Origin of the sequence: Enemella evansiae (genome assembly GCF_004362375.1) — a bacterium.
GTDB classification, from domain to species: domain Bacteria; phylum Actinomycetota; class Actinomycetes; order Propionibacteriales; family Propionibacteriaceae; genus Enemella; species Enemella evansiae.
Genome location: NZ_SNXA01000010.1, coordinates 351,085 through 581,770 on the forward strand (window position 1 = coordinate 351,085; position 230,686 = coordinate 581,770).

Annotated in this window: 196 protein-coding genes, 3 tRNA genes, 5 pseudogenes and 1 riboswitch (2 of these 205 running past the window's edge); of the genes and pseudogenes, 135 read left to right on the top strand and 69 right to left on the bottom strand. The window is 69.1% G+C overall.

What is annotated here, in order from left to right; all coding sequences use genetic code 11:
• The 7 genes in view from C8D81_RS13025 to C8D81_RS13055 are tightly spaced (at most 39 nt apart) and all read left to right on the top strand, a layout consistent with a single transcriptional unit that may run on beyond the window.
• Positions 1 to 486, top strand: the 3' portion of a protein-coding gene (locus C8D81_RS13025; protein WP_094356636.1) for an ABC transporter substrate-binding protein. 819 nt of this gene lie to the left of the window's left edge; only the last 486 of its 1,305 coding nucleotides appear in the window; its start codon lies off the left edge, out of view; it ends in the stop codon at positions 484 to 486.
• Positions 476 to 1,435, top strand: a complete 960-nt coding sequence (locus tag C8D81_RS13030; RefSeq protein WP_094356635.1) for a carbohydrate ABC transporter permease — start codon at positions 476 to 478, stop codon at positions 1,433 to 1,435. Before C8D81_RS13025 ends, C8D81_RS13030 begins: the two co-directional genes overlap by 11 nt.
• On the top strand, positions 1,432 to 2,346 hold the full coding sequence (locus tag C8D81_RS13035) for a carbohydrate ABC transporter permease (protein ID WP_208109272.1): 915 nt from the start codon (positions 1,432 to 1,434) through the stop codon (positions 2,344 to 2,346). Before C8D81_RS13030 ends, C8D81_RS13035 begins: the two co-directional genes overlap by 4 nt.
• A gap of 25 nt (positions 2,347 to 2,371) precedes the next feature.
• Positions 2,372 to 5,044 carry a hypothetical protein gene (locus C8D81_RS13040; protein ID WP_133626189.1) on the top strand — a complete coding sequence of 891 codons (2,673 nt, stop codon included), beginning with the start codon at positions 2,372 to 2,374 and terminating at the stop codon, positions 5,042 to 5,044.
• Positions 5,041 to 6,186 (top strand): glycoside hydrolase family 88 protein, encoded by a 1,146-nt coding sequence (locus C8D81_RS13045; RefSeq protein ID WP_133626190.1) that lies wholly within the window; start codon positions 5,041 to 5,043, stop codon positions 6,184 to 6,186. The genes C8D81_RS13040 and C8D81_RS13045 overlap by 4 nt, the downstream gene beginning before the upstream one ends.
• Positions 6,187 to 6,225: 39 nt before the next feature.
• Entirely contained in the window at positions 6,226 to 7,062 is an 837-nt protein-coding gene (gene kduI / locus C8D81_RS13050; protein WP_133626191.1) for a 5-dehydro-4-deoxy-D-glucuronate isomerase, read from the top strand.
• A 4-nt stretch (positions 7,063 to 7,066) separates the two neighbouring features.
• Positions 7,067 to 7,825 (top strand): SDR family oxidoreductase, encoded by a 759-nt coding sequence (locus tag C8D81_RS13055; protein ID WP_208109273.1) that lies wholly within the window; start codon positions 7,067 to 7,069, stop codon positions 7,823 to 7,825.
• A 3-nt stretch (positions 7,826 to 7,828) separates the two neighbouring features.
• On the opposite strand, the gene C8D81_RS13060 is transcribed toward C8D81_RS13055, so the two are convergent.
• Positions 7,829 to 8,863, bottom strand: a complete 1,035-nt coding sequence (locus C8D81_RS13060) for a LacI family DNA-binding transcriptional regulator (protein WP_133626192.1) — start codon at positions 8,861 to 8,863, stop codon at positions 7,829 to 7,831.
• 250 nt (positions 8,864 to 9,113) lie between these two features.
• On the opposite strand from C8D81_RS13060, the gene C8D81_RS13065 reads away from it, so the two are divergent.
• From C8D81_RS13065 to C8D81_RS13095, 7 genes are read left to right on the top strand one after another with little or no spacing between them, the layout of a single operon-like run.
• Entirely contained in the window at positions 9,114 to 10,268 is a 1,155-nt protein-coding gene (locus C8D81_RS13065) for a substrate-binding domain-containing protein (protein WP_094430640.1), read from the top strand.
• A gap of 37 nt (positions 10,269 to 10,305) precedes the next feature.
• Positions 10,306 to 11,823 (top strand): sugar ABC transporter ATP-binding protein, encoded by a 1,518-nt coding sequence (locus C8D81_RS13070; RefSeq protein ID WP_229119533.1) that lies wholly within the window; start codon positions 10,306 to 10,308, stop codon positions 11,821 to 11,823.
• Positions 11,820 to 12,788 (top strand): ABC transporter permease, encoded by a 969-nt coding sequence (locus tag C8D81_RS13075; RefSeq protein WP_094425872.1) that lies wholly within the window; start codon positions 11,820 to 11,822, stop codon positions 12,786 to 12,788. The genes C8D81_RS13070 and C8D81_RS13075 overlap by 4 nt, the downstream gene beginning before the upstream one ends.
• A 36-nt stretch (positions 12,789 to 12,824) precedes the next feature.
• Positions 12,825 to 13,646, top strand: a complete 822-nt coding sequence (locus tag C8D81_RS13080; RefSeq protein WP_094430636.1) for a sugar phosphate isomerase/epimerase family protein — start codon at positions 12,825 to 12,827, stop codon at positions 13,644 to 13,646.
• A 41-nt stretch (positions 13,647 to 13,687) separates the two neighbouring features.
• Positions 13,688 to 14,860, top strand: coding sequence for a levoglucosan dehydrogenase (locus C8D81_RS13085; RefSeq protein ID WP_094404485.1), 1,173 nt, complete (start codon positions 13,688 to 13,690; stop codon positions 14,858 to 14,860).
• A gap of 2 nt (positions 14,861 to 14,862) precedes the next feature.
• Positions 14,863 to 16,020 (top strand): Gfo/Idh/MocA family protein, encoded by a 1,158-nt coding sequence (locus C8D81_RS13090; RefSeq protein WP_133626193.1) that lies wholly within the window; start codon positions 14,863 to 14,865, stop codon positions 16,018 to 16,020.
• Between the two features lie 23 nt (positions 16,021 to 16,043).
• A complete protein-coding gene (locus tag C8D81_RS13095; RefSeq protein WP_133626194.1) occupies positions 16,044 to 16,859 on the top strand; it encodes a sugar phosphate isomerase/epimerase family protein in 816 nt (271 codons plus the stop codon).
• On the opposite strand, the gene C8D81_RS13100 is transcribed toward C8D81_RS13095, so the two are convergent.
• Complete coding sequence (locus C8D81_RS13100; RefSeq protein WP_166646806.1) at positions 16,849 to 18,144, bottom strand: cytochrome P450; 1,296 nt, start codon at positions 18,142 to 18,144, stop codon at positions 16,849 to 16,851. The two genes, C8D81_RS13095 and C8D81_RS13100, sit on opposite strands and share 11 nt — an antisense overlap.
• 28 nt (positions 18,145 to 18,172) lie before the next feature.
• Here C8D81_RS13100 and C8D81_RS13105 point away from each other — a divergent pair, with 28 nt between their 5' ends.
• The gene (locus tag C8D81_RS13105; RefSeq protein WP_166646807.1) at positions 18,173 to 18,775 is read left to right on the top strand and encodes a TetR/AcrR family transcriptional regulator; all 603 of its coding nucleotides are present in this window, start codon (positions 18,173 to 18,175) and stop codon (positions 18,773 to 18,775) included.
• Positions 18,772 to 19,983 (top strand): chloride channel protein, encoded by a 1,212-nt coding sequence (locus tag C8D81_RS13110; protein ID WP_133626197.1) that lies wholly within the window; start codon positions 18,772 to 18,774, stop codon positions 19,981 to 19,983. The genes C8D81_RS13105 and C8D81_RS13110 overlap by 4 nt, the downstream gene beginning before the upstream one ends.
• A 356-nt stretch (positions 19,984 to 20,339) precedes the next feature.
• Here the strand turns inward: C8D81_RS13110 and C8D81_RS13115 are convergent, their stop codons facing one another.
• Positions 20,340 to 23,606 carry a (Fe-S)-binding protein gene (locus tag C8D81_RS13115; RefSeq protein WP_133626198.1) on the bottom strand — a complete coding sequence of 1,089 codons (3,267 nt, stop codon included), beginning with the start codon at positions 23,604 to 23,606 and terminating at the stop codon, positions 20,340 to 20,342.
• Between the two features lie 126 nt (positions 23,607 to 23,732).
• Positions 23,733 to 24,326 carry a GOLPH3/VPS74 family protein gene (locus C8D81_RS20985; protein ID WP_166646808.1) on the bottom strand — a complete coding sequence of 198 codons (594 nt, stop codon included), beginning with the start codon at positions 24,324 to 24,326 and terminating at the stop codon, positions 23,733 to 23,735.
• Positions 24,327 to 24,440: 114 nt separating this feature from the next.
• Between C8D81_RS20985 and C8D81_RS13125 the strand changes: the two genes are divergently transcribed.
• The 4 genes from C8D81_RS13125 to C8D81_RS13140 are packed head-to-tail and all read left to right on the top strand — an operon-like array spanning position 24,441 to position 28,089.
• A complete protein-coding gene (locus C8D81_RS13125; RefSeq protein WP_094430624.1) occupies positions 24,441 to 25,766 on the top strand; it encodes an ABC transporter ATP-binding protein in 1,326 nt (441 codons plus the stop codon).
• On the top strand, positions 25,763 to 26,413 hold the full coding sequence (locus tag C8D81_RS13130) for an ABC transporter permease (protein ID WP_094356621.1): 651 nt from the start codon (positions 25,763 to 25,765) through the stop codon (positions 26,411 to 26,413). The genes C8D81_RS13125 and C8D81_RS13130 overlap by 4 nt, the downstream gene beginning before the upstream one ends.
• Positions 26,410 to 27,162 (top strand): ABC transporter permease, encoded by a 753-nt coding sequence (locus tag C8D81_RS13135; RefSeq protein ID WP_094402579.1) that lies wholly within the window; start codon positions 26,410 to 26,412, stop codon positions 27,160 to 27,162. The genes C8D81_RS13130 and C8D81_RS13135 overlap by 4 nt, the downstream gene beginning before the upstream one ends.
• Positions 27,163 to 27,165: 3 nt before the next feature.
• Complete coding sequence (locus tag C8D81_RS13140) at positions 27,166 to 28,089, top strand: ABC transporter substrate-binding protein (RefSeq protein ID WP_094356619.1); 924 nt, start codon at positions 27,166 to 27,168, stop codon at positions 28,087 to 28,089.
• 83 nt (positions 28,090 to 28,172) lie between these two features.
• Here C8D81_RS13140 and C8D81_RS13145 read toward each other — a convergent pair whose 3' ends face one another.
• Positions 28,173 to 29,327 (bottom strand): glucosaminidase domain-containing protein, encoded by a 1,155-nt coding sequence (locus C8D81_RS13145; protein WP_166646809.1) that lies wholly within the window; start codon positions 29,325 to 29,327, stop codon positions 28,173 to 28,175.
• A gap of 250 nt (positions 29,328 to 29,577) precedes the next feature.
• Here C8D81_RS13145 and C8D81_RS13150 point away from each other — a divergent pair, with 250 nt between their 5' ends.
• On the top strand, positions 29,578 to 30,471 hold the full coding sequence (locus tag C8D81_RS13150; protein WP_094356617.1) for a phenylalanine 4-monooxygenase: 894 nt from the start codon (positions 29,578 to 29,580) through the stop codon (positions 30,469 to 30,471).
• A 14-nt stretch (positions 30,472 to 30,485) separates the two neighbouring features.
• Here C8D81_RS13150 and deoC read toward each other — a convergent pair whose 3' ends face one another.
• Genes deoC through C8D81_RS20990 form a run of 3 tightly spaced genes read right to left on the bottom strand, consistent with a single transcriptional unit; the run spans position 30,486 to position 33,660 of the window.
• On the bottom strand, positions 30,486 to 31,163 hold the full coding sequence (gene deoC / locus C8D81_RS13155) for a deoxyribose-phosphate aldolase (protein WP_094430618.1): 678 nt from the start codon (positions 31,161 to 31,163) through the stop codon (positions 30,486 to 30,488).
• 23 nt (positions 31,164 to 31,186) lie between these two features.
• Positions 31,187 to 32,992, bottom strand: a complete 1,806-nt coding sequence (locus C8D81_RS13160) for a M48 family metallopeptidase (protein ID WP_094430616.1) — start codon at positions 32,990 to 32,992, stop codon at positions 31,187 to 31,189.
• Positions 32,993 to 33,033: 41 nt separating this feature from the next.
• Entirely contained in the window at positions 33,034 to 33,660 is a 627-nt protein-coding gene (locus C8D81_RS20990; protein WP_166646810.1) for a uridine kinase family protein, read from the bottom strand.
• A gap of 63 nt (positions 33,661 to 33,723) precedes the next feature.
• Between C8D81_RS20990 and C8D81_RS13165 the strand changes: the two genes are divergently transcribed.
• Entirely contained in the window at positions 33,724 to 33,945 is a 222-nt protein-coding gene (locus C8D81_RS13165; RefSeq protein ID WP_094356613.1) for an RNA polymerase sigma factor sigma-70 region 4 domain-containing protein, read from the top strand.
• Positions 33,946 to 33,947: 2 nt separating this feature from the next.
• Positions 33,948 to 34,079, top strand: a pseudogene (locus tag C8D81_RS13170) (Clp protease N-terminal domain-containing protein); the annotation flags it as partial.
• 172 nt (positions 34,080 to 34,251) lie between these two features.
• On the opposite strand, the gene C8D81_RS13175 reads toward C8D81_RS13170, so the two are convergent.
• Both C8D81_RS13175 and C8D81_RS13180 read right to left on the bottom strand, forming a co-directional pair.
• Positions 34,252 to 35,982 carry a glucosaminidase domain-containing protein gene (locus C8D81_RS13175; protein WP_133626202.1) on the bottom strand — a complete coding sequence of 577 codons (1,731 nt, stop codon included), beginning with the start codon at positions 35,980 to 35,982 and terminating at the stop codon, positions 34,252 to 34,254.
• A 44-nt stretch (positions 35,983 to 36,026) separates the two neighbouring features.
• Entirely contained in the window at positions 36,027 to 37,187 is a 1,161-nt protein-coding gene (locus tag C8D81_RS13180) for an alpha/beta hydrolase (protein ID WP_133626203.1), read from the bottom strand.
• A 41-nt stretch (positions 37,188 to 37,228) separates the two neighbouring features.
• On the opposite strand from C8D81_RS13180, the gene C8D81_RS13185 reads away from it, so the two are divergent.
• The 3 genes from C8D81_RS13185 to C8D81_RS13195 all read left to right on the top strand — a co-directional run bounded on the left by C8D81_RS13185 (position 37,229) and on the right by C8D81_RS13195 (position 40,831).
• A complete protein-coding gene (locus tag C8D81_RS13185) occupies positions 37,229 to 38,092 on the top strand; it encodes an LLM class flavin-dependent oxidoreductase (RefSeq protein WP_094356610.1) in 864 nt (287 codons plus the stop codon).
• Complete coding sequence (locus tag C8D81_RS13190; RefSeq protein WP_133626204.1) at positions 38,089 to 38,976, top strand: aminoglycoside phosphotransferase family protein; 888 nt, start codon at positions 38,089 to 38,091, stop codon at positions 38,974 to 38,976. Before C8D81_RS13185 ends, C8D81_RS13190 begins: the two co-directional genes overlap by 4 nt.
• A gap of 481 nt (positions 38,977 to 39,457) precedes the next feature.
• The gene (locus C8D81_RS13195; RefSeq protein ID WP_166646811.1) at positions 39,458 to 40,831 is read left to right on the top strand and encodes an HNH endonuclease signature motif containing protein; all 1,374 of its coding nucleotides are present in this window, start codon (positions 39,458 to 39,460) and stop codon (positions 40,829 to 40,831) included.
• Here C8D81_RS13195 and C8D81_RS13200 read toward each other — a convergent pair.
• Positions 40,825 to 42,510 carry an ArnT family glycosyltransferase gene (locus tag C8D81_RS13200; RefSeq protein ID WP_208109275.1) on the bottom strand — a complete coding sequence of 562 codons (1,686 nt, stop codon included), beginning with the start codon at positions 42,508 to 42,510 and terminating at the stop codon, positions 40,825 to 40,827. The two genes, C8D81_RS13195 and C8D81_RS13200, sit on opposite strands and share 7 nt — an antisense overlap.
• Before the next feature lie 316 nt (positions 42,511 to 42,826).
• On the opposite strand from C8D81_RS13200, the gene C8D81_RS13205 reads away from it, so the two are divergent.
• The 5 genes from C8D81_RS13205 to tenA are packed head-to-tail and all read left to right on the top strand — an operon-like array spanning position 42,827 to position 47,856.
• Entirely contained in the window at positions 42,827 to 43,561 is a 735-nt protein-coding gene (locus C8D81_RS13205; protein WP_094404719.1) for an SCO2322 family protein, read from the top strand.
• Between the two features lie 15 nt (positions 43,562 to 43,576).
• Complete coding sequence (locus C8D81_RS13210) at positions 43,577 to 44,716, top strand: energy-coupling factor transporter transmembrane component T (protein WP_133626206.1); 1,140 nt, start codon at positions 43,577 to 43,579, stop codon at positions 44,714 to 44,716.
• Positions 44,713 to 46,341 carry an ABC transporter ATP-binding protein gene (locus C8D81_RS13215; RefSeq protein ID WP_133626207.1) on the top strand — a complete coding sequence of 543 codons (1,629 nt, stop codon included), beginning with the start codon at positions 44,713 to 44,715 and terminating at the stop codon, positions 46,339 to 46,341. Before C8D81_RS13210 ends, C8D81_RS13215 begins: the two co-directional genes overlap by 4 nt.
• Positions 46,338 to 47,183, top strand: coding sequence for an ECF transporter S component (locus C8D81_RS13220; protein ID WP_094356605.1), 846 nt, complete (start codon positions 46,338 to 46,340; stop codon positions 47,181 to 47,183). Before C8D81_RS13215 ends, C8D81_RS13220 begins: the two co-directional genes overlap by 4 nt.
• A gap of 10 nt (positions 47,184 to 47,193) precedes the next feature.
• Entirely contained in the window at positions 47,194 to 47,856 is a 663-nt protein-coding gene (tenA, locus tag C8D81_RS13225) for a thiaminase II (RefSeq protein WP_133626208.1), read from the top strand.
• Positions 47,857 to 47,872: 16 nt separating this feature from the next.
• Here tenA and C8D81_RS13230 read toward each other — a convergent pair whose 3' ends face one another.
• The 9 genes from C8D81_RS13230 to C8D81_RS13270 form a co-directional block, all read right to left on the bottom strand.
• The gene (locus tag C8D81_RS13230; RefSeq protein WP_133626209.1) at positions 47,873 to 49,231 is read right to left on the bottom strand and encodes a cryptochrome/photolyase family protein; all 1,359 of its coding nucleotides are present in this window, start codon (positions 49,229 to 49,231) and stop codon (positions 47,873 to 47,875) included.
• Positions 49,228 to 50,646 (bottom strand): tryptophan-rich sensory protein, encoded by a 1,419-nt coding sequence (locus C8D81_RS13235; RefSeq protein WP_133626210.1) that lies wholly within the window; start codon positions 50,644 to 50,646, stop codon positions 49,228 to 49,230. The genes C8D81_RS13230 and C8D81_RS13235 overlap by 4 nt, the downstream gene beginning before the upstream one ends.
• A 13-nt stretch (positions 50,647 to 50,659) precedes the next feature.
• The gene (locus tag C8D81_RS13240; RefSeq protein WP_133626211.1) at positions 50,660 to 51,319 is read right to left on the bottom strand and encodes a CPBP family intramembrane glutamic endopeptidase; all 660 of its coding nucleotides are present in this window, start codon (positions 51,317 to 51,319) and stop codon (positions 50,660 to 50,662) included.
• Positions 51,320 to 51,350: 31 nt separating this feature from the next.
• A complete protein-coding gene (locus tag C8D81_RS13245) occupies positions 51,351 to 52,880 on the bottom strand; it encodes a sensor histidine kinase (RefSeq protein WP_133626212.1) in 1,530 nt (509 codons plus the stop codon).
• Position 52,881: 1 nt separating this feature from the next.
• Complete coding sequence (locus C8D81_RS13250) at positions 52,882 to 53,613, bottom strand: response regulator transcription factor (RefSeq protein ID WP_094356599.1); 732 nt, start codon at positions 53,611 to 53,613, stop codon at positions 52,882 to 52,884.
• A gap of 105 nt (positions 53,614 to 53,718) precedes the next feature.
• On the bottom strand, positions 53,719 to 54,243 hold the full coding sequence (locus tag C8D81_RS13255; protein WP_094356598.1) for a DoxX family protein: 525 nt from the start codon (positions 54,241 to 54,243) through the stop codon (positions 53,719 to 53,721).
• A gap of 131 nt (positions 54,244 to 54,374) precedes the next feature.
• Positions 54,375 to 54,632 (bottom strand): Txe/YoeB family addiction module toxin, encoded by a 258-nt coding sequence (locus C8D81_RS13260; protein ID WP_094356597.1) that lies wholly within the window; start codon positions 54,630 to 54,632, stop codon positions 54,375 to 54,377.
• 1 nt (position 54,633) lies between these two features.
• Positions 54,634 to 54,891 carry a type II toxin-antitoxin system Phd/YefM family antitoxin gene (locus C8D81_RS13265; protein WP_094356596.1) on the bottom strand — a complete coding sequence of 86 codons (258 nt, stop codon included), beginning with the start codon at positions 54,889 to 54,891 and terminating at the stop codon, positions 54,634 to 54,636.
• Between the two features lie 61 nt (positions 54,892 to 54,952).
• Complete coding sequence (locus C8D81_RS13270; RefSeq protein ID WP_094356595.1) at positions 54,953 to 55,285, bottom strand: hypothetical protein; 333 nt, start codon at positions 55,283 to 55,285, stop codon at positions 54,953 to 54,955.
• Between the two features lie 68 nt (positions 55,286 to 55,353).
• On the opposite strand from C8D81_RS13270, the gene C8D81_RS13275 reads away from it, so the two are divergent.
• Positions 55,354 to 55,824, top strand: a complete 471-nt coding sequence (locus C8D81_RS13275) for a YbaK/EbsC family protein (protein WP_208109276.1) — start codon at positions 55,354 to 55,356, stop codon at positions 55,822 to 55,824.
• Positions 55,821 to 56,849, top strand: a complete 1,029-nt coding sequence (locus C8D81_RS13280; RefSeq protein ID WP_133626213.1) for a C45 family autoproteolytic acyltransferase/hydolase — start codon at positions 55,821 to 55,823, stop codon at positions 56,847 to 56,849. The genes C8D81_RS13275 and C8D81_RS13280 overlap by 4 nt, the downstream gene beginning before the upstream one ends.
• A 299-nt stretch (positions 56,850 to 57,148) precedes the next feature.
• Here the strand turns inward: C8D81_RS13280 and C8D81_RS13285 are convergent, their stop codons facing one another.
• Positions 57,149 to 58,372: an MFS transporter gene (locus C8D81_RS13285; RefSeq protein ID WP_133626214.1), complete on the bottom strand. Its 1,224-nt coding sequence runs from the start codon at positions 58,370 to 58,372 to the stop codon at positions 57,149 to 57,151.
• A gap of 77 nt (positions 58,373 to 58,449) precedes the next feature.
• Between C8D81_RS13285 and C8D81_RS21870 the strand changes: the two genes are divergently transcribed.
• From C8D81_RS21870 to C8D81_RS13310, 5 genes are all read left to right on the top strand, one after another.
• A complete protein-coding gene (locus C8D81_RS21870) occupies positions 58,450 to 59,016 on the top strand; it encodes a methylated-DNA--[protein]-cysteine S-methyltransferase (RefSeq protein ID WP_094356592.1) in 567 nt (188 codons plus the stop codon).
• Position 59,017: 1 nt separating this feature from the next.
• Positions 59,018 to 59,479, top strand: coding sequence for an RNA polymerase sigma factor (locus tag C8D81_RS13295; protein ID WP_094402634.1), 462 nt, complete (start codon positions 59,018 to 59,020; stop codon positions 59,477 to 59,479).
• Positions 59,476 to 60,066, top strand: coding sequence for a methylated-DNA--[protein]-cysteine S-methyltransferase (locus C8D81_RS13300; protein ID WP_133626215.1), 591 nt, complete (start codon positions 59,476 to 59,478; stop codon positions 60,064 to 60,066). Before C8D81_RS13295 ends, C8D81_RS13300 begins: the two co-directional genes overlap by 4 nt.
• Positions 60,067 to 60,161: 95 nt before the next feature.
• The gene (locus C8D81_RS13305; RefSeq protein WP_094356589.1) at positions 60,162 to 61,703 is read left to right on the top strand and encodes an AbgT family transporter; all 1,542 of its coding nucleotides are present in this window, start codon (positions 60,162 to 60,164) and stop codon (positions 61,701 to 61,703) included.
• A gap of 4 nt (positions 61,704 to 61,707) precedes the next feature.
• Entirely contained in the window at positions 61,708 to 62,220 is a 513-nt protein-coding gene (locus C8D81_RS13310) for a glycine cleavage system protein R (protein WP_133626216.1), read from the top strand.
• Here the strand turns inward: C8D81_RS13310 and C8D81_RS13315 are convergent.
• Positions 62,213 to 62,980, bottom strand: a complete 768-nt coding sequence (locus C8D81_RS13315) for an alpha/beta fold hydrolase (protein WP_094402640.1) — start codon at positions 62,978 to 62,980, stop codon at positions 62,213 to 62,215. The genes C8D81_RS13310 and C8D81_RS13315 overlap by 8 nt on opposite strands.
• A 61-nt stretch (positions 62,981 to 63,041) precedes the next feature.
• On the opposite strand from C8D81_RS13315, the gene C8D81_RS13320 reads away from it, so the two are divergent.
• Positions 63,042 to 64,157 carry a PLP-dependent cysteine synthase family protein gene (locus tag C8D81_RS13320; protein ID WP_456151928.1) on the top strand — a complete coding sequence of 372 codons (1,116 nt, stop codon included), beginning with the start codon at positions 63,042 to 63,044 and terminating at the stop codon, positions 64,155 to 64,157.
• Here C8D81_RS13320 and C8D81_RS20995 read toward each other — a convergent pair.
• The gene (locus C8D81_RS20995; RefSeq protein ID WP_094404515.1) at positions 64,154 to 64,639 is read right to left on the bottom strand and encodes a hypothetical protein; all 486 of its coding nucleotides are present in this window, start codon (positions 64,637 to 64,639) and stop codon (positions 64,154 to 64,156) included. The genes C8D81_RS13320 and C8D81_RS20995 overlap by 4 nt on opposite strands.
• A 115-nt stretch (positions 64,640 to 64,754) precedes the next feature.
• Here C8D81_RS20995 and C8D81_RS13330 point away from each other — a divergent pair, with 115 nt between their 5' ends.
• Positions 64,755 to 65,363 (top strand): TetR/AcrR family transcriptional regulator, encoded by a 609-nt coding sequence (locus C8D81_RS13330; RefSeq protein WP_166646812.1) that lies wholly within the window; start codon positions 64,755 to 64,757, stop codon positions 65,361 to 65,363.
• Between the two features lie 3 nt (positions 65,364 to 65,366).
• Here the strand turns inward: C8D81_RS13330 and C8D81_RS13335 are convergent, their stop codons facing one another.
• Both C8D81_RS13335 and C8D81_RS13340 read right to left on the bottom strand, forming a co-directional pair.
• Entirely contained in the window at positions 65,367 to 65,765 is a 399-nt protein-coding gene (locus C8D81_RS13335; RefSeq protein ID WP_208109277.1) for a RidA family protein, read from the bottom strand.
• A gap of 9 nt (positions 65,766 to 65,774) precedes the next feature.
• Positions 65,775 to 66,077 (bottom strand): hypothetical protein, encoded by a 303-nt coding sequence (locus tag C8D81_RS13340; RefSeq protein ID WP_094404517.1) that lies wholly within the window; start codon positions 66,075 to 66,077, stop codon positions 65,775 to 65,777.
• Between the two features lie 623 nt (positions 66,078 to 66,700).
• Between C8D81_RS13340 and dnaK the strand changes: the two genes are divergently transcribed.
• The 5 genes from dnaK to C8D81_RS13365 all read left to right on the top strand — a co-directional run bounded on the left by dnaK (position 66,701) and on the right by C8D81_RS13365 (position 72,432).
• Positions 66,701 to 68,584, top strand: a complete 1,884-nt coding sequence (dnaK, locus tag C8D81_RS13345) for a molecular chaperone DnaK (protein WP_094356584.1) — start codon at positions 66,701 to 66,703, stop codon at positions 68,582 to 68,584.
• A 106-nt stretch (positions 68,585 to 68,690) separates the two neighbouring features.
• Positions 68,691 to 69,344 (top strand): nucleotide exchange factor GrpE, encoded by a 654-nt coding sequence (locus C8D81_RS13350; RefSeq protein WP_229118964.1) that lies wholly within the window; start codon positions 68,691 to 68,693, stop codon positions 69,342 to 69,344.
• A gap of 24 nt (positions 69,345 to 69,368) precedes the next feature.
• The gene (dnaJ, locus tag C8D81_RS13355) at positions 69,369 to 70,529 is read left to right on the top strand and encodes a molecular chaperone DnaJ (protein ID WP_094402645.1); all 1,161 of its coding nucleotides are present in this window, start codon (positions 69,369 to 69,371) and stop codon (positions 70,527 to 70,529) included.
• Positions 70,529 to 70,996: a heat shock protein transcriptional repressor HspR gene (locus C8D81_RS13360; RefSeq protein ID WP_094356582.1), complete on the top strand. Its 468-nt coding sequence runs from the start codon at positions 70,529 to 70,531 to the stop codon at positions 70,994 to 70,996. Before dnaJ ends, C8D81_RS13360 begins: the two co-directional genes overlap by 1 nt.
• Entirely contained in the window at positions 70,993 to 72,432 is a 1,440-nt protein-coding gene (locus C8D81_RS13365; protein ID WP_229123220.1) for a sulfatase family protein, read from the top strand. The genes C8D81_RS13360 and C8D81_RS13365 overlap by 4 nt, the downstream gene beginning before the upstream one ends.
• Here C8D81_RS13365 and C8D81_RS13370 read toward each other — a convergent pair.
• Both C8D81_RS13370 and C8D81_RS13375 read right to left on the bottom strand, forming a co-directional pair.
• Complete coding sequence (locus C8D81_RS13370; protein WP_094425823.1) at positions 72,429 to 73,544, bottom strand: epoxide hydrolase family protein; 1,116 nt, start codon at positions 73,542 to 73,544, stop codon at positions 72,429 to 72,431. The genes C8D81_RS13365 and C8D81_RS13370 overlap by 4 nt on opposite strands.
• A gap of 51 nt (positions 73,545 to 73,595) precedes the next feature.
• Positions 73,596 to 74,663 (bottom strand): hypothetical protein, encoded by a 1,068-nt coding sequence (locus tag C8D81_RS13375; protein ID WP_208109278.1) that lies wholly within the window; start codon positions 74,661 to 74,663, stop codon positions 73,596 to 73,598.
• A 234-nt stretch (positions 74,664 to 74,897) separates the two neighbouring features.
• Here C8D81_RS13375 and kynA point away from each other — a divergent pair, with 234 nt between their 5' ends.
• The 4 genes from kynA (at position 74,898) to ahpF (ending at position 79,408) form a co-directional block, all read left to right on the top strand.
• Positions 74,898 to 75,761 (top strand): tryptophan 2,3-dioxygenase, encoded by an 864-nt coding sequence (gene kynA, locus C8D81_RS13380; RefSeq protein WP_208109279.1) that lies wholly within the window; start codon positions 74,898 to 74,900, stop codon positions 75,759 to 75,761.
• Positions 75,758 to 77,008, top strand: a complete 1,251-nt coding sequence (gene kynU / locus C8D81_RS13385) for a kynureninase (protein ID WP_094425821.1) — start codon at positions 75,758 to 75,760, stop codon at positions 77,006 to 77,008. The genes kynA and kynU overlap by 4 nt, the downstream gene beginning before the upstream one ends.
• Before the next feature lie 125 nt (positions 77,009 to 77,133).
• Positions 77,134 to 77,700: an alkyl hydroperoxide reductase subunit C gene (ahpC, locus tag C8D81_RS13390; protein ID WP_094356578.1), complete on the top strand. Its 567-nt coding sequence runs from the start codon at positions 77,134 to 77,136 to the stop codon at positions 77,698 to 77,700.
• A 127-nt stretch (positions 77,701 to 77,827) separates the two neighbouring features.
• The gene (gene ahpF, locus C8D81_RS13395; protein ID WP_094425819.1) at positions 77,828 to 79,408 is read left to right on the top strand and encodes an alkyl hydroperoxide reductase subunit F; all 1,581 of its coding nucleotides are present in this window, start codon (positions 77,828 to 77,830) and stop codon (positions 79,406 to 79,408) included.
• Here the strand turns inward: ahpF and C8D81_RS13400 are convergent.
• The 3 genes from C8D81_RS13400 to C8D81_RS13410 are packed head-to-tail and all read right to left on the bottom strand — an operon-like array spanning position 79,398 to position 82,649.
• Entirely contained in the window at positions 79,398 to 80,264 is an 867-nt protein-coding gene (locus C8D81_RS13400; protein WP_094356576.1) for a MurR/RpiR family transcriptional regulator, read from the bottom strand. The two genes, ahpF and C8D81_RS13400, sit on opposite strands and share 11 nt — an antisense overlap.
• Positions 80,261 to 81,208 carry an N-acetylmuramic acid 6-phosphate etherase gene (locus C8D81_RS13405; protein ID WP_094425817.1) on the bottom strand — a complete coding sequence of 316 codons (948 nt, stop codon included), beginning with the start codon at positions 81,206 to 81,208 and terminating at the stop codon, positions 80,261 to 80,263. Before C8D81_RS13405 ends, C8D81_RS13400 begins: the two co-directional genes overlap by 4 nt.
• Before the next feature lie 13 nt (positions 81,209 to 81,221).
• Positions 81,222 to 82,649: a glycoside hydrolase family 3 N-terminal domain-containing protein gene (locus C8D81_RS13410; RefSeq protein WP_094425815.1), complete on the bottom strand. Its 1,428-nt coding sequence runs from the start codon at positions 82,647 to 82,649 to the stop codon at positions 81,222 to 81,224.
• Positions 82,650 to 82,781: 132 nt separating this feature from the next.
• Here C8D81_RS13410 and C8D81_RS13415 point away from each other — a divergent pair, with 132 nt between their 5' ends.
• Entirely contained in the window at positions 82,782 to 83,714 is a 933-nt protein-coding gene (locus tag C8D81_RS13415; RefSeq protein ID WP_166646813.1) for an N-acetylglucosamine kinase, read from the top strand.
• 83 nt (positions 83,715 to 83,797) lie between these two features.
• Positions 83,798 to 85,522 carry a BCCT family transporter gene (locus C8D81_RS13420; RefSeq protein WP_229237959.1) on the top strand — a complete coding sequence of 575 codons (1,725 nt, stop codon included), beginning with the start codon at positions 83,798 to 83,800 and terminating at the stop codon, positions 85,520 to 85,522.
• A 55-nt stretch (positions 85,523 to 85,577) separates the two neighbouring features.
• Here C8D81_RS13420 and soxR read toward each other — a convergent pair.
• Positions 85,578 to 85,943: pseudogene (gene soxR, locus C8D81_RS21640) on the bottom strand (redox-sensitive transcriptional activator SoxR); the annotation flags it as partial.
• Between the two features lie 101 nt (positions 85,944 to 86,044).
• On the opposite strand from soxR, the gene C8D81_RS13430 reads away from it, so the two are divergent.
• Both C8D81_RS13430 and C8D81_RS13435 read left to right on the top strand, forming a co-directional pair.
• The gene (locus C8D81_RS13430; RefSeq protein WP_098477515.1) at positions 86,045 to 86,749 is read left to right on the top strand and encodes an SDR family NAD(P)-dependent oxidoreductase; all 705 of its coding nucleotides are present in this window, start codon (positions 86,045 to 86,047) and stop codon (positions 86,747 to 86,749) included.
• Positions 86,746 to 87,792: an S-adenosylmethionine:tRNA ribosyltransferase-isomerase gene (locus C8D81_RS13435; protein ID WP_133626221.1), complete on the top strand. Its 1,047-nt coding sequence runs from the start codon at positions 86,746 to 86,748 to the stop codon at positions 87,790 to 87,792. The genes C8D81_RS13430 and C8D81_RS13435 overlap by 4 nt, the downstream gene beginning before the upstream one ends.
• Positions 87,793 to 87,851: 59 nt before the next feature.
• On the opposite strand, the gene C8D81_RS13440 is transcribed toward C8D81_RS13435, so the two are convergent.
• A complete protein-coding gene (locus C8D81_RS13440) occupies positions 87,852 to 88,457 on the bottom strand; it encodes a histidine phosphatase family protein (RefSeq protein ID WP_094356569.1) in 606 nt (201 codons plus the stop codon).
• A 173-nt stretch (positions 88,458 to 88,630) separates the two neighbouring features.
• Here C8D81_RS13440 and clpB point away from each other — a divergent pair, with 173 nt between their 5' ends.
• The 7 genes from clpB to C8D81_RS21965 all read left to right on the top strand — a co-directional run bounded on the left by clpB (position 88,631) and on the right by C8D81_RS21965 (position 96,633).
• Positions 88,631 to 91,228, top strand: coding sequence for an ATP-dependent chaperone ClpB (gene clpB / locus C8D81_RS13445; RefSeq protein WP_094430555.1), 2,598 nt, complete (start codon positions 88,631 to 88,633; stop codon positions 91,226 to 91,228).
• Positions 91,229 to 91,423: 195 nt separating this feature from the next.
• On the top strand, positions 91,424 to 91,729 hold the full coding sequence (locus tag C8D81_RS13450; protein WP_094356567.1) for a hypothetical protein: 306 nt from the start codon (positions 91,424 to 91,426) through the stop codon (positions 91,727 to 91,729).
• Between the two features lie 203 nt (positions 91,730 to 91,932).
• On the top strand, positions 91,933 to 92,706 hold the full coding sequence (locus tag C8D81_RS13455; RefSeq protein WP_208109280.1) for an alpha/beta fold hydrolase: 774 nt from the start codon (positions 91,933 to 91,935) through the stop codon (positions 92,704 to 92,706).
• The gene (locus tag C8D81_RS13460) at positions 92,699 to 93,307 is read left to right on the top strand and encodes a TetR/AcrR family transcriptional regulator (protein ID WP_166646814.1); all 609 of its coding nucleotides are present in this window, start codon (positions 92,699 to 92,701) and stop codon (positions 93,305 to 93,307) included. Before C8D81_RS13455 ends, C8D81_RS13460 begins: the two co-directional genes overlap by 8 nt.
• On the top strand, positions 93,307 to 93,618 hold the full coding sequence (locus C8D81_RS13465) for an EthD family reductase (protein WP_094356564.1): 312 nt from the start codon (positions 93,307 to 93,309) through the stop codon (positions 93,616 to 93,618). The genes C8D81_RS13460 and C8D81_RS13465 overlap by 1 nt, the downstream gene beginning before the upstream one ends.
• Positions 93,619 to 93,704: 86 nt before the next feature.
• The gene (locus C8D81_RS13470) at positions 93,705 to 94,793 is read left to right on the top strand and encodes an LLM class flavin-dependent oxidoreductase (RefSeq protein ID WP_133626222.1); all 1,089 of its coding nucleotides are present in this window, start codon (positions 93,705 to 93,707) and stop codon (positions 94,791 to 94,793) included.
• A 349-nt stretch (positions 94,794 to 95,142) separates the two neighbouring features.
• On the top strand, positions 95,143 to 96,633 hold the full coding sequence (locus tag C8D81_RS21965; protein ID WP_407644075.1) for a reverse transcriptase domain-containing protein: 1,491 nt from the start codon (positions 95,143 to 95,145) through the stop codon (positions 96,631 to 96,633).
• Here C8D81_RS21965 and C8D81_RS13480 read toward each other — a convergent pair.
• The gene (locus C8D81_RS13480) at positions 96,611 to 97,426 is read right to left on the bottom strand and encodes a hypothetical protein (protein ID WP_133626224.1); all 816 of its coding nucleotides are present in this window, start codon (positions 97,424 to 97,426) and stop codon (positions 96,611 to 96,613) included. The two genes, C8D81_RS21965 and C8D81_RS13480, sit on opposite strands and share 23 nt — an antisense overlap.
• 165 nt (positions 97,427 to 97,591) lie before the next feature.
• Positions 97,592 to 98,914 (bottom strand): MFS transporter, encoded by a 1,323-nt coding sequence (locus C8D81_RS13485; protein ID WP_133626225.1) that lies wholly within the window; start codon positions 98,912 to 98,914, stop codon positions 97,592 to 97,594.
• A 241-nt stretch (positions 98,915 to 99,155) separates the two neighbouring features.
• Here C8D81_RS13485 and C8D81_RS13490 point away from each other — a divergent pair, with 241 nt between their 5' ends.
• The 7 genes from C8D81_RS13490 (at position 99,156) to C8D81_RS13520 (ending at position 104,382) form a co-directional block, all read left to right on the top strand.
• Positions 99,156 to 99,974: an MBL fold metallo-hydrolase gene (locus C8D81_RS13490; RefSeq protein WP_133626226.1), complete on the top strand. Its 819-nt coding sequence runs from the start codon at positions 99,156 to 99,158 to the stop codon at positions 99,972 to 99,974.
• A 167-nt stretch (positions 99,975 to 100,141) separates the two neighbouring features.
• Entirely contained in the window at positions 100,142 to 101,206 is a 1,065-nt protein-coding gene (locus C8D81_RS13495; RefSeq protein ID WP_133626227.1) for a YeeE/YedE family protein, read from the top strand.
• A gap of 94 nt (positions 101,207 to 101,300) precedes the next feature.
• Positions 101,301 to 101,528: a sulfurtransferase TusA family protein gene (locus C8D81_RS13500; RefSeq protein ID WP_094356553.1), complete on the top strand. Its 228-nt coding sequence runs from the start codon at positions 101,301 to 101,303 to the stop codon at positions 101,526 to 101,528.
• Positions 101,529 to 101,584: 56 nt separating this feature from the next.
• Positions 101,585 to 101,694: riboswitch (TPP riboswitch) on the top strand.
• A complete protein-coding gene (gene thiO, locus C8D81_RS13505; protein WP_094404728.1) occupies positions 101,685 to 102,869 on the top strand; it encodes a glycine oxidase ThiO in 1,185 nt (394 codons plus the stop codon). It overlaps the preceding riboswitch by 10 nt.
• Positions 102,870 to 102,871: 2 nt before the next feature.
• Entirely contained in the window at positions 102,872 to 103,072 is a 201-nt protein-coding gene (gene thiS, locus C8D81_RS13510) for a sulfur carrier protein ThiS (RefSeq protein ID WP_133626228.1), read from the top strand.
• Between the two features lies 1 nt (position 103,073).
• The gene (locus tag C8D81_RS13515) at positions 103,074 to 103,874 is read left to right on the top strand and encodes a thiazole synthase (protein WP_133626229.1); all 801 of its coding nucleotides are present in this window, start codon (positions 103,074 to 103,076) and stop codon (positions 103,872 to 103,874) included.
• A 52-nt stretch (positions 103,875 to 103,926) separates the two neighbouring features.
• Complete coding sequence (locus tag C8D81_RS13520) at positions 103,927 to 104,382, top strand: HhH-GDP family DNA glycosylase (RefSeq protein ID WP_094430520.1); 456 nt, start codon at positions 103,927 to 103,929, stop codon at positions 104,380 to 104,382.
• Positions 104,383 to 104,395: 13 nt separating this feature from the next.
• On the opposite strand, the gene C8D81_RS13525 is transcribed toward C8D81_RS13520, so the two are convergent.
• Positions 104,396 to 105,229, bottom strand: coding sequence for a MurR/RpiR family transcriptional regulator (locus C8D81_RS13525; RefSeq protein ID WP_208109281.1), 834 nt, complete (start codon positions 105,227 to 105,229; stop codon positions 104,396 to 104,398).
• Positions 105,230 to 105,442: 213 nt separating this feature from the next.
• Here C8D81_RS13525 and C8D81_RS13530 point away from each other — a divergent pair, with 213 nt between their 5' ends.
• From C8D81_RS13530 to C8D81_RS13565, 8 genes are read left to right on the top strand one after another with little or no spacing between them, the layout of a single operon-like run.
• Positions 105,443 to 106,996: an ABC transporter substrate-binding protein gene (locus C8D81_RS13530; protein ID WP_133626230.1), complete on the top strand. Its 1,554-nt coding sequence runs from the start codon at positions 105,443 to 105,445 to the stop codon at positions 106,994 to 106,996.
• Entirely contained in the window at positions 106,996 to 107,955 is a 960-nt protein-coding gene (locus C8D81_RS13535; RefSeq protein WP_094430516.1) for an ABC transporter permease, read from the top strand. The genes C8D81_RS13530 and C8D81_RS13535 overlap by 1 nt, the downstream gene beginning before the upstream one ends.
• The gene (locus C8D81_RS13540; protein ID WP_094430514.1) at positions 107,952 to 108,848 is read left to right on the top strand and encodes an ABC transporter permease; all 897 of its coding nucleotides are present in this window, start codon (positions 107,952 to 107,954) and stop codon (positions 108,846 to 108,848) included. The genes C8D81_RS13535 and C8D81_RS13540 overlap by 4 nt, the downstream gene beginning before the upstream one ends.
• Positions 108,845 to 109,747 carry an N-acetylmuramic acid 6-phosphate etherase gene (murQ, locus tag C8D81_RS13545; protein WP_094430512.1) on the top strand — a complete coding sequence of 301 codons (903 nt, stop codon included), beginning with the start codon at positions 108,845 to 108,847 and terminating at the stop codon, positions 109,745 to 109,747. The genes C8D81_RS13540 and murQ overlap by 4 nt, the downstream gene beginning before the upstream one ends.
• Before the next feature lie 2 nt (positions 109,748 to 109,749).
• Positions 109,750 to 110,907 carry an anhydro-N-acetylmuramic acid kinase gene (locus tag C8D81_RS13550; protein WP_094430510.1) on the top strand — a complete coding sequence of 386 codons (1,158 nt, stop codon included), beginning with the start codon at positions 109,750 to 109,752 and terminating at the stop codon, positions 110,905 to 110,907.
• Positions 110,904 to 112,442 carry a GNAT family N-acetyltransferase gene (locus tag C8D81_RS13555; protein ID WP_094430508.1) on the top strand — a complete coding sequence of 513 codons (1,539 nt, stop codon included), beginning with the start codon at positions 110,904 to 110,906 and terminating at the stop codon, positions 112,440 to 112,442. Before C8D81_RS13550 ends, C8D81_RS13555 begins: the two co-directional genes overlap by 4 nt.
• On the top strand, positions 112,442 to 114,049 hold the full coding sequence (locus C8D81_RS13560; protein WP_133626231.1) for an ABC transporter ATP-binding protein: 1,608 nt from the start codon (positions 112,442 to 112,444) through the stop codon (positions 114,047 to 114,049). The genes C8D81_RS13555 and C8D81_RS13560 overlap by 1 nt, the downstream gene beginning before the upstream one ends.
• Before the next feature lie 5 nt (positions 114,050 to 114,054).
• A complete protein-coding gene (locus C8D81_RS13565) occupies positions 114,055 to 114,873 on the top strand; it encodes a spermidine synthase (protein WP_133626232.1) in 819 nt (272 codons plus the stop codon).
• 51 nt (positions 114,874 to 114,924) lie between these two features.
• Here the strand turns inward: C8D81_RS13565 and C8D81_RS13570 are convergent, their stop codons facing one another.
• The gene (locus tag C8D81_RS13570; protein ID WP_133626233.1) at positions 114,925 to 117,135 is read right to left on the bottom strand and encodes a hydantoinase B/oxoprolinase family protein; all 2,211 of its coding nucleotides are present in this window, start codon (positions 117,133 to 117,135) and stop codon (positions 114,925 to 114,927) included.
• Complete coding sequence (locus tag C8D81_RS13575; RefSeq protein WP_094430502.1) at positions 117,132 to 119,249, bottom strand: hydantoinase/oxoprolinase family protein; 2,118 nt, start codon at positions 119,247 to 119,249, stop codon at positions 117,132 to 117,134. The genes C8D81_RS13570 and C8D81_RS13575 overlap by 4 nt, the downstream gene beginning before the upstream one ends.
• A gap of 136 nt (positions 119,250 to 119,385) precedes the next feature.
• Here C8D81_RS13575 and C8D81_RS13580 point away from each other — a divergent pair, with 136 nt between their 5' ends.
• Positions 119,386 to 120,096 carry a class E sortase gene (locus tag C8D81_RS13580; protein WP_229237960.1) on the top strand — a complete coding sequence of 237 codons (711 nt, stop codon included), beginning with the start codon at positions 119,386 to 119,388 and terminating at the stop codon, positions 120,094 to 120,096.
• Between the two features lie 32 nt (positions 120,097 to 120,128).
• Here C8D81_RS13580 and C8D81_RS13585 read toward each other — a convergent pair whose 3' ends face one another.
• Positions 120,129 to 121,733: a hypothetical protein gene (locus C8D81_RS13585; protein ID WP_133626234.1), complete on the bottom strand. Its 1,605-nt coding sequence runs from the start codon at positions 121,731 to 121,733 to the stop codon at positions 120,129 to 120,131.
• A 222-nt stretch (positions 121,734 to 121,955) separates the two neighbouring features.
• Between C8D81_RS13585 and pyrE the strand changes: the two genes are divergently transcribed.
• The 6 genes from pyrE to C8D81_RS13615 all read left to right on the top strand — a co-directional run bounded on the left by pyrE (position 121,956) and on the right by C8D81_RS13615 (position 126,850).
• Positions 121,956 to 122,498 (top strand): orotate phosphoribosyltransferase, encoded by a 543-nt coding sequence (pyrE, locus tag C8D81_RS13590; protein ID WP_094404552.1) that lies wholly within the window; start codon positions 121,956 to 121,958, stop codon positions 122,496 to 122,498.
• Positions 122,499 to 122,547: 49 nt separating this feature from the next.
• A complete protein-coding gene (locus C8D81_RS13595) occupies positions 122,548 to 123,471 on the top strand; it encodes a LemA family protein (protein WP_229237961.1) in 924 nt (307 codons plus the stop codon).
• 56 nt (positions 123,472 to 123,527) lie between these two features.
• Complete coding sequence (locus C8D81_RS21000; RefSeq protein WP_094458935.1) at positions 123,528 to 124,055, top strand: hypothetical protein; 528 nt, start codon at positions 123,528 to 123,530, stop codon at positions 124,053 to 124,055.
• Entirely contained in the window at positions 124,055 to 125,755 is a 1,701-nt protein-coding gene (locus C8D81_RS13605) for a M23 family metallopeptidase (RefSeq protein ID WP_133626235.1), read from the top strand. The genes C8D81_RS21000 and C8D81_RS13605 overlap by 1 nt, the downstream gene beginning before the upstream one ends.
• Positions 125,748 to 126,428 carry a hypothetical protein gene (locus C8D81_RS13610; RefSeq protein WP_133626236.1) on the top strand — a complete coding sequence of 227 codons (681 nt, stop codon included), beginning with the start codon at positions 125,748 to 125,750 and terminating at the stop codon, positions 126,426 to 126,428. Before C8D81_RS13605 ends, C8D81_RS13610 begins: the two co-directional genes overlap by 8 nt.
• A gap of 92 nt (positions 126,429 to 126,520) precedes the next feature.
• Positions 126,521 to 126,850, top strand: coding sequence for a DUF2853 family protein (locus C8D81_RS13615; protein WP_094356534.1), 330 nt, complete (start codon positions 126,521 to 126,523; stop codon positions 126,848 to 126,850).
• Between the two features lie 35 nt (positions 126,851 to 126,885).
• Here C8D81_RS13615 and C8D81_RS13620 read toward each other — a convergent pair whose 3' ends face one another.
• A complete protein-coding gene (locus tag C8D81_RS13620) occupies positions 126,886 to 127,293 on the bottom strand; it encodes a hypothetical protein (protein WP_094402754.1) in 408 nt (135 codons plus the stop codon).
• 88 nt (positions 127,294 to 127,381) lie between these two features.
• On the opposite strand from C8D81_RS13620, the gene C8D81_RS13625 reads away from it, so the two are divergent.
• The 3 genes from C8D81_RS13625 to C8D81_RS13635 all read left to right on the top strand — a co-directional run bounded on the left by C8D81_RS13625 (position 127,382) and on the right by C8D81_RS13635 (position 129,651).
• On the top strand, positions 127,382 to 127,861 hold the full coding sequence (locus C8D81_RS13625) for a hypothetical protein (protein WP_094425749.1): 480 nt from the start codon (positions 127,382 to 127,384) through the stop codon (positions 127,859 to 127,861).
• A gap of 171 nt (positions 127,862 to 128,032) precedes the next feature.
• On the top strand, positions 128,033 to 128,938 hold the full coding sequence (locus C8D81_RS13630; RefSeq protein ID WP_094404555.1) for a hypothetical protein: 906 nt from the start codon (positions 128,033 to 128,035) through the stop codon (positions 128,936 to 128,938).
• A gap of 245 nt (positions 128,939 to 129,183) precedes the next feature.
• A complete protein-coding gene (locus C8D81_RS13635) occupies positions 129,184 to 129,651 on the top strand; it encodes a phage tail protein (RefSeq protein ID WP_094404556.1) in 468 nt (155 codons plus the stop codon).
• Positions 129,652 to 129,677: 26 nt separating this feature from the next.
• Here C8D81_RS13635 and C8D81_RS13640 read toward each other — a convergent pair whose 3' ends face one another.
• From C8D81_RS13640 to C8D81_RS13665, 6 genes are read right to left on the bottom strand one after another with little or no spacing between them, the layout of a single operon-like run.
• Positions 129,678 to 130,013 carry a hypothetical protein gene (locus C8D81_RS13640; RefSeq protein ID WP_094404557.1) on the bottom strand — a complete coding sequence of 112 codons (336 nt, stop codon included), beginning with the start codon at positions 130,011 to 130,013 and terminating at the stop codon, positions 129,678 to 129,680.
• A complete protein-coding gene (locus C8D81_RS13645) occupies positions 130,000 to 132,732 on the bottom strand; it encodes a type IV secretion system protein (protein ID WP_133626237.1) in 2,733 nt (910 codons plus the stop codon). Before C8D81_RS13645 ends, C8D81_RS13640 begins: the two co-directional genes overlap by 14 nt.
• Positions 132,729 to 135,776: an ATP-binding protein gene (locus C8D81_RS13650; protein WP_094359187.1), complete on the bottom strand. Its 3,048-nt coding sequence runs from the start codon at positions 135,774 to 135,776 to the stop codon at positions 132,729 to 132,731. The genes C8D81_RS13645 and C8D81_RS13650 overlap by 4 nt, the downstream gene beginning before the upstream one ends.
• Positions 135,773 to 136,228 (bottom strand): hypothetical protein, encoded by a 456-nt coding sequence (locus C8D81_RS13655; protein WP_094359185.1) that lies wholly within the window; start codon positions 136,226 to 136,228, stop codon positions 135,773 to 135,775. Before C8D81_RS13655 ends, C8D81_RS13650 begins: the two co-directional genes overlap by 4 nt.
• A 26-nt stretch (positions 136,229 to 136,254) precedes the next feature.
• The gene (locus C8D81_RS13660) at positions 136,255 to 136,488 is read right to left on the bottom strand and encodes a hypothetical protein (RefSeq protein WP_094359183.1); all 234 of its coding nucleotides are present in this window, start codon (positions 136,486 to 136,488) and stop codon (positions 136,255 to 136,257) included.
• Positions 136,489 to 136,519: 31 nt separating this feature from the next.
• Entirely contained in the window at positions 136,520 to 138,013 is a 1,494-nt protein-coding gene (locus C8D81_RS13665; protein ID WP_133626238.1) for a conjugal transfer protein, read from the bottom strand.
• A gap of 138 nt (positions 138,014 to 138,151) precedes the next feature.
• Between C8D81_RS13665 and C8D81_RS13670 the strand changes: the two genes are divergently transcribed.
• Together C8D81_RS13670 and C8D81_RS13675 are read left to right on the top strand one after the other, a co-directional pair.
• Complete coding sequence (locus C8D81_RS13670; protein WP_229237962.1) at positions 138,152 to 139,324, top strand: CaiB/BaiF CoA transferase family protein; 1,173 nt, start codon at positions 138,152 to 138,154, stop codon at positions 139,322 to 139,324.
• On the top strand, positions 139,321 to 140,514 hold the full coding sequence (locus C8D81_RS13675; RefSeq protein ID WP_133626240.1) for an acyl-CoA dehydrogenase family protein: 1,194 nt from the start codon (positions 139,321 to 139,323) through the stop codon (positions 140,512 to 140,514). Before C8D81_RS13670 ends, C8D81_RS13675 begins: the two co-directional genes overlap by 4 nt.
• A 10-nt stretch (positions 140,515 to 140,524) precedes the next feature.
• On the opposite strand, the gene C8D81_RS13680 is transcribed toward C8D81_RS13675, so the two are convergent.
• Positions 140,525 to 141,271, bottom strand: a complete 747-nt coding sequence (locus C8D81_RS13680) for a DedA family protein (protein ID WP_407644076.1) — start codon at positions 141,269 to 141,271, stop codon at positions 140,525 to 140,527.
• A gap of 57 nt (positions 141,272 to 141,328) precedes the next feature.
• Between C8D81_RS13680 and C8D81_RS13685 the strand changes: the two genes are divergently transcribed.
• From C8D81_RS13685 to purB, 9 genes are all read left to right on the top strand, one after another.
• The gene (locus C8D81_RS13685) at positions 141,329 to 141,925 is read left to right on the top strand and encodes a TrmH family RNA methyltransferase (RefSeq protein WP_208109282.1); all 597 of its coding nucleotides are present in this window, start codon (positions 141,329 to 141,331) and stop codon (positions 141,923 to 141,925) included.
• Positions 141,926 to 142,173: 248 nt separating this feature from the next.
• The gene (locus tag C8D81_RS13690; protein WP_229119570.1) at positions 142,174 to 142,950 is read left to right on the top strand and encodes a GntR family transcriptional regulator; all 777 of its coding nucleotides are present in this window, start codon (positions 142,174 to 142,176) and stop codon (positions 142,948 to 142,950) included.
• Between the two features lie 56 nt (positions 142,951 to 143,006).
• Positions 143,007 to 143,543 carry a hypothetical protein gene (locus C8D81_RS13695; RefSeq protein WP_094431225.1) on the top strand — a complete coding sequence of 179 codons (537 nt, stop codon included), beginning with the start codon at positions 143,007 to 143,009 and terminating at the stop codon, positions 143,541 to 143,543.
• Between the two features lie 59 nt (positions 143,544 to 143,602).
• Positions 143,603 to 144,631: a class II fructose-bisphosphate aldolase gene (gene fbaA, locus C8D81_RS13700; protein ID WP_094431227.1), complete on the top strand. Its 1,029-nt coding sequence runs from the start codon at positions 143,603 to 143,605 to the stop codon at positions 144,629 to 144,631.
• Between the two features lie 49 nt (positions 144,632 to 144,680).
• The gene (locus tag C8D81_RS13705; protein WP_133626243.1) at positions 144,681 to 145,226 is read left to right on the top strand and encodes a hypothetical protein; all 546 of its coding nucleotides are present in this window, start codon (positions 144,681 to 144,683) and stop codon (positions 145,224 to 145,226) included.
• A gap of 34 nt (positions 145,227 to 145,260) precedes the next feature.
• A complete protein-coding gene (locus tag C8D81_RS13710) occupies positions 145,261 to 145,764 on the top strand; it encodes a DUF3151 domain-containing protein (RefSeq protein ID WP_094359155.1) in 504 nt (167 codons plus the stop codon).
• Positions 145,765 to 145,860: 96 nt separating this feature from the next.
• On the top strand, positions 145,861 to 147,144 hold the full coding sequence (locus tag C8D81_RS13715; protein ID WP_094359153.1) for an adenylosuccinate synthase: 1,284 nt from the start codon (positions 145,861 to 145,863) through the stop codon (positions 147,142 to 147,144).
• A gap of 40 nt (positions 147,145 to 147,184) precedes the next feature.
• Positions 147,185 to 148,516 (top strand): phosphoribosylamine--glycine ligase, encoded by a 1,332-nt coding sequence (purD, locus tag C8D81_RS13720; RefSeq protein WP_094359151.1) that lies wholly within the window; start codon positions 147,185 to 147,187, stop codon positions 148,514 to 148,516.
• Positions 148,517 to 148,554: 38 nt separating this feature from the next.
• Positions 148,555 to 149,943 carry an adenylosuccinate lyase gene (purB, locus tag C8D81_RS13725; RefSeq protein WP_229237968.1) on the top strand — a complete coding sequence of 463 codons (1,389 nt, stop codon included), beginning with the start codon at positions 148,555 to 148,557 and terminating at the stop codon, positions 149,941 to 149,943.
• Positions 149,944 to 149,954: 11 nt separating this feature from the next.
• Here purB and C8D81_RS13730 read toward each other — a convergent pair whose 3' ends face one another.
• On the bottom strand, positions 149,955 to 150,923 hold the full coding sequence (locus C8D81_RS13730) for a diacylglycerol/lipid kinase family protein (RefSeq protein ID WP_094359149.1): 969 nt from the start codon (positions 150,921 to 150,923) through the stop codon (positions 149,955 to 149,957).
• Between the two features lie 139 nt (positions 150,924 to 151,062).
• On the opposite strand from C8D81_RS13730, the pseudogene C8D81_RS13735 reads away from it, so the two are divergent.
• The 4 genes and pseudogenes from C8D81_RS13735 to purQ all read left to right on the top strand — a co-directional run.
• Positions 151,063 to 151,914 (top strand): annotated as a pseudogene (locus tag C8D81_RS13735) (phosphoribosylaminoimidazolesuccinocarboxamide synthase); the annotation flags it as partial.
• Positions 151,915 to 151,928: 14 nt separating this feature from the next.
• Positions 151,929 to 152,951: a hypothetical protein gene (locus tag C8D81_RS13740; protein ID WP_133626245.1), complete on the top strand. Its 1,023-nt coding sequence runs from the start codon at positions 151,929 to 151,931 to the stop codon at positions 152,949 to 152,951.
• A pseudogene (gene purS / locus C8D81_RS13745) lies at positions 152,947 to 153,219 on the top strand (phosphoribosylformylglycinamidine synthase subunit PurS); the annotation flags it as partial. The gene C8D81_RS13740 and the pseudogene purS, both read left to right, overlap by 5 nt.
• Before the next feature lie 86 nt (positions 153,220 to 153,305).
• Positions 153,306 to 153,989, top strand: coding sequence for a phosphoribosylformylglycinamidine synthase subunit PurQ (gene purQ / locus C8D81_RS13750; RefSeq protein ID WP_094359143.1), 684 nt, complete (start codon positions 153,306 to 153,308; stop codon positions 153,987 to 153,989).
• 227 nt (positions 153,990 to 154,216) lie between these two features.
• Here the strand turns inward: purQ and C8D81_RS21970 are convergent.
• The 7 genes and pseudogenes from C8D81_RS21970 to C8D81_RS13785 form a co-directional block, all read right to left on the bottom strand.
• Positions 154,217 to 154,739: pseudogene (locus C8D81_RS21970) on the bottom strand (IS3 family transposase); the annotation flags it as partial.
• Positions 154,740 to 156,539: 1,800 nt separating this feature from the next.
• Entirely contained in the window at positions 156,540 to 158,030 is a 1,491-nt protein-coding gene (locus C8D81_RS13760) for a mannitol dehydrogenase family protein (RefSeq protein WP_133626246.1), read from the bottom strand.
• Positions 158,030 to 159,010 carry a carbohydrate kinase family protein gene (locus C8D81_RS13765; RefSeq protein WP_133626247.1) on the bottom strand — a complete coding sequence of 327 codons (981 nt, stop codon included), beginning with the start codon at positions 159,008 to 159,010 and terminating at the stop codon, positions 158,030 to 158,032. Before C8D81_RS13765 ends, C8D81_RS13760 begins: the two co-directional genes overlap by 1 nt.
• Positions 159,011 to 159,022: 12 nt before the next feature.
• The gene (locus tag C8D81_RS13770) at positions 159,023 to 159,793 is read right to left on the bottom strand and encodes an SDR family NAD(P)-dependent oxidoreductase (protein WP_229237963.1); all 771 of its coding nucleotides are present in this window, start codon (positions 159,791 to 159,793) and stop codon (positions 159,023 to 159,025) included.
• On the bottom strand, positions 159,790 to 160,626 hold the full coding sequence (locus C8D81_RS13775; RefSeq protein WP_208109283.1) for a carbohydrate ABC transporter permease: 837 nt from the start codon (positions 160,624 to 160,626) through the stop codon (positions 159,790 to 159,792). The genes C8D81_RS13770 and C8D81_RS13775 overlap by 4 nt, the downstream gene beginning before the upstream one ends.
• Positions 160,623 to 161,507: a carbohydrate ABC transporter permease gene (locus tag C8D81_RS13780; RefSeq protein ID WP_208109284.1), complete on the bottom strand. Its 885-nt coding sequence runs from the start codon at positions 161,505 to 161,507 to the stop codon at positions 160,623 to 160,625. Before C8D81_RS13780 ends, C8D81_RS13775 begins: the two co-directional genes overlap by 4 nt.
• Positions 161,508 to 161,596: 89 nt before the next feature.
• A complete protein-coding gene (locus C8D81_RS13785; protein WP_133626249.1) occupies positions 161,597 to 163,036 on the bottom strand; it encodes an ABC transporter substrate-binding protein in 1,440 nt (479 codons plus the stop codon).
• 198 nt (positions 163,037 to 163,234) lie between these two features.
• Here C8D81_RS13785 and C8D81_RS13790 point away from each other — a divergent pair, with 198 nt between their 5' ends.
• The 3 genes from C8D81_RS13790 to C8D81_RS13800 are packed head-to-tail and all read left to right on the top strand — an operon-like array spanning position 163,235 to position 166,652.
• Positions 163,235 to 164,269 (top strand): NAD(P)-dependent alcohol dehydrogenase, encoded by a 1,035-nt coding sequence (locus C8D81_RS13790; protein ID WP_133626250.1) that lies wholly within the window; start codon positions 163,235 to 163,237, stop codon positions 164,267 to 164,269.
• Positions 164,270 to 164,274: 5 nt separating this feature from the next.
• Positions 164,275 to 165,255 carry a beta/alpha barrel domain-containing protein gene (locus C8D81_RS13795; RefSeq protein ID WP_166646817.1) on the top strand — a complete coding sequence of 327 codons (981 nt, stop codon included), beginning with the start codon at positions 164,275 to 164,277 and terminating at the stop codon, positions 165,253 to 165,255.
• Positions 165,252 to 166,652 carry a xylulokinase gene (locus C8D81_RS13800; protein WP_133626252.1) on the top strand — a complete coding sequence of 467 codons (1,401 nt, stop codon included), beginning with the start codon at positions 165,252 to 165,254 and terminating at the stop codon, positions 166,650 to 166,652. Before C8D81_RS13795 ends, C8D81_RS13800 begins: the two co-directional genes overlap by 4 nt.
• Here the strand turns inward: C8D81_RS13800 and C8D81_RS13805 are convergent.
• The 3 genes from C8D81_RS13805 to C8D81_RS13815 form a co-directional block, all read right to left on the bottom strand.
• Positions 166,625 to 167,422: a class I mannose-6-phosphate isomerase gene (locus tag C8D81_RS13805; RefSeq protein ID WP_208109285.1), complete on the bottom strand. Its 798-nt coding sequence runs from the start codon at positions 167,420 to 167,422 to the stop codon at positions 166,625 to 166,627. The genes C8D81_RS13800 and C8D81_RS13805 overlap by 28 nt on opposite strands.
• 175 nt (positions 167,423 to 167,597) lie before the next feature.
• A complete protein-coding gene (locus C8D81_RS13810; protein ID WP_166646818.1) occupies positions 167,598 to 168,593 on the bottom strand; it encodes a LacI family DNA-binding transcriptional regulator in 996 nt (331 codons plus the stop codon).
• Between the two features lie 300 nt (positions 168,594 to 168,893).
• Entirely contained in the window at positions 168,894 to 169,313 is a 420-nt protein-coding gene (locus C8D81_RS13815; protein ID WP_133626255.1) for a hypothetical protein, read from the bottom strand.
• Between the two features lie 409 nt (positions 169,314 to 169,722).
• Here C8D81_RS13815 and C8D81_RS13820 point away from each other — a divergent pair, with 409 nt between their 5' ends.
• Together C8D81_RS13820 and purL are read left to right on the top strand one after the other, a co-directional pair.
• Positions 169,723 to 170,091: a hypothetical protein gene (locus C8D81_RS13820; protein ID WP_133626256.1), complete on the top strand. Its 369-nt coding sequence runs from the start codon at positions 169,723 to 169,725 to the stop codon at positions 170,089 to 170,091.
• Between the two features lie 48 nt (positions 170,092 to 170,139).
• Positions 170,140 to 172,422 (top strand): phosphoribosylformylglycinamidine synthase subunit PurL, encoded by a 2,283-nt coding sequence (purL, locus tag C8D81_RS13825; RefSeq protein ID WP_133626257.1) that lies wholly within the window; start codon positions 170,140 to 170,142, stop codon positions 172,420 to 172,422.
• A 498-nt stretch (positions 172,423 to 172,920) separates the two neighbouring features.
• On the opposite strand, the gene C8D81_RS13830 is transcribed toward purL, so the two are convergent.
• A complete protein-coding gene (locus C8D81_RS13830) occupies positions 172,921 to 174,306 on the bottom strand; it encodes an HNH endonuclease signature motif containing protein (RefSeq protein WP_133626258.1) in 1,386 nt (461 codons plus the stop codon).
• Positions 174,307 to 174,654: 348 nt separating this feature from the next.
• Between C8D81_RS13830 and C8D81_RS21790 the strand changes: the two genes are divergently transcribed.
• The 8 genes from C8D81_RS21790 to C8D81_RS13870 all read left to right on the top strand — a co-directional run bounded on the left by C8D81_RS21790 (position 174,655) and on the right by C8D81_RS13870 (position 181,662).
• Positions 174,655 to 175,545 carry a hypothetical protein gene (locus tag C8D81_RS21790; protein ID WP_133626259.1) on the top strand — a complete coding sequence of 297 codons (891 nt, stop codon included), beginning with the start codon at positions 174,655 to 174,657 and terminating at the stop codon, positions 175,543 to 175,545.
• Between the two features lie 177 nt (positions 175,546 to 175,722).
• Positions 175,723 to 176,616: a hypothetical protein gene (locus C8D81_RS21305; protein ID WP_208109286.1), complete on the top strand. Its 894-nt coding sequence runs from the start codon at positions 175,723 to 175,725 to the stop codon at positions 176,614 to 176,616.
• 150 nt (positions 176,617 to 176,766) lie between these two features.
• Positions 176,767 to 177,321 carry a hypothetical protein gene (locus C8D81_RS13845; protein ID WP_094432813.1) on the top strand — a complete coding sequence of 185 codons (555 nt, stop codon included), beginning with the start codon at positions 176,767 to 176,769 and terminating at the stop codon, positions 177,319 to 177,321.
• Positions 177,322 to 177,486: 165 nt separating this feature from the next.
• Positions 177,487 to 178,095, top strand: a complete 609-nt coding sequence (locus tag C8D81_RS13850; RefSeq protein WP_208109287.1) for an RNA polymerase sigma factor — start codon at positions 177,487 to 177,489, stop codon at positions 178,093 to 178,095.
• A gap of 112 nt (positions 178,096 to 178,207) precedes the next feature.
• A complete protein-coding gene (locus C8D81_RS21795; RefSeq protein ID WP_267873175.1) occupies positions 178,208 to 178,768 on the top strand; it encodes a hypothetical protein in 561 nt (186 codons plus the stop codon).
• A 142-nt stretch (positions 178,769 to 178,910) separates the two neighbouring features.
• Positions 178,911 to 179,840, top strand: a complete 930-nt coding sequence (locus C8D81_RS13860) for a hypothetical protein (RefSeq protein WP_133626260.1) — start codon at positions 178,911 to 178,913, stop codon at positions 179,838 to 179,840.
• A 78-nt stretch (positions 179,841 to 179,918) separates the two neighbouring features.
• On the top strand, positions 179,919 to 181,250 hold the full coding sequence (locus C8D81_RS13865) for a dipeptidase (RefSeq protein WP_133626261.1): 1,332 nt from the start codon (positions 179,919 to 179,921) through the stop codon (positions 181,248 to 181,250).
• 16 nt (positions 181,251 to 181,266) lie between these two features.
• Positions 181,267 to 181,662 (top strand): DnaJ family domain-containing protein, encoded by a 396-nt coding sequence (locus C8D81_RS13870; RefSeq protein ID WP_133626262.1) that lies wholly within the window; start codon positions 181,267 to 181,269, stop codon positions 181,660 to 181,662.
• Between the two features lie 29 nt (positions 181,663 to 181,691).
• Here C8D81_RS13870 and lon read toward each other — a convergent pair whose 3' ends face one another.
• Positions 181,692 to 184,115, bottom strand: a complete 2,424-nt coding sequence (lon, locus tag C8D81_RS13875) for an endopeptidase La (protein WP_133626263.1) — start codon at positions 184,113 to 184,115, stop codon at positions 181,692 to 181,694.
• 65 nt (positions 184,116 to 184,180) lie between these two features.
• The gene (locus tag C8D81_RS13880; protein WP_133626264.1) at positions 184,181 to 185,824 is read right to left on the bottom strand and encodes a thiamine pyrophosphate-binding protein; all 1,644 of its coding nucleotides are present in this window, start codon (positions 185,822 to 185,824) and stop codon (positions 184,181 to 184,183) included.
• Positions 185,825 to 186,031: 207 nt separating this feature from the next.
• Between C8D81_RS13880 and C8D81_RS13885 the strand changes: the two genes are divergently transcribed.
• The 11 genes from C8D81_RS13885 to C8D81_RS13935 all read left to right on the top strand — a co-directional run bounded on the left by C8D81_RS13885 (position 186,032) and on the right by C8D81_RS13935 (position 209,533).
• Positions 186,032 to 187,885, top strand: coding sequence for a glycoside hydrolase family 15 protein (locus C8D81_RS13885; protein WP_094404598.1), 1,854 nt, complete (start codon positions 186,032 to 186,034; stop codon positions 187,883 to 187,885).
• Between the two features lie 14 nt (positions 187,886 to 187,899).
• A complete protein-coding gene (purF, locus tag C8D81_RS13890) occupies positions 187,900 to 189,387 on the top strand; it encodes an amidophosphoribosyltransferase (protein ID WP_094404600.1) in 1,488 nt (495 codons plus the stop codon).
• Positions 189,380 to 190,459 carry a phosphoribosylformylglycinamidine cyclo-ligase gene (gene purM / locus C8D81_RS13895; protein WP_133626265.1) on the top strand — a complete coding sequence of 360 codons (1,080 nt, stop codon included), beginning with the start codon at positions 189,380 to 189,382 and terminating at the stop codon, positions 190,457 to 190,459. The genes purF and purM overlap by 8 nt, the downstream gene beginning before the upstream one ends.
• Before the next feature lie 106 nt (positions 190,460 to 190,565).
• On the top strand, positions 190,566 to 190,784 hold the full coding sequence (locus C8D81_RS13900; RefSeq protein WP_094363262.1) for a DUF3073 domain-containing protein: 219 nt from the start codon (positions 190,566 to 190,568) through the stop codon (positions 190,782 to 190,784).
• Between the two features lie 9 nt (positions 190,785 to 190,793).
• Positions 190,794 to 191,771: an alpha/beta hydrolase gene (locus C8D81_RS13905; RefSeq protein ID WP_133626266.1), complete on the top strand. Its 978-nt coding sequence runs from the start codon at positions 190,794 to 190,796 to the stop codon at positions 191,769 to 191,771.
• Positions 191,772 to 191,865: 94 nt separating this feature from the next.
• Positions 191,866 to 196,053, top strand: a complete 4,188-nt coding sequence (pglW, locus tag C8D81_RS13910; protein ID WP_166646819.1) for a BREX system serine/threonine kinase PglW — start codon at positions 191,866 to 191,868, stop codon at positions 196,051 to 196,053.
• The gene (gene pglX / locus C8D81_RS13915) at positions 196,050 to 199,604 is read left to right on the top strand and encodes a BREX-2 system adenine-specific DNA-methyltransferase PglX (protein ID WP_133626268.1); all 3,555 of its coding nucleotides are present in this window, start codon (positions 196,050 to 196,052) and stop codon (positions 199,602 to 199,604) included. Before pglW ends, pglX begins: the two co-directional genes overlap by 4 nt.
• Positions 199,605 to 199,609: 5 nt before the next feature.
• Complete coding sequence (locus C8D81_RS13920) at positions 199,610 to 203,353, top strand: phage resistance protein (RefSeq protein ID WP_133626269.1); 3,744 nt, start codon at positions 199,610 to 199,612, stop codon at positions 203,351 to 203,353.
• Entirely contained in the window at positions 203,350 to 206,112 is a 2,763-nt protein-coding gene (pglZ, locus tag C8D81_RS13925) for a BREX-2 system phosphatase PglZ (RefSeq protein ID WP_166646820.1), read from the top strand. Before C8D81_RS13920 ends, pglZ begins: the two co-directional genes overlap by 4 nt.
• Positions 206,109 to 207,431 (top strand): BREX system ATP-binding protein BrxD, encoded by a 1,323-nt coding sequence (gene brxD, locus C8D81_RS13930; protein WP_133626271.1) that lies wholly within the window; start codon positions 206,109 to 206,111, stop codon positions 207,429 to 207,431. The genes pglZ and brxD overlap by 4 nt, the downstream gene beginning before the upstream one ends.
• Positions 207,428 to 209,533 carry a DEAD/DEAH box helicase gene (locus C8D81_RS13935; RefSeq protein ID WP_133626272.1) on the top strand — a complete coding sequence of 702 codons (2,106 nt, stop codon included), beginning with the start codon at positions 207,428 to 207,430 and terminating at the stop codon, positions 209,531 to 209,533. The genes brxD and C8D81_RS13935 overlap by 4 nt, the downstream gene beginning before the upstream one ends.
• A gap of 2 nt (positions 209,534 to 209,535) precedes the next feature.
• Here C8D81_RS13935 and C8D81_RS13940 read toward each other — a convergent pair whose 3' ends face one another.
• A complete protein-coding gene (locus C8D81_RS13940) occupies positions 209,536 to 210,975 on the bottom strand; it encodes a short-chain fatty acid transporter (protein ID WP_094359266.1) in 1,440 nt (479 codons plus the stop codon).
• A gap of 103 nt (positions 210,976 to 211,078) precedes the next feature.
• On the opposite strand from C8D81_RS13940, the gene C8D81_RS13945 reads away from it, so the two are divergent.
• A complete protein-coding gene (locus tag C8D81_RS13945) occupies positions 211,079 to 212,374 on the top strand; it encodes an NAD(P)/FAD-dependent oxidoreductase (RefSeq protein ID WP_094359264.1) in 1,296 nt (431 codons plus the stop codon).
• A 169-nt stretch (positions 212,375 to 212,543) separates the two neighbouring features.
• Here the strand turns inward: C8D81_RS13945 and C8D81_RS13950 are convergent, their stop codons facing one another.
• From C8D81_RS13950 to C8D81_RS13970, 5 genes are all read right to left on the bottom strand, one after another.
• Positions 212,544 to 213,293: a fructosamine kinase family protein gene (locus C8D81_RS13950; RefSeq protein WP_133626273.1), complete on the bottom strand. Its 750-nt coding sequence runs from the start codon at positions 213,291 to 213,293 to the stop codon at positions 212,544 to 212,546.
• Positions 213,293 to 213,369: transfer RNA gene (locus C8D81_RS13955), tRNA-Phe, on the bottom strand. The genes C8D81_RS13950 and C8D81_RS13955 overlap by 1 nt, the downstream gene beginning before the upstream one ends.
• A 66-nt stretch (positions 213,370 to 213,435) precedes the next feature.
• Positions 213,436 to 213,509 (bottom strand) — tRNA-Asp (locus tag C8D81_RS13960).
• Between the two features lie 90 nt (positions 213,510 to 213,599).
• Positions 213,600 to 214,586 carry a formylglycine-generating enzyme family protein gene (locus C8D81_RS13965; RefSeq protein WP_133626274.1) on the bottom strand — a complete coding sequence of 329 codons (987 nt, stop codon included), beginning with the start codon at positions 214,584 to 214,586 and terminating at the stop codon, positions 213,600 to 213,602.
• A 5-nt stretch (positions 214,587 to 214,591) separates the two neighbouring features.
• On the bottom strand, positions 214,592 to 216,391 hold the full coding sequence (locus C8D81_RS13970) for a hypothetical protein (protein ID WP_094359344.1): 1,800 nt from the start codon (positions 216,389 to 216,391) through the stop codon (positions 214,592 to 214,594).
• A 79-nt stretch (positions 216,392 to 216,470) separates the two neighbouring features.
• Here C8D81_RS13970 and C8D81_RS13975 point away from each other — a divergent pair, with 79 nt between their 5' ends.
• From C8D81_RS13975 to C8D81_RS13990, 4 genes are all read left to right on the top strand, one after another.
• Positions 216,471 to 217,877 carry an acyl-CoA synthetase gene (locus tag C8D81_RS13975; protein WP_133626275.1) on the top strand — a complete coding sequence of 469 codons (1,407 nt, stop codon included), beginning with the start codon at positions 216,471 to 216,473 and terminating at the stop codon, positions 217,875 to 217,877.
• Positions 217,878 to 217,962: 85 nt separating this feature from the next.
• Entirely contained in the window at positions 217,963 to 218,241 is a 279-nt protein-coding gene (locus C8D81_RS13980) for a BatC protein (RefSeq protein WP_094403978.1), read from the top strand.
• Positions 218,242 to 218,249: 8 nt separating this feature from the next.
• Complete coding sequence (locus C8D81_RS13985) at positions 218,250 to 219,488, top strand: cupin domain-containing protein (RefSeq protein ID WP_208109288.1); 1,239 nt, start codon at positions 218,250 to 218,252, stop codon at positions 219,486 to 219,488.
• Positions 219,485 to 220,435: a sucrase ferredoxin gene (locus tag C8D81_RS13990; RefSeq protein ID WP_133626277.1), complete on the top strand. Its 951-nt coding sequence runs from the start codon at positions 219,485 to 219,487 to the stop codon at positions 220,433 to 220,435. The genes C8D81_RS13985 and C8D81_RS13990 overlap by 4 nt, the downstream gene beginning before the upstream one ends.
• Positions 220,436 to 220,606: 171 nt before the next feature.
• On the opposite strand, the gene C8D81_RS13995 is transcribed toward C8D81_RS13990, so the two are convergent.
• A complete protein-coding gene (locus tag C8D81_RS13995) occupies positions 220,607 to 221,092 on the bottom strand; it encodes a phosphoribosyltransferase (RefSeq protein WP_133626278.1) in 486 nt (161 codons plus the stop codon).
• Positions 221,093 to 221,177: 85 nt separating this feature from the next.
• On the opposite strand from C8D81_RS13995, the gene C8D81_RS14000 reads away from it, so the two are divergent.
• Positions 221,178 to 221,253: transfer RNA gene (locus C8D81_RS14000), tRNA-Glu, on the top strand.
• A 294-nt stretch (positions 221,254 to 221,547) separates the two neighbouring features.
• Here the strand turns inward: C8D81_RS14000 and C8D81_RS14005 are convergent.
• Entirely contained in the window at positions 221,548 to 222,198 is a 651-nt protein-coding gene (locus C8D81_RS14005) for a TetR/AcrR family transcriptional regulator (protein WP_133626279.1), read from the bottom strand.
• A gap of 157 nt (positions 222,199 to 222,355) precedes the next feature.
• On the opposite strand from C8D81_RS14005, the gene C8D81_RS14010 reads away from it, so the two are divergent.
• The 5 genes from C8D81_RS14010 to C8D81_RS14030 all read left to right on the top strand — a co-directional run bounded on the left by C8D81_RS14010 (position 222,356) and on the right by C8D81_RS14030 (position 229,657).
• The gene (locus C8D81_RS14010) at positions 222,356 to 223,177 is read left to right on the top strand and encodes an SDR family NAD(P)-dependent oxidoreductase (protein ID WP_133626280.1); all 822 of its coding nucleotides are present in this window, start codon (positions 222,356 to 222,358) and stop codon (positions 223,175 to 223,177) included.
• 2 nt (positions 223,178 to 223,179) lie between these two features.
• Positions 223,180 to 224,307, top strand: coding sequence for a DUF5938 domain-containing protein (locus tag C8D81_RS14015; protein ID WP_133626281.1), 1,128 nt, complete (start codon positions 223,180 to 223,182; stop codon positions 224,305 to 224,307).
• Between the two features lie 4 nt (positions 224,308 to 224,311).
• Positions 224,312 to 225,895, top strand: coding sequence for an AMP-binding protein (locus C8D81_RS14020; protein ID WP_133626282.1), 1,584 nt, complete (start codon positions 224,312 to 224,314; stop codon positions 225,893 to 225,895).
• A gap of 201 nt (positions 225,896 to 226,096) precedes the next feature.
• Positions 226,097 to 227,017 carry an SDR family oxidoreductase gene (locus tag C8D81_RS14025; protein WP_133626283.1) on the top strand — a complete coding sequence of 307 codons (921 nt, stop codon included), beginning with the start codon at positions 226,097 to 226,099 and terminating at the stop codon, positions 227,015 to 227,017.
• Between the two features lie 75 nt (positions 227,018 to 227,092).
• Positions 227,093 to 229,657, top strand: coding sequence for a glycosyltransferase family 87 protein (locus tag C8D81_RS14030; protein ID WP_133626284.1), 2,565 nt, complete (start codon positions 227,093 to 227,095; stop codon positions 229,655 to 229,657).
• Here C8D81_RS14030 and C8D81_RS14035 read toward each other — a convergent pair.
• A protein-coding gene (locus C8D81_RS14035) for an SH3 domain-containing protein (protein ID WP_094404637.1) crosses the window boundary here: on the bottom strand, positions 229,644 to 230,686 show its 3' portion. Its footprint extends 319 nt past the window's final position; only the last 1,043 of its 1,362 coding nucleotides appear in the window; the start codon falls outside the window, past its right edge; the stop codon is at positions 229,644 to 229,646. The two genes, C8D81_RS14030 and C8D81_RS14035, sit on opposite strands and share 14 nt — an antisense overlap.

Below are 230,686 nucleotides of genomic sequence, written 5' to 3' on the forward strand. Positions count from 1 at the left end.
CAGGTCCCGGTCTACATCTCCGGCAACTGGCAGGTGGCCGCCTTCGCCAAGAACGCCAAGTTCGGCTGGCAGGCGGTTCCGAACCCCTGCCAGGAACGCTGCGGCGGCTTCCCGGGCGGCAAGTTCATGGCCGCCTTCAAGAAGTCCAAGAACCCCGCCCTGGCGGCGGAATTCGTCACCTGGATGAACTCCCAGGAGAACCAGAAGCAGATGGACGCCCAGGCCAACTTCCTGCCGACCCGCACCGACCTGGTCGATGCAACGATCGACTACAAGGTGCGCTCCGACGACATGCAGGTCTTCAAGGACGACATCTCCGAGACCCCCGAGGACACCTACGCCTCGGCGTATTCACCGGCCTTCACCAATGCCGCCAAGGGATTCGTCTCCGAGACCGCAAATGTCCTTGCCGGGAAGGAACAACCGGCCGGCGCCACTCAGAAGCTCAAGGAAGCGACCGAGAAGGCCATCAAGGATGTCAGCTGACCAGGTAGTCACCGAGCCGACCCGGGGCGGGAGCATTCCTGCCCCGGGCGGCGGTACGCCCCCGCGGGCCAGGCGCTCGCGGCCCCTGGGCAGGACGCTCGCCCCCTACCTGTTCGTGCTGCCCAACATGGTGGTCTTCACCATCTTCACGATCATTCCCGCGCTGTGGATGTTCTACATCGCGCTCTTCGACTCTCGCGACGGCCAGCTCTTCGAGTTCGTGGGCCTGGAGAACTTCGCCGAGATCTCCACCGATGACGAGTTCTTGGGCGTTCTCGCCCACACCGCGATCTTCACCATCGGTTTCGTGGTGCTGACCATCGTCTTCTCCACCCTGTTCGCGGTGCTGCTCAACGACCGCTTCCGCGGCCGCACCTTCTTCCGGGCCGTCCTCTTCCTGCCGTCGCTGCTGTCGGCGGTGGTGATCGGCCTGCTCTGGGGCTGGATGTTCGAGCGCTCCAACGGCCTGGTCAATGTCGCGCTCGGCAATTTCGGCATCGGCGAGATCCCCTGGCTGGTCGATGAGAACCTCGCCCTCGGCGTGGTCATCTTCGTCGGGCTGTGGATGCACACCGGCTTCTACACGCTGATCGTGCTGGCCGGGTTGCAGGGCATCGACCCCAACGTCTACGAGGCCGCCAAGGTGGACGGGGCGAGCGCCACCCAGCGCTTCTTCCAGATCACCTGGCCGCTGCTGCGGCCGACCACTCTGGTCGTGCTGATCCTCTCCACCATCGCCGGCTTCCAATCCTTCGACTTCATCTGGACCCTCACCGGCGGTGGGCCGGTCGGTGCCACCACGCTGATCGTGCAGTACATCTACGAGAAGGCGTTCAGCACCCCGATCCGCTACGGCCTGGGTGCCGCCGGCGGTGTGGTGCTGTTCTTCATCGTGTTCGCGCTGACGATGGCCAACTTCGCCTACGGGCGCAGGAAGGATGCGGCATGAGTACGCTCCAGCAGGCCGAGCCGAGCACCGGCCCCGAGCCCAAGCAGCGGAGGACCGCGAACGGCAAGAAGTGGACCTCCATCGGCTCCAGCAGCACACCCACCACGATGACCGTGCTCCGCTACGCGGTGCTGATCGTGGCCGCACTGGGCGTACTGATCCCGCTGATCTGGGCGGTGCTGTCCAGCTTCAAGACCCAGGCCGAGCTCGGGCTGCGGCCACCGACCCTGCTGCCGGAGGCGTTCACACTGGCCAACTACACCGAGGCGATCAGCAGATTCGACTTCACCCGCTATCTGTTCAACTCGGTCGTCGTCACCATCGGTGCCACCCTGCTCACCGTGGTGATCAACACCATGTGCGCCTACGGCCTTGCCAAGTACAACTTCCGCGGCCGGGACTTCCTGTTCGTCGTGGTGCTGGCCATGATCATGGTGCCGCTGCAGGTGGTCCTGATCTCGGTCTACCAGGTCGCGAACAATCTGAACCTGATCAACACCTACTGGGGCCTGATCATCCCGCCGGCAGCCACCCCGACCGGTGTGTTCCTGCTCCGGCAGTACATGCTGACGATCCCCGACGAGCTGATCGAATCCGCCCGCGTTGACGGGGCCCGGGAGTTCCCGATCTTCTGGCGGATCGTCGTGCCGCTGTGCGGGCCGGCGATCGCGGTGGTGACGATCTTCTCGGTGATGTGGCGCTGGAACGATTTCCTGTGGCCGTTGATCATCAGCCAGAAGCAGGAGATGTACACCCTGCCGGTCGCACTGGCCCAGTTCAGCGCCGAGGAGACCGTCCCGTTCAACTACATCCTGGCCATGTCGGTGGTCAGCATGCTGCCCGTGGTGATCATCTTCCTCTTCCTGCAGCGCCACATCGTCACCGGCATCTCCAACACCGGCATCAAGTAACGGCATCGAACAACCGAGGATCTGCGTGCCCATCACCAACCGAACCGTCCACCCACTCGATGCCCGGCGCACCGTCCGGGACTGGCTGATCAGTCCGGCGTACGCCGCAGAGGCCGACCTCGGTGCCGACCTGCCGGCCGCCGGCGACCCGTTCGACGTCGACGGTGAACTCAGCCACACCGATACCCGCTGGGTGCTCACCAACGGCCCGGATGTCACGCCCCTGAAGGAAAAACTGCTACCTACGCAGCGGATCACCGCTCCGCCGGTCGGTGAGGTGGTCGAGGGCGGGGCGTTCACCCTGACCGCCGGTGGCGCCGAGCAGGTGGGGCAGTGGCATCGGGTGCACACCAACGCCGACGGCCTGCTCGACTGGTCGGAGTTCTGCTACACCCCGCAATGGCGGTACGCCACCGCGGCGACCCTGCTGGAGGTGGATCAGGCCGACCGACGCACCATCGAGGTCGCCGCGACCGGGCCGTTCACGCTCTGGCTCGATGGGAAGGAACTGCTGTCGAGCAACGAGGTCCGCTACATGGAACCGGGTGTGCACCGGGTCGAGGTGTGGCTGCCGTCCGGCACCTCGACACTGGTGCTGGCCGGTTGGCAGGTCGCCTTCCGGGAGGTACGCCAGGTCTACCGGGTGCGGGTGCTCGGTCTGCCGGTGCGGGTGGTGATCCCCAGTCCGGGCGCCGATGAGGACGTGGCCCGGGGCAGCGAACTGCTGCTCAACGCCGTCGGCTCGGCGCGTTGGGGCAGTGACACCGGTGAGCTGCTGCTCACCGGCCCGCGCGGGCTGACCGTCGAGGCCACCGTCGCCGACGTGACCCGTCGGGTCGCGCTCTCCGAGAAACCGGTCGCGGTCGACTTCACCGCCGAGGAGGACGCCGACGACGAGGACGACCTGTCCTCCGGGGGCACCGGCGCCTCGATGCTGTCCCGCCCCTACGACGAGGCCTCGATCGCCGTCGCCGATCAACCGACGAGCCCGATCCGGCGGCTGCTGCCGTTCGCCCGATTGCCCCGGGACTACCGCGGTACGCCGATCGGCGAGCCCGCCCAGTGGCACCGGGAGTTCCTCGAACACGCGCTGACCATCGGCGGTACGGCCGCGGCGCTCGCCGCCCACACGCTGGCTGCACAAGATGCCACCGAACCAGTGGTGACCGCCGAGCGGGTCCAGAAGGCGCTCTGGATGATCGACCACCGAGCCGACTGCGCGGACTTCGAGGCGGTCGGACTGGCGCACCTGCTGCACCGCGTACCCTCCGAGCAGTGGGCCGACGGGGTCCGCGAGCAGGTCACCGAATCCCTGCTGGGCTTCAAGTTCTGGATCGACCAGCCCGGCCTGGACGCGATGTGCTACTTCACCGAGAACCACCAGTTCGTCTGGCACACCGCCGAATATCTGATCGGCACCCTGTTCGCCGACCAGAGGTTCACCAACTCCGGCTGGACCGGTGCCGAACACGCCGCCCACGGCCGGAAACTGTTGCTCGAATGGCTGGGCGTACGCCTGCCCGGTGGCTTCGCCGAGTTCGACTCGAACGCCTACCTGGCCATCGACTGCTTCGCCGCGATCTCGCTGGTCGAACTCGCCGAGGACGAGGAGCTGGGCAGACTCGCCACCGCGCTCGCCGACCGGATCCTGCTCTCCCTAGCCAGCAACTCCTGGCGCGGGGTGCACGGGGCCGCCCACGGCCGCTCCTATGTGCAGACCCAGCGCTCCTCGCGGCTGGAGGAGACCGCCCCGATCCAATGGGTCTGCTTCGGCGTCGGCGCCCTCAACGACGCGGTACTGCCGACCGCGGCGATCGCCACCGCCGAGCGCTACCAGGTGCCCGAGATCGCCTGCCGGCTGGCGATTCCGGGGCCCGAGCCGACCTGGCACGAGCAGCGGTACGCCGGGGCGTACCGCTTCGATCACGACCTGCTGGCGCGGCCCTACCGGTCCCGGGCGGTCTTCTACCGCGCACCCGAGGTGATGTTGTCCTCCGCGCAGGACTATCGGGCCGGATTGCCGGGGCTGCAGGAATACATCTGGGGCGCCACCCTGGGCCCGGAGGCGCAGATCGCGGTCAACCATGCGCCGAACGACTCGGTCTCCCCGTCGGCGCGGCCCAACGGCTGGGCCGGGAACCGGGAACTGCCCCGGGTCCGCCAGCACCGCGACACCCTGATCGCCCTGCACCGGATCGGGCCGGACGACCCGATGGGTTACAGCCACGCCTGGTTCCCGACCACCCACCTCGACGAATGGCTGCAGCAGGGCAGTTGGACCGCCGGCCGGGTCGGCGACGGTTACGTCGCGTTGAGCACCGCCGGCGGCGCCCGGTTGGTGCGCAGCGGGCCGGACGCGCTGCAGGAGTTGCGTCCCCTCGGTGACGGCACCGCGTGGGTGTGCGTCGTGGGCCGGGCTGCCACCGACGGGAGCCTGCAGGATTTCGTGTCCTCGTTGGGAGAACCCGACTACACCGCCGGTGATCTCGGCCCGCGGGCCGCCGTTGCACCCGAGGGCCGCCCGGCGCTGGAACTCGACTTCGACGGGCCGTTCCTGGTCGACGGCCGGATCGACGAACCGCTGGGCAACGAACCGGGTCTGGACGGCCCCTTCGTGACCGGGGACAGCACCCGGCTCGACTACCGCCTGGACGGCCTCAGCCATCAGGTCCGCCTCGAGGTGGGGGAGCAGCGATGAGCGAACAGCAGCGTCCCGCCGACCTCGCCGAACTCTCCGGCGTACCCGGTGCCTTCCCCGGTCCGGCCGACGAACCGGGCGAGGTGGGCCTGGACCCGACCGTCGCCCAGCTCGCCGACCCACCACTGCCCGCACTGCCGGCGGCCGAGCTCACCGCCGACCGGTTGCGCGCGGACCTGCGCCGGTTGATGGATCGCTCGGCCACCCTGGATCTGAGTCGCTGGTTCTGGGGCGAGGGAGTGGTCCTCGGCGGGATGGTCGATGCCGCCCTCGCGCTCGGTGCCGAGATCCCACCGGTGGTCACCGGTTACTTCGCCGGCCACCCCGTGGACCAGCTCGTCATCGACCACGTCAACAACCTGGCCCCCGGTGCTGCCGCCGCACGCCTGGGCGACCCCGCCGTCGGTGAGCGATTGCTTGCCTGGTTGGACACTCCGGGGGCGGCGACCCTGGACGCCAACGGTGCCGTCGAGCACTGGCCGGGTGGCGTCTGGGCCGACACCGCCTACATGATGGGCACCTTTCTGATCCACCACGGCCGACTGGTCGGGCGGGAGGATCTGATCGTGCGCGCCGCCGAGCAGTGGCTCGCGCACGCCGAGATCCTGCAGGACCCGCGCAGTGGATTGATGGCGCACGGTTCCCACCACGGCGAGGTGCCGCCGTGTCGCTGGGGTCGGGCCAACGCCTGGCTGGCACTGGCCGCCTGTGAGCTGCTGGACTTCCACGACGGTGCCCTGCCCGTGGACCTGGAGCGCCGGCTCACCGATCGGTTGGCCGCGCAGCTCACCGGGGTACGCGACTGCCTGCCCGATGACGCGGTGTGGTACGTCTTGGTGGACGGACATCCCGAAACCCGGGGGATCGTGGAGACCTCGGCCGCTGCCGGGCTCGTCGCCGCCCTGCTGCGGGCGGCCGCGCTCGGCATCGACCCCGAGGCCAACCGCGCCACCGGGCGTACCGCGATGTTGCGTCTGCACCCCTATCTCGACGACCAGGGAGGGCTCACCCAGACCAGCGCCGGCACGGTGCTGCAACTGATCCCGTTCGGCTATTCGGTGATCCGCAGCGACCGCCTCCAGTTGTGGGGGCAGGGACTCGGCCTGCACGGCTGGGCCGCCGCACTCCGCCACCTCACCTGACATCCCGCCCCGATTCCCCAACCCAGGAAGGAAGATCTGATGCCCGAAACCTCAGAGATCGACGTCCGCCACGCCATCGCCCCCGACCAGCTGCCGCTGTTCGACACCACCGACCTGCGCGAACGGTTCGTCGTCGACGACCTCTTCGCCGACGGTGAGGTACGCCTCTGCTATTCGATGGCCGACCGGTTGGTGATCGGTGGCGCGGTACCTGCCGGCCAGACCCTGGAACTGCCCGTCCCCGACGAGCTGCGCGCCGAGAACTTCCTCGACCGCCGCGAGCTCGGCGTCGTCAACATCGGCTCCGGCACCGCCACCATTTCCTGCGATGGCACGGAATACCAGCTCGAGAACCAGGAGGTGCTCTACGTCGGCCGCGGCACCAAGCAGGTCACCTTCGCCGGGGACACCCGGCTCTATCTGGTCTCCGCGGCCGCGCACGCCGAGCACCCGACCACCAGGGTGACCAAGGACGAGGCCGCCCCGATCTCGCTCGGTGACATCAAGAACTCCAACGAGCGCACGATCTACAAGTACATCCACGCCGACGGCGCCCAGTCCTGCCAGCTGGTGATGGGGGTTACCGTGCTCGCCGAGGGGTCGATGTGGAACACCATGCCCGCCCACGTGCACGCCCGACGCAGCGAGATCTACCTCTATTTCAACCTGCCCGAGGATCAGCGGGTGGTGCATCTGATGGGTGAGCCGTCGGAGACCCGACATGTGATCGTCGCCAACGAGAACGCGGTGATCTCACCGCCCTGGTCGATCCACGCCGGCATGGGCACCTCGGCGTACACCTTCGTCTGGGCGATGGCGGGGGAGAACACCGACTATGCCGACTGCGAGTGGCAGCAGATCACTGAACTACGGTGAGATCATGAGCATCCTGGATCTGTTCTCCCTGTCCGGAAAAACGGCGGCGGTCACCGGTGCCTCCCGCGGCATCGGTGAGGCGATCGCGGTCGCCCTGGTGGAGGCCGGTGCCGACGTGATCGGTGTCGCCACCGGTGTCGAACCGCCCAAGGCGCTGACCGAGGCCGCGGAGAAGCACGGGCGTACGCTCACCTGGCGACAGGCGGACCTGTCCGACAAGGTCAGCGTCGCCGAGCTGGCCGCCGACCTCGGCTCGGTGGACATCCTGGTGAACAATGCCGGCATCATTCGGCGTACGCCGGCCGCCGAGCACAGCGATCAGGATTGGGCCGATGTCCTGCAGATCAACCTGGACGCCCCCTGGGTGCTGGCCCGCCAGGTCGGCCGGTCGATGCTGGAGCGCGGCGCGGGTGGCAAGATCATCTTCACCGCCTCGCTGCTCTCCTTCCAGGGTGGGATCAACGTGCCCGGTTACACCGCGGCCAAGTCGGCGATCGCCGGCCTGACCAGGGCACTGGCCAACGAGTGGGCCGGCCAGGGCATCAACGTGAACGCGATCGCCCCCGGCTACATCGCCACCGACAACACCCAGGCGCTGCGCGATGACGAGAAGCGCTCCGCCGAACTGATGGCGCGGATTCCGGCCGGTCGCTGGGGGAAGCCCGAAGACATCGCGGCCGCGGCGGTCTATCTGGCCTCCCCGGGTGCGGACTACGTGCACGGTTCGATCATCACCGTGGACGGCGGCTGGATGGCCCGCTGACTGCTACCGCCGCGGCCGGGCGGTGCTCTGCCTGATCTGGAGCAGCGGTTCGGTGGGTGGCTCGTCGCCGAACGGGTCGTCGGTCGGCTTGTCGAGGAGCTCCAGCGAACGGGTGGCGAGACCCATGAAGTCCTGGCGTACCGTGGTGAGTGGCGGGAAGTAGAAGTCGGAGCCTTCCGCGTCGTCGTAGCCGACCACGCTGACATCCTCCGGTACCCGCACCCCGCTCTCGGCGAAGGCCCGCAACAGGCCCAGCGCCATGTGGTCGCTGGCCGCGAAGACCGCGGTCGGCAGGCCCTCGACGACGAGCTTTTTCCCAACCCCGTAGGCGAATCGCGGCGTCCAGTCACTCTCGTACCAGCGGTCGGCGGGCAGGCCTGCCTCTCGCATCTCGGCGGCCCACCCGCGTAACCGGGTGCGGCCGTCGAACCAGTCCTGGGAGCCGGCGACGTGCACGATGTCGGTGTGGCCGAGCCGCAGTAGATGCTGGGTCGCGATCCGGGCACCCAACTCCTGGTTCTCGGCGAAGGCCAACAGTCCGGGGGCCGAATCCTCCCCGGCGGCGATCAGCACCAGCGGCGTCCGGACCCGGGTGGCGCGCACCGCGGCCGCCGCGGACACCACGGGCGCGATCACCACGATGCCGTGCACGCCGACCTCCTCCAGGCCACGCAGCGCGGTGGGCACGGTATCGGCGTACGGTTCGGCGACGGTGACGACCGAGCAGTTCGAACCTCGCTGGCGGGCCGCCTTCTCGAGTGCCATCAGGGTGCTGACCGGGCCCAGGCGGGGGGAGTCGTCGGTCACGATCCCGATGGTGGTCGACCGATTGGTGGCGAGATTCCGGGCCGTGAGATTCCGGCGGTAACCCAGTTCGTCGACGGCGGCGAGCACCTTCGTGCGGGTGGCGGGAGCGACATCGGGAAGATCGTTGAGAACCCGCGAAACGGTCTGGTACGACACCCCAGCTGCCTTGGCGACGTCTCGAATGCTCGGGTAGCGCCGTAGCCCTGTGTTTGCCATCGAATCTGTCTCCATCCCACGGCTCCCGGTTCGGTCGAGACCGCCTCCTCACCGTACGACCACACCCGGCGAACGGCGCGAAACGACCGGATGTGATCTGAATCACAGCCTCTTGACACGATAACCGTGACCGTTCACAGTTGAACGCTATCGGGCCGCCTGATCCGTTCCTGGCGACGAAGATCACATCTGGAGCCGGCTTTCCCGGCCGGTTCCACACCCAGGCCGACGGGCGCTCACCGCATCAACCTCAGAGGAGAGGAACATGATGACAAGGACCAAACTGGGCGCCTTCGCCGCGGCTCTGGTGCTGGGGCTCACCGCGTGCACCTCGGCGAACACCACGGTGATGACCGCCGACCCCGCCGTGTCGGCGCAGGCGGACAAAGCCCTGTCCGAGGTCACCGGAAAGGTGCTGTCGAAGGGCCCGAACGGTGAGGAACCGGCCGTCGCCCAGAGCGTCGAGCTGAACGCCGCCGAGATCGAGCAGGTCAAGGCCAAGAAGCTGAAGGCCGCGATCGTCATGCACTACGGCGGCAACGACTGGGCCAATGCCCAGATCGCCGGGCTCAAGGCGCAGTTCGACAAGCTCGGCATCGAGATCGTGGCCACCACCGACGCCAACTTCAAGCCCGACAAGCAGGTCTCCGACCTGGAGACCGTGATGACCAAGAAGCCCGACATCATCGTGTCCATCCCGACCGACCCGGTCGCGACCGCCTCGGCGTACAAGAAGGTCGCCGATGCGGGCGTGAAGTTGGTCTTCATGGACAACGTCCCCCAGGGCATGCAGGCCGGCAAGGACTACGTCACGGTGGTGTCCGCCGACAATCTGGGCAACGGTGTCGTGTCGGCGCACCTGCTGGCCAAGGCCACCGGCGGCAAGGGCGAGATCGGGCTGATCTACCACGAGGCCGACTTCTTCGTGACCAAGCAGCGTTACGAGGGCTTCAAGAGCACGATCACCCGCGACTACCCGGATCTCAAGATCGTCGAGGAGAAGGGCATCGCCGGGCCGGACTTCGCCGGTGACGCGCAGGCCGCCGCGAACGCGATGCTGGCCAAGCGCGCGAACCTCACCGGGATCTGGGCGGTCTGGGACGTTCCGGCCGAAGGGGTGATGGCGGCGGCGCGGGCTTCCGGGCGCGGTGACCTGAAGATCGCGACCGAGGATCTGGGCAAGAACGTGGCGATCGCGCTGGCCAAGAACGAACTCGTCGTCGGCCTGGGCGCGCAGGTGCCCTACGACCAGGGGGTGACCGAGGTGAACGCCGCCGCCAGCGCCGCGCTGGGCAAGCAGGTGCCGCCGTACGTGGCCCTGAGTGCACTTCCCGTCACCCACGACAACGTGCTGGAGGCCTGGCGGCAGGTCTACCACACCGAACCGCCGGCGGATCTGCAGAACTCCGTCAAGCGCTGAACCGGCTGTCAGCACACGATCACAAGGAGGTGACGCGATGAGTGAGCCACGATCGAACGCAGCGATCCGGATGACCGGGATCAAGAAGGCCTTCTACGGAGTTCCGGTGCTCACCGGAGTCGACTTCGAGGTCGATGCCGGCGAGATCCACGCCCTCGCCGGCGGCAACGGAGCCGGAAAGTCCACGCTGATGAAGATCCTGCAAGGGGTGTACAGCAGGGACGAGGGCAGCATCGAGATCGCCGGCGAGCCGGTCGAGATCGCCTCGATCCACGAGGCGAAGGCCGCCGGGATCGGAATGGTCTTCCAGGAGTTCAGCCTGGTGCCCACCCTGACGGTGGCCCAGAACATCTTCCTGGGTTCGGAAACGCTGACCCGGACCGGGTTGATCAACGACCGCGCGGCGAACCGGCGAGCGTCCGAGATCTTCGCCGAGATGGCGGTCGAGGTGGATCCTCGAGCCCGGGTGGGCGACCTCAGCACCGCGTACTGGCAGCTGACCGAGATCGCAAAGGCGCTCGCGCAGGACGCCAGGGTGCTGATCATGGACGAGCCGACCGCCAGTCTGGCCCGCCACGAGAGCGAGGCGCTGTTCGAGCTGATCGACCGACTCAAACAGCGGGGCATCGCCATCGTCTACATCTCCCACCGGATGGACGAGGTGTACCGGATCGCCGATCGCATCACCATCCTGCGGGACGGAAACCGCTTGTTGACAAAGAGATTGGCGGAGATCAAGCCGGCCGAGATCGTCGAGGGCATCGTCGGCAAGCAGCTCGGTGCCGAGATGGTCTATCGGGGGCCGGAGCACGAGATCTCCGAGGAGATTCTGCTGGAGGCGCGCAATCTCAACGCCCCACCGCGGGTCAACGACGTGTCGTTCACACTCCGGGCCGGAGAGGTGATCGGCCTGGCCGGACTGATGGGCAGTGGGCGGACCGAGCTGGCCCGGGTGCTCTTCGGCGTCGACCGAGCCCGCTCGGGTGAGGTGCTGCTGCACAACGAGCGGATCAACCTGTCATCGCCCGACCGGGCGATCTCCCAGGGCCTCGCATTGATCCCCGAGGATCGCCGCGAACAGGGCCTGGTGCTGGAGCACTCGGTCCGGGAGAACCTGATGCTTCCGTTGCTGAAGCAGGTCGAGAAGGGCCCCCTGCTCGACACCAGGAAGAGCAGGACGATCTCCACCGAGCTGATCGAACGCTTCGCCGTCAAGGTGGACAATCCGGACCGCCCGGTGCGACTGCTGTCCGGAGGCAACCAGCAGAAGGTCGTGCTGGCCAAGTGGCTCGGCACCGACCCGCGGGTGCTGATCCTGGACGAGCCGACAGCGGGCGTCGACATCGGGACCAAATCCGAGATCGTCGAGATGATCCGCGCACTGGCCGCGACCGGCAAGGGCGTGATCGTCATCTCCTCCGAATACCCCGAGTTGCTGGCCGTCAGCGACCGGATCCTCATCATCCGTGATGGACACGTCGTCGACGAGTACGCCCGGGAGGCGATCGCCGACGAGGAGTTCCTCGAGCTAGCCGTACAAGGAGTGGAGAAGTGAGCACCACCGCAACCGCCAACGCCGGCGGCCTGGGCGCGACCCTGCGCCAGCTGGACTGGCGCCGCTATGTCATCTACATCGGCTTCGTCGTCATCTTCGGCTTCTTCGCCGTTCTGCTCAGGGATCAGGGATTCCTGTCCCCCAACAATCTGCTGAACATCTTCCGGCAGACCGCGACCATCACCGTCATCGCCGTCGGCATGACCTTCGTGATCGCCTGCGCCGAGATCGACCTCAGCGTCGGATCGGTGGCCGGACTGTCCTCGGTCACCGCCGCGATGGGGATCGCTGCCTGGGGACTGGTTCCCGGGATCCTCACTGGTCTGCTGACCGGGGTGCTGGTCGGCACGGTCAACGGGGCACTGGTCAGCCTGCTGGGGATCCCCTCGTTCCTGGTCACCCTCGGCATGCTCGGTGTCGCCGCGGGCGTCGCCCAGTGGATCACCAATTCCGCGCCGCAGCCGATCCTCAACGACACCTTCAACCTGATCTTCGGCGGCGGGAACTTCGGTCCGATCCCGGGGCTGTTGTTCTGGAGCGCGATCTTCGTCGTGCTCGGGGCGATCATTCTCAACCGGACCCGCTTCGGCCGCCAGGTGCTGGCCACCGGTGGCAACCGCACCGCGGCCGCTTTCACCGGCGTGAACACCAGGAAGATCAAGTTCTCGGTCATGCTGCTCTCCGGAGTCGTCGCGTCGATCGCCGGGATGCTGTACGCCGGCCGGCTCGAGTCGGGTCGGTATCAGTGGGGCACCGGCGACGAATTGTCCGCCATCGCGGCCGTCATCCTCGGTGGCACCAGCCTGTTCGGCGGCGCCGGCTCCGTGGTCGGAACCCTGTTCGGCGCCCTGCTGATCGGACTCATCAACAACGGGCTGATCCTGGCGGGACTCGACTCCAGCCAGCAACAGGTCGTCCGCGGCGTGATCATCATCCTCGCGGTCGCCCTGGCCCGCAAGAAGTAGTACCTCCCTGTTCCCCTGCCCAGAAAGGAAATCCACATGAAGCTCGGCTACTGCACCATCACCTGGGGCGGCGTCGTCGGCCACCCGGTCGGCGTCACCAGCGTCAAGGATCTGTTCTACCTGACCAACGGCTCGATGCCCGACGCCGTGCGGGACATCGCCGGCGTCGGGTACCAGGGCGTGGAGATGTTCGACGGGAACCTGGCGGAGTACGAAGACCGGCCCGACGAGCTGAAGGACCTGCTGTCCGGGGCCGGTGTCGAGCTGGTCAGTGTCTACACCGGTGCCAACTTCATCTACGCCGACATCCTGCCCGACGAGCTGCACCGGATCCGGCGCGCGGCGGACCTGGCCACCCGGTTCGGGGCACAGCGCCTGGTCGTCGGCGGTGGCGCCACCCGCGCCGACGGCATCCGGGACTCCGACTACGACGCGCTGGCCGATGCGCTGGATCAGGTGACCGACATCGCCGCCAATGTCGGCCTCGACGCGAGCTATCACCCGCATCTGAGCACCATCGTCGAGGGCCCCGAGCAGCTGGAGCGGCTGATGCCGCGGACGAAGATCGGCTTCTGCCCCGACACCGCCCATCTGGCCGCCGGTGGCGGGGATCCGGCGGCGTTGATCCGTCGCTATCCCGACCGGATCCGGCACGTGCACCTGAAGGACTACATCGCCGACCCGTTCACCTTCGCCCCGCTCGGGCAGGGCAGCCTCGACTTCCCCGACATCCTCGCCGCGATCAAGGAGGCCGGTTACGACGACTGGCTGATGGTCGAGCTGGATTCCTACGACGGTGATCCGGTCGAGGCGGCACGGATCAGCAAGAACTACCTCGACCGGCTGCTGGCCGGCTGAACCCCTTTCCGAACATCCTCCAATCGAAGGAGCGCAACACCATGCAGAAACTCAATGTCGGTCTCATCGGCGGTGGCTTCATGGGCAAGGCCCACTCCCTTGCCTATGCCGCGATGCCGATGTTCTACTGGCCGGCCCCGGCGCTGCCGATCCGTTCCGTACTGGCGGAAACCGACGCGGATCTCGCCGCCGACGCCGCCCAGCGATTCGGATTCGAGCGGGCCACCGACGACTGGCGCACCATCATCGACGATCCCGATGTGCAGGTCGTCGACATCGCAACCCCCAACCACCTGCACGCCGAGATCGCGATCGCCGCCGCGCAGGCGGGCAAGCACATCATCTGCGAGAAGCCGCTGGCGCGTACCGTCGAGGAAGCCAAGGCGATGTGGGAAGCGGTCAAGGATGCCGACACCGTGAACATGGTGGCGTTCAACTACCGCCGGACGCCAGCGGTCGCCCTGGCCAAGAAGTACATCGAGGAAGGCGCGATCGGCGACATCCTGAACTTCCGCGGGACCTACCTCCAGGACTGGAGTGCCGACCCGGATTCCCCGCTGTCGTGGCGATTCCAGAAGAAGATCGCCGGCTCCGGTGCGCTCGGTGACATCGGCACCCATGTCCTCGACATGGCCCGCTACCTGGTCGGCGAGATCGATTCGGTCAACGCACTGCTGTCCACCTTCATCAAGACCCGGCCGGTGCAGTCCGGGGGTGCCGACCAGCTCGGCACCAGCAGGGGCGGCGACGGGCCGCGCGCTGACGTCGACGTGGACGACGAGGTGATCACCATGCTGCGGTTCGACAACGGAGCCGTCGGTTCGATGGAGGCGACCCGCAATGCCTACGGTCGCAACAACTACATCACCTTCGAGATCCACGGCACCAAGGGATCGATCTTCTTCAACTACGAGCGCCGCGACGAACTGCAGGTGAGCTTCGCCGACGATCCCAAGGACCGCAGCGGTTTCCGCACGGTCTACACCGGGCCTGCCACGCCCTACGGTGAGGCACTCTGGCCGATCCCGGCGCTCGGCATCGGCTACGGCGAGACCAAGATCATCGAGGCCCACGACTTCTTCCGTGCGATCGCCGACGGCAGCCCGGTCTCACCGAACTTCGCCGACGGCTACCAGCTCGCCCTGGTGGAGGAAGCCATCGCGAACTCGGCGGCCTCGTCGAGCTGGGTCGATGTCCCGCGGGTGGGTGCGTGACGATGGCCAGCAGCGGCCCGGTCGGTGTCGGGCTCATCGGCACCGGAATGATCAGCACCGCCTATCTGGAGAACCTCACCCGGTTCCCCGACATCCGGGTGGTGGTGCTCGGCGACCGCACCCCGGAAGTGGCACGGGCCCAGGCAGAGCGGTTCGGTATCGAGAAATGGGGGAACCCCGCCGACGTGCTGGCCGATCCGGAGGTGGAACTGGTGGTCAACCTCACCATTCCCGCGGTCCACGCCCAGGTCTCCGGGAGTGCCATCGACGCCGGCAAGCACGTCTGGTCGGAGAAGCCGATCAGCACCGACCGGGCGAGCGGGCAGGACCTGCTCGCCCGGGCGGAGGCGGCCGGACTGCTGGTCGGGGTCGCTCCCGACACGGTGCTGGGCCCCGGCGTGCAGACCGCGCGCCGGGCCATCGCCCGCGGTGACATCGGACAACCGCTGTCCGCCTCGACGGTGCTGCAATACATCGGCCCGGACACCTTCCACCCCGGGCCGGAGTTCTTGTTCGCGCCCGGGGCCGGGCCGCTGTTCGACATGGGTCCCTACTATCTGACAACCCTGGTGCACGTCTTCGGTTCGGTACGCAGCGTCGCCGCGTACGGTTCCATCGGTCACCCCAAGCGCACCATCGGGCTCGGCCCGCGCCGGGGCACCGAGTTCGAGGTGCAGGTGCCCACCCATGTCGCCGCCATCGCCGAGTTCGTGGACGGTGGCATCGCCCAGAGCGTGCTCAGTTTCGATTCCCCGATGTCGCGTCAGGGCGTCGTCGAGATCACCGGCACGGAGGGGACCCTGGTCATTCCCGATCCGAACCGGTTCAGCGGTCAGGTCAGGCTCACCCGAATCCCGGACCTGACCGGGATCACCGATCCCACCGAGGCGGAGGCCGCCACCCTGGCCCCGCCCGTCTGGGAGGACATTCCGGTGACCGGCAGGCAGGTCGGCCGCGGACTCGGCGTACTCGATCTGGCGCGTGCCGTCCGAACGGGCGACCGGCCACTCGCCTCGGGAGCTCTCGGTCTGCACGTCCTGGACACCCTGATCGCCATCGACGAGGCAATGGCCACCCGGTCGACCGTCCCGGTGCAGAGCCGGATCGAGCCGGTGCCTCCGGTCGCCGAGAACTTCAACCCATTCGCCGCAACCCTTTGACGCACACGAAAAGGAGAACCGACATGGCCACTCCACAGATCTCCGTGCAGCTCTACTCGCTGCATCGAGAACTCGACGCCGACCTCTACGGTTCGCTCGGCCGACTCGCCGACATCGGCCTCACCACCGTCGAAGCGTTCGACTTCGTCCGGCAGACCGATGCGCTCAAGACCGCATTCGATCGGCACGGATTGGCGGCGCCGACCGCCCACGCGATCATGATCGAGGACGACGTCGTCACCCCGGACGGACTGCTGACCGTACCGCCGCTGGAGGACACGTTCGCCGCGGCCAAGGAGCTGGGTGTCGAGGTCCTCATCGATCCGTTCGTACCAACCGAACACTGGGCGAGCCGGGCGGACGTGCAGCGCAACGCCGACAAGCTGAATGCCGTCGCCGCCGAGGCCGCCGGCCACGGACTCCGGGTCGGCTATCACAACCACGATCACGAACTGACCACCGTGATCGACGGAATCCCCGCCCTGGAAGTGTTCGCCGACCTGCTGGACCCCGGTGTGCGCCTCGAGGTCGACCTCTACTGGGCGGTCGCCAGCGGCGTCGACCCGGAGCAGCTGCTCAACCGGCTCGGCGAGCGGGTGGTCGCCGTGCACGTCAAGGACGGTCCGATGCGCCCTGGCATCACCGCGCAACAGCTACCGGAGGACCAGCAACCGGCCGGTCACGGCGATGTCCCGCTGGCCGAACTGCTCGCCGCCGCCCCGTCGGCCGACTACGCCATCATCGAGTTCGACCACTACGCCGGTGACATCTTCACCGGCATCGCCGAGAGCTACCGGTACCTCAGCGGCGTACTCACCGACGGTCCGGTCAACCGGTAGCCAGTCGGATCTGTACGCCCTCCCTTGGTCGCATCGCCGAGATCCCCTGCGCGTGGATTCGCTGTGTCGGCAGGGAAAAGCGGCCGCGCGCGATCAGCCGGGCCAGCATGACGGTGAGCTCGGTGGTCGCCATCGACGAACCGATGCAGCGATGGATGCCGCCGCCGAAGGGCAGGAACTCCGCGGCCGGCCGTCGTTCGTCACCGAGCCAGCGCTCGGGCCGGAAGACGCGCGGCTCGGCGTACACCCGTGGATCGCGATGGGTGGCGTACGGACTGTAGAGCAGCGTCGTACCCGGTCGGACCCGGCGGCCGCCGAACGTGAACTCCTGGGCGACGTAGCGGGCCGAGACCGCGGCCGGCGGGTAGAGCCGCAGGGTCTCGGTCACCGTCGCCGACAGCAACGGCAACCGGCCCAGATCGGCGGAGGTCGGGGTACGCCCTCCGGTCACCTCGGCCAGCTCGGCGCGCAGCCGATCCTGCAGCTCCGGACGGGGGCCGACGGTGTAGAGCAGCCAGCCCATTGCGGCGCTGGTGGTCTCGTAACCGGCGGCGATCAGCATGATCGCCTGGTCGCGGATCTCGTCGTCGGTGAGCCCGGAGCCGGTGCCGTCCCGACCGTGTACCAGCATCGCCAGCACCTGGTTCTCGGCGGCGGGGTCGAGCTCGCGGATCCGGGTGATCTCGGTGTCGATGCGGGCGATCACGCGGGCGCGTGCGGCCATCGCACGGCGGTACCGCGGGGTGTTCAGCCGGGCGTGCCATTCGACCACGTCCGGCATCAGATCGGCCAGCGACAGCAGCGGTTGCAGCTGCTCACCAAGAATGTCTGCGTCCTCGGCCAGTGGGGAGCCGAAGAGGGCGCGCAGGGTGGAGCGGCGGATCGCTGCGCGGAACAGCTGGTACCCATCGACGGTGCTGCCCGGTGCGATCCCGGCCAGTGCCTCGTCGGCGGTGCGCACCATCGTCTCGACGTAACCCGCGACCTGCCGGTGATGCAGGCTCGGCCGGACGAGTGCGCGGCGACGCGCATGATCCGGGCCGTCGGTGACGATCAGCGCGGTGGGGCCGTCGACCGGGATCAGCCCGCGGAACGCCTCGCGTACCCGGAACAGCCCATCATTGGCGAAGACGAACTCGTTCGCCTCCGGGCCGAGCAGATAGACGTAACGCCGACCGAGCCAGGTCGGGTAGACCGGGCTGAACCGGCGACCCCAGAACATGGCGTTCTCGGCCGGCCAGTAATCGATGGTCGGCCAGCCGGTCTCGGCAGCAACTGCTTCCACGACCGTGGAACTTACTACACTCGCGGGCATGGTGGTATCCCGGGAGTCGAGCGAAAGGGTGCGTGACCGGCTCATCGACGCCGCGATCGGGCAGCTCGCGCATGAGGGGATGCGCGGGTTGACCCACCGCAAGGTGGAGAACCGGGCCCGGGTTTCCCAGGGTCTGGCCAAGTACCATTTCGGCAATCTCGACGGCCTGATCGACGCCGTGCTGCATCGGCTGGTCGAGGTCGAGCTGGGACATCTGCTCGAGGTTTCGGCAGTCGAACGGGCCCGGATGTGGGCCGGCGACCTGCCGACGGAGGTCTGGCAGCGCGCCCGGGAGGTGGCCGACGCGATCCAGGCGGAACCCGCGCTGGCCCGGGCACGCTTCGAGCTGTTCCTGTACGCCTCCACGCGGCCGGAGCTGCAGCAGGTGATCGGGGCGCATCGCGAGGTCTTCGTACGCAGGGTCGCCGCCGGCCTGGACTCGGCCGATCCCGAGGGCGGTGCCCGGTTGGTGCTGGCGCTGGTCGACGGGATCCTGCTGCACGAACTGTCGGCCCCCTCGGCTGCCTTGGCCGATCGGGTGCCGGCCATGCTGCTGGCTGGCGGTGCTGCCGCGGCATACCTGCCCGGGGAGGCAAAGTGAGCGAATCGGATCGGGCAGAGCCGGAGGAACTGGCGCCGGGACGCTGGCGGCCGCTGGTGATCGCCGTCGGCTACGGCGCCGTTGCCGGTGCGGTGGCGGCGCTCGCACTGGCGTTGATGAATGGGGGCCAGGACCTGGTCTGGTCGGTCTCCGAGGCCCGGTGGTATGTCTTCGTCGCGATCTGTATCGGCGGCATTCTCCTTGCCCTGTTGCGCGGGAACACCGATGACGCCGATCTGCAGCAACAGATCAAGGCGGCCGCCGATCCACGGTCGCTGCATCGGCGTCGCACCGCGCTGCTCGCCGTCTCGGCGATCATCGCGGTCGGTTTCGGCGGCGCGATCGGTCCGGAGGCGGGGTTGATCGCGATCGTCTCCGAACTGTCCGCGCTGGTGAGTCTGCGGATCACCCGATCGCAGGCCGAGGCGCGGGCCGTCGGCGAGGCCGGTAACGCGGCGGTGCTGTCCGGTCTCTATGGGTCGCCGCCGGGGGCTGCGGCATACGACGATGACACCCTCGGGCCGGGCAAACTGCTCACCCTGCTGGCCGCGATCGCCGGCCTGGTTGGATTTCTGGTGGTGTACGCGCTGGTCAGCGGCCGGCCGACCGATCTCGGCGTGCCGTCCTATCCGGGGTTCCGGGCAGTGGATCTCGCGTTGGCCGTGGTACCGGCGGTGGCCGGGGCCGCGGTGGCGGCCGGTTATGTGCTGGTCGGGCCGATGATCGCGAAGCTGCTGCAGCGCCCGCGAAGCGTGGCGGTGCAGACCCTGCTCGGGACGCTGGTGTTCGCGGCACTGGCCACTGCCTGGCCGGTGATCCGGTTCTCCGGACACCACGAGTTCGGTGAGATCCTGACGATGGTCGACGAACGCGCCTGGCTCGCCCTGGCCGGGGTGGCGGTGCTGAAATTGCTCGCCACCGCAGTGAATCTGGCGACTGGCTGGCGCGGTGGTGCGATCTTTCCGCTGCTGTTCGCGGGGGCGGCGGCCGGTGCGGCCACGCTGGCGCTGGTGCCCGGTCTGCATCCCTCGGCCGCCATCGTTGCCGGGATGGGGGCCGCCACCACCATCGGAATGCGGAAACCCCTTGCGGTGTTGCTGATCTGCGCGTTCATCCTGCACGGCAATGCCCTGATCCCGCTGGCCGTGGGTGTCGGCATCGGATTGATCGTCGTCCAGTTCCTTCCGGAACAGGAAAAGTCTCACTGACGTTCATCGAGTAGCTCGCGCAGCGTGCGGGGCTTGTTCGTTCATCGAGTAGGTCGCGCAGCGACCGTGTCGAGATGAATCCCCGTTCATCGAGTCGGCGGATGCAGCCGATCCGAGCTGCCGTCGTCCCACGACGCGCAGGGGGCAGGTCTCCCGACCCGCCCTCCTTCGGAATCTGCGGCTCGATCCGCGATCAATGAACAAGACGGCCGATTCCTCGATCGAGCCGCAAATTCCGCAGGGCCCACCAGGACCGGCCCACCCTCCCCGGTCGGCCGTTCTCCACTCTGCGGCTCAACTTTCACTCTGCGGACCGCATACAGGCCGCGGAGTGAGAGTTGGTACGCGAAGTGGAGTCAGCCCTTGGCGCGCCGTTCGGCCGCCAACCGCTTGGCCCTGGCGATCGGGCTCTCGGCACCCGACTCGGTGGCCTCGGGCGGGGTGGGTGCCGCGGGCTCGGGGGTCGTCTGCTCGGGGGCCTCGTTCACCGGCGCAGACTCCTGCGTGGGCTCCGGCTTGGACGCGGGCTCCGAAGCCGGGTCCGTTGCCGGTCGTGCTGGTGCGGGCTTGGCGGTACCACCCTTGGCCTTCAGCTTGGCGCGCTCGATCGGGGAGAGCGGCTTCTCGCTTGCCTGTGCGGGCTTATCGGCCGGGGCTTCGTCTCGCTGCTTCGTGGCTTGCTCAGCCGCCGGTTCCGTGGCTTGCTTGGTTGCCGGGGTGGGGTCGGTGCTCGGTTCGGGACGTGCGGTTGGTGCGGGATTTCCCTTGCCTGCCTTGAGCTTAGCGCGTTCGAGTGGGCTGAGCTTCTGCTCGCCGGCTGGTACGGCCGGGGCTTCGTCTCGCTCCTTCGTCGCTCGCTCAGCCGCCGGTTCCGTCGCCTGCTCGGTTGCCGGGGTATTCGTGCCGCCCTTGGCTTTCAGCTTGGCGCGTTCGATCGGGGAGAGGGGCTTGTTGCTGGGCTGTGCGGGCTTTTCGGCCGGGGCTTCGTCTCGCTCCTTCGTCGCTCGCTCAGCCGCCGGTTCGGACTCGACCGCGGGTGCGGTTGCGCCACCCTTGGCCTTGAGTTTGGCGCGTTCGATCGGGGAGAGGGGCTTGTCGCTCGCGGGCTGAGGTTCGGCCGGGGCTTCGCCTCGCTCCTTCGTCGCTTGCTCAGCCGCCGGTTCCGTCGCCTGCTCGGTTGCCGGGGTGCTCGTGCCGCCCTTGGCTTTGAGCTTGGCGCGTTCGATGGGGCTCAGCTTGGCGGTGTCCGTCGTTGCTGGCTTGGCTTCGTCTCGCTCGTCCCTCGCTCGCTCAGCGACCGGTACCGGCTCGGGCTCGGCCGGGGCTTCGTCTCGCTCCTTCGTCGCTCGCTCAGCCGCCGGAGTGGGGTCCTTCGTCGCTCGCTCAGCCGCCGGTTCGAGGGCCGGCTGGCCGCGGCGTACCGACTCGAGCAGCAACTGCGCGACGTCCAGCACCTCGACGTTCTCGCCGCGGCCGTCCTGCTGCTCGGCGGTCAGTCCGTCGGAGATCATCACCCGGCAGAACGGGCAGGCGGTGGCGATCGCGGAGTTCTCGTCCTGGCCGAGTACGGTGAGCGCCTCGGAGGTCCGGTTCCGGTTGATCCGGGTACCGATCTTCTCCTCCATCCACATCCGCGCACCGCCCGCACCACAGCAGAACGACTTGTCGCCGTGCCGCGGCATCTCGGCGTACGCCGCCCCGGGGATCGCACCGAGCAGATCCCGCGGGGCCTCATAGATCTGGTTGTGCCGACCCAGGTAGCACGGGTCGTGGTAGGTGATGCTGCGTCCGGCGACCTCACCGGTCGGCGCCGCGACCGGGGTCAACCGGCCATCGCGCACCAACCGGTTCAGCAGCTGGGTGTGGTGCACCACCTCGAGCTCGACACCGACCTGCGGGTACTCGTTCTTCAACGTGTTCAGGCAGTGCGCGCAGGTGGTGATCACCTTGTGCGCCTTGGCCTCGGTCAGCGTGGCCGCGTTCTCGGCGGCGAGCTGCTGGAAGACGAACTCGTTGCCCGACCGCCGGGCCGGATCACCGGTGCAGGTCTCCCCGGTTCCCAGCACCGCAAAGGAAACCCCGGCGGTGTTCAGCAGCTCGGCGACCGCCTGGGTGGTCTTCTTCGCCCGGTCCTCGAAGGCGCCGGCACAACCGACCCAGAACAGATACTCGACACCGCTCAGATCCTCCACATCGGAGCCGACCACCGGCACCGGGAACGGCAGATCCTTGGTCCAGTCCAGCCGGCCCTTCTTGTTCAGGTTCCACGGATTGCCCTTGGATTCCAGGCCCTTGTAGAGCCCGTTCAACTCCTCCGGGAACTCCGACTTCACCAGCACCTCGAAGCGCCGCATGTCCATGATGTGATCGACATGCTCGATGTCCACCGGGCACTGCTGCACGCACGCCCCGCAGCTGGTGCAGGACCACAGCACGTCCGGATCGACCACACCGACCGCACCGTCCGGGCCGACCCGGATCGGGTCACCCTCGGCCTGCGCCACCGCATCCGCACCGACCCCGACCAGCGGCCGCTCGGCCTCCTGGCGGACCGCCTCGGGCAGCTCACCGCGGGCCGACTCGGCCGCCTGCAACCAGGGCGCCTTGGCGTACGCGTGCTCGCGCAGCCCCATCATCAGCAGCTTCGGCGAGAGCGGCTTCTCGGTGTTCCAGGCAGGGCACTGCGACTGGCAGCGGCCGCACTCGGTGCAGGAGGTGAAGTCCAGCAGACCCTTCCAGGCGAAGTCCTCGATCCGGCCCACCCCGAGCCGTTCCTGCTGCTCGTCGGTCAGCTCCTCGACATCCTCGAGTCCGCCGACCGGCTTGCCGTCGATGTTGATCGGCAGCATCGCGCCCAGCGCGGTCCCGCCGTCGCTCTTGCGCTTGAACCAGATGTTGGGCCAGGCGGAGAACCGGTGCCAGGCGACACCCATCGTGAGGTTCAGCCCGATCACGCAGAACCAGGCCATCGAGACGATGATCTTCAGCGCCGCGACCCAGACGATCGCTGTCTCCAGCGCCTCCACCGACATCCCGCTCGGTGCCATCCAGAAGGTCAGCGGGAAGTGGAACGGGGTCCCCTGGCTCGAACCGGTCGCGACCGCCAGGGCGTACTCCAGCGCCCGCAGTGCGAGGATGCAGACAGCGATCCCGAGGATGGTGAACTCGACGTAGATCGCTTGCCAGGAACGGGATCCGAAGAATCGGCCCTTGCCGTTGCCGACCAGCACGAAGCGGTTCACGATCAGATAACCGATGCAGGCCAGCATCAGCCAGGCGAGCCCCTCGGTGATCCACTCGTAGACGAACCAGTGCCCGACGATCGGCAGCGCGGACTCCGGCACGAAGATCTGGCCGTAGGCGGTGACCAGGGTGAAGAAGAGGTAGAGGAAGCCGATGAACACCACCCAGTGCGCGGCGCCGACCTTGCTCCACTGCAGCATCCGGGTGTGTCCGAAGGATTCGATCAGCAGGTGCTTCCAGCGATCGGCGGGGCGATCCGAGCGGCCCAGGGTCGGCTGCCCGAGTCGGACGACGCCGACGATGTGGGCGACGGCCCGGGCGAACAGGGCGACCCCGATGACCGAGATCAGCAGGGCCAGGACGACAGCCAGTGTTTTCACGCAGCGCTCCCGAGGTCTGGGTGGTATCGGTGCCAGCCTGCGGCACCTTCGCGTGGCCACATGTTACTTGGCAGTAGCTTGGGATGCCAGTGGTGACCTTCGGGTCAGCGTACGCCCTGAGCTGCGTCAGGCTCCGCCCGCGATGATGGCGTTGGTGGCGACGATCGACCGGTACGCCGCATCCGCGGCCCAGTTCTGCTGCCGCAGCTCGCTGGCCCGCTGCCGCACCGCGCGTTTCTGCTCCCGGGACAACCGCTCACCGAGGATGCCGGGAAGGCGCCCGAGTGCCGCCAGTGCGCCGATCAGGGCCGCGGTGTCGGTGTCGGGCTCCGCACCGTCGAGCAGCACCTGGCGCAGGGTGGTCAGCAGGTCCTGTTTCGCGGCCCGGTCACCGGCGGCACCGGCCGCGATCAGTCGCTCCCGCAGCGGCGTACGAACCTGACCCGCCAACCGACCGACCGCGCTCTGCATCCGCCGCTCGGCCCCGGCGAGCCGGGCCAGCGCGGCATCGAGCACCGCGTCGTCGGTGGGGGCGTCGTTCACCACCACGACCCGGTTCGGCCGATGGCTCCGCTCACCCTTCTCGGTCACCCGGATCCGGCCGCGGAAGGAGAGGTCCATCAGCAGGGCGCCGGCGAGCGCCCGATCGGCGAACTGGCCACGTACCCTCCCGGTCTCGGTATCGGTGAGCAGCAGCAGGAGTTTCTCGGCGACCAGCACGGGGTAGAGGCTAACTGGAGCCAGGTTCGCACCCGCCGGGGCAGCTTCCTGGAACCGACAGGCCCAGCGATTACGCTTGTCGGGTCCGTCCGTCCGCCAGCAGCAAGGATCGCCTTGATCGAGTTCAAGTCGGTGTCCAAGACCTATTCCGACGGCACCAAGGCCGTGGAGGACCTCAGCCTCGTCGTGCCCTCCGACGGCACCACGGTGATGGTCGGCCCCTCGGGTTGCGGCAAGACCACCCTGCTGCGGATGGTCAACCGGATGATCGAGCCGACCGCCGGCAGCGTGGAATGGGACGGTACGCCGATCAAGCGGCTGAAGAAGACGGTGCTGCGCCGGCAGATGGGTTATGTGATCCAGAACGGTGGCCTCTTCCCGCACCGCACCATCCTGGAGAACATCGGCACCGTGCCCGAACTGCTCGGCTGGGACGATCGGAAGACCCATGCCCGCGCGCAGGAGCTGCTGGAGCTGGTCGGCCTGGAACCGCAGCTCGGCCGTCGCTTCCCCGCCCAGCTCTCCGGTGGCCAGCAACAGCGCGTCGGGGTGGCCCGGGCACTCGCCGCGGATCCCGATCTGCTGCTGATGGACGAGCCGTTCTCCGCGGTCGACCCGGTGGTCCGCGCCGATCTGCAGGAGCTGGTGAAGCGGCTGCAGACCGATCTGAAGAAGACCATCCTGATGATCACCCACGACATGGACGAGGCGATCACGATGGGCAACCAGGTCGCGGTGCTGCAGAAGGGCGGCCATCTGGCCCAGTTCGACACCCCCGAGGAGATTCTCGACAACCCGGCCAGTGAGTTCGTTGCCGACTTCGTCGGGCGCGACCGCGGTTACCGCTCGCTCACCTTCGCGGGTGCACCGGAGCTGAAGCTGGAGCGGGTGCGCACCGTCCGCAACGCCGCCTTCGAGCGCGGGGAGGGCCCCAGCGACGAACCGGTGCTGGTCGTCGACGGGGAGGGCCGCCCGCAGGGCTGGGCCGATCCGCAGCGCCCGGGCCGGTTGCTCGGTCTGGGCAGCACCTTCACCAACCCGGGGGCGCCGCTGCGGGAGGTCGTCGAGGCCGCGCTCACCTCGCCGACCGGGCTCGCGGTCGCCGTCGGCGCCGATGGTCGCTACGCCGGGGTGATCTCCGACGATGCGGTGATGCAGCACGTCCGCGCCTACCGGGCCGGGGTCGCCGAGAGCCAGGTGACCCGCCAGATCCGGTCCGAGGAGGATGCCGAGGCCGCTCGTATCGAGGCCGAGCGGCAGGCCGCCGAGCAGGCCGCGGACCAGGAGCGCCAGCGCGCCGAGGCCGAGGCGCTGGCCGAGCAGAAGCGTTCCGCGAAGGGCCGCCGCAAGCGCCGCGGCGGTGCCACCGCCGTCAAGCCCGCTGACGCGCCCGCGAGCGAGCAGCCGGCCGACGTGGAACCGGAGGGCGAGAAGCCGTGATCAACTGGACCTGGCTGCAGGCCAATGCGGCCGACATCGCCGCGCGGACCGGCCAGCACGTGGTGCTCTCGGTGCTGCCGGTGCTGATCGGTCTGGTCGTCGCGCTGCCGGTCGGCTACCTGGTCCGGCGTACCGGCCGCGCCGCCGGCGCCTGGCTGGCGGTCCTCGGCCTGCTCTATGCGATCCCCTCGATCGCCATGTTCGTGGTGATGCCGCTGATCCTCGGCACCCAGATCCTCGACCCGGTCAATGTGGTGGTGGCGCTCGCGGTGTACGCCTTCGCGCTGCTGGTCCGCAACGTCGCCGATGGGTTCGCGGCGGTGGACGACACGGTCCGCCAGTCGGCGGTGGCGATGGGTTATGGCCCGGTACGCCGAGTGCTCGGCGTCGAGCTGCCGTTGGCGATGCCGGTGATCATCTCCGGCCTGCGGGTCGCCACCGTCTCCACCATCTCCCTGGTCTCGGTCGGCGCGGTGATCGGCATGGGAGCACTGGGGCAGTACTTCACCCAGGGCTTCGATCAGGGCTTCGCCACTCCGATCATCGTCGCCATGGTGCTGATCCTGCTGCTCGCCCTGATCGCCGACTCGCTGATCCTGCTCGCCCAGCGAATCTTCCTGCCCTGGTTCGGATTGGGGTCGCGATGAACCTCCTCGGTTTCCTCTTCGACCCGGCCAACTGGTCCGGCGGCGACGGTATCGGCCAGCGCCTGCTGGAGCACCTCTTCTATTCCGGGGTCTCGCTGCTCGCGGCCATGGTGGTGGCGATCCCGCTGGGCATCCTGATCGGCCACACCCGCCGCGGCAACGTCCTGGTCGCCGGGATCAGCAACGCGGCGCGGGCCATCCCCACCCTCGGTCTGCTGGTGCTCGCGGTCACGCTGATGAGCACCGGCGCGCTGCCGGTGGTGCTCTGCCTGGCCGTGCTCGCCGTGCCGCCGATCCTGAACGGCACCGTCTCCGGATTCTTCAACGCGGACTCCGATGCCGTGCTCGCCGCCGCCGCGATGGGGATGACCGACGGCCAGGTGATCCGCCGTGTCGAGCTGCCGCTCGCGCTGCCGCTGATCGTCTCCGGTGTCCGCTCCGCCTCGCTGCAGGTGATCGCCAGCGCCACCGTCGCCGCGATGGCCGCCGCGGGTGGTCTGGGTCGGTTGGTGCTCGACGGGCAGAAGCGGATCGGCGGTTATCCGGAGGTGTTCGCCGGGGCGGTGCTGGTGATGGCGCTGGCGATCGTCCTGGACATCGTCCTGGGCGTGGCCGCCGCCGTCCTGCGTCGTCGCGCCAACCCGGTCCATCGCGACACCGACACCGATACCGACCCCAATCTGACCGCCGAGCCTGCCCGGGAATCCAACCCGGATGGGAAAATTGAGCCCGCTGAAGCGAAAGGCTGACCCATGAAACGTCGCAACTTCCTCGCCCTGACCGCCCTGGTTCCGCTGGCGGGCTGTGGGGTCGGCAATGATCCACTCGCCAACTCCAGCGCCTCACCCGGTGCCTCCGGCCCGCCGGCCGCCGGCACCATCGCCGTCGGCTCGGCCAACTTCACCGAGTCGATGGTGCTCGCCGAGCTGTACGCCCAGGCGATGGCCGCGAAGGGCGTACAGGCCACCACCAAGCAGGGCATCGGCAGCCGCGAGGTCTACATCAAGGCACTCCAGGACGGCTCGGTGCAGATGGTGCCCGAATACGGCGGCAACCTGCTGCAATACCTGGACCAGAACAATCCGGCGACCAAGCCCGCGGAGATCGAGCAGGCACTGGGGACCGTGGTCGCCGGCCAGGGGCTCGCGGTGCTGAAGGCCTCCCAGGCCGCCGACCAGGACGTCTACTGCGTGACCTCGCAATACGCCCAGCAGAACGGATTGCAGAGCCTGTCGGATCTGAAGAAGATCGCCGCCAATGCCGCCCTGGGCGGCCCGGCCGAGCTCAAGGATCGCCCCTACGGTCCGCCCGGGTTGGAGGCGATCTATGGCGCCAAGTTCAAGGAGTTCCGCACCTACGACGCCCAGGCGGTGAAGGTGAAGGATCTGCTCGACAACAAGGTCCAGGTGGCCACCTTCTTCACCACCGACGCCGCGATCAGCGACAACAACCTGGTCATGCTCAGCGATCCCCAGCAGATGATCCTGCCGCAGCAGGTGATCCCGCTGGTCCGCGCCGAGGTGAAGAACAACGCTGCGGCCGTCCAAGCCGTCGACGCCGTCCAGGCGGCGCTCACCACCGAGGACCTGACCGCGCTGAACAAGCAGGTGGATGCCGATCACCTGGATCCCAAGAAGGTCGCCGGCGACTGGTTGAAGTCCAAGAACCTGGCCTGACCCACTCGTTGGCCCGAGAAATGGCCTGACGCCCGGGGGCGGCCGGGCGTCAGGCGGTTCTGGTTCGGGGTGGGTTCGGTGGGTCAGACTCCGGTGCTGGCGAGTCCGCCGGTCGTCTCGGGATAGCCGCCGGTGGGATAGCCACCGCTGCTCTTGCTGTCCGCCACCGGTGCCGGTGCGGGCACGTCGGGCGGCAACTCCTTCTCCGGATCGGCCGGCTGCTCCGGGTTCACCGGTTCGGTCGGATCACTCGGCTCGGTGGGTTCGGTGGGCACCGGTTCCGAGGTGGGGTCGGTGGTGGGCTCCGGCCCCGTCGTCGGCTCGCTGGTCGGTTCGCTCGTCGGCTGAGTGGTCGGCTCCGGGCTCGACGTGACCGGCGGGGTCGCCTTCGGGGTCGCGGTGGCCTTCGGCGTGGGCTTCGGGCTGGCGGTCTGCTTCGGCGTCGCGGTCTGCTTGGGCGTCGGCTTGCCGGTCGGCTTGTCCGTCGGCGACCTGGTGGCCGTCGGCTTCGGCGAAGCGGTCTGCTTCGGGGTCGGCTTGGCGGTCGGCTTGCCGGTCGGCTTGCCGGTCGGGGACTTCGTCGCGGTCGGCTTGGCCGTCGGCTTCTTGGTGGGTGACTTGGTCCCCGTCGGCTTCTTCGTCGGCGATGTCGTGGTCGTCACCTTGTCGTACTGGTACAGGTTGTACTGGTCCATCAGCTTGGTGATGGCGTTGGTGTAGTTCGGGTCGGTCGCGTACCCGGCCTTGTGCACCTCGCGGATGAACTGCTTCGGCTGCTTGGTGTACTTGAACGCCGCGGCGTACCGGTCCTTGCTCTTCAGGAAGAGCCCGTGATCGAGGAAGCTGTTCTCCGGCTTCGGATACCTGCGGAACTTGGCGTCGATGACGATCTTCTTGCCGTTCACGACTTCCCAGGTCTGCTTGGTGACGCAGCCGTTGCTGTACTGGCTCTGCGAGCTGCACTTGATGCCGAAGTAGGCGTTGCCCTCCAGTGAGAGCGAGGACTTGCCCCAGGAGCTCTCCTGGATCGACTGGGCGATCGCGACCGAGGCCGGCACACCATATTTCTTCATGCTCGCCTGGGCCAGCGGCGCGACCGACTTGAGGTAGGCCTGCTTGCTCGAGGTGTCGACCCCCTTGGCGGCCATCGCCCACGGCGCCAGCAGCAGTGACGAGGCGACGGTCAGGACGGTGATCGCGATCGCCAGCACGCGACGGTCGATGCGCTGCGGTTTCATGGTGGGCTCCTCGGCTGGGTACGTCCTCACGCTAGGTCCGGAGGCCGGCCGCGGTCTCGTCCGCGGCGGTGGAAGGTTCCTTTCCCTGACGGCCGGGAAGGGGCTTCGGGGCCTGGTGCGCAGGTTGACCAGCGATTTTTGGGATCTGCGTGCAATTGGTGGTCGATCTGACCAGCTCGCCGGGCAACACTTGGCCCCGGGTGGGACTTCTGTTGCACTTGTGGTCCACGTCACCGTCGATGGAGGGATCATGTTCACCGAAGGTCAGCTGTACTCCCCGGTCTCCGCGGACGCGGACGGGTCGGTCCAGGTGCACCTGGGCGAGAACCATCCGGGGTTCAAGGACGAGGCCTACCGCGCCCGCCGCAACGAGATCGCCGCCGCCGCGGTCTCCTGGTCACCCGGGCAACCCATCCCGCAGATCGCGTACACCGACCAGGAGAACGAGGTCTGGCGGATCGTCAGTCGCGAACTCGCCCCCAAGCACGAGCGCCACGCGCACAGCGAGTACCTGGCCGCCAAGGCGGCCCTCAAGCTGCCCACCGATCGGGTGCCGCAGCTCGATGAGGTGAGCGCGCTGATCGAACCGCTCACCGGATGGAGCTACATCGCCGCCCCCGGGCTGGTCGAACTGCGCCAGTTCTATGGCGCGCTGGGGCGCCGGGTTTTCCATTCCACGCAGTATCTGCGTCATCCCTCCGAGCCGCTCTACACCCCTGAGCCGGACATCATCCACGAGGTGATCGGGCACGGCAACCAGCTCGCCAGTCCCCGCTTCGCGCGGCTCACCGAGGCCGCCGGGCAGGCCTCGATGCGGTTGGAGAGCGAGGAGGGGATGCAGTTCCTGGCGGATGTGTTCTGGTTCTCGATGGAGTTCGGGGTGATGTGGGAGGACGGTGACCTGAAGGCGTACGGCGCCGGAATCCTTTCCAGCTATGGGGAAATGGACGAATACGCCCAGATGGAGATCCGCCCGCTCGACCTGCCGCAGATGGGCTCGATCAACTACGACATCACCGCCTATCAGCCGGTGCTGTTCGCCGCCCAGAACCTCGATGAGCTGGAGGAGGTCGTCGGCGTCTTCTTCGACACCTGCACCGACGACTCGATCGCCGCGCTCCGCGGGGTGGGCACCCCCGCCTGAGTCACCCGGCGTCGTCAGTCGGTGGCGCCCTCGAGCACCTTCGCCGTCCCGGACAGGCCGAGCCGGGAGGCACCCGCCTCGATCATCGCGATCGCGGTGGCGTGATCGCGGATGCCGCCGGAGGCCTTCACCCCGAGCCGATCGCCGACGGTCTCGCGCATCAGGCGTACCGCCTCGACCGACGCCCCGCCGGCCGGATGGAAACCGGTCGAGGTCTTCACGAAGTCGGCCATCGCCGCCTCGGCGGCGCGGCAGGCGGCGACGATCTCGTCGTCGGTGAGCGCCGCGGCCTCGATGATCACCTTGAGGATCGCCGAGGGGATGGCCTCGCGGACCGCGCGGATATCGGCGGTGACGGCGTCGGTGTTGCCGGACTTCAGCGCGCCGATGTCCATGACCATGTCCACCTCGTCGGCGCCGTGCTCGACGGCTTTGGCCGCCTCGGCAGCCTTGATCTCGGACTCGTGCTTGCCGGAGGGGAAGCCGCAGACCGTGGCCAGCTTGACCTCGCCGAGCTCCAGCTCACCCCCCAGCACCGCCGGGTTCAGCATGTTCGGCGAGATGCAGATCGAGTACGCCCCCAGCTCGCGCGCCTCGGCGGCCAGGGCCTGCACATCGGCGGGGGTGGCCTCCGGCTTGAGCAGGGTGTGGTCGACGTACTGGGCGAGCTCCGCGCGGGACAAGGTGGTCATGGTGACTCAGCCTAGCCGGGTGCTCAGGTGGGCTGTTGCAGCCCGCGCAGCGCGTCCCAGGCGCCGCCGAAGTCCTGGCTCCAGTCGCGTTTCCCGAGGGTGATCGGGGTGCCGTCGACGGTGAACCGCACCGAACGGTACGGGCCGCGGCCCACCTTCAGGTCGGTCAGCCGATCGAAGGGGACGAACTGGCCGCCGAGGCTGCGCAGCAGCACCTCTCGGGGCCGGCCGGCCAGCTGCTGCAACCGCTGCTCGTGGTAGGCCTTGCCGCGGGCGGCCCCCATCCGGTCGGCCATCGGCAGATCGAGGGGCAGCACGGCGATCCCGGAGGGATAGAGCAGCAGGTCGAAGAACTGGCCGCCTTGGCCGCGCAGGCACATCGCCGCCGCGGTCGGCGCCTCCTGGGCCGTCGGCTCCGCCGAAACCAGATCCTGATCGAGCGGTGCCCCCGGCAGCAGCTGGCCCGGTGGTGGCCCGTTCGGGTCGATCAGCGCGCTGGTCAGCGCGTCGAGGTCGATCGGGCTGCCGTCGGGAGCGAACCACTGCACCTCGGTCCGCCAGTCGGTGCGGGTGTGTACGCCGGGGGTGCCGGCGAGTGCGCCGAGGGTCAGCCCCTGGGTGAGGTGGTGCAGCCCGGTCGCACCGTCCTGGTCGGGGGAGCTGACCAGCGGGTGGAGAGCGTCGGGCCGATTGCGGACCAGCGCGAAGTAGTCGGCCAGCCGGGGCCGGGCGATCATGTTCTCGCTGCGCAACTCGCCGAGGAGGTGCCCGGTACGCTCCCGCTGCGCGACCTGTTGGGCACGGGCCTGCACCTCGGGCCAACCGGTCAACGGCAGGTCCTGGGTGAGCAGTTCGCCCTCCAACGCATCCAGGGATTCACGGCCGACGAGCAACACCGCGGGGCGGGTGTCCGGGGGTGTGGTGCCCGGCTCCGTCGGCTGGTCGCGGAAGTTCTGGATCCGCTGCGCGGTCGGCGGGTGGGAATCGTCCCAGGCGGGTCGCTGGGTGGCGATCGCCTCATCGGCGGCGCGCTGGATCGGTTCGGCGTTCTGCTGCAGGACACCGTGCAGCGCCTCGCCGATCGAGGCGCGGGCGCCGGCGAGCGGGAACATCGGCAGGTACTCCTCCTCCACCAGGTCCCAGGCCAGCGCGACCTGGTAGAGCCGCCGGAACGATTCGGCCGCGGTCTGCGGGTCGGTGGCGCGCACCGACAGCCGGTCCGCGGCATACTCGGCGTTGCGTCGGCTGGCGGAGCTGACCCACAGATAGAGCCGGTAGTAGAGCCGGTAGAACCAGCCGAGCAGCAGGCCCGCATGATCGCGTGCCGTCCGCAGAAAAACCTGCAGGCGCAGGGTTCTCGAGCTCGCCGCGGTGTCCCCGCCGGCGAAGTGGCCGAGCTCGTGCGCGAGCACCGAGCGCAGTTCCGCGACGGTGAAGGTGGCCAGCAGCGGCAACCCGATCACCATCGAACGGCCCTTCTTCGTCTGATAGACCGCCGCATTCACCTCCGGGCTCAGCTCGATGCGATCCGGCGGGGCGGTCTGGGCCAGCGCGGCGAGCTCGTCGACCTGGGCCCACAGCGCCGGGTGCTGGGCCCTGGTGAGCTCCGGCAGCGGCGGTGGCTCGGGACGGCGGCGCAGCACCTCACCGACGGCGACGACGACGCCGAGCAGCACCGGGACCAGGATCAGCTTGGCGGCGAACGGGGTCGAGCCCGTCCGGCCGGCGACGGTGACCGTCAGTGCGATCACACCGACCAGCGCGGCGACCACCACCAGGGGGAACAGAACGAGCAGCAACAGACTGAGGAGCGCGCGAACCGACTTCATCGGGTCCTCTCGAATCGGGGGCGGGAGGCCCACCCAGTGAATCAGCCGACGGGTGCAGCCGGGCCGTCGGCGATCCGGGTGGCAGACGGGGTCGAACCCGCGCCGTCGACGATCAGGTGAGCATTGCGCCAGGGCTGTTCGGCGGTCAGGAAGGGGTCCTCGGCACTCATCCATTCGGTCCAGAACCGCTCCGCCTCGGCGGGGGTACGCCCCAGCTCGACGTCCCGGGCGATGCCGCGCTCGCGCGCGAGCGGGCGATCGGTCTGCACCCAGATCACCAGATCCGCCAACCGGGCCAGGGATGCACGGGCGGCACCCACCCCTTCGATGATCAGCTGCCCAGCGGACACGGTGACCGCGCCGGCACGGTTGCGGGTCACCCAGCCCGGAGGGCGGTAACGGACCGGTTCGCCGCGTCGCCACGGTTCGATGACGTGGGTGATGAGCTCGGTGTCCCAGTCGGTGGCGTGGTGGTGCCAGGCGATGTCATCGGTACGCACCACTGGCGCGCCGAGCAGGGTGGCCGCGTGGTCGGCGAAGGTCGTCTTGCCGCTACCGGAGCCACCGTCGACCAGGATCAGCCGGTGCGGGGTGAATTCGGCGCGAAGAGTCGGCGCGTCCAGCGTCTGCCAATCGATGGCGGCCGGTTCGCCGGGGTGGAGTTCCATGGGCCCATTGTCATGGCGTCAACAACTGTTGACGAACCGGCGGCGTCAACCTAAGCTGACGGCATGTCGATCGGAACGGACATCACCACCGGAGTGGACAGCTCGGACCCCGCCGAGGGGTTGCGGGCCGTGGCCAGCCTGCGCGCGCTCACCGACCAGCTCGAACGCCTGCAGGTCGAGCGCGCCCGGGGCCTGGGCTGGTCCTGGCAGGAGATCGCCACCGCGCTCGGCGTCAGCAAACAGGCGGTGCACAAGAAGCATGCCCACCTCGGGCGGAAAGGCTGATCATGTTCGAGCGATTCACCGAGTCGGCCCGACGGGTGGTCGTCGAGGCGCAGCGACTCGCCGGCGATGCGAATGACAACCACATCGGTACCGAGCACCTGCTGCTCGCCGCCCTGGACGCAACCGAACCGGTCGACGGCCTGGACGTCGATCAGGTGCGCGGGAGATCGGCGCGGATGCGATCCTGGTCGCGCTGCTGCATCCGAGCTCCGGCATCGCCCATCGCGCCGTGGTTCGCAGCGGGACAGACCCGGGGACCGTCGCGGCCCGACTCCGGGATCGGTTGCGACCGGCCGCCTGAGGGCCTCAGTTCAGGATCACCCGGGTGGAGTAGTCACGCCAGGAGAACTCGATCCGGCCGCCCTCGAATCCGGTGGCGCGGCCGCCGGGGATGTCGTACTCCTCGACGGTCGGGCGACCCAGTTGCGAGCGGGCACCGCCGAGCTCGGCGTACTTCTGCCCGATGCTGCCGTAGACCGAGTGCGCCTGCAGGCCATACCAGTAGATCCGGCCACCGGCGTACGCCTGCACCCGGGTGCCCGGGACCTCGGCGTCCTGTTCGACCGCGCTCGGCAGGCCGAGGCCGCTCTGCACCGCCGGCGGCCGGCCGCGGTACCAGCTGTTGATCCCCGACCAGACCGGCTGCGCACCGGTGGCCGGCGACCAGTAGATGCTGCCGTTGCCGAAGTCGGTGACCCGACCGCCGTTGAAGCCGAATTCCTGCCTGGTCGGGAAACCGAGCTGTCCGCTCGGGCCGCCGAGGGCCGCGTACCGCTCCCCGATCGCGCCGTAGACCATCACCGCCCGCCCGTCGCGCCAGTAGACGGTGCCACCGGTGAAGTCCTGCGCGATGCCGCCGCTCACCTGGTACTCAGCCGAACGCGGAATGCCGATCGTCCGACGATCATTGGTGCTCAGATTCCAATACCAGGCGGAGATCCCGGGCAACAGGGCCTGCGCCTCGGTCTGCAGGGACCAGATGATCGTGCCGCCGGCGAACCGGTTCATCCGGCTGCCGGCGACGGGGCCGGCGGTCTCGGTGCTGGTCGGCATCCCGAGCAGCCCGCGGTCGGCACCGAGCGCGGTCCAGCGGACGAAGATCCGGCCGTAGACGTCATTCCAGGAACCATTGGTGCGGGTGATCCGGCCACCGACGAAATTCTGTTGCAGGGTTGAATTCGTGGTGTACGCATCAGAGGTCACCGGGCCCAGCACCTCGCGCAGCGACTGGCTGTAGCGGTAGTGCGACCAGATCTCGGTCATGATGGGGTGTGCACCGCCGCTGGGGCTCCAGGGCAGGATTCCCTTGTTGAACACGGTCATCCGCGATCCGGCGACCGGACCATCGACCTCACCGCCGATCGCGAAACCCAGCGGGCTGGACGGTCCGCCGATCGCGTAGTACTTGTCACCGATGGCGCCGTCGACCCGGACCGGCTGGTTCGTGGTGCTGGCCGAGTCGTAGGCGTACAGGTTGTAGGTGCGCATCAGCCTGATGATGTAGTCGGCGTACCCGGGATCGGTCGCGTACCCGGCCTTTGCCACCTCGCGGATGAAGTTGTCCGGATCGCTGGAATAGTTGAAGGCGGCGGCGTACCGGCTGGAGTTCTTCAGGAAGTAACCGTGGTCGGAGAACGAGTCACCCGCCGAGCGGTAGGTGCGGAAGGCGCTGACCACCGGGGTCGGATTGTTGGGGTCGTAGTACTCCAACGAGGACTTGTCCATGCAACCGAGCTGGTAGGGGCTGGCGTAATCGGTCTTGCACTTGATGCCGAAGTAGGCGTGGGCGTAGACCGCGAGCGAGGAGGTCCCCCAGCCGGATTCCAGGATCGACTGGGCGATGCTCACCGAGGCGGGGACGCGGAACTCGCGCTGGGCCTGCTGGGCCATCGGTGCGACCGCGGTGATGAACCGGGTGGTGTCGGCCGCCCGGGCCGGTGGCGCGCCGAACACCGCGACGGTGGTGAGGGCAAGGGCCAGGGTGAGCAGTGCGGTGACGCGACGAAGGTGCCTGGTGTGGGGGAGGGTATTCACCATGCGCTGATTCTCCGGTGCCCACGTCGGTTTTGACCAGTCCACGGTCAACCGGGGGCTGAGGGTTCCCGGTTCAGATCGCCGTCGGCCAGGAAGTCGAGGAGGTGCCGGGTGACGGTCTCGGGTTGCTCCTGCTGGGCCCAGTGGCCGGCGCCGTCGATCAGGTGGGTTCCGACCAGATTGGTGCAGGCGGTCGTCCGCATCGTCTCCAGCGCACCGGGGACCTGGTGGGTGCCCCAGTCGCTGGCACCGGCCAGATACAGGGTGGGGACATCGACGGTACGCCCGCTGAACAGCTCCAGCTCGGCCTGGTCGAGGCCGGTGGTGGCCCGTCGGTACCACTGCAACCCGCCGCCGAAACCGACCCGGCGGTATTCCGCGGCATAGACCGCGAGCTCGTCATCGGGCAGCCAGGTGTTGGTCGCGATCTCGGCCGCCGACGGCATCTCGGGCGCCACCGTCTCCGGCATCGTCGCCCCGATGTCCATCACGTAGTAGGTCGGCAACTCGGCGAGCTGCTCGGCACTGGCATCGGCGAGCGGGTGTGGCCGATTCCCTGCCCAGTCAGCACTTTTCATGTGGAAGTACGCCCGCAGGAAGTCGTGCACACCCTGCGGGGCGCGCACCATGTCATCGTTCGCGGCCGGGGTGGAGTAGTACCACTGGTAGTGCTTGCGGGGTCGTGGCAGCCCGGCGAGCCGCGCCGGCCAGTCGGCTCGTGGATCGGTCCCCGCGGTGGCCAGCGCCGGCGGCCCGGCGAACGGTGAGCTCAGCACCACCAGCGACCGGAACACATCGGGACGTACCAGCGCACACCACGGCGCCACCCAGGCCCCGAAGTCATGCCCGACGACAGCGGCCACCGAGCGTACACCCAGCGCCTGCAGCAGACCGAGTTGGTCGCGCACCGCAGTCAGCAACCGGAAGGGCCGCAGGTCCGCCGCCGAACTCCAGGTCGCGCTCCACCCGGTGGTGCGCCCGAAACCGCGGAAGTCCGGCGCGATCACCCGGTACCCGGCCTCGGCCAGCGGCGGCATCACCTTGCGCCAGGAGTAGGCCAGCTCCGGGAATCCGTGCAGCAGCAGCACGGCCGGGGCATCCGGGTCGGCCGGACCCGCCTCCAGGCAGTGCACGGTGAGCCCGTTCACCGCCGGCACGAACCGCGATCGGATGCTGTCGGGCACCGGGTATACCGAGGAGCCTGTCATCGGCCTAGGCTAACCAGCGAGACGCCCGAGGAGGCACAGAGATGACCGATTACGGACGCGACCTCGAATTCGGTTGGTTCGCCGACCCGGATGTCCGCTCGGCGCGGGAGACGCTGGGCGCCGCAGGGATCGCGGACCAGGCCGGGCTGGATCTGATCGGCGTCCAGGACCATCCCTACAATTCGGGCCATCTGGACGCCTGGACCCTGCTCACCGCGATCGCCAGCACCACCGAACGGGTCCGCGTCTTCCCCGATGTGGCCAATGTCCCGCTGCGCGGCGCGGTGATGCTCGGCCGGGCCGCCGCGACCCTCGATCGGATCAGCGATGGCCGCGTCGAACTGGGGCTCGGGACCGGGGTGTTCTGGGAGGGCATCGCGGCGCTTGGTACGCCGGAACGGAGCAGGAAGGAACGCGTCGACGCGCTGGAGGAGGCGGTCGACGTGCTGCGGCTCTGGTTCGACAGCGGCCGGCGCTCGGTCAGTTACGACGGCGACTGGTACCGATTGCGGGGCGCCCACCCCGGGCCGCCACCGATCCATCGGATCGGTCTCTGGCTCGGTGCACTGGGGCCGCGGATGCTGCAGATCCTGGGCAGCAAGGCGGACGGCTGGCTGCCGTCGCTGGCGTTCGTGCCGCCGGACAAGCTCGCCGAGCCCAATGCCCGGATCGACGACGCGGCCCTCGCCGCCGGTCGGGATCCTGCCGAGATCAACCGGGTCTACAACGTGTGGGGCGATTTCTCCACCCAGCAGTGGGTCGATCTGCTGACCACGACGACGCTGGAGCACGGCATGAACGCCTATGTGTTCGGGGTGCCGCCGCTCGAGTCGGAGCTGCGCCGGATCAGCGACGAGATCGCCCCGGCCGTCCGCGAAGCGGTCGCCGCGGAGCGGGCCCGGTGAAGGATCACCCCGAGTTCGCCACCGATCTGGTGCAGGCTCTGCTGCGGGACCAGCATCCCGATCTGGCGGAGTTGGAACTGCGGAAAGTCAATGGTGGTTGGGACAATCAGCAGTGGCGGCTCGGCGCGGAGCTCGCGGTCCGGATGCCGCGCAGTGAGCGTGCGCCCGCGCTGCTGGAGACCGAACGGGCCTGGCTGCCGGGCCTAGCCGAACGGTTGCCGCTGCCCACCCCGGTGCCGGTCCGCACCGGGGTCGCGTCGCGGATCTTCCCGCACACCTGGACGATCGCGCGGTGGGTGCCCGGTGAGTCGGCGGACCGGGAACCGATCACCGACCCGGAGTCGGCGGTCGAGCTGGCTGGATTCCTTGCTGCACTGCATTTCCCGGCTCCGGGTGACGCGCCGAAGAATCCGACCCGGGGCCTACCGTTGGCGGTGTACCAGGAGCAGGTCGGACAGTCCCTGGCTGCCTTGTTGGCCGATCATCCGCGGTTGTCGGAGGTGCGTGAGATCTGGGCGGCGGCGTTGGCTGCGCCGGTCTGGCAGGGGCCGCCGCTGTGGGTCCACGGTGATCTGCATCCGGCCAATGTGGTCACCCGGACCGGCCGGCTGGCCGGGGTGCTCGACTTCGGCGAGTTGTGCGCGGGCGATCCGGCGACCGATCTGTCCGCGGCCTGGTTGCTGCTGCCCGAGGGCACGGCCGATCGCTTCTTCGAGTCGTACGCCGCAGCGGACCCGGCGACGATCACGCGGGCCCGCGGCTGGGCCGTGCTCCGCGCGATCGGCCTGATCGCCATCGGCCAGAACGGCCGCAAAGGCCTACCCGGTGGAAAACCCACCTGGGAACCCGCCGGCTACGCCACCCTGGACCGCCTCCTCCCCTGACCAGTACGCCGGGGCGACACCTCCCACGTTCATCGAGTAGGTCGCGCAGCGACCGTGTCGAGATGAACCAGACACCCCACGTTCATCGAGTAGGTCGCGCAGCGACCGTGTCGAGATGAATGCCGGCTGAGGAGCGAGCGCCAGCGAGTCGAAGCCAAGCCCCGGTCACGTTCATCGAGTAGGTCGCGCAGCGACCGTGTCGAGATGAATGCCGGCCCGCACCCCAGGATCGGCTCGACCCACCGGAGTTTGCGGCTCGTTGCACGATCGGCGCCCAGATCGGCCAATTTCGCGATCGAGCCGCAAATTCCGCAGGCCGCACCAATGGACGAAGCCGCAGCCATCCACGGACCGGGGCGTAGACAGCATCGAGATGATGAACCCACCCCCGCCGAAAAAGTTGTCCACAGATTTCCAGATTCCTTTCCAGGACGGCGAATCCGGACCAGAACTGTCAGACCCCTCGTGTTGGATCGATCGTATGGACAGCAGCGCAGCAGCCATGATCGAGACCGCGACCGCGGTCGATGATCTGCTGCGCCAATTGGTTGCGATGGACGATCGGCTCCTCACCGACGAACAACGCCTCCACCTGGGCGAGCTCAACGAGCAGATCACCGCCCGCCTGCACGCCCACACCACCCGCACCCTCACCGGCATCGACCGCACCGATGCGTCGAAACATGTCCATGGGGTGTGCACCACGACCTGGATGCGGGAACGCCACGCCTACTCCGGACCGGAGGCCTCCGGGGTGCTGCGGGAAGCGATCCGGATCGTGAACACACCGCTGGTGTGGGAAGGGCTCGCGCAGGCCCGGGTGTCGCCACGGCAGACGACCGCGATCCTCACCGCCCTGAAACACCTTCCACCCGATCTTCCACCCGGCCAGGAGACTGCGGCGCAGCAGACGATGGTGGATCAGGCGCAGCGGTTCGGTCCATCCGAGCTGCGGGCCCTGGGTGACCGGCTGGTCGAGGTGGTCGACCCCGACCACGCCGACACACTGCTGGAACGGCGGTTGGAGCAGCAGGAAGCCGCGGCCCGCCGGAACCGAGAACTGCACCTCTACGGCGATGGGATGGGTTCGACGATCATCAAGGGCCGGATTCCGGCCGTCGAGGGGGAGAAGCTCCTCGCGCTGCTGGATGCGGTGGTCGAGAAGAACGCCACCGATGATCCACCGCCGTGTGGGTCGTCGTGTCCCGGACCATCCTGTGGGTTGTGTGGGGGTCGGCCGTCGCGGGCGATGCGCCGCGCCGACGCGCTCATGGAACTCGCCCACGCCCACGCCGATGCCAACCGCGCACCGTCGCGCGGCACCGATCGGGCTCGGGTCAACGTGACCGTCACCCTCGACACCCTGCGCCGCGGGATCGGCTGTGTCGACACCCCGGCCGGGCCGTTGTCGGCGCAGCAACTCCGGTTGCTGGCCTGCGATGCGGAGATCATTCCGATGGTCCTCGATGGTTTCGGTGTTCCGCTGGATGTGGGGCGGACCCACCGCTTCTTCGAGGACGCGATCCGGGCGGCGCTGGTCGCTCGGGACCGGGGCTGCGTCTTCCCCGGCTGTGACCAACCGGCCCGGCGGTGCGCCGCGCACCACATCACACCGTGGTGGTGCGGCGGCCCGACCAGCCTGGACAACGGCGTACTGCTGTGCCCCCACCACCACGCGCTCGTCGAGCCCACACGCCAGCAGCTGCACAACGAGAACCGCTGGGAGGTCCGCCTCAACCCCGACGACCGACTCCCGGAATTCGTGCCACCACAAGGATTGGACCCGAACCGGAGACCGCGGCGCCATCTCCGCCACCGCATCCGACAACGGCCCCTCGGCGACGACGATCACTGACCGGCGTCGGCCAGGTCATGGACGGTGTTGCCGCCGATGGTCTGCGCGGGGAAGTTGGCGCTCACCCAGGTCTGGATCTCGAGCGCGGGACCGGAGGCGTCCGGCACCTGGTCACCAGAACCGGTGACGAAATAGTGGATCCGCCCCTGCCGCACCATCTCCTCGAACTCGGCCAGCGTCGGCGTCGGATCGGAACCGTCGAGCCCACCGGCCGCGAGGACCGGGTACCCGGCACCCAACTGCAGGCGAGCGGCGCTCCGGGCACCGACCGTCGCCGCCACCCAGTCGTAGCGGGACGCGCCGTCGAGCAGCGCCAGGTCCAGTTCGTTCCCACCGATCACTGCCCCGGCCACCGCGCCGCCGCCAGCACGCGGAATGGCCGCGGTGACGAGGGAGTACGCAGCCGGTCCCGCCAATCCGGCGAGCACCGCGCCGACCAGCACGGCCACCGCGGACACCTTGGCCAGCCGGTCACCGACCAGCAGCGTCAGTGCCGCCAGTCCGCCCAGGATGCCGGCGACCCAGCCGAGCACCGGGTACGCCCCGGCGGTCCGGCTGCTCAGCACCACCGCCCAGACCGCGGTCGCACCGACCGCCGCACTCAGCCCGATCCGGGCCGGCAGCGAACCCCGAGCGGACCACAGGATCGCCACGCCGAGGCCGACCGCCCCACCGATCGCCGGGGGCAGCACGGCCGGCTGGCCCGCCACTCCGGCGACCAGCAACCAGCCGCCGAACAGCACCAGACCGGCCCGCTGGATCGCCGAGCGTGTCCACCCCAGCGCAAAGATCGTGAGGATCACCGCGGCCGGCAGCAACCAGGCCACCAGCGCACCGGACCAGCTCTCGGCCGCGCCCTCGACCACGCCCCCGGTCGCACGGGGCGACCCGATCAATCCGAGCAGCGAACCGTCCGGTGAGCCACCGACGAAGGGTCGCCACCGCGCCGGGACGAGCTCGACGACCGCCACATACCAGCCGGCCGAGATCAGCACCGCCGCACCGGCCGCCAGCAGATCCCGCAGCGCGCGCCGCCATCCCACCGGTGCGCCGACCACATAGGCGACGATGACCGCGGGCAGCACGGTCAGCGCCGGCAGCAGCCCGGTCAGAAAGCCGAAGCCGATCAGCACGCCGGTCCCGACCAGCCACTGCCTCGACCCGAGCTCCACCGCCCGCACCGTGCAATACCCGGCCAGCAACAGCACCAGCAACGCCTCCGGACCGTTCCATCGGAACGCGCCCACGCTCACCGGGGTCACCGCGAACACCGCCGCACCACCCAGCGCGGCCCAGTGCGCCCGACCCCGGTCCCGGCCACCGCGGTCGAGCACCCGGCGCACGGTGGCGTACAGCACACCCACCGCGGCGACCCCCATCAGCGCCTGCGGGACCAGCATCGACCAGGGGGACAGACCGAAGATCCGCGCCGAGAAGGCCATGATCCAGACCGCGACCGGCGCATTGCCAATGGTGACGGCGTTTCCGGCGTCCAACGAACCGAAGAAGAAGGCCGGCCAGGACTCCGAACCGGCCTGGACCGCCGCCGAATAGAGCGGGTCGGCGTACCCGGATGCACCCAGATCCCACAGGTAGAGCAACGCGGTGGCAGTGAGCAGCCCGAGCAGCGTGCCCCGCGTACCCAGCGAACCCATGCTGCCGATTGGACCAGCACGCACTGTGCCCGCTGTATGGCCGCGCTGTGTGCGCTCTGTGGCTCGCGCCCAGCCCATCACCCAGCCCATCGACCGGCATGATTTCCAGCCGCCGAGAGCGAGCCGATAGGCTGCGCAGCACAACTTGAAGACCCGTGATGCCAGGGAAGCCGGTCCGAATCCGGCGCTGACCCGCAACCGTGGGCCCACCCGCAGTGGGCGAGCCGGAATGCTGGGATCGCGGGTGCTCGCACCAACTCGTCGAGGTCTACGGGTGGAGCAGACCGGCGCCGCGATCTCGGCCCGGCCGGCCTCCCGAGCCCCGATCCCGGGAGGACTGATGAACCGCACCATCGCCCACGCACGCCGCGCCCTGCTCGCCGTCATCGTGGCCGTCGCCGCCCTCGCCGGGGTCATCGCCCAGGCGCCGCAGGCCGCTGCCGAGGACGGCTACCGCTACTGGGCCTACTACCAGTGGGACGGCAGCAAGTGGGCGTACGCCCAGAAGGCCGCCGACGGTCTCACCCCGGCCGACGGCACCGTCGAGGGCTGGCGCTTCGCCCAGGCCACCAGCAACACCCCCCGCGTCCCCCGGGCAGCCGGTGACTTCAACCAGATCTGCGCCGACGTGCAGCCCGCCGAGGGCAAGAAGCGGGTCGCCGTCGTCATCGACCAGGGCACCCCCGAGGACGCACCCAGCCCCGCCGACAAGCCGAACGGTGAGGTGCAGGGCACCTGCGTGCTGATCGAATCCGACGCCACCGGTGCTGCCGTGCTCGACAAGGTCGCCCCGGTCCGCAAGGAGAAGCTCACCTGCGGCATCGACGGCTACCCGGCCGACGGCTGCGGCGGCGCGGTGCAGATCAACAGCACCCCGGCCGATGCCACCCTGCCGCTGACCGTCCAGAACCCGGTCGGCGTATCGCAGGATTTCGTACCCGGCAACGGATCCCCGCAGGCGACCAACCAGCCGACCAGCGCGACCGGCCCGATCGTGGTCGGCGCGGTGATCGTCGTCGCGCTCGCCGGCGGTGCGCTGCTGCTGACCCGCCGCAACAAGAAGACCCAGGCCTGAGCCCGGGCAATTCCGATGCGGCCCGCCGACTCACCACGCAACCCGCGCGCCCTCAACCCGGGCGCCTGGTGGCTGTGGGCGGCGGGCCTGGCGATCGCGGCCAGCCGGACGCTGAACCCGATCCTGCTGTTGCTGATCGCCGCGGTGGCCGGCTTCGTCGTCGCCGCCCGCCGCTCCGATGCACCCTGGGCGCGGTCCTATGCGGTCTTCGTCAAGGTCGCCCTGGTGGTCATCGCGATCCGGGTGGTGCTGCAGTCGGTGCTCGGCACCTACAGCCAGGGCAGCCATGTGCTGGTCACCCTGCCCGAACTGCCGCTGCCGGATGCGGTCCGCGGCATCAAGATCGGCGGCGTGGTCAGCTGGGAGGCCGTGCTCAGCGCGCTCTACGAGGGCGGCCAGCTCGGGGTGATGCTGATCTGCATCGGCGCCGCCAACGCGCTCGCCTCCCCGCTGCGGCTGCTCCGGTTGCTGCCCGGCGCGCTCTATGAGGTGCAGGTGGCCTGCGTCGTCGCGCTCACCTTCGCCCCGCAGCTGGTCGCCGACGCCCGTCGGGTGCACGCCGCCCGCCGGTTGCGCGGTCAGCGGGTACGCCTCCGCTCGATCTTCCGGACCACCATGCTGCCGGTGCTGGAGGGCGCCCTGGACCGCTGCGTCGAGCTGGCTGCGGCGATGGAATCGCGCGGCTTCGGGCGGACCCGGCACCTCTCCCGCACCGCCCGGATCACCACCAGCACGGTCTCGCTGGCCGGCCTGGCCGGGGTGACCGTCGGCCTCTACGGAATGCTGTCGGCCTCCCTGCCCGGTATCAGCGCGGTGCTGATCCTGCTGCTCGGCATGGGCCTGCTCGTCGGCGCGCTGATCCTGGGCCGGCGGCGCGCGGTCCGCAGCCGCTACCGGCCGGATCCCTGGGCGCTGCCGGAGTGGCTGGTCGCGGCCTGCGGGCTGATCCCCGCGGGCGTACTCGTCTGGTGCTCGATGAACGGCGTCGGCGGTCTGAAGCAGCCGAGCGCGCTCTCCCTGCCGACCCTGGAACCGTTGCCGCTGGTGGCGATCCTGGTGGCCCTGCTGCCGGCGATCGTCTCGCCGCGGCAGCCGATGGCCGCCGAACCCGTCGCCACCCCGCGGCCCGAACCCGCCGCGGAGGTCGCCGCATGATCCGCTTCGACCGGGTCGGGGTCCGCTATCCGGCCAGCAGCTCGGGGGAGTACGCCGAGCCGACCCTGCACGATGTCGACCTGGCGGTCGACGAGGGCGAGCTGGTGCTGCTGATCGGGCGTACCGGGTCGGGCAAGTCGACCCTGCTGCGGGCCGTCAACGGCCTGGTACCGCATTTCTCCGGTGGCCTGCTCACCGGCGAGGTGACCGTCGCCGGCCGCAGCACCCGCGACTGGCGGCCCCGGGATCTGGCCGATGTGGTCGGCATGGTCGCCCAGGACCCGCTGGCCTCCTTCGTCACCGACACCGTCGAGGACGAGCTGGCGTACTCGATGGAATCCCTCGGGGTCGCGCCCGCGGTGATGCGGATCCGGGTCGAGGAGACCCTCGACCTGCTCGGCCTGGCTGACCTGCGGCAGCGGGCACTGACCACGCTGTCCGGCGGGCAGCGGCAGCGGGTCGCGATCGGTGCCGCGCTGACCGCGCACCCGCAGGTGCTGGTCCTCGACGAACCCACCTCCGCGCTCGACCCGCAGGCCGCCGAGGAGGTGCTCGCCGCGATCCAGCGGCTGGTGCACGACCTCGGGATGACGGTGCTGATGGCCGAGCACCGACTGGAACGGGTGGTGCAGTACGCCGACCGGGTCGTCGAGCTGGCCGGTGGCACCCTGATCGCCGACGGCCCGCCGGCCGAGGTGATGAGGACCGCGGCGGTGGCGCCGCCGGTGGTCCGGCTCGGCCGGCTGCTGCACTGGGATCCGCTGCCGATCAGCGTCCGCGACGCCCGCCGCCGCGCCGCCGGTCTGCGCCGCGAGCTGAGCGATCGAGCGGTACCCCTCGACACGGCCGCGGGCGGCCTACTCGGGGCACGTGGGTTGGCCGAGACGAAACGGTTGGTGGTCCGCCACCCCGGGCCGGTACTGGCGCTCACCGGGGTGGATTTCAGCGTGCGCCCCGGTGAGGTGGTGGCGCTGATGGGCCGCAACGGAGCCGGCAAATCCACCCTGCTCGGCGCGCTCGCCGGCCTGGTCACCAGGACCTCAGGGGAGCTGTCCGTCGGCGGTGCCGATCCGGCCCGGCTCAAGCCCGCCGAACTGGTCCGCCGCGTCGGCCTGGTACCGCAGGATCCGGGTGATCTGCTCTATGCCGGATCGGTCGCCGAGGAGTGCCGCAACGCAGACGCCGACTTCGGCGTACCCGCCGGAACCTGTGCCGCCCGGCTCGCCGAACTCGCCCCCGACGTGCCCGGGGACCGGCATCCCCGGGATCTGTCGGAGGGGCAGCGGATGTGCCTCGCGCTGGCGGTCGTGCTCACCGGTGCGCCGCCGCTGCTGCTGCTCGATGAGCCGACCCGCGGGCTGGACTACGGCGCCAAGCAGCGGCTCACCGATCAGCTCGCCGCGCTGACCGCGGCCGGGCACGGGGTGGTGCTGTCCACCCACGACGTCGAACTGGCCGCCGAACTCGCGCACCGGGTGGTGGTGCTCGCCGAGGGCGAGGTCGTCGCCGACGGGCCGAGCGCGAGCGTGGTCACCGGGTCGCCGATGTTCGCGCCGCAGGTCGCCAAGGTGCTCGCCCCGGTACCGCTGCTGACCGTGCGCCAGCTGGAAGGGGCGCTGGCATGAGCCCCCGCTCGATCATCCCGGTCGGCCCGCGCAGCCTGGCGGTGCTGATCGCCGCCTCGGTGGTCGGCCTGCTGGCGTTCACCTGGCCGCTGGTGGTACCGATCGAGCAGACCGGCGCGCGGGCCATCTCGCACTCCAAGGACGCGCCCTGGCTGTTCGTGCTGATCCTGCCGCTGCTGGCCGGGGTGGTGCTCGCCCAGGTCGCCGAGGGCGGCATGGACGCCAAGGTCGTCGCCCTGCTCGGCATGCTCACCGCGGTGATCGCCGGGCTGCGCGCGATCAGCCCGGGCACCGCCGGGTTGGAACCGGGCTTCTTCGTGCTGCTGCTCGCCGGGTACGCCTTCGGCCCGGGTTTCGGTTTCGTGCTGGGTGCGTTGGGGATGTTCGCCGGTGGGTTGATCACCGGCGGGATCGGGCCCTGGCTGCCGTTCCAGATGTTCGCCAACGCCTGGGTCGGCGCCTTCGGCGGGCTGCTGCCGGGCCGCCGCCGCGACGAACCGACCCGACTGCAGATCGGCTGGCTGGCGCTCGCTGCGCTGGTCGCCGGGCTGGCGTACGGGATCGTGATGAACATGTGGTTCTGGCCATTCGCGAACTTCGAATCGGCGCTCACCTTCCGCCCCGGTGACGATCTGGCGAGCAATGCGGTCCGGTACGCCCGGTTCTGGGTGGTCACCTCGCTGGGTTGGGATCTGCCGCGCGGCATCGTCTCGGCGCTGCTGGTGCTCGCCTTCGGCCGGCCGCTGCTGCGCGCCTTCGCCCGGGTCTCCCGCAAGGCCGCCTTCGGCGCGGTCGGTGAGTTCGAGGCCCCACGCGGATCCGGCACCACCGGCACGCCCTAGCGTGGTTGCCATGACCACGCGTACCCGTGATGTGCTCTGGTCCGACATCGAGACCATCTATGCCGCGATCCTCGACCATCCGTTCCTCACCGGGCTGAGCGACGGCAGCCTGCCCCGGGAGGCGTTCGGGCACTACATCGTCCAGGACGCCCTCTACCTGCGGGGGTACGCCGCAGCGCTCGCCGGCTGCGCGGCGCGGGCGCCGCGGCCGGAGGCCACCGTGATGTTCGCCGAACACGCCGCCGGCGCCATCGCCGCCGAACGCGAACTGCACGAATCCCTGCTGGGCGAACTCGGGGTCGACCCGGCGGACCTCGGCGCACCCAGCCCCGCCACCCAGGCCTACGTCAGCTATCTGACCGCGATCGTGCAGACCGGTTCCTACGCCGAGGCGGTCGCCGCCGTGCTGCCCTGCTACTGGATCTACGCCCGGGTGGGGGAGGCGCTGGTGGCCGCCGGCTCACCCGATCCGCTCTACCAGGCGTGGATCGATCTCTATGCCGGTGAGGAATTCCGGCAGATCGTCGACGCGGTGCTCACCGAGACCGACACCGTCGGCGCGACCGCCTCGCCGGTCGAGCTGGAGCGGATGCGGCAGCACTTCACCACCACCTCGCGCTACGAGTGGATGTTCTGGGACGGCGCCTACCGGCAGGAGACCTGGCCGGTCTGAACACCGCGGCTGAGGGTCAGGTGCCGCGCGCGGCCTGGTACCGGGCCAGCGCCTCCTTGCGCTCGGCGGCATGGTCGACGATCGGCTCCGGATAACCCTGCGCATAGCCGTCGGCGGCATCCCACGGGGTGTGCACGTTCGCCCCGCTCAGGTGCCGCAGTTCCGGCACCCAGCGGCGTACATAGTCACCGTTCGGGTCGAACTTCTGGCCCTGGCTGATCGGGTTGAACACCCGGAAGTAGGGGGCCGCGTCGGTACCGGTGCCCGCGGCCCACTGCCAGCCGTGGTTGTTGGAGGCCACATCGCCGTCGATCAGGTGGTCGAGGAAGTGCCGGGCACCGATCGGCCACCACTCGTGCAGGTCCTTGCAGAGGAAGCTGGCGGTGATCATCCGGGCCCGGTTGTGCATCCAGCCGGTCGCCAGCAGCTGCCGCATCGCCGCGTCCACGACCGGGAAACCGGTCTGCCCCTCGCGCCAGCGCTGCACCAGCTGCTCGTCGTGGTCGTAGTCCATCGTCGCCAGCTCCGGGCGCAGGTCGTGCCAGAGGCTGTCCGGGTCGCGCCACAACACATCGGCATAGAACTCCCGCCAGCACAGCTCGGTCCGATAGCGCTGCACGCCCTCACCACTCCGCCCGGCCAGATCGGCGAGCAGGGTCCGGGGATGGATCACGCCGAGCTTCAGATAGGGGGACAGCCGCGAGGTGGCGTCTTCGGCGAGCAGATCCCGGCCACCGTCGTAGTCGGCCAACTCCTCGTCGAGGAACCCCGCCCAGCGGTCCAGCGCGGCCTCCTCACCGGCCGGCGGCAGCTCCTGCGGGCCCTCGGTCAGCGCCTGCTCCAGCCACTGCTCGGCCGCCGGGTCGCTCGGCAGCTCTCGCAACCGCAACCGGTCCGGATCGGCCGCCGGCGCCCGCCAACCGTGATCCAGCCAGGCCTTGGAGAACGGGGTGAACACCTTGTAACCTTCGCCCTGCTTGTTCACCACCCGGGGCGGGGTGACCGCATACGGCGAGCCGGTCTCCACCCAGTCCACCCCGGTATCGGCCAGCCGCCGTTGGACCGCCGCGTCGCGTCGCCGCCCGGTCGGGGTGGTCTCGGCCGACACGTGCACCGCGGCCGCACCGGCCTCGGCCGCGACCGCCGGCACCACCGCACGCGGGTCGCCGATGCGCAGCACCAGTTTTCCCTCGTACGCCGCAGCGGTGGCCCGCAGCGTGGCGGCCAGCCAGGCCCGCCGCGCCGCACCGGCCCCGGCCAGCAACCCCGGGTCGAGCACGAACAGGGCGACGACGTCGGCCCCGTCGGCGGCCGCGGCCAGCGCCGGATGGTCGTGGCGGCGCAGATCCCGGCGCAGCCAGAGCAGATTCGTCATCGGTCCTCGTTCCGGTTCCGGCGGGCGATCGCGGTGGACAGCGCGGTGGCGAAACCGCACCAGAGCGGATAGGGCGCGAGCAGCAACCCGCGGGCGGTGTTCCGCTCGCCGACCCGGCGGGTCAGGTCGGCCGAACTGGCGGTCAGCGCGGCCGCCCAGAGCGCGGCCAGCGGCAGCCGCCGGAACCGCCAGAAGACCACACTCCAGCCGGCGTTCAGCACCAGGTTGACCGCCAGCGCCCGCCACAGGGCACGGGCCCGGTCGGGATCCGACTCGGCCGCATCGGCGATCGTCAGCGCGGACATCGCGGCCAGGTCGGCGTACAGCAGCGTCCAGACCGGGCCGAAGGCGCTGTCCGGCGGCTGCCAGCTCGGCCGGTCCAGGCCGCGGAACCAACGCACGGCAGGCGTGGTGGCCAGGCCGCCGACGACGGCGGTGGCGGCGCAGGCGGCGGCGGTGGCCGCGATGGTACGCCGCCAGCGGCGAGTGTCGGTGCCGGCGGTGGCGCGGCGGATCGCCTCCTCGAAACCGGTGTGGCCACCCGGCGGTGGGCCCACCAACTCGTCCAGATCGCGCTCGGTGACCACGCTGTCGTGCAGCAGGCTGCCGATCAGCGGGGTGGCCAGCGCCGCGGGCGTACTGGTGACCAGTCCGATCCAGCGGGCGGCGAGCCCGGGGGTGGTGATCGGCAGGATCAGCACGCCCCGCGGACCCAGGCCGACGGCCCGGGCGTACCGCTTCATCATCTCGGCGAAACTGAGCGGTTCGGGGCCGCCGACGTCGAAGCGTCGGTTCACCGCGGGCGGCAGCTCGGCCGCGGCGGTCAGATAGTGCAGCGCGTCATCGATGGCGATCGGCTGGGTCCGGTTCTTCAACCAGTCGGGCGCGATCGCGGCCGGCAACCGCTCGGACAGCTGACGCAGCATGTCGAAGGAGGCCGAGCCCTCACCCAGCACCGGCCCCGCCTGCAGGGCCGCGGTCGGCACCCCGCTCGCCAGCAGGATGTCACCGACCAGCACCCGGGAACCGAGATGTTCGGAGAGCTCCACGCCGTCGGGATGCAACCCGCCCAGGTAGACGATCCGTTCCACCCCGGCGGCCCGGGCGGCGGTGGCGAAGCTCTCGGCGCTGGCCCGCTCCTTGGCCACGAAGTCGGCACCCTCACCCATCGAGTGCAGCAGGTACCAGGCCGCGTCGGCACCCCGCATCCCCTCGGTGAGCCGGTCGGTGTCGGTGACCGCGCCCTCGACGATCTGCACCGCATCGGACCAGTCGAACCGAGCCAGATGCCCGCGGTCCCGGGTCAGCGCCCGGACCTGCCAGCCGCGGTCCAGCAGGGTCGCGATCAGCTTGCTGCCGATCGAGCCACTCGCACCGGTGACGAACGCGGTACGCGGGCCTGCGGTGTCGTTCATCGAGCCTCCCGGGTCAGTTGTTGAGCAGCATCGGCAGCAGGAGCAGCATGCCCAGCGACCAGATCACGTGGGCGAGCACCGGGGCAGCGATGCCCCCGGTGCGGTGGCGCAGCAGGGCGGTGAGCAGCCCCAGCAGCAGTGCGGCCAGCACCAGCAGGACGATGCCGCTGGCCGCCGCGCCCAGTGCGTACACCGCGGTGCTGCCGATGATCGCGGTGCGGGCGGACAGGGCCTGGTAGAGCGCCCCGCGGAAATAGCATTCCTCGGCGATGCCGTTGACCGCGGTGGCGATGATCGCCACCGGCAGCGCCCCCTGCCCGGCGTGCCCGATCAGTGCCAGCACGGGGTCGCGGAGCATCGGCAGCCGGGAGACGATCAGCGCGCCGAGCACGAAGAGCGTCAGCAGCGCCAGACCGGCGCCGATTCCGAGTCCGAGCGCGCGGGCATCGCGTCCGCCGAGCGGAATCCGCTGCCCGCCGACCCGGACGGCGAGCAGGGCGCCGCCGAGCCAGATCAGGCCGAGGACGGCGGTGGCGGGGAAGAAGCGGGTGTCGGTGACCGGCAGCCGCAGCACCCACCCGCTGGCCGCGACCCCGAGCACCCCGATCACCGCGACGGCGATCCGGAAGCCGGTCAGCCGAGGGGGTGCGTCGCTGAGCGACCGGGATGGCATCGAACCAGTCTGGCACACCGGTGCCGGGTGCTCAGGCGGCCGGCAACCGCAGGGTGAAGACGGTACGCCCGGGCTGGGATTCCACCGACGCGCTGCCCCGGTGGGCCTCCATCACCGCCTGCACGATCGCCAGGCCCAGTCCGGTGGAGTCCTTCGAGGTGCCCGAGCGGGTCCGGGCCACATCGGCGCGGGTGAACCGCTCGAAGACGTGGTCGATGATCTGCGGTGGGATGCCGGGCCCGTTGTCGGCGACGGTGATCACCGCCTGATCGCCCTGCAGCCGGGTACCGACGGTGACCACGGTGCCCTCCGGGGTGTGCTTGCGCGCGTTCGCCAGCAGATTGGCCACCACCTGGTGCAGCCGGTGCCGGTCGGCGCGGGCGATCACCGGCGGTTCCGGCAGGTCGACTCCCCAGTCGTACGCCGAGTTGGCGGCCTGGGCGTCGGAGATCGCGTTCAGCAGCAGATCGTTGAGGTTCACCGGTTCCAGCTGCAGGTTCGGATTGGAGTCCATCCGGGCGAGCAGCAGCATGTCCTCGACCAGCCGCGACATCCGCTCCGCCTCGGATTCGACCCGGGCCATCGCGAAGGCGGTGTCGGTCGGCACCTGGTCGCGGTGCCGGCGGGTCAGTTCGGCGTACCCGCGGATCGCGGCGAGCGGATTGCGCAGTTCGTGGGACGCGTCGGCGACGAACTGGCGCACCTTCGTCTCCGATGCCTGCCGGGAGGCGAGCGCACCCTCGACGTTGCCGAGCATGTGGTTGAACGCCCAGCCGACCTGGCCGACCTCGTTGGCCGGGTCGGCGTCGGTGGGGCTGACCCGGACCGGCAGCTCGACCTCGCCGCGGGACAGCTCCAGCTGGGAGACCTGCTGGGCGGTGCCGGCGAGCCGGTTCAGCGGTTTCAGGCTGCGGATCACCACGGTGCGCACGACCAGGATCGACAACCCGATGGCCAGCAGCGAGAGGATCAGCTCGAAGATGATCATCTCGGCGATCGTCTTGTCCAGCTCGGCCAGCGGCAGGGCGACGAGATAGGTGAGGCCGTCGCGGTTCACCGCCAGTGCCCGGTAGTGACCGGACTGGGGGAGCCGGACGCTGACGTGTTTTCCGTTCGGTGGCAGGGAAAGCAGCTTCCGGGTGTCCGGATCGCTGAGTGAGTTGCCCGTGTCCTCAGGGGTGTTGCGGTCGACGCGCATGTTGGCGGCGAAGTTCTTCCCGTCGCTGACCATCACGATGGTGCCGATCGGCAGCGAGGGGGAGAGGGTGAGCGGGGGTGCGGGCCGGCTGCCGCTGATGCCGCCCTTGGGGTATTTGTCCTGGCGGGAGAAGGCGGTTTCGAGCTGGCGATCCACACTGCGTTCCAGGGTCTGCCGGGTGGAGAGCGTGGTCAGCGTGGACAGCACGACCGCGACCACCGCCACCAGGGCGGCCATCCGGACCACCAACCGGCGGCCGAGGGTGCCGGGGCCGAGCGGGGCGATCGGTGCCAGCCCGCCGGGGCGCGGCGGTTCGGCCGGTACGCCCGGTCGGCCGTCGTCGGCTGGCAGGAATTCGGGCATGTCAGCCCGCGGCGGGCCGGAGCACGTACCCGGCGCCGCGCATGGTGTGGATCATCGGCGCCCGGTCGGCGTCGATCTTCTTGCGGAGATAGGAGATGTAGAGCTCGACGACGTTGGCCTGGCCGCCGAAGTCGTAGTTCCAGACCCGGTCCAGGATCTGGGCCTTGGACAGCACCCGGCGCGGGTTGCGCATCAGATAGCGCAGCAGTTCGAACTCGGTGGCGGTGAGCTGGATGTCGTCACCGCCGCGTGTGACCTCGTGGGAATCCTCGTCCAGGGTCAGGTCGCCGACGACCAGCTGGGAGTCCGAGCGCAGCAGCGAGGCACCCGAACGGCGCAGCAGGCCACGCAACCGGGCGATCACCTCCTCCAGCGAGAACGGCTTGGTGACGTAGTCGTCACCGCCGGCGGTCAGGCCGCCGACCCGATCGGAGACCGCATCCTTGGCGGTCAGGAAGATCACCGGCACCTCGGGCTGTTCGGTGCGGATCCGGCGCATCACCTCGAGCCCGTCGAAGTCGGGCAGCATCATGTCCAGCACGATCGCGTCCGGGCGTACCTCACGGGCGACCTTGACGGCCTCGTTGCCGGAGGCGGCGGTGGCCACCTCCCAGCCCTCGTAACGCATCGCCATCGACAGCAGTTCGGTCAGCGACTGCTCGTCGTCCACGGTCAGGACCCGGATCGGGGAACCGTCCGGCCGGGTCAGCGCGGGTTCTTCGGTACGTGCCATGGTTCCACTGTGACACCGCGCGATGCTGCCCGGCTATGTGTTGGCTGTGTGAATCCTGTGACCTCCACGCACCCTGAGCGAGGAGCGCAGCGACGAGTCGAAGGGTCAGGCCGGGTCGTTGTCGTCGACCCGGGTACGCGAGTTGACCGCGGTGCTGCCGGTCGGCTGCGGCGTACGCCCCAGCGGGAGGGCGTCGTCATCGTCGTCGCGGTCCCTGGGGCGCTTGAAGAGCTGGTCGATGGCCGCCCGGCCCGCGCCGAAGACGGCGAGCAGCAGGGCTAGCGCGGCCTGCACGACGTTGTATTCGTACCCGCCGTTCTCCAGCCAGGGGCCGCGGAAGTAGCGGGTCCACAGGATCACCATCACCTGCTGCACCACGATCGCCAGGCCGACCAGCGGGGTGAGCAGACCGAAGATCAGGAACAACCCGCCGATGATCTCCAGCAGCGTCCCGCCCCAGGCCAGGATCTCCGGCTGCGGGGTCTGGAACTGCGCCAGATAGTCGATCTGGGACTGCATGCCGCCCTCACCGGTCCAGCGGCGCCAGCCGCGGAAGACCAGCAGGGCGCCGAATGCCACGCGGGCGATCAGCAGCGCGAGGTCCCGCAGCACATGGATGAAGGTGGCCATGGAAATACCCTAAGGGTCAGGCTGGCGGGGTGCGAGCCGCCACACGATCGGCGAGGAGGAAGTCCAGCATGCCCGGCAGCTGCGCCTCCCAGTGGTCCCCAGGCTGGGCCTGGGCCACGACCTGAGTGTGGTCAGCCGTAGTGATAGCGGCAGGCGGCGATCCTCACCTCGCCGTCGGTGACCTTGTGGACCAGTCGATGTTCGTCGGTGATGCGGCGCGACCAGTACCCGGCGAAGTCATGACGGAGCGGTTCGGGCTTTCCGATTCCGTCGTTGCCGTTTCGCTGAATGTCGCTCAGCAGCAGGTTGATCCGTTTCAGCACCTTGCGGTCCTGGGCCTGCCACCACAGGTAGTCACCCCAGGCGTTCTCGTCCCAGACGAGCAGCACCTCAGTCCGCCTCGACCGGGTCGTGCCTCTCTCCGCGTCCGGATTCCAAGCGTTCCATGGCATCGAGGAGCCTGCGTGCATTCGCCGGGGAACGCATCAGGTACGCCGTTTCACGCAACGCCTCGTAGTCCGCCAGCGAGACGATCACCACCGGTTCGTGGCCGGCACGGGTGATCACCACCTCTTCACGGTCATTGATGACGCCGTCAAGCACCTCGGCATAGCGCGCCCGCGACTCGCTGTAGCTCATGGTCTTCATGTCAACCCCCTGTACAGAAAACTGTACGTCGGTGCGGGACGGGCTGCGATGGTTCCGTTTGTCAGGCGGCCTGGGACTCCTCGGCGCGGGTGCGCAGGGCCTCCACCGCGACCAGCAGTTGGGCGGTGACGTCGCTGTCGGCGCTCACCCGGACCACCAGCTGGCTGTGCCCGGTTCCGGTGGGCAGCACGTCGAGGCTGCCGGGGTAGTGCTGGTCCGAACCCCAGCTGAGCGTGCAGTCGGGCTCTTCGACCCGCAACCAGGCATCGCTCACCGATTCCGCCAGCGCGGCGTGGCGTGGCATGTACGCCGTCAGCGCGTCGACATCGTTGAGCCGGGCGAACAGGCGCTCCGGTTCGACGGCGATCTCGGTGGTGTGTTCATAGATCTGCATGGCACTCTCAGGGCTACGGGTCGGACAAGGCGGCCCACGCTAGCAGCAGTTTTTCCGAGAGGATTCTCATGACGATGCATCCCAGCGTCGAGCGGGTCAACGAGGTCGTCGCCGGAAAGGGCTTCGCCGGGCGGGTGGTGGTGCTGCCCGATGCGGCCCCGACGGCCCGCGCCGCCGCGGAACTGCTGGGTGTCGAGGTCGGTGCGATCGCGAACTCGTTGATCTTCCGGACCGAGTCCGGGGCGCCGCTGCTGGTGATGACCAGCGGCGCCCACCGGGTGGACACCGACAAGGTGGCGGCGCTGATCGGGGAGCCGATCGGCCGGGCGGACGCCGCGTTCGTGCGCACCCACACCGGTCAGGTGATCGGTGGGGTGGCACCGGTGGGGCACCCGCGGCCGATCCGCACCCTGATCGACACCGAGCTGCGCGGCTACCCCGAGATCTGGTCCGGTGGCGGGATCCCGCACGGGATGCTGCCGATGAGCTTCGAGGAGCTGATCGTGCTGACCGGCGGCGAGGTGGCCGAGGTCGCATGATCAAGCAGCAGCGGTTGACCGGGCTGGACTGGTTCATCGTCCGCGGGGAGACCGAGACCGCGTTCGCCGAGCTCGGCCGGGCCGGTGCCGAGCGGATCCGAGCAGTGCTGGCGGCTCCGTCGATGCGCGCGCTGCGGGAGCGGGCGGAGCGATCGCCGCACTTCACCGGGGTGCTGGCCGCGTCCCGGCGTACGCCTGCGCACGCCGAGCTGCGCGCGCTGGCCGAGGGGGCGGGCGTACCCCTGGCCGATCTCGAAATTCTCAACCTGCGTGGGGATCTCGGCGCCGACCCGCTCGGCTGCACCGATGTGGCGGTACGCGGTGAGCGGGGGTTGGTGGTCGCCCACAACGAGGACGGGCCGCCGGAGTTCGACTGTGTTCCACTCACCCTGGGCATCGAGGGCCGGGCGGCGATCTGGGTGTTCTGGACGCCGGGGATGCTGCCGTCGAACTCGTTCGTGGTCAACGAACTCAGCCTGGCGTACGGCTGCGATTCGATCACCGTCACCCAGCCCGCGCTGGCCCCGGGGCGGCACTTCGTGGCCCGCGGACTGGCCGACTGCTCGTCGCTGTCCGGTGCATTGGAATATCTGCGGGACAACCCGTCGGCCGGTGGCTTCCACTATGCGTTGACCGACTGGCGGACCGGTGAGTATGTCGGGGTCGAGGCGGTCGCCGGACAGTACGCCGAGTTGCCGGCCGAACCGGGGGTCAGCTGGCACACCAACCACCTGCGCGCCCTCGACGGATTGGATCAGCCCGCGGAGAACAGCCTGATCCGCGCGAAGACCGCGTCGGCTTGGACGCGACCGGATTCCGATCCGGTCAAGTGGTGTGTCCAGCAGCTCGCCCGCAGATCGATGCCGAGAGGGGTGTTCCGTGGCCCCGAGACCCTGGGCACGATGGTGCTGGACTGTGCCGCGATGCCGCCGAACCTGACCCTGGTCCCCGGGCGGTCGCCGCGCCGGGCGGTCACGAAGGGGATCGACCAGCTGATCGACGCGGGTACCCGCCACATCGACTGACTGTGCGTCGGTCCGACGGATCGGTGATGACTTGCCACGTCGGCTGAGCGAGCTTTCTGGGGGCTTGGTTTCGACTCGTCGCTGCGCTCCTCGCTCAACCAACGTGGGGGGCCGCGCGTCTGTGGTCGGGGCATGGGAGTTCGGTTGGGGCATGGCACACCATGCTCGGACCGAAGGACGATGCCCCGACCGGTTCAGAAGGGTGCGGGTTCATCTCGACACGGTCGCTGCGCGACCTACTCGATGAACGTGGGGAGGTCCTCGCAGCGCGACCTACTCGATGAACGGCGTGGCGGACGTCAGGTGCGGAGGCGGGGGATGCGGCGCAGCAGCAGGCTGAGGACGAGGGCGACCAACCAGAGGGCGCCGACCATGGCGGCCACACCGGTCCAGTGGGCGCGGGTCCAGGCGATTCCGGAGAGGGAACCGAAGACCGAGGACCCCAGGTAGTAGGCGAACAGATAGAGCGAGGCCGCCTGCCCGGTACCACCACCGCCCAGTGCCGCCCGGGCCGCCACCCAGCCGCTGGCCACCCCGTGCGCGGCGAAGAAGCCCGCGGTGAACACGGTCAACCCGATCAGCACCGCGACCAGCGAGGACGGCAGCGTGATCGCCAACCCCAACAACCCCACCAGGATCGCCAACGGCACCACCACCCGCTGCCCGTGCCGATCGGCCAGCGACCCGGCGTACGAGCTCGCGAAGGACCCGACCGCATAGGTGACGAAGATCAGCGAGGCGAGCGCGAGCGGCAGCACGAACGGTGGTGCCGCCAACCGGAACCCCATGGTGTTGTAGACCGCGACGAACCCACCCATCAGGCAACCGGAGATCCCATACAGGGCGAGCAATGCGGGATCCGAGAGGACCCGGCGGGCGGTCCGCAGCACCTCACCGGCCCGCGCTGGTACCGGGATGAAGTTCCGCGAGCGGGGCAGCAGCAGGAACGCCACCACCGCACAGATCAACCCGAGTGAACCGATCGCGGCGAACGCACCGCGCCAACCGACCAGATCGCCGACCACTCCGCCGATCAACCGCCCGCTCATCCCGCCCAGCGCGGTACCGCCGATGTAGAGGCCGGTCGCCCGGGCCGCCGCGGTGGGATGCACCTCCTCCCGCAGGTACGCCGTCGCGACCGCCGGCAACCCCGCCAGGGTCACCCCCTGCAGGCCGCGCAGCACCAGCAGCAGCTCCCAGTTCGGCGCGAACGCACAGGCCAGGCCGACCAGGCTGGAGGCGAACAGCGACGCGTGCATCAGCGGCGTACGCCCCAGCACCTCCGTCGCCGGGCCGGCCAGCAGCAGCGCCACCCCCAACCCGAGGGTGGTCACCGAGACGCTCAACGTCGCCGTCGCCGCGCTCACCGCGAACCGCTGTGACAACTGCGGCAGCAACGGCTGCGGGGCATAGAGCAGCGCGAAGGTCGCCAATCCGGCAAGGAACAGGCAGACCGCGATCCGCCGGTACGCCGGATCGCCCGGGAGGTGTCCGGGGAACGGGTCGGCGGGCGGAGTCGGCACCTCCCTGTCCTATCACCTGCGGCAGGATGGACCTCACGGATCCGGTGGCCGGTGCGACTCCGGGGTGAGGAGGAATCATGCGATATGCAGAAATCGACACCACCCTGGGTGCGTTGACCGTCGTGGCCGACCGCGTGGACGGTACAGACGGTGCAGGGGGTGCGGGCGGCGCGGAGCAGGTGGTCGGCATCTACTTCCCCGGTCACTGGACCAATCCCGACCGGCGGGCCTGGGGGGAACCGAGCGCCCCCGACGGGGTGATCGAACAGGTCCGGGCCGAGCTGTCGGAGTACGCCGCGGGCACGCGGCAAGCGTTCACCGTGCCGATCGAGCTGCGCGGAAACGCCTTCCAGCAACAGATCTGGGCCGAGTTGCTGCAGATCCCCTACGGCGAGACCACCTCCTACGGAGCGCTGGCCGCACGGGTCGGCGTGCGCAATGCCCAACTCGTCGGCCAGGCGGTCGGACACAACCCGATCTCGGTGATCGTGCCCTGTCATCGGGTGGTCGGAGCCGACGGCAGCCTGACCGGGTACGCCGGTGGCGTGGACCGCAAGGTCTGGCTGCTGGAGCGGGAGGGAGCGCTGCCCGGCTCACTCTTCGGCGACGCCTTCGACGAGGCACCCACCTTCAGCCAGGCGTGACGTGCGGGCACCGTTCGACCAGGTCGTCCGCGAGCACGGCCGGACCGTGCTCCGGGTCTGTCGCGCGGTGCTGCCCGCCGCGGACGCCGACGACGCCTGGTCGGAGACGTTCCTCTCCGCCCTGCGCGGCTGGCCGGAGCTGGCCGAGGACGCCAACGTCGAGGCCTGGCTGGTCACCATTGCCCGGCGCCGCTGCCTCGACCTGATCCGCAGGCGCCGCGTCCTGCCCACCGACCAGCTCCCGGAAACCCCGTCCGGACAGGGAAACCCGGCACCTCCGGAACCGGTCTGGGGTCTGGTCGCCGAGCTGCCGCCGAAGCAGCGGCAGGCGATCACCCACCACTACCTGCTGGGGTTCTCCCACACCGAGACCGCGGCCCTGGTCGGCGCCACCCCGGAGGCGGTCCGGCGGGCCGCCGCCGACGGGATGCGCGCCCTGCGCCGACGAAAGGATGAACTGTGACCACCGAACAGGAGGAGACGGAGCGGCTGGCCGCCCTCACCGAGCGGTTCACCGCCCGCGCCGAGGGTGCCGGGCTGATCGACATCGCCTGGCGGACCATCGACTCACCGATCGGTCAGCTGCTGCTGGCGGCCACCGAGCAGGGTGTGGTGCGGGTCGGGTTCGCGATCGAGGGCCACGACGCGGTGCTCGCCGAACTCGCCGAGCGGATCTCACCGCGCACCCTGCACGGCCCGCGCCGCCTGGACGCCGCGGCGTACCGGTTGGACCACTACTTCACCGGCCGGCACGACGAGCCGCGGGTGCCACTGGACCTGCGACTGACCCGCGGTTACCGTGCCGAAGTGGTCCGGGCGCTCGCCGGAATCCCCTATGGCGCAACGGTTTCGTACGCCGAACTGGCCGCCGACACGGGTCGGCCGCGGGCGGTGCGCGCCGTCGGTACCGCCTGCGCCACCAACCCGTTGCCGCTGCTGCTGCCCTGCCACCGGGTGGTCCGCTCCGACGGCGGCACGGGGGCCTATCGCGGCGGGGCCGAGGCCAAGGCGTACCTGCTGGAAATGGAGGCCGCCCACCCGCGTCGGTGAGCGTCGGTGAACGCGGGTGAGATTCCTACCATCGAAGTATCAAGGGGTGGAGACGGGTTCCATTCGCGCGCGGGGGAGGACTACGGTCCCGTTCCATGTCGACACAGCGCACCGCGGAGCCATCCACCTCCCGTGGACTGCAGGCCGCCATCAGGAGCTTCGAGGCCATCGAGCGGGTCGGCAACAAGCTGCCGCACCCATTCTGGTTGTTCGCGATCCTCGCGCTGTTCACGATGGTGCTGAGCGCCGCGCTGGCCGCCGCCGGCGTCCAGGTGCACCATCCGGCCACCGGCAAGGTGATCGCGGTGAAGAGCCTGCTCACCGCCGAGGGCGTGCAGGAGATGGTCGGCAAGGCGGTCACCAACTACGCGAATTTTCCACCCCTGGCAACGATTCTGACCACCATGCTGGGCATCGCGGTGGCCCAGCACTCCGGGCTGATCGACACCCTGCTGCGCAACACCGTGACCAAGGTGCCGGCCCGCTACCTCACCTTCGCGCTGGCGATGACCGCGATGATCGGCCACGTCGCCGGGGACTCCGCCTATGTCGCGCTGATCCCGCTCGGTGCGATGGTCTTCCGCGCCGCCGGCCGCTCCCCGATCCTCGGTGCGGTCGTCGCCTTCGTCTCGATCTCGGCCGGTTACGACGCCTCCCCGTCGATCACCACCACCGACGTGCTGCTGTCGGGGATCACCACCGCCGCCGCGCAGACCATCGACCCGAGCGTGCTGGTCACCCCGCTGGCCAACTACTGGTTCGGGCTGGCCTCCTCCTTCGTGGTGGCACTGACGATCACCGCGGTCGTCGAACTGGTGCTGGCCAAACGGCCCGATCTCGCCGAGGACACCGACCACGGGATCGCGGAGGTCTCCCGCGAATCCCTGCAGATCACCCCGATCCAGCGCCGCGGACTGATCTGGTCGGCGGTCGCCGGGGCGGCGTTCATCGCACTGATCGTGGTGATCATGATCCCGCAGAACTCCGCCTTCCGCGGCAAGGGCGGTTCGATCACCAGCTCACCGGTGTTCAGCGGAATGGCGCTGCTGCTGGGCATCTTCTTCACCCTGATCGGTGTCGTCTACGGCTTCGTCGCCAAGGAGTTCACCAAGCTCTCCCAGGTCGTGCAGGCGATGGCCAAGGGCATCGCGCAGCTGGCGCCGATCCTGGTGCTGTTCTTCGCGATCAGCCAGTTCCTGGCCTACTTCAAGTGGTCCGGGATCGGTGAGGTGATCGCGATCTCCGGCGCCCGGGTGCTCGACAACGCGAACATGCCCGCCTGGCTGATCCTGCTGCTGATCGCCATGATCATCTCGGTGATGAACTTCATCATCACCTCCGGTTCGGCGATGTGGTCGCTGGCCGCGCCGATCTTCGTGCCGATGCTGATGCTGCTCGGCATCGACCCCGCCACCACCCAGGCGATGTATCGGATCGCCGACTCGGTGACCAACTGCGTCACCCCGATGAGCCCCTATTTCGTGATGGCGCTCGGTTTCATGCAGCAGTACCGCCGCTCCGCCGGGATCGGCACGCTGGCCTCCTTCACCATTCCGATCGCCGCCGTGGTGTGGGTGGTCTGGATCATCTTCTTCATGATCTGGTTCGGTCTGGGGATCCCCTTCGGCCTAGGCTGAGCCCATGGCAAGCGTGGTGTTGACCCTGGTCGGCGACGACCGTCCCGGACTGGTGAGCGCGCTGGCGCAGGCGGTGACCGATTGCGGTGGCAGCTGGCACACCAGTGAGATGGCCCGCCTCGGCGGCAAATTCGCCGGCATCGTGCTGGTCGAGATCAGCGATGAGAAGGTCGACCCGCTCGCCCAGGAACTGCGGTCGCTGGGTCATCAGGGGTTGCTCGAGGTCACGATGTCGCGCACCGATGGCGAGGCCGAGGAGTCGACCGCGCTGCTGGAACTGCACCTGCTCGGCAACGACCGGCCCGGCATCGTGCACCAGATCTCCTCGGTGCTGGCCGCCCAGGGCGTCAGCATCGAGCAGCTCGAGACCGACGTCCGCGACGCCCCCGAGTTCGGTGGCCAGCTCTTCGAGGCCCGCGCCCGGCTGGTCGGCCCGGCCGAGGTGGATCGCCGGCTGCTGGCCGAGGCGCTGGAGTCGATCGCCAACGAGCTGATGGTCGACCTCGACCTCAGCTGACCTCCAGGGGGGTCACGAACCGGCGTACCGCCTCGTTGAACAGCTCCGGCTGCACCAGATTCGACGGCTCGATGCTGCCGGCGATCGTCTCGAACCGGGCATCGGGGATCTGCGCCGCGAGCTGGCGGCCCAGCCCCACCAGATGCCGTGCCTGGTCCCCGGCCAGCACCAGCGACGGCAGATTCACCCCACGCATCGCGGTGGCGTACCGGATCCGCAGGTACGCCCGATGCTGCAGCTCCAGGCTCGCCAGGTCGGCATCCCGCAGCTGCTCGGCCAGCCGCTGACCGACCGCGGGCCAGCGCAGATAGTTGTTCAGCACCGACCCGACCTGCAGGCTGCGGGGCAACTTGTAGGTCAGCGGCGCGGTCCGCAGGGCGGCGGCGATCAGATGATCGGCGGGATTGTTCGGGGTCAGCTCGGCCCATGTGTCGGCCAGGATCAGCGATCGCAGCAGCTGGGGGTGTTCCAGCGCCAGCTGCTGGGCGACCGCGCCCCCGTAACCGACCCCGACCAGGTGCGCCCGCGGGACCCCGAGCCGTTCCAGCAGGCGTACCACCTCGGCCGCGTGGGTCCGCACCACCTCGCTCACCGGCACATCCAGCGGACCGGCGTCACCGTTGCCGGAGAGGGTCACCGCGATGCTGCGATGATCCGGGGCGAAGGCGGCGAGCTGATCGGCGAAGAACGCGGCCGTGCCACCCAATGGCGGCAGGAAGACGATCGATCGCCCGAAGCCCGCTTCCTCGTGGGTGGTCATGACGCCCAGTGTGTCATCGCGGCCCCGACGCTCCCGCAGGGACTGGGGCACAATGACGGGCGTGACCGCCGATGCCAGCCCCACCCGCCTCGCCGATCTCGCCGATGTGGATCGCAGCGACCCGGCCCTGCGGGACTGGGTGGCCGAGAGCGTACGCCGCCTCGACGCGGACGCCCGCCGCTCCGCCGACACCCATCTGATCCGGCTGGAACTGCCCGCCGACTGGGGGATCGACCTCTATCTGAAGGACGAATCCACCCACCCGACCGGCAGCCTCAAGCACCGGCTGGCCCGCTCGCTGTTCCTCTACGCGCTGGTGAACGGCTGGCTCGGCCCCGACACGATGGTGGTGGAGGCGTCCTCGGGCTCGACCGCGGTCTCCGAGGCGCACTTCGCCCGGATGCTCGGGTTGAAGTTCGTCGCCGTCGTCCCGCGCGGTACCAGCCGGCAGAAGATCGAGCTGATCGAGCGCGAAGGCGGCCGCTGCCATTTCGTCGACCGGGCCGATCAGATGGTCACCGAGTCGGTACGCCTGGCGCGCGAGCACGGCGGGCACTTCCTGGACCAGTTCACCTACGCCGAGCGGGCCACCGACTGGCGCGGCAACAACAACATCGCCGAATCGATCATCCGCCAGCTCGGCGCCGAGACCCATCCGATCCCGAGCTGGGTGGTGGTCGGCGCCGGCACCGGCGGTACCAGCGCGACCCTGGGCCGTTACCTGCGGCTGGGTCGGATGGGGACGCGGCTCTGCGTGGCCGATGTGGAGAACTCCGCCTTCTTCGGTGGCTGGGTCGAGGGCGATCCGACGGCGACCTGCGACCGTGGCTCGCGGATCGAGGGGATCGGCCGGCCCCGGGTCGAGCCGAGTTTCGTCGGTACGGTGGTGGATCGGATGATCCGGGTCCCCGACCAGGCCTCGGTCGCCGGGGCCCGATTCCTGGCCGAGCGGCTCGGCCGCCGGGTCGGCGCCTCGACCGGTACCAACATCGTCGCCGTCGCCCGGATCATCACCGAGATGCGCGAACGCGGCGAGCAGGGGTCGGTGGTGACGCTGCTCTGCGACTCCGGTGACCGATACGCCAACACCTACTTCGACGACGCCTGGGTGACCGACCAGGGCTGGTCCCTCGACGGCTGGCAGGCCGAACTGCGGCGTACCCTCCCTCCCGCCTAACGCAGCACGTTGATGCCCAGGCTGGCCAGGGTGCCGAGGGCGACGGCCCAGCCGATGATGGCGATGGTCATCCAGAAGGCGACCCGGTTCCGCGCGATGCCCATCGAGACGAGCACGGCCGCGGAGATCTGGTTGGGCACGAGGCCCTGGCCGAGCAGGCAGACGCCCGGGACCCCGTAGCGGTTCAGCCGGGCGCGGATCTTGGCGTACCGCCGCTCGGACCGCGCGCTGCCCGTCCCGTCACCCCTGCGGTCGACGATCCGTTCCCGGATCCCGGCGAACAGATAGATGATCGCGAGCACCACGAGCAGGTTGCCCGCAGCGGCCAGCAGGATCGCGAGCGGCAGCGGGAAGCCCAGTACCACCCCGAGCACGGCGCCGAAGTGCGACTCGACGAAGGGGATGGCGCTGGCCACGAGTACGCCGAGCCAGGTCAACCAGGCGGGCAGTTGGGCGATCTGGGTCTGGATGAATTCGATCATGGTCGGGCTCCGTTCCGAGGATTGGCACACCGTGCTAGTACAGCGTGCTAGTACAGTGTGCCATATAGTTTGGGTCAGGCAAGCCCGGCAGTCGGAAAAGTGCGGAGGAGGATCCATGGCGGAGGCAGGGACTCAGAACGGTGGCCGGCGGGCGCAGATCCTGGCGGCCGCCCGGGAGATCGTCGCCGAGGAGGGGTTGTCCGGGATCACGGTGCGCGCGGTCGCGGCCCGCGCCGGGATCGGCGCCTCGACCCTGCGGCACTACTTCCCGAGCCAGGCCGCGCTGCACACCGCCGTGACCCGGGAACTGTTCGCGGTCACCGTCACCGACGACTTCATCGGCGACACCGCGTTGCCGCCGCGGGAGCGGCTGCTGCGCAGCCTCGGTCAGTACCTGCCGCCCGATCAGGGCTCACCGCAGGAATTCGCGCGGATGCTGGTGCGTACCTATGCCGGGGTGATCGCGGCCGAGGAGGCGGGCGGGGATGTCCCCACGGGCGGGATCCTCGGCAACGCGTACGCCTGGTCGCACGAGACGATCATGCGCTGGCTGCGGGTCCTCGCCGACGAGGGCGCGCTGCGTGCCGAGCCGAGCCCGGCGATCGCGATCGCCCTGATGGGGTTGCTGAACGGGCTGCTGCTCGACCTGGCCGTCGGCGGGATCGAACCGGAGGGGGTCGACCAGGGCATGGCCGCGATGATCGCCCTGCTCGTCGAGGAGTGAGGTTCAGCCGAGCCAGGCGATCGCGGCGATCTCGACCAGGAACGCGGGCCGGGCCAGCGCGGCGACCCCGATCACGGTGTGCGTCGGCTTGACCGCGCCGGCGAAGTGCCGGGCTCGGGCCGCCGACGCCTTCGCCGCGTCCCCCGTGTCCACCAGGTAGGTGGTCGTGGAGACCACGTCGGCCATCGTGCCGCCGGCCGCCTCGACCACGTGCCGCAGGTTGGTCAGCGCCTGTTCCAGCTGGGCCTCCACATCACCCTCGCCGACGATCGACCCGTGGCTGTCGAAGGCGACCATGCCGGAGACGTGCAGCGTGTCACCCGCGCGGACCCCGTAGCTGTAGCTGTTGTTGACGGCGGGTCCCTCGGGCAGCTCGGGCGGCATCACGGCTTCGATCGGCATGGCGCAACGCTAGCCCGGTTGATCGAGTTGGGGGAGTCCGCGGCTCAATCCCTCGGACTCGATCCAGGCGCGGGCGTAGGTGATCATGTCGGCGATCCGGATCCCGGCCCCCTTGGGCACCTGCAGCGTGCCGACCTCGGCATCGTCGGGGGAGAAGAGGTACGCCTCCCGCTGGGCCTCGTAGTGCTCGATCCGCCACCCCGACGGGTGCTCGATGATGGTCCGCCAACCCCCGGTACGGCCGTAGAGCAGGTGCTCCCCGGACACGTGCCGGGCCGTCCACTCCCCGTGCCTGGTCGGTGGCAACTCCATGCATCCACCCTAGGACGGTGCCCCGGGGGTGCCGGTGCGCGTGCGCTGGGACATGCAGTAGTCCCAGGATTCCATGATCAAACCCAGTGGGACTGGGATTACCGATCGGTCGAATCCCGCTTATGCATGTCCGAGCGTCCGGGCCCGGCCTAGAGGAGTATCTGGAGGAGCATCACCAGGGAATCCAGGATCGATGCCAAGGAGTCCAAGATCGATGCCAGGGAGTCCAGAGCCCTCTCTGCAGAGCAGCGCTACCACTAGTTCGGCGAGGGTCAACCGTGCGGGCTCCCGCGGATTTCGCCGCTCGGGGGTGTTTGCGGTGCTGTTCTTGGGGTCCTTCTTGTCGCTCATTAACCACTGGGGTGCGGGGCTTTCCCTGCGCCGCAGGTCCGGGTTAAGGCGGGAATGCGAGCGTGGTGAAGGGGCCGAGCCCCGCGGGGATTGGGGCGCAGTCCCCCCGACTGGGGGAATACCCCGACCCTTCCCGGAGTTGAGTCAGATGTACTCAACTTCGACTTGATCCCCGTGCAGGACTTCGACATAGTTGAGTGCGCAAGGCTCAATGTCAGAGTTGAGCCCCCAAGACTCAAAAAAATCGAAACACCGCACTGGAGGAAACACACATGGCTCGTGCAGTAGGCATCGACCTGGGCACCACCAACTCCGTAGTCGCCGTCCTCGAGGGCGGCGAGCCCACCGTCATCCCCAATGCCGAGGGCGCGCGCACCACGCCGTCGGTCGTCGCGTTCGCCAAGGGCGGCGAGGTCCTGGTCGGCGAGGTCGCCAAGCGTCAGGCCGTCACCAACGTCGACCGCACCATCCGCTCCGTCAAGCGCCACATGGGCACCGACTGGAGCGTCGACATCGATGGCAAGAAGTACACCGCCCAGGAGATCAGCGCCCGTGTGCTGATGAAGCTGAAGCGCGACGCCGAGGCGTACCTGGGTGAGCCCGTCACCAATGCCGTGATCACCGTTCCGGCGTACTTCTCCGATTCCGAGCGGCAGGCCACCAAGGAGGCCGGTGAGATCGCCGGGCTGACCGTCGACCGGATCGTCAACGAGCCGACCGCCGCCGCGCTGGCGTACGGCCTGGACAAGGACGACTCCGACCAGATGGTGCTCGTCTTCGACCTCGGTGGCGGCACCTTCGACGTGTCCCTGCTGGACATCGGCCACGAGGGCGGCAAGTCGTTCTTCGAGGTGAAGGCCACCAACGGTGACAACCGCCTCGGTGGCGACGACTGGGACAACCGGATCGTCGAGTGGCTGATCACCCAGTTCAAGAACAAGAACGGCGTCGACCTGGGCAAGGACAAGATCGCCAAGCAGCGCCTCGCCGAGGCCGCCGAGAAGGCGAAGATCGAGCTGTCCTCCGCCTCGGAGACCTCGATCAACCTGCCCTACATCACCCTGGGCGAGTCGGGTCCGCTGCACCTGGAGGAGAAGCTGACTCGCTCGGAGTTCCAGAAGATGACCTCCGACCTGCTGGAGCGCACCCGCGCCCCGTTCAACGCCGTGATCAAGGACGCCGGCATCTCCGTCGGTGACATCAAGCACGTCGTGCTGGTCGGTGGCTCCACCCGGATGCCCGCCGTCGCCGAGCTCGTCAAGGAGCTGACCGGCGGCAAGGAGCCCAACAAGGGTGTGAATCCCGACGAGGTCGTCGCCCTGGGCGCCAGCCTGCAGGCCGGTGTGCTGAAGGGCGAGGTCAAGGACGTGCTGCTCCTCGACGTCACCCCGCTGAGCCTCGGTATCGAGACCAAGGGCGGCGTGATGACCAAGATCATCGAGCGCAACACCACGATCCCGACCAAGTCGAGCGAGGTGTTCACCACCGCCGAGGACAACCAGCCCGAGGTGATGATCCAGGTCTACCAGGGTGAGCGCGACTTCGCGAAGGACAACAAGTCCCTCGGCAACTTTTCGCTGACCGGCATCATGCCCGCGCCGCGTGGCGTGCCGCAGATCGAGGTCACCTTCGACATCGACGCCAACGGCATCGTGCACGTGAACGCCAAGGACCTGGCCACCGGTAAGGAGCAGTCGATGACCGTGACCGGCGGGTCGGCCCTGAACAAGGACGACATCGACCGGATGGTCAAGGACGCCGAGTCGCACGCCGAGGAGGACCGCAAGCGCCGCGAGGCCGTGGACGTCCGCAACGAGGCCGACTCGCTGGCCTTCCGCACCGAGAAGCTGCTCACCGACAACGGTGACAAGCTCGGTGATGACGTGAAGACCCCGGTGCAGGACTCGCTGAAGAGCCTCAAGGAGCTGCTCGAGAACGAGAACGCCGACACCGACCAGCTGAAGGCCGCGATGGAGGACCTGAACACCAAGGCCTCCGCGATGGGTCAGGCGATGTACGCCCAGGCCGCGGCCGAGCAGCAGCAGGCCGGTGGCGATCAGCAGGAGCAGAGCGGTTCGGACTCCGAGTCCGGCTCCGGCGGCGACGACGATGTCGTCGACGCCGAGATCGTGGACGACGAGAACGACAAGAAGTGAGCTGACCGCATCCGGCGGCACGGTGGCCTCGCGGCCATCGTGCCGCCGGCTGCGCACCACTTCGACCATCGCCGAGCCGACGCTGACGAAGAACACAGGAGACAACGTGGAACCATCGCACGGACACACCGAGCCGGGCGCCCCCAGCGGCGACGATCTCGACCCCGCCGCCGCGCAGCAGGTGCCCCAGGAGCCGATGGGCACCCCCCGCCGCGCGGCCGACCAGGCGTACCCCGACAACGACTCCGCCGACGGTGCGGAGACCGGCACCGGAGCGCAGGACGCCCGGATCGCCGAGCTGGAGACCCAGCTCGGTGAGCGGACCAACGATCTGAAGCGGCTGCAGGCCGAATACGTGAACTACAAGCGGCGCGTCGACCGCGACCGCGACCAGGCCCGCGGGGCCGGCATCGAGGCGGTCGTGGTCGACCTGCTGCCGGTGCTGGACGATCTGCGCACCGCCCGCCAGCACGAGGAACTCAGCGGCGGGTTCAAGCTGCTCGCCGAGGAGCTGGAGAAGGTCGCCGCCAAGTACGGCATCGAGGTCTACGGCGACAAGGGCGAGCCCTTCGATCCGCAGCTGCACGACGCCCTGATGCAGGCGCCCACGCCCGGTGCCGGTGAGCCGACGCTGCTCGACGTGATGCAGGTCGGCTACCGCTTCCGCGGCCGCGTACTGCGTCCCGCCCGGGTCGCGGTGGCGATGCCCACCGGGGAGCCCGAACCGGGCGCCGAGGGTGGCGACACCAACGCTGGCTGACATCGATACACGCAAGGAAGGCCGATGAGCACCAAGGACTGGATCGAAAAGGACTACTACAAGGTCCTTGGCGTGTCCAAGGACGCCAGTGCGGACGAGATCAAGAAGGCGTTCCGCAAGATCGCCCGGGAGAACCACCCGGACCAGAACCCCGACAACGCCGCGGCGGAGAAGCGGTTCAAGGAGGCCTCCGAGGCCAACTCGATCCTCTCCGATGCCAAGAAGCGCAAGGAATACGACGACGCCCGCAAGCTGTTCGGCGGCGGCGGATTCCGCTTCCCGGGCAGCGGCGGCGGATCCGGTCGCGGGGGCGCACCCACCGCCGAGGACCTGTTCCGGCAGGCCCAGGGCGGCGCGGGTGACTTCGGCGACATCTTCGGCGGGCTGTTCAACCGCGGCAGTGGCGGGCGTACCTCCACCGGTGGACGCGGGCCGCGCCGCGGCACCGACGTCGAGGGTGAGGTCACCCTGGACTTCACCGACGCGGTGGCCGGCAAGACGGTACCGATCCAGATGGTGTCCACCGACGCCTGTTCCGCCTGCCACGGCACCGGCGCCCGCGCCGGCACGATGCCGAAGGTCTGCCCGACCTGCCACGGCTCGGGGATGACCACCTCCACCTCCGGTGGCGTCTTCGCGGTCAGCGAACCCTGTGTCGACTGCCGCGGCCGCGGCCTGATCGTCGAGGATCCCTGCCCGGTCTGCAACGGCTCCGGGCGGGCCAAGTCGACCCGGACGATGCAGGTACGCATCCCGGCCGGGGTGACCGACGGGCAGCGGATCCGGATCAAGGGCAAGGGCGGTGCCGGCGAGAACGGTGGCGCGGCCGGCGACCTCTACGTGATCGTGCACGTGCTGCCGCACCCGGTCTTCGGGCGCAGCGGTGACAACCTCACCGTGTCCGTGCCGATCACCTTCACCGAGGCCGCCCTGGGCGCCCAGATCGAGGTGCCGACGCTGAACGGTCTTCCGGTACGCCTGAAGGTGCCGGCGGGTACGCCGAACGGCCGCACCTTCCGGGCCCGCGGCAAGGGCATCACCCGAAAGGACGGTACGCCGGGAGACCTGCTGGTCACCGTCGAGGTGGTCGTGCCCTCGGAGCTGTCCGAGGACGCCCGCTCGGCGCTGCAGGCGTACGCCGACAAGGCCTCCGAACCCGATCCGCGGGCCGGGCTCGGTGCCTGATGTCCCCGCGCAAGCAGGACGACGAGTCGGGGCAGGTTCCCGGTGACGGCCTCCAGGTCGTCGACCGGGACGCCCCGATCTTCGTCATCTCGGTGGCCGCGAAGCTCTCCGGGATGCACCCGCAGACGCTGCGCAGCTATGACCGGATGGGGCTCGTCCAACCGCGCCGCACCTCCGGTCGCGGCCGCCGCTATTCCCCGCGCGATGTCAGCCGCCTGCGGCTGATCCAGCGGCTCAGCCAGGACGAGGGCATCAACCTGCAGGGGATCCGCCGGATCCTCGAGCTGGAGGCCGAACTCGAGGAACTGCGTGAACACGCCAGCGAACTCACCGAACTGCTGCGGCTCGCCCACTCGGCGCCCGCCGGCTCCCGCCTGTTCACCGCCGACCAGGTCGGTGGGGTGCACCTCACTCCCGCGCAGCGCCGCTACGCCCGGCGCAATCCGCCACGTCAACTGGGACGGTGATCGTGGCCGGGCGCCCGAACATCCTGATGATCCTCACCGACGATCACGCCGCGCACGCGATCGGGGCCTACGGATCACGGGTGAACCAGACCCCGCGGCTCGATGAGATCGCCGAGCGGGGTCGGCGGCTGGATTGTTGCTTCGTCACGAACTCGATCTGCACCCCGAGCCGCGCCTCGATCCTCACCGGGGCGTACTCGCACGTGAACGGGGTGTACGGGCTGGAGACGCCGATGCTGTCCACCCAGCCGACCTTCGTCTCCGCACTCTCCGAGGCCGGGTACGCCACCGCGGTCTTCGGGAAATGGCACCTCGGTGAGGGTCCAGGACACGACCCGGAACACTTCGACGACTGGGCGGTGCTGCTCGGTCAGGGGGAATACCACGATCCCAGATTCCTCACCACCGAAGGGATCCGGACGATTCCGGGGTACGCGACCGATATCATCACCGACCTCTCGTTGGACTGGTTGGCGACGGTGCCGGCCGAGGACCCGTTCTGCCTGCTGCTGCACCACAAGGCCCCGCACCGCAACTGGGAACCGGATGCGAAACATGCCGGCATGTACGCCGACGCGGAGATCCCGCTGCCGGACACCTTCGACGACGACTACGCCACCCGCGGTGCGGCGGCCCGGCGGGCGCTGATGCGGATCGCCGATGATCTGACGTTGGACGACCTCAAGGTCGCCCCGCCCGAGGGGTTGACCGGTGAAGAGCTGGCCCGCTGGAAATACCGCCGCTACATGGAGGACTATCTGGCCTGCGTCGCCTCGATCGACGACAACGTCGGCCGGGTGATCGACTGGCTGGACGACAACGGCCGCTTCGATGACACGATCCTGATCTACGTCTCCGACCAGGGCTTCTTCCTCGGCGACCACGGCTGGTTCGACAAACGCTTCATGTATGAGGAATCCATCCAGATGCCGTTCCTGATCAGCTGCCCGGCACTGATCCCGGCCGATCCGGAACCGATCCGGCGGATCGTCACCAACGTCGACTTCGCCCAGACCCTCCTCGAGGCCGCCGACGTGCCCGCGCCCGCGCGGATGCAGGGGGAGAGCTTCTGGCCCGAGCTGACCGGTGCCCGCGCCGATGAACCCGGTGGCGCCTTCTACTACCGCTACTGGGAGAACGACGAGCACAACCACCGCACCCTCGCGCACTACGGCCTGCGGACCGATCGCTACAAGCTGATCTACTTCTACAACGACGGAATGGGTATCCCCGGTACCACGCAGGCGCGCTTCGACCCCTATTGGGAGCTCTACGACCTGCAGGCTGATCCGCAGGAATTGCTCAATGTGGCAGGAGATCCGGCGTACGCCGAGGTGCGCGCGGAGCTGACCCGACAACTGTGGCGCAAGCAGGCGGAGCTGGGGGACCGGCCGCATCCCTCGCAACCGGTCCCGCCGGGTCTCCAGGGGGCCTAACCGCCCAGCTCGGTCCGCGCATCCCGCAACTCGGCCACCATCAGTTCGGGCTGCTCCCATCCGGCGAAGTGCCCACCGCGTTCCAGCACCCGCCAGCGGCGGACGTCGTTGTGCTTCTCGACCAGCCGACGGACCGGGATGCCGAAGTCGTCCGGCATCGCCGCGATCGCCACCGGTACAGGACAATCGGCCTGTTCGGCACCCCACTCCCCGGCCCCGGAGCGGTAGTAGCGGATCGAGGAGGCAATGGTGTTGCCGAACCAGTAGAGCGAGACCGTGGTCAGCATCTCGTCGCGGTCGAGGGCATCGGGCGTCGCCGCCCAGACCCGTTGGACGTCGACCAGCCAGCCCAGCAGCCCGACCGGTGAATCGCTGAGGCCGTAGGCCAGCGCCTCCGGCCGGGTGGACTGCACCATCGCGTACCCCATCAGCTGCCAGGCATAGTGCTCGCCGGCGGCCAGGGCCTTCTGCTCCCACGCGTCGTCGGGGTCGGCGGTCTCCCGGGTCAACTGCTCACCCTGCAGCACCTGGGTGAGATGCAGCATCGCCACCTCCTCGGGGGCGGTGATCGCGAGCTTGCGGGCGATGATGGCGCCGAAGTCGTAGGCATGCACCCAGTAGCGCGAATAGCCGAGCCCGCGCATCAGCGTGGCGAGCGCGGCGGCCACCCGATCGGCATCCCAGCCCGGTGCCGCCCCGCCCATCCCGAATCCGGGCAGGCTGGGCACGATCACCTCGAATGCGGGCTGATCCTCCGGCGGGTCGGTGAGGGCATCGAGCATCGGCAAGAACTCGGTGGACGAACCGGGCCAGCCGTGCAGCAGCAGCAACGGGGTCGCATCCTCGCGATCGCTGTGCTGGTGGAAGAAATGCAGCTCATGGCCGTCGATCGGTGCGGTGAACTGCGGCACGGCGTTGATCCGCTCCTCCTGGGCGCGCCAGTCGAAGCCGTCGGCCCAGTAGGCCGCCAGCTCTCGGGCGACCGGCTGCGGCAACCCCCAGTCCTCCTCGGCCCGGGGGTCCTCGGTGGGCCACCGGGTCTCGCCCAAGCGGCGGTGCAGATCGGCCAGCCGATCGTCGTCGATGTGCAGGGTGAACGTTGTGATGTCCATGAGCACAAGGATCCCGGGGCAACCGGACAGGAACCGTCCGCTGATCGGAGGTCAGCGAGCGCCGGCCCGGCTGGCCGCGTACCAGGCCTGGACCAGCGTGCGACCAGCGCGCCCGATCGGCCCGACGACCTCGCGCAGCTGCTGGCGGGACACCGGCCGGGCGGCGGTGACCGCCGCCAGCACCTCATCGAGGGTGCGGGCCGGCGTACACACGCTGAGCAGGTAGTCCGGAACGTTCAGCCCGTCGGCGACCACCCCGACCAGCGGGGTGCCGACCGCGGCGATCTTCGGGAACACCGTCCCCGGGATGCCGATCGCGACCTCCGCGCGCGCCGATGCGGCGAGCGACCCCTCGGCGGCGATCTCGAACTCGCTCCACAGGGCGGGATTCTCGCGCGGGTGCAGGCCGACGATGATCCGTTTGCCCTGCGCGGCAAGGGCCCGCGCGGAGGCCAGCAGCAGCTCGGTCCCCGGGGCGGCACCGCCGGTGGCGTCGGGGTAGGTGACCGAGGTGAGGATCAACACCGTGCCCGGTTCGGGTCGGCGCTCCGGCAGGTCGTCGAGCTCGGGGATGCCGACGACCCGAATCTGCTGCGGCCGGATTCCCAGATGCGCGGCGAAGGTCTGCTGCTCGGCGTTCGAGCCGGCGGTGGCCGCGGTGATCCGGGCGGCGACCTCGGCGGCGTACGGGGCGCGGGTCGGGTTGAGATAGGCGAGTCCGGAGGCCACCACCGGTACGCCGGGCAACGCGCGGACCGCCCGGGCCGGCCAGTCGGTGGCGCCGGAGATCACCAGCACATCGACGTCGCGCGGGTTCGCGGTGGCGAGCGGGAGCGCGGTCACCGGATCCCCGGCTGGCAGCCCGGAGCGGTCGGGCACGAGCTGGGTGAGGGTCCCACCGCGGGCCGCGACCTCATCGAGCATCGGTCTGACGTGGTAGGTGCCCCACGGTTCATTGGTCGCCACCGCGATCCGGAACGGCTGCCGGGCCGCGGCCGGGCGGGCCGTCCCGGCGAGCAGGCCCGCGGCGGCGAGCGAGCCACCCACCCCGAGCAGTGCTCGCCGGGTCAGCACCGCGTGGTCCGGGTGAGGGAAGAGGTCTCGAGCAGCGTTGGTCACCGGCCCAGCATCACCGGCCCGGGTGACATCCCGGTTACACCCCGCCGAACTCGGGGATCGGTCAGGTGCCCATCGACAGTGTTGTGGCATCGGACCTGACCGTCCGGAGCTGCTGAAGATGCTCGGGGCGTATCCGGTACCGGTGCTCGGCGTGCACGGCGTCCGGCGCCTCTGTGGATAACTCGCATCGCGCGCTGTGGACAGAGTTCAAATCGGACACTTAGGGTGCAGAAGGTGACCGACGAGACCCGTGCCCGCAACACCCGCGACATCGAGGCCGGGGTGCACACGGACTTCGCCGAGCAGATGAGCTACGACTCCTATCTGCAGCTGCCGACCCTGCTCGCCGCTCAGCAACCGGTCAGCGACCCGGTGCACCACGACGAGATGCTGTTCATCATCCAGCACCAGACCTCCGAGCTCTGGCTCAAGCTGATGCTGCACGAGCTCACCTCGGCGATGGATCTGCTGGCAGGTGACGAGATGCGGGTCTCGCTGAAGCGGATCGCGCGGGTGAAGCACATCCAGCGCACTCTCACCGATCAGTGGTCGGTGCTGGCGACGCTGACCCCCAGCGAGTACGCCGAGTTCCGCGGCTTCCTCGGGCACGCGTCGGGCTTCCAGTCCTGGCAGTACCGGGCCGTCGAGTTCGCACTCGGCAACAAGAACCGGGGCATGCTCAAGGTGCACCGTGCCGACCCCGACGCGTACGCCCTGCTCGATGATCTGCTGCACCGGCCCAGCCTCTACGACGAGTTCCTGCGCGGCCTGGCCCGCCGCGGTTACCCGATCCCGCAGCGGGTGCTGGAGCGCGATGTCACCACCGCCCACGTCAGCGACCCCGAACTCACCAAGGTCTTCGCCGACATCTATTCCCACGCCCACGACCACTGGGACGTCTACGAGGCCTGCGAGGAGCTCGTCGACCTGGAGGACAACTTCCAGCTCTGGCGCTTCCGGCACCTGAAGACCGTGCAGCGCACGATCGGGATGAAGACCGGTACCGGTGGCTCCTCTGGGGTCGGCTTCCTGCAGCGGGCGCTCGACCTCACCTTCTTCCCCGAGCTGTTCGCCGTCCGGACGGAGATCGGCCGGTGAGCACCCAGCAGCAGAACACCCTCACCGAGCGCGCCGACCAACTCGACGCCGCCGACCCGCTGCGCGCCTGCCGCGACGAGTTCGTACCGGCCGGCCAGGGTGTCGATGCCGTCCAGGCCTATCTGGACGGCAACTCCCTGGGCCGCCCACTGCGGGCCACCCGGCAGCGGTTGCTCGATCTCGTCGACGGTGCCTGGGGCACCCGGCTGATCCGCTCCTGGGACGAGCAGTGGATGGAGCTGCCGTTCCGTCTCGGTGACGAACTCGGCCGGGTCTGCCTGGGCGCCGCGCCGGGTCAGGTCTGCTTCGCCGACTCGACCACCGTGCTGCTCTACAAGCTGCTCCGGGCCGCGACCGCCGCCGCACCGGCAGGGCGCAACCGCATCGTGGTGGACACCGAGAACTTCCCGACCGACCGCTACGTTGCCGAAGGCGTCGCCGCCGAGGCCGGTTTCGAGCTGGTCTGGATCACCCCCGATCCGGCCGCCGCGGTGACCGCCGACCAGGTCGCCGCCGTGCTCGACGAGCGGACCGCCGTCGTGCTGCTTTCCCAGGTGGCATACAAATCCGCGCAGATCGCCGACCTGCCGGCGATCACGAAGCTCACCCACGACGCCGGCGCGCTGATCCTGTGGGACCTGTGCCATTCCGCCGGGGTGGTCCCCGCCGACCTGGATGCCCACCAGGTGGACCTCGCGGTCGGCTGCAGCTACAAGTTTCTCAACGGCGGGCCCGGCGCGCCGGCGTTCTGCTACGTCGCCACCCGGCATCAACCGCATCTCCGGCAACCGATCCAGGGCTGGATGGGACATGCCGATCCGTTTCGGATGGGGCCGGGTTATCAAGCAGGCCAGGGAATGCGGGGCTTCATCTCGGGTACGCCACCGGTCCTCGCGATGGCCGGGGTGGCCGACACGATCGAGTTGATCGATCGGGTGTCGCTGGCCGCGGTGCGCAAGAAGTCGATCGCGCTCACCGAGTTCGTGGTCGCCGCCGTCGACGCCGGGCAGGCCGGCGAGGGCGTACGCCTCGTCTCGCCGCGCGACCCGGCCATCCGCGGTGGGCACGTCACCATCGCCCACCCGGACAGCCGGCGACTCTGCGCGCAGCTGTGGACCGAGGGCATCATCCCCGACTTCCGCGAACCGGACGGCATCCGGCTGGGGTTGGCGCCGCTCAGCACCAGCTTCGCGGAGGTCGCGCTGGCCCTCGGCCGGATCGCTGAACTCACCGCAACGGCACGGTGAACAAGCCCGCTCTGTCAAGCTGGGTTCCATTTTTCGCGGGTGATTGACATCACCTGCGAAAGGCGAATACTCACGGTTACCGTGGTGTTGAATCATTCAAGAAGTCACCGCATGAAAGGACGCGTATGTCTCTCGTCAACACCAAGATCCTCCCCTTCCAGACCACCGCCTACAAGCAGGGCGAGTTCGTGGACGTGTCCGACACCGATGTGCTCGGCAAGTGGGCGATCTTCTTCTTCTACCCGGCGGACTTCACCTTCGTCTGCCCGACCGAGCTCGGCGACCTGGCCGACTTCTACGCCGAACTGCAGCAGCTCGGTGTCGAGGTCTACTCGGTGTCCACCGACACCCACTTCGTGCACAAGGCCTGGCACGACACCTCCGAGACCATCGGCAAGATCGACTACTACATGCTCGGCGACCCCTCCGGCGTGATCACCAACAACTTCCAGAACATGCGCGAGGGCCAGGGCCTGGCCGACCGCGGCACCTTCCTGGTCGACCCCGACGGCATCATCCAGTTCACCGAGACCTCCTCCGAGGGTGTCGGTCGCAACGCCGCCGAGCTGGTCCGCAAGGTGAAGGCCGCGCAGTACGTGCGCAACCACCCGGGCGAGGTCTGCCCCGCCAAGTGGGAAGAGGCCGAGGCCGCGACCCTGAAGCCGGGCATCGACCTGGTCGGCAAGATCTGATCCGACCTCAGGTACGCCTACCCGGCGAGTTGGCGGGTGTTGTCCACGCCGTGGATGACACCCGCCACTGCTTTACCCGAACCCTTCCCGCACCCCCCGACTGAACGACCCCGCAGGAGAGATTTTCGTGCTCGACAAGGAATTGCTGGAACAGCTCAAGGGCTACCTGGAGCGCATCACCGAACCGATCGTGCTGGCCAGCTCGCTCGACGACCGCCCGAAGTCGGCGGAGATGAAGACGATGCTCGACGAGATCGCCGCGGTCTCCGACCTGGTCACCCATGAGCAGCGCGACGACGACCAGCGCCGCCCCAGTTTCGCGATCGAGCGGCCGGGAACCGACATCTCGGTGCGCTTCGCCGGACTGCCGCTCGGCCACGAGTTCACCTCGCTGGTGCTGGCGATGCTGCAGGTCGGCGGCGTACCGGTGAAGGCCGACGAGCCGCTGATCGAAGCGGTCAAGGCGATTCCGGGCGAACTGGAGTTCGTCACCTACATGTCGCTCAGCTGCCAGAACTGCCCGACGGTGGTCCAGGCGCTGAACGCGATGGCGGTGCTGAACCCGAACATCAAGCACACCGCCGTCGAGGGTTCGCTGTTCCAGAACGAGGTCGAGGAGCGCCGCATCCTGGCCGTCCCGACGGTGTTCCTGAACGGTGAGGAGTGGGGCTCGGGCCGGATGGACATCGGTGACTTCGTCGCCAAGCTGTCCACCGCCGGTGTCTCCACCGAATCCTTCAACGCAAAGGATCCCTACGAGGTGCTGGTCCTCGGCGGCGGCCCCGCCGGTGCCGCGGCCGCCATCTACGCCGCCCGCAAGGGCATCCGTACCGGGCTGGCCGCACCGAACGTCGGCGGGCAGGTGTTGGACACCATGGCGATCGAGAACTTCGTCTCGGTGCCCTACACCGAGGGCCCGAAGTTCGCCGCGGGGCTGGAACAGCACCTGGCGGCGTACGACCTCGACCTGATGAAGAACGTCACCGCCACCTCCCTGGAGCCGGGTGCCGAGGGTGAACTGCACACCGTGCACTTCGAGGGTGGCGGTTCGCTGAAGGCCCGCACCGTGATCCTGGCGACCGGCGCCCGCTGGCGGACCCTCGGCGTACCCGGTGAGCAGGACTACCGCAACAAGGGTGTCTCCTTCTGCCCGCACTGCGACGGCCCGCTGTTCAAGGACAAGCCGATCGCCGTGGTCGGCGGTGGCAACTCCGGTGTCGAGGCCGCCATCGACCTGGCCGGGGTCACCGAGAAGGTCACCGTGATCGAGTTCCTGGACGACCTGAAGGCCGACGAGGTGCTGTTGGACAAGCTGCACAGCCTGCCCAACACCGCGGTCCTCACCGGCGCCCGGACCACCGAGGTGCACGGCGACGGTGGACAGCTCACCCGGATCTCGTATGAGGACAGGGAGTCTGGCGAGCAGCGCACCCTGGACGTCAACGGTGTGTTCGTGCAGATCGGGCTGCTGCCCAACACCGAATGGCTGGTGGACAGTGGTGTTGAGCTGTCCGAGCGCGGGGAATTGGTGATCGACGAGCGTGGCCGGACCAATGTGCCCGGCATCTACGGTGCCGGTGACTGCACCGTGGTGCCGTTCAAGCAGATCGTGGTCGCCGAGGGGACCGGTGCCACCGCGGCCCTGTCCGCCTTCGACCATCTGATCCGCACCGCGGCCCCGGAGCCGCGGGAGAGCGTCAGCGTCTGATCCGGCGGCGCTCGGCGACCGCATCGGCGGTCGCCTGCAGCGCCTGCTGGGTGGCGTCGAAGCGGCGCTGGGCGAGCGCGACGAACAGACAGTCGACGATCGTCAGCTGCGCCAGCCGGGAGGCGGTCGCACCGGCGCGGAAGGTGGTCTCGCGGGCCGCGGTGAGCAGGTTGTGCTGGGCGACCTCGGTGACGGGGGAGCGCGGCACATTGGTCACCGCGACCGTGGTCGCCCCGCGCCGGGCCGCCAGCGCCAGGCAGTCGACGGTGTCGACGGTGGAACCGCTGTGGGTGAAGGCGATCGCGACGTCCCCGGGTTCCAGCAGGGCCGCCGAGGTGAGCCCCAGATGGGAATCGGTGAAGGCCATCGCGAGCACGCCGATCCGGTGCAGCTTCTGCAGCAGGTCACCGGCCACCACCCCGGAGGCGCCGACACCGTAGAGGTCGATCCGCCGCGCACTGTTCATCGCGGTGACCACCGCCTCCACCACCGGAACAGACACGGTGGCGACGGTGTCCTTGACCGCCTGCACGTCGGCGGCGGCGATCTTGCGCATCACCGACGCGAGATCGTCGCCGGCGGCGATGTCACCCTCCGGCTCGGGCCGGTCGAACTCGCGGACCGCCACCTCCGAGGCGAGTGCCTGCCGCAGCTCCCGATAGCCCGAATAGCCCAGCTCGTGGGCCAGCCGGACCACCGTGGACTGCGAGGTGCCGGCGGCCGTCGCCAACTCGGAGATGGTCCGCGCGGCCGCCGCCGGCGGATCGGCGAGGATCTGCTCGGCCACCTCGCGCAGCGCGGGGTGCAGCGACGGCAACCGGGCCCGCATCCCGACGGTGACCAGCGGCCCGTTCATGGCCGCTTCCCCCGATCCCGCAACCGCGACACCGCGGTCCGGATCCCGGTCGGGTCACCGGCCCGGTCCGCCGCTGGGGGCAGCTCGTCCAGCACCGCGGCCGCCGCCTGGACCGAGCAGCCCGAGCGCAGCGCGGTGAGCGCCAACCGGACGTCGCCATCGGCTGCCGCGAGCGCCTCGGCACAGCGTTCCACCGGCTCCCCGCTGCCCTGGACCAGCATCCGCAGGGAGCGGGCCCGCAGCTTCTCGTTGGTCGGCAGCATGTCGATCATCAGATTCGAGAAGACCTTGCCGAGTCGCACCATCGCGGCCGTGGACAGCGTGTTCAGCACCAGCTTCTGCGCGGTCGCCGCCTTCATCCGGGTCGACCCGGTGATCACCTCGGGTCCGGTGTCCACCAGGATCGCCACCTCGGCGTACGCCGCCAGCGGCGCCTTCGGGTTGGCGGCGATCAGCACCGTCGACAGCCCGCGGTCCCGGGCCGCGGCGAGCGCGCCGCGCACATAGGGGGTGCGTCCGCTGGCCGCCAGCCCGATCACCACATCATCGGCGCCGGCCTCGGCGACCGCCCGCGCGCCCGCCTCGGCATCGTCCTCGGCGCCTTCGACGGCCTGCATCATCGCCCCCGGCCCACCGGCCAGATGCGGGACGAAGCGGTCCTCGCCGACGCTGTAGGTCGGCAGCAGTTCGACCGCATCGAGCACCCCCATCCGACCGGAGGTGCCCGAACCGATGTAGTGCACCCGGCCGCCGGTGGACAGTGCGGCCACCACCAGGTCGACCGCCTCGGTGATCGCCGGTGCCACCGCCTGCACCGCGGCAGCCACCCCCGCGTCCCCGGCCAGGATGGTCTGCACCACGGCCTGGCTGTCCCGGGTGTCCAGATCGATCGAATCGGGGTTGACCTGTTCGGTGCTCCAGTCGAGCGGGGTGGTGGCGGTCATGACCGGATTCCTTTCATCGGTGACCCAGCAGGGCCTCGACGGCGGCCCGGGCGTTCGGGCGGGCGGCGCCATGGCTGCAGATCAGGCGTACCTCGGCGGGTGCGGCCGCGGCGACACCGGTGTGCAGCACCACCGGATCCGGATGGCGCTCCCGCAACGCGGCCAGCGCCCGGGCCTCGGCCGGGTCGGCGCCGGCGGTCAGCACCAGCAGCGGCGCGTCCGGCTCGACCCGTTCCGGCCCGCCGTCCAGGCGTACTCCGGGCCAGACCTGGCGCAGTGCCTCGGCGAGCGGCCCGGCGGTGTTCCCGGCGGCCAGATTGTGCCGCCGACGCAGATCGATCACGACCGGGTCGGCGGCCTGACCGGGATCGCGGCAGAGCACCGGATCACCGCGGCGCCACAGCGCCTGCCGGGCGATCTGCAGCCCGAGTTCGTCGAGTTCGGCGGTGATCGCGCGGACCGCCATCGGTGAGTACGCCGCAGCGGGCCGGTGCAGCGTCCGGTTGCGGGCGGCCGAGGTGGCCAGCGCCGCCGCCGAGAGCCGCCCCTCGGTCAGCGCCTGCTCGATGGCCTGCTCGGCCTCGATCAGCGCGGCCTCCGGTTCCCGGTTCTGCGGGGCGTCCAGGCAGACCAGATCGGCCCCGGCCTGCAACGCCCGGACACACGCCTCACCCAGCGGCCAGCGGTCGCTGATCGCGGCCATCCCGAGCGCATCGGTGATGATCGGCCCGCTGAATCCGGCCGCGCGCAGCCGTTCGGTGGACCAGGCCGACACCGACGCGGGCTCGGGGCCGAGCGCCGGTACCACGACATGGGCGGTCATCACCGAATCCATTCCGGTGGCGGCGAACGGTGCCTCGTCGCGGCGGGCCAGCAGTTCGGCGGGGACATCGACGACGGCCGCACCGACGTGGCTGTCGCTGCGGGTGTCGCCATGCCCCGGGTAGTGCTTGCCGCAACTCGCCACCCCGGCCGCGGCCAGGCCCTCGGCGTACGCCCGTCCGTGCCGGATGACCAGCTCGGGATCCGCGCCGAAGCTGCGCACCCCGATCACCGGATTGTCCGGTTCGCTGGCCACATCGAGGACCGGGGCCAGATCGAGATCGATGCCGGCCTGGCCGAGCAGCCCGCCGAGCAACTGGGCGGCGCGGCGGGTCAGATCGGGGTCGTCGAGGGCGCCGAGCGCGGCCGCCCCGGGTAGGCTCGAACCGGTGTCGGCCTGCAGCCGGGTGACATCGCCGCCCTCCTCGTCGACGCCGATCACCAGGTCGGCCCGCTCGGCGCGGAGCGCGTCGGTGAGCGCGCGGGTGGTGGCGACATCGGGGGTGTTCTCGGCGAACAGCAGCACTCCGGCCAGTCCGGCGCGGATCCGGGTCCGCAGCCATTCGGGCACGGTCGTGCCGGACACTCCGGGCAGCAGAACGCCGAGCGCGGCACTCAAGGGCCCACCTCCCTGTGGATCCGGTGCAGTGGAACAAACTTCTGCAGATTCGGCAGTTAAGAGAAGTTAACACTATTTGCTCGTTCGGGTTGTGATGGAATCGTCCGGAAGCCGAACGAGAGGGTGGCGGGCGTGGCGGTACTGCTTGGTGTGGACCTGGGAGGCAGCTCGATCCGGGCGGTGCTGACCGACGAGAACGGCCGGCTGCTCGGGCAGGGTCGCTCCGCCGGCGGCAATCTGCGCAGCTCGGTCGGTGACCCGGCCGGCAATCTGAAGCTGGCCACCCGGGGTGCGCTGCTCGGCGCCGGGCTGACCGGCGCGGAGGTGACCGCGGTCGCCGTCGGCGCCGCCGGGGCCGCCGAGGCGCGCGGTTTCGAGGTGGCCCAGCTGCTCGCCCGCGGCCTGCACCAGGCCGGTGTCAGCAGGTCGCCGATCGTGGTGCCGGACACCGAGATCGCCTATCGCGCGGTGGCCGAGACCGGGGACGGGGTGCTGCTGCTCGCCGGGACGGGGGCGATCGCGGTCCGGCATCGCCGCTGGGTGACCGCGGTACGCCGGGACGGGCTCGGCTGGCTGCTCGGTGACCTGGGCTCGGGTGCCTGGCTGGGGCTGGCCGCGCTGCGGGCGGTCGCCGCCGACCTGGACGCCCGCGGCCCGCGGACCGCACTCACTCCGGCGCTGCTGGCCCGGTTGGATGTGACGACCGAGAGCGCGAGCGATCCGCGGCAGGGGTTGATCCGCGCCGTCGACGAGCTGCGGCCGGCCCAGTTCGCCGCGCTCACCCCGCTGCTGGCGGACCATGCCGACGACCCGGTCGTCAGCGCACTGTTCGACCAGGCGGCGGGGCTGCTCTGGGAGACCGTCGAGGCGCTCGGCCTCACCGCCGATGACGAGCTCGTGCTCGCCGGCGGGCTGCTGGCCGGTGGCCCGGTACGCGAGCGGGTCGAGACCCGGCGTCCCGGCGTACGCCATGCCGCGCACCCGGTCGTCGGCGCCTGCGCGCTGGCCGCCGCCGCGGCCGATCTCACCCTGGACCGGGAAGCGCTGACCGCCGCCCTGCGCTGATCCTCCCCCGTTGGATTTGCATCTTCTCAGGATCTGACGTTCTATGGATGGTCGCAATTTCAACCATCCTCCGGAAGGAATCCGTGAGCAGCACTCAGCACGAGATCGAGCAGTCGGCCCCCGAAACCGGCTCCAAGCGCCCGCTCTGGCCGGTCTTCGGACCCGCCGCCGGCATCATCGCGCTCGTCGTGATCGCCGCCGTGATCGGTGGCGGTGGGTTCTCCGATGCCCTGAAGACGATCAATACCGCGGTGACCGCCAGCATCGGCTGGTACTACGTGCTGATCGTCACCGGATTCGTCCTCTTCGCCGTGGTGGTCGCGGCCTCCCCGCTCGGCCGGATCCGGCTCGGCGCCGATGACGACGAACCCGAATACGGCACCCTCAGCTGGATCTCGATGCTGTTCGCCGCCGGCATGGGCATCGGCCTGGTCTTCTGGGGTGCGGCCGAGCCGCTGAACCACCTGGCCAACCCCCGTCCCGATGTCGCCGAAGCCGGCGCGCCGGCGATCGCGCAGCGGGCGATGACGCAGACCCTGCTGCACTGGGGCGTACACGCCTGGGCCATCTATGCCGTCGTCGGTCTCGGGGTGGCGTACGCCGTGCACCGCCGCCGCCGGCCGATCTCGATCCGCTGGGCGCTGGAACCCCTGCTGGGCAAGCGAATCGTGCAGGGCCCGGTCGGTCACGCGATCGACGTCGCCGCCATCGTCGGCACCCTGTTCGGTGTGGCCAGCTCGCTCGGCCTCGGGGTCACCCAGATGTCTGCCGGTCTGCAGCATCTGGGCATCCTGCCGGACAACGAGATGGTCCAGCTGGTGCTGGTCGTCGGCATCACCGCCATCGCCACCTTCTCGGTCCTCTCCGGACTGGACAAGGGCATCAAGTGGCTCTCCAACTTCAACATGGTGCTCGCCGCGCTGCTGGTGCTGGCGGTGCTCGCGCTCGGCCCGACGCTGTTCGTGCTGCGTGAGTTCGTGCAGTCCATCGGTTCGTACGCCCAGCAGTTCGTCGGGCTGAGCTTCTCCACGCTGCCCTACTACGGCGCCTCCGGTGAGGAGTGGCTGGGTTCCTGGACCACCTACTACTGGGGTTGGTGGATGGCCTGGGCGCCGTTCGTCGGCGTCTTCATCGCCCGGATCTCCAAGGGGCGCACGGTTCGCGAGTTCGTGGTCGGCGTCCTGGTGGTACCGACCCTGCTCACCACCGCCTGGTTCTCCATCGTCGGCGGCACCGCGCTCTATCAGCAGGTCACCAACGGTGGGCTGATCACCGACGGCTCGGTGTCCACCAATGAGGCGCTGTTCTCGGTGCTGGACCGGCTGCCCGGCGGTGCCCTGCTCGGTGGTGTCGCGGTGCTGCTGGTGCTGGTCTTCTTCGTCACCAGCTCCGACTCCGGGTCCTTCGTGGTCGACATGATCAGCCACGGCGGCAACCAGCACCCGCCGGTCTGGTCGCGGGTCTTCTGGGCCACCATGGAGGGCCTGATCGCGGCGGTGCTGCTCTGGGCCGGTTATCGCGCGGGCAGCGCCAGCGGTGGGCTGAATTCCCTGCAGACGATGGCGATCATCGCCGCTGCGCCGTTCTCGGTGGTGATGATCCTGATCTGCATCAGCCTGTGGAAGGCGCTGTCGCGCGATGTCCGCCGGGTGCGCGCGGTCGAGTCGCGGATCTTCCGCCGCGAGGTCACCCTCGAGGTCGCCGAGGCGCTGGAGTCGGATTCCCCCGCGGGTTCGCACGCGGCCCGGAACGGGAAGCCGGATCAGCAGTCGCCGCGTCCCGCTCCGCCAGGCGGATCACTGCGCTGAGCGAGCGGGGCCCCGGCCCCTGCGCGCCGAGCTCGTCGTTGCGGTTGTTCATCGGGCAGTTCGGCTGACTCAGGCAACCGCAGCCGATGCACCCGGTGAGGCCGTCGCGCAGTTCGATGAGCGCCTCGATGCGCAGCTCCAGCGAGTCGTGCCAGGCCTCCGACAGTCGCTGCCATTCCGCGCGGCTCACCGGGCGGTCGTGCGGGATGGATTCCAGCGAGGCGGCGATCTCGGTCAACGACATGCCGACCGCCTGGGCCGCCCGGATCACCGCCAGCCGGCGGAGCACGTGGCGGGGATAGACGCGTCGATTGCCCGGGGTGCGATGCGCCTTGATCAGGCCGCGTTCCTCATAGAACCGCAGCGCCGAAGCGCTCACCCCCGAGCGTCGGGTCACCTGGCTCATCGTCAGCTCGCTCATCGTCGGGTCCTCCCGATCGGGTCTTGACTTCAAGTTAACTCTAACTTGAAGAGTGGGGGCTGACGACCCCCGCCCGGGGGTCACCGACGGAAGGCTCGATGATGACCCTCACCCTGATCACCGGAGCGACCGCCGGACTCGGTCGCGCGCTCGCGATGGCGCTCGACGAGGCCGGTCACCGACTGATCCTCACCGGCCGCGATCCGGAGCGGCTGCGGACGCTGCGGTTGGCGCTGCCCGACGCCCTGCTGGTACCCGGCGATGTCACCGATCCCGCGCACCGGCTGGCATTGGTTGAGGCGGTCGGCGACCGGCCGCTCGATGTGCTGGTGCACAACGCCAGCGACCTCGGCCCGAGCCCGATGGTGCCGCTCGCCGACCTGACGCCGGATCGCTTCCGGGTGATCCTGGAGGCGAATGTGGTGGCCCCGCTGGCGCTCACCGGGAGTCTGCTGCCGGCGCTGCGGCGGGCAGTGGCCCCGAGCCTGGTGACGATCTCCTCCGATGCGGCGGTCGAGCACTACGAGACCTGGGGCGGGTACGCCGCCAGCAAGGCGGCGCTGGATCGGCTCGCGGGCACCTGGGCGGTGGAGGAGCCGCGGCTGCGGGCGTACGCCGTCGACCCGGGGGACATGCGGACCGCGATGCACCAGGCCGCGTTCCCGGGGGAGGACATCTCGGACCGCCCACTGCCGGAGGAGGTCGCCGTGCCGGGAATCCGTGCCCTGTTGGGATCCCGGCCGGCGAGCGGTCGGTACCGGGCGGCCGAGCTGGCTGGTTCCGCGCGGACGGAGGGGGTCGCATGAGCCGGCTCGCGCTGCGGCCCAGCACGACGTTCGGCGGGCGTACGCCCGGGTTCGCGGACCGGCCGATCGAGGCCGATGCCAGGTCGCGGGATGCGGTCCGGCTGCTGGTGGCAGCCGGGCCGTTCATCCGGCATCGCCGATTCGGCGACCTGGTTGACGAATTGCGGCCCGGTGACGTGCTGGTGGTGAACACTTCGGCCACCGTCAATGGCGAGGTCGACGCGAGCTGGCGCGGGATGCCGATCGTGCTGCACGCCACCGAGGGGCCGTTCGGTGACTGGGTGGTCGAGCTGCGCAGTGCGCCCGATGCGGGGCGCTCGATCCTCGATGCGGCACCGGGGGATCACGTGGCGATCACCGAGGGTCCCGGTCTGCGGTTGCTCGCACCTCATCCCCACCGGTCGTCGCCGACGGGGGAGGGGAATCGGCTCTGGCGCGCCGAGGCCGAGGGTGGTCTGCGGACGCTGCTGGATGCGGTGGGCCGGCCGATCGCCTACGGCTACCTGGCCGGTCGCTGGCCGCTGGCGGCGTACCAGACGGTCTTCGGTCAGGTGCCCGGCAGTGCCGAGATGGCCAGCGCCGGGCGGCCGTTCACCGATGCGCTGGTGCAGGCGCTGCTGCGCCGTGGCGTGCTGATCGCGCCCGTACTGCTGCATACCGGTTTCTCCTCCCAGGAAGCCGGCGAGGGGCCGCAGCCGGAGCGCTTCGAGGTCGGCCCGGCGACCGCCCGGACCCTCAACCTGGCACGCCGCAGCGGCGGCCGGGTGGTCGCGGTCGGCACCACCGCCACCCGTGCCGTCGAATCCGCGGTCGTCGGTGGCCGCGTGGTGGCGAGCCGGGGCTGGACCGATCGGGTGGTCACCCCCGCGGAGCCGCCCCAGATCGTCAACGGCCTGATCACCGGCTGGCACGATGCCGGTGCCTCCCACCTGCTGCTGGTCGAGGCCATCGCCGGCGCCGAGAAGACCCAGCGCGCCTACGACGCCGCGCTGGCCGAGGGGTACGCCTGGCACGAGTTCGGCAATTCCTGCCTGATCCTGTGAGGGTTGATTCCCGTTGATGGTGGTTGGCTGGAGCGGGACCGCCCATGCCGTGGACGGATTCAGGGCCGGTCGCGGCCGATCAACTGCCATCCGTTCCGGCCGCGTCCGAGAACAAAGAGATCGCAGCCGGGTATGTCGTCGCCGTCGACCGGCAGATCCGGATGGCCGGCGGCGATGCTGCCCAGGACCGAGATGATGGCTCCCCCGTGGCTGATCGCGACGACCGTCGCTCCCCTGGCCCGTGCCGAGATGGCGTCCAGAACGGTGAACATTCGTCGTGCCACCGCATGTCCGTCCTCCCCGCCCGGAATGCCGGCCGAGAGATCTCCGCGGAGCCATTGCTGCTGCAGTGGCTCGAACAGGGCGGGGTTGTAGGGGCGGCCACGCTCGTCACCCACGTCGTACTCCTGCAGCCCGACCTTCACCTCGACGGGAAGGGCCAGGGCGCTCGCAGCGATCTCGGCCGTCTGCACGGCACGCGAGAGCTCTGAGGAGACGATTCGGACCGGCTGAAAGGACGCCAGCCTGCGGCCCAGGCGTCGTGCCTGGTCTCGTCCCGTGGGGGTGAGGCTGCCACCGCTGTCGCCGCTTCCGTCGGTTTCGTACGCGGCCTCGCCATGGCGGACGAGGATCACTCGCGTCCGGATCGATGCGTCGTCGCCCATGCCCAAGGACGCTAGTCGGACCTACTCGCTCCGGGAATACCCGGGCCATTCCCGGAGTTGAGTCTATGTGGCTCAAGTTGGGTGGACCGACGGCCGAGTTTTCGGCATAGTTGAGTCTGCAAGGCTCAACTCGAGCCCCTCACACTTTTGAACTTCTCACCAGCAGAGGACGTATGGACACGAGCAAACTGACCACGATGAGCCGGGATGCGATCTCGGCGGCGGTGCGCACGGCGCTGACCGAGGGCAACCCGCAGGCCGAGCCGGAGCACCTGCTGCTCGCACTGTTGAGCATCCCCGGAAACACCTGCGCCGCACTGCTGAGTCAGGTCGGTGCCGATCCCAAGGTCGTCGAGCAGGCGGCCCAGAACGCCATCTCCAAGCTGCCGTCGAGCCAGGGTTCGACGGTCTCCAACCCGACCATGTCGGGCGCTCTCGCGCGCGTACACGCCGAGGCGGAGAATCTGGCCCAGAAGCTCGGCGATCAGTATGTGGCGACCGAGCATCTGCTGATCGCGCTCGCCAAGGTGAAGTCGAACGCGCAGGCGATTCTGGATCAGGTCGGCGCCACCCCGGAGAAGCTGACCAAGGCCTTCAACGAGGCCCGCGGTGACAAGCGGGTCACCTCCCCCGAGGCCGAGGGCACCAACGGTGCGCTCGACCAGTATTCGATCGACCTCACCGAGTCGGCGCGTTCCGGCAAGCTCGACCCGGTGATCGGCCGCGACTCGGAGATCCGTCGGGTGGTCCAGGTGCTGAGCCGGCGGACCAAGAACAACCCGGTGCTGATCGGTGAGCCGGGCGTCGGAAAGACTGCTGTGGTTGAAGGTCTGGCCCAGCGCATCGTCGCCGGTGACGTGCCGGATTCGTTGAAGGGCCGCAAGCTGGTCTCCCTCGATCTCGGTGCGATGATCGCCGGCGCGAAGTACCGCGGTGAGTTCGAGGAGCGCCTCAAGGCGGTGCTGAACGAGATCAAGGAGGCCGAGGGCCAGGTCATCACCTTCATCGACGAGCTGCACACCGTGATCGGTGCCGGCAAGGCCGAGGGGTCGATGGACGCCGGCAACATGCTGAAGCCGATGCTGGCCCGCGGCGAGCTGCGGATGATCGGCGCCACCACGCTCGATGAATACCGCGAGAACATCGAGAAGGACCCGGCCTTCGAGCGCCGGTTCCAGCAGGTCTACGTCGGTGAGCCGAGTGTCGAGGACACGATCGCGATCCTGCGTGGGCTGCGGGAGCGTTACGAGGCGCACCACAAGGTCGCGATCACCGACGGTGCGCTGGTTGCCGCGGCCTCGCTGTCGAACCGCTACATCACCTCGCGGCAGCTGCCGGACAAGGCGATCGACCTGGTCGACGAGGCCGCCTCGCGGCTGCGGATGGAGATCGACTCCTCCCCCGAGGAGATCGACCAGCTGCGCCGCAATGTGGACCGGATGACGATGCAGCAGTTGGCGCTGGCCAAGGAGGACGATCCGGCGTCGAAGGAACGCCTCGCTCGTCTGGAGGAGGAGCTCGCCAACGCCAAGGAGGAGTTGCGCGGTCTGGAGGCCCGCTGGGAGGCGGAGAAGTCGGGCCTGAACAAGGTCGGTGAGCTGAAGCAGCAGATCGACGAGCTGCGCAGTGAGGCCGAGCGGGCGCAGCGCGAGGGTGATCTGACCCGTGCCTCGGAGCTGCTCTACGGCCAGATTCCCAACCTGGAAAAGCAATTGGCGAAGGCCGATGCCGAGGAGGCCGAGGCCAAGCCGATGGTGTCCGAAGAGGTCAGCGCCGCCGACATCGCCGAGGTGGTGTCCGCCTGGACCGGCGTACCGGTGGGGCGGATGCTGCAGGGTGAGTCGGAGAAGCTGCTGTCGATGGAGAACCATCTGGCGCAGCGGCTGATCGGCCAGAAGGCTGCCGTGCAAGCGGTTGCGGACGCGGTACGCCGTTCGCGGGCGGGGATCTCGGACCCGAACCGGCCCACCGGTTCGTTCCTCTTCCTCGGCCCGACCGGTGTCGGCAAGACCGAGCTGGCCAAGTCGCTGGCGGAGTTCCTCTTCGACGACGAGCAGGCCATGGTCCGTATCGACATGAGCGAGTATTCCGAGAAGCACTCGGTGTCCCGGCTCGTCGGTGCCCCTCCGGGTTACGTCGGTTACGAGCAGGGCGGTCAGCTCACCGAGGCCGTGCGGCGGCGCCCCTACACCGTGGTGCTGCTCGATGAGGTGGAGAAGGCCAATCCCGAGGTCTTCGACATCCTGTTGCAGGTGCTGGACGACGGTCGACTGACCGACGGCCAGGGGCGTACGGTCGATTTCCGGAACACCATCCTGATCCTGACCTCGAACCTGGGCTCGCAGTTCCTGGCCGATCCGAAGCTGGATCCGCAGACCAAGAACGATGCGGTGATGGAGGTCGTGCGGAAGTCATTCAAGCCGGAATTCCTCAACAGGCTTGACGAAGTGGTGATGTTCGACCCGCTGGGCATCGAGGATCTGACCAGCATCGTCGACATCAACCTGCAGCGCCTGAACGAGCGGATGGCCGATCGCCGGATCAAGGTCGACGTCTCCGATGCGGGCAAGGAGTGGTTGGCGATGACCGGTTTCGACCCGGTCTATGGTGCCCGCCCGCTGCGCCGGCTGGTGCAGAACACCATCGAGGATGCCCTTGCCCGCAAGGTGCTCTCCGGTGAGGTGCTCGAAGGCGACACGGTGAAGTTCGACCGCTCCGACGACGAGGACGGCCTCGTCGTGGTCGGCGAACCCAAGGCCGTCACCGCCTGACGCCTCACGCTCCTCGAGTAGGCCGCTTGCGGCCGTGTCGAGAGGAGCCCGATCACAAGCCCTCCGGGCCGCCACCGCCAAGGTGGCGGCCCGGAGTGCCACGGACTGTTCCCGGCGTACGCCGATCCGCAACCGTCCGCGCTGGACGCCGCCGCGCGGGCTCGTCGTCACGACCTCACCGGGCAGGGGTGGCAGGTGAGCATCTGGACCGTACCGGTCGCCGCGTGGTTGACCGGTGACGCGTGGCAGGCCGAGCTGCGCCGGATGCTCGGTTCCATCGTGGAGCAGGGTGCCGAGGTGGCCTGGCTGGCGAGCGAGGGGGCCCCGTACGCCGACCCACCGTGGTTGTTCGATCCGGCCGAGATGAGCGGTGGCGTCTACGGCTTCCTGACCGCTGACGGTCGCTACTCCTGCCCGCTCGATCCGGGGCAGCCGTGGGCGGTGGTGTCCGACGACGAGCTGGAAGTGGTACGCCGGGCCGCGCCACTCTCGCGGTCCTAGGCGGGTGAGCGCAACAACGAGAAGGGCCTGCTGTCTTTCGCTCTCAGCCATTGCCAGTTGCGTCATCTGGATAATAGCATTAACTTAAAAGTGATAGGGAGTAACCAAGGAGTTGAAACGAAATGCGAGATGTCCGATATGTCAGCCGCGGTGACACCGGTTGGATCGCCTCCGAGCTCCAGGGTCCCGACTCTGGTCCACTGGTGGTCCTGTCACCGGGCCTGGGGGACACCCGCGCGACGTATCGATTTCTGGTCCCTCTTCTTGTCGACGCGGGATATCGGGTGGCAACGGTTGATCTTCGCGGTCACGGCGAGTCGAGCACGGGGTGGGCGTCCTACAGCCGCAGCGACACGGCGGACGACCTGGCAGCGGTCATCGAGTCTCTGGACGAACCCGCCGTCCTGGTCGGGCAGTCCTTCTCCGGCGGATCGGCGACGATCGCGGCGGCAACCCGCCCCGACCTGGTCCGGGCGATCATCGAGATCGGACCGTTCACTCGCCCACCGTCCTTCAGCCTGGGGGCGCTGATCCGCAACGATCACGCCTACCGCAAGGGTGCGTTGCTCCTCGCGCGATTCGCCATCTCCGGAAGTGTGCGAACGTGGGCGAAGTACCTGGATGTCGCCTATCCCGGGGTGAAGCCAGCTGACTGGGACGAGTGGCTCCCGGCTCTTCTGGACAACCTGCGAGAGCCGGGCCGAATGGTTGCGGCACGCGCGATGCTGCAGTCGCGGCCGACGGACGCGGCGGAGTCCTTGGCCGAGGTCCGCTGTCCTGCGTTGATCATCATGGGTACCGACGACTCCGACTTCGCTGATCCTCCCGCAGAAGCCGCCGGCATCGTGGAGGCCATGCCGCCCGGCGTCGGGCGGATCGCGATGATCGATGGAGCCGGGCACTACCCGCACGCCCAGTACCCCGAACAGACCGCCGATGCGGCGATCGCTTTCCTGCAGAATGCCCTGCATGCCTAGAGCCGGACTCACCACTGCTGCCGTTGTCGAAGCCGGTTGCTCACTGGCCGACGAAGTCGGCCTCGACAGTCTCAGTATGGCCTCGCTGGCCGAACGCCTCGGTGTGCGAACACCCGCGCTGTACAAGCACATTGACAGGTTGGGAGGCCTGCGCCACGCGATTGCCGTGCGCGGGATGAACCAGATGGCCGAGCTGCTGGAGGAAGCAATACAAGGCTCCTCCCGTAAGGACGCAGTTCGGGCGATTCTCGCCAGTACGCGCACCTACCTTCGGTCGCATCCGGGCATGTATGCGGCCACCTTGCGCGAGGAGCTGGGAGACCAGAGTGATCCGTTGTTGGCCGCCTCCACCCGAGTGGTGACGTGCCTGCGTGCCGCCCTGGCCGGTTACGACATCGCCGAAGCCGACCTCGACCACGCAGTGCGGACCGTGCGGTGCACCGTCCACGGATTTGCTCAGCTCGAAGCCGAGAACGCATTCCACTGGGATGCGAACGTTGCGGACAGCGTCGAGTACCTGACCGACTTCATCGACCGCGGCTTGGGCGGCGGAGGCCATCCGCCCCACGATGAGAAGCGACCAATCGATCGGAGGTCTTGATGCACAAACTCTTGGTCCTGTATCCCGAACCCGTCGATCCCGAGCAGTTCCGCGCGTACTACGTGAATAACCACTTACCCCTGGTCAGACAGATGCCCGGGTTGCTCGCATGCCGCTACAGCTTCGACGTGGCATCAACCGTGGGCGAAACGCCCTACTTCGCTGTGTTCGAGGCGGACTTCGCAGACGAGGCAGCGATGATCGAGTCGAGACAGTCCGCCGTAGGCAGGCAGGTCGCTGCCGACGTTGCCAACTACGCCACCGGAGGGGCGGTCGTCGTTCACTACTCGGCGCAGAGCGCCATGCGCTGACCGCCCTCAGGTATGGCACGGCCAGGACAGGTTGACTGAGGTCAGCGGTTCGGAACAAACTCACTCGACCCGGGTGTTCCTCCTCCATGACCAGTGATGTCGAGACGACACCAGCACCCGCGGCCGCGTCCGGTTCGATCGGCGACAAGGCGATGGGCTTCCTCGCCTTCGTGGATCACACCGGGATCGCGCGCAGCGGGACGCGTTCCCAGGGCCTGGACGACGGCATCGACCTCTTCCAGCGCGCCGAGGGGATGGGGCTCGATGCCGGCTACGTGCGGCACCGGCACCTGCAGGCGTACCTCTCCGCACCCCTGCCCTTCCTGGCCGCTGTCGGCATGCGGACCAGTGCGCTGCGGCTCGGTACCGCGCTGATCCCGCTGCGGTTCGAGAACGCCGGCCGGCTCGCCGAGGACATCGCCACGACCGATCTGCTCACCGGTGGGCGGCTGCACATCGGCATGGGGTCGGGGTACGCCAAGCAGGACGCGGTGAACGTGCGCGCCTTCGGTGCGGTGGGTGATGTCCGGGAGAAGGTCGATGCGACGCTCGGGGATGTGATCTCATTCCTCGACGGTGAGGTCGTCTCGGTGGCCGATGAGTTCTTCGAGACCGAGGACGAGGGCACCGAGCTGGTGGTGCGTCCGCAGGCGCCGACGGTACGCTCCCGGCTCGCCTATGGTGCGGGTTCGGTGACGAGCGCCGAGATGGCCGGCCGGCTCGGGATCGGACTGCAGGTCTCCACCCTGGCGCCGACCGACGGTACGGGGCGCTCCTTCGAGGAACTGCAGCTCGAGGTGATCGACGCCTATCGGGCCGCGAGCCGGGAGGCCGGGCACGGGGACGGGCATGTGTCGGCGAGCCGGCAGGTGCTGCCGGTGACCGATCAGGGCGACCTGGTCGACTTCCAGTATCTGATCGATCGGGACCGCACCCGTCAGGAGGCGATGCTCCGCGAGGGCGGCGCCCCGCTGGGCGGCCGTCGCGCGATGTTCGGCCGCGTCGTCGCTGATGCTCCCGAGGTCGTCGCGGAGTTCCTTGCCGGCGATGTGGCGCTGCAGGCCGCCGACGAGGTCATCCTCGCGCTGCCCTTCGGCCACCCGTACGAGGTGGTACGCAAGATCACCACCACGTTCGGCGAGCGCGTGGTACCGCTGCTGCGAGGGGTGCGCTGACCGAGAGGTCCCACAAGCTCACGCGATGATTTGATCGCTCGGTCGTGTCATGACTCAAGACGGATGTGATCCAAGCGGCGAATCGCCTTCTGACGCGAACCAGCGCGATTTCGGCGTGTCACTTCCATCACACACAGGTCTTGCGTACTCCGCGACGTGTGGCCGATAATGGCTTTAGGCCCTCAGGAGAGGGCTAGGGTTGCCCAACAACATGTCGGTGGGGTCGAATCCACCTCTTGTCCATCCTCGGGTGGATGTGTTCGCGCTTGCGCGAGCGCCTAATTTACCTGTTGGGGAATCGGGCCTCGAAGGTTCGCCTTCGAGGCCATTTTCATACGAGGAGTGTTGGATGTGGGGGAACCTGCAGCAAGAAATCGAACGATCTTGCCGAATTCGAATCTTGAAGCATGAACGTGCGCGTGAGAAAGTTCTCGCTGCATGGAAGCGCGCTGATCGCCGGACGGTTCGCCGTCTTCCGAAGCCATCGGTGCAACCCGCAACGCCTTGGAACCTGGGCCCAGGGTTCGATCCAAGAGTAGTTCTCAGACGGGCCGAATCGTTAGCCCGCGGAATCTCTCGATCGCTGCGAACAGGCACTTATCGGCCCAATCTCCCCGGAAGATTTGAGGTGCCCAAGGATGACGAGGGCGTGCGAGAAATTTCATGCTTTGAGATAGCTGACGAAGTAGTTTCCCGCCTCCTTTTTACGCGACTCTTAATCAAGAATCAGATGATTCTTGGTCCACGATCTTACGCTTACCAGCCAACCAAGAATGCATACGATGCGATCACATATATCGCCTCAGAATGGCGCGGCATGCCACGGCTGTACGTTGCTGACTACGATTTTTCAAGCTACTTTGACCGGATAGAGCATGACTTTCTGCTTCAGACTTTCCGATCGTACCGTCTGCACGTAACCCGGCGAGAGCGGGAGGTGGTCCAGCAATTCTTGGCTGCCGCCGGGTCGTCGCACGGAATAGCACAAGGCACCGCGTCGAGTTTGTTCTTAGCGAATGTGGCGATGCTTCCTCTTGATAGAGCCCTTGAACGGCTTGCGGTAGGGGCAGTCCGATACGCCGATGACGTCTTGGTGTGGTCGCGCGATTATGCCGGAGTTGCAAGAGCTGCTGAGTCGCTGATGGAATGGTCCGACGCTTCCGGCGTCCCGATTAATCATAAAAAGAGTCAAGGCGTTCACCTGGTCGTCTCAAACCTCCAAGGCAGATCTGAGATGCCTCAGACCACATCGGTCGACTTCCTCGGACACGAGTTGCGGCTCTCGACCGTTCGGATTCGTGAGAGAGCGCTGAAGCAGATCAAGGATCGCGTGATCGACTTAATCTATCAGAATCTTCTGAAAGAGCCCCAGGCTGGCACACAAGATCTTGCTCGTCTAACGAGGGGTGTCGATCGCGACTATGTAACCCTTGTTTCTCAACTCAGGCGCTATCTCTACGGGTCCTTGAGTGAGGGTCAGATCGCCCGCCTCCTAAAATCTTCAACTCTGCCCGTGATTAGATTTACGGGAGTGGTCGCACGGTTTGCGGCCGTCGACGATAGCGCTCAGTTCAGAGATCTTGATCAGTGGATTCGTCTCCAGGTCTGGCTCGCTCTGCGGAAGCGCAGGCGTCTACTGACGCCGCACCTTCAGGGCGCGGCTTTGCCAAGGGTCTGGGGGTTCCAACCCGGAGAACTGGTTCAGTACAGGTTCGTGAGTAGTGCAGGAACAACCGTTGGCGCTGGCCTGCCGAGCCTTGAAAGAATGCATGAACTAGTGCGGAGGACGGTAGCACTCCACGGGTCGAGTCCGGTCGCTACTGCTGTGAGTCTCTATTAGGATCGACCAAGCCCCCTAGTTGACGACTTTGGGTTGGTTGATGCAGCGTGGCTCGACTTATGACAGATTCTAGGTCGTCGGAAAAGAATTGTGCAGTACCGCGTGCTACGACGATCGCTGGCGAATTAGATACTTTCGCCGGAAAGTTCGGTGACGGAGTCACAATCAGACGGTCATCTACTCGATACATCGAATAGTTGAGTGCGTGTTTCAGCTTGAACACCTTGACGGACCCATTATTTTGGGGTGAAATATCAGAGAACTCTTCGATGGCCGATTGAACCTTCTTTGTGAGATCGTCGGCGTTCATGCCGATCCGAGTAGCGATGCTTCGCATCAGGCTGACGTCATCTGGATCAGGAACGACTATTCGGATCACCGCGCCCTTTGACGCTGCGGCACGAAGGGCAGGCATGTGGCGCCTTCTCCACTGGGCCGCATAGACGCTACAGAAATCGATACTGGTCGCATTCTTGAGATCTGGCCATAGCCGGTCCTCGAGGTAATGCTTCGACCAGTCAAGCAGACCGAGTTCTCGTGCTGCAGAATTCTGGTCGACGATCGTCTTTAGCTCGTCAAGGAGCTCACGACGACCTTTGACGTCCCAATATATTGATATGACACCGGTGGCGATGAGAACGCCTCCGACTTGTGAGAGAGTGGTTGCCGCCCAGTCTGGAAGCTTGAGTAGTGGCGGAGCCGCGATGGTTACTATCCCCACAATGATAACTACTAGAGATGCGATAATCGCGCCTCTGGTCGTTACTCGTCTGGTCAGTTGTTTATGGTTCATGGCGTATCCCGGGGTGTGCTGGCCTAGCTCGGGGAGTCACACAGTCATGCATGATGCTGCCGTGGCTCCTTAGAAGGCTACCGGAGTAGCGGGTTGAACGGGCGAGAAATCGCGGTGAAGCTGACGAAGAACTGCCGGTTGTTCAAGTCGCTGTGAGCCGACGGTTCACGCGCCCACGGGTTCGGCCGGGGGAGCGCTGTCGGAATAGAAGCGGGAGAGCAGGGCGTACGCCTTGGTGCGGAAGGCGAGCAGCACGACGACGAGCATCACCAGCGAGGCCATCACGAAGACCGCTGCGATGCCACGGGCCTCACCGGAACCGAGCAGCCAGCCCCAGGTCGCCCTGCCGGAATCGCTGTTCATGTAGGGAATCAGCCAGAACTGGGCCAGCGGGCCGATCAGGAATGACGAGACCGGGGTCGATGCCGACTCGACGCTCTGCGCCAGGCCGAAGACCCGGCCCTGCCGATGCAGCGGCACCACCCGCTGGATGATCGTCTGCTCGGCGGCCTCGGCGGCGGGCATCATTGCCATGAACAAGAAGATGCCCACGGCGTACAACCACTGCCATTCGCGGATCGTGAACAGCATCCCCAGCAGGGCAACGCCGACATTCACCAGCAGCAGGGTACGGACCGGATTCTCACCCAGGCCACGCTTCGCGACGATCGCGCCGCCGACGATGAACCCGGTGCCGGTGACACCGAGCACGATGCCCCAGGCTTCCACCGGGAAGAGCGTCAGTCCATAGGGATCCATCAGCGCCATGAACACCCCGCCCACCAGATTGTTGAAACAGGTGAAGAAGATCAGCGCCATCAACCCCGGCACCGCGCGTACCGCGGCGATGCTGCCGGCCAGGTCGATCTTCTTGGTGCCGAGCTCGGGATCGTGGAACACGCCCTCCTCCGGGATCGCCACCGTGAACAGGTGCAGCAACGCCAGCACGGTCAGCGTGATCGCGATCCCCAGCGTCCAGCCCATCCCGAGCAGACCGATCGCCAACCCGCTGAACACCGAGGTCAGCGTGAACGCGATGCCCTGCACCGCACCGACCAGGCCGTTCGCCTGCGGACGTTGCTCATCGGGCACCAGCAGCGTCACCGTCGTCGACAGCGCGATGTTGCGCAGGTTCTCCACCACCCCGCCGATCAGGATCACCCCGCTGAACAACCAGAACATCGGACCGGTCCAGTCGAGCAGAATCCTCTTGTCCACAACGAGATAGAGGAATCCGGCGATCAGGTACGCCGCCGTGGTCACCAGGCTGGACGCGACCATCACGCGCTTCTTCTTGTGCCGGTCGACCAGCACACCGAACGGGATGCCGAGCAGCGCCACCAGCAGCATGTAGAGCCCACCGACGATCGCGGTCGCAAGCACCGACTTCGTCTCCAGATAGACCCAGAAGGTCAGTGCGAACCACAGAAAACTCGTCGTGACATTGGCGACGAGCGTGTTCGCGAGCACGCGATGGAACTGCCTCATGGGAGCAACGCTACGAGTGATCGGGGACATCCGCTTATCCATTTCTGCGCACCTGCTGTGGCGTGGAGGGGGTGGTACGCCGACAGTCCAGCAGGGGATGCGGACAGGTTCGGTCCGCGAGGGGTGTCTGAATTCATCACGGCTCAGCTCAGCTCGTCTCGACACGCTCACCCGGCTCCGCTTCGCTGCGCCGGGTGAGCTACTCGATGAGCGGGTGGGGTGGCGGTGGGAGGATGGCGGCATGACCGTGCTCTGTCAGACCTGCGGCGTCGAGGCCGCGGATCCGCTGCCCGACGTGTGCCCGATCTGCGCGGACGAGCGGCAGTATTTGCCCGAGGACGGCGTGCAGCGCTGGGTCGAGCTCGACGAACTGCGACGCCTCGGTCACCGCACCGAGCTGAACCAGTTCGAGCCCGACCTGTGGGGTCTGGCCACCACCCCGAAGGTTGGCATCGGGCACACCGGCATGCTGGTGCGCACCCCGCAGGGTGTGGTGCTCTGGGATCCGCCCGGCTTCGTCGATGAGGGGATCGCCGCCGAGATCCGCGGCCAGGGGCCGATCATCGCCGTCGTCCCCAGCCACCCGCACATGTACGGTCTGCAGCTCGAGTGGGCCGCGGCCCTCGGCGGCGTACCCGTCGTGCTCGCCGAAGCGGACCGGCAGTGGGTGCAGCGCACCGGGGACGCCCTCGACTTCTTCACCGACCACCGCGAACTCGCGCCCGGACTGGCCGTGCACCGCTTCGGCGGACACTTCGCCGGCAGCAGCGTGCTCGAATGGTCCGCCGGTGCCGAGGGCCGCGGCGCACTGCTGGTCGCCGACACCGTGATGGTGAACCCCGACCGGACGAGCGTCAGCTTCATGCGCAGCTACCCGAACCGGATCCCGCTCTCCGGTGCCACCGCCCGACGGCTGGCCGACCGGGTCGCCGAACTGCGGGCCGACCGGGCGTACAGCAACTTCGGCAACGTGCTCGACGCCGATCTGCAGCAGGCGGTACGCCGCTCGGCGGACCGGCATGCCGCCTGGTGCGCGGGGGAGTACGACGAGGGGGACTGAGGGGGCCTCTCGACACGCTCGCTGCGCGAGCTACTCGAGGATCGTGAGGGGCGGTCCAGAATCCGGTCCGGATTTCCGGGAATACCCAAGGCCTGCCTATAGTTCCATGGTTTGAGCCTATGACCATGGGTCCTCAGTGACCCCGTCCCAGACCTGGAGCTGCACTCATGTCCCTGACCGGACTACTCCTCGGCGCGTTGCTCGGCTTCGTGCTGCAGCGCGGCCGATTCTGCGTCACCGGTGCTTTCCGTGACGTGTTCCTCGCCCGCAAGACCCGCTGGCTGACCGCCTTCCTGATCGTGATCGCCGTGCAGAGCATCGGCGTCTTCGCGCTGCAGTCCGCGGGCATCATCGAACTGTCGTTCAAGGCGCTGCCCTGGTTGGCGGTGATCGTCGGGTCGCTGATCTTCGGCATCTCGATCGTGCTCGCCGGCGGCTGCGCCACCGGCACCTATTACCGCGCCGGCGAGGGCCTGGTCGGCAGCTGGGTCGCGCTGGTGGCGTACGCCGGCTTCGCGGCGGTGATGAAATACGGCGTGCTGAAGCCCGTCAACGACGGGATGCGCGCCGAGACCGTCCCGGTGACCACCGTCCAGGACAGCCTCGGAATCTCGCCCTGGTTCCTGGTCGTGCTGCTGGTCGCCGGCGTCGGCTACCTCGCGTACCGGCAGCTGCGCAGCCAGCCGAAGCTGAAGGTCGCCACCCTGCCGCCGGAGAAGACCGGCCTGAACCACCTGCTCTTCGAGAAGGCCTGGCACCCGTTCGTCACCGCGGTGATCATCGGCCTCATCGCGATCGCCGCCTACCCGCTCAGCTACGCCGCCGGTCGCCAGGCGGGCCTGGGGATCACCACCCCCTCGGCCAACCTGACCAGCTTCCTGGTCACCGGCAACACCGCCCGCATCGACTGGGGCGTCTGGCTGGTCGTCGGCATCCTGGTCGGTTCCTTCATCGCCGCCAAGGGCGCGGGGGAGTTCAAGATCCGGGTACCCGACTCGCGGACCATCGTTCGCTCCATCGCCGGCGGCGTCGGCATGGGCGTCGGCGCCTCGCTGGCCGGCGGCTGCACCATCGGCAACGCGATGGTCGAGACCGCCCAGTTCAGCTACCAGGGCTGGATCGCCTTCGCGCTGATGTTCCTCGGCACCGGCATCGGTGCCCGGCTGTTCATCACCGGCCGGCGCAGCAAGTCCGCCAGCGGTACGCCGCAGCAGGCCCTGGTGAACGCCTGAGCGGTACCCCTCGACACGCGATCCATTGCTCCGCTCCGCTACGCATGGATCGCTACTCGGGGAACGGAAGTCCAAGCAGAAAAGGAGAATGACAATGTCCAAGCACGTACTCGAGACCGTCGGTGAGGTCTGCCCGTTCCCGCTGGTGGAGGCCAAGAAGGCGATCGCCGACCTCCCCAACGGCGACGAGCTGGTGATCAACTTCGACTGCACCCAGGCCACCGACTCGATCCCGCAGTGGGCGGCCGAGTCCGGTTACCCGGTCACCGACTACCGCAAGCTCGGTGACGCCGGCTGGACCATCACCGTCCAGAAGGCCTGACCCACATCTCCCACGGGGCATCCGGTTGAGCACCGGATGCCCCGGGTACAATTCCAGACGTTCTTCGCGGGAGTCCGAGGCATCGGGCTGAGAGGGGGCTGTGCCGCCCCGACCGTTGCAACTTGGTCCGGATCATGCCGGCGTAAGGAGAAGTCGATGGAATCACGCATCCTCTGCGGGTTCCGGGATTCCGAGCTCGACGCGATCGTCGTCGGTGCCGGGATCGCCGGACTCGCGGCCGCCTGGGGGCTGAGCCGGCGCGGTCATCGAGTGACGATCGTCAGCGATGACGCGGCCGATGCCGCCTCCCCGGTCGCCGGCGGCATGCTCGCCCCCGGTTCGGAACTCGACTACGGCGAGGACGACCTGCACGAATCGGCGGTGCGCAGCCTGGCCGCCTGGCCCGAATTCGCGGGCGAGATCGAGGAGCAGAGCGGGGCGTCGATCGGCTTCGGTACGCCCGGGACGCTGGCGGTCGCGCTGGATCGCGACGAGGACGCGGTGCTCGCCCGGCACGCCGACCTGCTGCAGGATCACGGCATCGACCACGAGCTGCTGACCGGTCGCGAGGCCCACCGCGCCGAACCCGCGCTGCGCAGTCGGATCGCCGGGGCGCTGCGGGTGCCGGGGGAGGCCAGCGTGGTCCCCGAATCCGCGCTCGCCGCCCTGCGCGCCGCGCTGGAGCAGCAGGGCGCCCGCTTCGCCACCGGCTCCGCCGAACTGCTCGGCGACCAACACGGGGTGCACGGGGTACGCCTCGGCGGCGTCCCGATCACCGCCCCGGTGGTGGTGCTCGCGGCCGGCCATCGCTCCCGGACCCTCGCCGCCTCGATCGACCTCCCCGTCCCGGTCCGCCCGGTCAAGGGCGAGATCCTCACCTTGCGCCCCGACGCCGAGGTGCCGCAGGCCATGATCCGGGCCCGGATCGACAACCATCCGATCTACCTCGTGCCCCGCCCCGACGGCACCCTGCTCGCCGGTGCGACGACCTGGGACACCGGTGAGACAGACACCCGCCCCACCGTCCGCGCCGCCCTCGACCTGCTCGGCGCCGCCGCCGAACTGGTACCCGGCCTGCGGGACGCCGAGGTGGTCGCCCACCGGGTCGGGCTGCGGCCCGGTACCCCGGACAACCGCCCGCTGGTCGGACCGACCGAGGTGCCCGGACTGCTGCTCGCCACCGGCCACTTCCGGCACGGCTTCCTGCTGGCCCCCGAGACGGCCCGTCAGGTGGGTGACGCGGTGCCCGATCTGCGGGCACCGGAGGACGTGGCTTCGACTCGCTCGTCCCTCGCTCGCTCAGCCGACGTGGGGACCCGCTCGGACGATGTGGAGGTATGAGGATGCAGATCACCTTCAACGGGGAACCGACCACGGTGCCCGACGGCAGCACGATCGCCGACCTGCTGGAACGGCAGGGGTTGAGCGGCAAGGGCCTGGCGGTGGCTGTCGACGGTTCGGTGGCCGTGCCCTCGCAGTGGGCGACCACCACGATCCCCGAGGGTGCCGAGCTCGAGGTGCTCCGACCGATGCAGGGAGGCTGACATGACCACCATCGAGAACCCCGCCGTCGCGGCTGTGGAGACCTTCGAGCTCGCCGGGCGTACGCTGCGCTCCCGGCTGCTGCTCGGCTCCGGTGGCGCCTCCAGCCCAGCGGTGCTGCGGGCCGCCGTCGAGGCCGCGGAGAGCGACATCGTCACCGTCACCATGCGCCGGGCCGGCAGCACCGCCGGCAGCGGACTGATGGAGACCCTGGTCGATCTCGGCGTACACATCCTGCCCAACACCGCGGGCTGCCGCTCGGCCCGCGAGGCCGTGCTCACCGCCGAACTCGCCCGCGCCGCCCTGGACACCGACTGGATCAAGCTCGAGGTGGTCGCCGACGACCGCACCCTGCTGCCCGATGTGCTGGAACTCATCGAGGCAGCGGAAACCCTGACCCGCAAGGGATTCCGGGTGCTGCCCTACACCACCGACGATCCGGTGGTCGCCGCCCGGCTGCAGGACGCCGGTTGTGCGGCGGTGATGCCGCTCGGTGCGCCGATCGGCAGCGGACTGGGCATCCGCAACCCGCACGCGATCGAGCTGCTGCGCGAGGCCGTCCAGGTCCCGGTGATCCTGGATGCCGGCATCGGCACCGCCTCCGAGGCCGCCCTGGCGATGGAGCTCGGCTGCGACGCCGTGCTGCTCGCCACCGCCGTCACCCGGGCCGAACGCCCGGAGCTGATGGCAGCGGCGATGCGCGACGCGGTCCGGGCCGGGTACGCCGCCCGGCGCGCCGGCCGGATCCCGCGGCGCCGGCTCGCCCGGGCCTCCTCGCCCGAGCAGGGCCGGATGGGAACCTGAGGACTGTGCACCCGAGGATTGGGCAGGCGAGGGGCTGGGTAAGAGCGCGGATATGGCCAAGCAGCATGGAGAATCCGACGAAGACAAGGCCCGGATCGGCCCCGCGGATCTGGGTATCGACCCGGCCGGGGGAGCGGACGACCAGCTGTTCAAATGGCTGGTCGCCTGCCTGCTGTTCGCGAATCCGATCAGTCAGGAGATCGCCGCGGCCGCCTTCGGTGCCCTCGACCGCGACGGGGTCCTCACCCCGAAACGACTGGCCGAGGCCGACTGGCAGCACCTGGTCGACCTGCTGGGCGAGGGCCACTACAAGCGCTACGACGAATCGAAGGCGCGCGAGCTGATCGCCCTGGGGCGTGATGTGCAGCAGCGCTACGACGGTCGGCTCGCCACGCTGCCCGAGGGCGCCGACTCCCGCAGCGCGATCCTGGACCGGCTGCAGGAGTTCACCGGAATCGGACCGAAGGCCGCCGAGATCTTCCTCCGTGAGACCGGCTGGCAGGGTTGACCAACGGCATCGATCAACGCCGGGATCGCAACACCCGCAGGGTTTCCCGCAGCGCCTCCATCGAACCGTCATAGTTCGCCTGCGCCACCCCGATGAACAGGCAGTCCAGCACCAGCAGCTGCGCGGTCCGCGAGCCCAGCGCGCCGGAGCGGAACGGGTCCTCCCGCGCCGCGGTCAGCAGCACCACTTCGGCATGCTCGGTGATCGGCGACTCACCATGGTTGGTGAGCGCGATGGTCCGCACTCCACGCGCCCGGGCGAGCCGCAGGAACTCCACCGTGTCGACGGTTTCGCCCGAATGTGACACCCCGAGCGCCACCCCGCCCGGGGGCAGCGCGGCGGCCGCCGTCCAAGCGGCGTGGGTGTCCGGCCAGAACAGCGCCGTCTGCCCGATCCGGGAGAGCTTCTGCTGCAGATCGTGCAGCACCACCGCCCCCGCACCCGCGCCGAAGAGGTCGACCCGGGCGGCACCGGAGATCAGCTCGATGGCCTCCGCCAGCGCACCGACATCCAGGGTGCGCGCGGTGTCGGCCAGCGACAGCCAGGAGTTGGTGTAGACCTTCGCCACGATGTCGGGCAGGGAATCGCTGCGGTCGATGTCCCCGGTCGCCTCGGTGGTCGCTCCGGCCGCCTCGTCCCGGCGGGCGTCCAGGGTGAGGTCCATCCAGAACGCCTTGAAATGCCGATAACCGAGCCGCTGGAACAGGCGTACCACCGTCGCCGTCGAGGTCTCCGCCCGGGCGGCCACCGACGAGATCGTCGGATGCGGTTCCCCGCTGTCCGGCTCCAGGAAGACCCGTGCCACCCGGGCCTCGGCCGGCTTCAGCGAGGGGAGCAGAGCGCGCAAGCGGATCGTCGCGGGCTTCGACTCGCTCGTTCCTCGCTCGCTCAGCCGGCGGGTGGTGGGTTCGCTCGTTCCTCGCTCGCTCAGCCGGCGGGTGGGTGGCCGGGGTGGCATCGTCCTCCGATCTCAGGTTGAAAACGATTCTTACATGTCTGACCAATTGTATGTAAGGTTCTTTCACCGGGGACCTGACCAAGGAGGATCTTGATGCCCGCCATGCGATCTACCGTCCGGCGGCTCGCCGCCCTCACTCTGCTCAGCGGCCTGGCCGTCACCGCGGCCGGTTGTGGCGGCGGAGGAGGGGCCGATGCCGGCAGTCAGGCACCCAGGGCCGCGGGTGCCCCCGGGGGCACCGCGGTCGTCGGCGTGACCACCGACCCGGACACCCTGGTGCCCTGGAAGGCGACCCAGTTCCAGGCCGTCAACGTGCTCCAGCAGCTCTATGGCACGCTCACCGAGTTCGACGAGAATCTGCAGGTGGTGCCGGGCCTGGCCGAGTCCTGGCAGGCCTCCTCCGACGGCAAGCAGGTCACGCTGAAACTCCGTCAGGGTGTGAATTTCGCCGACGGCAGCGCCTTCGACGCCACCGATGTGAAGCACTCCCTGGACAAGATCAAGGACGAGAAGACCGCCGCGGTCTCGCGCACCTCGCTGGCCAGCGTCGACCAGGTGACGGTCTCCGATCCGCAGACCGTGGTGCTGCAGCTGAAGGCCGCCGATGCCTCGCTCCCGGCCAACCTGGCCACCATCAACATGGCGATGCTCTCCTCCGACGACACCGAGGAGAAGCTGAAGACCCAGCCCAACGGCACCGGTCCGTTCAGCTTCGACAAGCGCACCCCGAGTCAGTCGATCGGCCTGAAGAAGAACGCCGACTACTGGGGTCCGAAGGCGGCCCTGGACGCCGTCGAGTTCCGCGTGATCCCCGATGAGAACGCCATCGTGTCGGCGATGCAGGCCGGCAATGTGCAGCTCTCGGTGATCAACGATCCGCTGGTCGCCAAGAACGCCGAGGGGGCGCTGCGGGTCACCAAGACCGCCCAGTTGAACTACCACGTGCTGCAGCTCGATGCCCGCAAAGGAGCGCTCACCGATGTGAACGTACGCCTGGCCATGCAGTGCGCGATCGACCGGCAGCAGGTCCTCGACACCGCCGCCCTCGGTGAGGGTGAGGTCACCGGACCGATCACCTCGCCGGCGTACAAGTCCGACCCCAACGCTCGGCCGTGTCCGACGCGCGATCTCGCCAAGGCCAAGGAATACCTCGCCAAGACAGGGAAACCGCAGGGTGTCGCGGTCAAGACGATCGTCTCCCAGGGTGAGTACGCCACCTCGGTCAACGAGGCGCAGAACCTGAAGGCCCAACTCGCCGAGGCCGGGATCGACCTGCAGCTGGAGGTGCTGGAGTCCGGTGCCTTCGTGAAGCGCTGGACCTCGGCGGACTTCGAGGCCGCGGTGGCGCTGAACGGTGGTCGACCGGATCCGGACGGCGCCTACGGCCGCTACTTCACCAGCACCGGCAACCTGAACAAGGTCGCCGGCTATTCCTCACCGGAGCTCGACGCACTGTTCGCGAAGGGCAAGGCGACCCAGGATCCGGCCCAGCGCAAGGAGATCTACGCCGAGGTGTCCAAGCAGCTGGAGGACAACGCGGCCTGGATCTGGACCTTCACCGGTTACACCTACACCGCGACCACCTCGAACGTCGGCGGTTTCAAGCCGATGGCCACCGGGGGGTTGCAGTTCCTGCGCACCACCACCGTCAACTGATGCTGAGGCATCCACTCATCGGCCGGCTGATCTCCGGCATCGCCACCCTGCTCGGGGTGGCGGTGCTGGTGTTCATCATGCTGCGCGCGATTCCCGGTGACCAGATCACCGCCAACCTCGGTATCGAAGCGGCCGGGTTGACCCCCGACCAGCGGGCCGCGCTGGAGGCGTACTACGGCACCGACCAGCCGCTGGTGGCCCAGTTCTTCTCCTGGCTCGGCCAGGTGCTCACCGGGAACCTCGGCTTCTCCGCCCGGGCGCAGACCAGCGTCGCCGCACTGATCGCCGCCTCCCTGCCGGTGACCGCCGAACTGGCCGTGCTGTCGATCCTGATCGCGGTGCTGATCGGCGTACCGATCGGCATGCTGGCCGCGTCCCGGCCGGATTCGGTACGCGACGGGGCCGGGCAATCCGTTGCCCTGCTGGGATTGAGCATCCCCGCGTTCCTGCTGGCCACGGTGCTGCTGGCCTGGACCTCGCGGTCCTTCGGCTTCAATCCGAACGGCAAACCGTACGCCCCGCTCTGGGTGGACCCGGTCACCAACCTGCAGCAGCTGCTGCTGCCGGCGCTCACCCTCGGCATCGGGATCGCGGCGCCGATCATCCGCACCACCCGGACCGCGGTGCTCGAGGTCCGCGGCCTGGACTTCATCCGGACCGCGAAGGCGAAGGGGGTCGGGCCGCGACGCCTGCAGGCCAAGCACATCCTGCGCAATGCGCTGGTGCCGATCGTCACCATGACCGGACTGCAGTTCGGCTATCTGCTCGGCGGTGCCGTCGTCGTCGAACGGGTCTTCTCGCTGCCCGGCATCGGCCGGCAGGTGCTGCTCGGCATCGAGCAGAAGGAGTACGCCGTGGTGCAGTCCACGGTGCTGGTGATCGCGCTCGCGTTCGTGCTGGTCAACCTGCTCACCGACCTCACCTACCGGCTGATCGATCCCCGGGTGCGTGCCTCATGACGACCACCCCCACCGACCTCACCACCCAGGCTGGCGAGGGCACCGGCGCGCCGATCGTCCGGCGTCGACCCTGGCGCCGGCTGTTCCGCTCCGTGTCCGGGGTGATCGGCGTGGTGCTGTCCGGATTGCTGCTGCTGTTGGCATTGATGGCGTGGCTGCACCTCACTCCCTACGATCCGCTGGCGCAGAACGCGCCGCAGCGGCTGCGGCCCCCGTCGGCGCAGCACCTGTTAGGCACTGACCAGTTCGGCCGCGATGTCTTCTCCCGGGTCGCCGCCGGTCTCGGCAACTCGGTGCGGATCGCGTTGCTCGCGGTGGCGCTCTCCGCGGCGGTGGGCACCCTGGCGGGGTTGGTCGGCGGCTACTTCCGCAAGGGCGCCGACACGGTGCTGGGCGGGGTGGCCAATGTGCTGTTCGCGTTCCCGCCGCTGCTGCTCGCGCTCACCCTCGCCTCGGTGCTCACCCGCAACTGGGTCACCGTGGCGATCGCGATCGCGGTCGTCTATGTGCCGATCTTCTATCGCGTCACCCGGGGGCCGGTGCTGTCGCTGCGTGAGGTCGAGTTCGTCCGGGCCGCGGTGAGCACCGGGCAGAACCCCTGGGCGGTGATGTTCCGGCACGTGCTGCCCAACATCACCGGTCTGGTGATCGTCCAGGTGGCGCTGTCGCTGTCCTGGGCGGTGCTGACCGAGGCGTCCCTTTCCTTTCTGGGATTGGGTACGCCACCACCGGCACCCTCGTTGGGGTCGATGATCTTCGAGGCCAACTCGACGGTCTACGTGGCGCCCTGGACGATGGTCGCCCCCGGGGTGCTGGTGGTGCTGCTGGTTAGTGCGCTGAATCTGCTCGGTGACGGGCTGCGCGATGTGCTCGATCCGAGGGAGGCCCGATGAAAGAATTGTCCGGACTGGACACCGAGGCGACCGCCGCGGGTGCGGCGGATCTCGATCTGCTGCCGGTGGCCGAGCTGGCGGCCCGGATGAACGCCGGTGACCAACACGTGCCGCTGGCCGTCCGTGACGCGCTGCCGGCCATCGTGCCGGCGATCGAGGCGGTCGTTGAACGGCTGGCCGCCGGCGGCCGGCTCTGCTACGTCGGTGCGGGTACGCCGGGCCGGCTCGCGGTCGTCGACGCCTCGGAATGCCCACCCACGTTCAATACCGACCCCGACCTGGTGACCGCGGTGATCGCCGGTGGGCCAGCTGCACTGACCAACTCGATCGAGGGTGCCGAGGACGACTGGGACGCCGGCCGCGCGGTCGTCGACGAGCGGGGCCTGACCGCAGGTGACGTCGTGGTCGGGGTGGCGGCCTCCGGGCGCACCCCGTTCGTGCTGGGTGCGATCGAGGCGGCCAACGAGATCGGTGCGCTCACCCTGGGCGTGGCCTCGGTCACCGACAGCCGGCTCGGGCACGCCGCGGCGTACCCGATCGAGGTCGTGGTCGGGCCGGAGTTCATCACCGGATCGACCCGGCTGAAGGCCGGCACCGCGCAGAAACTGGTGCTGAACATGATCTCGACGATCACCATGATCCGGCTCGGCAAGACCTACGGGCCGCTGATGGTCGATGTGCGGGCCAGCAATGCCAAGCTTCGGATCCGGGCGATCCGCATCGTGGTGGAGATCACCGGTGCGACCGAGGCCGAGGCCCGGGAGGCGCTGGAGCGGTCCGGTTGGGAGGTCAAGGTGGCGACGCTGGTGCTGCTGCGGGGTCTCGAACCGGTCGCGGCCCGGGAGCTGTTGGGCCGCCACGACGGCCGATTGCGGCCGGCACTCGACGGGGAGGAGTGAGCATGCGGGTGCTCGGCCTGATCTCCGGGACCTCCCACGACGGCATCGACGCCGCGGTGGTGGAGCTCACCCACTCGGCCGACGTGCTGCGGATGCGGGTGGTCGGCACCGACTCGATCCCGTACGCCGCAGCGCTGCGCGTCCGGCTGGTGGCCGCGCTGCCACCCGCATCGAGCACGGTCGACGAACTGACCGAACTGGACACGTTGATCGGCCAGGCCTTCGCCGAGGTCGCCGCGACGATGGCCGACCGGCACGGGCCGCTCGACCTGATCTGCTCGCACGGACAGACGGTCTTCCACTGGGTCGAGCGCGGCCGGGCGCTGGGCAGCCTGCAGCTGGGCCAACCGGCCTGGATCGCCGAGCGGACGGGCGTACCCGTGGTCGCCGACGTCCGGCTGCGCGACATCACCGCCGGTGGACAGGGGGCACCCCTGGTGCCGATCCTCGACGAACTGCTGCTCGCCGACGCCGATGAACCGGCCGCCGCCCTGAACCTCGGTGGGATCGCCAACGTGACGGTGGTCCGGCCCGGATGGCCGAGTATCGCCTACGACATCGGCCCCGCCAACGCGCTCGTCGACGCGGTCGTCCAGGACCGCGAGCTGGACCCCCACGGTTACGACACCGATGGCCGGCTGGCGGCCGCGGGGACGGTGGATTCCGCACTGCTGCAGCACTTGCTGGCCGATCCCTACTATGCCGAACCGGCGCCGAAGAGCACCGGCAAGGAACACTTCCACCTGGCCTACGTCCGCGAACAGGTCGGCGACCGGCAACTCTCCGACGCCGACCTCGTCGCCACCCTGACCCGGTTCACCGCCGAGACCGTCGGCCGCGACCTGGTGGCCTCCGGGGTACGCCGGGTGATCGCCGCAGGCGGCGGGACGGCCAATCCGGTGCTGATGGGATGGCTGGCCGAGGTCGCTGCCGGGGTGGAGATCGTCACCACCGACGCGCTCGGCATCCCCGCCGACGCCAAGGAGGCGATCGCCTTCGCGCTGATCGGCTGGTGCAGCTGGCACGGGTTGCCCGGCAATGTGCCCTCCGCGACCGGTGCCGAGGCGCCGCGGGTGCTCGGCGCGCTGATCCCCGGCAAGGAGCCGCTCCGGCTCCCCGAACCGCTGGAATCCCTGCCCGGGTTGGTGATCGAGCGATGAGCGAGCTGCGGCTCCGGCCGGCCGGTGAGACGGATCTGGCTGGGATCGTCGAGGTGTTCTGGCGCTGCTGGACCGAGAGCCACGCCAGCTTCGCGACCCCCGAGGAGCTGGCCCGGTTGACCCATCGGGATGCGGAGGAACTCTGGCGCATCGCGTTCCTCTCGACCACCCGCACCGTCGTGACGACCGTCGCCACCGCGGATGCCCGGATCGTCGGTTTCCTGCGGCACCAGCTGATCGACGGCGAGCTGTTCATCCACTCCCTCTACGTCGACCCGAGCCAGCAGGGCAGGGGCCTCGGCGGCCGGTTGATGCGGCACGCGCTGCAGGCCGGGGCGGCGGCCGGCGCGGACCGCGGGCGGCTCTGGGTGTTCACCGCCAACCAGCCGGCCCGGGCGTTCTACCGGGAGTATGGCTGGCTGCCCGACGGTCGCGCCCGTATCGAGGATGGGTTCGGGATGCCGGAGGTCGGGCTCGGTACGCTGTCGGTCGCGGCCACCCGGGTCGCGGAAACCCTTGTCTCATCGGAGATCTGCACCGACCCGGGGGAATCCCCACCCGCCGGCGCCGCGGTCGCGTTCGCGCGCGGCGACGAGCAGGGTGTGGCCGTCGCCGGGACCCGAGGATCCGCCGATCGACCGGTCACCCTCGACACCCGCTGGGACGTCGCCTCGGTCACCAAACTGGTCACCACCACCATCGGTCTCGGCCTGGTCAGCGCCGGCATTCTCGACCTCGATGCACCGGTCGACGCTCTGCTGCCCGAACTCACCGGTCGCGGCATCACCGCGCGATCCCTGCTCCAGCACGAATCCGGGCTGCTGCCCTGGCAGCCCCTGGACCGCGCCGGCGCCGGCCCGGACACTGCCCTGGCGACGATCGCCGCGCTGCCGATCGGGACCCCCGGTGAGCACGTCTACAGCGATCTCGGGCTGATCACCCTCGGCGTCCTGCTGACCCGGCTCACCGGTGACGACCTGCCGGAACTCCTGCGCCGCTGGGTCAACGAACCGCTCGGACTCGACCTGCGCTACGGTCCGGTCGACGAACCGGTGGCCGACTCCGCCCCCGACGACCGCATCGAGCAGCGGATGGTCAGCACCGGGGAGCCCTATCCGGTGTTGCTCCAGGGACCGGAGCCGGCGTGGCAGACCGAACCATTACGCGGGGTGGTGCATGACGGCAACGCCCGTCGCGCACTCGGCGGAATCTCCGCCCACGCGGGGATCTTCGCAACCATCGGCGACCTGCTACGCCTCGGGTTGGCGCTCTCCGACGGCCCGGACCGCTGCGATCTCTGGACGCCCGAGGCGTACCGACGCTTCCTCGACGAACCGCTCGGCTTCCGCACCCGGACCCTGACCGACGGCAGCACACTGCACCACCACCCGGGCTTCACCGGCTGCGCGCTCGGCTTCGTCGCCGGTGAGCACCGGGCGTACGCGGTGGCGGCCAACCGGCTGCTCACCTCGGGCACGCCGGTGCCGACCGAGCGGCTGTGGCGCCGGGTGCTGGACGATCTGGGAGGACTGTGATGACTGCCGTGCTGGCCATCGATGAGCTGGCCGTCTCGTTCCGCACCCGGGACGGCATCGTGCCCGCGGTGCACGGGGTCTCGTTGGAGGTGCGTCCCGGGGAGACCGTCGCCGTGGTCGGCGAATCCGGCTCCGGGAAATCGACCACCGCCGCCGCGGTGAACCGGCTGCTCGCCGACAATGCGATCATCGACGCCGGTCGGATCCGCTTCGGGGACGAGGACATCACCGATCTCGATGAGTCCCGGATGCGGATCCTGCGGGGTGCCTCGATCGGGTTGGTGCCCCAGGACCCGATGTCGAACCTCGACCCGCTGATGCGGGTCGGTGACCAGATCGCCGAGGCGCTCGAGGTGCACGACCTGGCCCGCGGTGCCGCACTGCGTGAGCGGGTCATCGAACTGCTGGAACTCGTCGGCGTCAGCGAGCCCGAGCGGCGGGCCCGGCAGTATCCGCACGAGTTCTCCGGCGGGATGCGGCAACGGGTGCTGATCGCGATGGGCCTGGCCTGCCGCCCCCGGCTGCTGATCGCCGACGAACCCACCTCCGCGCTCGATGTCACCGTGCAGCGCCGGATCCTGGACCGACTCGAGGAACTCACCGGCGAGTTCGGGACCGCGGTGCTGCTGATCACCCACGACCTGGCACTCGCCGCCGAACGGGCCGACCGGGTGGTGGTGATGTATCGCGGGGAGATCGTCGAACAGGGCACCGCAGCCGAGGTGCTGGAGCAGCCGCAGCACGACTACACCAAGACCCTGCTGGCCGCGATTCCCGGTCTGCACACCGAGATCCGGGAACGGTTCGAGCATGATCCGCAGGACCTGCTGCTGCAGGCGACCGATCTGGTGAAGACCTTCGAGGTCCGCGCCGACCGGGGCTGGCGGACGGGCACGTTCACCGCCGTCGACGGGGTCAGCATCGACATCCCGCGCCGCGCGACCGTGTCGCTGGTCGGTGAATCCGGGTCCGGCAAGTCGACCGTCGCCAGCATGGTGCTCGGGTTGCTGGAGCCGACCAGCGGCCGGATTCTGTTCCAGGGTTCGGAACGGGGTCGGGGGAGTGCGGAGCTGAAAGCGTTCCGACGCCAGGTGCAACCGGTCTTCCAGAACCCGTTCGCCAGTCTGGATCCGCGCTACACCGTGGCCCGCTCGATCGCCGAACCGTTGCAGGTGCACCGGATCGGCACCGCCGCCGAACGTCAGAGGCGGGTCCGGGAGCTGTTGGAGATGGTTGCCCTGCCGGCCGCGATGGAGAGCAGGCTCCCACACGAGCTGTCCGGCGGCCAGCGGCAGCGGGTCGCGATCGCCCGGGCACTCGCGCTCAACCCCGACCTGGTGGTGCTCGACGAGGCCGTCTCGGCGCTCGATGTGCTCGTCCAGGAACAGATCCTCGAGCTGCTCGACGGGCTGCAGCGTGAGCTCGGCCTGGCGTACCTGTTCATCTCCCACGATCTGGCGGTGGTCCGGATGATCTCCGACTTCGTGCACGTGATGCAGCGCGGCCGGGTGGTGGAATCGGGTACGCCGCAGCAGATCTTCACCGCACCGCAACAGGCGTACACCCAGGAACTGTTGGCCGCCATCCCCGGCGCCTCGGTAACCTGAGGATCGTGACCTCCGACGCGCAGAGCGGGCTGGTGCCCGACCCCGACCACGCCGGGGCATACACGGTACGGGTCGGCGGCACCGACCAGTCCTGGGTCGACCCCGGTGACCCGACCCGGCTGGAATTCGACTACATGCAACGGATCGGGGACGTGCTGGACACCATCGCCCCGGCCGGTGAACGGCTGCGGGTGGTGCACGTCGGCGGCGCCGGGATGAGCTTGGCCCGCTATGTCGCGGCAACCCGGCCCACCTCGGCGCAGATCGTGCTCGAACCGGACGCCGAGCTGACCGAGGCGGTCCGCGCGACGCTGCCGCTGCCGAAGCGGTCGGGGATCAAGGTGCGCCCGGTCGACGGCCGCGCCGGGATCGCCGCGATGCCCGACGAGTATGCGGAGGTGGTGATCGTCGACGCCTTCGTCGGTGCCCGGGTACCGGCCGAGCTGACCACCATGGAGTTCCTCGGCGAGGTACGCCGGGTGCTCACCGGGACCGGGGTGCTGATCCTCAACCTCACCGACCGGGCACCGTTCGCCTACACCCGACGGGTCCTGGCCGGGGTCGGGGAGTGGTTCGGCGAGCGGCTGCTGAGCGCCGAACCGGCCACCCTGAAGGGCCGCCGGTTCGGGAACCTGCTGCTCGCCGGTTCCGCTCGCGCGCTGCCGACCGCCGCCCTCGCTCGCCGGGCCGCTGGATCGGTGTTCCCCTACCGATTGCTGCACGGCTCGCACCTGGCCCGGTTCGAGTCCGGCGCTGCGGCGTACACCGATGCCGACGCCGAGCAGTCCCCGGAGCCACCCGGTGGCCCCACCGTCTTCCGCTGACGTTCATCTCGACACGGTCGCTGCGCGACCTACTCGATGAACGTGGTGAGGTCAGTCGAGGGCGAAGTCGCGCCAGGTGCGGCCGTCCTTCGGTTCGGTGTCGGTCCACAGGGCGGTCTGGCAGTTCGGGCAGACATACATCACCGTGACCAGGTCGGAGTGCACGCGGACGTGTTCGCCGAGATCGTCGGCGCCGAGTTCGACCCGGCCGGCGAGCCGTTCCCAACCGTCCGCGAGCGATCCCAACGACTGACCGCAGTGCTTGCAGGCCGCCCGTAGGTCCGATCCGGAACCGGACAGGGTGAGCACGCCACCCCAGACCTGCGCGTCCCCGCCACCGGACCCGCCGCCGGACGACGCATCAGCAGGTGTCTGCATCTTTTCCCTGCGCTGCTTGCGGATCTCGTCGCGCCGGGACTCGGTCGCCGCCTCGTCCAGCGCGCCGGCCTCGTCGACGATCACCCCGTACAACCGCTCTGCCGCGGCCACGCTGACCGCCCGCTCGGCCACGTCGGCCGCCACCTGCTCGGGTGCCCGCAGCAGCGGATCCCCGTAGCCGCCGCCGTCCTGCACGGTGCACTCGAACACATCGCCCTGCCGGATCTTCGCGCTCGGGGACACCCCGGGCAGCAGCGTGTGCTCGCCGTCCAACTCGGCCAGCGAATCGACCATCCGGCCCTCGGCGTACGCCTCCAGCACTCTGGAGCCGCCGACCCGCTCGAACTTCGCGCAGGCGCCCGGCAGGCCACCGAAGATGCCGGTGCGGTTCGGTACCGCCACCCCGTGCGTCCCGAGCACCCCGGTCACTTCCTCGGTGTCGATCGGCGTGAGTGCGAACTGGATCCCGTTGCCGCCGCGATAGGTGCCGGCGCCGCCGGAGTCGACCACCTCGCGGCGCCACAGATAGAGCAACGGCTGCCGGGATTCCTGCTGCTCGACATCGGTCGCGCCACCGCCCAGGATCACCATCGCCCCGCCGGAATCGACCCCGTCACGGAAACCGAAGGCCGGCCCGCCCCACAACAACGAGTCCATGTACATCGCCGCGAACGGTTCCCCGTACTGGTCCAGCCCACCGAACTGGCAGAGCTGCCAGGAGCCGTCGCTCGGCCCGAACGCCAGGTCGGCGTACTCCTCGCTGAAGGCGAACAGCTTCGCCAGCGCCGCCCCGCCGGAGCAGGTGGCGATCCAGTTCGCGCCCGCGGCACCGCCGGAGACCGGCATCGGCTCGACCGCGGTCACACACAATCCGTCCGGGGCGAGCACGTTCACCGGCCGCATCAGCCCGTGGTTCCACGGCACCTCCGAGCCGAACGTGCACAGCATCAGCGTCGCCACCGCGCCCATCAGCCCACCCCGGGTGGTCATCCCGTACGCCGGGCTCTGCGGGCTGGCGCCGGAGAAGTCGAAGGTCAGCTCGTCGCCGGATTTCGTCAACCGGCACGGCACATGCAGCAGTTCGACCCCCTCATCGCCCGCGCGCTCGGTGCCGTTGGGCCGGTCCAGATAGCCGTCGTGTTCGAAGACCCCGTCCGGCAGCGAGCGGAGCATCTCGCGCAGGTCCGCCTCGGAGTTGTCGATCGTCCGGGCCATCACCGCAGTCACGATGTCCGTGCCGTACCGATCGCAGAGCGCGTGGAAGCGTTCCCCGGCGACCCGCAACCCGGCCAGGAACGCGCGGAAGTCGTTGGCGACGGTGTTCGGCACCCGCGAGTTGGTGACGATGGTGTCCCACAATTCCTTGTTCAGTTCACCTTTTCGGACGATCCGGCCCGGTGGGATCCGGATACCTTCCTGATAGACGTCGGTCGCGGTGGTGCACCAGGAACCCGGATCCATTCCGCCGAGATCGACCTGATGTGCCATGCAACCCAGCCAGGCGACGATCCGGCCGTCGCGGAACACCGGGGTGCAGTACTGCACGTCGTTCTGGTGCATCGCGGCGATGTAGGGGTCGTTGATGATGAAGACATCGCCCTCCTCGATGTCGTCGTAACGGCGCAGGAACTCCTCGATCGCCATCGCACCGGTATAGATCGGGGTCAGCAGATAGACCCCGATGATCGCCATCTCACCGGTCGCGGTGTAGATGCCAAAGTTGTAGTCGGTGGCGTGCACCACCGGTGATCCGGAGACGTGCTCGACGGTGGTCGACCCCTCGGTGTTGATCGACCACAGCTTGTGCCGGATCACCTCGTAGGTGACCGGATCCACCTCGGTGCCGCCGGTCGTCCCGCTTTTCCAACTGTCGTTGGTGTTCATCGCAGGTCTCCTTCGAGATGCACGTTGCCGAACGCGTCCACCCGGGCGTGCTGCCCGGCCCCCACCACGACGGTGGTGTCGGGCAGTTCGACGATCGCGAGCCCGTCGAATTCGAATCCGGGCTCCAGATGGTCCCCGGTGTAGATCACCGCCTCGTTCCACTCGCCACCGGCGTACACCTTGCGTCGGCCGGGCTCGCCGGCCGTGTCGCGGACGTCGGTGCCCACATCGAGGTCGGCGCTCGCCACCGGGGCGGTGGCGACGACCCGGAAGGTGGTGATCTCCACACCACCGTCGGGGAACGCCGAGCCCTTGCCGAACCGGCCCTCGTAGGTGTTGATGAACCGGTCCACCATGCCGTTGACCGCCGAGGCGGTGAACTCCCCGGACAGCTCCGGCTCGATCGGGATCGCCAGCACGTGGATCTGCGCCCGGAAGCGGATCTCGACGGTGCAGGCGTACTCGATCGTCTCCTCGTCCACCCCCGCGTTGCCGAGGTTCCCGGCGGCCACTGACCGCAGTTCGGCGAAGACCTGTGTCACCTCGGCCGGGTCGATGTCGGCGGCGAAGTCGGTCTGGCCGGGGGAGGACTGCATCGGCAGCGACCGCTCCTCGACCATCGTCAGATCCGAGCAGCCGATGCCGAACGCCGAGTGCACCGACGCGGTGATCGGCACCACGATCTCCCGGGCGCCCAGCTCAGCACCGTAGGAGAAGGCGTGCAGTGGACCGGCGCCGCCATAGGCGAAGACCGCGAAGTCGGTCGGGTCATAACCCTGCTCGACGGTCACCTGGCGGACCAGGTCGGCCATCCGCGCGTCGACGATCGTCTTGATCCCCTCGGCGGCGTCCTCGATCGACAAGCCCGCCGGCTCGGCGACGTGGGTGCGGATCGCCTCCCGCGCCTTCTCGGTGTCCAACCGCATCCGGCCGTCGAGGAAGTTGTCCGGGTTCAGATAGCCGAGCACCAGATCGGCGTCGGCGACCGTCGGCCGTTCCCCGCCGCGGCCGTAACACGCCGGCCCCGGCTGCGCGCCGGCGCTCTCCGGCCCGACCTGCAGCACCCCGTTGCTCACCGAGGCGATCGACCCCGCCCCGGCACCGACCGCGCGGACCGCCACCGAGGGCAGCGCCAACTGGTTGCGGCCGATCGCGGTGGTGTTCGACATCGTCGGCCGGCCGTCGAGCACCAGGCCGACATCGAAGCTGGTGCCACCCATGTCGGTGGTGACGATGTTGCGCAGGTCCTCGCGGTCGCCGAGGACCTTGGAGGCGATCACCCCGCCGACCGGGCCGGACATCACGGTCGCCGCGGCCCGTTTCTCCACCTCGGCGAAGGTGGCCAGGCCGCCGTTGGACTGCATCAAGAGCGGATCGGTGCGCAACCCGGCGTCGGCGAGGACGCCGGCGAAGCTGTCCAGGGAGGTACGCAGCAGCGGCCGCAGGCTGGCGTTGACGGCGGTGGTCAGCGTGCGGTCGAACTCACCGATCCTGGGCAGGAAACTGCTGGACAGCGTCACATCGGCATCCGGCACGAGTTCCTGGATCAGCTCGGCGATCCGCTCCTCGTGCTCGGGGTTCTTGAACGACCAGAGCAGGCTGACCGCGTACGCCTCCGCGCCCGCCTCCCGCAACTGTTCGACGGCCCGGCGGGCATCGTCCTCGTCGAGCGGGCAGGCGATCCGGCCGGCGTAGTCGACCCGTTCGGTGACCTCGGCGATCAGCCGGCGCGGCACCACCGGGGGCTGCTTGACCAGGGTGCGGAACTGCTTGATCTGCTCCTCGTCCAACCCCTGGGACTTGAATCCGCGCATGATCGCCAGGGTGTCGCCGAACCCGCGGGTCTGGATCAACCCGACCCGCTTGGCCTTGCCCTCCAGCATCGCGTTGGTGGCGATCGTGGTGCCGTGGGCGAAGGTCTCCACGCTGCCCAGGAAGTCGGCGAGCGACAGCTCGCGGTCGGCGGCGGCGATCTTCAGCGACTCCAGGACGCCGGTGGCCGGCGAGTCGGGCACGGTGGCGGACTTGTAACGGCCGACGTGACCGCTGTCATCGAAGACGACCGTGTCGGTGAACGTTCCGCCGATGTCTGAGGCGACGTAGTACGCGGGCACCTGGAGCTCCTTCGCTCGGAGGCCTTCGAGCTTCGTCGGCCGCTGAACGGTCGTCAACACCCTTCTCAGCAGGTGGTTGCGGCGGCCGGCGGAGTGGAGCCTTGGAGCCAGCGCCGAGCCGGGTCACAATGAGGGCATGAGCTCCGACCTGATGGACAGCCTGGCCGACGATGAACGGCCGGTGCGGCGCCGCCGGGTCTCCGGATTCACCGTGGTCGGGGTGCTGTTCCTGGTGGTCGGGCTCGTCGCCGTCGGCGTGTACGCCTACCAGTACTTCGGCAGCAATCTGGTCGCCGACCGGGCGTACCAGCAGGAGAAGAGCACACTGAAGCAGCAGTGGCAGGCCGACCCGGCCCCAGCCGGCGCGGCCCAGGCGGCGCCCGCCGCCGAACAGCAGCGGGTCCCCGGCCAGGCGATGGGGCTGATGCGGATCCCGAAGTTCGGCGCCGACTACGAGGTGCCGATCCTCACCGGCACCGAGACCGGCACCCTGGCCAAGGGCATCGGCTGGTACGACTCCTCGGTCCGCCCCGGCCAGCTCGGCAACTTCGCCGTCGCCGGGCACCGGGTCACCAACGGCGAACCGTTCCGGCGGTTGCTGGAGCTGCAGAAGGGCGACCAGGTCATCGTCGAGACCCGGGACGCCATCTACACCTACGTGCTGGACACCTCACCCGCCGATCTGACAGTCCAGGACGACGACACCTGGGTGCTCGACCCGGTACCGGGCAAGCCGGGGGCCCAGCCCACCCAGCCGCTGATCACCCTGACCACCTGCCAGGACCTGTTCCACTCGGTCGACCGCTCGATCGGCTTCGGCCACCTGCAGAGCACCCAGAACAAGTAGCCGCGCCGCACGCAATGCGGGCCATGACCGAGCTAGTCGATGAGCGTGCGGCCCTGGTCCTGGTGGGGAATCAGGGCAGGCTGGGACTCCGGTGGAGCCGGCTTAGCTGCGTCGGTCTGGTCGCGGGCAGCTTGGCGTAGGTCGCGGAGGCGTTGTGCTTTGCGGGCGCGGCGGAGTCGCTCGCGTTCGCGGGCTTCGTCGGCTGCTTGTTCGGCTTCGGCCTGTTCCTTCTCCAGCTGGGTTCGCCCGTTGCCGAGGGTGTCGCGGAGGAGTTGCTCGGTCCGGGACAGGGACGCGGCCGGGTCGTTGATCAGGTGATCGGGTGGAGGATGGTCCCAGGTCCCGTGGCGGCTGACCCAGGCTTCCTGCCCGGCCGGTGTTTTCCAGTGGAACACCCCCGGGGAGGGTTGCTCGACCCGGAATCCGGCGTGAGTTCTGGCGCGGTGCGAGGCCCGGTTCAGCGGCCCCAGGTTGTCCGAGCTGGTCGGTCCCTCCGGGGCGGGAATGGTGTGGTCGAGGTCGATGCCGCGGCCGAACGCACTGCGGTTGGAGCGGGGGAACATCACATATCGATCGCGCAGTTTGACCCGCTGCGCCAACTCGTCGGAGGGCCGGTAGGTGTTGACCATCACCGGCGCGGCCAGGTCGATGACCGGCCGCACCTTCACGGTGCCACCGCATTGGGCGAGCAGCTCCTTCAAGTGCTGCAGGGTGACCGGCCCGAGGGCGTCGCCTTCGCCACCGCGGCCAATCGCGAGGTCGCGGGAGGTCATGTGAAGGATGAAATCGGCACCGTGACGGCACCGCTCGGAGGTGGGTGTGACGATCTCCCCGTGCTTGTTGACCACATCGCCGGCGGGCGTCACGGTCGCCCCGTCGAATAGCGAGGGCTGCAGCAGTTGCCGCGCCCGCTCCGGGTGGGCCAGATGGCCCAGGGCTTCGGCACGCAGCTCGTCCCTGGAGGCCGTCGAGCCACCGGCCTTCAGCACGTCGGCGAGGCGATCCAGGGTGCCGTTCAACTGGGCGGCGTCACCGGCGTCGAGGTTGGCGTAGAGGTCGGTGATGCCAGCGATGGTCCTGTTCGGGGTGAACTCCACGCGGCGCTGCTTCCTCGCGGCCTGCCGTTCGGCTTCCTTGTCCTCGTTGAGCATCAACGCGACCTGGGTCTCGGTCGTCGCGACCGCTCGTTTCGGGGTCAGGGGCACCAGACGGAGTGACCACAAGGAGTCGAACTCGCGGGCCTGGGTGAAGGACAGCTGCAATGCCGCCCGGGAGACGTCCCGGGCGACCCAGACGGGAACGTCACAGTCCAAGGTGGCCTGCCACAGGATCGGGTGCCGATGGCGAAGGTTGAGCACGTCGGCGGTCCACACCTGCGCGGTCTCCGGTGAACATCCAAGGGAGAGGGCGAGTTCGAGGTGGAAGAACTCGGTGATGCCGGGCGTACCGTCCGCACCGGGGAACACGAGCTGCTCCCCGTGCAGGACGCGGGCGGTCAACTCGTCGGTGTGGGTGTTCAACCCGGAGTAGGTGTCGCAGGCGGCGGCGATCGCAACCAACCGGCGGGCTTCGGCCTGGGCGATGGTGTCGCTTTCGGCGCGGATCGCTGCGAAGACCTGGGCTCGTTCGGTGGTCATCTGTGGTCACCTCCTCTCATCTGCCATGTCTAATAATAGCACGTATGTACGACTCTGAACCCGCGAGTTTTGATCTTTTTCTGGGGCTTGGTTTCGACTCGTCGCTGCGCTCCTCGCTCGACCGGCGCAGGGGCGAAGGGGTTCATCTCGACACGGTCGCTGCGCGACCTGCTCGATGAACGTGAGGGCTCGCTCGTGTCTGGGGCCGATAGGTTGGGGGCCATGTCCGACCGGGAAGAGCTCATTGAGCACATCAAGGATCTGGCCGTGGTGCACCAGCGGGTGACGCTGTCCTCGGGGCAGGAGGCCGACTACTACGTCGACATGCGGCGGGTGACGCTCGACGGGGTGGCCGCGCCGCTGGTCGGGCGGGTGATGCGGGAGCTGGTCGCCGATCTGGACTTCGACGCCGTCGGTGGGCTGACCCTGGGAGCGGACCCGGTCGCCACTTCGATGCTGCACGCCGCGGCGTACGCCGGTCAGCGGCTGGATGCCTTCGTGGTCCGCAAGTCGGAGAAGGCGCACGGGCTGCAGCGCCGGATCGAGGGCACCGAGGTCACCGGTCGCCGGGTGCTGGTGGTGGAGGACACCTCGACCACCGGCGGTTCCGCGCTGACCGCCGTCGAGGCGCTGCAGCAGGCGGGTGCCGAGGTGGTCGCGGTGGCCGTGGTGGTGGACCGCAACACCGTGGCGGCCGAGAAGATCGCCGAGGCCGGTCTGCCCTACCGCTACGCGATCACCGCCGAAGAACTGGGCTTGGGCTGAGGCTGGTCTAGGCTGGGCGGCAAGTTGTCGCGCATCGAAGGAGCACCCCGTGACCGCATTGATCATCGTGCTGGTGATCCTGGCCATCGTCGTCGTGCTGGGCCTGGTCGCCATGAGCATGTACAACGGTTTCGTCAAGCAACGGAACATGATCCAGGAGTCCTGGCGCCAGGTCGACGTCGAGCTGAACCGGCGCTACGAGCTGATCCCCAACCTGGTCGAGACCGTGCGGGCCTTCGCCGCCCATGAGCGCAACACCCTCGAGGACGTCACCCGGTTGCGCAACCAGGCCGCCCAGGTCGCCAGCCAGGAGGGTGACATGCCGTCCGAGCAGCGCGCCCAGACCGAGGAGGCGCTCTCGGGTGCGGTCCGCAACCTGCTGGTCTCGGTGGAGGCGTACCCGGATCTGAAGTCGAACCAGAACTTCCTGCACCTGCAGAAGGAGCTGACCGAGACCGAGGACCGGATCGCGGCCGGCCGGCGCTACTACAACGCCAATGTGCGCGAATACAACACCAAGATCGACTCGGTGCCGACCAACGTGATCGCCGGGATGTTCAAGTTCGAGAAGGCCACCTACTTCGAGGTCAACGACCCGCAGGTACGCCAGGCCCCGGACGTGAACTTCGGCGAGATCGCCTACCGCGGCGAGGAGCAGCAGGCCCCGCCCCAGACCCAGCAGCAGGCACCCCAGCAGCAGGGCCAGCAGGGGCAGCAGCCCGCGCTGCCGCAGCAGGGTCAGCAGCCCTACGGCCAGCAGCAGAACTACGGCCAGCAGCAGAACTACGGCCAGCCCGAGCAGTACGGTCAGCAGCAGTACCAGCCGCAGCCTCAGCCCGGCCAGCAGTCTGCGCAGCAGCAACCGCCTCAGCAGTACGGGCAGCCGGGCCAGTACGGGCAGCCGGGCCAGTACGGGCAGCCGGGCCAGTACGGGCAACCGGGCCAGTACGGGCAGCAGCCTCCGCAGCAGTGAGGTGACCCGGACCGCCCCGTAGGGTGGGCGCGTCCCGGACCTGCAGGAGCCCTGAGATGACACGTTGGAAGCTGGTCGCCGCGCTCGCGGCGGTGGCCGCCGTCGTGATCGCCTCGGTGATCGTGCTGCTGGTCGGCTCGGGCCGGCAGGCGGCGACCCCGCCACCGGCCCCGCCGCCGGTCCGGATCGATCCGCCGACCCAGGGCACCGCGGCGCCGACCGCCGCCCCCACCTCCCTCGGCGAGGAACGCCCGATGCCCGGTGACCAGACCGCCCAGGTCGAGGTCGCCAACGCCTACATGGACGCCTTCCTGCGCCCCGGTACGCCGGCCGAACGCGAAGCCAGGCTGAAGGATCTGGCCACCCCGAACGATCTGGTGCTCGCCAAGCAGGTCGCCAACGAGCGGCTGCCGAACGCGAAGCGGAAGTCCAGCGCGGCCCTCGACCCCGGTGTCGCCCGCGCCAATGAGGCGTACGCCCACGTGCAGCTCACCGACGACACCTGGTGGGGGATGGGGCTGGTCAAGGACCTCACCGCACCGAAGGGATGGCGAGTCTCCTTCCTGGAGAAGGAGGGGCACTGATGCCCCGATCCGGTACGCCCCGGCGGTCCCGTCCCCCGGGGGGCTGGGTGCCCTGGCTGGTCGGTGCGGTGGTGTTGATGCTGATCTCCGGGCTGCTCTCGGCGCTGGCCACCGTGCAGCTCACCCCGCCGCCGCAACCCGCGCTGATGACCGCGAACCTGTCCGCCACCTGTCCGGCGCCGGTGACCAACTCCGGCCCGCCCGGGGGTGGCAATGTGCCGCAACCCGCGTCGGGCAACAGATCCGGGCCGGGCGTACGCAATCCCGAACTTGCCGCCCCGGAGACCTTCGAGCAGCTCGACGAGGTCCAGCTCCGCAACGCCAAGACCATCGTCGCCGCGGCCCGCTCGGTCGGTGCCAACGACAAGGCGGCGGTGATGGCGCTGATGGCCGCGATGGTCGAGACCCGGCTCTACAACCTGGCCTCCGACGTGCCCGGCCAGGAGGACTCGCTGAACTACCCCAACGACGGCGTCTCCACCGACCACAACTCGGTCGGCATGTTCCAACAGCAGCAGTGGCACGGCACCCCGGCCGAGCGGATCGATGTCACGAAGGCCACGATCCTTTTCCTCAAAGGAAAAGAGCGCCCCGGGCAGATCTCCGAGCCACCGGGACTGTTCGACAAGAAGGACTGGGAGACCCGACCCGCCGGTGAGGTGATCCAGGAGGTGCAGCGCTCGGCGTTCCCCGGCCGCTACGCCCAGTTCGAGCAGTTCGGGCAGCAGCTGCTGGCCAAGATCTCCGCCGAGGGCGGCGCCGGGATCCCACCGATGACCACCCAGCCGGTCGGCTGCGGACCCAATGCCTACAGCGGTTTCGGCCCGCCACCGCCCTGGTTGTCGACGATGCTCGCCGGTGTCCAGCCCGACACGATGCTGGTCGCCGGTGCGATGGCATCGCAGTTCCCCGAGATCAAGATCTACGGCGGCGTACGCCCCGACGCACTGCCCGACCATCCCAGCGGGCGCGCGGTCGACATCATGTTCTCCAGCGCCTTCCCCGACTTCAAGAGCCCGCAGGCGGTCGACTACGGCAACCGGGCCACCGAGATGCTGCGCCAGAACGCGACCGCGCTCGGCATCGACTACATGATCTACAACGAGCGGATCTGGTCGGTGAGCCGGGCCGCCGAGGGCTGGCGGCAGTGCGGGACGCAGGCCAGCTGCTACACCGGCCCCGACGACACCTCCGCGCACCGCGACCACGTGCACGTCACCACCTACGGCAATGTCGGCAAGGGGATGCCGCAACCGGCGGCCATCCCGGCCGGCGGGGGCAGGGCGGTCGCCCCGCTGCCACCGGGATACCAGCCCTCGGGGCGGTTCGGTGCCCGCGGCTCGATGTGGTCCTCGACGCACACCGGTGAGGACTTCCCGGCGCCGATGGGTACGCCGATCTATGCGGTGATGGACGGTGTCGTCGCGCCGCAGATGTCGCTGGGCTGGAACGGCAACGCGGTGGTGGTCAGCCACGCCGGCGGGATCAACACCCACTACGCACACATGAGCGCGATCCTGGCGAAACCGGGGCAGCAGGTCCGCGCCGGAGATGTCATCGGGCTGGTCGGTTCCACCGGCAACTCCTCGGGGCCGCACCTGCACCTGGAGTACTACCCGCCCGGGATCCGGCCCGGGGACGTCTACAAGGCGCAGGACCCGGTCGCGTTCCTGCGGGCGAACGGAGTGACCTTTGGCTGAATCGGTGCGGTTGCAGGCACCCGATGGCGTACGCCCCCCGGCGGGGGTGGGCCGGCTGCTGGACGCGGCCATACCCTGCCAGCTCTGCGGGGAACCCATCGGCGAGGTGGCGAATCTGCTGATCGAACGCGCCCCCGACGCGGACCAGCGGGGTGAGTGGCTGCGAGTCCGGCCGCGGCATCCGGCCTGTGGCCCGGCCGAGGAGGTGCTGCTGGACGCGCCGGCCCAGCTCGATCCCAGCCGTGGTGTGCACCGGGTGGGCTGTGTCGCGCTGCCCGACGACCGGCCGGCGCTGCTGGTCAATCCCGATGTCGATGCGCCGGTGTTCCGCGGGGACCACCCGGTGCTGGCCGAGCTGCTCGAGGGGGCGGGGTGGGTGGCCTGGCCGCGGCCGCCGCAACCGATCAGCGGCTGGGTCCAGGTGCGCACCGAGGATCCGGCGGCGCCGGTGGTCGAGGTGCTGACCGGGCTCGGCTCGATCGTGCTCGATCCAGCCCCGCCGGAATGGGCCGCGCTGGTCACCGCCGCCGGTGAGTTGCCGGTGCTGGCGCTGCTGGACCACCACGTCGACGACTGGCTGCAGGCCTCCGGGTGGACGCAGGTGGCCGAGCTGCTCGATCGCGGGGTGCTGATGGCGGGGCTGGTCCAGGTGCTGCCCGATTCCGCGATCTGACACGCCGCCGGGGTGGTCCAGATCACGTTCTGACTGTCGGTTAGTGTCAGCAGCAGATCGCTCACCGTGGGCGATGGAAGGAAACGTGTGTCATGGCCACTGACTGGGCTGCCGACGTCAAGAAGCATGTCAAGAACGCCGACGACGAAGCGATCGCCGGCATCGTGAGGCATTGCGGAATCTCCTTGCACAAAGCCGATTCCTCGATGGTGTCGTTCTCGGACAAGGCCGAGACCGATCGGGTGAAGAACGGGTTCATCGCCAAGAAGCTCGGTGTCACCGACGACGCGAAGGCCGACGCGGCCATCAAGGCCGTCGGGGAGCAGCTGAAGGGGTCCTCGCGCAAGTACCGTCCCACGGTCTACTACCTGCTCGCCGATCACTTCGGTCAGCTGGACCAGTTCAAGAAGTCCAAGAAGTGAGCTGACACCGCGCCCCCGCCTCCACGGGGGCGCGGTCACGCCGCGTCGCGGCGTACGCCGGCCAGCCAGCGCAGTTGCCAGCCGCCGGCGACCAGCACCAGCACCCCGAACCAGGCGCCGTAGCCGAACGGGGTGGCGTCGACGCGTCCGTCGGCGAACCGGGCCGGGTTCCCGCGCAGCGCGAGCGCATAGCCGACCATCCAGCAGCCGAGCGCGGCGACCAGCAGCCAGGCGATCCCGAGGATCCACAGCGGGCGCCGCGGGCGCTTCAGCCAGCCGACGGTCAGCCAGGTGAGCACCACCGCGGCGGCGAGTACGCCCCCGAGCGCGGCCAGGGTCTGGGTGATCGGGGCCGGCAGGGGCGCGAACGCCGCGAGGAGCATCAGCACCACGACCGCCAGGGCGGCCCAATTCGCGGCCCGACCGAGTCGCTGTGCCCGCACCGATGGCCTCCCGGGGTTGCTAGGTTGAAATCGAGCGTGGTCAGTCTTCCACGCGCCGATGCTGAATGATCGTCCGAGAGGTGCCACGATGACCAGCACCCCGCCGCCGGGACCGATGCCGGGGCAACCGGTGCCGCCGCAGGGCATGCCGCCGGGGCCGGTGGAGTGGCAACTGGTCGAGCACGTCCCCGGTGATCCGTGGAGCGTCGAGCTGATCGTCTGGTCCGGGAACGCCATCGACGGGGTTCCGGTGCCGGTCGACGACGCGCTGCTCGGTGCGCTCGCCGAGGTACGCCGCCGCCGGGCCGATGTGGATGCCACCTTCGCCGGCGACCCGCTGCCCGAGGGGCCGATGACCGAGGCCGGCCCGGTTGGCGAGGACGCCGAGGACGAAGACGCCGAGCGCTCCCGCTTCGGCCGTTGGTGGGATGGTCTGGGGCGTACCACCGGATCCGCGCAGGCCGACCGCTGGCTGGCGAACGTGCCGGTGAAGTGGCAGCTCGCCGGCGCCGCGCTGCTGCTGCTCGTCTTCATCCTGGTGATGGTCATCGGCCGCCTGATGAGCTGACCGCCCGCGCCACTCTGCGGCTCATCTTCCACTCTGCGGCCTGCATGCAAGCCGCAGAGTGAGAGTTGGTACGCGGAGTCGCGGATCAGTGGTGTTGTCCGGTGATTCTTCGCTGTGGATAACCCGGATCTGCGCCTGTCGCACACCGCTTCTCGATGGTGGGCTGGTGGCATGCATCACCGACGCCGGGATTATCTGGGCCGAGGACACAGCGCGGCCGAGTTGGCGAGCGCGCTCCGGGCCGGCGAGTTCGTACGCCTGGGGCGCGGCATCTATGGCGAGGCGGGCTCGTGGCAGACCCCCGAGGATCGGCATCGTGATCTGGTGGCCGCCATGGTTCCGGATCTCAAGGCCGGTTCCGTGCTCAGTCATGTCACCGCCGGGGTCCTGCATGATCTCTGGCTGCCGGCCCGCGCCCTGGATCGGGTGCAGGTGGTGCGAGCGGGCAAGGGCGGTGGATCGGTATCGCGATACCTCCACGTGCATCGCGGTGGGTCGCAGCGATCGGTGCCCGCACCGGGCCTGGAGATCGAGATGACCGATCTGTTGACCACCACGATGGACCTGTTGCGGCAATTGCCGATCGCCGATGCGGTGGGCGTGGCGGACTCCGCGCTGCGCCGCGGCCTGGACCGTGACGAGCTGCTCGAGGAGCTGGATCGCCGGCGCCGGGTGCCCGGGAACCGGACCGCGCGGATCGCTGCGGAGTTCGCCAACCCACGAGCGGAAAGCCGCGGCGAATCCTTTTCCCGTTGGCGAATCCACGAACTCGGCCTACCCGCACCGGAGTTGCAGCATGACATCGAGACCGATGCTGGCGAGTTCGTGGGTCGCTGCGATTTCTGGTGGCGGGATCGAGGCCTGGTCGGTGAGTTCGATGGAAACGTGAAGTATGGCCGATTGCTGAAACCCGGCCAATCGGTCACCGAGGTGGTGCTCGCCGAGAAGAACCGGGAGGAGGGGATTCGGCGACAGGGGGAGTGGCTGGTCCGTTGGACCTGGCGCGAGGCCGAGTCCGGTGACTTCTTCAAGATCATCGACCGAGGCCTGACACTCGCCGCGCGCCGGGCCGGTTGAGCCTGGCTCCACTGGGGGGCTTATCTCCACTCCGCGGTTTATCTCTCACTCCGCGGCGTGCATGCAAGCCGCGGAGTGAGAGTTGGTACGCGGAGTGAGAGTTGGTACGCGGAGTGGCGGGTTCATCTCGACACGCTGCCCCGGCTCCGCTCCGCTGCGCCGGGCCAGCTACTCGATGAACGTGGGGCGGATGGTGACTCGGCCAGCTACTCGATGCGCGCGTGGCCGGTCGCTAGGCTGCCGGCATGTCCTATGCCGTTGACTTCCACACCGTCTCGACCGTCGGGCTGGAGTCCTCGCCCGTCGCCGACGCACTCGCCGGGTTGCGGGCCAACGAGGCGCGCTATTTCAAGAACAAGTACGACCACACCTTCACCGTCGAGGCGGCCAGCGAGCCGGAGGGGAAGGCGGCGGTCGATCGGGTGAGCGGAATCCTCAAGCAGGAAAGGGATATCGTGATCGCCTCACCGGCGCTGGAGGCGACCGACTTCGAGGTCGACGGCATCCGGATGACCTACGTCTTCTATCAGAGCGGCCTGTCCATCAACGTGATGTACACGCTCGCCGACGGCGGCAAACGTGCCGTGGGCTTCAAGCTCTCCGACGGCATGGAGGTGCCCGACGAGCTCGGCGCCTTCAAGTTCGCCCGGCAGAAGTCGAAGCTGGCCGGCACGATCCGCGGTTCCTACTTCGTCCTCAAGGGCGAGCACTGACTTCGACTCGCTCGTTCCTCGCTCGCTCAGTCGGCGTGGTGGGGCCAGGCGTTCAGCCCGACGACCCAGGCCAGGCCGAGGGCGGCACCGAGGACGGGGGAGTAGATCATCACCCCGACCGCCAGCAGGCAGCCGAGTACGCCGAGCGCGGCGCGCCGGCCGCGGCGTACCTCGCCGCCGAAGATCCATGGCGCGATCACCGCCGCGATCGGCAGCAGCCACGCCGCGAGCGGCAGTCCACCCGGGTCACCGGCGAGCGCGATCGAGGTGCGCACCGCCAGTGCCAGATAGGCCCAGCCGACCAGCAGCGCGGCGAGCGCGACCAGCCAGTCCTTGCCCAGCAGGGATCTAGCGGTACTCACTGGCGGCCTGTTCGGCGACCTGGGTCAGGTGGCTACGGTGCCGCAGTCGGCTGGTCGCCACCTCAAGCTCCGCCGAGGCCTGCCGGGCCGCGCGCCGGGCACCGGCCAGCTCCGCATCGGAGGCCAGTCGTTTGGCGTGCCGGCCGGTGACCAGCTGGAAGTCGCGGCTGGCCGCGTCCCGGCCGCGGCGGGCGTTCTCGAACTCCTGCTCGGCCTGCCGCAACTGCCCGGCGTAGTGATCGGCGCGGGCCAGCGCCATCCCGCGGTCGTCGAGCTGGGAGGTCAGGCTGCGCAGGAAGGAACCCTCCATCGCCCGCGACTCGTTCGCCTGCTCCCGCATCCCCGGCTGCCCGGCGCCGGCCGCCCGGCCGCTGCGCTGACCCAGCCCGGCGGCCGCCGGTGCCAGCCCCGGCGCCTCGGCACGCGCCGCCCGGGCCGCCTCGGCGGACTCCGGGTCGGGCCCGGCATCGGCCGCCCGGGCCACATTCGGCCCGCCACGGAAGTAGTTGTAGTTGGTCGAGTTGATCTGGATGCCGGGCTGCGGCGGCGGCTGGTTGGCGAGCTTGTCCGCGGCCTCCTCACGCGCCTGGCTGGAGCGTACGCCCGCGCCGAGCGCCGCACCCAGCCCCGGCACCCGGGCCAGCGGACCGGCGGCCGCGGCACTGACCCGGCCCGCCTCCTCCGCACCGAGTGAGCGGACGATCTCCTCGCGCACCCGGAGCCGGTTCCGCTCATCCATCGGGGTGCCGTGCTCGCTGACCCAGCGCTCCTCGGCCTCACTCAGTGCGGCCGCCACCCGGGCGTCCTGCTTGCGCCGGGTCGGTGCGTTCAGGCTGCGGCCCATGGTGCCGGGCCGGTTCACCCCCGGTGCCCGGCCGGCCGGGCCGCCGTTGCGGGACACCGCGGTGGACCCGCCGCCGGCCATCCGGTTGCGGGCCGCGGTCATCTGGGCCAGCGCGGCCGCCGGCAGATTGGTCACCGTCTGGGTGATGGTCCGGGGCTCGTCCCGCCCGGCCCGGGCCTCGACCGACCCGGAGGCGGTCGCGGTCGCCGGTTGCGCATCGCCGCGGATCAGCGAGACCACCTTCCACAACCCGAGCAGCAGCATCACCATCAGCACGGCCTTCATGCCCATCCCGGTACCGGGCAGCTTCAGCGCCGCGGTGACCAGCAGCATCGCGATCGTCTGCAGCAGTTGGAAGACGAAGCTGAGCAGCAGTGCCTTGAACCAGGTCATCAACCAGGCCCGGAAAATTCTCTGGGTGGGTGGGAAGAGCCCGAGCAGCGCGATCACCGGTAGGAAGAAGAACAAGGCCACCAGCACCGAGTTCCACAACAGCAACAACCCCGAGGTGACGACCAGGAAGGCGCCGACGAGCACCGCGAGCAGCATCGAGAACAACCCGAGGTTGACCCGCTCCCCGGCGTTCGCACCCTGCCAGGTCGGGTACTGGTCGTGGTACTGCGACCACACCACCTCGCGGACGATGTTCCACTGGCCCTGCCGGTTCTCGATCTTGTCGTCATTGGGATCGGTCGGATTGCCCGGTGGTCGATCACCCCAGGTGGCCTCGGTGGCGGTCTGGCCCTGCGCCCACAGCTGCACCAGCCGGACATCGCTGCCGGGCTGGTTCGGCGGCGGGATCAACCGATCCGCCGATGCCTTGAAGCGCTTCACCTCCCCGGTGGTGAACGGCATCGGATCGGACAGCGAGGTGCCGAACTGGCCGGTCGCCCACGGGTCGAGCACCACGTTCTGATAGATCAGGCAGTCGAAGGAGCGGCGGGCGTCCCCGCTGCTGGTGGAGCAGAACGGGCTGGACTGGTTGGGCAGCAGCACCGAGGAGAGCTGGCCGTTGGCGTCGTTGATGGTGTTCAGCGCCGAACTGGTCAGCCAGTAGTAGTTGGGTTTCTGCTCACTGCCCCCACCCTGGGTGACCTGGGTGGAGGGCAGCACCAGGAAGGTGCCGATCACCATGAAGATGCCGACGCCGATCAATGCCTGCAGGGTTTCCCGCTGTTTGCCCGGCCCGCGCATCCCGCCGGTGAAGACCACCAGCAGACCGGTCAGCATGATCATCACCACCGACATGGACAGGAACAACCCGGTGGACAACCGGTTCACCGGCGCGACAGCCTGGTCCAGCAGATTGATCACCAGCTGCGGGTTCGCGGCCAGCCCACGGACCGAGATCGCACCGGCGCCGACCAGCTTCGCCAGATCGAAGATCGAGTTGGCGACCATGTTCAGCGCCGACGGCAGGTACGCGCAGTTGTAGTCGGTACGCGGCGGGAAGTCCTTGAATCCCTCCTGCTGCGCCAGTTTGGTGTGCGACCAGGTGGCGCCGGAGGTCCCCATCGCCTCATAGAGGGTGTACGCCGGCATCGGGCGCCCCTTGGCGGTGTCCCAGACCTCGACCGGTCGCCCGCGCGGGTCGAACAGCTGCCCGACCGCCATCATCGACGCCGCGTCCTGGGCGTACGGCTGGTTGCCCGAGAACATCGGCAGCGGTGCACACTCCGGCGGCTCGGCGGCCCGCGAGGTGCCGGTCGGCAGCAGTGCGACCACCGCCACCAATGCGAACACCAGCACCAGCAGGGTTTTTGGGATCCGTCGGCTGAGCGAGCGAGGAACGAGCGAGTCGAAGCCACGTCGCTTCGGGGGATGCCCCTTCGACTCGTCGCTGCGCTCCTCGCTCAGGGAACGGGGGGAGGTCACGACTGGCCCCCGACGGGTTCGGCCGCCTCGGCGTCCTCCTGCTCGCCGAGCACGCCGGCTTCGGCGACGGCGGCCTCGCGCTCGTCGTTGGTGATGAACTCCCACTCCCACGGGTCGGCGGAGATCGGATGCCGCTGGGAGGCGGAGCGGGTGGTCGGGTTGGTGTCCGAGGCGCGCAGCAGTTCCTTGAACAGCAGGTCGATGTCGGTCAGTGCGACGTGGAAATCCATGTCCCGGAACAGGCAGCGGCCGGTCTCCAGGTGCCCACCCATCCCGATCGGCAGCAGCGCGGCGGAGATCACCTCGCTGTTGTGCCGGGTGAGCAGCGGGGCGACCTGCCGGGCGTCGGCGTCCGAGCGCTGCAGGAACGCGAACACCGACTGCACCTGGTTCGCCGAGGGCCCCGCATCCCCTTCCCGGGAAGAGGTTTCGATCTGCCCCAGCCGGGAGGCGAGCTGGTCGATCAGCACCGTGATCAACCCATAGGACCGGCCCTGGGCGAGGGTGGTCAGCAGCAGTTCCCGGCCGCCCTTGGTGGCGGTGACCAGATAGGACTCATCGACGAACAGCATCTTCGGCTGGATGTCACCGGTCCGCCCGGTGACCGGGTTCACCGACTGCTTGTTGTCCAGCATCTGCGCGGCATATTTCACCAGCACATACATGATCGCCGCGGCCAGCCGCTCCTCCTTGGACCAGGTGTCCTCACCGGTGGCCGACTTCGGAGTCTTCATGCCCCGCAAGGTGAAAACGGTACGCCGCTTCCGCAGCCGGGCGAACCCGGCCGGCTCCTCGGCGAAGGCCAGCGAGGAGTAGGGCAGCCCGAGCAGCTGACGCAGCTGGATCGCCGCGCGGGAGAACTCCCGCTTCATCTCGAACGGCACCTCCGGCAGCTGCTCGATCCGCGCGGCCTCCTCGCCGACGACCTGGACGACCTCCCACAGCGTGGGGCGTCGCACCTGCCGGGCCACCTTCTCGGCGACCTCGCCGCGCTGGTGGTCCGGGATCTGCTGCTGGGCCTGGACCTCGGCGATCCGCTGGTTGATCCGCAGCTGGTAACGCTGCTTGACGGTCTCGATGGCGGGCACGATCACATCGTCGAAGCGGTCGCGGACCTTCTGCCCGAGGAACATGGTGAGCATCTCATCGGCCAGCAGCGCGCCGGACTCCAGATTGGTCTCCACCTGCCACGGATCGAGTACGCCGGGGGCGGAGGCGACGATGTCGATCACCTCGGTGTCGGCCCAGAACTCCGGGTTCACCGGCGTGAACCGGGAGCGGGCGGTGCCGAGCACCCCGGCAGCGGCCTCGGCCTGGAAACCGGGATGGTTCACCTGCGGCCCGAAGGACAGGTAGTAGCAGAACTGGGCGAAGTCGACCTTCGGGTCGAGGACGACGGTCTGGACGCCGGATTCGCTTGCCTGGAAGAACATCAGCAGGGCCAGCGAGGACTTGCCGCCGCCGGAGCCGCCGACGATGAAGACACCGCCGCCGGAGTTGCGGGCCACCCCCGAGTGCGGGGAGTGGAAGACCGGTACGCCCTGGGATTCGCCGATGTAGTTGCCCATCCAGCCCAACGAGCGGCCCTCGGCGGAACGCACCTGCCGGTCGCCGATGACCACACCGGCGCGCGGGAAACCGACACCGAACTGTTCGGGATCGGTGAGCCGGACATAGGGGACCGAGACCAGTTTCGGCCCGGTACCGGGCAGGAAGCTGGCCAGCATCCGCCACTGGTAGCGGCTGGGGCGGACCAGGATCGCGTCGTTGAGGGTGTTCTTGGTGTCGATCACCAGCGACTCCACCCGGGCGTTCAGCTCCTCCAGGGTGGGTGCGGAGACCTGCACCATGATCTGGCCGAGGACACCGGGCTTGGGTGCCTGCCGGGCCCGGGACAGCGCATCCTCGGCGCGTACCTGTTCGTCGGCGACCAGGATGTCGGTGATCTGCCCACCGGTCGCCGAGCCCATGTTCTTCAGCTCACCGCGCAGGTTGTTGTTGATCTTCTCCAGCTGCTCCCGGAATTTGCGTGGAGGCAGCAATTCCATCCGATAGGACACCTCGACCCCGGCGTTCGCGAAGTGCCGGATCCAGGCCTGGCCGGCATTGGTCGCGGTCTCCTCGGGCCACTCGGCGACCGCCAGGCAGGCGGTGTAGGAATCCAGCGCATCCGACTCGTCGGAGCGGTCGGCCTCCGCGACGTTCTCGTTCAGGGTGGAGATGTGCAGGTATTGCCGCCGGTTCTCGGCGGTGAAGTCCACCCAGAGCGCGAACTCGCCCTCACCCCACGGCTTGCTCTGCGGGAAGTCGTTCATCGTCGGCGCGAAGTGCCCGGCCAACGGCTTGCGGATCAGCCACATCCGATCGGCACGGCTGATCGGCTGCACCGGCCCCAGGGTGGCGACGTTGCGCAGCACCCGCTGCGCCATCACCTCCCAGCGCGCGGCCAGATCCGGCGGGATGAACTCGTCGTGGCCGCCCATCAGCGCCGCGTTCGCCGACTGCTTGATCTCGGCCAGCGTCGAGGTCGCCAGGGTGTCGATCTGGATCAGCAGGTAGGCCACCGGGCGGACGGTGCGGGTGTGCCGCAGGAAGAACGCAGTCGCATCCAGGTAGGTGCGGTAGAGCCTCGAGGGGTTCCAGGAGTTGCGGACCAGCTGGTGCTTCCACTCATCGACGTTGAACGGCTGGTGGGTCAGCCGGTAGTGCACCTGCACCGGTTCGCCGTCGGAGGCGGTGTTCACCAGCGCCTGGGTGGCCTGGTAGGCGAGCGCCTCGACATCCTCCGCACCCATGTACATGTCGCCCACCGGCTCCAGCCGGAACCCGGTCCACACGGTGTTCTGGTGTACGAACACCGAACCGTCGTCGTAGCGATAGCCGAGCCGCAGATCCTCGCGGGCCTGCCGGCGCTGCCCGCCACCGGCGGCCGCCTCCGGCCCGGTACGCCCGCGGCGCCGGCCCGCGGTGAGCGCGGACCAGACCACTCCGATGGCGACGAAGAACGCCACCACCAGCAACGCGATCAGGATGCCGTTGATCATCCGCGACCCCGGTCATCCGAACCGTAGTGGTCGGCGTACACCCGCCGGGTCTCGAACCAGTCGCCGTCGGTCGGCTCCCAGATGATCGCCTGCCAGTGGATCTGGTCGGGTTCGGAGTCCCGGCTGAAACCGGAGATCCGGCGCGGCTGGGCGAAGGTGTAGTCGGCGAGCACCGCCATCCGCTGCGGCAGGGTCATCCGGTCCTCGCTCGGCCGACCGGCCCAGAAGTAACCGATCACCCCGGCCAGCACCGCCGCGACCATCCCGATCACGCTGACGATCGGGGAGCCGACGAGGCGGCCGACGATCGCCGCGATGGCGGCGCCGACGACGAAGAACCCGCCGCCGACGGCCGCGCGGACCGTCGACAGGCCACCGGGAATGGCGATCCCGCCGAACTCCCAGAGCTTGTTCTCCCGCTGTTTCAGCCGGGTGTAGTCACTCGATCGCATCGTCGCCGATCCTCCCAGACGCGGGGTCAGCCGCCGATGCCCTTGACCACCTGCTGGATCGCACCGACCAGGATGCCGGCCGCGCCGATCAGCATCAGCCCGAGGAAGATCACCCCGGCCCCGGACAGCGCCTCGCGCAGCCCGCCGCCGCGGTGGAAGGTGATGATCAGCTTGATGCCGAGCAGGATGAACGCCAGCGTCGCGACCGCCCCGCCGACGGCGGCGATCTGCGAGGAGAGGTTCTCGATGATCTGGGTCATGACGAGCTCCCTTTCAACGGTCCGGGGGTGGTCATCGCGGTGTCGCCGAACCGCTCGGGCGGGTCGTCGTGCGCGGCGGTGGCGGGGCCGCGCCCGACGGTACCTTGGCGACGGCCGCCTGGACATCGGCGACGAACCACTTGCCGCCGTTCTGCTCGACGATCACCCGGTAGGCGTACGGCTGGTTGGTCTGGCTGCTGGAGTTCGCGCTGACCTCGACCTGCAGCTCCACCCGGGCGCCGTTGCCGTAGTCGAACCGCTGCCCGCCCTGGTGCGCCGACTTCGGCGGCAGGGCCACCACGTCGGTGACCTGCAGCTGCTTCAGGGCACCGTTCAACCCGGCCCGCGCGGACTCGGTGGCGTTCTGGGTGAGGTACTGGCTCAGGCTGTCCGAGCTGCTCGCCCAGGCACCGAGGAACTCGGGCAGGAAGCTGGACTTCATCACCGCGGCCAGATCCAGATCGGTCAGCGGCTGCCCGGCATTCGGGTCGTCGGCAGCCGGCTGACCGTAACCGCCGCTGGCCATCATGCCGATCATGCCGCTCACCCGCGGGCCGGCGCCGGTGGCCGGATCGTCGAGATAGATCGGCACCAGATAGCTGGCCTGGCCGTCGCTGCCCATCGTCGAGAAACCCAGATACCGGGCCCGGGACATGCCCTGCACCGGCTGCACGGTGCCGTTGAACTGGACGCTGTCGATCCGCCGCGGACGGCTCTCCCCGGCGGCGCTGCAGGCCGGGTCGTCGACCGTGCTCATCGCGCGGGCCGAGGACAACCGGTTGGCGTCGTCGGCGCCGCCGCGGGCCAGGCAGTAGCGCAGGTACTGGCTGCCGAAGACCGCGGCCGCGTCGGCGTTGAAGGTGTCCGCCTGGGTTCCGGTACGCCCGCCCTGCGGCAGGCCGCGGGTCGCCAGCACGGCCAGGAAGCCGCCGACGGCGGCGGCGGCGAGCACCGACAGGACCAGGGCCGCGACCGCGAGCCCGCGGAAGAGTTTCGCGGCGCTGCGGGCATCGGAGAGCCGGCGGCCGGGCAGCGGGACCACCAGTTCGGCGCCGTCGCGGGTCCGGACCCGGTGCCCGGCGGGGCGCTCACCGGATTCGTCGTCATCGTCGTCGGCGGGCCCGGGGACGGGGACGGCTGCCGGTGGGGGCGGCGGGGTGGCCGAGGCCTGATGCTGCGGGTACGCCGTGGGGCCGCTCGGCGGGAGCTGGCCGCTGCCGGTGCGGATGCCCTGCGGATCGGCCGGACGTTGCGGCGGCGGCTGGTTCGTCACCGGCTGGTTCGGGGCTGGCTGCTGGGGTGTCGGGGCGGCCCAGTGGTCCTCGCTGGTACGCCGCGGCGGCGGCTGCTGCGGGCCGCCGGCGTTCGCTCGGCCGCCGTCACCGCGGCCCTGGCGGAGCGCGGAGCGCAGGATGGTGGCGTCCTCCCCGCTGCCCTCGCGGGCTCGCTGGGGGTCACCGGGACGAGCGGACCCATTCCCGGGACCGGTGCCCGGTCGGGGGAATCCATCTCGTCGGTCGGTCATCGGCAACTTCCACTGTCGGGGGACGCAGTACGCGATTCTTTCCGATGCCGGGGTCAGCTGTCGATTCACCCGGCAATGAACCAGCGGGGAGCTGCCGCTACGTTGAAATCCTGCGTACCGGCGAACGGAAGGAGCACGGTGACGGGCCCACTGGAGGGGATTCTGGTCGCGGATTTCAGCCGGGTGCTCGCCGGTCCGCTGGCCTCGATGACACTGTCCGATCTCGGGGCCCGGGTGATCAAGGTGGAACGCCCCGGCCACGGTGACGACACCCGTGCCTGGGGGCCGCCGTTCACCGAGCACGGCGCCACCTACTTCGCCTCGGTGAACCGCGGCAAGGAGTCGATCACCCTCGACCTGGGCGACCCCGAGGACCTGCGGCTGGCCCGCGAACTGGCGCTGCGTGCCGACGTGCTGCTGGAGAACTTCACCCCCGGCACCATGGAGCGCTTCGGGCTGGGCTTCGATCAGTTGCGTGCCGCGAATCCGGGGCTGGTGCACTGCTCGATCACCGGGTTCGGCACCGAGGCCGGGGCCCGGATGCTCGGCTACGACTTCGTGGTGCAGGCGGTCGGCGGGTTGATGAGCGTCACCGGGCAGCCCGATGGCGAACCGACCAAGGTCGGGGTGGCGCTGGTCGACGTGCTCACCGGCAAGGACGTCGCCGCCGGCGTACTCGCCGCGCTGTTCGCCCGGGAACGCACCGGGCGGGGGCAGCGGCTCGAGGTGTCGCTGCTGACCAGCCTGCTGGGTGCACTGGTCAACCAGGGCCAGGCGACGCTGGCGACCGGTACGCCGCCGCGGGCGATGGGCAACCAGCATCCCTCGATCGCCCCCTACGAGACCCTGCAGGCCGCCGACCGACCGCTGGCGGTCGCCTGCGGCAACGATCTGCAGTTCGCGCGGCTCTGCGGCGTACTCGCTCGCCCGGAGTTCGCCGACGACCCGCGCTATGCCCACAACCCGGACCGGGTCGCGCACCGCCCCGAACTGATCGCCGACCTGGAGGCCGCGCTCGCCGCGCGGAATGCCGAGGACTGGGTGGCCGACCTGACCGCCGCCGGGGTACCGGCCGGACCGGTCAACGACATCGCCCGCGCCATCGAACTCGCCGGCGAACTCGGCCTCGCCCCGACGATCGAGCTGCCCGGTGGGCACGGCCGGCAGCTGCGGCACCCGGTCCGCTGGGTCGGTACCGAGCTGCCCGACCCCAGCCCGCCGCCCGCCCTCGGCGAGCAGGACGCCACCCTCCGCGCCTGGCTGCAGGCACCCACCGATTCCCCATCCACACCGACCGAGGAGGCCCGATGAGCAAGCCGACCCGCACCCCGCCGAACCCGCACGACCTGATCGGCATCGACGACCAGCTCAGCGCCGACGAGCGCAGCGTGCGGGCCAGCGTCCGCGAGCTGTGCGCCGACATCGTCGAACCGCATATCGCCGACTGGTACGAGGCCGGCAGCCTGCCGGCGCGTGAGCTGGCCCGCGAGTTCGGGAAGCTCGGCCTGCTCGGGATGCACCTGGACGGCTATGGCTGCGCCGGGATGAGCGCGGTCGACTACGGCCTGGCCTGCACCGAGCTGGAGGCCGCCGACTCCGGGATCCGCTCGCTGGTGTCGGTGCAGGGGTCGCTGGCGATGTACGCGATCTGGAAGTTCGGCACCGAGGAGCAGAAACAGCAGTGGCTGCCCCCGATGGCGACCGGTGAGGCGATCGGCTGCTTCGGGCTCACCGAACCCGACCACGGCTCCGACCCGGCCTCGATGCGGACCCGCGCCGAGAAGCAGGGTTCGGACTGGGTGCTGACCGGCTCGAAGCTGTGGATCACCAACGGCTCGATCGCCGATGTCGCGGTGGTCTGGGCGAACGCGGGGGAGGAGCATGGCGGGATCCGCGGCTTCGTGGTGCCCACCGACACCCCGGGTTTCGCAGCGCACGAGATCGAGCACAAGCTCTCGCTGCGCGCCTCGGTCACCGCCGAACTGGTCCTCGATGGCGTACGCCTCCCCGAGGAGGCGGCGCTCGGTGAGGTGCGCGGGTTGAAGGGGCCGCTGTCGTGTCTGAGCGAGGCCCGCTTCGGGATCGTCTGGGGCTCGCTCGGCGCGGCCCGGTCCTGCCTCGAGGCGGCGCTGAGCTACGCCACCGAGCGGCAGCAGTTCGGCCGGCCGATCGCCGGCTTCCAGCTCACCCAGGGCAAGCTCGCCCAGATGGCCACCGAGCTGATCACCGGGCAGCTGCTCGCGCTGCATCTGGGCCGGCGCAAGGACACCGTCGGGCTGCGGCCGGAGCAGGTGTCGATCGGCAAATACAACAACGTGGCGAAGGCGCTGGAGATCTGCCGCACGGCGCGGACGATCCTGGGGGCGAACGGCATCTCCGGGGAGTTCCCGGTGATGCGGCACGCCAACAACCTGGAGTCGGTGCTGACCTACGAGGGCACCACCGAGATGCACGCCCTCACCATCGGGGCCGCGCTGACCGGGGTGAGCGCGTTCCGCTGAGGCGTACGCCTCAGGCGCCAGCGGCTTCCTTCTTCTTGGCGCGGCGGGCGGAGAGGAACTCGAAGAGCATCGGCAGGATCGAGACGAAGACGATCAGGATGGCCGCGGCCTCGAGGTTGTTCTTGATGATGTCGAACTGGCCGAGGAAGTAGCCGAGCGTGGTGACGCCGCACGCCCACAGCACGCCGCCGATGGCGGTCCACAGGATGAAGGTGCGGAACGGCATCCGGGCCACGCCGGCGACCAGGGTGACGAAGGTGCGCACCATCGGCACGAAGCGGGCCAGCACCAGCGCCTTGGAGCCGTATTTGTCGAAGAAGTCGTGGGTCTTGTCCACATAGACCGGGTTGAACACCTTGCCCATGAAGCCCTCGCGGGGCTTGAACAGCGGCGGCCCGATCAGCCTGCCGATCCAGTAGCCGGAGATGTTGCCGAGGATCGCGGCGATCGTCAGCACGATGCAGCAGAAGATCAGGGTGGCCACTTCGGAGCCGAAGTAGTGGATCACCGGCGGCGCCCCAGCGACCACCGGGACCTTGATGAACAGGCCGACGGTGAACAGCAGCGAGTCACCGGGCAGCAGCGAGAAGATCCCGCACTCGGCGAAGACGATCAGGGCGACCACCCACAGCGCGTAGGGACCGGCGGCGCCGATGATCCGCTCGGGTGAGAGCCAGTCCGGCATCAGCATCGGGACGAGGGCGTAGGTGGAGAGCACGGGGTCAAGATACCGTCCGGAACTGTGCGTACCGAACATCAACAGGGGGACCCGCCGGCCCCCATCGACCCTGAACCGTCCCCGACGACGACCGCGGTGGGGGTCGGACCGTGGTCCGGGCCGTGGCCGGATGACCCGCGGCTGGACCCGGAGCTGCTGGCCGAGGGGGACCGCCGCAATGTGGTCGATCGCTACCGCTACTGGCGTCTGGAGGCGATCGTCGCCGACCTGGACACCCGGCGTACGCCGCTGCACGTCGCGATCGAGAACTGGGAGCACGACTTCAACATCGGTTCGATCGTGCGCACCGCGAACGCCTTCAACGTGGCCGGGGTGCACATCATCGGACGGCGTCGCTGGAACCGGCGTGGCGCGATGGTCACCGACCGTTATCTGCACGTGCAGCACCACGTGAGCGAGGCCGACTTCCTGGCCTGGGCGGCCGCTGAGGCGTACCAGGTGGTCGGGGTGGACAACCTGCCCGGCTCGGTACCGCTGGAGACCAGTGAGCTGCCGGAACGCTGCTGCCTGGTCTTCGGCTCCGAGGGGGCCGGGCTGACCGACGAACTCGTCACCGGTTGTGACCAGCTGGTGGCGATCGACCAGCAGGGTTCGACCCGCTCGATGAACGCCGGCGCGGCCGCCGCCATCGCGATGTACGCCTGGCGGCTCCAGCACCCCCACGTCGGCTGAGCCAGCGCCTGCGCCACTCACACGTCGGCTGAGCGAGCGCAGGCATTCCCCACACGTCGGCTGAGCGAGCGCCAGCGAGTCGAAGCCACGCCCTTCGACTCGTCGCTGCGCTCCTCGCTCAGGGAACAGGCTGCGGCTGGTTGGTCACCGCAGCAGGGTAGGCAACCGGGGGGCCGGATGACCCGGACCAGACCAGCTGGACCGGTGGTACATACTGGACCCTGCGACGACGTGGAAGGTGGAGGCTGGTGCCGGGTATCGAGGACGGCAGCCTGCAGGCTGCCCCGTTCGAACCCACCGTCGTCCCGATCGTGCCGCCGACCACCAAGCGTTCCCAGGTCCGCGAGCTGCTCGAACAGATCATCGCCGGCCGGCTGCGCCCGGGCGATGCGATCGCCTCCGAACGGGAGCTGGTCCGCCAGCTCGGGGTCTCCCGGGTGACGGTACGCCAGGCGATCAGCGACCTGGTCGAGGCCGGCCGGTTGGAGCGGGTGCACGGCAAGGGCACCTATGTCACCGGGCCCAGGATCAACACGCGATTGCATCTGACCTCGTTCTCCCGGGAGATGCGGGCCCGCGGGTTGGAGCCGCGGACCGAGGTGCTGTCCGCCGACGAGGTCGCCGAGCCCGACGAGCTGGTCCGCGAGCAGCTGCAGTTGCCGGCCGGGCAGCCGGTGATCCGGGTGGAGCGGTTACGACTGGCCGATGACACCCCGATGGCGCACGAGATCGGGTTCTATCCGGCGCACTGCTTCCCCGGGCTGCTGACCCGCGAGCTGGGCTCGCTCTACGACGTGTTCGCCGCCGACTACGACATCCGGGTCACCTCCGGGGTGCAGTCGATCCGCGCCGAGGCCGCCGACCAGACCCAGGCCACCGTGCTCGGCATCGCCCGCCGCGCACCGCTGCTGGTGCAGGAGCGGGTGACCTGGGCCGGTACGCAGGTGATCGAGTTCGCCACCTCCAGCTATCGCGGCGACCGGTACCGGATCCACATGTCGGTCACCCCCACCGGTTCGAGCTAGCTGCGTTCATCCCGACACGATGAACGTGGTGAACCCGCGCACCTACACTGGGCCGCATGCAGCAGCTCCCCATCTTCTATGACCCGCTGCGGGCCGAGCAGCGGATCGGGGCGCAGCGGCGCCGGGTGATCTGGGGACTGGTCAGCACCGGCATCTCGGTCGCCGCGCTGGCGGCACTGTTCCTCTATGGCTGGCTGGTCACCAAGAGCCAACCCGGGGAGACCGGCCAGCTGTTGCGCTGGGTGCTCGCCTTCTCCAGCATCACCGGACTGATCTCGCTGCTGGCCAACCTGCTCTGGCTCCGCGCGCTGCGCAATGGCCGCCGCGAGGTCGGTGACGGCCTGGCGCTGACGCTCTCGCACCGGGGCATCGAGACTGCCGAGGGGCCGCTCGGTTGGGAGCAGATCGCCCGGGTACGCGCGGCCAATGGCCGGCCCGGCCACGGCTACCGGCTGGACATCATCGGTACCGACAGCCAGGTCCGGGCCTTCCCGCTGGACGGGCTGGCGCTGCTGCCCGGCAGCCTCGACTCGGCCACCCGGGCGTACTCCTCGGGCCGGCACGGGGTCGATCTCACCGTCGTCGACGACTGAGTCTCCCGTCGTGAAAGGATTGGGGTGAGGCCTGCCCGATCAAGAGAAAGAGTGATGACATGCCTATCGCCACACCCGAGGTGTACGCCGAGATGCTGGACCGCGCGAAGCAGCAGGGCTTCGCCTACCCGGCCATCAACATCTCCAGCTCCCAGACCCTGAACGCCGCGCTGGCGGGCTTCGCCGAGGCGGGGTCGGACGGCATCATCCAGGTCTCCACCGGCGGTGCCGAGTATCTCTCCGGCCCGACCGTCAAGGACATGGTCTCCGGCGCCACCGCACTCGCCGAGTACGCCCAGATCGTCGCCGAGAAGTACCCGGTGAACATCGCCCTGCACACCGACCACTGCCCCAAGGACAAGCTCGACGGCTTCGTCCGCCCGCTGCTCGCGATCTCCGCCGAGCGCGTCAAGAACGGCCAGAACCCGCTGTTCCAGTCGCACATGTGGGACGGCTCCGCGGTGCCGCTGGAGGAGAACCTGGAGATCGCCGAGGAGCTGTTCAAGCTCTGCCAGGAGGCGAAGATCATCCTCGAGGTCGAGATCGGCGTCGTCGGCGGCGAGGAGGACGGGGTCGCCAACGAGATCAACGACAAGCTCTACTCGACCCCCGAGGACGCCATCGCCACCGCCAAGGCCCTCGGTTACGGTGACCGCGGTTACTACATGACCGCGCTGACCTTCGGCAACGTGCACGGCGTCTACAAGCCGGGCAACGTGAAGCTGAAGCCCGAGGTGCTGAAGGCCGCCCAGGACGCCGTCGTCAAGGAATTCGGCCTGGAGGAGGGCGCCAAGCCGTTCCACCTGGTCTTCCATGGCGGCTCCGGTTCGCTGCCCGAGGAGATCGCCGAGGCCGTCTCCTACGGCGTGGTGAAGATGAACGTCGACACCGACACCCAGTACGCCTTCACCCGGCCGGTCGCCGGACACATGTTCACCAAGTACGACGGTGTGCTGAAGATCGACGGCGAGGTCGGCAACAAGAAGGACTACGACCCGCGCGCCTGGGGCAAGGCGGGCGAGGCCGGGATGGCCGCCCGGGTCGTCGAGGCCTGCGAGAACCTGGGTTCGGCCGGCACCCACGTCTGAACCCGCGACGTACCGGCGGTGAACCCCTGCCGCCCCTAACCTGAGCCGCATGCCCACAACGCAGCAGTTCGTGGCCCGGGTCCGGCAGCTCACCGCCGGTACGCCCTACCGGGTCATCGAGACCCCCGACGGCTGCGACGTCACCCTCGATGTCGTCAACGCGACCTGGCGTACGCTCTTCGCCCGCCGCGGGCTGTCAAAGGTCTTCACCCATCGGATCGTCCTCGATGAGCAGGCCGGCGCCGCGACCGTGACCGATCTGTCGCAGCAGGTCGAGTGGACCGCGGTGAATCCCGGGGAGGGCCCGGTCCCGGTGCTCACCGGTGAGGTGAGCCAGGTGGCCGGCCGGATCCGGGAATGGTCGAGCCAGCAGGTCTACGGCTGGGACGCCGACGGGCAGTTCGTCGAAGAGGCCGGTTACACCTTCAGCTCCGAGGAGGGTCGCGCCCTGGTCGACCGGGCGCTCAAGGAGCAGGGTTGGACCACCCGGATGGGCTGGCAGCAGAAGACCGGACTGATCGCGGCGATCGGCGCCGTGGCGCTGGCGCTGCTGCTGGGATTGGTGCTGCTCGGCTGGCTGGTCCTGCTCCGCTGAGATGCTCGGCGGACCGGGTGGCTACGCTGGGCCGGTGACCGAGAAGCCGCACGAGAACCTGCTCGCCAGCCACGGAACCACCCCCGCCACCCGTCTCCCGGACGATCCGGCCGCCGCCGAGATCGCCGAGCACGGGCGGGAACGGTTCGTCCAGATCGTCCGCAAGCACCCGCAGTCCAGCCTGTGCTGGGCGCTGCTCGCCGAGGGGGCGCTCGGGGTGGGCACCGACGATGCCGACGTGTCGGCGTACGCCTATGCCCGGACCGGCTACCACCGCGGCCTGGACTCGCTGCGCCGCGCCGGCTGGAAGGGGTCCGGGCCGATCCCGTGGGAGCACGGCCCGAACCGGGGTTTCCTGCGCTGCCTGTGGGCGCTGGCGGTGGCCGCCGACCGGATCGGTGAGACCGACGAGGCGCAGCGTTGCAGCCAGTTCCTGAAGGACTCCTCGTTCACCGCCTACGACGAGCTCAGCGACAGCCGCCCGATGGGTTCCGCCCAGCAGGACGATCAGAAGGACATCGGGGCCAAAACTCGGTAGGGTGAGGTGTCAAGAGGGTCCTTGGCACCATGCCGGACCCTTTTTGGCTGACCTGGCCGAAACGGCCGAAGAAGCTGTAGCTGAGAAAGGCTGACGATGCCCGGCATCATCGTGATGGGCGCCCAGTGGGGCGACGAAGGCAAGGGGAAGGCCACCGACCAGCTGGGGGACCGCATCGACTTCTGCGTCCGCTATTCCGGCGGCAACAACGCGGGTCACACCCTGGTCGTCAACGGCGAGAAGTACGCGATGCACCTGCTCCCCAGCGGGATGCTCAACCCCAACGCGATGCCGGTGATCGGCAACGGCGTGGTCATCGACCTCGGGGTGCTCTTCGGGGAGATCGACGACCTGGCCGCCCGCGGCGTCGACAGCGACAACCTCAAGGTCTCGGCGAACGCGCACATCATCGCGCCCTACCACACCACGATCGACAAGGTCAGCGAGCGCTTCCTCGGCAAGCGCCGGATCGGCACCACCGGCCGCGGCATCGGCCCGGCCTACTCCGACAAGATCAACCGGATGGGCATCCGCGTCCAGGACCTGTTCGATCCCGAGATCCTGCGCGCCAAGGTCGAGGCCTCGCTGGACCAGAAGAACCAGGTCCTGGTCAAGATCTTCAACCGCCGTGCCCTCGACGCCGACGAGGTGATCGATGCGCTCACCTCCTACGCCGAGCGGCTGCGGCCGATGGTCACCGACACCTCCCGCTTGCTCAACGACGGGCTCGATGCGGGCAAGGTGGTGCTCTTCGAGGGCGCCCAGGCCCACCACCTGGACGTCGACCTGGGCACCTACCCCTATGTCACCTCCTCGAACCCGACCGCCGGCGGCGCCTGCACCGGCACCGGGGTCGGCCCGACCCGGATCGACCGGGTGATCGGCATCGCCAAGGCCTACACCACCCGGGTCGGTGAGGGCCCGTTCCCGACCGAGCTGCTGGACGCCGACGGCGACCGGCTCCGCGAAGCGGGTGGCGAGTTCGGTGTCACCACCGGCCGGCCGCGGCGGACCGGCTGGTTCGACGCGCTGGTCGTCGAGGCGGCGGCGAGCGCGAACGCCTTCACCGACGTCTTCTTGACCAAGCTGGACATCCTGTCCGGCTGGGAGAAGATCCCGGTCTGCGTCGCCTACGACGTCAACGGCGTACGCCACGACAAGATGCCGATGACCCAGGCCGAGTTCGCCGCCGCCACCCCGATCTATGAAGAGGTCGACGGCTGGACCGAGGACATCTCGGGCGCGCGCGAGTTCGAGGACCTGCCGGTGAAGGCGCAGGACTACGTGAAGCGGCTCTCCGACCTGATCGGCACCCGGATCTCCGGGATCGGTGTCGGCCCGGGCCGGGAGCAGTCGGTGATGGTGCACGACCTGCTCTGAGCGAGTGGTCGGCAGCGATGGATCGCGCGAAGGAGCGAGGATGAAAGTACTGGTGATCGGCAGCGGGGCGCGCGAACACGCCCTGGCGTACACCCTGGAGCGTGACCCGGAGGTGACCGAGGTGCACGTCGCCCCGGGCAACCCGCGGATGACCGAGGTGGCCCAGCTGCATGCGGTCGACCCGGAGGACGCGGCCGCGGTGACCCAGGTGGCGCGCGAACTGGGTGTCGACCTGGTCGTGATCGGCCCGGAGGCGCCGCTGGTCGCCGGTGTCGCCGACGCGCTCCGGGAGGCTGGCTTCGCCTGCTTCGGCCCGTCCGCCGCAGCCGCCCGGATCGAGGGCAGCAAGGCCTTCGCCAAGGAGGTGATGGCCGCCGCCGGGGTGCCGACCGCTCGGGCCCGGGTCTGCCGCAGCGCCGACGAGGTGGCCGCCGCGCTCGACGAGTTCGGCGCCCCCCACGTGGTCAAGGACGACGGCCTGGCGGCCGGCAAGGGTGTCGTCGTCACCGAGGACCGGCAGGCCGCGCTGGATCATGCCGCGGCGGTCTTCGAGGCGGGTGGGGAAACCGTTGTGGTGGAGGAATTCCTCTCCGGCCCGGAGGTTTCGCTGTTCGCGATCTGCGACGGCACCACCGCGGTACCGATGCAGGCCAGTCAGGACTTCAAGCGCGCCCAGGACGGTGACCGGGGCCCGAACACCGGCGGCATGGGTGCGTACACCCCGCTCAGCTGGACCCCTGCCGACCTGGAGGAACAGGTCACCGAGCACATCATCCAGCCGGTGATCGACGAGCTGGCCCGCCGCGGTACGCCGTTCGTCGGGTTGCTCTACGCCGGGCTGGCACTGACCCCCAAGGGCGTCAAGGTGATCGAGTTCAACGCCCGCTTCGGCGATCCCGAGACCCAGCCATTGCTGCTGCAGTTGGAATCCCCGCTGGGTCAGGTGCTCTCCGCGGCCGCCAACGGCAAGCTCGCCGACGCCCCGCCGCTCAAGTTCAGCAACGGCTATGCGGTCGGTGTGGTGGTCGCCGCGGATGGCTATCCGGACAAGCCGGTCACCGGCACCCGGATCTTCGAGGGCCAGTTCCGTTCCGGCAACATCAAGCTGTTCCACGGCGGCACCGGCCGCGACGAGTTGGGCAACCTGATCGTCACCGGCGGCCGGGTGATGACCGTCACCGGCAAGGGCCACACCCTCGCCTTCGCCCGCAACATGGTGTACGCCGCGGTCAATGCTTTCCATCTGGAGAAGGTTTTCTGGCGATCCGACATCGCCGAGAAGGCCGCGCACCACCAGATCCCGACCTACCAGGTGCCCGAGGGTGGGCTGTTCCAGGTGGAGTCGACGAGCGAGCGGAGCGAGCAGGCGTGATCCCCAATGTGCTCGCCAACCGCTACGCCTCACCGGCGATGCGGGAGATCTGGTCGCCGGAGAACAAGATCGTCGCCGAGCGACGGCTCTGGATCGCGGTGCTGGAGGCCCAGCGGGATCTCGGCGTGGACTTCGGCGGGGACGACCCGGATGCGGTGATCGCTGCCTACGAAGGGGTTCTCGAGCAGGTCGACCTGGCCTCGATCGCCGCCCGCGAGCGCGTCACCCGGCACGATGTGAAGGCGCGGATCGAGGAGTTCAACGCCCTCGCCGGCTTCGAGCACGTGCACAAGGGGATGACCTCCCGCGATCTCACCGAGAACATCGAGCAGTACCAGGTGCTGGCCTCGCTGAAGCTGGTGCACGAGCGGATCGTCACCACCCTGGTCGGGTTGACCCGGATCGCGGCCGACTACGCCGACCGCGCGATCGCCGGCCGTTCACACAATGTGGCCGCCCAGATCACCACCCTGGGCAAGCGGTTCTCGACCGCCACCGATGAGCTGCTGGTGGCCCGGGAGCGGGTCGCCGAGCTGATCGCGCGCTATCCGTTGCGGGGCATCAAGGGCCCGGTCGGTACCAGCCAGGACATGCTCGATCTGCTCGGCGGCGACCCCGAGAAGCAGGCCGAGCTGGAGCGCCGGATCGCAACCAGGCTTGGATTCGCGCGGGTGCTCACCTCCACCGGACAGGTCTATCCGCGCTCCCTGGACTTCGATGTGCTGACCGCGCTGGCGCAGACCGCGGCGGCACCATCGAATGTGGCCACCTCGATCCGGCTGATGGCCGGCCACGAACTGGTCACCGAGGGCTTCCAGCCCGGACAGGTCGGCTCCTCGGCGATGCCGCACAAGATGAACACCCGCTCCTGCGAGCGGGTGAACGGGCTGTCGGTGGTGCTGCGCGGTTACGTGTCGATGGTCGGCGAACTCGCCGGCGACCAGTGGAACGAGGGCGACGTCTCCTGTTCGGTGGTCCGCCGGGTCGCGCTGCCGGATGCGTTCTATGCCCTGGACGGGCTGTTCGAGACCTTCCTCACCGTGCTCGGCGACTTCGGCGCCTTCGACGCGGTGATCGAGGCCGAGTTGCAGCGCTATCTGCCGTTCCTCACGACCACCAAGGTGCTGATGGCCGCGGTCCGCAAGGGCGTCGGCCGGGAGCAGGCGCACGAGGCGATCAAGGAGCATGCGGTCGCGGTGGCGCTGGAGATGCGGGAGACCGGCCGCGCCGACAACGACCTGTTCGACCGGCTCGCCGCCGATCAGCGGCTCGGCTTGGAGCGCGCGGAACTGGACGCTCTGATCACCGAGCCGCTGGAGCTGTCCGGGTCGGCGAGGGCCCAGGTCGCGCAGCTGGTGCAGCGCGTGCAGACCCTCGCCGAGCAGTGGCCGGACGCTGCGGCGTACCGGCCGGGTGCGGTGCTCTGATCAGTCGCTGATCAGTTGTCGCTGGGCGTCCAGCCCGCCGGCATCCGGACGATCAGGCCGCCCGGGTCGACGGTCACCCGGACCGCCAGCACCTCACCGAAGTGGTCGCCGTCCAGCTCGATCTCCTGCGGGTCGCGCAGCGACAGCTCGATCCGCTGGGCCTGCTGGTAGCTGAGGTGCTCGTTGTCCTTCTGGCCCAGCTGCTTGGTGCCGGGGAGGCGCAGCAGGGCGTTCTCCACCAGCACCTTCCACAGGATCTGCGGCCAGCCGAAGATGCCCTGCGGCTGCAGCGCGATGATGTCCAGCATGCCGTCGTCGACCGCGGCATCGGGCAGCAGCAGGATGTTGTTCTGCAGCGAACCGCAGTTGCCGACCATCACCGTGTGGATCTTGCCGCGCTGCGGCTGGTTGTTGTCGAGCTGGTAGACCAGCCGCATCCGGTGGTTGTGCTTCAGCGACTCGACGATCGACTTCACATAGGCCAGGGCGCCGACCTTGGACTTCAGCTCCTCGTCGGTGTTGGAGATCATCTGCGCGTCCAGGCCCAGGCCGGCCATCACCAGGAAGGAGTGCTCCTCCTGGCTGCCGTCCTTGCGGCTCCAGGTCGCCACGCCCAGGTCGATCGGCCGGTCGACGCCGACAAAGGCGGCCTCCGCCGACTCCTTCAGGTTGTCCAGGGTCAGCTCGAGGTTGCGGGCTAGCAGGTTGCCGGTGCCCTGCGGTGCCAGTGCCAGCGGCGTACCGGTGTCGCGCAGTGCCTCGGCGACCGCGCGGACCGTGCCGTCACCGCCGACCGCGAGCACCACGTCGGCGTTGCGCTCCAGTGCCTCCTTGGCCATCCCGGTGCCCGGATCGTCCTCCGAGGTCTCCAGATACATCGACTCCGACCAGCCGGAGCGTTCGGCGATCGGGTCGATGGTCTCGCGGAGATCCTCCACCGAGATCTTGACGGGATTGAACACGACTGCAGCGGTTGGCATGCGGCCTTCCTTTCGCACTTGATCGACTTCTGGGTCATGCAGGGGGTGAGCATGCCGTCCCGGTACGGATACCCAATTCTCGCAGGGACACTCGGTGCCCCGCTGCCCCCATTACGCTGGGCACGTGCCCACGAACCAGATCGAACCACAGTTCGCCGACACCCTCGAACTGCCGCTGCTGCACGCCGGCAAGGTGCGCGAGCTGTATGCCCTGCCGGATCCGAACGCGATGCTGATGGTGGCCACCGACAACATCTCCGCCTTCGACTGGGTGCTGACCAGCCGGATCCCGGACAAGGGCGCGATCCTCAACCAGCTCTCGCTGTGGTGGTTCGATCAGCTCGCGGGCCTGGTCGACAACCACGTGCTCTCCACCGAGGTCCCCGAGGCGGTGCGCGGCCGGGCGGTGGTCTGCGAGAAGCTGGAGATGATCCCGGTCGAATGCGTGGCCCGGGGTTATCTGACCGGGTCGGGCTGGGTGGAGTACCAGCAGGACCGCAGCGTCTGCGGCGTACCGCTGCCCGAGGGATTGACCGACGGCGCCCGGCTGCCCGAGCCGATCTTCACCCCGGCGACGAAGGCCGCCCTCGGCGATCACGACGAGAACGTCGACTTCGAGACAGTGGTCGCCCAGGTCGGCCGGGAGACCGCCGAGGAGATCCGCCGACTGACCCTCGAGGTGTACGCCACCGCGGAGCGGATGGCGCGGGAGCGGGGCATCATCCTCGCCGACACCAAGTTCGAGTTCGGCCGCCGCGCCGACGGCACCATCGTGCTCGCCGACGAGGTGCTCACCCCGGACTCGTCCCGGTTCTGGGAGGCCGCGAGCTGGCCGGAATCGCTGGACTCCTTCGACAAGCAGTTCGTCCGCAACTGGCTGCTCGAGCAGCCCTGGGACCGCAACGGCGACGAGCCGCCGCCCGCGCTGCCCGATGACATCGTCACCGCGACCAGGCAGCGGTACGCGAGCGCCTTCCAGCGGTTGACCGGGCGAGAGTTCGACCGATGAGCGGCGGCTGGCAGCAACCGCCCTGGGGCGGGCCGCCCCAGGGGCCGCAGGGGCCGGGTCCGCAGGGTCCGTGGGGTCAGGGCGGACCGCCGCAGGGTCAGCAGCGGCCGTTCGGTGGCTGGACCCCGCAGGCTCCGCCGCCGGGCCAGCAGGGCTGGGGTCCGCCCCCGCCCCCGCCGCCCACCGGGCCGCCCCGGCGACCCGGGAGTGGCGGTGGTGGCGGAAAGTTCGGGATCATCGCCGTGGTCATCGGTTGTGTGATCGGTCTGGTGCTGACGGGGTTCTTCGTGATGGGCCGGCTGACCTCCGAACCAGCGACGCCGGGCCCGCCGACGATCGAGCCGACCCCGACCCGGACGCCGAGCACTCGGCGTACCCCGTCACCACGGCCGACCGACCCGACTCGTACGCCGAGCGCGACCAGCAGCAGTGAGGACTCTCCCTGCCCCACCAGGGAGGTCCCGGCCGTGGTGCCGGGTTGGCAGGCGATCGGCTCGGTGAAGGACGGCGCCGCGTTCGACGTACCGCAGGATTTCACCTTCAGCGAAGGCACGTTGTTCGGGCAGGAGGCGAAGAGTGGGGTGGTGCTGGCCCATTGCGCGACCTTCTATGCCCGGGGTCAGGCCTGTGAGAAGAAGTCGTCCGATCGAGGGTCCATCGGGCTGGTCACCTACGGCAGCCGCACCAATCGGGACGGTGATCCGGTGAAGTACGCCGAGCAGTGGGCCCGGCTGTCGAACACCGATTACGACACCGGCCAGGTCGGGGAGGTGCCCGCACCGACGGTGACCAAGGTGCGTACGACCTCGGGGGCCGAGGCGACGGTGGCGACCGTGGAGGCGGCCGACAGCACACCGAGCAAGGACTGCCCGGCGCCCCGGTTCCGGGTGACGGTGGTCGGCATCGAGCTGGCGGACGCGCGCCGCGCGCTGCTGGTGATCGACACCGATCGCGGCACCGACAAGGACCTGCCCGACGACATCGAGAAGCAGATCATCAGCAGTCTGCGTCCGCTCTGAGCATTGCCGCGGAGACGATAGGATCGCGGCCATGGCGCGTGTAGTCGTGGAAGTGATGCCCAAGCCCGAGATCCTCGACCCCCAGGGGAAGGCGGTGACCGGGGCACTGGAACGGCTCGGTTTCTCGGGCCTGCAGGTACGCCAGGGCAAGCGGTTCGAGATCGAGGTGGAGGGCGAGGTCACCGATGCGGTGGTCGCCCAGGTCCGCGACGCCGCCGACAAGCTGCTCGCCAACACCGTGATCGAGAACTTCGAGGTGCATGTCGAGAAGCAGCCGGTCGCGGAGAAGGCGCAGAACGAGGAGCCCGGCGGTCGGCCGCAGGCCGGCACGCCCGCTGCGAAGGATGCGGTGAAGTGACACCGACCATCGGCATCGTCACCTTTCCCGGTTCACTCGACGACCACGACGCGCTGCGCGCGGTCGAGGTCTGCGGTCTGAACGCCAAGCCCATCTGGCACGGCTCGGACGACCTCGATGGTGTCGACGCGGTGATCCTGCCCGGCGGCTTCTCCTACGGTGACTATCTGCGCTGCGGCGCGATCGCCCGGTTCTCCCCGGTGATGGGTGAGATCATCCGCCGCGCCGAGCAGGGGATGCCGGTGCTCGGCATCTGCAACGGCTTCCAGGTGCTCTGCGAGGCACATCTGCTGCCCGGTGCGCTGATCCGCAACGATGTGCGCACCTTCGTCTGCCGCGATCAGCTGCTCCGCGTGGAATCGGTGGACACGGTGTGGACCAACGACTTCACCGAGGGCCAGGAGATCTCCATCGTGTTGAAGAATGGTGAGGGGAACTACCAGGCCGACGCCGAGACGATCCGCCGGCTGGAGGGCGAGAACCAGATCGTTTTCCGTTACCTGCAACAGAACCCGAACGGCTCGGTGAACGACATCGCCGGTGTCACCAATCAGCGGGGCAATGTCGTCGGGTTGATGCCGCATCCGGAGCACAATGTCGAGGAACTCGTCGGCCCCTCACTCGACGGCCGCGGCTTCTTCACCTCCGTCACCCGTTTCCTGGAGCGCGTCAGCGCCTGAGCGGGTCCGGGGTCCACCATGTGACGACCCGGTCGCCGGCGGGTGTCGAGAATCTTGGTCTTCAGCAGCATGTCGGGAAACCCCCGAATCCCAGGCCGGGACGTATCGAGGTGAACCGCGCGCTCCCTGCTCAGGATCCGCGACGAGTCGAGAGCCACCGTTGAATGGCAGACGGGACTGCTGCGGGGTAGGGTGCTGCAGGTCGGGTTGTGGGCCGGGATGGCTGGTGTGGTCATGATGGTCTCGAACTCGATGGGGGCAATCACCCGAGGACGGCCTGCCGGCGGCGTCGATGGCGTGTGCGCTTGATCCAGGTCACGATGGCGATCCGGAGATCGCCACGGGTGGCCGAATAGCGGCGGTCGAGAACGCCTTTCTGCACCAGCTCGTAGACCGACCTCCGTGGCCGCGTTGTCACCACCAAGGACCGGACCCGGCCCATCGATCCGAACAGGCCGTAACGGTTCAAAGCGCGCACGAACTTGCGGCTGCGGAACTGGCTGCCGCGGTCGCTGTGAACCACACAGCCAGCGGCCTGACCGCGTCTTTGATCGCGCACAGGTAGAGTCTGCCCTCACCGGTGCGGTGCTCGGTGATGTCGGTGACCCACAACCGGTTCGGGGCATCGGCGCTGAACTCGTGCCGAACGCTGCCGCTGTCATCGACCACCGCACACAGGTCGTCATGGACCGGCGGGCCGGGCTTGGTTGCCTTCCCGCGCCGGGGCTTGCCGAACGCGCTCCACCAGCCCACCTCCAGCAGATCCGCCGCGCGGTCCGCGCGGCCATGGGTTGACCGGCCTCGGCTGCTTCATCGACCAGGAATCGGTACCCGAACTCGGGATCGTTGTGGTGGGCGTCGAACAATGCATTCGCGCGGTAGGCCCGCGTGAGTTTGGCATCGGTGGCCGGGCACCGCAGCAGCGGTAGTAAGGGCTGGCGAGCAAGCCCAAGTATCCGGCACCTCACCGTGACAGGGATCTGTCACTGACGAGCTCGCGGACGGGGCGGGTACATCATTCTCCGGCAGGTTCGCCTGCGACAGATGGCCGTAGTCCGCCGCAGCGCCTCGTTCCAGATGTCACCAATCCGTGCAGGCAATCCCCGTTGTCGATCACGGGCATGCGGTAGACGGGGCCGAGGTGCGGTGACACCCCGACCCCGCTAGCACTTGTCAACCTCGACGTCTCGCGGCAAACTTCTGTGACACATCGAATGTGTTTCAGGCGCGTGCACGTGCCTGATGCACCCCCGTGGGCGCTGCGGGGGCATGAGAGTGGGATCTCATGCCCCCGGTCGGCGGATCGCACCCAGCGTCCTGGGCTCCTTTTAGCGTCCGCCGTGTCAGGGCACCCCCGGCATCACGGGTTCCTTTCGTCGTACCTGTCCGGTGAGGGTTCTTCACCGGAAGTTCGGGGGAGCGAGTACATGTCCCCGTCCCGCGACAGCAGTCCGCGCTCAACTGCTCGAGCAAGCGCGGTACTAAAAGCATTACGGGGGTTCGCCCAGCTTGAGGGGACCTGATGGCTCGCTTCCAGTTCTTCATACAGCTCATCGCGACTTGCCGGGCGTCCCAACTCTCGGGCGAGATTCGCGACGAGTTGGGGGGACCGCACCCGCCGGGGCGTTCCCGTATCAGCACCTCCTGGTGCACGACCGTCTGGCTCGCTGGATTCACGATAAGGGGAGTCCGCGCGTTCCCGTTGTCCGGCGGCCGTAGCGCGTGTCCTATTCTCGAGGATCACAGCAGCTTCCCTGGACGCGGCTGGTGATGACGCTGGGGATGCGGTCGCGTGACGACCGGGACTTAGAGCCTCGAGGGCTCGCAGCGCCTCGACCGCCCGGTTGCGTTGGTCGACAGCAACCTTGAGCTGGGCTTCCAGTTCGCCCACACGTGCGTCGAACTGATCCACCTGCACTCGCAGGTCGGTCAACGCTTCAGTCATCCACGATCCAGTCGCCATACCTAATGATGACACAACACGTGGACATGACACAACCATTGACGCAAGGACGTCATACGTCAAAGGGTGTGGTTGTGGGCATGTAGCCGCAGTCCCCGGAAGGCTTTCACGGAAGATGACGAGCCGAACTGACATGGACGCGCCCACGTTCTGGTGGTTTGAGTGTTCCGTGGTGTAACCGCCGACGGCGGTGTGGTGAGCGAGGCGGCTTGGCGGAAGCGCTGCCCGAGACGGTGGCCAAGCTGCCGAACGGAACAGTAGCTGTCGCGGGGGCCTGGGCGATCCGGACCGTGGCTGAGCAGGTGGTCGCGGAGGAGCTGTCGATGCCCGCGGGCCTGCGGGTAGCTGGTAATTCAAGGCATTGCAGAGGTCAAGGTCAGCGAGGCGTCCAACGCTCCGGCGGGTCGTGGGGCGACGATGCTGTTCGGTTCAGCTGGATCAACTCGGTCGGGACAGTTGCGGTCGCTGTCCGTTTCGATGCCGCTGTCGGATTGGTTACCGAGATGAGCGCCAACACCTCGACAACCGGGTCTGCATCCCCCCGTTAGATGGTCGGTGCATGCTGCAAAGTACATGCTGACGGTGCGTTACGACCCCGGTTGATCCGGGTGCACATCGAGCAATTCCCGCAGGGTGGCATATGCACCGATGGCGTGCAGGCGCTCCGACCAGTGCTGGTACGCGCGAGTGAAGCGGCCGTCGTCGACCAGATCGCCGAAGAAGGACCGATCCCGCAGGAAGGCCAGATCGTCCTTCTGCTGGCGGGCAGCGGCCGCCATGATCTTGTCCTTCCATCGATCCACGATCTCGATCGGCTCACCCTGTTCGTCCACACCTTCGGCGTACCGGGCCCAGGCCGCGACGACCAGCGCGGATCGTTCGATCTCACCCCCATCGATGAGGTTCTGCTGGATGACCGGCACCAGAAACTTCGGGATCCGGTCCGAGCCCTCCAGGCAGATTCTGGCCAGGTGGTCGCGGACCTCGGGATTGGCGAATCGTTCGATCAACTGCGCTCGGTAGTCGGCCAGATCGACCCCCGGCACCTCAGGCAGGGTCGGCGTCCCCTCGCGCTCCATGTAGTCCAGCAGGAAGCGGACGAACAGGTCATCGCCACACACCTCGTGCACGTAGCGATAGCCGGACAGGTAACCGAGGAAGCCGAGTGCCTGGTGGCTGGCGTTGAGCAACCGCAGCTTCATCAACTCGAAGGGCACGACGTCGTCGACCATCTGGACGCCGACCTCCTCGAAGGGCGGACGGCCATCGCCGAAATCGTCCTGCAGCACCCACTGCGTGAAGGGTTCGCAGACCACCGGCCAGGCGTCCTCCACGCCCATCCCGCGCGCCCGTTCCAGATCGGCGTCGGTGGTGACCGGTGTGATCCGATCGACCATGCAGTTGGGGAAGCGTACGGACTCCCGCAACCAGGCAGCGAGCTCAGGGTCCTGGCGGGCTGCGAACTCACCTATCATCCGGCGGGCAATATCCCCGTTGCCGGGCAGGTTGTCACACGACAGCACCGTGAACGGGGGGATGCCGGCGGCCCGCCGGCGGCGCAGCGCCTCGGTGATGAATCCGAACGCCGTGGTCGGCGGGGTGGGGCTCTCGATGTCGTCCAGCAACGCCTGGTCGGGCGCGAATTCTCCGGTCACCTGGTCCACCATGTAACCGCCCTCGGTGATCGTCAGCGACACGATTCTGGTTGTCGGGGCGCTCATGATCGCCAGCACCGCTTCGGGATCGTCGGGGGCATAGCGGTAGTCGATGATCGAGCCGATCACCCGGGCCTCGAGGTCCCCGTCGGGATGCTTCAGCATCAACGTGTACAGCCCATCCTGCGCCCGCAGGGCGTCGCGTATCCGGACATCCTGAGGCATCGTGCCGACACCGGCGATGCCCCAGTCCATGGCTCTCCCAGCGTTCATCAACCGGTCCAGATACATCGCCTGGTGCGCGCGATGGAATCCCCCGACACCGAAGTGCACGACGCCGGCGGTCACCTGGGATCGGTCGTACACCGGGCCGGGAACCTGAGCGGGCAGGTCCGCTAGAGTCTGCTGGGTGAGAGCGGTCATTACTGATCTCCTTGCCGAATGGGTTCTGCGGCGGTGAGTGGATCGCCGGCGACGTGCCGGGCCGCCACATCGACCGCCTGTCGGGCGGCGCCGGTGATCCCGGCGCCGTGGATGAGGCCGGACAACAGTCCGGCGGTCGCGACATCACCGGCGCCGGTGGTGGTGACCACCCGGCGTGCCGGGGCACTCGGGACGAACGTCGCACCCGGGTGCAGCGCCGGCAGCGGGATCGAGTCGAGCGATGACTGGGTGTCGACCGCGATGCCCTGGTTGCCGCCGGTCACCGCGGCGATCTGGGTGCCCAACTCGACCAGGCGCCGCGCCGCGGTCACCAGCCCGTCCGGGTCGGGACGCAGTTCCCAGCCAAGTGCGGAGTTCAGATCGTCCAAGCTCGGGCTGAGCACGTCGACCAGCGGCAACCAGCGACCCAACAGTGCTGCATAGGAGGTCTCCTGGGCGCGGCGTTCGTCGACCACCGCCAGATCCAAGGAGGTGATGACCCCCTGTTCTCGCGCGCGGGTGAGCAGGGTGGTGAGTGCCCGCCCCTCGTCGGCCAACAGACCCGGCAGCAGGCTCGGATAACCGACGTGCAGCACGTCGATCCCGCTGAGGTCGAGATCCGCACCGGTGAAGGATTCATTAGCTCCGCTGCAGTGCCAGAAGGTCCGATCCAACCCGGGGGGCTGGATCACGATCGAGTAGGACGTCGGCCCGGGGACGGTGGTGATCCGGGCAAGGTCGATGCCGGCCCGGTCCAGGAGCCCGCTCAGCACCTGAGCCAGTTCGTCCTCACCGACGGTGGCCGCCACCGACACCGGCACACCCAACTCGCTGAGTGCGCTGCCGGTCGTCGCCACCGCACCACCCAGGCGGGGGCGTAGCGCGCCCACGTCGTAGAGCCGGCCCGGTTCCTGCCCGGGGGCGGTCTCGCTCTGCACGAACAGGTCCAGGCACAGGTGTCCTGCTACCAGCGTTCTCATGCCGTCCCGATTTCAGAAGAGGGTGTAACCGCCGTCGATGACCAGCACTGTCCCGGTCATGAACGCCGACGCATCCGATGCCAGATAGACCAGGCTCGGGCCCAGCTCGTCCGGCTCTGCCGCGCGTTGCTGGGCGGTGTCGTCGATCCAGCGGGCACGGAACTCCAGGTTGTCCACCGGCGCCATCTCAGTGCGGATGTAACCGGGGGCAAGCGCATTGACCCGGATGTTCAACGGAGCCCATTCGGCGGCAAGTGACTTGGTCAATTGATGCACCGCCGCTTTGGAGGCGTTGTAGGCCGGTTGCCACTGAGGGCGGTTCACGATGATCGAGGAGATCGAGCCGATGTTCACGATCGTCCCCGCCCCCTGCTCGGCCATCGCCCGCCCGGCGGCGCGGCTCAGCCGCCACAGGGCCCGAACGTTCAGCTCGAAGACATGGTCCCATTCCTCGTCGGTGACCTCGAATGCCGGCTTGTGGATGCACACACCGGCGTTGTTCACCAGGATGTCCAACTTCCCACCGAGAGTTTCGGTGGCGTGCTGGATCAACCCATCAGGCACGGCAACGACGTCGCCGGGGATGGCGGCCACCGAGAGTCCATCGGCGGCCAGCTCGTCGACCACCTCCTGGTTCAGGCTGGCGTCTCGAGCGGTGAAGCACACCTCGGCACCTGCCTCGGCGAGAGCCCGGACGAGGGCTCGGCCGATGCCACGGTTGCCGCCGGTAACGAAGGCGGTCCTTCCCTTCAGGGAAAAGGAATCAAGAACACTCATAATCATTCTCCGGTAACGGCACCGAGTGAGAGCCCGGTGACCAGATGACGGCGGACGGCCAGGCCCGCGAACAGCATCGGCACCGCGACCACGACGCCGAGTGCGCACAGCAGACCCCAGTCGACGCCACTCTGGGTCACCAGGGCGCCGGCAGCCATCGGCATCGTCGATGCCTGCGGGCCGCCGAGGGCGGTGCTGAACGCGTAGTCGTTCCAGGCGAACACCAGGCAGAGCACCGCAGTGGTCACCACACCCGGCATCGACACCGGGAGCGCGATCGAACGGAATGCCTGGAACTTCGTGCAACCGTCCACCAGGGCTGCCTCCTCGATCGACTTGGGCACCTGTTCGAAGAAGGCACTCATCATCCAGATCGCGAACGGAAGATTGAATGAGAGGTACGCCAGGATCAGGCCCGGCAGGGTGTTCACCAGACCGGCGGTGCGGAACATCACGAACAGTGGCACGATCACCGCGGCGATGGGCGCCATCCGGGTGGAGATCACCCAGAAGGCAACATTCTTCTTGAACCGGGAGTTCCAGTGGGCGAGTCCGTAGCCGGCCAAGCAGCCGAGGACCACCGCGATCAGCGTGGACACGCCCGCCGTGATCACGCTGTTCACCAGGAATCGGCCGACCTTGTTGCCCCCGAAGAACAGGTTGTTGAAGTTCTCCAGGGTAGGAGCGAAGACGAATACTGCTTCTCTGGTTCGGATCGCGGTCTGCGGTTTGATCGAGGTGAGGATCATCCACAAGATCGGCACGGCGGACCAGGCAGCGATGACGATCGCGAGAACGATGGTGACCGTCCTGCCGAGGGGAGTGCTGCGTCCGTTCACCGTGCCGGTCCTTCCACCTTGGCATGTGTGGGTTCCTTGTCGGCGAAGAGCTTCACGAACAAGGTGGCGATGATGTTCGAGAAGACGAGCATCATGATCCCGACCACGGCCGCGCGTCCGATCTGGTCGTTGAAGCGGAACGCGAGTTCGTAGAGTTTCAGCGGAATGATCTTGGTCGAGTCGGCAGGTCCGCCGTTTGTGGTCGCGGTGATGATGTCGTAGAACCGGACGGCGTCCATCGATCGGACCAGCAGGGCAACCAGGATCACCCCGCGCATCTGCGGAATGACGATCGTGAAGAGGGTGCGGAAGTAACCCGCGCCATCGACTGCGGCTGCTTCCAGCGTGGACGGTGGTACCGAGGTCAGGCCGGCCAGCATGATCAGTGCGATCAATGGGGTCCATTCCCAGGCGTCGATCATGACGATCGTCGGGAGTGCGGTGCTCGGTTGCGCGAACAGGTCGCCGGGCAGGCCGATCGCGGCCAGGATCTGGGAGTAGAGCCCGATCGTGCCGTCCAGCATGAACCGCCCTAGCAGACCGACGATCACCGGTGCCAAGAACATCGGGAGCAGGACGATCGACAACATCACCGATCGCGAGCGCACCAGCCGATTGAGCACCACCGCGAAGATGAAACCGAGGACCATCTCCAGCACGATCAGCGCCACGAAGTAGACGATGGTTCGACCCCAGGACGCCCAGATCGAGCTGTCCGAGAAAACGGCCACCCAGTTGTCGAAACCGTTCGGGGTGAGTCGGACGCCGCCCAGGGTTCTGACCCGGGAGAAGCTCATCGCGATCAGCATCACCAGCGGCACGATGGACAACAGGGCCAGGAAGACCATCGCCGGGAGCATCAGGCCGAACTCGAAAGTCATCAAGCCGGCGGGCACCTTGGCCCGGCGCGGTCTGTCCTCCTGCGGCTCGGGCGTTGTCCCCGATCGTGACCGAGTAGCCGTGGACGCACTCATCCCATCGCCTTCTGCATCTGATCCGAGATGGCCTTGATGGTGGCCCCCGGATCGCCGTCGGCGGTCAGCATCTTCGACAGTTCGGTGAAAATGATGGTGTCCAGTTGGACCCACTGGGAGACCTTCGGGCGCAGGCCGATGTAATCCGATTGCCAAGCCTTCTGCACGGCGGCCGCGGTGCGGATGTTCGGGTATTTCGACGGGCTCTTGGTCTCCTCCGCGGTGACCTCGGGCAGGTCGTACACCGAGGTACGGGTGGGCGTACCGCCGCCGACCGAGGAGCCGAGGCTCATCAGCTGGGTCTGCGGGCTGGTCGCCCAGTTCACGAAGAGCCAAGCAGCCCCGAGCTCGTTGCCCTGAGCGTTCCTGTTGATGCCGATCCCGGTGCCGCCGTAGATGTTCGCGGATCGCTTGGGGCCACGCGGCAGCGGTGCATAACCGACCTTGCCGGGGAACTGCTTCTCCTCACCGGCGGCGAACTCATGCCAGTTCGGGCACATCGCGACCTCGCCGGCCGCGAACGCGTCACCGAGCCCATTCCAGTCCCAGCTCGTCGACGACGGGTGCGCGATCTTCACGAGCTTCTTGTAGAACGTCATCGCCTCGACTGCCTGGGGCGAGTCGAGAGAGATCTGGCCGGGGTCCTCGACGCCGAGCAGACCGACCTCCTGGCCCTTGCTGAAATAGTCACCCCCGTAGGCCCAGAGCACGTTGGAGAAATCGCACATCAACGAGTCGTGCTGCTTCGCCTGGTGTCCGGTGCCGAATTTGACGTCGGACTTGGCGTTCCGATTGAACCAGTCAGCGATCGCGTAGTACTGCTCCCAGGTGGTGCTGTCGCTGGGCATCGGATCGAAACCGAGGTCGGTCCGCATCCGGTCGCGATACTTCTCGAACAGATCGAGCCGGTAGTGCCAGATCATCGTCGGGCAGTCATACGGCAGCGCGTAGATCTTGTTGTCGTCGATGAACTTGCCGGCTGCCTGCAGCTGGGTCGGGATGAAGTCCTGTACGCCGTTCTCCAGCTTCGGGTACTTGTCCGAGTTGATAAACGCGGTCAGGTCGGCCAGGCCATCTGCAAGCGGGGCCAGGATCTGATACGGGTCTGCGTAGATGACGTGGTTCTGTGCCGAACCGGAGGAGAAGTCGAGCTTCACCTTCTCGACCACCTTGTCCAGCTCCATCTGCTGGACGTTGACGGTGATCCCGGTGAGTTCTCGGAACGGGGCCAGGTTCGCCGCGATCGCCGCCGAAGGTGAGGTGTTCTCGGAGATGAAGTTGATGGTGGTCCCGGAGAACTGCTTCCATGGGTCGCCGCCGGCCGAACCGGAGGGCAGTTCCTGCTGTTCGCCACCGCAACCGACCAGGGCGGCGGTGGCCAGCCCGAGTGCACCACCGAGTGCCGTTCGCCGGGAAAACGCGTAGGGAATGTTCATGTCAACCTCGAATCGATGAGGTCGGCCCGCTGGCCGGCCCGAGTCCAGAAAGACGCCAGCGGTGCGGGTAGTGCGCCACTCTGCGCTTGATGGGCTCCATTACAGACAAAGGAAGACAACGTTGTCAATGCCTGTTACCTTGGCTTCTGGACAGGGCCCCGACGGCGGACGGCCCATACGTGACAAAGGTGCACACCCATGAACTCTGAGATTCCCGACGCGGGCACGATGGCGGCCAGCGTGCTGCAACCCGACCTCACGGTTTCGGTCGAAGAACGCCAGATGCCGGTTCCCGATCCTGATCAAGTGCTGGTCCGGATCGAAGCGGTCGGTGTTTGCGGCTCCGACGTCCACTACTACCGGCACGGCCGGATCGGCGGCTTCGTCGTGGACGGCCCGATCGTGCTCGGACACGAATCGGCGGGAACCATTGTCGCCGTCGGGTCTGGGGTCGATCCGGCCCGCGTGGGCGAGCGGGTCTCCATCGAACCGCAACGTAGTTGCCGGGTTTGCGAGTGGTGCAAGCGGGGCGAGTACAACCTGTGTCCGCAGATCGAATTCTATGCCACACCCCCCATCGACGGGGTCTTCGCCGACTACGGCCTGATCCAGTCGGACTTCGCCCACACCATCCCTGACGACATGTCCATGGAAAGCGGTGCCCTGCTGGAGCCGCTCTCCTGCGGGATCGCTGCGGTGCGCAAGGCTGGCATCGAACCGGGGTCGTCGGTCCTGATCACCGGGTGTGGTCCTATCGGAATCATCTGTGCACAGGCCGCGAAGGCCTATGGTGCCAGCGAGGTTGTGATGACCGACCTGCTGGCCGAACGGCGGGAGATCGCGCTCCGGTTCGGCGCGACCCGGGTTGTCGATCCAGCGGCGGAGCAGGTCCCCGACGCGAGTTTTGACGCTTTCATCGATGCCACCGGCGCGCTGCCGGCGGTGCGTTCGGGCATCGCGGCCGTCAAACCCGGGGGGTGCGCCGTGCTGGTCGGGATGGGGGATGACGACATGAATCTGCCCGTCTCCACGATCACCGCGCGCGAGATCAACCTGACCGGGATCTTCCGGTACAACAACACCTGGCCCGCCGCGATCGCGATGGTGCAACAGGGGACCGTGGACCTCGATTCGCTGGTGACCGGCCGATTCGGGCTGGCGGAGGTCCAGCACGCCCTGGACATCGACAATCAGCCCGATGTGCTGAAGAGCATCGTGGAGCCGCAGCGATGATGCCGATGGAGCTGGCCCGACTGCGCCGACTGAGCCGAATCTGCGATCCGGATGGACTGATCCGCGCTGCCGCGATCGACCACCCCGAGACCTATTCGATCCTCTTCGATCCAGACCTGGCCCAGGTGACCCATGCCGAGGTGGTCGAATCGAAGCTCGAACTGATCGCCGCCATGGCCCCGGTGTGCACTGCACTGCTGTTGGACCCTTCGACCGCCTGGGGGCCGGCAGTGCGCGCCGGCGCGGTGCCCGGGTCGGTAGGCACGATCAGCGGGTTGGAGAGGCTCTACTATCAACCCGATTCCGCGGATTTCGAACCCCGGTTGGAGATCCGGGAGAGCTGGGGTCCAGAGGAGCTGGCTGCCCTGGGTATCGATGTGGCCAAGCTCGTGGTGTTCCACCGGGCCGGTGACAACGAATCGGCGCGGCTGGCCGAACAGGTGACCGAGATCGCAGAGCGGTGCCACCGGGTGGGGTTGCCGCTGGTCGTCGAGCCCCTCTGGTACTGGAGGTCGGGGGAGGACTCGACCGACGCGCGGCAACTGGCCCGGCGTACGGACAGCGTGCTGGAGTCCACGCGGTTGTTCAAGAACGCGGGCGCGGACGTGATGAAGGTCGAGTTCCCTGTCGACCTGGCTCGTCAGAGTGGATCCGCCGAGGCCGCCTGCGCCGAGTTGGATACGGCTGCCGCCGGACCCTGGGTGCTGTTGTCCGCAGGTGTCACCTTCGACGGATTCCTCACCCAGCTTCAGATCGCGACGAGTTCCGGTGCAAGCGGTTTCATGGCGGGGCGCGCGATCTGGGGTGATGCAGTGGGGCGCTTCGATGCGGATCGGCGACGTCGCGGTGCCCGGCTGGCCGTCCAGCGACTGGAGCAGTTGAGCGCGGTCGTGCGCCGGCACCCGCATCCGGCCTGGCCCGGAGAAGTCGACCCGATGTCTGCCGACGAACTCGAAGCCGACTGGTATCTGGCAGGTGCGCAGTGAAGAAGGTCGCCGGTATCGATTCCTCGACCCAGTCCTGCAAAGTGACCATCCGCGACGCGGAGACCGGGGTCGAGGTGCGGTCCGGTGCGGCGCCGCATCCTCCGGGGACCGAGGTCGAACCGGCGCACTGGTGGCGGGCGCTGCTGCAGGCGATCGAGCGGGCAGGCGGTCTGGAGGACGTCCTAGCGGTGTCGGTGAGCGGACAGCAGCACGGGATGGTCTGCCTCGCCGAGGACGGTGCCGTCGTGCGGCCGGCGCTGTTGTGGAACGACACCCGCTCCGCGCGTGCCGCTGCGGAGCTGACCGAGGAACTGGGGGCCGCAGCCTGGGCCGAGGCAGTCGGATCGGTTCCGTTGGCATCGCTGACGGTGTCGAAGCTGCGGTGGTTGGCCGAACACGAACCCGAGAACGCCCGACGGACGGCAGCGGTTGCGTTGCCGCATGACTGGCTGACCTGGAAACTGCGCGGTACCGGTCGGTTGTCCGATCTGGCGACCGATCGATCCGATGCCTCCGGGACCGGTTACTTCGACGCTCCGTCGGGGAATTATCGACGTGAGTTGGTGGCCCGGGCTCTCGGGGATACCGCCCTCGCCGAATCGTTGCGGTTGCCGGTCGTGCTCGGTCCGGACGACGCCGTGGGACCGGCAACCGCCGTGTCGAACGCGCCATTGCTTGGTCCTGGCAGCGGTGACAACGCCGGTGCCGCGCTCGGACTGGGACTGGCCGCGGGGGAGACGCTGCTGTCGATCGGCACCTCCGGTGTCGTCGCGACCGTTTCCGCCCGTCCGACGGCCGACGCTTCCGGGTTGGTCACCGGGTTCAGCGACGCCACCGGCGTTTTCCTGCCGCTCGCCTGCACGCTGAACGGCTCGCGTGTCCTCGATTCCGCAGCACGACTCCTCGGGGTCGACCATGCCGGATTGAGTGATCTCGCGCTCGCGGCGGAACCAGGTGCTGGAGGTCTGGTTCTGGTGCCCTACCTGGAGGGTGAGCGGACCCCTAATCTGCCCGATGCCAGCGGGACCCTGCACGGGATGACGTTGTCCTCGCTGAGCCGGGAGAACTACGCCCGGGCGGCGGTGGAAGGCCTGGCCGGACTGATGGCGTACGGATTGGACGCGCTGCGGAATCAGGGGGTGCAGGTCGATCGGGTGACCCTGGTCGGCGGCGCTGCGCGCTCCGCCGCACTCTGCCAAATCATGCCCGCAGTCCTGGGATTGCCGGTGGCGGTGCCCAGCTCGGGGGAGTACGTGGCGATCGGGGCGGCCCGTCAGGCTGCCTGGGTGCTGACCGGCGCGCGTCCGCAGTGGGTGGCCGGCGAGACCGCCATCCACGAGGTGCCGGAGACACCTCAGGTGCGGGAGCGTTACCTGGAGTTCGCTGCCTGTTCCTGAATCTCGGCTGCTGGCGGCCGGCAGTGCAATACCTGCACCTCGCCGTGCACTCGAAGTTGCCCAGCGGCGTACGGGACGACGAGCGTGGTGCCGGATTCCACATCTGTTCGGCCGCCGGGCCAACTGACCTCTCCCCCGCCAGCGATCCCAACGAGCACACCGAATCCGGCGGGCAACTCGTCACCGTCGGAGACCGCATCGACGCGGAACCATCGCTCCGCCGCCGTCGGGAGCGCCGGGCCACGGTCGTTGTGGGCGACGAGGTCGGCGATCTGTTCGGGGGAGCGTACGCCCAGGTCCGCTGCCTGCAACGCGACGTCGAACCCGAGATCGAGGTGACCGTCGCGCGTTCCTTCGATGGCGAAACCGGCCCACTCCAGCAGGATCGACAGGTCCTCGGGTTCCTGCACCTCGACCAGCAGCACCCCGGTGCCGATCGCATGCGGCATTCCTGCCGGGACAAGGATTGCGTCACCTGGCCGGACATCGAAGCGGTGCAGCAGATCCAACAGTGCGTGGGTGTCCTGCCGGTCGACCAGCTCGCGCAGTCGGTCGAGGGTGACCCGGTGTCGCCAACCGAGGAAGACCTCGCCCGCGCTCAGGATGACCCACGCCTCGGTCTTACCGTGCCGACGATCGAGCCGGTTCCGGGCGAACTCCCCGTCGGGATGCAGGTGCACCGGCAGTCGCTGGCCCGCATGCAACAGCTTGGTCAACAGCATGGTGTCCGTCCCGAATGCCGCCAGATGCTCCGGTCCGAGCCAGGTCATCGGGTCATCCCGAATGGCGTCCACGAGGAGTCCGCCATCCGGTAGCCGACTCAGGCCGAGGCTCTCCTCACCGTGCAGGGTCGTGGTCGAGGCGACCCAGTCCTCGGGAACCTGGCCTCCGCCGAAGGCGGTCCCCCGAAACGCGGCGATCGCCTCACCGCCGGCATAGAAGCGGTCAGCCGGTTGATTTGCGGGCAACCTCAACGGTGCTGAACTCACGATTACCCTTCCGCGATTTGATGACGGTTGGACAGATGGCCCGCCGCACGGGGCGCGTCGGGTCAGCAATGCGCTGAAACAGCATCTCAGCCGCGGTCGCCCCCATCTCGCGGGCATCGTGATCGACGATCACCACTGGTGCCTTCAGCACGGTCGACAAGGGGAAATCGTCGAACGAGATCAACGTGACATTTTTCCCGCGGGTGAGACCGGCGGCACCGACCGCAGCAATGTTGTTGCCGCAGAAGATCGCGTCGGGCGGATCCGGTGCAGCCATCAACTCGGCCGCGATCGCATGTGCCTCCGCTGAACTCTGTGCGCCATCGCGGATCAGCTCGGGTCGAACCTCAAGACCGTGAGCACGCAGGGCGTCAACCGCACCGTCCCGCCGAAGCCCCATCGTCGCGAGCTGGTAGGACTCGAAGATCATCGCAAACCGCGAAGCGCCCATCCGGATCGCCTCATCGACAGCGTCTCGGGCTGCGCGACGGTTGTCGAAGGTCACAGAATCGATCTGGGTGCCCGGCGGCTCCACATCGATGGCCACGACCGGCATGCCCCGGGCGACCTCAGCCTTCAGCAAGGGGTCGATGCCAGCGGCGGGGGCCAGGATTATGCCGTCGGCACGATGGTTCAGCATCACCTCGAGTAGTTCCTGCTGGCGGTCGAGTCGCGCCTCGTGCGAGGAAATGACCAAGAGGCTTCGCTGACTCTCGACCACGGCCTCTGCGCCAACGGCGACCGCGGAATAGAAACTGTTCGTGAGGTCGCGGATGATGAGCGAGATCATCCCCGAGCGGCCGCTGCGGAGCAATGCGGCCATCCTGTTGTGCCGGTATCCCAAGGAGTCAGCCGCGCGTCGGACCTTCTCCGCCATCTCCGGTGAGACGTTCGCCTCCTCGTTCACCACGCGCGACACGGTTTTCAGGCTGACCTGTGCCGCGCGGGCCACGTCGGTAAGGGTCGGGCGCCTCGCTGGCCCAGCGGCTGGCTCGACTCGGCCCACACGCCACCCCTTCCGGTATCGGGCACTGCGAAACCATCGTAGACCGTCGCACCCCGCTCGCCGATCATGAACGGTATCGGTGGCACCGACAAGTTGAGCGCTTGCCCGAACCGGGAACCAGGGTGGGTGCTGGAGTGCCGGACCCACTGTCGGGGTCCAGTGGGTCCGGCACCCAGCCAGGTCCAGGACAGGTTCGCAGCGACGGGGTGGGGGATTGATCGGACCGCGACCTGGACGCATATCCCACTATGCGACGGTGAACTCGCGGGCCTGGGTGGACGACAGATGCAACGCCGCCCGGGACACTTTGCGGGCGACCCAGACGGGGGTGTCAGTCCAAGGTGGCCTGCCACAGGACGGATGCCGATGACGCAGATTCAATACGTCGGCGGTCCAGACCTGCGCGGTCTCGGGCGAGCACCCCAGTGACATCGCGAGTTCGAGGTGGAAGAACTCGGTGATGCCGGGCGTACCGTCGGCGCCGGGGAAGACGAGTTGTTCGCCGTGGAGCACGCGGGCGGTGAGTTCGTCGGTGTGGGTGTTGAGTCCGGAGTAGGTGTCGCAGGCGGCGGCGATCGCGACCAGGCGGCGGGCTTCGGCCTGGGCGATGGTGTCGCTTTCGGCGCGGATCGCTGCGAACACTTCGGCTCGCTCGTTGGTGGTCATCGGTGATCACCTCCTCTCATCCGCTACATCCAACATTAGTCATGGTGTTCGAATAACTCAAGAGGTTTGGGGAGATCTTTTCGGGTTCATCTCGACACGGTCGCTGCGCGACCTACTCGATGAACGTGGGGGAGTCCTCGCTGCGCGACCTACTCGATGAACGTGAGGGCGTACTGGTTCATCTCGACACGGTCGCTGCGCGACCTACTCGATGAACGTGGGGGAGTCCTCGCTGCGCAACTTACTCGATGAACGTGAGGAATCCTCGCTACGCGACCTGCTCGAGGAACGGGGGGAAGGGCGGAAATCGCAGCAGGGTTGGAAAATTGGGTCGCGATGGAACTTCGGGGTGGCGTACGGACTCTCCTGGAATGAACGTGATGACAGCGTTCCAGACAAAGGAGAAACCATGCCCAGTCAGTCCCGCTCCCTGTTCGTCGGCGGGGTGGTCGCGGCGAGCGCCCTGGTCGCGCTCGCGGTCGCCCCGTTCGCCACCGCCGCCCCGACCGCCGAGCCGACGGTCACCAGCAAGCCGACCAACAAACCGACCAACAAACCGACCGCCGAGCCCACGTCCGAGCCGACCGCCACGAAGACGCCGACGAAGTCACCGACCGCGACCAAGACACCGACCAAGACGCCAACGAAGACGCCGCCGAAGACCACCAAGCCGACCGGCAAACCGACCAACAAGCCGTCGGCGCCCTCCGGTGGCGGGTCCGGTTCCGGCGCTTCCGGTGGGGAGAGCAGCGGCGGCCTGGCTCGTACCGGCGTCTGACGGGTCGACGATCACCGTCGATTCGGCCGGTTGCGGTAGATTCGGCCCGTGGCCGACACCGTTTCAGACGCACGCAACACCCCCGATGTCGAGCAGCCCTGGGCCGAGCTCGGGTTGAAGGACAACGAATACGCCCGGATCCGCGAGATTCTCGGCCGCCGACCCACCGGTGCCGAGCTCGCCATGTATTCGGTGATGTGGTCCGAGCACTGCTCCTACAAGTCCTCCAAGGTGCACCTGAAGAAGTTCGGCGAGCTCTCCCAACAGACCGCCCGCGGGCGGATGCTGGCCGGGATCGGCGAGAACGCCGGGGTGCTCGACATCGGTCAGGGGTACGCCGTCACGTTCAAGGCCGAGTCGCACAACCACCCCTCCTACGTCGAGCCGCACCAGGGCGCGGCGACCGGCGTCGGCGGCATCGTCCGCGACATCCTCGCCATGGGGGCCCGCCCGATCGGGGTGATGGACCCGCTGCGGTTCGGTCCGCTGGACGCCGCCGACACCCGCCGCGTGCTGCCGGGGGTGGTGTCCGGGATCGGCGGTTACGGCAACTGCCTGGGCCTGCCGAACATCGGCGGCGAGGTCGTCTTCGACAAGACCTACGCCGGCAACCCACTGGTCAACGCACTCTGCGTCGGCGTACTCCGCCACGAGGACCTGCACACCGCCAAGGCCTCCGGCGCTGGCAACCAGGTCATCATGTACGGCGCGGCCACCGGTGGCGACGGCATCGGCGGCGCCTCGATCCTGGCTTCCGAAACCTTTTCCGGGGGTACGCCGACCAAGCGGCCCGCCGTCCAGGTCGGCGACCCGTTCATGGAGAAGCTGCTGATCGAGTGCACCCTGGAGCTCTTCGCGGCCGGCGTGATCACCGGCATCCAGGACTTCGGCGCCGCCGGGATCTCCTGTGCCACCAGCGAATTGGCCTCCGCCGGCGACGGCGGCATGCACGTCGAACTCGACCGGGTGCCGCTGCGCGACTCGACGCTGTCGCCCGAAGAGATCCTGATGAGCGAATCCCAGGAACGGATGATGGCGGTCGTCCGGCCCTCCGACGTCGAGAAGTTCATGGCGATCTGCCGCAAGTGGGACGTCCAGGCGACCGTCGTCGGCGAGGTCACCGAGGACCATCGGCTGGTCATCGACTGGCACGGCGAGACGGTCGTCGACGTCGACCCCAAGACCGTCGCCCACGACGGCCCGGTCTACGAGCGGCCCTACGCCCGCCCCGACTGGGTGGACCGGGTGACCGCCGACGACGGCAACGCGCTCGCCCGCGACAACGACCCGCAGGCGCTGAGGCGTACCTTCCTCGAACTCGTCGGATCTCCCAACCTGTGCGACAAATCCTGGGTCACCGACCAGTACGACCGCTACGTCCGCGGCAACAGCGTGCTCGCCCAGCCGGAGGACTCCGGCATGCTCCGGATCGATGCCAAGACCGGCCTCGGCGTCGCGCTCAGCACCGACTGCAATTCCCGGATGGCCTTCCTGAATCCCTACCTGGGTGCGCAATTCGCGCTCGCCGAGGCGTACCGCAATGTCGCCACCACCGGCGCCCAGCCGCTGGCGATCACCGACTGCCTGAACTTCGGCTCCCCGGAGGATCCCGCGGTGATGTGGCAGTTCGTCGAGGCGATCCTCGGCCTGGTCGACGGCTGCAAGGCACTCGGTACACCGGTCACCGGCGGCAACGTGTCCTTCTACAACCAGACCGGTACCACCGCGATCCTGCCGACCCCGACCGTCGGCGTGCTCGGCGTCATCGACGACGTCGCGAAGCGGACCCCGATGGGCTTCGCCAACCCCGGCGATGAGATCTGGCTGATCGGTACCACCCGGGAGGAGCTGTCCGGCTCCGCCTGGGCCGATGTCGTCCACGACGGTCACCTCGGCGGTACGGTGCCGGCGATCGACTTCGACCACGAGAAGCGGCTCGCCGACTTCCTGGTCTGGGGCGCCTCGGTCGGACTCTTCACCTCCGCCCACGACCTGGCCGACGGCGGCCTTGCCCAGGCCCTCGCGGAATCCTGCCTGCGCAAGGATTTCGGGGCTTCGGTACGCCTGGGCGAGGGCGATCCGACGGTCGAGTTGTGGTCCGAATCCACCGGCCGGGTGCTGGTCTCGGTATCCCCCGAGCAGTCCCAGCGGTTCGCCGAGGCGGCCACCGGACCGGACGCCGGGCTGCCGGTGACGAAGCTCGGCACCGTCGGCGAGCGGGGGAGCGCGCTGCGGTTCGAGGGCCTGTTCGAGGTCCCCCTTGATGAGCTGCGCCGGGTCTGGCAGGCGCCGATCCCGGCCGCCATGGAGGGCACCGTCGTCGACGCCTGAGCAACCACGCTCATCGAGTAGGCAGACAGACGGGGGCTCCGCCCCCCGTCAGCCCCCGGCACGAAATCTGCGGAGCGAAGCGGAGCAATGGCTGCCGTGTCGAGATGAGCGGCGTCAACGATCGCGGTGAGCCAGAGGGCCTGGCGGACGCTGGGACGAGTCGCCCCGAGCATCCGGCGCGCCAGCAGCGCGCGGACACCCGGGGGGCGCCGCCTCAGGTGTAGCTGGACCGACGGACGGTCGTGCGGACCAGCGGCGGCGTAACCGGACGTGCAGTAGTCAGAATTGACCGGTCGGCAACCCCAGTCAGAGCGGGTTTGATCATGGACCGCTGGGACTACTGCACGTCCGATTACGCGAGCTGACCTGGTTTTCCCTCGAGTCGGCCGACCGGCGTCATCTCGACACGGCCGCCATTGCTTCGCAGGCTCCGCATGGCTGACTACTCGGGGATCGGTGGATCCGGGCTGAGTAACCGCCATGTCGAGATGCGCTGCGTCAATGGTCGTCCCCGCCGGGGCCGATCGGGGTGGTGCGGAGTCGGTGCCGCAGGTGTCTGTGGGGTCGGCGCTTCGGGTCCAGTGCCCGTGGTGGCAGGAATTCCGGCAACCGGTCGGTGGGGTTGATGCGGACTTCCCAGCGGTTCGGGTTGTGCAGCCGCTGCCGGGTGGGTTCGACGAGGGCATGGTGATGCGCGCAGAGCAGGACCCCGTTGTCGAGACTGGTCGGCCCGCCCCACCACCACGGTGTGATGTGGTGCGCATCGCAAAGCCGTGCGGGCCGGTCGCAGCCGGGGAACACGCAACCGCCGTCGCGGGCGACCAGGGCGGCGCGGAGCTCGCGGGTGAAGAACCGCTTCAACTGACCCACATCCAGCGGAATCCCGAAACTGTCGAGGACCATCGGGATGATGTCGGCATCGCACGCCGGCAACCGCAACTGCTGCGCCGACAGGAGCTGGCCGTTGACCTCGCTCACCCCCAGTCCGGTGACCAGTGCCCGGAGATCCACGGTGACATTGACCCGTGCTCGATCGGCACCACCGGCTGAGGCATGGTTGGCGTCGGCATAGGTGGCACAGAGCTCCATCAGGGCATCGGCCCGGCGCATCGCCCGGGACGGGCGCCCGCCGCAGACCCCACACGAGGGGCCGGGACAGTAACGGCCGCACGCGGGTGGGGCATCGGTGGTGTTCTGGTCGACGAGCGCGTCGAGCAGGGCGGCGAGCTTCTCCCCATCGGCCAGCGGCAGCTTCCCTTTGAAGTTGGTGGATCCCATCCCGTCGGGGTGCAGACGGAGTTCGCGGTTCCGGCGCGCCGCGGCCTCCTCGCGTTCCAGCCGTTCGCCGAGGATCTCATCGGCATGTTCGGGGTCGATGACCTCGATCAACCTCTCGCCGAGTCCGCGGAGATCGTCGGGCCCGAACTGCTCGGCGCACTGGACCATCGTTAGTGCCGCCGCGGTCTCCTTGTCCTTCGGGAGATCCGGGGGGAGGTAGTGCATGCTGGCGAAGATCGCCCGGGCTTGGTGGGTCGAGATCTCCGCCTCGGCCAGGGCTTGCCACACCGGCCCCGCTTGGGTGGTGCGGACGGCTTCGCGGATCGCGGCGTAGGCATCGTTCGAGGCGTGGGTGTGCCGTTCCTGCAGCCAGCGGCTGGTTTTGATCCCGTGGACGTGTTCGGTGGCCTTGCGGTGCTCGATGCTGGCCAGCGTGCGGGTGGTGAGAGCCTTGAGGCGGGAGGTGATCCGCTCACCGATGACCGCCAACTCCAGCAACTGTTCGTCGGTGAGCAGCCTGTCGCCGGCTGGTTCGGTGAGGGCGGTGTGTAGCAGGTCATCGACCGCGGTCGCGGTCTCGATGAGGGTGGCTGCACTGCCTGTCATACCTGCTGTTCAATAGGAGGGGTCTGACAGTCGCGCCCGGATTCCCCGCCCTCACAGAAAAGTCCGGAAATCTGTGGACAACCTTTTTGGTGGGCTTGGCTTCGACTCGCTCGTTCCTCGCTCGCTCAGCCGGCGGATGGGGACTCGTCCCTCGCTCGCTCAGCCGGCGTATGGGGGTGGTTCATCTCGACACGGTCGCCATTGCTCCGCTCCGCTGCGCACGGCGACCTACTCGATGAACGTGAGCGCTGGGGGCGTTATCGAAGCGTTGCCAACTTTTCCACGACGGCAGGCATCTCACCGGGCGTACGGAGCCAACAGTGGCTCCCCAAGTCCAGGAGCAAGATCATGTTGAAGACCACGCGTACCGCCGCCATCGCCTCCGCACTGACCGCCGGCATCGCCGGTCTGGCGCTGAGCGCCCCGCTCGCCCTGGCGGCGCCGAGCCCGACCCCGAGCAGCACCAGCACGCCGAAGGCGACCGCCACCAGCACACCCACCGGTAAGCCGACCAAGACCCCGAAGGCGACACCCACGACGACACCGACCGGTGAGCCGACCCCCACCTCGACCAGCAAGCCGGTGGGGAAGTTCACGGTCTCGGTGACCGCCCCGGCATCCACGACCGGTCCCGCGAAGGTCAGCGTCACCGGGATCACCAGCGATGAGGTGATTGCCGAGGCTACCCAGCAGGGGCAGTCGAGAGTGGCGAGCGCCGGCAGTGCCTGGAAGTTCCAGAACGGCGCGGCCACGTTCGATGTTCCGGCCCCGAAGGGCGGCTGGGTCCCCGGCGGGTACTACCTGGTGAAGGTCACCGCCAATGGCGGCAAGACGCTCACCGAGGGCTTCACCGCGCCCGGCGGCAAGAAGGGCGCCGGGACGCTGACCCCGCCGAGCAGCAGCACCGCACCGGTCGTCGTCCGCATCAAGGGTCTCACCCCAGGTACGAAGATGTCGGCGTACGCCGGGCCGGACGGGACCGACGGCACCCCACTGAGCAGCACCTCGGGCACCGTCGGCAAGGACGGCACCATCACCCTCTCGCTGCCCGCACCGAAGGGCGGGTGGAAGTACGGCCAGACATACGCCGTGGTCGTCAACCAGGAGGGCATGGGCGATCACTACTACGAGGCCACCTTCACCTTCCGTGGCGGCAAAGGCACCGGCGATAACGGTGGCTACACCGCTGGCGGCAGCAGCAAGGACAGCACCGGGGGTCTGGCCAAGACCGGCGTCTGACCCACCGAGGAGCGAGCGGCCCGTCCGAGTAATCGGGCGGGCCGCTTGTCGGCGTACCAGAGATCCGAGCGGAACCTTCCGGACCGAAAAGCCCACCCTCAGGCAACTTTTCCCGGACGTCGACCATCTCAACGGGTGTACGGAGCCGACGGCGGCTCCCGAATCAGGAGACAGACCATGAAGAAGAGCACGCGTACCGCCGCCATCGCCTCCGCACTGACCGCCGGCATCGCCGGTCTCGCGCTGAGCGCCCCGCTGGCCATGGCCGCGCCCACCGCGACCCCGAGCGCGACCGGCAAGCCGGCCGCCACCAGCACGCCGAAGGCTACCGCCACCAACACGCCGAAGGCGACCGCCACCAACACGCCGAGGGCGACGAGTACTCCCTCGGCGACCAGCACCCCGACCGCGACCCGGACGCCCACGCAGGCACCGGTCGGCCCGCTGTCGGTCTCGGCGTCGGCGCCGGAGTCGCTGACCGCCCCGGTCGTGGTCAACGTGAGCGGCGCGACCAGCGACACCATCTCGGCCTCGATCGGCGAACCGGGCACTGACAAGGTGGTGAGCTCGGGCAGCGGCAGGGTCGTCGATCACTCGGCACGGACCGTGCTGTCGGCACCGAAGGGTGGCTGGATCCCCAGCCTGACCTATGAGGTGCGCGTCGAGGTGAACGGCACGGTCGTCACGAAGCACTTCACCACCCCGGCCGGCAGCAAGACGGGCACCGGCACGCTGACGCCGCCGAGCAGCAGCACCGCCCCGGCCGTCGTCCACATGAAGGGCCTGACCCCGGGGACCAAGATGTCCGCATCCGTCGGCCCCGACGGCACCGACGGCGCCGAGATCCGCAGCTACGGACCTGTCGGCAAGGACGGCACCATCACGCTCAGCATCCCGGCGCCCAAGGGCGGCTGGGTGGACGGCCAGAAGTACACCGTGGTCGTCGACCAGGAGGGCATGGGTGACCACTTCTACGAGGCCAGCTTCACCTTCCACGGCGGCAAGAGCACCGGCGGCGGCACCACCACCACCAAGGACAGCAGCGGCGGCCTGGCGAAGACCGGCGTCTGACAGGACCGGTACGCCGGCAGAGGTCTCGGTCGGTCCGGGTTCGGCTTGGGGGAGCCGGATCCGGACCGATCGTTTTTTCACCCCGGCAGCCAACTTTTCGGTCTGGCCGGCCATCTCACTGCACACACAGTTCGGACAAAGGAGCCCGCCATGAAGACCCGGCACCGAATCGCCCTGGCGATCGCCGGCACCGCACTCGCCGGGGCCGCATTCGCCGTACCCACAGCGATCGCCGCACCAACGCCCGCCGCACCGGGCACCCCGCACGGCACGGTCACCCCAGCTCCCACCACCAGCCGACCGCCGACCAAGCCCGCCGAGCGGAAGCTGACCGTCAGCGTGCAGGCGCCCGGCAGCCTCACCGCGCCGGCGGTGCTGGTGGTCACCGGCGCCCGGCCCGGATCGCAGGTCTCCGCGGCGGCCGGTCGGGACGACCAGGCGCAGGCCGAGACCATCGACACAGCGCGCGCCGACGCCAACGGCCGCGCCGTGCTCCGACTCGCCCCGCCGAACGGGCGCTGGCCCGCCAACTCCACCTACCTGTGGGGTGTCGGCGGCGACTCACAGGGGGCCGGACACCGGACTGGAACCTTCCGCACCCCGTCCGGCGCGGCCAAGGCGACCCCCACGAAGCCCGCTGCGACGCGGAACCCCGCCGGCGCAGCGCGTGAGGCCAGCGGTGGCCTGGCCAAGACGGGCGTCTGAAGCGGCCGACAACGACACGGGACGGCCATACGATCAGCACGGGACGAGCCGGCAGCAGACCGAGCCGCCGTTATGCAACCGTTATTCGCTCGCGGAACGCACACCCGGACGGCGGACTCCTCCGGTTCGGACACGTCTGGCCGGCGGGCCTGACAGGAGGGGACGATGGTGGAGTTGGTGGTGGCGCCCATGACCGCGCTGCCCGAGCCGACCGACGAGATCCTCTGGCGTGGCCTGCAGGACCGCGTCGAGGCCGATTTCGCGTTCCTCTTCCGGCGCTACAACAAGCTCGTCTACAACTTCTGCTTCCGTGCGACCGCCTCCTGGGCGCTGGCCGAGGATCTCACCCAGGCGACCTTCGCGACCCTCTGGCGCCGGGCCTGTGAGGGCCGCGTCGACCCGCTGCGCCGGCAGTCCGCGGCGCCGATCCTGCTGTCGATGGCCCGGCACGAGGTGCTGAACAGCGCCCGCGGCGGCAAGCGTCGGCTCCGGCTGGCCCGGCGGATCGGCGACGAGCCCGGCGGCCCGCAGGACAATGTCGGCGACTGGCTCGCCCAGGAGGCCGGGATGGCCCGGGTACGCCAGGTGCTCGCCCAACTGCCGGAGAACCAGCGCGCGGTCATCGAACTGGTCGTGTGGAGCGGGCTCGAGCTGGCCGAATGCGCCGAGGTGCTCGGGGTACCGGTCGGCACGGTGAAATCCCGGCTGTCCCGGGCTCGGCAGAAGCTGGCGACCACCGAGGTCGCGCGGCTGCTCGGGGGTGACGAGGGATGAGCAACATCTCATTCAGAGGATGGAACCTCCGAGCCCGACCCGGACTCCTTCCGGGCGGTCAGACAAACCAGACCACTCAGACAACGCGGATCGGAAAGGAGGAGGCCCCGGCATGACAGCGAACGGGATGGACCCCAACCGGCCGAGCATCGACCCGCTGCGCGAGCGCGAGCTACCCGGGGCCGATGCCATGCTGGCGAGGATTCTTGCTGAACCCGCGGCCCGGGCAGGTCGGCCCGTGCAGCGCTGGCTGCTGCCCGTCGCTGCCGCCGCGGTGGCGGCCGGCCTGGCCGTCGGTGCGGCCGGTTTCCAGGTCACCCACGGCAACGGGTCGATGCTGCCGGCCGGTACGCCGACGCCGCCGGCCAGTGTGTCGCCGACCCCGGAGCTGCCGACACCGAGCCCGACGTCGACCCCGGAGCCGACCCCCACGCCCACCCCGCCGCCCGCCCCCCAGCCCCCGGCGCCGCGGCCGACGACCCACCGGCCGACACCGACCCCGACGCCGACACCCACCCCGTCGGTCACGCCGACCCCGATCCCGATCACCCCGGTACCGACCGAGACCGCCGAGCCCACGACGTCCCCGAAGCCGACCCGGACGACAACCCGGCCGCCGACCAAGAGCCCCACCAAGACCCGGCCGCCGACGCGTACCCCGGGCACGGCCTGACGGGCTGGCTCCGCCGGGAGATCGTCATCGAGTCGTGACCACGCCGGCGGAACTCCGGCCCGGTGGGCGTACTCCTCTCCGGTGACCGCAAAACCCGCCAGTAAAGGGAATGCGGCGATCCCTACGGCCCCAGGAGTCCATCATGTCCACCCGCAGCAGCCTCGCCCGACTCTCCGCACTCGCCGCCGGTGCCACCGGCGTTCTCGTCCTCGGCCTCGGTCCGGCACTCGCGACGCCCACCCCGGTCGCGCCGGGTACGCCGGCGGTCACCGCGAAACCCACGACCAGCGCGAAGCCCACCTCGACCGGCAAGCCCACGCCGACCGCGAAGCCCACCAGCACCGGTACGCCGAAGGCGACTCCGACGGCGACCGGGTCCAGCACCCCGACCGCAACCCCGACCACTCGGATGAGCGTCGCCTTCCAGACCCCGGTCGCGTCCCGGGACAACCTCGAGGTGACCGTCACCGGGCTGGCGCCCGGCGGCTGGGTCGACATCGACGGCGGCGCGGTCGGCCAGGGTGAGGCCGCGTACCACTACGAGCTCCGGGCCGGCGCCGATGGCTCGGTCAGCGCGACCATCCCGCCGCCCAGCGCCGGCTGGCTGGTCGGCACCGACTACCGCTTCACCGTCACCAGCAACACCGGTCAGGTCGAGAGCACGACCTTCCGGGTGACCCGCAGCGCCCGGCTGACCGCCGACCTCCGGCTGCCCTCGGGCCCGCACGCCCCGCTGACCCTGGCGATCTCCGGCGCCAACCCCGGCGAACGGCTGGACGGCTCGGTGCTGCCCAATCGTCAGTCCGCACCCTGGGCCAACGCGCACCAGACCGCCGGGCCGGACGGGACCGCACTGCTGGTCTTCCCGGCACCCGCCGGCGGCTGGCCGTCCGGGGCCAACGGGAGTTACGACGTTACCGGCGATTCGGCCGGCGCGCTGGTCCGCGGCAAGTTCACCTTCCCGATCTGGGCCGGCACCGGCGAGCAGCCGAAGAACCCGGCCGGGCCCGCCTCGTCCGGCACCCGCACCACCCCGGAGGCCAGCGGCGGGCTGCCCAGCACCGGGGTCTGAGACCCGGCGGGGTACGCCCGGCGCTCGGGGCCGGGCGTACCCCGCTCGGACCGCCGCACGCTGACTAGAGTGGCGGGCATGAGTGACGTTCTTGCCGCCGTTGACCGGGTACTGCCGTCGGTGCGGACCGACCTGGCCGAGCTGATCGCGATCCCCTCGGTGAGCGCGGATCCGGAGCGGGCCGAGGATGTCCGCCGCAGCGCCGACTTCGTCGCCGACAAGCTGCGCGAACTCGGCGCCGAGGTGGAGATCCTCTCCGCCGACGGTGGCCGGCCCGCGGTGATCGGAAAATTCCCTGCCCCGGAAGGGAAACCGACCGTCACCCTCTACGCCCACCACGACGTCCAGCCGCCGGGTGACGAGACGCAGTGGGCCAGCGATCCGTTCACCGCCACCGAACGCGATGGGCGGCTCTATGCCCGCGGCGCGGCCGACGACAAGGGCGGCTTCGGGGTGCACCTGGCCGCACTGCGCGCCTTCGACGGCAAGCCGCCGGTCGGGGTGACGGTCTTCGTCGAGGGTGAGGAGGAGATCGGCTCACCCAGCCTCGATGCGTTCTTCGCCGAGCACGGTGACCGGCTCGCCTGCGATGTCTTCGTGATCGCCGATTCCGGCAACTGGGACGTCGGCCAGCCCGCCTTCACCACCCGGTTGCGGGGCATGACCGATCTGGTCGTCGAGGTGTCCACTCTCGATCACGGCCTGCACTCCGGCCAGTACGGCGGGGTCGCCCCGGACGCCCTGATGGCCCTCACCCGGATCCTCGCCAGCCTGCACGACGACGCCGGAAACGTCGCCGTGCAAGGGCTTGTCGCCACCGAGGCGCCGGATCTCGACTATCCCGAGGACCGGTTGCGGGCCGAGGCCGGGCTGCTGGACGGGGTCGAGTTCATCGGCGAGGGCCCACTGGTGCAGCGGATGTGGACCAAGCCCGCGATCACGGTGATCGGTATCGACACCACCCCGGTCGCCAGGGCCTCCAACACCTTGATCCCCTCGGCGCGGGCCAAGATCAGCGTCCGGCTCGCTGCCGGTGATGATCCCGCGAAGGCCCAGCAGTTGGTCGCCGATCATCTCCGGGCGAACGCCCCCTGGGGTGCCCGGGTCGAGGTCACCATGGGTGAGCAGGGCAGCCCGTCCCAGATGCCGCTCACCGGACCGTACGCCGAGACCGCGCGCCGGGCGTACGCCGACGCCTGGGGGACCGAGGTGGTCGAGATGGGGCTCGGTGGATCCATCCCGCTCGCCGCCGCCTTCATGGCCCACCATCCCGATGCGCTGGTGCTCGCCACCGCGGTCGTCGACCCGACCTCACGGATGCACTCGACCGACGAATCCCTGCACCTGGGGGATTTCCGATCCGCGGCCGGGGCGGAGGCACTGTTCCTGGAACGCCTGGCCCAGTCCTGACCAGTGAGGGGGCCTGATGGTCAAGTTCGAGAGCTGGATCGACCGCCAGATCCGGGAGGCCATCGAACGCGGTGAGTTCGACGACCTGCCGGGGGCGGGCAAGCCGATCCCGAATCTCGGCGATCGCGACGAGGGCTGGTGGATCAAGGCCAAACTCGAACGCGAGGGTCTCAAACCGCCGCTGCCCGAGACCCTGCAACTGCGCCGCGAACGGGCCGAGATCCAGCGCACCCTGGCCGACGTGCGGACCGAGGACCAGGCCCAAGCGATCGTGGTCGACCTGAACGAACGGATCAAGGAGTCCTGGCTGCGCCGCGATGCGGGCCCGATGATCGTGGTCAGCCGGCTGAACGTCGACGAGGTGATCGCAGAATGGCGCCGCCGGCGTGATGCCGGCGGCGCCGATTCCTAGCCTCGCAGGGATTCTGCGAGCTCACCTGCTCAGGCGGCCAGTTCCTGCTCCGCGGTGGCCGGGGCCAGCGCGATGTCGATGACATCGGCCACGTTCTCGGCCAGGTGGACGGTCAGCGCCTCGCGGACCGCCTCGGGCACATCGTCCAGGTCGGGCTCGTTGCGCTTCGGGATGATCACCTCGGTCAGCCCGGCCCGATGGGCGGCGAGCAGCTTCTGCTTCACCCCACCGATCGGCAGCACCCGCCCGGTCAGCGACACCTCGCCGGTCATCCCCACCTCGGTGCGCACCTCGCGGCCGGTGAGCAGCGAGGCGAGCGCGGTGGTCATCGTGACACCGGCACTGGGGCCGTCCTTCGGCACCGCCCCGGCGGGGAAGTGCACGTGCACCGTGTGATCGGTCAACGGCGCGGTGTCGATGCCGAGCCGTTCGCCGTTGGCGCGCAGGAAACCGAGCGCGATCGCCGCCGACTCCTTCATCACATCACCGAGCTGACCGGTCAGCGTCAGCCCCGCCTTGCCGGGCATGGTGGCGACCTCCACATAGAGCACGTCACCACCGGCGCCGGTCACGGCCAGGCCGGTCGCGACCCCGGGGATGCCGTCCGGGCGAGCCGCCTCCGGCTCGAACCGGGCACGGCCGAGATACTCGGTCACCTGGTCCTCGCCGACGACCACGGGCGTGGCGGCGTCCTCGCTGGTGGCCAGCTTCGTGGCGACCTTGCGCAGGATCTTGGCGATGCCCCGCTCCAGCTGCCGTACCCCGGCCTCCCGGGTGTAGTTGGTGGCGAGCTGGCGCAGCGCCCCGTCCTCGACGGTGACGTCCTCGGTGGTCAACCCGGCGCGCTCCAGCTGGCGGGCCAGCAGGTGGTCGCGGGCGATCGAGACCTTCTCGTCCTCGGTGTAGCCGTCGAGGCGGATCAGCTCCATCCGGTCCAGCAGCGCCTCCGGGATGGTCTCGGCGACATTCGCGGTCGCCAGGAACAACACATCGGACAGGTCCAGATCCAGTTCCAGGTAGTGATCGCGGAAGGTGTGGTTCTGCGCCGGGTCGAGCACCTCGAGCAGGGCCGCCGCGGGGTCGCCGCGGAAGTCCGAGCCGACCTTGTCGATCTCGTCGAGCAGCACGACCGGGTTCATCGAACCGGCCTCCTTGATCGCCCGGACGATCCGGCCGGGCAGCGCACCGACATAGGTCCGCCGGTGGCCGCGGATCTCGGCCTCGTCGCGGACGCCGCCCAGGGCGACGCGGACGAACTTGCGGCCGAGCGCGTGCGCGACCGATTCGCCGAGCGAGGTCTTGCCGACACCGGGCGGGCCGACGAGCGCCATCACCGCGCCGGAGCCGCGGCCGCCGACGACCTGCAAACCGCGCTGTTCGCGGCGGGCGCGGACGGCCAGGTATTCGACGATCCGGTCCTTCACATCGTCCAGTCCGCTGTGATCGGCATCGAGTACGCCGCGGGCGGCGGCGATGTCGGTGCTGTCGTCGGTGCGGGTCGACCAGGGTAGGTCGAGCACGGTGTCCAGCCAGGTCCGGATCCAGCCCGTTTCGGGGTTGGACTCGGCCGAGCTCTCCAGCCGGTCGGCCTCGCGCAGCGCGGCCTCGCGTACCGCCTCGGGCAGGTCCGCGGCCTCGATCCGGGAGCGGTAGTCGTCGCCGCCCTCGGTCTCGTCGCCGGACAGCTGGCCGAGTTCCTTGCGGATCGCGGCGAGCTGCTGGCGCAGCAGGTATTCGCGCTGGGTCTTCTCCATCCCCTCGCGCACGTCCTCGCGGATCTTCTCGGTGACCTCGACCTCCGCCAGCACGTCCTTGGCGGTCTTCAGCAGGTCGGCCAGCCGGTCCTCCGGATCGAGGGTCTCCAGCAACCGCAGCCTGGTCGCGCTGTCCAGCCACGGGGCATAGCTCGCGGCGGCGATCAGCTCGGCCGGGGTGTCCATCCGCTGGACCGCGTCGAGGATCTGCCAGGCCCCGCGGGTCTGCAGGATCGACATCAGCACGGTCTTGTACTCGGTGGCCAGCTCGCGGGCGTGTCCGCTCGGGGCGCCGTCGTCGTCGAGCTCGGTGGCCTGCACCCAGAGGGCCGCGCCCGGGCCGACGGTGCCGGCGCCGATGCTGGCGCGGTGCAGGCCGCGGACCACCGCGGCGGGTTCGCCGGAGGGCAGCCGGCCGACCTGGGTGACCTCGGCGATGGTGCCGATGGCGCCGGTGCGGCCCTCGATGCGGGGCACGATCAGCAGCGGCTGCCGGATCGCGGAGTCGCGACCGGCGTCGGGGGATGAATCATCGGGATGTGCGGCGCGAGCGGCATCGATCGTCGCCTGCGCGTTGTTGTCCAGTTCGACGGGAACGACCATGCCGGGCAGCACGACGACGTCGTCGAGGAACAGGACGGGATACGGGGCGGTCGTGTTCGATCCGGCACCGCCGACCGGTGAGGTCTCGTTACTCATGCAATCCGCAACGCCGATTACATGATTACTATTCCAGTTGGTCTAGACCAGTTTCGGACCAGATTTCAGTCCCGGACGAGGGTCTTGGCGATGATCTCCTTGATATAGGGCGCGACGATGTCGGGGGAGACCCGGCAGTCCACCAGGTACAGCCCGTCGGCGCCGTCGTCGACCCAGTCGGCCAGCCCGGCCAGGTCGTCGAGCCGGCGAATCACCTCGGCCCGGGCGCCGAGGGCGCGCGCCATCCCGGCGAAGTCGACCCGCGGGATAAGCATCGGCAGCGTGTTGATGCCGCGGGCGCCGTACTGGTGGATCTCGGCGCCGTAGGCGGCGTCGTTGTAGATCACCACGACGGTACGCCGGGACTCGCGGATCAGCGTCTCCAGATCGGCCGCCCCCATCAGCGCCCCGCCGTCACCACAGCACATCACCAGCACCCGGTCCGGGCGGGCGTGCGCGATCCCGACCGCCGTCTGCAGCCCCAGCCCGATCGACTGGAAGGCGGAACCGGACCAGTGCATGCTGCGCTCGTCGGGCAGGTCGAGATAGGTGTTCGGCCAGCCCACATAGTGCCCGCCGTCCAACGCGACGACCCGGTCCGCGGGCAGGATCTCGTTCAGTCGGCGGGTCAGCGACCGGGGATCGAGCAGGCCGTCGGGCGCCAACTCGTCACCCGGCTCGCGGTCGGCCTGGGCGCCGGCCACCGCCGCCGGATCCCAGCCCGCGGCCGGCGACCGGTCGGCGACCGCGGCCAGCAGCTGGTCGCAGGCCGCGCCGACATCGGCCGAGGCGAACCGGTCCACCCGCGGGTGGGTGGCGGCGGCCAGGTCGTCGATCTGCCAGAGGTCGGTGCCGGCGGCGAAGGTGTCGCCGAAGGACATCGTGAACTGGTTCAACCCCGCGCCCAGGACCAGCGCCAGATCGGCCTCGCCGATCAGCTCGGCGGTCCGCGGCGAGGCGAACCCGCCGGCCACCCCGGCATCCAGCTCTTGACCGGTGAACAGGCCGCGGGCGGTGGCGCTGGTGACCCCGAGCGCACCGAGCAAAGCCGCCAACAGGCGTACCCCCTCGGCCGCCGGCACCGCGCCGCGGCCGGCCAGGATCATCGGCCGCTTCGCCGCGGCCAGGGCAGTCACCAGATCGGCCAGCGCGTCCTCGCTCAGCGGTCGCGGCTCCGGGGTCGCCACCGGCGCGGGCGCCGCGGACGCTGCGGTGACCGGCTGCTCGATCAGGTCGTAGGGGAGTGCCAGCACAACCGGGGTGCGCTCGCCGACGGCCCGCGTCACCGCCTCGGCGACCGCGGCGGCGACATTGTCGGTGCTCAGCACCAGGGTGGGTACGCCCATCGTCTCGGCGAACGCGACCTGGTCGATGTCCCAGGGCCGCAGCCCCGCCGTCGGGGCCTGCGCGGTGACCAGCAGCAGCGGGATCCGCGCCATCCGGGCCTCGGCCAGGCTGGTCGCGGCGTTGGTGAACCCCGGCCCGTAGGTGGTGGTCGCAAGCGCCAGCTTCCCGCCGGCGCGGTGATGGCCGTCGGCGGCCGCGACCGTGCCGCACTCGTGCCGCATCGCGACCCAGCGGACCGGATGCCGCAGCAGGGCATCGATGAAATGGGCATTGCCGTTGCCGAGGACGCCGAAGACGACGTCGACGTGCTCGGCGAGCCGATCGGCCAGGGCGGTGGCGACGGTGGGTGAGTCGGTGGTCATGGGAACTCCCGGGACATGGGCAGAACAAGTGGCGGCCATATGTGTCTCGAGGGTCCACCTGCCGACCCTGACGCCAGTCCCTTTTCCGAACTCGACCCGCGGGCTGCACGCCGCACCGGGTCGGACGCCACGGAAGTTAGCACGCGCGCCACTCCGGGCGGGAGACCACGATCGAACCGCGAGACCGGCGCCGCTACCATCTGGCCCATGTCGGTCTCCGAAACCCAGGCCGAGACGGCCGCCAACCGCACCCCGATCGCTGATTACGCCGTGCTCGGTGACACCGGCACCGCGGCCCTGGTCAGCCGGGACGGGTCGCTGGACTGGCTCTGCCTGCCGCGCTTCGACTCGGCCGCCTGTTTCGCCGCCCTGCTCGGTACCCCCGACAACGGCCGGTGGCTGATCGGCCCGGTCGAGGAGGCCGAGACCACCCGGCGCTACCTCGACGACAGCTTCGTGCTGGAGACCACCCACACCACCGCGAGCGGGGTGATCCAGGTGCTCGACTTCATGCCGCTGTCCGACGGCCGCGCCGATGTGATGCGGATCGTCCGCGGGATCTCCGGTGAGGTGACGATCCGCCACGAATGGGTGGTCCGGCCAGGCTACGGCGACATCCGGCCCTGGGTGACCCGGCGGAACCGGGGTGAGCTGTCGGAGATGGTGACCGCGACCGCCGGCCCGGACATGCTGGTGCTGCGCGGCCCCGAGCTGCCCACCGCCGAGGACGGCCGGCACGTCGGCGAGCATGTGGTGCGGGCCGGTCAGGAGTACGCCTGGTCGACCACCTGGGTGCGTTCCTGGCACGAGATCCCCGACGCCCTCGATGTGGAGGACCAGCTCACCAAGACATTGACGATCAGCCGGAACTGGGCCGCCCGGTTCTCCTACACCGGGCGTTGGGCGGATCAGGTCGAGCGCTCGGTGCAGGTGCTGCGGCTGCTCACCCATGCCGGGACCGGCGGGATCGTCGCCGCGGTCACCACCTCGCTGCCGGAGGATTTCGGCGGGGTCCGCAACTGGGACTACCGGTTCTGCTGGCTGCGCGATGCGGCGTACACCCTGGAGGCCCTGCTCGGCACCGGTTATCTGGATGAGACCGAGCTGTGGCGCGGTTGGCTGATGCGGGCGGTCGCCGGCGATCCGGGCGACCTGCAGATCATGTACGGCATCGACGGCTCCCGCGACCTGCTGGAACGCGAGCTGGGCCATCTGCCCGGGTACGCCGATTCGCGGCCGGTGCGGATCGGCAACGGTGCCGCCGACCAGCGGCAGTCCGATGTGCTCGGCAAGGTGCTGATGGCGCTGGAACGCGGCCGGGCGCAGGGGATGACCGAGTCCCACGAGGCGTGGGCGATGCAGCGGGCGCTGGTGAACGATCTCGCCGACCACTGGCAGGAGCCGGACAACGGGCTGTGGGAGATCCGCGGCGAGCGGCAGGCGTTCACCCACTCCCGGGTGATGGTCTGGGTGGCGCTGGACTGCGCGATCCGGGCGGCCGAGGAGTTCGGCGTACCCAATGACGCCGAACGCTGGCGCGAGATCCGCGACCAGGTCCGCGATGAGGTGCTGACGCAGGGGTTCAACACCGAGAAGAACACCTTCACCCAGCACTACGGCACCACCGAGGTGGACGCCTCGCTGCTGACCATTCCGCAGACCGGCTTCCTGCCCGGGGACGATCCCCGGGTGCTCGGCACCATCGAGGCGATCGAGAACGACCTGATGCGCGACGAGTTGCTGCTGCGCTACCGCACCTCCAGCGGTGTCGACGGGCTCGCCGGGGACGAATATCCCTTCCTGGCCTGCTCTTTCTGGCTGGTGGAGGCGTACGCCCTGGCCGGGCGTACCGACGACGCGCACGCGCTGATGGACCGGCTGGTCGGGCTCTGCAACGACGTCGGCCTGCTCAGCGAGGAGTACGACCCGGTCGAGGGCCGGATGGTCGGCAACTACCCGCAGGCGTTCAGCCATCTGACTCTGGTGAACGCCGCGGTCACCCTGGACCGGTTGCAGCGCGGGTTGCCCGCCGTCCGCGAGACCGCGGACCCGATTCGCTGAGGTAGGCTTGCCGGGTGCTTCGCGCTGACGGCCGGTTGACCCACGAGCTCGATCCTGCCGACCGCGGACCCCAGGACGCCTGCGGTGTCTTCGGCGTCTGGGCCCCCGGCGAAGAGGTCGCCAAACTCACCTACTACGGCCTCTACGCGCTGCAGCACCGCGGCCAGGAATCGGCCGGTATCGCGGTCTCCAACGGCCGCCAGATAATGGTCTTCAAGGACATGGGGCTGGTCTCCCAGGTCTTCGACGAGGCCACTCTGAACTCGCTCAACGGCCATCTCGCGATCGGCCACGCCCGCTATTCCACGACCGGCGCCAGCGTCTGGAACAACGCCCAGCCCACCTTCGTCTCCACCCCGAACGGCGGGCTGGCGCTCGGCCACAACGGCAACCTCACCAACACCGACGAGCTGGAGGCCTGGCTCGCCGAACGCAGCAGCGAGCCTGTTCCGCACAAGGAGCAGATGGACTCCACCAACGACACCTCGATCGTCACCGCGCTGATGGCGACCTTCGACGACCTGACCACCGAGCAGGCCGCGCTGCAGGTGCTGCCCCGGCTGCAGGGGGCGTTCTGCCTGGTCTTCATGGACGAGCAGACCGTGTACGCCGCCCGCGACCCGCAGGGCATCCGGCCGCTAGCCCTCGGCCGGCTGGAGCGCGGCTGGGTGGTCGCCTCCGAGACCGCCGCGCTGGACATCGTCGGCGCCACCTATGTCCGCGACGTCGGGCCCGGCGAGCTGATCGCGATCGACGCCGACGGCCTGCGCTGCACCCGGTTCGCCGAGGAGCGACCCAAGCACTGCCTCTTCGAATACGTCTACCTCTCCCGCCCCGACACCCTGCTGGAGGGCCGCCGGGTGCACAACGTGCGCGTCAAGGTCGGCAAGATCCTCGCCGAGGAGCATCCCGCCGAGGCCGATCTGGTCATCCCCACCCCGGAATCGGGCACCCCCGCCGCGATCGGCTACGCCGACGAGTCCGGCATTCCCTACGGTCAGGGCCTGGTCCGCAATGCCTATGTCGGGCGTACCTTCATCCAACCCAGCCAGACGATCCGCCAACTCGGTATCCGGCTGAAGCTGAACCCGCTGCGCGACGTCGTCGAGGGCAAGCGGCTGGTGGTCGTCGACGACACCATCGTCCGCGGCAACACCCAGCGCCAGGTGGTGGCGATGCTGCGCCAGGCCGGGGCCAAGGAGGTCCATGTGCGGATCTCCGCGCCGCCGGTGCAGTGGCCCTGCTTCTACGGCATCGACTTCGCCAGCCGCGCCGAACTGCTCGCACCGGGGATGAGCGTGGAGGAGATGTGCACCGCGATCGGCGCCGACTCGCTCGGCTTCGTCTCCCTGGAGGGGCTGATCCGGGCCACCCACCAGCCCAAGGACGACCTCTGCCGCGCCTGCTTCGACGGCGTCTACCCCGTACCCGTCCCGGCCGCCGTCCGGGAGAACCTGCAACCCGCCCTGGACGAGATCGAATACGAGGATGCCGATGTCTGACACCCCCGCCGCACCCTCCGCACCCTCGGCGTACGCCGCCGCGGGCGTCGACATCGAGGCCGGGGACCGCGCCGTCCAGCTGATGAAGGCCTCGGTGGCCCGGACCCACCGGCCCGAGGTGCTCGGCGGGCTCGGCGGTTTCGCCGGCTTCTTCGACGCGGCCGCGCTGCAGGCGTACACCCACCCGGTGCTGGCCACCTCCACCGACGGCGTCGGCACCAAGGTCGCGATCGCGCAGGCGATGGATCGGCACGACACGATCGGCTTCGACCTGATCGGGATGCTCGTCGACGACCTGGTCGTCTGCGGTGCCGAGCCGCTGTTCGTCACCGACTACATCGCCACCGGCAAGCTGGTGCCCGAGCGGATCGCCGCCATCGTCGGCGGCATCGCGGCCGCCTGCGAACAGGCAGGCTGCGCGCTGCTCGGCGGCGAGACCGCGGAACACCCGGGGCTGCTGGAACCCGACGAGTACGACGTCGCCGGCGCCACCACCGGCGTGGTCGAGAAGGACTCGATCCTCGGCGCCGACCGGATCCGGCCCGGCGATGTGATCCTGGCGATGGATTCCTCCGGGCTGCACTCCAACGGCTACTCGCTGGTCCGCCACGTGCTGCTGCAGCAGGCCGGCTGGGCGCTGGACCGGGAGGTGCCCGAGCTCGGCCGGACGCTGGGGGAGGAGCTGATCACCCCGACCCGGGTGTACGCCAAGGACGTGCTCGCGCTGATCGGCGCGGTCGAGGTGCACGCGATGAGCCACATCACCGGCGGCGGGCTGGCCAACAACCTGGCCCGGGTGCTGCCGGCCGGCGTCAGCGTCACCATCGACCGCTCCGCCTGGCAGCCGGCGCCGATCTTCGGCCTGGTGCAGCAGGTCGGTGGGCTCAGCGACGCCGACATCGAGGCGACCCTGAACATGGGTGTCGGGATGGTCGCGGTGCTGCCGGAATCGGCGGCCGACCGGGCGGTCGAGGTGCTGGCCGGCCGGGGCGTGCCCGCGCGGGTCATCGGTCGGGTCGAGGCCGGTGGCGATGGTGGTGTCCACCTGGTCGGTAAACACGCGGCTCGCTGAGCGGGCTGTGTTGGTCAGGTGCGGATCGTTGGGTAACCTGTCCCCACGACATTTATCTGACAGTGCCGCGGCAAGACCGCGACGGACATGCGAGGGGGTCGACCCAATGGGGCGCGGCCGTGCAAAGGCGAAGCAGACCAAGGTCGCTCGCGAGTTGAAGTACCGGTCGGTTGACACGGATTTCACCTCGCTGGAGCGTGAACTGCGGGGCGATTCACCCGAGGACCACACTGATCACCAGGAAATCCCCGAGGCGTACGCCGACCTGGCGGAACAGTACGGGGATGATGACGACGGCTATGAGGGCCTGCGCAAGTCCGGTTAGTCCCGCCGCGTGACCGCCTCTGCCTGGCAGGCTGACCTGCTCGACGGTTTCGAGCAGTTGGTGCTTCCCCTTCCCGACGCCGAAGTGGCGCCCGGAGAACCCGAGGGGTCCCTACGTGCCGTCCTGGTACGCCCAGGCGAGCGCCCGAGCGGGCGGCGTGCGGTGCTCTATCTGCACGGGTGGAACGACTACTTCTTCCAACGGCACCTGGCCGACGCCTGGGCCGAGTTGGGGTTTGCCTTCCACGCGCTCGACCTGCGCCGCTACGGCCGCTCCTGGGTCGACGGGCAATATCTGGGGTTCACCACGCAGCTCGGCGACTATGCCGAGGAGATCGACCGCAGCCTCGATCTGATCATGGAAAACCATGATCAGGTTGTGCTGATGGGACACTCCACCGGCGGCCTGGTCGCGGCCCTGTACGCCGCCCACCGACCCGGCCGGCTGGCGGCGGTGGTGCTCAACTCACCGTGGCTCGATCTGCAGCGCTCCCCGTTGGTGCGCACCCTCGGCGCGCCGTTGGTCAAGGGATTGGGCCAGCAGCTGCCGACCGCGGTGCTGAAGCTGCCCGACTCCGGGTTCTACAAGCGAGCGCTGCACACCAGCGAAGGGGGTGAGTGGGACTACGACCTGACGCTGAAGTCCACCCCGGCGGCGCCGATCCGAGTCGGCTGGCTGCGGGCGGTGCTGCGGGGTCACGCCCGGATCGCCACCGGTCTCGACATCGACTGCCCGGTGCTGGTGCTGTGCTCCACCCGCTCGGACTTCTCCCGGCGCTGGTCGGACGAGCTGACCCGGGCCGACATCGTGCTCGATGTGGAGCAGATCGCCGCCAAGGCGACCCGGCTCGGCCACACCGTGACCGTGGTCCGCATCGTCGACGGCATGCACGACCTGGTGCTGTCGGCCGAACCGGTCCGCGCCACGGTGTTCAGCGAGCTGGAACGCTGGCTGCGGGCGTACGGTCCCGACCAGCCGCGAGAGTAACGAAATGCCATCTTCGCCAACCTCGGGCTGACACTGCGACCCGCAGGCCCCTAAGGTGCCTGAAGGTGCTCACGGTGTGGGTGGGAGGAGGATCGTGCTCGGCGACGACAAGTGGCACGAGGTCACGTCCTCATCGCATGAACACGAGCGCAAGGGGCTTGAGCTCCTGCGCGAACTGCTGCCCAACACCGACCCCTATCGGGTCTGGTCGAACTTCGAGTTCAAGGATTCCCAGGGCCGGTGGCACGAGGTCGATGCGCTGGTTCTGGGACGCGCCGGCCTGCACCTCGTCGAGCTGAAGTACTACTCCGGAACCCTCACCGGCAACGACTCCACCTGGCACCGACCGGGCCGCCACTCCGAGGACTCGCCGCTGCTCCTCGCGCGCCGCAAGGCGCAGCGTTTGGCGTCCAAGCTGAAGGACGCAGCCAGGGACTTCGGCCCGGGGTACGCGAAGAAGGTGCCGTTCATCCAGGAGTCGGTCTTTCTCCACCACCCCGACCTGGTCAGCCACCTCATCGGATCGGCGGCGATCGGCATCTTCGGCATCCCCGGCCACGAAAGTGCGATGCGGCTGCACGGCATCGACACCAGACTGCTGGAGCCGCCCAGGCAGGCGCAATGGGCCGTGACAGCCGAACAACCGTGGTTTCTCGAAACGCTGATGGACAAGCTGGGCCTGGCCGAGCGACGCGAGACGGTGGTCGGCTCGTGGTCGCTCATCGAGGCGCTCGCCGAGGGGCCCGACTGGCAGGACTGGGAGGCCTCCCACACCCTCCAGCCGTCAGAGCGGGCACGCATCCGCTTCCAGGTGGTGCCCGAGGGGGTGCCGGACGACGAGCAGCAGGCGGCCCGCAAGCGGGTCAGCAACGAATACGTCCTGCTCAAGACACTCCAGCACGATGGACTGATCCGGCCCGACGAATTCGTGGCCAGCGACATCGGCCCCGGCCTGGTCTACCCCTTCGACCCCAAGGATGAACGGCTCGACCTCTGGCTGGCTCGGCGCGGCGACGAGGTGTCCATGGCGGACCGCCTGGCGATCGTCCGCCAGCTCGCCGAGGCCGTGCACTATTCCCACCGCAACCGGGTCGTCCACCGCGGGTTGTATCCCGGCGCGCTGTCGGTGCGTGAGGGAGAACACTCGAGAAAGGTGCGTGTTGGCGGCTGGCAGTCTGCGGGCAGGACAGGCACCGCCACCACGGCGGCGACCGCCGGCGTCACGGCGCTGCAGGCGGCGACGAGCGATGACCCGGCCGACGGCTTTCGGGCGCCGGAGGGCACGTGGTCGCCGACGGCGAACCGGGTCCGCCTGGACCTTTTCGGTCTGGGAGCGACGGCGTACTTCGTGCTCACCGGGAAGGCGCCGGCGGGGAGCGCGGCCGAGTTGCGCGAGCGCGTACGCGACCAGAAGGGTCTCGATCTCAGCGTCGATCTGCCGCAGGCACCGGGAGTGTTGCGGGACCTGGTGCTGCGCGCGACGCGACCGAGTCCCGCGGAGCGGATGAACGATGTCGCCGACTTCATCGACGAGCTCGCCAAGGCCGAACGGGAGCTGACCGCGCCGTCGACCGACCACGACGTCGACCCGTTGGATGCCGGTCCGGGCGACCTGCTCGACGGCCGCTTCCGACTGGTACGCCGGCTGGGGGCGGGGTCGACCGCGGTCGGACTGCAGGTCATCGACGAGGCCCACCGCGACGCCACCCGCGTGCTTAAGGTGGCCAATGACGAGGCTGCGGCCGCCCGACTGGCCGACGAGGCCGAGGTGCTGCGGAACCTGCAGGGCCGCCCGCGCCTGGTGCAGTTGCATGAGAGCCTCACCATCGGCGGCCGGTCCTGCCTGCTGCTGTCGTTCGCCGGTGATCGCACGCTGGCCGACGAACTCGCTTCGCGGCAGCGGGTGTCGCTCGACCTGCTGCAGCGGTGGGCCGACGATTTGTTCGACGCGCTGAGCGAGCTGAACCGCGCCGGAATCGACCATCGCGACCTCAAGCCGGCCAACCTCGGCGTACTCGAGTCGACCAAGGACCACGCCAAACACCTGGTGCTGTTCGACTTCTCGCTGTCACGCGCGTCGGCGACCTCGCTGTCGGCCGGCACCGCCCCCTACCTCGACCCCTTCCTCGGCGGGGCCCGGAACCAGTTCGATCCGGCGGCCGAGCGATATGCGGCGGCTGTGGTGCTGTTCGAGCTGGCGACCGGGCGTACGCCCCACTATGGCGACGATCCCGAGGCTCACCCCGACACGGTCGAGGGCGACGTCACCGTCGAGTCGTGGATGTTCCTGCCGACGATCGCCCGCGGGCTGATGGCGTTCTTCCGCCAGGCCCTGGCCCGCGACGCCACGGCCCGCCACACCTCGCTGGACGAGATGCGCCAGGCCTGGCGCACAGCGCTGCGCAAGGGGACGGCCACCACGACCTCCGACGGCGACGACAAGGCGGCGGCCGCCAGGCTGACGACCAGGCTGACGAACTCGGGGCTGACCCCGCGCGCACTGTCGATGCTCGAACGGTTCGACGTGACCACGGTCGGCGACCTGTTGGCGATCAGCCTGCGCCAGTTGCAGGCGGTCCGTGGCGTGGCGGCCGCGACGACCAAGGAGGTGACGGCACGTCACCGCGAGTGGACCCGGCGACTTGGCCAGGTCAAAGCTGCCCGACCCGCCGCGTCCGAAAGCGCGCTGCTGCCGCCGGTCACCGAGATCTCCGTCGGCTTTCGCCGCGCCGCCCGGCTCGGCCGCGGTCAGGCCCAACGGGTGTTGACCGCCCTGCTGGGTGAGGACCAGGCGATCGACCCGTTCGCGACCCGCGCCGCGATGGCCTCCCACCTGGGCATCAGCGCGCAGCGCGTCGGTCAGGTCATCCAGGAGTTGCGGGAGAAGCTGCTGGGCGACGACGACACGAGGGCGCACCTGGAGCAGCTCGAACAACTGGTGTTGAGCCGCGTGGGCCAGCTCGGCGAGGTCGCCACGCTCGACGAGCTGGTCGACGCCGTGCTCGCGGCGATGCCCGCCGATGACGAGGCGGCGCCCTACGCGCGACCGTTGGTGCGCGGGCTGCTCCGGCTGGTGGTGGAGATCCAGGCCCTCGACGAGGACCGCGAGGCGCTGGCGCTGCGCCGACGCGAGGGGGTGGTGCGGCTGGTGGCCACCACGCCGCGACTGCTCGACCTGGCTGAGTCGCTGGGTGACCACGCGGACGCCCTGGTGGGTGCGATCGACGGGGCGACCGAGGTCGTCTCGGCTGAGCGGGCACAGGCCGAGCTGCGCGATATCCTCAACACCGCCGGAGAATGGCCCGCGGCGCTGGTCGTCGACGGGCGCCCCGCCGAGCTGGCCGCTGCGCTGTCGACCCGCGCGATCGTGTCCGCGGTCGGTGAGCTGCACACCGCCGAGCTAGCCCCAGGGCGGGCACTGGCGTTGGCGCTCGGTGCGGTGGGGCCGAGCCAGCGGTTCGCGCCGAAGGAGCTGATCGACCGGGTTGCGGCCCGGTTCCCGGGACTGGCGCCGATCGAGAGTCAGGCGCTCGCCGCGGTGGTCGAGGAGTCGGGGCTCGACCTGGTGTGGCAGGACCGGAAATATGCCTCGCGCCAGCTCACCGAGCAGGCCACGGCGACCCACTCCCGCCAGCCGACCGCCGTACCGGTCGACGAGACGCCGCTCTCCGAGGCGGGTGTGGTGGGCCAGCGGTTGCTCGACTCCCGCCGCAGCCGGTCGTTCCTGCTGCTGGGCGTGCCGGCCGACCAGCTCGACCGGCTGACGGCCGTCGTCACCGGCGAACGTTTCGCCGCCCGTGAGCTCAACGTGACCAGGCGCTTCCTGCACCAGTTGCGCGCCGTCAACGACGAGCTCACCCGGTCGCTCCCGTGGGAGGCCCTCCGGCAGGCCGATGCCGCTCCCAGCACCTCACGGCCGAGTCGGGGGCTGCGTACCCTCGCGGACCGGGCCATCGAACGCGTGGTCGCCGAGATCGACGCCGCCCTGGCCGACGATGGCCGCTCAGACTCGCCGCTGCTGCTGACCGACGCGTCACCGCTGGCGCGCTATGGGCAGTCGCAGGTCCTGACGCGGTGGAGCGATCTGGCCCGGCGCCGCCCGCAGGCGGTGTGGCTGGTGCTGCCGCAGCTCGCCGGCCACCGCGGCGCCGTGCTCGACGGTCAGCCGGTGCAGTCGTCGCCGAATCAGTACGTGCCGGTCGATCGCCAGTGGATCGGCCAGCAGTGGACCCAACTGGAACGCTCTCGGAGTGAGCGTCAGCGAGACGAGGTGGCCCGATGACTCCCCGCCCCACCCTCACCGCCGAGCTGAAGAAGCTCGTGCTCGAGGTCGAGGACGACCTGCGTGCGCGGCTGCCCGCCGACCCGGCCGATCGGCGCTGGCGCGAGGAGCACGCGCAAGCCGTGAAGCGGGGCCGCACGGCGGCGGCGTGGGAATCCTTCCGCGATGACCGGATCACCCAGGTGGCGGTGTCGTGGGTACTGACCACGGTGTTCGTCCGGTTCTGTGAGGACAACGGGCTGCTGTCGAAGGTCTGGCTCGCGGGCCCCGGCGACAAGCGTCAGCAGGCGTTGGACGCCGAGCTGGACTATTTCGGGCGCTTCCCCGCGGAGACCGGCCGCGAGTGGCTGATGGACGCGGTGCGTCACCTGCATAAGGTGCCGGCCACCAGGGGCCTCGTGGACGACGCGCCGCTGCGTACGCTCGGCGTCTCCGGTGATATGGCCGACCGGCTGATCGGGTTCTGGCGCGAGACCGACGAGGAGGGCCGGCTCAAGCGGGATTTCGCCGACGCGGAGCTGTCGACGCGTTTCCTCGGCGACCTCTATCAGGACCTGTCGGAGCACGCCAAGAAGACGTACGCCCTGCTGCAGACGCCCGAATTCGTCGAGGAATTCATCCTCGACCAGACCCTCGAACCGGCGCTGCAGGAGCGGCCCCTGGAGGGCTTCCGGCTGATCGACCCGACCTGCGGGTCGGGGCACTTCCTGCTGGGCGCCTTCCAGCGCTTCCTGGACCGGTGGGCCGAGCAGGCGCCGGAGCAACCGGTCGACGAGCGGGTACGCCGCGCCCTGGCCGGGGTGCACGGTGTGGACAAGAACCCGTTCGCCGTGGCCATCGCACGGTTCCGGTTGACCGTCGCCGCGCTGCAGGCGCTCGGCAGGAGGTCGCTGGAGGACGCCCCGGCGCTCGACCTGCAGCTCGCCGCCGGCGACTCGCTGCTGCGCTGGGACGCCCCGGCACTGTTCTCCACCACCGACGAGCCGGACCTGTTCTCGCTCGACGTCGAGGACACCGCACATCTCGCCGAACTGCTCCAACGCGGCCGCTACGATGCGGTCGTCGGCAACCCGCCCTACATCACGGTCAAGGACAAGGTCGAGAACGCGACCTACCGCGAGCTATACGACACCTGTCATCGCAAGTACGCACTGTCGGTGCCGTTCATGGAGCGCTTCTTCGAGCTTGCCAAGGGCAATAGGGGGCCAGCAGGGTGGGTTGGTCAGATCACCAGCAACTCATTCATGAAGCGCGAGTTCGGCTCAAAGCTGGTGGAGGAGTTCTTGCCGCACAAGGACCTACGGTTGGTCGTTGATACTTCGGGCGCCTACATCCCTGGTCATGGCACCCCGACGGTGGTAATCGTCGGACGGAACCAGGAGCCGACATCGCCGCAGCTGAGAGCAATCCTTGGCAAGCGGGGCGAGCCGGGTCAACCTGACGATCCCAGCCGAGGGCTGGTCTGGGCCGAGATGCTGGATCTGCTCGGCCGGACGACGGACGGCACGTACGTCTCCTCTGCGGTGCTAAATCGCGATGCACTTGCGCAGCACCCGTGGAGTCTGAGCGGGGGATCCACAGGCGAGGTCTCTGAGCGACTTGAGGCAGGGTCGCGTCGTCTGGGCGAAATGGCCCAACGGATTGGCGTCTTCGGCATCATGGGCGCGGACGACGCAATGATGACCAGTCGAGGAGTCGTAGAGCGGGCGGGACTTGAGCCCAAGGCGACCGCCGCTCTTGTGGTCGGTGAGTACCTACGGGATTACGCTGTGACCAGTTCGTCGCCCGTGTGGTTTCCCTATGACGCTGCGCACGAGTGGATGGAGCCGGACCAGTTCACGGTGTGGGCGAAGCAGCTGTGGCCGCTTTGGGTGGAGTTGGGGAACCGAGCCACGTTCGGTCGAGGAACCTATTTCTATGATGGCCGGGATCCACGTGAATGGCATCAACTCCCCAAGGACAATGACGCTCACAAATGGACGATCACCTTTGCGTTCGTGGCCACGCACAACCACTTCGTGCTGGACCGGGGCGGGAAGGTGTTCAATCGGTCGGCGCCGGTGATCAAGTTGCCAGCCGAGGCTACCGAGGACGACCACCTCGAGCTGCTCGGCGTACTCAACTCGTCGGTCGCGTGCTTCTGGCTCAAACAGAACAGCCACAACAAGGGCAGCACAGTGGATACGCGGGGCGCTCGCCAGACCCAGGTGCCATGGGAGGACTTCTACGAGTTCACCGGTACCACGCTCAAGGACTTCCCGCTGCCCGACGGCAGGTCGCTCGAACGGGCGCGGTTGCTCGACCGGCTCGCGCGCGAGCGGGATGAAGTCCTTGCTGGCCTGACCGAAGAGCCGCCTACGCCGGAGCGACTTGCATCAGCCGAGGAGGCACTCGAAACGCTTCGTAGGCAGTCGATTGCGGTGCAGGAGGAACTCGACTGGGAGGTCTACGGCCGCTACGGGCTGCTCGACCAGCCGCCGGTGCACGCCGACCCGCCGCCGGTGCAGCTCGGCGAGCGGGCTTTCGAGATCGTGCTCGCCCGCAAGGTTGCGGCCGGCACAGAGGAAACCGCCTGGTTCGACCGCCACCGCTCGACGCCGATCACCGAGGTGCCCGAGCACTGGCCCGCCGACTATCGCGCGGTGGTCGAGCAGCGCATCGCGCTCATCGAGTCGGACCCGTTCATCGAGCTGCTGGAGCGCCCCGAGTTCAAGCGCCGCTGGGCGACCGAGTCGTGGGAGAAGACCCAGCAGCGGATGCTGCGCGACTGGCTGCTCGACCGGCTGGAGGACCGGGCGTACTGGTTTGATCGCGCCGGGCGTCCCCGCCCGCGTTCGGTGGCGAGCCTGGCCGACGAGCTCGCCCGCGACGCCGAGACCCTGTCGGTGCTGCGACTGTGGGACGGCCGCCGCGACGCCCCCGTCTCCGAGGCGCTCGGCCGCCTGCTCACCCCCGAGGCGGTGCCCCACCTGGCCGCGCTTCGCCTCAAGGATTCCGGGCTGCGCAAGTTCGAGGCCTGGCAGCGGACCTGGGACCTGCAGCGCCGCGAGGACGCCGGCGAGGACGTGGGCGACATCCCGGTGCCGCCGAAGTACACCTCGGCCGATTTCCGGCGTTCCGAGGTGTGGCAGGCCCGCGGCAAGCTCGACGTGCCCAAGGAACGGTTCATCGCCTACCCCGACGCCAACCGCTCCGGCGACCCCACCCTGCTGCTCGGCTGGGCCGGCTGGGACCACCTCCAGCAGGCCGTCGCGCTGCTCACCGTCGTCACCGAACGCCGCAGCGAAGGCGCCTCCACCGAGCTGATCACCCCGCTCGCCGCCGGACTGCTCGAACTGCAACCGTGGGTCGTGCAGTGGCACTCCGGCATCGACCCCGACCTCGGCGAAGACATGGCCCAGTTCGTCACCGCCCAGGTGCGCGACCTCGCCGCCGAGGTCGGCCAGACCGCCGACCAGCTCCGCGCCTGGCGGCCGTCGGTCGTCGCCCGCGGCCGGAAACCGCGTACGCCGAAGACCCCGCCCCCCGAGACACCGCCCGCCGAGAGGTGACAGCCATGACGAAGCTCTCCGAGGTCATCCACATCCCCGAGCAGGTGACCGCCGACGACTACGTGCTGCGACTCACCTCCTGGCTCGACGACCAGGCGGGCCGGGCCCTCGACAGCTATGTCGTCACCGACCAGATCGCCGAGGCGTTCGACTCGGCCCTCGGTCTGGTCGGGTCGAGCCTCACCGACGGGGAGAGCCGCGGTGCGTTCCTGATGGGCTCGTTCGGCTCCGGCAAGTCACACTTCATGGCCGTGCTGCACGCCCTGCTGCGGCACAACCCCGATGCGCGTTCCAAACAGGGCCTCCCCGAGGTCGTCGCCCGCCACGACGCCCAGCTCGGCGGCAAGAACGTGCTGCCGCTGGCCTTCCACATGCTCGACGCGACGACCTTCGACGATGCGCTGTTCTCCGGCTACATCCGCCAGATCCGCGAGCGCCACCCCGGTGCCCCGCTGCCGCCGCTGCACCACACCGACGGGCTGCTCAGCGACGCCCGCACCCTGCGGACCCGGATGGGTGATGACGCCTTCTTCAACGCGTTGAACGGGGACACGCCCCCGAGCGACGCGGCGACCGGCGAAGTGGGTCAATATGACGACCTGTGGGGCGATGTGGTCGAGGGAGACGCCCGCTGGGACGCCCCCTCCTTCGACGCCGCGTTGGCCGCCGCCCCCGACAGCGAAACCCGCCGCCAGCTCGTCACCGACGTGGTCAACACCTTCTTCAAGAACTTCACCCAGCAGAACTCCTGGGTGCCGCTGGAGGCCGGCCTCGACGCCATCGCCACCCACGCCGCCGGGCTCGGCTATCACGGCGTCGTGCTGTTCCTCGACGAGCTGGTCCTGTGGCTGTCCACGCTGGTGCGCTCGGACCGGTTCGGCACCGAGGCCCAGAAGATCACCAAGCTCGTCGAGTCGGCGACCGGCCGCCGTCGGATCCCGCTCATCTCGTTCATCGCCCGCCAGCTCGACCTGCGGATGGGCCTCGCCGACGCGCCCGGCGTCAGCGGTGCCGAGCAGCGGGATCTCGAACAGGGGCTGCGCTATCAGGAGGGCCGGTTCGGCAAGATCGAGCTCGGCGACACCAACCTGCCCCATGTGGCGAACCGCCGCCTGCTGCAGCCCATCGACGAGCACGCGGCCGCGCTGCTGCGGAAGTCGTTCGATCGCATCGACCGCACCCCCCGGGTGTGGGATGTGCTGCTCGACGGCGTCAACACCGACGCCGACCATCGCGGCGCCGATGAGGAGATGTTCCGCCTCACCTATCCCTTCTCCCCGGCGCTGATGTCGACCCTGAAGTCGCTGGCCGGGGTGATGCAGCGTGAGCGTACGGCGTTGAAGGTGATGCAGCAGATGCTCGTCGACCGACGCGACACGCTCACCGTCGACGATGTGATCCCGGTGGGTGATGCCTACGACCACGTCATGCGCAGCACCCAAGGGGGCCACACCGTCGACCCCCAGGCCGCCGGGGTGTTCAAGACCGCCGACCGTCTCTACACCGACAAGTTGCGCGACCTGCTGCTGGCCAACCACCAGCTCCCCCCGGCCGCGCTGGCAGACCCCGGCTCCCTGCCACGCGGCTATCTCACCGACGACCGCATCGTGAAGACCCTGCTGCTCGCCGCCGTCGCGCCCAACGTTCCCGCGCTGAAGGACCTGACCGCCAGCCGCCTCGCCTCGCTCAACCACGGGTCGATCGTCAGCATCGTGCCCGGGGGCGAGGGCGCCCAGATCGCCGGCAAGGTGCGCAGCTGGGCCCAGGCCGTGCCCGAGATCCACGTCGGCGACGGCCCCGATCCGGTCATCCGGGTGAGGGTCTCCGACGTCGACTACGAACGGGTCATCGAACGCGCCAAGGGCATCGACACCGACGGCGAGCAACGCACCTATGTCACCCGGATGATGCTCGAGGCGCTTGAGCTCGGTCACCTCGGCGAGGGCATCAACGGGGCGTACGCCACCACGCACGTCTGGCGCGGCTCGCGGCGACCCGTCGAGCTCTATTTCGGCAACGTCCGCGACAGCGCACAGGTGCACGACGACGCCTTCCGCCCCAGCGACCGCGACACCTGGCGGATCGTCATCGACCACCCGTTCGACGTCGGCAACCACTCACCCGCCGACGATCAGCGCCGCCTCGACGAGCTGCGCGCCCGCGGCGTCGAGGGCAACACCCTGGTGTGGGTGCCCCACTTCCTGTCGGAGAACCTGCACCGCGAGCTGCGGCGGCTGGTCGTCATCGACTGGGTGCTCACCGGCGACGACCGGTGGACCAGAAACGCCGATCACCTCAGCGAGACCGAGCGCGCCCAGGCCCGGGCGATCCTGGAGAGCATGCGCGACGGCCTGCGGGCCCGCGTCCGCCAGGCGCTGCTCGAGGCGTACGGCGTGATCGGCGCGAACTCCGGCACACTGCTCGACAGCGGCCGCTCCGAAACCGTGCTGAGCAGCCTCAACAATGCGCTCGGGGTGGTCGCCCCCGACCGCGGCACCGACTTCCGCAGCGCGTTCGCCCAGGTGCTCGACCAGGCGTTCACCGCCACCTGGCCGGCCCACCCGGATTTCCAGCCGGGCGACCAGGAGGTGCGCACCGTCGAACTCAAGCGGACCCTGGAATATCTCGAGGCCGCCATGGAGGAGCCCCAGCGTCGCGTCCGCCTGCAGGGCGACACAGTCGGTGTCCGCCGGGTCGCCAACGCCCTCGAGGTCGGACGTGCCGCCGAGACCCACTTCCTGTTCGGCGACGAGCACTTCGCGTTGAACACCGTGCTGCAGCGCGAGCTCGGCCGACTCGGCAGGTCCGATCGGGACGCGGTGACCGTCGGCGAGCTGCGCAACATCATCGCCGGGCTCGAACCCGCCCGCGGACTCCAGCCACCCGTGGTCGACCTGGTGATCCGCGCCTGGGCGCTGCTGCGGCAGCGCGCCTGGTTCGAACACGGCCAGCAGGTGGCCGCCCCGCCCCTGGGTGCCCTGACCTCGACGATGGAGCTGCGGGTCGAGCGACTGCCCGAACGCGAGCAGTACGCCACCGCCGCTGCGCGTGCCGGGACGGTGCTGGGCATCTCGGCGGCGCAGATCATGACCCCACGCAACGTGCAGCAGCTCGCGGCGTCGGTCAGGGACGCTGCTGTGGCGATGCGCCCGGCACTGCAGCGGCTGATCGACCGGCTGCGCCAGGTCGGGCCGCGGCTCGGGATCGATGGGGCCGACTTCCCGCGGCTGGCTGCCGCGGAGGAGGTGCTGGCGCTCACGTCGATCCTCGCCGGACGTGACGACACCACGCTCGTGGCCAGCTTCGCCGAACGCGCGCTGCGCCACGAACCCGCCGTGCTCGGTGCCACCGTGGCCCATGCCGACGAGGTGACGACCAAGCTCGGCGCGATCACCTGGATGCTGGTCGAGCCCGCCCTGGCCGCGCGGAACACCGACGATGCCGCGCGCAACGCGGTCACTCCGCTGGCGACCGCCGTCCGGCGCGACGAGCACGCCCAGCCGCTCGGTGAGGCGGTGAGCAACGCCAACGACGCCGTCGCGCGCTGGGCCGTCGGCCGTCCGGGGCCGACGCCCCCGCAACCGCCAACCCCGTCGACCGATCCCGACGACGTCCCCCTCGATCAGGTCCGGCGAGGCTCGTTCGTCTCTCGCGGCCGCGGCGACCGCGACCGCGCCCTCACGGCCCTGCGTGAGTTCTTCGACACCCACCCCGATCGCGAGATCGAAGTGCGGTGGGAGATCCGGTGATCCCCGCTCCCGGCGCTCCGGCACTGACGGCGTTGCTCACCCCGGCCGCGATCCGCGCCGAGGTGGACGCGCTCGCCGCCAAGAACCATGGATTGGCGGCCGGCGAACCGCGGGTCGTCGGGCTGCGCGGCACGCCCGATCCGACCCTGGCGCAGACCTTCAACCACAGCGTCGGCGGGCGCACCGTCACCGTGCGCGTGGCCCCGTGCGAGTCGGCTTTGGCGGTGTGGGAAGCCCTGGCCGACCATGACTCCGACCAGTGGCTCATCGTCGTCACCGACCGGCCCGACGACGACCTCGGCCCCGGCGTGCTCGCCCGCTTCATCGGACAGCGGGTACGCCTGGTCGACCCGTGGCTCGGCGTACGCGCCGCGTTTGGGGCCACCGGCATGGACCGCAGCCTCACCCGACTGCCCTGCAGCCGTGCCGTCGCCGACGGTCTGCTCGCTGTGGTGACCGAACGACATGACGGGTGGCCTGCCGCGCCCGCCGGGCTGCTGACTCTCGACCATGTCGCCGCGGCCCTGTCCCGGCGCGTGCTCGGCCTGGGCCCGGGCGCGGTCGACGCCGTCGCCGTGCTGCGCTGGACCACGGGCCCGAACCCCCTCGGCGCCCTGCGATCCACCGGCGGTGACGAGCTCGCGGATGCCGTGCTGGCCTGGCTCGCCGGCCGCACCGGTGCCGCCGCACCGGTCGTCGCCCACCTGCTGCGGGAGGCGCGACAGGGCGAACTGGTGCCGCTCGGCGTCGCCGTCGAACTGCTGCACCAGATGCGTACGCAGGATGCCGACGCCGCGCAGGCCTGGGAACGGCTGCGGATCGGCGCACCCGAGCAGCTCGGGCGGACGGGGGTGGCTGACGCACTCGGACAAGCCGCCACGACCGTGGTCGGTGACCTGCTCGAGACGGATTGGGAGCGCGGCACCGACCTGCTGGCTCGCGCCGATCGGCTGCTGACCGACCACGGTGCCGCCGCCGTGGCCGCCCGGTCGCCGCTGCTGCCCAGCGGAGTCACCGACCGCCTGCTCGCCCTGGCGCGCGAACTCAGCAGCGACGGCGACCCCGAGGCCGCGTGGCGGGAGCTCGACGGTCACGCGCTCGTGCACCTCGCGCGCGCAGATCGGCGACCTCCGGCGTACCAGCCGGCCCTGGCGGCAATCCGGCTGCGGCGCTGGCTCGGCCGACCCGAGGCCGAACCCAGCGCCCTCTCCGCCTGCGCACGACGGCAGGTCACCGAGGACGCGTGGGTCGACTCGGCCATCGCCGACGCCGCCGGCGGTGTGGCACTCGGGGAGCTGTCCACCGCGATCGCCTACGTCGTCAAAGCGGCCCGCGAACGGCGAGCCGGCCACGACGGAGTCTTCGCCGACGCGCTGTCCCGGGGTACGCGGTCCGGTGACGGCGCGGCCGGTGCGCTGGCCGGCGACGGTGACCCGGTGCTCGGGCTTGAACGGGTGGTGCGTGAGCTGATCGTGCCGCTGGTCAACGAGCACCCCGCGATGCTGCTCGTCCTCGACGGGATGACCGCCCGCGTCGCGGCCGAGATGATGGAAGACCTGCAGGCGTCCGGGCGGGGGTGGACCGAGGCACTGTGGCCCGAGCGCGCGGCCCGCGCCGCCGCGGTTGCCGTCTTGCCGACGCTCACCGAACACAGCCGCACGTCCCTGTTGTGCGGCCGGATCACCACGGGCAGCCAGGCCACCGAGCGGGCGGAGCATCCCGGCCTCGTGCACGACCTGGGCGGCGGAAACACCCGGATCTTCCACAAGGCAGACCTCGACACCGTGGCCGACGGACACCGGGTGGCGCACGACGTGCGGGACGCGATCGTCGACACCGATCGGGTCCGGCTGGTGACCTGTGTGCTGAACACCATCGACGACGCACTGGACCGCAGTGACCCCGGTGGCACCGACTGGCGTCTGTCCAGCATCAAGCACCTCGAGGCCCTGCTCGAGGCCGCCGCCTCGGTCGGACGACCGGTGGTGATCACCAGCGACCACGGCCACGTCCTTGAGCGGCGCGCCGGACGGATGGCGTTGCCGGCCGGGGCCACGGCGACCAGTGCGCGGTCGCGGACCGACGAGGTGCCGGCAGCGGAGGGCGAACTGCTGGTCCGGGGCCCACGGGTGGCGACCGGATCGGCGGTGCTGGCCGTGGACGAGCTGCTGCGCTACACCGCGCTCAAGGCCGGCTATCACGGCGGCGGGGCTGCGGCCGAGGTAGCCGTGCCGGTGCTGCTCGCCTGGCCCGGGCCGGTGCCCGAGGGATACCGTGAGGCGCCCGTGCAGCGGCCGCCGTGGTGGGACGACAGCGAGCCACGTGAGCCAGTGTGGGTGGCTCCGCCGGTCGCTCCGGCTACGCCGGGGGAGGACGAACGGGTCGACCCGCCGCTGTTCGACTTCGTCCCTCCTGAAGCTCCTGTGCGCCCCGAGCGGCCCGAGACACTGGGAGCCCACGTGGTGGCTTCTGCGACCTGGCAGTCCCAGCGCGCCATCGCCGGGCGGGTCTCGCTGACCCCCGAGCAGTGCGCGGCGCTGATCGACGAACTCGCCAGGTCCGGTGGGCGGCTGCCGCTCTCCGGCGTGGCCCGGGCGCTCGGCATCCCCGACCAGCGGGTCACCGGGGCGATGTCGCAGGCGCAGAAGCTGCTCAACGTGGAGGGGTACGCCGTGCTGCGACTGGACACCGCGGGTGCGTTGCTCGACACCGGGTTGCTGCGTGAGCAGTTCGGGCTGACCGGGTCAGGTGGCTCGTGAGCGCCGTGTCGCCGCGGCGACGCCGGGAGGTCATCGACGCCCTGCGCCGGGGCACCGTGCCCAGCAACGGGCTCGACCTGCTCGCCGTCGGGCTCGACAGGTTCTCCGCTGCGCTGACAGAGGAGCTGGTCTCGGTCGAGGGCGGCGGCGCGGTGTTCAAGGCAGTCCGCGGCGAATACGGCAGCGGCAAGACCTTCTTCACCCGCCACCTCGCCGAGCGCGCCCTCGCCCGCGGATTCGCGGCCGCCGAGGTGCAGGTGTCGGAGACGCAGACCCCGCTGCACCGACTTGAAACTGTCTATCGCCGAGTGACCGAGTCGCTGCGCACGGCCTCGGTGCCACCCAGCGCGTTCAAGCAGGTCCTCGACGGTTGGCTGTACGCCCTCGAGGAGGACGCGCTCGCCGCGGACGACCGGCTCGGCGCCGGCCCCGCCGCGCTCGGTGAGGCGGCAGACCGGCTGCTCGAGGAGCGGCTGCGCGACCTGGGCGACCGGGCACCCGGGTTCGCCCAGGCCCTGCGCGGCTATCGCTCCGCCGTCGCCCGCGGCGACACCGCCACCGCCGATGCCCTCGCCGCCTGGCTCGGTGGCCAGCCCCACGTAGCGGCCGCGGCCAAGCGCGCGGCCGGCGTACGCGGCGACCTCGACCACTTCGGTGCGATGGGATTCCTGCAGGGACTGCTGCTGGTGCTCCGTGACGCCGGACACCCCGGGCTCCTCCTCGTGCTCGACGAGGTCGAGACCCTCCAGCGGGTCCGCGGCGACATGCGCGACAAGGCGCTCAACGCATTGCGTCAGCTCATCGACGAGGTCGACTCCGGCCGCTATCCCGGGCTCTATCTCGTCATCACCGGAACCCCCGCCTTCTTCGAGGGAACCTCCGGCATCACCCGACTCCCACCGCTGGCCCAGCGCCTGGCGACCGACTTCACCACCGACGCCCGCTTCGACAACCCGCGCGCGGTGCAGGTGCGGCTGCCCGGGTTTGACCAAGAACGGCTGCTGGAGCTGGGCACGCGGGTTCGCGACCTGTATGCCGACGGCAGCACGGCGGCGGAGCGCGTGCGCTCCCGGATCGACGATGCCCTGGTCGCCACACTCGCCGAAGCGGTGATCGGCCGACTCGGCGGCAGGATCGGTGTCGCACCGCGGCTGTTCCTCAAGAAGCTCGTCGGCGACCTGCTCGATCGCGTCGACCAGTTCGCCGACTTCGACCCGCGGGTGCACTACCGACCCGTCATCGCTGTCGCCGAGCTGACCGATGCCGAACGCGCCGCAGCCGGGCGTACCCGAACAGACGCCGACGAGATCGACCTGTGAGTGGGTTCGACCGGCTCAACCCGGTCATCCAGCACCACATCGTCGGGGAGCTGGGCTGGCCCGGGCTGCGGCCGCTGCAGGAACAGGCCATCGCGCCGGTGCTCGCCGGATCCGACGCACTGCTGCTCGCCCCAACGGCCGGCGGCAAGACCGAAGCGGCGATCTTCCCGCTGTTGACGCGGATGCACGACGAGAGCTGGACCGGCACCTCGCTGCTCTACGTCACCCCGCTCAAGGCACTGCTGAACAACCTCCACCCGCGCCTGCAGGCGTACGCCCGCTGGGTCGGCCGCAGCGCCCGTCTGCGGCACGGGGACACCACCGCCGGGCAGCGCGCACGGATGCTGTGGGAGCGCCCCGACATCCTGCTCACCACGCCCGAGTCCCTCGAGGCAATGCTCATCTCGACCAAGGTGACCCCCGAGCAGGCGTTCGGCGATGTGCGCGCCATCGTCATCGACGAGATCCACGCCTTCGCCGGAGATGACCGCGGCTGGCATCTGCTTGCCCTGATCGACCGCGTCGCCGCACTGTCCGGAGTTTCGATCCAGCGGATCGGGTTATCGGCCACGGTCGGCAACCCCGACGAGCTGCTGGGGTGGCTGCGTGGGCCATTGGCGGCGAGTGGAGATGGGCAGGGGGTCGTCGTCGCGCCCCCGGCCGCCGGGCCCAGCCAACCGGAGGTGCAGCTCGACCATGTCGGCAGCATCGCCAACGCGGCCAAGCTGATCAAGGCCCTGCACGCAAGGAAGAAGCGCCTGGTGTTCTGTGAGTCGCGGCGGCGGGTCGAGCAGCTGGGCACGGCACTCAAGGCGCTTGAGGTCGACACCTTCCTCTCCCACTCCTCGCTGTCGGCGGATGAGCGCCGGATCGCCGAGAGCGCGTTCGCGAACGCTCGCGACTGCATCATCGTGTCGACCTCCACCCTCGAGCTCGGCATCGACGTGGGCGACCTCGACCGAGTCCTCCAACTCGGCGGTCCGTCGAGCGTGGCGTCGATGCTGCAGCGGATGGGGCGTACGGGCCGCCGGCCCCAGACGACGCCGAACATGCTGCTGCTGGGGGTCGAGGACAACGATTTCCTGGCGGCCGCGGGGGTGGCGCAATTGTGGTCGGAGGGATTCGTCGAGCCCATCGTGCCGCCGATCGCGCCCGCCCACGTCGTCGCCCAGCAGATGCTCGGGCTGGCGTTGCAGGAGGGGCAGGTCAGCGAGGCCGAGCTGGTCGAGCGGGTGGCGTTCGCGCCCGTCGAGGGGGCCAACTCGATCCGCGACCGCCTTGAGCAGGAAGGATTTCTTGACCGCGATGGGGACCTGCTGTTTGTCGGTCCGGAGGCCGACCGACGGTACGGCCGGGTGTACTTCCGCGACCTGGTGGCCGTGTTCAGCGCGCCGCCGCAGTTCGTGATCCGACAGGGCCGCCACGACATCGGCCAGGTCGATCCGCTGATGCTGACGCGCAAGGTCGAAGGGCCGCGGATCCTGACCCTCGGCGGTCGCTCCTGGCAGGTCAACCACATCGACTGGAAGCGTCGAGTGGCCTATGTCGAGCCCTCGGAACGGACCGGCAGTGTCAGTTGGGCGAGCGAGGGACGGCCCGTGTCGTTCGCGCTGGCGGATGCGATGCGCCGGGTGTTGCTGGGTGCGGAGCCTGCCGGGGTACGCCTCACCCGCCGGGCGATCGCGGAGATGGAATTCCTCCGGGGGGAGTACGCCCACCGCGTCCACGACGCGGCCACGCTCGTTGCCCAGGGCGAGCGGGGACCGGTGTGGTGGACGTGGGCGGGGGCTCGGGCCAACGCGGTGCTGCACGCCGCGATCGGAGTCGTCGCGCCCGAGATCATCGGCGACCGGGGATTCGACAACCTGTCTCTCAAGCTCACCGGCGAGACGACGCCGGGGGCTCTCGCCGCGGCGATCCGGTCCGCCCGGACCCGGTTCGGCGACGACCTGGCCGACGTCACCCCGCAGGTCACCGACGACGCCGTGCGCGGGCTGAAGTTCGCCGAGATGTTGCCGCTCGAAACGGCCCGGCGCACCCTGGCACAGCGAAACGCCGACCACACAGGAGCCGCATGGGTGGCGTCGCGCCCGATCGGTTGAGCTCAGGGGATGATCGGCGGGATGTAGCTGAACGTGGTGCCGAGCAACCAGACCAGCAGCAGCACCACCGGCAGGTGGAAGATGAACTGCAGGAAGGTGAAGCCGACCAGATCCCGCGCCCGGACCTTGAGGATCGCCAGCAGCGGCAGCATGAAGAACGGGTTGATCAGGTTCGGCAGCGCCTCGGCCATGTTGTAGATCTGCACCGTCCAGCCCAGGTTGTACTGCAGATCGTTCGCGGCCTGCATCACATAGGGCGCCTCGACCAGCCATTTGCCGCCACCGGAGGGCACCAGCAGCCCGAGCACGGCGGTGTAGATGGCCAGCACCACGGCGAATCCGGAACCGCCGCCGAAGCTGGTGAAGATGGTCGCCAACCGGTCGGAGACGGTGTGCCCGCCGTAACCAGGCACCTTGGTCAGCATGGCCGCCATCGCTGCGTACAAAGGGAATTGGACGAGAATGCCGGCGGTCGCCGGGACCGCCTTGTTGACCGCCATCAGGAACCGCCGCGGCGTACCATGCAGGACCAGCCCGAGCACGAGGAACACCATCAGATAGCCGTTCAGGTTGGACAGCACCTGCACGACCGGTTTGGTGGCGAACTGGTACACCACCCAGCCGAGGGTGAGGATCCCGACGCCGATCGACAGGATCGGGTTGTATTCGAACCACTCCGCCGGCCGGGTCCTCGGCTCGGGCTCCTCGACGGTGTCGGTGACGTCGACCTCCATCTGCTCGGCCGTGCGGACCGCCTTGCCGCGCGGTGCCGAGGCGTACGCGATGGCCACGGTGACCAGGATCAGGATCAGCGCGGACAGCATCGACTGCCAGGTGAAGATCGTCTTGCCGAAGTCGAGCACGCCGGTGATCGAGAGCACCGCGGCCGGGATCGACTTGGGCGTCGCCTGCAACTGTGCCGCCGATGACGACAACCCGAGCGCCCAGACCGCACCGAGGCCCATCAGTGCCGCCGCCCCGAGGGCCCGGTAGTCGACCTGGAGATCCTTGCGGCGAGCCACCGCCCGAGCCAGCAGGCCACCGGTGATCAACGACAGACCCCAGTTGAGCAGCGAGACCAGCAGCGCGATCAGGGCGACGAAGGCCACCGCCGAGCGCGGCCCCTTCGGCACCCGGGCCAGCGCCTCGATGATCCTCAGCACCGGCGGCGAGGTGGCCACCACATAACCGGTGAGCACCACCATCGCCATCTGCAGGGTGAAGGCGGCCAGGTCCCAGAAGCCGTCGCCGAAGGTGGCGACCAGGGTCACCGGGTTGCCGCCGTTGGCCAGCGCCAGCACCGCGACCAGCACGGTGCCGAAGGCGGCGAAGACGAACGCGTCGGGGAACCACTTCTCGGTGAACCGGGCCAGCGCCTGTGCGGCGCGGGCCAACGGCCCCTGCGGCTCGAGGTCCGCATCCGCGGTGGATTGGGTGGACATCGTCGTCTCCTGTTCCTGGGCGAGTGAGCAGATGCACGATAGTCCTCGGCGGCCTGTCCAGCGATGGGGGTGGGGCTGGTCCGATGGTGGTCGGTCCGGGACAATGGGCCCCGTGAGTGCTCCCCATATCGTCGTTGTCGGTGCCGGTTTCGCAGGCCTCAATGCCACCAATGATCTGGCCGCGGCCGGCGCCCGGGTCACGTTGGTCGACCGCCACCCCTACACCACTTTCCAGCCGCTGCTCTACCAGGTGGCGACCGGCGGTCTGAACCCCGGTGACGTGACCTTCTCGCTGCGTGCCCTGGCCGCCAAGAAGAAGGGCCGGGTGCGGTTCCGGCGCGCCAATGTCACCGGGATCGACACCGAGAACAAGAAGGTGCTCGTCGATCAGGGCAGCTCGATCGACTACGACTATCTGGTGCTCGCCCAGGGCGTTGGTGCGAACTTCTTCGGCATCCCCGGTGCCAGCGAGTACGCCCGCTCGATCTACACCCGGGCGGAGGCGCTCGAGGTCCGCGACCTGATGTTCGGCCTGTTGGAGAAGCTGGCGGTCGCCCCGGCCAATCAGGACCTGTCGGTGGTCGTCGTCGGCGGCGGTGCGACCGGTGTCGAGATGGCCGGAACCCTGGCCGAGATGCGCAGCCAGGGGTTGCCGGTGGCCTATCCGGAGGTCAATCCGGCCCGGGTCCGGGTGATGCTGGTCGAGATGGGCCCGGTGCTGCTGTCACCGTTCAAGGAGGACCTGCAGCGCTACACCCTGCGCCAGCTGCAGAAGCGCGGCGTCGACGTCCGGCTGGACACCGCGATCGCCGAGGTACGCCCGGGCGAGGTCGAGTTCTCCGACGGGACCAAGGAGAAGGCGGATCTGGTGGTCTGGGCGGCCGGTATCGGCGGCCACGACCTGGTCAAGAAGTGGGGGATGCCGCAGGGCCGCGGTGGCCGGATCGTCACCGAGCCGACCTTGCAGGTGAAGGGATTCACCGACATCTTCGCGGTCGGTGATGCCGCGATCATCGAGCAGGATCCCCTGCCGCAGTTGGCCCAGCCGGCGATCCAGGAGGGCAAGCTGGCCGCGCACAACATCCGTGCCCTGGACCACGGCCAGCCGCTGAAGACGATGGAATACCACGACCGCGGCACGATGGCGACGATCGGGCGGAGCTCCGCGGTCGTGCAGCTGCCCGGCGGGATCAACGTCACCGGTCTGCCGGCCTGGGGGATGTGGGTCGCGCTGCACCTGGCCGAGCTGCTCGGCGGCCGGAACCGGATCCAGGCGATGATCAACCTCGGCTTCCGCTACCTGCTCTATCCGAAGAGCGCGAACGCCATCGTCGGCGACCTGGCCGATTCGAAGACCGGTGAGCTGCCGGCACCCCGCCCGGACGCCGACCACACCTGACGTTCATCGAGTACGCGCCCGGGTCTGCTCCCTACGTTCATCGAGTAGCGCGCCCGGGTCTGCTCCCTACGTTCATCGAGTAGCGCGCCCGGCGGAGCGAAGCGGAGCCGGGCAAGCGTGTCGAGATGAACAGGCCCGTGACCTACTCGATGAGCGGGTATCGGGCATCTCAGGCGTACGCGCGAGCGGCGGCGACCGCGCGGGCGGCGTACCCGCCACCGAAGAGCACCGCATGCACCAGCAGCGGATGCAGCTGGTGCAGGCCGATCGTGTCCCGCCAGCCGTCCGGCAGGGCCGCGGCCTCGGCGTACGCCGAAAAAGTCCTGTCCAGATAGGGATTCCCGAACAGCTCCAGCATCGCCAGGTCGGTCACCGGGTGCCCGCCGTGGGCGGCCGGGTCGATCAGCGTCCAGCCTGCGGCGGTGGGGATCACGTTGCCGGACCAGAGGTCCCCGTGGATCCGCGCCGGGGTGTCCACATCGTCGAAGGCGCCGGCGATCAGCCGCTCGCAGACCCGCCCGATGACCTCGTACCCCGACCGGTCCAGACTCCCGGCCGCGTGCGCCTGATCGGCGAACGGGCGGACCCGGTGCTCGGCATAGAACTGCCCCCAGGTCGATTCCGGCTGGTTGCGTTGGGGGAGCGGGCCGATCCAGCCGCGCCCATCGGTACCGGGCGGCGGGGCACCCCAGGTGTCCGCACCCGCGGCATGGGTCCGCGCCAGTGACCGCCCGAACTCCTCGGCGCCCGCACGATCAGCGGCGACCGAATCCAACCGCTGCAGGGTGATCGAGTGGTCGTCGGCCGCCAGCACCTCGACGACCCGCGCGCCATCGGCGTCGGCCAGCCAGCGCAATCCGGCGGCCTCGGTCGCGAAGAATCCCGGGTCCGCGCTGCGGTCCTGTTTACGGAAGTCCATGGTGGCCAGGGCCGGGTTCGAACCGGCGACCTTTCACTTTTCAGGCGAACGCTGCTACCAACTGAGCTACCTGGCCAAGCAGAGAAGGCAAAAAATGCCTTATCTGCTGCAAAAGCGGCGATGCTGTGCACCACCGCTTCCGCGACCCCGACGGGACTCGAACCCGCGACCTCCGCCGTGACAGGGCGGCGCGCTAACCAACTGCGCCACGGGGCCTTGGAACCCGGACGTGTCCGGATCTGCCGGCCTGCGCCAGCCCGGAAACTATAGCGCCCGGGCAGCGGCTGCACCAAATCGATTCCCGGTTCACCCCGCGACGGTCCGGAAACCAGCGTTACCCATCGACGAATCGGGGGTGTTCTGCGAGCGGGCCGCGTTGCGATAGCGGTTGCAGTAGGACGCGTGGCACAGATACGAACCACCGCGCAGCACCCGCGTCGACCCGCGTACCGGGCCGCTCGGATCGACCACCACCGCGCCCGCGCGCTCGGCGTACGTCCGCGGGGAGAACCAGTCCGCGCACCACTCCCACACGTTCCCGATGGTCTGCCACAGCCCGTAACCGTTGGGCTGGAAGGTCCGCACCGGGGCGGTGGTCAGGAAGCCGTCGGCGCGGGTGTTCTCGACCGGGAACCGCCCCTGCCAGATGTTGCAGCGCCACTCGTCCCCGGGCCCCAGCAGCTCATCACCCCACGGGAACCGTGCCCCGTCCAGACCGCCGCGGCTGGCGTACTCCCACTCCGCCTCACTCGGCAGCCGCCGCCCGGCCCAGCGGCAGTAGGCGAGCGCGTCCCCGTGGCTGACGTGCACCACCGGATGGTCACCGAGCCCGGCGAGACTCGACCCGGGGCCACCCGGATGTCGCCAGTCCGCGCCGCGCACCCCCTTCCACCAGGGCGCCTCGGGGGCCGCCCCGAGCACCGCCGACGGATCGCTGACCGCCAGCTCGAACACCGCCGAGAAGCCGTAGACCTCGGCCTCGGTGCGATAGCCGGTCGCCTCGACGAACCGGGCGAAGTCGTCGTTGGTGACACTCGTCGCGTCGATCCGGTACGCCGACAGCTCGACCCGGTGGGCCGGCAGCTCACCGTCGGCGGGATTGTCATCGCCATGCCGGTCACCCATCCGGTACGCCCCAGCGGGCACCTCGACCTGCTCGACCCGATGCGCACCGGCACCCGCACCGGCCGGGATCGCCGCCCGCAACCCGGCCAGCTCCGCCTCGGCCGCCGCCGGATCGAACACCGGCGCCGCCGGGGGCTCGGGTGTGCAGCAGGAGTGCTCGGAATCCATCGGGCTCACCAGCCCGGTTGCCAACCGCACAAGGCCTTGCGGGCCTCGGCCGGGTCGGCGGGGAAGGTGAAGGTGGTCAGCCGCGGGGCCAGGGACACGTTCTCCCAGAACCGTTCGCTGGTCATCGGCTCGGTGACCGCCTGCTCCAGCACCGCCAGATCGCCGCACTGCAGCGCGAGCCGGGCATGGGCCACCGACTGCGAATCGTCCTCGGCCGCCTTCACATAGCGCGCGGTCCGCCAGGCGGCCGGTCGGGGCTGGTGCCCGACGCGGGTCTTGTCCTGCAGCCGCGGGTCCTCGACCGCGTGCGAGGTGATCGGATCGGCCAGCGCCAACCGGTCGACGACCCGGACCTCGTTGCCGGCCATCACCGGCAGGATGCCCATGTTGTCCCGCGCCAGATAGATCCCGGTGCCGCTGCGGGTCGGCAACCGCCTGCTGCCGTCGTCGTAGTAGCTGAGCCCGGCCTGCTGGTTCCAGCGCGCGAGCTGGCCGTCCCAGGCCGGGGTGGAGCTGCGCCAGTCGTTGATGGTGAGCAGCTGGTTGGTGGTCGTGGTGGCGGCCCAGAAGGCGCGCTCGTTGGCGATCCCGTCCTCGCTGGCCGAGTCCTGGTAGGGGGTCCGGGCGCTGGTCGAGATGGCCACCGCCCAGCCGGCGACGAAGGCGAGCACCACCATCGCGGTCTCCCGCCGGGGCTTGTCCACCGCGATCACCGCGGCGGGCAGCATCAGCGCGAAGGTGTCCGGCAGCAGGAATCGGGCATGCATGAAGTCACCGCCCATCCGGACGATGTAGAGCGCGTGCAGCAGCGCCCCCAGCACCGGGGCCGCCACCACCACCGCCCTACCCAGCTCCCGCCGGCGGACGGCGTACGCCAGATGCAGGCCGACGCCGAGCAGGCCGACCAGCAGCGGGACCGCCAGCACATAGAGCCCGGCGTAGTCGATCAGATAGATCAACCCCTGCTCCCAGTGCACGTCCCCGGCGCTCTTGGCCAGCGCGGTGTTCGGCACCATCAGGGCATAGAAGCCCATTCGCCAGATCTGGTACGCCACAGCGGGCGCGATGCCGATCGTGCAGCAGATCAGCCACTGCCACCAGCCGCGCAACCGGGTGAACAGCAGCGCCAGCGCGAACAGGCCGGCATAGAGCGCGAAGTCGGGGCGGATCAGCGGGCCCAGGCCGATGCAGATCGCCGCGGCGAGCGGCCAGTTCCGCAGCGGGCCCCCGATCTCGGGCGGGATCCGCCGGGTGAGCAGCCAGAAACAGGTGCCGAGCCAGGCGAAGGAGAGCCCGGTCTCCAGCCCGGAGGTGGCGAAGTCCCAGAACGGCGGCAGGGCGGCCATCGCCAGGATCCCGACCGGGACGGTGACGAAGGTGTTCCGGCGCGCGAACAACCGGGCCGCGCCGAGCGCCGCGGTCACCATGCCGAGCAGGGTGAGCACCCAGCCCACCGCGGCGCCGGTGACCTGGGGTTCGGTACCGGGCAGCAGCCAGCGCCCGGCGACCAGCATCCAGAACCAGAGTGTCGAGGTGGTCACCTCCACCCGTTCGCCGATGTTGAACACCGGGCCGTTGCCGGCGAAGAACTGGTTCAGCACCCGGATGTTGATCCAGCCGTCGTCGGAGATCCAGCGCTGCTGCCAGCCCATGAACGCGACCATCACGATCGGTGCGGCGACGGCGACGTGGCTGGGGGTGAACACCAGCTGCAGGGCCAGCCAGGCCCGGCCCAGGTGGGTCTCCGGGATGGGTCTGGCACTGGTGCTGCCGAGGCGCGACAAACGGGCCTCGGGCAACAACATGGACGCAATCGTATAGGCGCGGTGACCGTGATCCGGGCCCCTGCGGGGGCGGCGGACCCGGTGAGGTAGACATCACTGCATGACTGCTCGTCTGCTGGACGCCCTGATCGCCGATCGGGGGCACCACCCGCTGACCTTCGCCGACGGTTCGCTGAGCCGCACCGAGTTCCGCCGGGCCGCGGCCGCGGTCGCCGAATCGGTCACCGGGCGGGAGCGGGTGGCGGTCTTCGCCCGACCCACCCTGCGCACCGCGCTCGCCGTGGTCGGCGGCCTGCTCGCCGGCGTGTCGGTGGTGCCCGTGCCGGTGGACTCCGGCCCGGCGGAACTGGCGTACCTGCTGGGCGATTCGCAGGCCGAGGCCTGGCTGGGGGAGGCGCCCGAGGATGCGGGCGAGCTGCCGGTGATCGCGGTCGACCCCGCCGCCCGCTCCGATGCCGACTTCGACGAACCGGCGGGCAGTGCGGTCGCGCTGATCCTCTACACCTCGGGGACGACGGGGTCGCCGAAGGGGGTGCTGCTGTCCCGGGCCGCGCTGGCCGCCGGCCTGGACGGGCTGGCGGAGGCCTGGCAGTGGAGCGATCAGGACGTGTTGGTGCACGGGCTGCCGCTGTTCCACGTGCACGGGCTGGTCCTCGGCATGTTGGGGCCGTTGCGGGTCGGTTCAGGGTTGGTGCACACCGGACGTCCCAAGCCGGAGTTGTACGCCGCAGCGGCCGGCACGATGTATTTCGGGGTGCCAACGGTCTGGACCCGGGTCACCCGCGATCCCGAGTCGGCCCGCCGACTGGCGCATGCGCGGTTGCTGGTGTCCGGGTCCGCGCCGCTGCCGGTGCCGGTGTTCGAGAAGCTGCAGGAGCTGACCGGGATCGAGCCGGTGGAGCGGTACGGGATGAGCGAGACGCTGATCACCATCAGCGCCCGCGCCGACGGCGAGAAGCGACCCGGATGGGTCGGTGTGCCGATCGCCGGGGTACGCAGCCGACTCCGCGACGACGACGGCAACGAGGTCCCGCACGACGGCGAATCGATCGGCAACCTGCAGATCACCGGTGACACGCTGTTCAGCGGCTATCTGGGCCGCGAGCAGGCGACCGAGGAGTCCTTCACCGCCGACGGGTGGTTCGCCACCGGGGATCTGGCCGCGATCGACGCCGACGGCTTCCACCGGATCGTCGGCCGGGCCTCGGTGGATCTGATCAAGAGCGGCGGTTACCGGGTCGGTGCCGGGGAGGTGGAGACCGCCCTGCTGGCGCACCCGATGGTCCGCGAGGTCGCGGTGATCGGCGTACCCGATGACGATCTCGGGCAGCGGATCGTCGCCCACGTGGTCGCCGAGGACGGTGAGGTGAGCGCCGAGGAGCTGATCCAGGCGGTCGCCGGGGAGCTGTCGGTGCACAAGCGTCCGCGCGAGATCGTGTTCGTCGAATCCCTGCCCCGCAATGCGATGGGCAAGGTGCAGAAGAAGCAGTTGCTCGAGAATCGCTGAACCCCTTGCCGGGTAACGGATCGGGCAACAGACTGATCCTGCGGCGGTTCCGCCGCAGTCACCCAGGATTCGAGGAGATGTTGAGATGACGGACTTCGCGAACGAGGAGAACAAGGACGACGACCAGGTCACCGGGCTCGGTCGTGCCGATGGCGGCGCTGACGGTGGCGCCGATGGTGGCGCGGACGGCGGTGCCGATGGTGGCGCCGATGGTGGCGCGGACGGCGGTGCCGATGGCGGTGCGGACGGTGGCGCCGACGGTGGTGCCGATGGTGGCGCGGACGGTGGTGCTGATGGTGGCGCGGACGGCGGGGCCGACGGTGGCGCTGATGGCGGCGCCGGCGGCGGCGTGGGCCGGAGCTGATCCGGTCCGTGCCTGCTGAACGACCGGCGCTGGACCGACTGCTCGGATCGGCGTCGGCGGGTTTCGCCGAGGAGACCTGGGGCCGTGCGCCCCTGCTGGTCACCAGCGATGAACGCGCTGCCGGTGACGACCTCAGCGATCTCTTTTCGCTGGCCGCGGCCGACGAGTTGCTCGCCGGCCGCGGTCTGCGGACCCCGTTCCTGAGACTCGCCAAGGACGGGAAAACCCTTCCGGACAAGGATTTCACGACCGGTGGCGGGGTCGGTGCCGGAATCTCCGACCAGATCGACGAGGACAAGGTGCGCCGCCGCTTCGCCGATGGCGCCACCGTGGTGCTGCAGGCACTGCACCGCACCTGGCCGCCGGTCGCCCGGTTGGTGGACGGTCTGTCCGCCGAGCTCGGCCACCCGATCCAGGCCAACTGCTATCTCACCCCGCCGCAGAACCAGGGCTTCGGCGCGCACTACGACGTGCACGACGTGTTCGTGCTGCAGGTGCACGGCAGCAAGGAGTGGATCGTGCACGCCCCGGTGGTCGAGCATCCGCTGCGCGACCAGCCGTGGGCCGAACATCGCGCCGCGGTCCAGCAACGGGCCGCCGAGGAACCCCTGCTGCGGTTGACCCTGCGGCCGGGGGACTGCCTCTATCTGCCGCGCGGCTACCTGCACTCCGCGCGGGCGACCGGTGGCATCTCCGGGCACCTGACCCTCGGCGTACACACCTGGACCCGGCACCATCTCGCCGACGCGCTGGCCGACGAGGCGCTGCGGGCGCTGCGCGAGCTGACCGAGGCGCGGGCCTCGTTGCCGCTCGGGATCGAGGTGGACGACCCGGCTGCGCTGGCCGCCGACCTGGACGCCGTGCGGCAGGAGTTCCAGCGGTTGCTGGCCGATCTGCCCGATGAGCGGATCGCAGCGGCCCTGCTGGCGGACGCCCGCAATGCCCAGCGACCGGCGGCGGTGCCCCCGTTCCAGGCCCTGGCGGATGCCGAGGCGCTCACCGATGCGGACACGCTGCGGTTGCGTACCGGTCTGCTGCTGCGGATCGAGGAGACCGCGGACGGTTCGTCGCTGCGCACCCGCGCCGGTCGCTGCACCGTCGATGATGCGCAGGTCGCCGCGGTACGCCGCCTGGCGAAGTCGCCGGGGGGTGTCGCGGAGCTGCGGGAGGCCACCGGGGTGAGCCGCGACGGGCTGCGTATGCTCATCAGGGAAGGGATTCTCGAGCGCGGGGCGGAGGCGCCATGACGGCCATCGAGGCGGATCAACGGCCGCCCGGATTCCGCTGCTCCACCGCGGCCCGCGACCGGCACGACCAGCGGATCGGTACCGCCCCGCCGCAGAACCGCTGGTTCCTGATCGAACAACCGACCGGCTGGGGTGCGACCGCCTGGGCCGGCCTCAAGGTCGAGCCGGCGGTCAAGGAGACCCTGATGGCGATCCTGAACCATGCGAACGCCCGGGTGATGCTGATCCGCCGCCCGGGTCGGGAGACCGACACCGTCGGCGATCGCCGGCGCTGGTGCGTGGTCGACCAGACGGCGGCCGAACCGGTGCGCTGGGGTTGGGCCGATGACGACGCGGAGCTGATCCGGGCCGCCGAGCTGTTCGCCGGCGCGCACCCCGACGTGTGCCGGATCGCCGACGAGCCGACGGCGGCGGGGGAGCCGCGGCTGCTGCTGGTCTGCACCCACGGCCGCAAGGACGTCTGCTGCGCCACTCGCGGGCGCCCGGTCGCGGCCCGGGCGGCGGAGCTGTGGCCGGAGGCGACCTGGGAGTGCACGCACACCGGCGGTGACCGGTTCGCCGGGAACCTGATCCTGCTGCCCGAGGGGGCCTGTTACGGCGGGATGGATCCCGACGATGTCGAACCGGTGGTCCGCGCCCAGCTCGAGGGCCGGGTGGACGCCAGCCATCTGCGCGGGCCGTGTGGGGAGAGTTCGCCGGTGCAGGCCGCCGTGGTGGCCGCGTACGACCGGCTGGGCCCGCTGGCCTGGGACCAGGTGCACCCGCTGACCGAGCAGGTCGACGAGGACGAGCGCTGGACCGTGCTGCTGGAGATCGACGGGGTCGGCCTGGTGGAGGTCACCGGTCACCACGAGATCACCGACAAGAATTTCCTGACCTGCAAGGCCGAACTGCCCAAGCGGATGTACCTCGCGATCGCCGACGAGATCAGGTCACTCGCCGACTAGTCCGCCTCACGTTCGTCGAGTAGGCCGCGCAGCGGCCGTGTCGAGACGAACCGACCAGTCCCCACGTTCGTCGAGTAGGCCGCCTGCGGCCGTGTCGAGACGAACCGACCAGTCCCCCCACGTTGGTTGAGCGAGCGAGGGACGAGCGAGTCGAAGCCAACCCCCGCGCCCCTACGGCTTCTCACCCTCCTGGGTGACCGGCGGCAGCGTGGACCACGGGAAGTTGATCCACTTGTCGGTCCGCTTCCACACGTAGTCGCAACTGATCACCGACTGCGGCTTCTCATAGATCACCGCGGTACGAGCCTCGGCGACCTGTTCGGCGAAGAAGTCCCGGACGAGCTGGAGCGTACGCCCGGTGTCGGCCACGTCGTCGGCGATCAGCACCTTCATGCCCGCCAGGTCCACCGCCTGTGGCGTCGGCGGCAGCATCACCGGCATCTCCAGCCGGGTATCGATCCCGGTGAAGAACTCGACGTTCACCACGAACGCGTTCTTCACATCCAGCGCGTACCCCAGGCAGCCACCGAACGGGAGTCCGCCTCTCGCGATCGACAACACCACGTCGGGTTGGAAGCCGCTGCGGTGTACGACGGTGGCGACCTCGCGCACCGCCTTGCCGAAGCCGTCATAGGTCAAGGTCTCGCGCTCGGACATGGACACATCATGCCGGAGGTATCGCGTTGGCCGCTTCGGGCTCGCTGCCCTATGCTGGTTCGGTCCGCGGCCCCGCCTCGGACAGGTCCCCTTCGTCTAGCGGCCTAGGACACCGCCCTTTCAAGGCGGCAGCGCCGGTTCGAATCCGGTAGGGGATGCCAGTACGCCTCGATCCTTGAGCGAAGAGTCGAAGGGTCGCCGCTCCGCGCAGTCAGTTGCCACCCCGGAGTCCGAACGCCAGGACATGCAGTAGTCCGCCGAGTCCATGATCAAACCCAGTGGGACTGGGTTCGGTGCGGTCAGATTTCGACTAGTGCATGTCCCAGCGCATGGCTTCGAGCTGAGTGGTTGGCGTACGGGCTCATCTCGACACGGTCGCTGCGCGACCTACTCGATGAGCGTGAGGGGCGGTCGCTGCGCGACCTACTCGATGAGCGTGGGCATACCTCGCTCGCTCAGCCAGCGGGCGTGCGCGGGATCAGCAGGTCCAGGGTGGTGCGGGCGCGGTTGGTGAGGGTTTCGATGACCCCGGGCTTGTCGGAGTGGTGGTCCAACAACGCCTGCTCGAAGATGCCGTCGAGGAGGGCGTACGCGGTCTGGTGGTCGACCAGCGCCTCGGTGCCCGCCAGTTCGCAGATCCGGTCCAGCACCCGGCCGACCATGGTCGCCAGGCTGTCGTCGATCGCCTCGACGGCGTCGCGCAGTTCGGGGGTGAACATGCTCTGGGAGCGCAGGTCGTACCAGAGCCGGTGCATCTCCGCCTCGCCGAGCAGGCTCTCCACCAGCTTGGCCGCGAACCGCTCCCGCAGTTCCGCATCGGTCTGGGAGGTCTCGACGATCTCGTCGTAGCGGTGCACGCACTGGGCCTTGTAGTGCCGCACGCAGTAGACGATCAGCTCGGTCTTGTCGGCGAAGTAGTAGTGCACGACCCCGTGTGAGAACGGTGAGTTCTGGGCGATCTCGCGCAGGCTGGTCCGCGCGTATCCCAGCTCACCGAGCGTGGCCAGGGCGGACTCGGCCAGCTCGATCCGGCGCCGCTCGCTCTTGTCGACGCCCCGATCGCCACGCTCGGCACGGGCGGCATTGCTCGTCGTGGTCGCGGTCATCGGCCTCCTGTCGGTGCGGGTCGGGTTCGGGCAGGCCTCCCCCAATGTACGCCTGCCCGAATCCTTGACAACTGTCCAGAAAACTCTTGACAGTTGTCAAGTCATCGGGCAGCGTGTGGCTCACATCACACCCACCGGCAGAGCAATGGAGCACGCGATGGCAGACACAGCGACGGCAGCATCGACAGGCAGCGCAACAGACCTCACCGGGCGTCGGGCGCTCGTCACCGGCGGGGCGCAGGGACTCGGTGAAGGAATGGCCAAGGCCCTCGCGAATGCCGGCGCCCGCGTCGTCCTCGCCGACGTTCAGCCCCAGGTCGAACAGACCGCGGCCAACCTCGGTGAGGGGCACGGTTCGGTCCAACTCGACGTCACCGACGACGCCGGCTGGGAACGAGCGATCGAGGAGACCGTCAACCAGCTCGGCGGCCTGGACATCCTGGTCAACAACGCCGGCATCGAGATCACCAACCTGATCACCGAGGTCAGCGCCGACGAGATCCGCAAGCAGCTCGAGGTCAACATCCTCGGCACCGCCCTCGGCATCAAACACGGGCTGCGGGCGATGCGCCCCGACGGCCCGGCCGGTACCGGCGGTTCGATCATCAACGTCTCCTCGGTCGCCGCCACCATCGCCTTCCCTGGGATCGCGATCTACTCGGCCACCAAGGCCGCGGTCGACCGGCTCACCCGGGTGAGCGCCATGGAGGCAGGAAAGCTCGGTTACGGCGTACGCGTGAACGTCATCTATCCCGGTCTCGTGCCGACCGCGATGGGGGCCGGGCTGGCCCAGGATGTCGCCAGCATCGGGCTCTTCGAGTCACCCGATCAGGCCGTCGCCGCGGTCGTCGAGCTGACCCCCGCGGGCCGACTGGGCGCGGTCGAGGACATGGCCGATGTGGTGGTCTTCCTGGCCTCCGACTCGGCGCGATTCATCACCGGGGCAGGGATTCCGGTCGACGGCGGAATGGGGATGTGACGATGAGTGACAAGCCTGTCGTGGTCTACGGTGCCTCCGGTTACACCGGCCGTCTGGTGTGTGAATATCTGCGCGAATACAACGTTCCGTTCGTGGCCGCCGGCCGCAACGAGGAGAAGCTGACCGACTCGATGGCCTCGCACGTCCCCGGCATCGAGACCGCCGACTACGAGATCCAGACCGTCGAACACTCCGTCGACGCGCTGACCTCGCTCTTCGACGGGGCCAAGGTCGTGCTGAACACCGTCGGCCCGTTCAGCAAACACGGCCCCGAGGTCGTCGAAGCCTGCCTGGCCACCGGTGCGCACTACACCGACACCACCGGCGAGCAGGACTGGCTGATCACCTGCGACGAGAAATACGGTGCCGACTTCGCCGCCGCCGGGCTGCTGCTCTCACCGGGCATCGCGCAGATGTACACCACCGGCGAGATCGCGGCCCAGCTCTGCCTGGAGACGCCCGGCCTGGACACCCTCGACGTGGCCGTCTTCTGGGGCGGATCGCCGACCATCGCCTCCACCCGGACCATCCTGGTCAACGCCGCCACCTCCAAGGCGCATTTCCTGCAGCAGAACGAATACGTCGAGTTCGACCCCGATCAGGGACTCGTCCCACTCGTCGTACCCGGTCAGCACGAGCTCGCGCTTTCCCTGCCCTGGGGCGGAACCTCGCATCCGGTCTGGTTCAAACACGACCCGCGGGTCGCCAACTGCAAGGCCCAGGGCGGAGTCTTCAACGCCGCGCTGATGAACGGCGTACCGCAGATCGTCGCCGGGGCACTGGAGGCCACCAAGGACATGAGCGAGGAGGAACGCGACGAGGCCCTGACCGCGACCGCCGCCCAGGTGATGAACGAGATGCCGCCGCGGGAAAACCCACGCCTGAACAAATCCCTCGACTCGGTGTACGCCTCCGGCCCGCTCGGCCGCGCTCACTGCGTGATCCACGGCAACAGCAACTACAAGCAGACCGGACTGATGCAGGCGTACGCCGCGTATTCCCTGCTCCAGCAACCACCCCACCGCACCGGCTTCGCCTCCGGCTGCCAGGCGTTCGGGCACCGCGAACTGCTCGGCACGCTGCGCTCCTTCGGGCTGGTCGCCGAACCGGTGCTCACGGTGCAGGCCTGATCCCATGCGGCTCGTCGACTACCTGGACAAGGGGGCATCGCTGGGGCCCGACCCGCCCTGCCTGACCACCGACGGCGAGTCGATGTCGTACGCCGAGGTGCAGGAGTTGTCGTGGCGGATCGCCGACGCCCTGTACGCCGCAGGCGCGCGGCCCGGATCGAAGGTCGCGATCCTGTCCGGCAACGACCCGGTCGCGTTCTCCGGTGTCTTCGGCATCTCCCGCGCCGGTTGCGTCTGGTGCCCGATCAACCCGCGCAACGAGGCCGCCGAGAACCGGGACCTGTTGGAGCTCTTCGATTGCGAGGTGCTGATCTTCCAGGCGGCGTACGCCGACCTGGTGGCCCAGATCCGCCCCGACCTGGCGAAGGTGCACACCTGGGTGTGCCTCGACGGCCAGGTCGAGGGTGCCCTCGGCTGGGCCGAGTTCCTCGATGCCGGTGACCGACCGGCCCCGCAAGCAGACATCGCCGCGCCCGTTCAGGTACGCGGGCGCGGCGGTGTCGTCCAATCCGACCCGGCTGACCCCGCGGACGACCTGGCCCTGATCGCCGGTACCGGTGGCACCACCGGCCGGCCGAAGGGGGTGATGCTCACCGGGCACAACCTTGAGACGATGAGCGCCATCACCCTGATGAGCTATCCGTTCGAAGGGCGGCCGGTCTATCTCGCGCTGGCGCCGCTGACCCATGCAGCCGGGGTGCTCTGCTTCCCGATTCTCTGCCTGGGTGGGGAAATCGTCATCATGCGTCGTCCCGACGTGGCGGAGTTCCTGCGATTGATCGCCGCGCACGGGGTCACCCACACCTTCCTGCCGCCGACGCTGATCTACATGGTGCTCGCCGCCGACGAGTTGGATGCCACCGACCTGTCCTCGCTGCAGTGCTTCTGGTACGGCGCGGCGCCCATCTCGGTGACCAGACTGGCGGAGGCGCTGCGCCGGATCGGGCCGATGGCGCAGTTGTTCGGCCAGACCGAGGCGCCGATGATGATCTCGACGATGGCCCCGCGCGATCACTTCGGTGCCGACGGCGAGATCGCCGAGACCAGACTCGCCTCCGCGGGCCGGCCCAGCCCACTGGTGCAGGTCGGCATCCTGGCCGAGGACGGCTCCCTGCTGGGAACGGGGGAGCGCGGTGAGATCGTGGTGCGCTCCTCGCTGGTGATGCGCGGCTACTACAGGAATCCCGAGGCCACCGCCGAGGCGAGCATCGACGGTTGGCACCGGACCGGTGACATCGGCTACCTCGATGACGACGGTTTTCTGTTCATCGTCGACCGCGCCAAGGACATGATCATCACCGGCGGCTTCAACGTCTATTCCAGCGAGGTCGAGCAGGCGCTCTTCGCGCACGAGTCGGTGCAGGACTGCGCGGTGATCGGCCTGCCCGATGAGAAGTGGGGCGAGCGGGTGGTGGCCGTGGTGCAACCCGCCGCCGGACACCAGGTCGATCCCGAGGAACTCAAGGCATTCGTGAAGAGCCGGATCGGCTCGGTGAAGACCCCGAAGCAGATCGAGGTCTGGGACGACCTGCCCCGCTCCAAGGTCGGCAAGATCGTCAAACCGGACATCCGGGCGCGGTTGGGTTGAGCAACCCGGTGGCGGAATCTGCGGCTCGATCTGCGACACGCCGAGGAATGGGGTCGGTTGGTGAATCGAGCCGCAAATTCTGACGGGCCGGGCTTCGACTCGCTCGTACCTCGCTCGCTCAGCCGGCGTGGGTGGGTGGCTTCGTCTCGCTCGTACCTCGCTCGCTCAACCGGCGTCATGCGGCCCTGCTACAAATGAAACATGTATATGGTGCCCGCCCAGAGCGGACGTCGGATCGTGATCACCGGGGCCAACAGCGGCACCGGCAAGGAGGCCACCAAACGGCTCGCGGCCGCCGGCGCCGAGATCGTGATGGCCTGCCGCTCCGCCGAGCGCGCCGAGGCCGCCCGCGCCGAGATCCTGCAGCAGGTGCCCGGTGCCCACCTGGAGATCAGGCTGCTCGACCTGTCCAGCCTGGCCAGCATCCGCGCCTTCGCCGATGAACTGGTCGCCGACGGCCGGCCGCTGCACACCCTGATCAACAACGCCGGTGTGATGACCCCACCGGAACGGCTCACCACCGCCGACGGCTTCGAACTCCAGTGGGGCAGCAACTTCCTCGGCCACTTCGCGCTCACCGTCCGGCTGCTGCCCACCCTGCTGCAGGCCGAGCGGCCCCGCGTCACGACCATGTCCAGCGGGATGGCCCAACTGGGTTCGATCAACTTCGCCGACCTCGACTGGCAACGCAGCTACCGGCCCGAACGGGCGTACGCCCAGTCCAAGCTCGGCAACCTGCTGATGGGCCTGCAGCTCGCGAAACTCTCCACCGAGCGCGGTTGGCCGCTCACCTCGACGATGGCGCACCCCGGTTACACCCGCACCAACCTGCAGTCCGCCGGTGCGGCCCTGGGTGGCAGCCGGCGCAGCACCCTGACCAAGCGGCTGACCGACCTCAACGTGCTGCCCGCCCAGGAGGTGGAGACCGGCACCGAGCCGCTGCTCCACGCCGCCGCCGACCCGGCCGCGGTCAACGGCGGCTACTACGGACCGGGTGGCCGGCTCGGGCTGGTCGGCTCGACCGCGCCGACCAAGCTCTATCGCAGCACCGAGGGGCCCACGCTGGCGAGCTCCCTGTGGGCCGTCGCGGAGGCCGCCACCGGGACCAGCCTGAACCCCTGAACCGGCCGGTCAGGGCCGAATCGCTGACCCATCGAATCCCGGGTCGGGCTGGATCGGCCGTGCCATGATGGCTCGGTGGTGCAGCGGCAGGAGATCTCTCGGGTGGGCCAGCGCGCGCTGACCCGGCTGGGCCCTGCCCGGGACTGGGCTCTCCAGGTGCAGCCGACCGGCCCCCGACCGACCTGGCAACGCCGCGGTGCGTCCATCTTCGGGCTGTTGCTGCTGGCCTTCGCGGCCAGCTGGGTGATCAGCCGTGGTGGCACGTTCACGCCCTGGCGCCCGCAGCTGGTCGAGTTGCACACCATGCTGGACGCCTCGGGCCCGCTGCTGTCGGGCAAACGGATGTACGACCCGGGAACCCCGTTCCGGCTGACCCCGTTCGCGGCCCTGGCCGCCAGTCCGCTGAGCCTGCTCCCGTGGCCGCTGCTGGAGATCGTCTGGGGGCTGCTCAACGTGGCCGTGGTGGCGTTCGCGCTGCGCCGGATCCCGGTGCTCGACTGGCGGGTCGGGCTGGCCGGAGTGATCGTGTTGAACACCGAACCGGTCCGCACGGCGTTCTCCCTCGGTACGCCACTGCTGATCCTGGTCGGGCTGATCGGGATCGATCTGATCTCCCCGACCGGCCGCTCCCGCTGGGGTGGGGTGGCCACCGGCCTGGCGATCGCGGTCTCGCCCTATCTGGCGCCCTTCCTGCTCGTGCTGGCCGCCGCCCGACGGCGCCGCGCCGCACTCGTCGGGCTCGGCGTCGCCGCCGCCTGTTCGCTGGTGGCGCTGCTGGTCTCCCCGGGGGCGACCGCCCGCTGGTTCCGGATCGCGGTACCGGAGCGGCTGATTCCCGATCCTGCTGTGGTGCTCAACCTGAACAACCAGTCGATCGCCGGATCGCTGATGCGCTGGGGGACACCGGCCCTGCTGGCGGTCGGGGTGGCCTGGCTGACCGCGCTGCTGCTGCTCGCCGCCGGTCTGCTGCTGGCCCGGCGGGGGTACGCCTGGACCGCGGTCGGGGTGGTCGGCCTGGCCGTCACCTCGGTGAACTGGCTGGTCTGGCCGCACGAATACGTCTGGCTGGCCCCGCTGGCGGTCGCGCTGCTGCTCCCCGGACTGCCGGCGATCGCCCGGATCCTGGGCGCCGCGCTGGTGGTCTGGGCCGGGATGCGGCCCTGGCGGGTCATCCAGGAGGGCCATGAGGCCGAGGATCCGCCCCTCAGCGCCCTGGAGAAGTGGACGGCCAACGGCTCCGCACTGCTGCTGATCGCCTTCGCGGTCCTGATGCTCACCCTCGAGCTGGTACGCCTCCGCGCCGAGCGTCGGTCGAGCGAGCGCCCGCCGGTCGATGCCAGCGCGGCCGGTGACCCCACCGAGGCCTTCGCGACGCGCTGGATCGGCTGGTGGGTCCCGCTGCTGGCCGCGATGTGGCTGGCCGGATCCTTCTTCCGGCCGGAGTCCAGCTTCATCCCGTGGCGGCCGCTGATGCCCGACTTCGACGTCTACACCGTCGCCGCGCGCACCCTGTTGCAGGGCGGGGACATCTACAACATCCAGGGATGGCCATTCCTCTATCCGCCGTTCGCCGCGATCCTGGCGCTGCCGACCGGGTTGAGCCTGGACATGCGGACCGTCGGCATGTTCGTCATGCAGGTGCTCAACGTGTGCGCCTTCACCGCGGTCGTCTGGCGGATCGGCGTACGCGGTTGGCGCGCGCCGGTGCTGGTGGCCGCGGCGCTCTGTCTGATCGGCACCCTGGACGCCGACATCAAGATGGGCAACATCCACGGGCTGATGGTGGCGCTGATCTTCCTCGATCTCGCGCCGGGGCCCGGTGTGCTGCGGCGGATCCTGCCGGTGAAGCGATTCCCGCGGTTGGACCGGGAGCGGTTGATCCCGATGGGGGTGCTGATCGGGTTGATGACCGCGATCAAGATCATCCCCGGGTTGTTCATCATCTATCTGCTGCTCACCCGTCGCTATCGGGCCGCGCTGGTCGCGATCGGCACCGGCGCCGCGGTCACCCTCGGAACCGCGCTGATCCTGCCCAGTCAGACGATCCAGTTCTTCCGGTTGTTGCTCGGTGGCAAGATCGGTGGTTACGCCGCCGGCCCGCTGGTGCACTACCAGGGTTTCGTCAGTGCCATGCAGCGTTTCGTCGGGTACGCCGACAGCACCCGCATCCTGCTGACCCTGCTGGGCATCGTGATCGGCCTGATCGGCTTGTTCGCCGCCGTCCGCTGGCACCGGGTCGGCCAGGAATGGCTGGCGCTCACCCTGTGCGGTGCGGCCACCATCCTGATCTCCCCGCTGGCCTGGAACTACTACTACCTGTGGCTGCTACCCGGTGCGCTGATCGCGGCCCGCCAGTGGTGGTTCTCCGACCTGGGTCAGCGGGTCGAGCTGCCGGATACGAACGCAACGGCGCGATTGCCTGCCACCATTGGATTCCTGCTGCTCGCCCTGGCCCTCTGGCAGGCCTTCCAGTTCCATCTGGCGCTGCCGTCGGACAACAACATCGAGTTCACCTACAACTTCTGGCACAAGCTCGCGGCCGGTTTCATGCCGTTCGCGACCAGCATCCTGCTGCTCGTCGCCATGTTCAACAACCGCCCCTGGCGGGCCCGCCGCGCGGAGGTCGTCAGCGAACCGTGATGTGCACGTGGTCCTTGTGGTTGGCGGTCACCGAGCCGCGATCGGCCATGTAGCGCCAGCCCTCCGAGGATCGGGCCACCGAATAGATCCGCTGGTTGTGGATCACATACTCCACGTTCAGCCGGGTGGCGTTGGCGCGGATGTAGTCGGCGACCCGCTGGCCGAGTGCCGCATCGGTGTAGGTCATCGCGTCGATGGCCCGACCCGAGGGGTGATCGGGGATCGAGTCCGGGCGTACCCCACCGTAGGAGCGGATCTCGGGGAACTTCGCCTGCAGTTCGGCCAGCACCTGCCGCGAGTTCGCGGTCAGCCCGGCGGCGCCGACCACGTTGGCGGAACCACCGCCACCGCCGACCGGACCGGGTGCGGTGTCGCTCAGATACTTGGCGGTGACCCAGCGGGCCGCACCGTTGTAGACGATCTGGGCGCGGCCGTTCTCGACCCGCCCGGTGACGTCCAGGCGGGCCCCGGCGGGTGCGTCCCCGTAGCTGGTGAACACATCGCCGGACCCGGAGCGCAGGATCAGGGCGGTGGTGGCGTACTTCTGGCCGACGACGGCGGGCAACCCGCTGGTCGGCGGTTTGCCGACCGTCGAGGTGCCGGAGAGGTAGCTGCTGTTCACCCAGCGCACCGCGCCTTCGAAGACGATCTGGGTGCGTCCGTTCTCGGTGACGCCGGTGAGCTGCAGCACGGTGCCGCGCGGCACGTCCTTGATGTTGGTGAAGACCGCGCCGGAGGTGGTGCGGATCATCAGTTCGGCGGTCGCGGTGGCCGTGCCGACGATCGGGGGCAGGCCGGGGCCGGGGGAGGGTGCGGGGGTCGCAGGGCTGCCGGAGAGGTACTGGCTGGAGACCCAGCGGGTCTGACCCTGGTGGCGGATCTGGGTGTAGCCGTTGCTCTGCACGCCGGTGCTGTCCACCCGGGTGCCCTTGGCGAGCACGGTCACCACGCGGTAGCTGATACCGGCGCCGGTGCGCACGTTCAGCGCGGCGGTGGTGTACGCCGAGCCCTGGGCGACGGTGTTGCCGG

Coding starts and splice junctions, on each gene's coding strand:
- C8D81_RS13030 (WP_094356635.1), top strand. CDS start 476: ATGTCAGCTGACCAGGTAGTCACCGAGCCGACCCGGGGCGGGAGCATT.
- C8D81_RS13035 (WP_208109272.1), top strand. CDS start 1,432: ATGAGTACGCTCCAGCAGGCCGAGCCGAGCACCGGCCCCGAGCCCAAG.
- C8D81_RS13045 (WP_133626190.1), top strand. CDS start 5,041: ATGAGCGAACAGCAGCGTCCCGCCGACCTCGCCGAACTCTCCGGCGTA.
- kduI (WP_133626191.1), top strand. CDS start 6,226: ATGCCCGAAACCTCAGAGATCGACGTCCGCCACGCCATCGCCCCCGAC.
- C8D81_RS13055 (WP_208109273.1), top strand. CDS start 7,067: ATGAGCATCCTGGATCTGTTCTCCCTGTCCGGAAAAACGGCGGCGGTC.
- C8D81_RS13060 (WP_133626192.1), bottom strand. CDS start 8,863: ATGGAGACAGATTCGATGGCAAACACAGGGCTACGGCGCTACCCGAGC.
- C8D81_RS13065 (WP_094430640.1), top strand. CDS start 9,114: ATGATGACAAGGACCAAACTGGGCGCCTTCGCCGCGGCTCTGGTGCTG.
- C8D81_RS13070 (WP_229119533.1), top strand. CDS start 10,306: ATGAGTGAGCCACGATCGAACGCAGCGATCCGGATGACCGGGATCAAG.
- C8D81_RS13080 (WP_094430636.1), top strand. CDS start 12,825: ATGAAGCTCGGCTACTGCACCATCACCTGGGGCGGCGTCGTCGGCCAC.
- C8D81_RS13085 (WP_094404485.1), top strand. CDS start 13,688: ATGCAGAAACTCAATGTCGGTCTCATCGGCGGTGGCTTCATGGGCAAG.
- C8D81_RS13090 (WP_133626193.1), top strand. CDS start 14,863: ATGGCCAGCAGCGGCCCGGTCGGTGTCGGGCTCATCGGCACCGGAATG.
- C8D81_RS13095 (WP_133626194.1), top strand. CDS start 16,044: ATGGCCACTCCACAGATCTCCGTGCAGCTCTACTCGCTGCATCGAGAA.
- C8D81_RS13105 (WP_166646807.1), top strand. CDS start 18,173: ATGGTGGTATCCCGGGAGTCGAGCGAAAGGGTGCGTGACCGGCTCATC.
- C8D81_RS13135 (WP_094402579.1), top strand. CDS start 26,410: ATGAACCTCCTCGGTTTCCTCTTCGACCCGGCCAACTGGTCCGGCGGC.
- C8D81_RS13140 (WP_094356619.1), top strand. CDS start 27,166: ATGAAACGTCGCAACTTCCTCGCCCTGACCGCCCTGGTTCCGCTGGCG.
- C8D81_RS13145 (WP_166646809.1), bottom strand. CDS start 29,327: ATGAAACCGCAGCGCATCGACCGTCGCGTGCTGGCGATCGCGATCACC.
- C8D81_RS13150 (WP_094356617.1), top strand. CDS start 29,578: ATGTTCACCGAAGGTCAGCTGTACTCCCCGGTCTCCGCGGACGCGGAC.
- deoC (WP_094430618.1), bottom strand. CDS start 31,163: ATGACCACCTTGTCCCGCGCGGAGCTCGCCCAGTACGTCGACCACACC.
- C8D81_RS13160 (WP_094430616.1), bottom strand. CDS start 32,992: ATGAAGTCGGTTCGCGCGCTCCTCAGTCTGTTGCTGCTCGTTCTGTTC.
- C8D81_RS20990 (WP_166646810.1), bottom strand. CDS start 33,660: ATGGAACTCCACCCCGGCGAACCGGCCGCCATCGATTGGCAGACGCTG.
- C8D81_RS13165 (WP_094356613.1), top strand. CDS start 33,724: ATGTCGATCGGAACGGACATCACCACCGGAGTGGACAGCTCGGACCCC.
- C8D81_RS13175 (WP_133626202.1), bottom strand. CDS start 35,982: ATGGTGAATACCCTCCCCCACACCAGGCACCTTCGTCGCGTCACCGCA.
- C8D81_RS13180 (WP_133626203.1), bottom strand. CDS start 37,187: ATGACAGGCTCCTCGGTATACCCGGTGCCCGACAGCATCCGATCGCGG.
- C8D81_RS13185 (WP_094356610.1), top strand. CDS start 37,229: ATGACCGATTACGGACGCGACCTCGAATTCGGTTGGTTCGCCGACCCG.
- C8D81_RS13195 (WP_166646811.1), top strand. CDS start 39,458: ATGGACAGCAGCGCAGCAGCCATGATCGAGACCGCGACCGCGGTCGAT.
- C8D81_RS13205 (WP_094404719.1), top strand. CDS start 42,827: ATGAACCGCACCATCGCCCACGCACGCCGCGCCCTGCTCGCCGTCATC.
- C8D81_RS13210 (WP_133626206.1), top strand. CDS start 43,577: ATGCGGCCCGCCGACTCACCACGCAACCCGCGCGCCCTCAACCCGGGC.
- C8D81_RS13215 (WP_133626207.1), top strand. CDS start 44,713: ATGATCCGCTTCGACCGGGTCGGGGTCCGCTATCCGGCCAGCAGCTCG.
- C8D81_RS13220 (WP_094356605.1), top strand. CDS start 46,338: ATGAGCCCCCGCTCGATCATCCCGGTCGGCCCGCGCAGCCTGGCGGTG.
- tenA (WP_133626208.1), top strand. CDS start 47,194: ATGACCACGCGTACCCGTGATGTGCTCTGGTCCGACATCGAGACCATC.
- C8D81_RS13230 (WP_133626209.1), bottom strand. CDS start 49,231: ATGACGAATCTGCTCTGGCTGCGCCGGGATCTGCGCCGCCACGACCAT.
- C8D81_RS13235 (WP_133626210.1), bottom strand. CDS start 50,646: ATGAACGACACCGCAGGCCCGCGTACCGCGTTCGTCACCGGTGCGAGT.
- C8D81_RS13240 (WP_133626211.1), bottom strand. CDS start 51,319: ATGCCATCCCGGTCGCTCAGCGACGCACCCCCTCGGCTGACCGGCTTC.
- C8D81_RS13245 (WP_133626212.1), bottom strand. CDS start 52,880: ATGCCCGAATTCCTGCCAGCCGACGACGGCCGACCGGGCGTACCGGCC.
- C8D81_RS13250 (WP_094356599.1), bottom strand. CDS start 53,613: ATGGCACGTACCGAAGAACCCGCGCTGACCCGGCCGGACGGTTCCCCG.
- C8D81_RS13255 (WP_094356598.1), bottom strand. CDS start 54,243: ATGGCCACCTTCATCCATGTGCTGCGGGACCTCGCGCTGCTGATCGCC.
- C8D81_RS13265 (WP_094356596.1), bottom strand. CDS start 54,891: ATGAAGACCATGAGCTACAGCGAGTCGCGGGCGCGCTATGCCGAGGTG.
- C8D81_RS13270 (WP_094356595.1), bottom strand. CDS start 55,285: ATGCAGATCTATGAACACACCACCGAGATCGCCGTCGAACCGGAGCGC.
- C8D81_RS13275 (WP_208109276.1), top strand. CDS start 55,354: ATGACGATGCATCCCAGCGTCGAGCGGGTCAACGAGGTCGTCGCCGGA.
- C8D81_RS13280 (WP_133626213.1), top strand. CDS start 55,821: ATGATCAAGCAGCAGCGGTTGACCGGGCTGGACTGGTTCATCGTCCGC.
- C8D81_RS21870 (WP_094356592.1), top strand. CDS start 58,450: ATGCGATATGCAGAAATCGACACCACCCTGGGTGCGTTGACCGTCGTG.
- C8D81_RS13305 (WP_094356589.1), top strand. CDS start 60,162: ATGTCGACACAGCGCACCGCGGAGCCATCCACCTCCCGTGGACTGCAG.
- C8D81_RS13310 (WP_133626216.1), top strand. CDS start 61,708: ATGGCAAGCGTGGTGTTGACCCTGGTCGGCGACGACCGTCCCGGACTG.
- C8D81_RS13315 (WP_094402640.1), bottom strand. CDS start 62,980: ATGACCACCCACGAGGAAGCGGGCTTCGGGCGATCGATCGTCTTCCTG.
- C8D81_RS20995 (WP_094404515.1), bottom strand. CDS start 64,639: ATGATCGAATTCATCCAGACCCAGATCGCCCAACTGCCCGCCTGGTTG.
- C8D81_RS13330 (WP_166646812.1), top strand. CDS start 64,755: ATGGCGGAGGCAGGGACTCAGAACGGTGGCCGGCGGGCGCAGATCCTG.
- C8D81_RS13335 (WP_208109277.1), bottom strand. CDS start 65,765: ATGCCGATCGAAGCCGTGATGCCGCCCGAGCTGCCCGAGGGACCCGCC.
- C8D81_RS13340 (WP_094404517.1), bottom strand. CDS start 66,077: ATGGAGTTGCCACCGACCAGGCACGGGGAGTGGACGGCCCGGCACGTG.
- dnaK (WP_094356584.1), top strand. CDS start 66,701: ATGGCTCGTGCAGTAGGCATCGACCTGGGCACCACCAACTCCGTAGTC.
- dnaJ (WP_094402645.1), top strand. CDS start 69,369: ATGAGCACCAAGGACTGGATCGAAAAGGACTACTACAAGGTCCTTGGC.
- C8D81_RS13360 (WP_094356582.1), top strand. CDS start 70,529: ATGTCCCCGCGCAAGCAGGACGACGAGTCGGGGCAGGTTCCCGGTGAC.
- C8D81_RS13370 (WP_094425823.1), bottom strand. CDS start 73,544: ATGGACATCACAACGTTCACCCTGCACATCGACGACGATCGGCTGGCC.
- ahpC (WP_094356578.1), top strand. CDS start 77,134: ATGTCTCTCGTCAACACCAAGATCCTCCCCTTCCAGACCACCGCCTAC.
- C8D81_RS13400 (WP_094356576.1), bottom strand. CDS start 80,264: ATGAACGGGCCGCTGGTCACCGTCGGGATGCGGGCCCGGTTGCCGTCG.
- C8D81_RS13405 (WP_094425817.1), bottom strand. CDS start 81,208: ATGACCGCCACCACCCCGCTCGACTGGAGCACCGAACAGGTCAACCCC.
- C8D81_RS13430 (WP_098477515.1), top strand. CDS start 86,045: ATGACCCTCACCCTGATCACCGGAGCGACCGCCGGACTCGGTCGCGCG.
- C8D81_RS13435 (WP_133626221.1), top strand. CDS start 86,746: ATGAGCCGGCTCGCGCTGCGGCCCAGCACGACGTTCGGCGGGCGTACG.
- C8D81_RS13440 (WP_094356569.1), bottom strand. CDS start 88,457: ATGGGCGACGACGCATCGATCCGGACGCGAGTGATCCTCGTCCGCCAT.
- clpB (WP_094430555.1), top strand. CDS start 88,631: ATGGACACGAGCAAACTGACCACGATGAGCCGGGATGCGATCTCGGCG.
- C8D81_RS13460 (WP_166646814.1), top strand. CDS start 92,699: ATGCCTAGAGCCGGACTCACCACTGCTGCCGTTGTCGAAGCCGGTTGC.
- C8D81_RS13465 (WP_094356564.1), top strand. CDS start 93,307: ATGCACAAACTCTTGGTCCTGTATCCCGAACCCGTCGATCCCGAGCAG.
- C8D81_RS13470 (WP_133626222.1), top strand. CDS start 93,705: ATGACCAGTGATGTCGAGACGACACCAGCACCCGCGGCCGCGTCCGGT.
- C8D81_RS21965 (WP_407644075.1), top strand. CDS start 95,143: ATGTGGGGGAACCTGCAGCAAGAAATCGAACGATCTTGCCGAATTCGA.
- C8D81_RS13480 (WP_133626224.1), bottom strand. CDS start 97,426: ATGAACCATAAACAACTGACCAGACGAGTAACGACCAGAGGCGCGATT.
- C8D81_RS13485 (WP_133626225.1), bottom strand. CDS start 98,914: ATGAGGCAGTTCCATCGCGTGCTCGCGAACACGCTCGTCGCCAATGTC.
- C8D81_RS13490 (WP_133626226.1), top strand. CDS start 99,156: ATGACCGTGCTCTGTCAGACCTGCGGCGTCGAGGCCGCGGATCCGCTG.
- C8D81_RS13495 (WP_133626227.1), top strand. CDS start 100,142: ATGTCCCTGACCGGACTACTCCTCGGCGCGTTGCTCGGCTTCGTGCTG.
- C8D81_RS13500 (WP_094356553.1), top strand. CDS start 101,301: ATGTCCAAGCACGTACTCGAGACCGTCGGTGAGGTCTGCCCGTTCCCG.
- thiO (WP_094404728.1), top strand. CDS start 101,685: ATGGAATCACGCATCCTCTGCGGGTTCCGGGATTCCGAGCTCGACGCG.
- thiS (WP_133626228.1), top strand. CDS start 102,872: ATGCAGATCACCTTCAACGGGGAACCGACCACGGTGCCCGACGGCAGC.
- C8D81_RS13515 (WP_133626229.1), top strand. CDS start 103,074: ATGACCACCATCGAGAACCCCGCCGTCGCGGCTGTGGAGACCTTCGAG.
- C8D81_RS13520 (WP_094430520.1), top strand. CDS start 103,927: ATGGCCAAGCAGCATGGAGAATCCGACGAAGACAAGGCCCGGATCGGC.
- C8D81_RS13530 (WP_133626230.1), top strand. CDS start 105,443: ATGCGATCTACCGTCCGGCGGCTCGCCGCCCTCACTCTGCTCAGCGGC.
- C8D81_RS13535 (WP_094430516.1), top strand. CDS start 106,996: ATGCTGAGGCATCCACTCATCGGCCGGCTGATCTCCGGCATCGCCACC.
- C8D81_RS13540 (WP_094430514.1), top strand. CDS start 107,952: ATGACGACCACCCCCACCGACCTCACCACCCAGGCTGGCGAGGGCACC.
- murQ (WP_094430512.1), top strand. CDS start 108,845: ATGAAAGAATTGTCCGGACTGGACACCGAGGCGACCGCCGCGGGTGCG.
- C8D81_RS13550 (WP_094430510.1), top strand. CDS start 109,750: ATGCGGGTGCTCGGCCTGATCTCCGGGACCTCCCACGACGGCATCGAC.
- C8D81_RS13555 (WP_094430508.1), top strand. CDS start 110,904: ATGAGCGAGCTGCGGCTCCGGCCGGCCGGTGAGACGGATCTGGCTGGG.
- C8D81_RS13560 (WP_133626231.1), top strand. CDS start 112,442: ATGACTGCCGTGCTGGCCATCGATGAGCTGGCCGTCTCGTTCCGCACC.
- C8D81_RS13570 (WP_133626233.1), bottom strand. CDS start 117,135: ATGAACACCAACGACAGTTGGAAAAGCGGGACGACCGGCGGCACCGAG.
- C8D81_RS13580 (WP_229237960.1), top strand. CDS start 119,386: ATGAGCTCCGACCTGATGGACAGCCTGGCCGACGATGAACGGCCGGTG.
- C8D81_RS13585 (WP_133626234.1), bottom strand. CDS start 121,733: ATGACCACCGAACGAGCCCAGGTCTTCGCAGCGATCCGCGCCGAAAGC.
- pyrE (WP_094404552.1), top strand. CDS start 121,956: ATGTCCGACCGGGAAGAGCTCATTGAGCACATCAAGGATCTGGCCGTG.
- C8D81_RS21000 (WP_094458935.1), top strand. CDS start 123,528: ATGACACGTTGGAAGCTGGTCGCCGCGCTCGCGGCGGTGGCCGCCGTC.
- C8D81_RS13605 (WP_133626235.1), top strand. CDS start 124,055: ATGCCCCGATCCGGTACGCCCCGGCGGTCCCGTCCCCCGGGGGGCTGG.
- C8D81_RS13615 (WP_094356534.1), top strand. CDS start 126,521: ATGGCCACTGACTGGGCTGCCGACGTCAAGAAGCATGTCAAGAACGCC.
- C8D81_RS13625 (WP_094425749.1), top strand. CDS start 127,382: ATGACCAGCACCCCGCCGCCGGGACCGATGCCGGGGCAACCGGTGCCG.
- C8D81_RS13630 (WP_094404555.1), top strand. CDS start 128,033: ATGCATCACCGACGCCGGGATTATCTGGGCCGAGGACACAGCGCGGCC.
- C8D81_RS13635 (WP_094404556.1), top strand. CDS start 129,184: ATGTCCTATGCCGTTGACTTCCACACCGTCTCGACCGTCGGGCTGGAG.
- C8D81_RS13650 (WP_094359187.1), bottom strand. CDS start 135,776: ATGATCAACGGCATCCTGATCGCGTTGCTGGTGGTGGCGTTCTTCGTC.
- C8D81_RS13655 (WP_094359185.1), bottom strand. CDS start 136,228: ATGCGATCGAGTGACTACACCCGGCTGAAACAGCGGGAGAACAAGCTC.
- C8D81_RS13660 (WP_094359183.1), bottom strand. CDS start 136,488: ATGACCCAGATCATCGAGAACCTCTCCTCGCAGATCGCCGCCGTCGGC.
- C8D81_RS13665 (WP_133626238.1), bottom strand. CDS start 138,013: ATGACCGACCGACGAGATGGATTCCCCCGACCGGGCACCGGTCCCGGG.
- C8D81_RS13675 (WP_133626240.1), top strand. CDS start 139,321: ATGAGCAAGCCGACCCGCACCCCGCCGAACCCGCACGACCTGATCGGC.
- C8D81_RS13680 (WP_407644076.1), bottom strand. CDS start 141,271: ATGTTCGGTACGCACAGTTCCGGACGGTATCTTGACCCCGTGCTCTCC.
- C8D81_RS13695 (WP_094431225.1), top strand. CDS start 143,007: ATGCAGCAGCTCCCCATCTTCTATGACCCGCTGCGGGCCGAGCAGCGG.
- fbaA (WP_094431227.1), top strand. CDS start 143,603: ATGCCTATCGCCACACCCGAGGTGTACGCCGAGATGCTGGACCGCGCG.
- C8D81_RS13705 (WP_133626243.1), top strand. CDS start 144,681: ATGCCCACAACGCAGCAGTTCGTGGCCCGGGTCCGGCAGCTCACCGCC.
- C8D81_RS13715 (WP_094359153.1), top strand. CDS start 145,861: ATGCCCGGCATCATCGTGATGGGCGCCCAGTGGGGCGACGAAGGCAAG.
- purD (WP_094359151.1), top strand. CDS start 147,185: ATGAAAGTACTGGTGATCGGCAGCGGGGCGCGCGAACACGCCCTGGCG.
- purB (WP_229237968.1), top strand. CDS start 148,555: ATGCGGGAGATCTGGTCGCCGGAGAACAAGATCGTCGCCGAGCGACGG.
- C8D81_RS13730 (WP_094359149.1), bottom strand. CDS start 150,923: ATGCCAACCGCTGCAGTCGTGTTCAATCCCGTCAAGATCTCGGTGGAG.
- C8D81_RS13740 (WP_133626245.1), top strand. CDS start 151,929: ATGAGCGGCGGCTGGCAGCAACCGCCCTGGGGCGGGCCGCCCCAGGGG.
- C8D81_RS13760 (WP_133626246.1), bottom strand. CDS start 158,030: ATGACCGCTCTCACCCAGCAGACTCTAGCGGACCTGCCCGCTCAGGTT.
- C8D81_RS13765 (WP_133626247.1), bottom strand. CDS start 159,010: ATGAGAACGCTGGTAGCAGGACACCTGTGCCTGGACCTGTTCGTGCAG.
- C8D81_RS13770 (WP_229237963.1), bottom strand. CDS start 159,793: ATGATTATGAGTGTTCTTGATTCCTTTTCCCTGAAGGGAAGGACCGCC.
- C8D81_RS13780 (WP_208109284.1), bottom strand. CDS start 161,507: ATGACTTTCGAGTTCGGCCTGATGCTCCCGGCGATGGTCTTCCTGGCC.
- C8D81_RS13785 (WP_133626249.1), bottom strand. CDS start 163,036: ATGAACATTCCCTACGCGTTTTCCCGGCGAACGGCACTCGGTGGTGCA.
- C8D81_RS13790 (WP_133626250.1), top strand. CDS start 163,235: ATGAACTCTGAGATTCCCGACGCGGGCACGATGGCGGCCAGCGTGCTG.
- C8D81_RS13795 (WP_166646817.1), top strand. CDS start 164,275: ATGGAGCTGGCCCGACTGCGCCGACTGAGCCGAATCTGCGATCCGGAT.
- C8D81_RS13805 (WP_208109285.1), bottom strand. CDS start 167,422: ATGACCTGGCTCGGACCGGAGCATCTGGCGGCATTCGGGACGGACACC.
- C8D81_RS13815 (WP_133626255.1), bottom strand. CDS start 169,313: ATGACCACCAACGAGCGAGCCGAAGTGTTCGCAGCGATCCGCGCCGAA.
- C8D81_RS13820 (WP_133626256.1), top strand. CDS start 169,723: ATGCCCAGTCAGTCCCGCTCCCTGTTCGTCGGCGGGGTGGTCGCGGCG.
- C8D81_RS13830 (WP_133626258.1), bottom strand. CDS start 174,306: ATGACAGGCAGTGCAGCCACCCTCATCGAGACCGCGACCGCGGTCGAT.
- C8D81_RS21790 (WP_133626259.1), top strand. CDS start 174,655: ATGTTGAAGACCACGCGTACCGCCGCCATCGCCTCCGCACTGACCGCC.
- C8D81_RS21305 (WP_208109286.1), top strand. CDS start 175,723: ATGAAGAAGAGCACGCGTACCGCCGCCATCGCCTCCGCACTGACCGCC.
- C8D81_RS13845 (WP_094432813.1), top strand. CDS start 176,767: ATGAAGACCCGGCACCGAATCGCCCTGGCGATCGCCGGCACCGCACTC.
- C8D81_RS13850 (WP_208109287.1), top strand. CDS start 177,487: ATGGTGGAGTTGGTGGTGGCGCCCATGACCGCGCTGCCCGAGCCGACC.
- C8D81_RS21795 (WP_267873175.1), top strand. CDS start 178,208: ATGACAGCGAACGGGATGGACCCCAACCGGCCGAGCATCGACCCGCTG.
- C8D81_RS13860 (WP_133626260.1), top strand. CDS start 178,911: ATGTCCACCCGCAGCAGCCTCGCCCGACTCTCCGCACTCGCCGCCGGT.
- C8D81_RS13865 (WP_133626261.1), top strand. CDS start 179,919: ATGAGTGACGTTCTTGCCGCCGTTGACCGGGTACTGCCGTCGGTGCGG.
- C8D81_RS13870 (WP_133626262.1), top strand. CDS start 181,267: ATGGTCAAGTTCGAGAGCTGGATCGACCGCCAGATCCGGGAGGCCATC.
- lon (WP_133626263.1), bottom strand. CDS start 184,115: ATGAGTAACGAGACCTCACCGGTCGGCGGTGCCGGATCGAACACGACC.
- C8D81_RS13880 (WP_133626264.1), bottom strand. CDS start 185,824: ATGACCACCGACTCACCCACCGTCGCCACCGCCCTGGCCGATCGGCTC.
- C8D81_RS13885 (WP_094404598.1), top strand. CDS start 186,032: ATGTCGGTCTCCGAAACCCAGGCCGAGACGGCCGCCAACCGCACCCCG.
- purM (WP_133626265.1), top strand. CDS start 189,380: ATGTCTGACACCCCCGCCGCACCCTCCGCACCCTCGGCGTACGCCGCC.
- C8D81_RS13900 (WP_094363262.1), top strand. CDS start 190,566: ATGGGGCGCGGCCGTGCAAAGGCGAAGCAGACCAAGGTCGCTCGCGAG.
- pglX (WP_133626268.1), top strand. CDS start 196,050: ATGACTCCCCGCCCCACCCTCACCGCCGAGCTGAAGAAGCTCGTGCTC.
- C8D81_RS13920 (WP_133626269.1), top strand. CDS start 199,610: ATGACGAAGCTCTCCGAGGTCATCCACATCCCCGAGCAGGTGACCGCC.
- C8D81_RS13940 (WP_094359266.1), bottom strand. CDS start 210,975: ATGTCCACCCAATCCACCGCGGATGCGGACCTCGAGCCGCAGGGGCCG.
- C8D81_RS13945 (WP_094359264.1), top strand. CDS start 211,079: ATGGGCCCCGTGAGTGCTCCCCATATCGTCGTTGTCGGTGCCGGTTTC.
- C8D81_RS13950 (WP_133626273.1), bottom strand. CDS start 213,293: ATGGACTTCCGTAAACAGGACCGCAGCGCGGACCCGGGATTCTTCGCG.
- C8D81_RS13965 (WP_133626274.1), bottom strand. CDS start 214,586: ATGGATTCCGAGCACTCCTGCTGCACACCCGAGCCCCCGGCGGCGCCG.
- C8D81_RS13970 (WP_094359344.1), bottom strand. CDS start 216,391: ATGTTGTTGCCCGAGGCCCGTTTGTCGCGCCTCGGCAGCACCAGTGCC.
- C8D81_RS13975 (WP_133626275.1), top strand. CDS start 216,471: ATGACTGCTCGTCTGCTGGACGCCCTGATCGCCGATCGGGGGCACCAC.
- C8D81_RS13980 (WP_094403978.1), top strand. CDS start 217,963: ATGACGGACTTCGCGAACGAGGAGAACAAGGACGACGACCAGGTCACC.
- C8D81_RS13990 (WP_133626277.1), top strand. CDS start 219,485: ATGACGGCCATCGAGGCGGATCAACGGCCGCCCGGATTCCGCTGCTCC.
- C8D81_RS13995 (WP_133626278.1), bottom strand. CDS start 221,092: ATGTCCGAGCGCGAGACCTTGACCTATGACGGCTTCGGCAAGGCGGTG.
- C8D81_RS14005 (WP_133626279.1), bottom strand. CDS start 222,198: ATGACCGCGACCACGACGAGCAATGCCGCCCGTGCCGAGCGTGGCGAT.
- C8D81_RS14010 (WP_133626280.1), top strand. CDS start 222,356: ATGGCAGACACAGCGACGGCAGCATCGACAGGCAGCGCAACAGACCTC.
- C8D81_RS14015 (WP_133626281.1), top strand. CDS start 223,180: ATGAGTGACAAGCCTGTCGTGGTCTACGGTGCCTCCGGTTACACCGGC.
- C8D81_RS14020 (WP_133626282.1), top strand. CDS start 224,312: ATGCGGCTCGTCGACTACCTGGACAAGGGGGCATCGCTGGGGCCCGAC.
- C8D81_RS14025 (WP_133626283.1), top strand. CDS start 226,097: ATGTATATGGTGCCCGCCCAGAGCGGACGTCGGATCGTGATCACCGGG.